At 38.6% G+C, this 230,686-nt stretch carries 206 protein-coding genes, 4 tRNA genes and 7 pseudogenes (2 of these 217 cut by a window edge); 138 read left to right on the forward strand and 79 right to left on the reverse strand.

Annotated elements, in window-relative coordinates:
* From CZ225_RS06885 to CZ225_RS06900, 4 genes are all read right to left on the reverse strand, one after another.
* Positions 1-163 carry the 5' portion of a TolC family protein gene (locus CZ225_RS06885; RefSeq protein ID WP_077153503.1) on the reverse strand. 1,109 nt of this gene lie to the left of the window's left edge, so the window shows 163 of its 1,272 coding nt (coding positions 1-163); its start codon is at positions 161-163; its stop codon lies beyond the left edge, outside the window.
* Positions 164-203: 40 nt separating this feature from the next.
* Positions 204-3,236 (reverse strand): efflux RND transporter permease subunit, encoded by a 3,033-nt coding sequence (locus CZ225_RS06890; protein ID WP_077153504.1) that lies wholly within the window; start codon positions 3,234-3,236, stop codon positions 204-206.
* 100 nt (positions 3,237-3,336) lie between these two features.
* A complete protein-coding gene (locus CZ225_RS06895; RefSeq protein ID WP_077153505.1) occupies positions 3,337-4,389 on the reverse strand; it encodes an efflux RND transporter periplasmic adaptor subunit in 1,053 nt (350 codons plus the stop codon).
* Between the two features lie 182 nt (positions 4,390-4,571).
* Positions 4,572-4,826, reverse strand: a complete 255-nt coding sequence (locus CZ225_RS06900) for a type B 50S ribosomal protein L31 (RefSeq protein WP_005678397.1) — start codon at positions 4,824-4,826, stop codon at positions 4,572-4,574.
* A 583-nt stretch (positions 4,827-5,409) separates the two neighbouring features.
* Here CZ225_RS06900 and CZ225_RS06905 point away from each other — a divergent pair.
* The gene (locus CZ225_RS06905) at positions 5,410-6,414 is read left to right on the forward strand and encodes a class II fructose-bisphosphate aldolase (protein ID WP_077153506.1); all 1,005 of its coding nucleotides are present in this window, start codon (positions 5,410-5,412) and stop codon (positions 6,412-6,414) included.
* 137 nt (positions 6,415-6,551) lie between these two features.
* Here CZ225_RS06905 and CZ225_RS24260 read toward each other — a convergent pair.
* From CZ225_RS24260 to CZ225_RS06940, 7 genes and pseudogenes are all read right to left on the reverse strand, one after another.
* Positions 6,552-7,024, reverse strand: a pseudogene (locus tag CZ225_RS24260) (hypothetical protein); the annotation flags it as partial.
* A 196-nt stretch (positions 7,025-7,220) separates the two neighbouring features.
* On the reverse strand, positions 7,221-8,381 hold the full coding sequence (locus CZ225_RS06915; protein ID WP_077153508.1) for a sodium ion-translocating decarboxylase subunit beta: 1,161 nt from the start codon (positions 8,379-8,381) through the stop codon (positions 7,221-7,223).
* A 1-nt stretch (position 8,382) separates the two neighbouring features.
* The gene (locus tag CZ225_RS06920) at positions 8,383-8,820 is read right to left on the reverse strand and encodes an acetyl-CoA carboxylase biotin carboxyl carrier protein (RefSeq protein ID WP_025074846.1); all 438 of its coding nucleotides are present in this window, start codon (positions 8,818-8,820) and stop codon (positions 8,383-8,385) included.
* A gap of 24 nt (positions 8,821-8,844) precedes the next feature.
* Positions 8,845-9,765 carry an OadG family transporter subunit gene (locus tag CZ225_RS06925; protein WP_077153509.1) on the reverse strand — a complete coding sequence of 307 codons (921 nt, stop codon included), beginning with the start codon at positions 9,763-9,765 and terminating at the stop codon, positions 8,845-8,847.
* Between the two features lie 21 nt (positions 9,766-9,786).
* A complete protein-coding gene (locus CZ225_RS06930) occupies positions 9,787-11,340 on the reverse strand; it encodes an acyl-CoA carboxylase subunit beta (protein ID WP_077153510.1) in 1,554 nt (517 codons plus the stop codon).
* 29 nt (positions 11,341-11,369) lie between these two features.
* Positions 11,370-11,774 (reverse strand): methylmalonyl-CoA epimerase, encoded by a 405-nt coding sequence (gene mce / locus CZ225_RS06935; RefSeq protein ID WP_077153511.1) that lies wholly within the window; start codon positions 11,772-11,774, stop codon positions 11,370-11,372.
* A 175-nt stretch (positions 11,775-11,949) separates the two neighbouring features.
* Positions 11,950-12,948, reverse strand: coding sequence for a GNAT family N-acetyltransferase (locus CZ225_RS06940; protein ID WP_077153512.1), 999 nt, complete (start codon positions 12,946-12,948; stop codon positions 11,950-11,952).
* 132 nt (positions 12,949-13,080) lie between these two features.
* On the opposite strand from CZ225_RS06940, the gene CZ225_RS06945 reads away from it, so the two are divergent.
* The gene (locus CZ225_RS06945; protein WP_077153513.1) at positions 13,081-13,623 is read left to right on the forward strand and encodes a beta-class carbonic anhydrase; all 543 of its coding nucleotides are present in this window, start codon (positions 13,081-13,083) and stop codon (positions 13,621-13,623) included.
* Here CZ225_RS06945 and CZ225_RS06950 read toward each other — a convergent pair.
* Positions 13,616-13,828 (reverse strand): hypothetical protein, encoded by a 213-nt coding sequence (locus tag CZ225_RS06950; protein ID WP_077153514.1) that lies wholly within the window; start codon positions 13,826-13,828, stop codon positions 13,616-13,618. The genes CZ225_RS06945 and CZ225_RS06950 overlap by 8 nt on opposite strands.
* A 184-nt stretch (positions 13,829-14,012) precedes the next feature.
* Between CZ225_RS06950 and CZ225_RS06955 the strand changes: the two genes are divergently transcribed.
* The 5 genes from CZ225_RS06955 to CZ225_RS06975 all read left to right on the forward strand — a co-directional run bounded on the left by CZ225_RS06955 (position 14,013) and on the right by CZ225_RS06975 (position 16,854).
* Positions 14,013-14,549 (forward strand): nitroreductase family protein, encoded by a 537-nt coding sequence (locus CZ225_RS06955; RefSeq protein WP_077153515.1) that lies wholly within the window; start codon positions 14,013-14,015, stop codon positions 14,547-14,549.
* A gap of 2 nt (positions 14,550-14,551) precedes the next feature.
* Positions 14,552-14,887 (forward strand): hypothetical protein, encoded by a 336-nt coding sequence (locus CZ225_RS06960; protein WP_077153516.1) that lies wholly within the window; start codon positions 14,552-14,554, stop codon positions 14,885-14,887.
* 15 nt (positions 14,888-14,902) lie between these two features.
* Positions 14,903-15,691, forward strand: a complete 789-nt coding sequence (locus CZ225_RS06965; protein ID WP_077153517.1) for a Rossmann-like and DUF2520 domain-containing protein — start codon at positions 14,903-14,905, stop codon at positions 15,689-15,691.
* The gene (locus tag CZ225_RS06970) at positions 15,678-16,199 is read left to right on the forward strand and encodes a KdsC family phosphatase (RefSeq protein ID WP_077153518.1); all 522 of its coding nucleotides are present in this window, start codon (positions 15,678-15,680) and stop codon (positions 16,197-16,199) included. The genes CZ225_RS06965 and CZ225_RS06970 overlap by 14 nt, the downstream gene beginning before the upstream one ends.
* Before the next feature lie 73 nt (positions 16,200-16,272).
* Positions 16,273-16,854 carry a Maf-like protein gene (locus CZ225_RS06975; RefSeq protein WP_077153519.1) on the forward strand — a complete coding sequence of 194 codons (582 nt, stop codon included), beginning with the start codon at positions 16,273-16,275 and terminating at the stop codon, positions 16,852-16,854.
* 192 nt (positions 16,855-17,046) lie between these two features.
* On the opposite strand, the gene CZ225_RS06980 is transcribed toward CZ225_RS06975, so the two are convergent.
* From CZ225_RS06980 to pheS, 7 genes are all read right to left on the reverse strand, one after another.
* On the reverse strand, positions 17,047-19,254 hold the full coding sequence (locus CZ225_RS06980; RefSeq protein ID WP_083714602.1) for a tetratricopeptide repeat protein: 2,208 nt from the start codon (positions 19,252-19,254) through the stop codon (positions 17,047-17,049).
* Between the two features lie 85 nt (positions 19,255-19,339).
* Positions 19,340-20,383, reverse strand: coding sequence for a porin (locus CZ225_RS06985; RefSeq protein WP_077153521.1), 1,044 nt, complete (start codon positions 20,381-20,383; stop codon positions 19,340-19,342).
* Positions 20,384-20,393: 10 nt separating this feature from the next.
* Complete coding sequence (locus tag CZ225_RS06990) at positions 20,394-21,362, reverse strand: ABC transporter substrate-binding protein (RefSeq protein WP_077153522.1); 969 nt, start codon at positions 21,360-21,362, stop codon at positions 20,394-20,396.
* Between the two features lie 95 nt (positions 21,363-21,457).
* Positions 21,458-22,717 (reverse strand): phosphoglycerate kinase, encoded by a 1,260-nt coding sequence (locus tag CZ225_RS06995; RefSeq protein ID WP_077153523.1) that lies wholly within the window; start codon positions 22,715-22,717, stop codon positions 21,458-21,460.
* Positions 22,718-22,810: 93 nt separating this feature from the next.
* The gene (gene nth / locus CZ225_RS07000; RefSeq protein ID WP_077153524.1) at positions 22,811-23,488 is read right to left on the reverse strand and encodes an endonuclease III; all 678 of its coding nucleotides are present in this window, start codon (positions 23,486-23,488) and stop codon (positions 22,811-22,813) included.
* A complete protein-coding gene (locus CZ225_RS07005) occupies positions 23,485-24,684 on the reverse strand; it encodes an MFS transporter (protein WP_077153525.1) in 1,200 nt (399 codons plus the stop codon). The genes nth and CZ225_RS07005 overlap by 4 nt, the downstream gene beginning before the upstream one ends.
* 142 nt (positions 24,685-24,826) lie before the next feature.
* Positions 24,827-25,846: a phenylalanine--tRNA ligase subunit alpha gene (pheS, locus tag CZ225_RS07010; RefSeq protein WP_073349804.1), complete on the reverse strand. Its 1,020-nt coding sequence runs from the start codon at positions 25,844-25,846 to the stop codon at positions 24,827-24,829.
* Positions 25,847-25,966: 120 nt separating this feature from the next.
* Here pheS and CZ225_RS07015 point away from each other — a divergent pair, with 120 nt between their 5' ends.
* Both CZ225_RS07015 and CZ225_RS07020 read left to right on the forward strand, forming a co-directional pair.
* Positions 25,967-27,010, forward strand: coding sequence for an energy transducer TonB (locus CZ225_RS07015; RefSeq protein WP_077153526.1), 1,044 nt, complete (start codon positions 25,967-25,969; stop codon positions 27,008-27,010).
* 64 nt (positions 27,011-27,074) lie between these two features.
* Positions 27,075-27,284, forward strand: a complete 210-nt coding sequence (locus CZ225_RS07020; RefSeq protein ID WP_025074860.1) for a hypothetical protein — start codon at positions 27,075-27,077, stop codon at positions 27,282-27,284.
* Between the two features lie 292 nt (positions 27,285-27,576).
* Here the strand turns inward: CZ225_RS07020 and CZ225_RS24965 are convergent.
* Positions 27,577-27,681, reverse strand: a pseudogene (locus CZ225_RS24965) (DUF3871 family protein); the annotation flags it as partial.
* A gap of 502 nt (positions 27,682-28,183) precedes the next feature.
* Here CZ225_RS24965 and CZ225_RS07025 point away from each other — a divergent pair.
* A complete protein-coding gene (locus CZ225_RS07025; RefSeq protein WP_077153527.1) occupies positions 28,184-28,774 on the forward strand; it encodes a putative polyvalent protein kinase domain-containing protein in 591 nt (196 codons plus the stop codon).
* Positions 28,775-29,000: 226 nt separating this feature from the next.
* On the opposite strand, the gene CZ225_RS07030 is transcribed toward CZ225_RS07025, so the two are convergent.
* Positions 29,001-29,074: transfer RNA gene (locus CZ225_RS07030), tRNA-Ala, on the reverse strand.
* 111 nt (positions 29,075-29,185) lie between these two features.
* On the opposite strand from CZ225_RS07030, the gene CZ225_RS07035 reads away from it, so the two are divergent.
* The 7 genes from CZ225_RS07035 (at position 29,186) to CZ225_RS07065 (ending at position 40,021) form a co-directional block, all read left to right on the forward strand.
* A complete protein-coding gene (locus CZ225_RS07035) occupies positions 29,186-29,488 on the forward strand; it encodes a DUF4286 family protein (RefSeq protein ID WP_077153528.1) in 303 nt (100 codons plus the stop codon).
* The gene (ruvC, locus tag CZ225_RS07040) at positions 29,485-30,051 is read left to right on the forward strand and encodes a crossover junction endodeoxyribonuclease RuvC (protein WP_077153529.1); all 567 of its coding nucleotides are present in this window, start codon (positions 29,485-29,487) and stop codon (positions 30,049-30,051) included. The genes CZ225_RS07035 and ruvC overlap by 4 nt, the downstream gene beginning before the upstream one ends.
* A gap of 36 nt (positions 30,052-30,087) precedes the next feature.
* Complete coding sequence (gene pulA, locus CZ225_RS07045) at positions 30,088-32,094, forward strand: type I pullulanase (protein WP_077153530.1); 2,007 nt, start codon at positions 30,088-30,090, stop codon at positions 32,092-32,094.
* 93 nt (positions 32,095-32,187) lie between these two features.
* The gene (locus CZ225_RS07050) at positions 32,188-33,642 is read left to right on the forward strand and encodes an ATP-binding cassette domain-containing protein (protein ID WP_077153531.1); all 1,455 of its coding nucleotides are present in this window, start codon (positions 32,188-32,190) and stop codon (positions 33,640-33,642) included.
* A 161-nt stretch (positions 33,643-33,803) separates the two neighbouring features.
* Complete coding sequence (locus tag CZ225_RS07055; RefSeq protein ID WP_077153532.1) at positions 33,804-35,948, forward strand: GH92 family glycosyl hydrolase; 2,145 nt, start codon at positions 33,804-33,806, stop codon at positions 35,946-35,948.
* A gap of 69 nt (positions 35,949-36,017) precedes the next feature.
* Positions 36,018-38,222 carry a S41 family peptidase gene (locus tag CZ225_RS07060; RefSeq protein WP_077153533.1) on the forward strand — a complete coding sequence of 735 codons (2,205 nt, stop codon included), beginning with the start codon at positions 36,018-36,020 and terminating at the stop codon, positions 38,220-38,222.
* A 5-nt stretch (positions 38,223-38,227) separates the two neighbouring features.
* Positions 38,228-40,021 carry an erythromycin esterase family protein gene (locus CZ225_RS07065; RefSeq protein WP_077153534.1) on the forward strand — a complete coding sequence of 598 codons (1,794 nt, stop codon included), beginning with the start codon at positions 38,228-38,230 and terminating at the stop codon, positions 40,019-40,021.
* A gap of 146 nt (positions 40,022-40,167) precedes the next feature.
* Here the strand turns inward: CZ225_RS07065 and CZ225_RS07070 are convergent, their stop codons facing one another.
* Positions 40,168-41,460, reverse strand: a complete 1,293-nt coding sequence (locus tag CZ225_RS07070; RefSeq protein WP_083714603.1) for a VapE domain-containing protein — start codon at positions 41,458-41,460, stop codon at positions 40,168-40,170.
* 341 nt (positions 41,461-41,801) lie between these two features.
* Here CZ225_RS07070 and CZ225_RS07075 point away from each other — a divergent pair, with 341 nt between their 5' ends.
* The 9 genes from CZ225_RS07075 (at position 41,802) to CZ225_RS07115 (ending at position 49,042) form a co-directional block, all read left to right on the forward strand.
* The gene (locus CZ225_RS07075; protein ID WP_077153535.1) at positions 41,802-42,422 is read left to right on the forward strand and encodes an HU family DNA-binding protein; all 621 of its coding nucleotides are present in this window, start codon (positions 41,802-41,804) and stop codon (positions 42,420-42,422) included.
* Between the two features lie 110 nt (positions 42,423-42,532).
* On the forward strand, positions 42,533-43,141 hold the full coding sequence (locus tag CZ225_RS07080; RefSeq protein WP_077153536.1) for a tetratricopeptide repeat protein: 609 nt from the start codon (positions 42,533-42,535) through the stop codon (positions 43,139-43,141).
* 839 nt (positions 43,142-43,980) lie between these two features.
* Positions 43,981-44,529, forward strand: a complete 549-nt coding sequence (locus CZ225_RS07085; protein ID WP_077153537.1) for a JAB-like toxin 1 domain-containing protein — start codon at positions 43,981-43,983, stop codon at positions 44,527-44,529.
* A 253-nt stretch (positions 44,530-44,782) separates the two neighbouring features.
* Complete coding sequence (locus CZ225_RS07090) at positions 44,783-45,511, forward strand: DUF5030 domain-containing protein (RefSeq protein WP_159441759.1); 729 nt, start codon at positions 44,783-44,785, stop codon at positions 45,509-45,511.
* A 233-nt stretch (positions 45,512-45,744) separates the two neighbouring features.
* Entirely contained in the window at positions 45,745-46,482 is a 738-nt protein-coding gene (locus CZ225_RS07095; protein ID WP_077153539.1) for a hypothetical protein, read from the forward strand.
* 59 nt (positions 46,483-46,541) lie between these two features.
* Positions 46,542-47,093, forward strand: coding sequence for a hypothetical protein (locus tag CZ225_RS07100; protein WP_077153540.1), 552 nt, complete (start codon positions 46,542-46,544; stop codon positions 47,091-47,093).
* Positions 47,050-48,318, forward strand: a complete 1,269-nt coding sequence (locus tag CZ225_RS07105; protein WP_077153541.1) for an erythromycin esterase family protein — start codon at positions 47,050-47,052, stop codon at positions 48,316-48,318. The genes CZ225_RS07100 and CZ225_RS07105 overlap by 44 nt, the downstream gene beginning before the upstream one ends.
* Positions 48,319-48,322: 4 nt before the next feature.
* The gene (locus CZ225_RS24265) at positions 48,323-48,499 is read left to right on the forward strand and encodes a glycosyltransferase family 32 protein (RefSeq protein WP_234983013.1); all 177 of its coding nucleotides are present in this window, start codon (positions 48,323-48,325) and stop codon (positions 48,497-48,499) included.
* 9 nt (positions 48,500-48,508) lie between these two features.
* A complete protein-coding gene (locus CZ225_RS07115) occupies positions 48,509-49,042 on the forward strand; it encodes a glycosyltransferase (RefSeq protein ID WP_262483222.1) in 534 nt (177 codons plus the stop codon).
* Between the two features lie 49 nt (positions 49,043-49,091).
* Here the strand turns inward: CZ225_RS07115 and CZ225_RS07120 are convergent, their stop codons facing one another.
* Positions 49,092-50,303 (reverse strand): transposase, encoded by a 1,212-nt coding sequence (locus CZ225_RS07120; protein ID WP_077152843.1) that lies wholly within the window; start codon positions 50,301-50,303, stop codon positions 49,092-49,094.
* 122 nt (positions 50,304-50,425) lie between these two features.
* Here CZ225_RS07120 and CZ225_RS07125 point away from each other — a divergent pair, with 122 nt between their 5' ends.
* The 25 genes and pseudogenes from CZ225_RS07125 to CZ225_RS07240 all read left to right on the forward strand — a co-directional run bounded on the left by CZ225_RS07125 (position 50,426) and on the right by CZ225_RS07240 (position 71,598).
* Entirely contained in the window at positions 50,426-51,313 is an 888-nt protein-coding gene (locus tag CZ225_RS07125; protein WP_077153544.1) for a glycoside hydrolase family protein, read from the forward strand.
* Positions 51,300-51,548 (forward strand): NAD(P)-binding protein, encoded by a 249-nt coding sequence (locus CZ225_RS24275; protein WP_077153545.1) that lies wholly within the window; start codon positions 51,300-51,302, stop codon positions 51,546-51,548. Before CZ225_RS07125 ends, CZ225_RS24275 begins: the two co-directional genes overlap by 14 nt.
* Positions 51,538-51,655, forward strand: a pseudogene (locus CZ225_RS24280) (transposase); the annotation flags it as partial. The gene CZ225_RS24275 and the pseudogene CZ225_RS24280, both read left to right, overlap by 11 nt.
* Positions 51,656-52,116: 461 nt before the next feature.
* Entirely contained in the window at positions 52,117-52,872 is a 756-nt protein-coding gene (locus CZ225_RS07135) for a hypothetical protein (RefSeq protein WP_129585763.1), read from the forward strand.
* Between the two features lie 92 nt (positions 52,873-52,964).
* Positions 52,965-53,954: a hypothetical protein gene (locus CZ225_RS07140; RefSeq protein ID WP_129585764.1), complete on the forward strand. Its 990-nt coding sequence runs from the start codon at positions 52,965-52,967 to the stop codon at positions 53,952-53,954.
* A 510-nt stretch (positions 53,955-54,464) separates the two neighbouring features.
* Positions 54,465-55,232 carry a glycosyltransferase family 2 protein gene (locus CZ225_RS07145; RefSeq protein WP_234983014.1) on the forward strand — a complete coding sequence of 256 codons (768 nt, stop codon included), beginning with the start codon at positions 54,465-54,467 and terminating at the stop codon, positions 55,230-55,232.
* A gap of 226 nt (positions 55,233-55,458) precedes the next feature.
* The gene (locus CZ225_RS07150) at positions 55,459-55,833 is read left to right on the forward strand and encodes a hypothetical protein (RefSeq protein WP_077153549.1); all 375 of its coding nucleotides are present in this window, start codon (positions 55,459-55,461) and stop codon (positions 55,831-55,833) included.
* A 6-nt stretch (positions 55,834-55,839) separates the two neighbouring features.
* Positions 55,840-56,457 (forward strand): hypothetical protein, encoded by a 618-nt coding sequence (locus tag CZ225_RS07155; RefSeq protein ID WP_077153550.1) that lies wholly within the window; start codon positions 55,840-55,842, stop codon positions 56,455-56,457.
* Between the two features lie 207 nt (positions 56,458-56,664).
* The gene (locus tag CZ225_RS07160) at positions 56,665-57,177 is read left to right on the forward strand and encodes a hypothetical protein (RefSeq protein WP_077153551.1); all 513 of its coding nucleotides are present in this window, start codon (positions 56,665-56,667) and stop codon (positions 57,175-57,177) included.
* Positions 57,178-57,506: 329 nt separating this feature from the next.
* Positions 57,507-58,211 (forward strand): hypothetical protein, encoded by a 705-nt coding sequence (locus CZ225_RS07165; protein WP_077153552.1) that lies wholly within the window; start codon positions 57,507-57,509, stop codon positions 58,209-58,211.
* A gap of 22 nt (positions 58,212-58,233) precedes the next feature.
* A complete protein-coding gene (locus tag CZ225_RS07170; protein ID WP_077153553.1) occupies positions 58,234-58,881 on the forward strand; it encodes a hypothetical protein in 648 nt (215 codons plus the stop codon).
* Positions 58,882-59,385: 504 nt separating this feature from the next.
* Positions 59,386-60,372, forward strand: a complete 987-nt coding sequence (locus CZ225_RS07175) for a hypothetical protein (RefSeq protein WP_129585765.1) — start codon at positions 59,386-59,388, stop codon at positions 60,370-60,372.
* Positions 60,373-60,478: 106 nt separating this feature from the next.
* The gene (locus tag CZ225_RS07180) at positions 60,479-61,192 is read left to right on the forward strand and encodes a glycosyltransferase family 32 protein (protein WP_077153555.1); all 714 of its coding nucleotides are present in this window, start codon (positions 60,479-60,481) and stop codon (positions 61,190-61,192) included.
* A gap of 14 nt (positions 61,193-61,206) precedes the next feature.
* Positions 61,207-62,124, forward strand: a complete 918-nt coding sequence (locus CZ225_RS07185) for a glycoside hydrolase family protein (protein WP_077153556.1) — start codon at positions 61,207-61,209, stop codon at positions 62,122-62,124.
* 1 nt (position 62,125) lies between these two features.
* The gene (glf, locus tag CZ225_RS07190; protein ID WP_077153557.1) at positions 62,126-63,247 is read left to right on the forward strand and encodes a UDP-galactopyranose mutase; all 1,122 of its coding nucleotides are present in this window, start codon (positions 62,126-62,128) and stop codon (positions 63,245-63,247) included.
* 288 nt (positions 63,248-63,535) lie between these two features.
* On the forward strand, positions 63,536-63,961 hold the full coding sequence (locus CZ225_RS07195) for a hypothetical protein (protein WP_077153558.1): 426 nt from the start codon (positions 63,536-63,538) through the stop codon (positions 63,959-63,961).
* Between the two features lie 32 nt (positions 63,962-63,993).
* Entirely contained in the window at positions 63,994-65,202 is a 1,209-nt protein-coding gene (locus CZ225_RS07200) for a hypothetical protein (RefSeq protein ID WP_077153559.1), read from the forward strand.
* 2 nt (positions 65,203-65,204) lie between these two features.
* A complete protein-coding gene (locus CZ225_RS07205) occupies positions 65,205-65,699 on the forward strand; it encodes a hypothetical protein (RefSeq protein WP_077153560.1) in 495 nt (164 codons plus the stop codon).
* A 170-nt stretch (positions 65,700-65,869) separates the two neighbouring features.
* Complete coding sequence (locus CZ225_RS07210) at positions 65,870-66,367, forward strand: hypothetical protein (RefSeq protein WP_077155733.1); 498 nt, start codon at positions 65,870-65,872, stop codon at positions 66,365-66,367.
* Positions 66,368-66,537: 170 nt separating this feature from the next.
* Positions 66,538-67,035 (forward strand): hypothetical protein, encoded by a 498-nt coding sequence (locus CZ225_RS07215; RefSeq protein ID WP_077155734.1) that lies wholly within the window; start codon positions 66,538-66,540, stop codon positions 67,033-67,035.
* 168 nt (positions 67,036-67,203) lie between these two features.
* Positions 67,204-67,701, forward strand: coding sequence for a hypothetical protein (locus CZ225_RS07220; RefSeq protein WP_077155735.1), 498 nt, complete (start codon positions 67,204-67,206; stop codon positions 67,699-67,701).
* Positions 67,702-67,832: 131 nt separating this feature from the next.
* Positions 67,833-68,666 (forward strand): hypothetical protein, encoded by an 834-nt coding sequence (locus CZ225_RS07225; protein ID WP_077153561.1) that lies wholly within the window; start codon positions 67,833-67,835, stop codon positions 68,664-68,666.
* Positions 68,667-68,684: 18 nt separating this feature from the next.
* On the forward strand, positions 68,685-69,530 hold the full coding sequence (locus tag CZ225_RS07230; RefSeq protein WP_077153562.1) for an energy transducer TonB: 846 nt from the start codon (positions 68,685-68,687) through the stop codon (positions 69,528-69,530).
* A 230-nt stretch (positions 69,531-69,760) separates the two neighbouring features.
* The gene (gene gpmA / locus CZ225_RS07235) at positions 69,761-70,507 is read left to right on the forward strand and encodes a 2,3-diphosphoglycerate-dependent phosphoglycerate mutase (protein ID WP_077153563.1); all 747 of its coding nucleotides are present in this window, start codon (positions 69,761-69,763) and stop codon (positions 70,505-70,507) included.
* A 38-nt stretch (positions 70,508-70,545) separates the two neighbouring features.
* On the forward strand, positions 70,546-71,598 hold the full coding sequence (locus tag CZ225_RS07240) for a class I fructose-bisphosphate aldolase (RefSeq protein WP_077153564.1): 1,053 nt from the start codon (positions 70,546-70,548) through the stop codon (positions 71,596-71,598).
* Positions 71,599-71,609: 11 nt separating this feature from the next.
* Here the strand turns inward: CZ225_RS07240 and CZ225_RS07245 are convergent, their stop codons facing one another.
* A complete protein-coding gene (locus CZ225_RS07245; protein WP_077155736.1) occupies positions 71,610-73,130 on the reverse strand; it encodes an arylsulfatase in 1,521 nt (506 codons plus the stop codon).
* 104 nt (positions 73,131-73,234) lie between these two features.
* Between CZ225_RS07245 and CZ225_RS07250 the strand changes: the two genes are divergently transcribed.
* The 16 genes from CZ225_RS07250 (at position 73,235) to CZ225_RS07325 (ending at position 99,379) form a co-directional block, all read left to right on the forward strand.
* Entirely contained in the window at positions 73,235-74,665 is a 1,431-nt protein-coding gene (locus tag CZ225_RS07250; protein ID WP_077153565.1) for a RapZ C-terminal domain-containing protein, read from the forward strand.
* On the forward strand, positions 74,662-75,411 hold the full coding sequence (locus CZ225_RS07255) for a nucleotidyltransferase family protein (RefSeq protein ID WP_077153566.1): 750 nt from the start codon (positions 74,662-74,664) through the stop codon (positions 75,409-75,411). The genes CZ225_RS07250 and CZ225_RS07255 overlap by 4 nt, the downstream gene beginning before the upstream one ends.
* A gap of 157 nt (positions 75,412-75,568) precedes the next feature.
* Positions 75,569-76,117 (forward strand): RNA polymerase sigma-70 factor, encoded by a 549-nt coding sequence (locus CZ225_RS07260; RefSeq protein WP_077153567.1) that lies wholly within the window; start codon positions 75,569-75,571, stop codon positions 76,115-76,117.
* Between the two features lie 82 nt (positions 76,118-76,199).
* Positions 76,200-77,282, forward strand: a complete 1,083-nt coding sequence (locus tag CZ225_RS07265) for a FecR family protein (RefSeq protein ID WP_077153568.1) — start codon at positions 76,200-76,202, stop codon at positions 77,280-77,282.
* A gap of 58 nt (positions 77,283-77,340) precedes the next feature.
* On the forward strand, positions 77,341-80,673 hold the full coding sequence (locus CZ225_RS07270) for a SusC/RagA family TonB-linked outer membrane protein (protein WP_077153569.1): 3,333 nt from the start codon (positions 77,341-77,343) through the stop codon (positions 80,671-80,673).
* A 38-nt stretch (positions 80,674-80,711) separates the two neighbouring features.
* Positions 80,712-82,163, forward strand: coding sequence for a RagB/SusD family nutrient uptake outer membrane protein (locus tag CZ225_RS07275; protein WP_077153570.1), 1,452 nt, complete (start codon positions 80,712-80,714; stop codon positions 82,161-82,163).
* A 38-nt stretch (positions 82,164-82,201) separates the two neighbouring features.
* Positions 82,202-82,957: a DUF4843 domain-containing protein gene (locus CZ225_RS07280; RefSeq protein ID WP_077153571.1), complete on the forward strand. Its 756-nt coding sequence runs from the start codon at positions 82,202-82,204 to the stop codon at positions 82,955-82,957.
* A gap of 20 nt (positions 82,958-82,977) precedes the next feature.
* Positions 82,978-84,561, forward strand: a complete 1,584-nt coding sequence (locus CZ225_RS07285) for a PKD-like family lipoprotein (RefSeq protein ID WP_234983015.1) — start codon at positions 82,978-82,980, stop codon at positions 84,559-84,561.
* Between the two features lie 24 nt (positions 84,562-84,585).
* Positions 84,586-85,941 carry a TlpA family protein disulfide reductase gene (locus tag CZ225_RS07290; RefSeq protein ID WP_077155737.1) on the forward strand — a complete coding sequence of 452 codons (1,356 nt, stop codon included), beginning with the start codon at positions 84,586-84,588 and terminating at the stop codon, positions 85,939-85,941.
* Positions 85,942-85,992: 51 nt separating this feature from the next.
* A complete protein-coding gene (locus CZ225_RS07295; RefSeq protein WP_129585766.1) occupies positions 85,993-87,390 on the forward strand; it encodes a hypothetical protein in 1,398 nt (465 codons plus the stop codon).
* A 206-nt stretch (positions 87,391-87,596) separates the two neighbouring features.
* Positions 87,597-89,177 carry a sulfatase family protein gene (locus CZ225_RS07300; RefSeq protein WP_077153574.1) on the forward strand — a complete coding sequence of 527 codons (1,581 nt, stop codon included), beginning with the start codon at positions 87,597-87,599 and terminating at the stop codon, positions 89,175-89,177.
* Positions 89,178-89,195: 18 nt separating this feature from the next.
* On the forward strand, positions 89,196-91,523 hold the full coding sequence (locus CZ225_RS07305; protein WP_077153575.1) for a glycoside hydrolase family 20 protein: 2,328 nt from the start codon (positions 89,196-89,198) through the stop codon (positions 91,521-91,523).
* A gap of 64 nt (positions 91,524-91,587) precedes the next feature.
* Positions 91,588-94,674 carry a glycoside hydrolase family 2 TIM barrel-domain containing protein gene (locus CZ225_RS07310; RefSeq protein ID WP_077153576.1) on the forward strand — a complete coding sequence of 1,029 codons (3,087 nt, stop codon included), beginning with the start codon at positions 91,588-91,590 and terminating at the stop codon, positions 94,672-94,674.
* Between the two features lie 25 nt (positions 94,675-94,699).
* Positions 94,700-96,520 (forward strand): alpha-L-fucosidase, encoded by a 1,821-nt coding sequence (locus CZ225_RS07315; RefSeq protein WP_077153577.1) that lies wholly within the window; start codon positions 94,700-94,702, stop codon positions 96,518-96,520.
* A gap of 1 nt (position 96,521) precedes the next feature.
* The gene (locus CZ225_RS07320; protein ID WP_077153578.1) at positions 96,522-98,069 is read left to right on the forward strand and encodes a sulfatase family protein; all 1,548 of its coding nucleotides are present in this window, start codon (positions 96,522-96,524) and stop codon (positions 98,067-98,069) included.
* A gap of 134 nt (positions 98,070-98,203) precedes the next feature.
* Positions 98,204-99,379, forward strand: coding sequence for a mechanosensitive ion channel family protein (locus tag CZ225_RS07325; RefSeq protein ID WP_077155738.1), 1,176 nt, complete (start codon positions 98,204-98,206; stop codon positions 99,377-99,379).
* A gap of 29 nt (positions 99,380-99,408) precedes the next feature.
* Here CZ225_RS07325 and CZ225_RS07330 read toward each other — a convergent pair whose 3' ends face one another.
* A complete protein-coding gene (locus CZ225_RS07330; protein ID WP_077153579.1) occupies positions 99,409-100,572 on the reverse strand; it encodes an endonuclease/exonuclease/phosphatase family protein in 1,164 nt (387 codons plus the stop codon).
* Positions 100,553-102,013, reverse strand: coding sequence for an aminoacyl-histidine dipeptidase (locus CZ225_RS07335; RefSeq protein ID WP_077153580.1), 1,461 nt, complete (start codon positions 102,011-102,013; stop codon positions 100,553-100,555). Before CZ225_RS07335 ends, CZ225_RS07330 begins: the two co-directional genes overlap by 20 nt.
* Positions 102,014-102,147: 134 nt before the next feature.
* On the opposite strand from CZ225_RS07335, the gene CZ225_RS07340 reads away from it, so the two are divergent.
* Both CZ225_RS07340 and CZ225_RS07345 read left to right on the forward strand, forming a co-directional pair.
* Positions 102,148-102,381 (forward strand): hypothetical protein, encoded by a 234-nt coding sequence (locus CZ225_RS07340; protein WP_077153581.1) that lies wholly within the window; start codon positions 102,148-102,150, stop codon positions 102,379-102,381.
* A gap of 26 nt (positions 102,382-102,407) precedes the next feature.
* Complete coding sequence (locus CZ225_RS07345; RefSeq protein ID WP_077155739.1) at positions 102,408-103,016, forward strand: OmpH/Skp family outer membrane protein; 609 nt, start codon at positions 102,408-102,410, stop codon at positions 103,014-103,016.
* Between the two features lie 98 nt (positions 103,017-103,114).
* Here the strand turns inward: CZ225_RS07345 and CZ225_RS07350 are convergent, their stop codons facing one another.
* Together CZ225_RS07350 and CZ225_RS07355 are read right to left on the reverse strand one after the other, a co-directional pair.
* Positions 103,115-103,456, reverse strand: coding sequence for a hypothetical protein (locus CZ225_RS07350; protein WP_077153582.1), 342 nt, complete (start codon positions 103,454-103,456; stop codon positions 103,115-103,117).
* Complete coding sequence (locus tag CZ225_RS07355; protein WP_025075505.1) at positions 103,453-103,755, reverse strand: FtsB family cell division protein; 303 nt, start codon at positions 103,753-103,755, stop codon at positions 103,453-103,455. Before CZ225_RS07355 ends, CZ225_RS07350 begins: the two co-directional genes overlap by 4 nt.
* A 209-nt stretch (positions 103,756-103,964) precedes the next feature.
* Here CZ225_RS07355 and CZ225_RS07360 point away from each other — a divergent pair.
* Positions 103,965-105,845, forward strand: a pseudogene (locus tag CZ225_RS07360) (DNA polymerase III subunit gamma/tau); the annotation flags it as partial.
* Positions 105,846-106,015: 170 nt separating this feature from the next.
* Here the strand turns inward: CZ225_RS07360 and CZ225_RS07365 are convergent.
* The 8 genes from CZ225_RS07365 to rho form a co-directional block, all read right to left on the reverse strand.
* A complete protein-coding gene (locus CZ225_RS07365; RefSeq protein WP_077153584.1) occupies positions 106,016-106,255 on the reverse strand; it encodes a PspC domain-containing protein in 240 nt (79 codons plus the stop codon).
* A 438-nt stretch (positions 106,256-106,693) separates the two neighbouring features.
* Positions 106,694-106,769: transfer RNA gene (locus CZ225_RS07370), tRNA-His, on the reverse strand.
* Between the two features lie 61 nt (positions 106,770-106,830).
* Complete coding sequence (locus tag CZ225_RS07375; RefSeq protein WP_077153585.1) at positions 106,831-107,997, reverse strand: CapA family protein; 1,167 nt, start codon at positions 107,995-107,997, stop codon at positions 106,831-106,833.
* Positions 107,994-108,875 (reverse strand): bifunctional methylenetetrahydrofolate dehydrogenase/methenyltetrahydrofolate cyclohydrolase FolD, encoded by an 882-nt coding sequence (gene folD / locus CZ225_RS07380; protein ID WP_077153586.1) that lies wholly within the window; start codon positions 108,873-108,875, stop codon positions 107,994-107,996. The genes CZ225_RS07375 and folD overlap by 4 nt, the downstream gene beginning before the upstream one ends.
* A 231-nt stretch (positions 108,876-109,106) precedes the next feature.
* The gene (locus CZ225_RS07385; RefSeq protein WP_077153587.1) at positions 109,107-109,937 is read right to left on the reverse strand and encodes a DUF4886 domain-containing protein; all 831 of its coding nucleotides are present in this window, start codon (positions 109,935-109,937) and stop codon (positions 109,107-109,109) included.
* Positions 109,938-109,982: 45 nt separating this feature from the next.
* Positions 109,983-111,305, reverse strand: a complete 1,323-nt coding sequence (ffh, locus tag CZ225_RS07390; RefSeq protein WP_077153588.1) for a signal recognition particle protein — start codon at positions 111,303-111,305, stop codon at positions 109,983-109,985.
* A gap of 60 nt (positions 111,306-111,365) precedes the next feature.
* Complete coding sequence (locus CZ225_RS07395) at positions 111,366-112,688, reverse strand: MATE family efflux transporter (RefSeq protein WP_077153589.1); 1,323 nt, start codon at positions 112,686-112,688, stop codon at positions 111,366-111,368.
* 184 nt (positions 112,689-112,872) lie between these two features.
* Positions 112,873-115,107, reverse strand: coding sequence for a transcription termination factor Rho (rho, locus tag CZ225_RS07400; RefSeq protein ID WP_077153590.1), 2,235 nt, complete (start codon positions 115,105-115,107; stop codon positions 112,873-112,875).
* A gap of 237 nt (positions 115,108-115,344) precedes the next feature.
* On the opposite strand from rho, the gene CZ225_RS07405 reads away from it, so the two are divergent.
* The gene (locus CZ225_RS07405) at positions 115,345-116,181 is read left to right on the forward strand and encodes a 4Fe-4S binding protein (RefSeq protein ID WP_077153591.1); all 837 of its coding nucleotides are present in this window, start codon (positions 115,345-115,347) and stop codon (positions 116,179-116,181) included.
* Here the strand turns inward: CZ225_RS07405 and tilS are convergent.
* A complete protein-coding gene (gene tilS, locus CZ225_RS07410; protein ID WP_077153592.1) occupies positions 116,166-117,446 on the reverse strand; it encodes a tRNA lysidine(34) synthetase TilS in 1,281 nt (426 codons plus the stop codon). The genes CZ225_RS07405 and tilS overlap by 16 nt on opposite strands.
* A 194-nt stretch (positions 117,447-117,640) precedes the next feature.
* Between tilS and CZ225_RS07415 the strand changes: the two genes are divergently transcribed.
* The 23 genes from CZ225_RS07415 (at position 117,641) to CZ225_RS07525 (ending at position 144,972) form a co-directional block, all read left to right on the forward strand.
* The gene (locus tag CZ225_RS07415; protein ID WP_317045362.1) at positions 117,641-118,588 is read left to right on the forward strand and encodes a tyrosine-type recombinase/integrase; all 948 of its coding nucleotides are present in this window, start codon (positions 117,641-117,643) and stop codon (positions 118,586-118,588) included.
* Positions 118,589-118,887: 299 nt separating this feature from the next.
* Positions 118,888-119,472, forward strand: a complete 585-nt coding sequence (locus tag CZ225_RS07420) for a UpxY family transcription antiterminator (protein ID WP_077153594.1) — start codon at positions 118,888-118,890, stop codon at positions 119,470-119,472.
* Position 119,473: 1 nt separating this feature from the next.
* Positions 119,474-119,842, forward strand: coding sequence for a UpxZ family transcription anti-terminator antagonist (locus tag CZ225_RS07425; protein WP_077153595.1), 369 nt, complete (start codon positions 119,474-119,476; stop codon positions 119,840-119,842).
* An 18-nt stretch (positions 119,843-119,860) separates the two neighbouring features.
* On the forward strand, positions 119,861-122,275 hold the full coding sequence (locus tag CZ225_RS07430) for an SLBB domain-containing protein (protein ID WP_077153596.1): 2,415 nt from the start codon (positions 119,861-119,863) through the stop codon (positions 122,273-122,275).
* A gap of 12 nt (positions 122,276-122,287) precedes the next feature.
* A complete protein-coding gene (locus tag CZ225_RS07435; RefSeq protein WP_129585767.1) occupies positions 122,288-123,424 on the forward strand; it encodes a chain-length determining protein in 1,137 nt (378 codons plus the stop codon).
* Between the two features lie 45 nt (positions 123,425-123,469).
* Positions 123,470-125,413 carry a polysaccharide biosynthesis protein gene (locus CZ225_RS07440; RefSeq protein WP_077153598.1) on the forward strand — a complete coding sequence of 648 codons (1,944 nt, stop codon included), beginning with the start codon at positions 123,470-123,472 and terminating at the stop codon, positions 125,411-125,413.
* A 23-nt stretch (positions 125,414-125,436) separates the two neighbouring features.
* Complete coding sequence (locus tag CZ225_RS07445; protein WP_077153599.1) at positions 125,437-126,759, forward strand: nucleotide sugar dehydrogenase; 1,323 nt, start codon at positions 125,437-125,439, stop codon at positions 126,757-126,759.
* Positions 126,760-126,761: 2 nt separating this feature from the next.
* Positions 126,762-127,823 (forward strand): NAD-dependent epimerase/dehydratase family protein, encoded by a 1,062-nt coding sequence (locus CZ225_RS07450; RefSeq protein ID WP_077153600.1) that lies wholly within the window; start codon positions 126,762-126,764, stop codon positions 127,821-127,823.
* Positions 127,824-127,865: 42 nt separating this feature from the next.
* Positions 127,866-128,954: a pyridoxal-phosphate-dependent aminotransferase family protein gene (locus CZ225_RS07455; protein ID WP_077153601.1), complete on the forward strand. Its 1,089-nt coding sequence runs from the start codon at positions 127,866-127,868 to the stop codon at positions 128,952-128,954.
* Entirely contained in the window at positions 128,954-130,279 is a 1,326-nt protein-coding gene (locus CZ225_RS07460) for a Gfo/Idh/MocA family oxidoreductase (RefSeq protein ID WP_077153602.1), read from the forward strand. Before CZ225_RS07455 ends, CZ225_RS07460 begins: the two co-directional genes overlap by 1 nt.
* A gap of 25 nt (positions 130,280-130,304) precedes the next feature.
* A complete protein-coding gene (wecB, locus tag CZ225_RS07465; protein ID WP_077153603.1) occupies positions 130,305-131,456 on the forward strand; it encodes a non-hydrolyzing UDP-N-acetylglucosamine 2-epimerase in 1,152 nt (383 codons plus the stop codon).
* A gap of 78 nt (positions 131,457-131,534) precedes the next feature.
* On the forward strand, positions 131,535-132,803 hold the full coding sequence (locus tag CZ225_RS07470) for a hypothetical protein (protein WP_077153604.1): 1,269 nt from the start codon (positions 131,535-131,537) through the stop codon (positions 132,801-132,803).
* A gap of 5 nt (positions 132,804-132,808) precedes the next feature.
* Positions 132,809-134,077 (forward strand): oligosaccharide flippase family protein, encoded by a 1,269-nt coding sequence (locus tag CZ225_RS07475; RefSeq protein ID WP_077153605.1) that lies wholly within the window; start codon positions 132,809-132,811, stop codon positions 134,075-134,077.
* Positions 134,078-134,132: 55 nt separating this feature from the next.
* Positions 134,133-135,242 (forward strand): glycosyltransferase family protein, encoded by a 1,110-nt coding sequence (locus CZ225_RS07480; RefSeq protein ID WP_077153606.1) that lies wholly within the window; start codon positions 134,133-134,135, stop codon positions 135,240-135,242.
* Entirely contained in the window at positions 135,239-136,195 is a 957-nt protein-coding gene (locus CZ225_RS07485) for a nitroreductase family protein (protein ID WP_077153607.1), read from the forward strand. Before CZ225_RS07480 ends, CZ225_RS07485 begins: the two co-directional genes overlap by 4 nt.
* 2 nt (positions 136,196-136,197) lie before the next feature.
* Positions 136,198-137,304: a polysaccharide pyruvyl transferase family protein gene (locus CZ225_RS07490; protein WP_077153608.1), complete on the forward strand. Its 1,107-nt coding sequence runs from the start codon at positions 136,198-136,200 to the stop codon at positions 137,302-137,304.
* Positions 137,305-137,313: 9 nt separating this feature from the next.
* Positions 137,314-138,210, forward strand: a complete 897-nt coding sequence (locus CZ225_RS07495) for a glucosamine inositolphosphorylceramide transferase family protein (protein ID WP_077153609.1) — start codon at positions 137,314-137,316, stop codon at positions 138,208-138,210.
* A 9-nt stretch (positions 138,211-138,219) separates the two neighbouring features.
* On the forward strand, positions 138,220-139,362 hold the full coding sequence (locus CZ225_RS07500) for a CDP-glycerol glycerophosphotransferase family protein (protein WP_077153610.1): 1,143 nt from the start codon (positions 138,220-138,222) through the stop codon (positions 139,360-139,362).
* A gap of 5 nt (positions 139,363-139,367) precedes the next feature.
* Complete coding sequence (locus CZ225_RS07505; protein WP_077153611.1) at positions 139,368-140,543, forward strand: glycosyltransferase; 1,176 nt, start codon at positions 139,368-139,370, stop codon at positions 140,541-140,543.
* A 646-nt stretch (positions 140,544-141,189) separates the two neighbouring features.
* Positions 141,190-142,311 carry a glycosyltransferase family 4 protein gene (locus CZ225_RS07510; protein WP_077153612.1) on the forward strand — a complete coding sequence of 374 codons (1,122 nt, stop codon included), beginning with the start codon at positions 141,190-141,192 and terminating at the stop codon, positions 142,309-142,311.
* A 343-nt stretch (positions 142,312-142,654) separates the two neighbouring features.
* Positions 142,655-143,593: an NAD-dependent epimerase/dehydratase family protein gene (locus tag CZ225_RS07515; RefSeq protein WP_077153613.1), complete on the forward strand. Its 939-nt coding sequence runs from the start codon at positions 142,655-142,657 to the stop codon at positions 143,591-143,593.
* Positions 143,594-143,602: 9 nt separating this feature from the next.
* Positions 143,603-144,574 (forward strand): MraY family glycosyltransferase, encoded by a 972-nt coding sequence (locus CZ225_RS07520; protein WP_077153614.1) that lies wholly within the window; start codon positions 143,603-143,605, stop codon positions 144,572-144,574.
* 2 nt (positions 144,575-144,576) lie between these two features.
* Positions 144,577-144,972, forward strand: a complete 396-nt coding sequence (locus tag CZ225_RS07525) for a WbuC family cupin fold metalloprotein (RefSeq protein ID WP_077153615.1) — start codon at positions 144,577-144,579, stop codon at positions 144,970-144,972.
* Positions 144,973-145,027: 55 nt separating this feature from the next.
* On the opposite strand, the gene CZ225_RS07530 is transcribed toward CZ225_RS07525, so the two are convergent.
* The 3 genes from CZ225_RS07530 to CZ225_RS07535 are packed head-to-tail and all read right to left on the reverse strand — an operon-like array spanning position 145,028 to position 146,077.
* Positions 145,028-145,441: an N-acetylmuramoyl-L-alanine amidase gene (locus CZ225_RS07530; protein WP_077153616.1), complete on the reverse strand. Its 414-nt coding sequence runs from the start codon at positions 145,439-145,441 to the stop codon at positions 145,028-145,030.
* A 4-nt stretch (positions 145,442-145,445) separates the two neighbouring features.
* On the reverse strand, positions 145,446-145,553 hold the full coding sequence (locus CZ225_RS23650; protein ID WP_159106344.1) for a smalltalk protein: 108 nt from the start codon (positions 145,551-145,553) through the stop codon (positions 145,446-145,448).
* 41 nt (positions 145,554-145,594) lie between these two features.
* Complete coding sequence (locus tag CZ225_RS07535) at positions 145,595-146,077, reverse strand: HU family DNA-binding protein (RefSeq protein WP_077153617.1); 483 nt, start codon at positions 146,075-146,077, stop codon at positions 145,595-145,597.
* A 220-nt stretch (positions 146,078-146,297) separates the two neighbouring features.
* Between CZ225_RS07535 and CZ225_RS07540 the strand changes: the two genes are divergently transcribed.
* On the forward strand, positions 146,298-146,516 hold the full coding sequence (locus CZ225_RS07540; protein ID WP_077153618.1) for a DUF4248 domain-containing protein: 219 nt from the start codon (positions 146,298-146,300) through the stop codon (positions 146,514-146,516).
* A gap of 127 nt (positions 146,517-146,643) precedes the next feature.
* On the opposite strand, the gene CZ225_RS07545 is transcribed toward CZ225_RS07540, so the two are convergent.
* Positions 146,644-148,485 carry a DUF3987 domain-containing protein gene (locus CZ225_RS07545; protein WP_077153619.1) on the reverse strand — a complete coding sequence of 614 codons (1,842 nt, stop codon included), beginning with the start codon at positions 148,483-148,485 and terminating at the stop codon, positions 146,644-146,646.
* A gap of 54 nt (positions 148,486-148,539) precedes the next feature.
* Positions 148,540-149,178, reverse strand: coding sequence for a BT4734/BF3469 family protein (locus tag CZ225_RS07550; RefSeq protein WP_234983016.1), 639 nt, complete (start codon positions 149,176-149,178; stop codon positions 148,540-148,542).
* Positions 149,179-149,340: 162 nt separating this feature from the next.
* Between CZ225_RS07550 and CZ225_RS23860 the strand changes: the two genes are divergently transcribed.
* From CZ225_RS23860 to CZ225_RS07570, 5 genes are all read left to right on the forward strand, one after another.
* Positions 149,341-149,490, forward strand: a complete 150-nt coding sequence (locus CZ225_RS23860; protein ID WP_187367657.1) for a hypothetical protein — start codon at positions 149,341-149,343, stop codon at positions 149,488-149,490.
* Positions 149,487-149,642, forward strand: coding sequence for a hypothetical protein (locus CZ225_RS07555; RefSeq protein WP_234983017.1), 156 nt, complete (start codon positions 149,487-149,489; stop codon positions 149,640-149,642). Before CZ225_RS23860 ends, CZ225_RS07555 begins: the two co-directional genes overlap by 4 nt.
* Positions 149,643-149,736: 94 nt before the next feature.
* Entirely contained in the window at positions 149,737-152,223 is a 2,487-nt protein-coding gene (gene feoB / locus CZ225_RS07560; protein ID WP_077153621.1) for a ferrous iron transport protein B, read from the forward strand.
* A complete protein-coding gene (locus tag CZ225_RS07565) occupies positions 152,220-152,435 on the forward strand; it encodes a hypothetical protein (protein WP_077153622.1) in 216 nt (71 codons plus the stop codon). Before feoB ends, CZ225_RS07565 begins: the two co-directional genes overlap by 4 nt.
* 50 nt (positions 152,436-152,485) lie before the next feature.
* A tRNA-Cys gene (locus CZ225_RS07570) sits at positions 152,486-152,557 on the forward strand.
* A 217-nt stretch (positions 152,558-152,774) separates the two neighbouring features.
* Here CZ225_RS07570 and CZ225_RS07575 read toward each other — a convergent pair.
* The 4 genes from CZ225_RS07575 to CZ225_RS07585 form a co-directional block, all read right to left on the reverse strand.
* A complete protein-coding gene (locus CZ225_RS07575; RefSeq protein WP_077153623.1) occupies positions 152,775-153,608 on the reverse strand; it encodes an HNH endonuclease family protein in 834 nt (277 codons plus the stop codon).
* Positions 153,605-155,038, reverse strand: a complete 1,434-nt coding sequence (locus CZ225_RS07580) for an AAA family ATPase (protein ID WP_077153624.1) — start codon at positions 155,036-155,038, stop codon at positions 153,605-153,607. The genes CZ225_RS07575 and CZ225_RS07580 overlap by 4 nt, the downstream gene beginning before the upstream one ends.
* A gap of 688 nt (positions 155,039-155,726) precedes the next feature.
* Positions 155,727-155,861, reverse strand: a complete 135-nt coding sequence (locus CZ225_RS24575) for a hypothetical protein (RefSeq protein WP_262483204.1) — start codon at positions 155,859-155,861, stop codon at positions 155,727-155,729.
* Entirely contained in the window at positions 155,851-156,120 is a 270-nt protein-coding gene (locus CZ225_RS07585) for a hypothetical protein (protein WP_187367599.1), read from the reverse strand. Before CZ225_RS07585 ends, CZ225_RS24575 begins: the two co-directional genes overlap by 11 nt.
* A 172-nt stretch (positions 156,121-156,292) precedes the next feature.
* Here CZ225_RS07585 and CZ225_RS07590 point away from each other — a divergent pair, with 172 nt between their 5' ends.
* The 4 genes from CZ225_RS07590 (at position 156,293) to CZ225_RS07605 (ending at position 158,935) form a co-directional block, all read left to right on the forward strand.
* Positions 156,293-156,592: a helix-turn-helix domain-containing protein gene (locus CZ225_RS07590; RefSeq protein WP_077153625.1), complete on the forward strand. Its 300-nt coding sequence runs from the start codon at positions 156,293-156,295 to the stop codon at positions 156,590-156,592.
* A 19-nt stretch (positions 156,593-156,611) separates the two neighbouring features.
* The gene (gene fic, locus CZ225_RS07595) at positions 156,612-157,163 is read left to right on the forward strand and encodes a protein adenylyltransferase Fic (protein WP_077155741.1); all 552 of its coding nucleotides are present in this window, start codon (positions 156,612-156,614) and stop codon (positions 157,161-157,163) included.
* Between the two features lie 697 nt (positions 157,164-157,860).
* Positions 157,861-158,421, forward strand: a complete 561-nt coding sequence (locus CZ225_RS07600) for a hypothetical protein (RefSeq protein WP_129585768.1) — start codon at positions 157,861-157,863, stop codon at positions 158,419-158,421.
* Between the two features lie 139 nt (positions 158,422-158,560).
* Positions 158,561-158,935 carry a hypothetical protein gene (locus CZ225_RS07605; RefSeq protein ID WP_129585769.1) on the forward strand — a complete coding sequence of 125 codons (375 nt, stop codon included), beginning with the start codon at positions 158,561-158,563 and terminating at the stop codon, positions 158,933-158,935.
* 264 nt (positions 158,936-159,199) lie between these two features.
* Here the strand turns inward: CZ225_RS07605 and CZ225_RS07610 are convergent, their stop codons facing one another.
* The 4 genes and pseudogenes from CZ225_RS07610 to CZ225_RS24295 all read right to left on the reverse strand — a co-directional run.
* Positions 159,200-159,472, reverse strand: a complete 273-nt coding sequence (locus CZ225_RS07610; RefSeq protein WP_077153628.1) for a hypothetical protein — start codon at positions 159,470-159,472, stop codon at positions 159,200-159,202.
* Positions 159,473-159,894: 422 nt separating this feature from the next.
* Entirely contained in the window at positions 159,895-160,293 is a 399-nt protein-coding gene (locus tag CZ225_RS24580; protein WP_262483205.1) for an ISAs1 family transposase, read from the reverse strand.
* 22 nt (positions 160,294-160,315) lie between these two features.
* Positions 160,316-160,702, reverse strand: coding sequence for an ISAs1 family transposase (locus tag CZ225_RS24585; RefSeq protein WP_262483206.1), 387 nt, complete (start codon positions 160,700-160,702; stop codon positions 160,316-160,318).
* Between the two features lie 53 nt (positions 160,703-160,755).
* Positions 160,756-161,097 (reverse strand): annotated as a pseudogene (locus tag CZ225_RS24295) (ISAs1 family transposase); the annotation flags it as partial.
* Between the two features lie 280 nt (positions 161,098-161,377).
* Between CZ225_RS24295 and CZ225_RS07625 the strand changes: the two are divergent.
* The 6 genes and pseudogenes from CZ225_RS07625 to CZ225_RS07650 all read left to right on the forward strand — a co-directional run bounded on the left by CZ225_RS07625 (position 161,378) and on the right by CZ225_RS07650 (position 164,113).
* Complete coding sequence (locus CZ225_RS07625; protein ID WP_077153629.1) at positions 161,378-162,040, forward strand: helix-turn-helix domain-containing protein; 663 nt, start codon at positions 161,378-161,380, stop codon at positions 162,038-162,040.
* 4 nt (positions 162,041-162,044) lie between these two features.
* Positions 162,045-162,515 (forward strand): DUF3990 domain-containing protein, encoded by a 471-nt coding sequence (locus CZ225_RS07630; RefSeq protein WP_077153630.1) that lies wholly within the window; start codon positions 162,045-162,047, stop codon positions 162,513-162,515.
* Positions 162,496-162,954: a hypothetical protein gene (locus CZ225_RS07635; RefSeq protein WP_077153631.1), complete on the forward strand. Its 459-nt coding sequence runs from the start codon at positions 162,496-162,498 to the stop codon at positions 162,952-162,954. Before CZ225_RS07630 ends, CZ225_RS07635 begins: the two co-directional genes overlap by 20 nt.
* A 2-nt stretch (positions 162,955-162,956) precedes the next feature.
* Positions 162,957-163,229, forward strand: a pseudogene (locus CZ225_RS07640) (Fic family protein); the annotation flags it as partial.
* A 210-nt stretch (positions 163,230-163,439) separates the two neighbouring features.
* Positions 163,440-163,805: a type II toxin-antitoxin system RelE/ParE family toxin gene (locus tag CZ225_RS07645; protein WP_077155742.1), complete on the forward strand. Its 366-nt coding sequence runs from the start codon at positions 163,440-163,442 to the stop codon at positions 163,803-163,805.
* Entirely contained in the window at positions 163,802-164,113 is a 312-nt protein-coding gene (locus CZ225_RS07650) for a helix-turn-helix domain-containing protein (protein ID WP_077153632.1), read from the forward strand. The genes CZ225_RS07645 and CZ225_RS07650 overlap by 4 nt, the downstream gene beginning before the upstream one ends.
* A 159-nt stretch (positions 164,114-164,272) precedes the next feature.
* On the opposite strand, the gene CZ225_RS07655 is transcribed toward CZ225_RS07650, so the two are convergent.
* The 3 genes from CZ225_RS07655 to CZ225_RS07665 all read right to left on the reverse strand — a co-directional run bounded on the left by CZ225_RS07655 (position 164,273) and on the right by CZ225_RS07665 (position 165,294).
* Positions 164,273-164,470: a hypothetical protein gene (locus CZ225_RS07655; protein WP_077153633.1), complete on the reverse strand. Its 198-nt coding sequence runs from the start codon at positions 164,468-164,470 to the stop codon at positions 164,273-164,275.
* A gap of 153 nt (positions 164,471-164,623) precedes the next feature.
* The gene (locus CZ225_RS07660; protein WP_077153634.1) at positions 164,624-164,989 is read right to left on the reverse strand and encodes a helix-turn-helix domain-containing protein; all 366 of its coding nucleotides are present in this window, start codon (positions 164,987-164,989) and stop codon (positions 164,624-164,626) included.
* 11 nt (positions 164,990-165,000) lie between these two features.
* Positions 165,001-165,294, reverse strand: coding sequence for a type II toxin-antitoxin system HigB family toxin (locus CZ225_RS07665; RefSeq protein WP_077153635.1), 294 nt, complete (start codon positions 165,292-165,294; stop codon positions 165,001-165,003).
* A gap of 254 nt (positions 165,295-165,548) precedes the next feature.
* Here CZ225_RS07665 and CZ225_RS23655 point away from each other — a divergent pair, with 254 nt between their 5' ends.
* A complete protein-coding gene (locus tag CZ225_RS23655) occupies positions 165,549-165,689 on the forward strand; it encodes a hypothetical protein (protein WP_159441761.1) in 141 nt (46 codons plus the stop codon).
* An 8-nt stretch (positions 165,690-165,697) separates the two neighbouring features.
* On the opposite strand, the gene CZ225_RS07670 is transcribed toward CZ225_RS23655, so the two are convergent.
* From CZ225_RS07670 to CZ225_RS07690, 5 genes are all read right to left on the reverse strand, one after another.
* Positions 165,698-166,120 (reverse strand): DUF5053 domain-containing protein, encoded by a 423-nt coding sequence (locus CZ225_RS07670; protein WP_077153636.1) that lies wholly within the window; start codon positions 166,118-166,120, stop codon positions 165,698-165,700.
* Positions 166,121-166,535: 415 nt separating this feature from the next.
* Positions 166,536-166,886: a hypothetical protein gene (locus tag CZ225_RS07675; RefSeq protein ID WP_234983018.1), complete on the reverse strand. Its 351-nt coding sequence runs from the start codon at positions 166,884-166,886 to the stop codon at positions 166,536-166,538.
* Between the two features lie 229 nt (positions 166,887-167,115).
* Positions 167,116-167,418: a hypothetical protein gene (locus tag CZ225_RS07680; protein ID WP_077153637.1), complete on the reverse strand. Its 303-nt coding sequence runs from the start codon at positions 167,416-167,418 to the stop codon at positions 167,116-167,118.
* A 222-nt stretch (positions 167,419-167,640) separates the two neighbouring features.
* On the reverse strand, positions 167,641-169,968 hold the full coding sequence (locus CZ225_RS07685; RefSeq protein ID WP_077153638.1) for a WG repeat-containing protein: 2,328 nt from the start codon (positions 169,966-169,968) through the stop codon (positions 167,641-167,643).
* Positions 169,958-170,785: a hypothetical protein gene (locus tag CZ225_RS07690; RefSeq protein WP_077153639.1), complete on the reverse strand. Its 828-nt coding sequence runs from the start codon at positions 170,783-170,785 to the stop codon at positions 169,958-169,960. The genes CZ225_RS07685 and CZ225_RS07690 overlap by 11 nt, the downstream gene beginning before the upstream one ends.
* 149 nt (positions 170,786-170,934) lie before the next feature.
* Here CZ225_RS07690 and CZ225_RS07695 point away from each other — a divergent pair, with 149 nt between their 5' ends.
* On the forward strand, positions 170,935-171,819 hold the full coding sequence (locus tag CZ225_RS07695) for a DMT family transporter (protein ID WP_077153640.1): 885 nt from the start codon (positions 170,935-170,937) through the stop codon (positions 171,817-171,819).
* 49 nt (positions 171,820-171,868) lie between these two features.
* Here CZ225_RS07695 and CZ225_RS07700 read toward each other — a convergent pair.
* Positions 171,869-171,942, reverse strand: a tRNA-Thr gene (locus CZ225_RS07700).
* A 100-nt stretch (positions 171,943-172,042) separates the two neighbouring features.
* On the opposite strand from CZ225_RS07700, the gene CZ225_RS07705 reads away from it, so the two are divergent.
* Positions 172,043-172,648, forward strand: a complete 606-nt coding sequence (locus tag CZ225_RS07705) for a TlpA family protein disulfide reductase (protein ID WP_077153641.1) — start codon at positions 172,043-172,045, stop codon at positions 172,646-172,648.
* 111 nt (positions 172,649-172,759) lie between these two features.
* Here CZ225_RS07705 and CZ225_RS07710 read toward each other — a convergent pair whose 3' ends face one another.
* The gene (locus CZ225_RS07710; protein ID WP_077153642.1) at positions 172,760-173,491 is read right to left on the reverse strand and encodes a class I SAM-dependent methyltransferase; all 732 of its coding nucleotides are present in this window, start codon (positions 173,489-173,491) and stop codon (positions 172,760-172,762) included.
* 93 nt (positions 173,492-173,584) lie between these two features.
* Between CZ225_RS07710 and CZ225_RS07715 the strand changes: the two genes are divergently transcribed.
* Both CZ225_RS07715 and CZ225_RS07720 read left to right on the forward strand, forming a co-directional pair.
* Positions 173,585-173,770, forward strand: coding sequence for a hypothetical protein (locus CZ225_RS07715; RefSeq protein ID WP_077153643.1), 186 nt, complete (start codon positions 173,585-173,587; stop codon positions 173,768-173,770).
* Positions 173,771-173,776: 6 nt separating this feature from the next.
* Positions 173,777-174,256: a DUF3592 domain-containing protein gene (locus CZ225_RS07720; RefSeq protein WP_077153644.1), complete on the forward strand. Its 480-nt coding sequence runs from the start codon at positions 173,777-173,779 to the stop codon at positions 174,254-174,256.
* Between the two features lie 83 nt (positions 174,257-174,339).
* Here CZ225_RS07720 and CZ225_RS07725 read toward each other — a convergent pair whose 3' ends face one another.
* The 7 genes from CZ225_RS07725 to CZ225_RS07755 form a co-directional block, all read right to left on the reverse strand.
* Positions 174,340-176,001 (reverse strand): IS1182 family transposase, encoded by a 1,662-nt coding sequence (locus CZ225_RS07725; protein ID WP_077152662.1) that lies wholly within the window; start codon positions 175,999-176,001, stop codon positions 174,340-174,342.
* A 128-nt stretch (positions 176,002-176,129) separates the two neighbouring features.
* Positions 176,130-176,507 (reverse strand): VOC family protein, encoded by a 378-nt coding sequence (locus CZ225_RS07730; protein ID WP_077153645.1) that lies wholly within the window; start codon positions 176,505-176,507, stop codon positions 176,130-176,132.
* 15 nt (positions 176,508-176,522) lie between these two features.
* Positions 176,523-177,599, reverse strand: a complete 1,077-nt coding sequence (locus CZ225_RS07735) for a DUF4468 domain-containing protein (RefSeq protein WP_077153646.1) — start codon at positions 177,597-177,599, stop codon at positions 176,523-176,525.
* A 13-nt stretch (positions 177,600-177,612) separates the two neighbouring features.
* The gene (locus CZ225_RS07740) at positions 177,613-178,344 is read right to left on the reverse strand and encodes an MBL fold metallo-hydrolase (protein ID WP_077153647.1); all 732 of its coding nucleotides are present in this window, start codon (positions 178,342-178,344) and stop codon (positions 177,613-177,615) included.
* Positions 178,345-178,411: 67 nt separating this feature from the next.
* A complete protein-coding gene (gene pdxH, locus CZ225_RS07745) occupies positions 178,412-179,056 on the reverse strand; it encodes a pyridoxamine 5'-phosphate oxidase (protein WP_077153648.1) in 645 nt (214 codons plus the stop codon).
* A 30-nt stretch (positions 179,057-179,086) separates the two neighbouring features.
* Positions 179,087-179,791: a pirin family protein gene (locus CZ225_RS07750; RefSeq protein ID WP_077153649.1), complete on the reverse strand. Its 705-nt coding sequence runs from the start codon at positions 179,789-179,791 to the stop codon at positions 179,087-179,089.
* Between the two features lie 59 nt (positions 179,792-179,850).
* On the reverse strand, positions 179,851-180,852 hold the full coding sequence (locus CZ225_RS07755) for a 2-hydroxyacid dehydrogenase (RefSeq protein WP_077153650.1): 1,002 nt from the start codon (positions 180,850-180,852) through the stop codon (positions 179,851-179,853).
* A gap of 207 nt (positions 180,853-181,059) precedes the next feature.
* On the opposite strand from CZ225_RS07755, the gene CZ225_RS07760 reads away from it, so the two are divergent.
* Positions 181,060-182,409 carry an OmpP1/FadL family transporter gene (locus tag CZ225_RS07760; RefSeq protein ID WP_077153651.1) on the forward strand — a complete coding sequence of 450 codons (1,350 nt, stop codon included), beginning with the start codon at positions 181,060-181,062 and terminating at the stop codon, positions 182,407-182,409.
* A 100-nt stretch (positions 182,410-182,509) separates the two neighbouring features.
* Here CZ225_RS07760 and CZ225_RS07765 read toward each other — a convergent pair whose 3' ends face one another.
* Positions 182,510-184,171 carry an IS1182 family transposase gene (locus CZ225_RS07765; RefSeq protein ID WP_077152662.1) on the reverse strand — a complete coding sequence of 554 codons (1,662 nt, stop codon included), beginning with the start codon at positions 184,169-184,171 and terminating at the stop codon, positions 182,510-182,512.
* 138 nt (positions 184,172-184,309) lie between these two features.
* Positions 184,310-185,599, reverse strand: a complete 1,290-nt coding sequence (locus CZ225_RS07770) for a DcaP family trimeric outer membrane transporter (RefSeq protein ID WP_077153652.1) — start codon at positions 185,597-185,599, stop codon at positions 184,310-184,312.
* Between the two features lie 163 nt (positions 185,600-185,762).
* On the opposite strand from CZ225_RS07770, the gene CZ225_RS07775 reads away from it, so the two are divergent.
* From CZ225_RS07775 to CZ225_RS07845, 14 genes are all read left to right on the forward strand, one after another.
* A complete protein-coding gene (locus CZ225_RS07775; RefSeq protein WP_077155743.1) occupies positions 185,763-186,266 on the forward strand; it encodes an RNA polymerase sigma factor in 504 nt (167 codons plus the stop codon).
* A 325-nt stretch (positions 186,267-186,591) separates the two neighbouring features.
* Positions 186,592-188,961 carry a sensor histidine kinase gene (locus CZ225_RS07780; RefSeq protein WP_234983019.1) on the forward strand — a complete coding sequence of 790 codons (2,370 nt, stop codon included), beginning with the start codon at positions 186,592-186,594 and terminating at the stop codon, positions 188,959-188,961.
* Between the two features lie 20 nt (positions 188,962-188,981).
* Positions 188,982-192,155, forward strand: coding sequence for a TonB-dependent receptor (locus CZ225_RS07785; protein ID WP_077155745.1), 3,174 nt, complete (start codon positions 188,982-188,984; stop codon positions 192,153-192,155).
* A 358-nt stretch (positions 192,156-192,513) separates the two neighbouring features.
* Positions 192,514-196,542 carry an AlbA family DNA-binding domain-containing protein gene (locus CZ225_RS07795; RefSeq protein WP_077153654.1) on the forward strand — a complete coding sequence of 1,343 codons (4,029 nt, stop codon included), beginning with the start codon at positions 192,514-192,516 and terminating at the stop codon, positions 196,540-196,542.
* Between the two features lie 128 nt (positions 196,543-196,670).
* On the forward strand, positions 196,671-197,351 hold the full coding sequence (locus CZ225_RS07800) for a queuosine precursor transporter (RefSeq protein ID WP_077153655.1): 681 nt from the start codon (positions 196,671-196,673) through the stop codon (positions 197,349-197,351).
* Positions 197,352-197,426: 75 nt separating this feature from the next.
* Complete coding sequence (gene queC, locus CZ225_RS07805; RefSeq protein WP_077153656.1) at positions 197,427-198,086, forward strand: 7-cyano-7-deazaguanine synthase QueC; 660 nt, start codon at positions 197,427-197,429, stop codon at positions 198,084-198,086.
* A 532-nt stretch (positions 198,087-198,618) separates the two neighbouring features.
* Positions 198,619-199,074, forward strand: a complete 456-nt coding sequence (gene queF, locus CZ225_RS07810) for a preQ(1) synthase (protein ID WP_077153657.1) — start codon at positions 198,619-198,621, stop codon at positions 199,072-199,074.
* 66 nt (positions 199,075-199,140) lie between these two features.
* Complete coding sequence (locus tag CZ225_RS07815; protein ID WP_077153658.1) at positions 199,141-199,647, forward strand: RNA polymerase sigma-70 factor; 507 nt, start codon at positions 199,141-199,143, stop codon at positions 199,645-199,647.
* A gap of 38 nt (positions 199,648-199,685) precedes the next feature.
* Positions 199,686-200,861 (forward strand): FecR family protein, encoded by a 1,176-nt coding sequence (locus CZ225_RS07820; RefSeq protein ID WP_077153659.1) that lies wholly within the window; start codon positions 199,686-199,688, stop codon positions 200,859-200,861.
* A 133-nt stretch (positions 200,862-200,994) separates the two neighbouring features.
* Complete coding sequence (locus tag CZ225_RS07825; RefSeq protein WP_077153660.1) at positions 200,995-204,282, forward strand: SusC/RagA family TonB-linked outer membrane protein; 3,288 nt, start codon at positions 200,995-200,997, stop codon at positions 204,280-204,282.
* Between the two features lie 13 nt (positions 204,283-204,295).
* Positions 204,296-205,699: a RagB/SusD family nutrient uptake outer membrane protein gene (locus tag CZ225_RS07830; RefSeq protein ID WP_159441762.1), complete on the forward strand. Its 1,404-nt coding sequence runs from the start codon at positions 204,296-204,298 to the stop codon at positions 205,697-205,699.
* A gap of 6 nt (positions 205,700-205,705) precedes the next feature.
* Positions 205,706-206,404, forward strand: a complete 699-nt coding sequence (locus CZ225_RS07835; protein WP_083714607.1) for a DUF4843 domain-containing protein — start codon at positions 205,706-205,708, stop codon at positions 206,402-206,404.
* 11 nt (positions 206,405-206,415) lie between these two features.
* A complete protein-coding gene (locus CZ225_RS07840; protein WP_083714608.1) occupies positions 206,416-207,936 on the forward strand; it encodes a PKD-like family lipoprotein in 1,521 nt (506 codons plus the stop codon).
* 2 nt (positions 207,937-207,938) lie between these two features.
* Complete coding sequence (locus CZ225_RS07845; RefSeq protein ID WP_077153664.1) at positions 207,939-209,144, forward strand: thioredoxin family protein; 1,206 nt, start codon at positions 207,939-207,941, stop codon at positions 209,142-209,144.
* 193 nt (positions 209,145-209,337) lie between these two features.
* Here the strand turns inward: CZ225_RS07845 and CZ225_RS07850 are convergent, their stop codons facing one another.
* From CZ225_RS07850 to rlmH, 5 genes and pseudogenes are all read right to left on the reverse strand, one after another.
* Positions 209,338-213,330, reverse strand: a complete 3,993-nt coding sequence (locus CZ225_RS07850) for an SUMF1/EgtB/PvdO family nonheme iron enzyme (protein WP_077153665.1) — start codon at positions 213,328-213,330, stop codon at positions 209,338-209,340.
* 28 nt (positions 213,331-213,358) lie between these two features.
* Positions 213,359-213,934 (reverse strand): annotated as a pseudogene (locus CZ225_RS07855) (hypothetical protein); the annotation flags it as partial.
* A 43-nt stretch (positions 213,935-213,977) separates the two neighbouring features.
* Positions 213,978-215,756, reverse strand: a complete 1,779-nt coding sequence (locus CZ225_RS07860; RefSeq protein WP_077153667.1) for a YncE family protein — start codon at positions 215,754-215,756, stop codon at positions 213,978-213,980.
* A 14-nt stretch (positions 215,757-215,770) separates the two neighbouring features.
* Positions 215,771-216,571, reverse strand: coding sequence for an IclR family transcriptional regulator (locus CZ225_RS07865; protein WP_077153668.1), 801 nt, complete (start codon positions 216,569-216,571; stop codon positions 215,771-215,773).
* A 231-nt stretch (positions 216,572-216,802) separates the two neighbouring features.
* Positions 216,803-217,276, reverse strand: a complete 474-nt coding sequence (rlmH, locus tag CZ225_RS07870) for a 23S rRNA (pseudouridine(1915)-N(3))-methyltransferase RlmH (RefSeq protein WP_077153669.1) — start codon at positions 217,274-217,276, stop codon at positions 216,803-216,805.
* Between the two features lie 126 nt (positions 217,277-217,402).
* Between rlmH and CZ225_RS07875 the strand changes: the two genes are divergently transcribed.
* From CZ225_RS07875 to CZ225_RS07910, 8 genes are all read left to right on the forward strand, one after another.
* Positions 217,403-217,795, forward strand: coding sequence for a DUF4783 domain-containing protein (locus CZ225_RS07875; RefSeq protein ID WP_077153670.1), 393 nt, complete (start codon positions 217,403-217,405; stop codon positions 217,793-217,795).
* Positions 217,788-218,636 (forward strand): carboxylating nicotinate-nucleotide diphosphorylase, encoded by an 849-nt coding sequence (nadC, locus tag CZ225_RS07880; protein WP_077153671.1) that lies wholly within the window; start codon positions 217,788-217,790, stop codon positions 218,634-218,636. Before CZ225_RS07875 ends, nadC begins: the two co-directional genes overlap by 8 nt.
* Positions 218,637-218,836: 200 nt before the next feature.
* Positions 218,837-219,391 carry an RNA polymerase sigma factor gene (locus CZ225_RS07885; RefSeq protein WP_077155746.1) on the forward strand — a complete coding sequence of 185 codons (555 nt, stop codon included), beginning with the start codon at positions 218,837-218,839 and terminating at the stop codon, positions 219,389-219,391.
* Entirely contained in the window at positions 219,372-220,421 is a 1,050-nt protein-coding gene (locus tag CZ225_RS07890; protein WP_077153672.1) for a porin family protein, read from the forward strand. The genes CZ225_RS07885 and CZ225_RS07890 overlap by 20 nt, the downstream gene beginning before the upstream one ends.
* A gap of 11 nt (positions 220,422-220,432) precedes the next feature.
* On the forward strand, positions 220,433-220,957 hold the full coding sequence (locus CZ225_RS07895; protein WP_077153673.1) for a DUF4943 family protein: 525 nt from the start codon (positions 220,433-220,435) through the stop codon (positions 220,955-220,957).
* A 40-nt stretch (positions 220,958-220,997) separates the two neighbouring features.
* Positions 220,998-221,549, forward strand: coding sequence for a DUF4858 domain-containing protein (locus CZ225_RS07900; RefSeq protein WP_077153674.1), 552 nt, complete (start codon positions 220,998-221,000; stop codon positions 221,547-221,549).
* Between the two features lie 5 nt (positions 221,550-221,554).
* Positions 221,555-222,154 carry a DUF4858 domain-containing protein gene (locus CZ225_RS07905; protein WP_077153675.1) on the forward strand — a complete coding sequence of 200 codons (600 nt, stop codon included), beginning with the start codon at positions 221,555-221,557 and terminating at the stop codon, positions 222,152-222,154.
* A gap of 92 nt (positions 222,155-222,246) precedes the next feature.
* Positions 222,247-223,185: an NAD(P)H-dependent flavin oxidoreductase gene (locus CZ225_RS07910; protein ID WP_077153676.1), complete on the forward strand. Its 939-nt coding sequence runs from the start codon at positions 222,247-222,249 to the stop codon at positions 223,183-223,185.
* Between the two features lie 553 nt (positions 223,186-223,738).
* Here the strand turns inward: CZ225_RS07910 and CZ225_RS07915 are convergent.
* The 5 genes from CZ225_RS07915 to CZ225_RS07935 all read right to left on the reverse strand — a co-directional run.
* On the reverse strand, positions 223,739-225,085 hold the full coding sequence (locus tag CZ225_RS07915) for an anti-sigma factor (RefSeq protein WP_077153677.1): 1,347 nt from the start codon (positions 225,083-225,085) through the stop codon (positions 223,739-223,741).
* A gap of 13 nt (positions 225,086-225,098) precedes the next feature.
* Positions 225,099-225,641: an RNA polymerase sigma factor gene (locus CZ225_RS07920; RefSeq protein WP_077153678.1), complete on the reverse strand. Its 543-nt coding sequence runs from the start codon at positions 225,639-225,641 to the stop codon at positions 225,099-225,101.
* Between the two features lie 257 nt (positions 225,642-225,898).
* Positions 225,899-227,242, reverse strand: coding sequence for a RagB/SusD family nutrient uptake outer membrane protein (locus CZ225_RS07925; protein ID WP_077153679.1), 1,344 nt, complete (start codon positions 227,240-227,242; stop codon positions 225,899-225,901).
* Positions 227,243-227,254: 12 nt separating this feature from the next.
* Positions 227,255-230,593 (reverse strand): SusC/RagA family TonB-linked outer membrane protein, encoded by a 3,339-nt coding sequence (locus CZ225_RS07930; RefSeq protein WP_077153680.1) that lies wholly within the window; start codon positions 230,591-230,593, stop codon positions 227,255-227,257.
* A gap of 31 nt (positions 230,594-230,624) precedes the next feature.
* Positions 230,625-230,686: the 3' portion of a zinc-dependent metalloprotease gene (locus CZ225_RS07935; RefSeq protein ID WP_077153681.1), read on the reverse strand. It continues 2,575 nt past the right edge of the window; 62 of the gene's 2,637 nt are visible here — the last part of the coding sequence; its start codon lies beyond the right edge, outside the window — the gene reads right to left on this strand; its stop codon occupies positions 230,625-230,627.

Consider the following 230,686-nt stretch of genomic DNA (forward strand, 5'->3'; position numbering starts at 1 on the left):
TTCTGGTCTCGCTACTTGCCATTGTTTTTAGTTTTTGCTGTTTCAGTAGTTGGCTGTAAGCTTCTACTTTATCCCGATAGGCTTCGCGGCTTAGATATGGCTGTTGTGCTGCTATGTCGAAACCGAGGGTTAGTAGTAATAGCGTTATGAGTTGAATTTTCATATTCTTAATTTGCAATTTTACGTTTTACAATTTATGATTCTCATCCTTTGATCCGTTGAATGGCACAGTAAGCTACTGGAAGAACAAAAAGTGTTAATGCAGAAGCTACCAACAATCCTCCCATAATTGTAGCTGCCATACCACCAAACATGGCGTCAAACAAAAGAGGTAACATACCTAGAATGGTTGTTCCTGAAGCCATTGCTACTGGGATGATACGGCTGGTTGTTGCACTAATGACGGCATCCAGTGGCTTCTTTCCTGTTGCTGCTTCCAAATCAATCTGCTCAACTAATACAATGGCATTTTTGATATTCATACCAATCAACCCCAGAAGACCAAGTATGGAGAAAAAATCAAATGATTTGCCAAGTACAAGCAATCCAAGTACGATACCGATAAAAATCAACGGTAACATTAATAGAATAACTATCGGCTTGCGGTATGTTCTGAACAGGAATAACAGTGTCACGAACATCAGGAAGAATGTTAATGGCAGGTTTTTAGCCAATGCCTCATTTGATTCCACTTGACTTTCCTGTTCTCCAAAGTACTTCATTGTATATCCCTCCGGAATTATGATCTCATTTTGTACCTGCGACCATACCTGATTAAAAGCCGTAATCGCATTTATACCACGACGTGGATCGCATTGAGCCATCATTACCATCTGTCGATTATAATCCTTCACGTTTGAGAAGCGAAATTGAAAATCAAAATCAGATACTACTTGTTCAAGACTCGTCGTTTCATTTCCAGCTCCGAACACAGGTAGCGTACGCAAATCGTTGATTTGGAAAGAATCTACTGTATTATCTTTCAGTAAAATGGGAAGTACCTGATCACCTTGACGATATTCTCCCAAAGTCATACCGGTTGTACCTATTTGGATACTTTGTGCCATTCCTTGTCGGGATACACCAAGCGGTTGTGCCCGTTCAGGACTATATACAGGCTTCCAAACCGGAATCTTGTTTCCCCACGAATTACGAATATTAATTAAATCCGGATTCTGATGCATTATTTCTAATGCTTGGTTGGTAAGAGCTATCAATGTATCGGCATTCGGACCGATAAAACCAATCTCAATTGCAGCATCTACAGCAGGAGATAACTTGAAAAGACTTGTACGTGTGATAGCATTCGGATAATTGGCTTTCATATATTCATCAAAATCCTTTTCGTACTCCTTTGTGTATTTGCTATCAGTCAATTCTATGAGTATATTAGCAAAGTTCGGTTTAGGACCTACTGATGTAGAAGCTAGATAATACCGAAGTGGTGTACTGCCAAATGTAATGGAGACAGTTTTCACTTCCGGTTGCTTCTTCAAGTGTTCTTCCACTTTTTTCATCTCTTTCACTACATCATTAATGTTGTAGCCGTCCGGATAAAATACATCAGCCCGGAAATAGGGTTTATCCAAGGAAGGGAAGAAATTTTGTGGCATCATTCCCATAATAGTTAATGATACAATGAAGAGAACTACCATAGTACTGAGCGTCAGTGCCTTTCTACGTATCAGTACTCTCAGAATAGATCCAAACTTATGATAGAAAGGTTTGTCATACGGATCTTTTCCGTCCCCATCTTTTTTCGCCTTTAAGATAAAGTTACCAAAGACGGTTGTTTGAGTCAAGGCAAGTACCCAACTCAATCCCAGCGAAATAGCTAGTACCACAAATAAAGGCTTTACAATTTCTGCTACGGCAGAAGGAGCCAGATAAAGTGGTAAGAACGAACAAATAGCAATGAATGTTGCTCCGAGTAATCCCCATTGAGGCCCTGTAGCTCCATCAATAAGTGCTTTCCGACGGTTTACACCACGAGCGATAGCAATTTGTGCGTTATCTGTCACCACAATAGCATTATCCACTAACATCCCCATGGCAATGATGAATCCTGCTAATGAAGTACGATTTAATCCTACTCCAAAAAATGACATGATGAGCAAAGTACCTCCGATGGAGAAAATCAGTGAAGAGCCGATAAGTATTCCTGCACGTAGCCCCATAACAAACATAATAATGACAATAACGATCAAAATTGATTCTATCAGATTGATAATGAAACCATTATTTGCTTCATTGGCGATTTCATTTTCTAGATAGAGACTTTGTAATTCTAATCCTAATGGCATTAGAGGTAACAGCTCGTTCAGTTTTACTTTCACATTTTCTCCTGTTTGCACTACATCTCGTTGTGGGTCAGTAGATACACCGATCCCAATTGCCCGTTTCCCATTTACATGCATGATAGTGGATGGCGGATTGAGATAACCTTTTTCAATAACAGCGATATCTCCTAATTTTACTTGTCCTGCTTTGGTCGTAATGACCTGATTACGGATATCGTCTACAGTGGCATACATACCGTTGGCAGTTACTCGTAGCTGTTGTTCGCCTGCCCGTATTTCACCAGTGTTAATAATCTGGTTCTGTGATTGGAGCAGGCTGGCAAGTTGTTTGGGGTCAATGCCCATACCTACGAGTTTATTGGTCGAAATAAAGATATTTATTACTTCTGTTTGTACTCCGAATAAAGCAACTTTCATCACTCCGTCAGCTGTGACAACTTGAGTTTTAATTCGTTCTGCCCAATTACGCATTTCTTCGTAAGAAAATCCGTCATCTGACGTTAATCCGTAGTAAATACCGAACACATCTCCGAAGTCATCCGAAATTGTCGGAGTTGAGGCACCCGCAGGAAGTTGTGGTTGTATATTAAGTACCTTACGGCGCAGTTCGTCCCATTTTTGTGGAATGGAGCTTGCTGCAAGTGAAGGTTGTAATTCAAATGTAATTTTAGAAAGACCGTACATAGATTCTGATTTAATCTTGTACACTCCACTCATACTTTGTATCTCTCGAGAAATAGGTTCGGTGATCAGTCGTTCTACTTCTGCCGGTTCGGCTCCCGGATAGCGCGTCATGATGACCGCTGATTTAATAACGAAGGGCGCATCTTCTTTCTTTCCAAGTTTTCCGAAGGAGAAAATACCTCCGATAAGCAATACGGCAAGAAAGAAATAAATGATCTTCGTATTATCTAATGAATATTTGGCTAAGTTCATTTTCTTAATGGATAATTGATAATGGACAATAATTAATGGAAAATTGATAGTTGAGAATAGACAATGAACAGAAGTGCTTTACAGTAACGTTCATTCATTTCTAGTTTTCCAATATTTTAACTTTCTCTCCTTCTACCAGTTGATATACACCGGCAATCACAATTTTCTCACCAGGTTTCAAACCTTGTGAAATTAGAGCCTGTGCTTCTCCGGTAGGAGCATTGACCGTTACTTCTCGTTTGTAGACTTTATCGTCTTCAACTACCCATACATACATCTTTTTGCCTTCGCTTTCACCAAATACAGCACTGAGTGGAACGATGCACCAATTGTTTTCTACCAGTGGCCCTACATCGGCAGTGAAACGAATGCTACATGTGAAGCCTGGTTTCACTGCATATAAATCACGATCGAATGAAGGATCATCGATTGTAATGCTGACAGGTATTCCTGTTCCTTCGGTGGAGATATCAAGATATTCTTCTAACTTTGCTTGGAATATATGTCCTTTGAATGTGTCAAACTCTACTAGGAAACGTGGTTCTTTGGCACGAAGCAGATACAGATAGACATCAGGTATAGTGAACTTAATGCGTAAGTTTTGGGTATTGACTAGTTGCACAATACCTTCACCGGAATTGACACGTTGGTAATTCTCCACCAAACGCTTCTCAATGGAACCGTCGAAAGGAGCCGTCAGTTTAGTATCTTGCATATTATTGACCGACAATTCGTATTCCGATTTTGCCTTTTGATAGTTGGACAAGCTGATTTCATACTCTTGTACGGAGATAGCTTGGCGGGAAAGGAGCCGTTTGTTACGCTCTACTTGTGCTGCAGCTGTTTCGTAGGCTGATTTTGTAGCAGCATATTGCAAAGCAATATCCCTGGGATCGATAGCCGCAATTAGTTGTCCCTTCTTTACTTTCTCGCCTTCGATAACAGGTAGTTTTATAATTTGTCCACTGACACGAAATGCCAGTTTTACATACTCCACTGCCTCTACGATGCCTGAGAAGTTTTTCTTAATGACTGACCTTGACTCAACCACTGTCGTTTTTACGGGACGGGGTGTCGTTTCTTTCACTTCTTTCTTTTGACCACAACTAGCCAGTATAATAGTAGCTAGTGCGATAACATACCTTCTTTTCATAAATTGTTCATTGTTTGGAGTTTCTCTGTCTTTGTTGGAGAAATAACAACTGGAAAGATAGGTATGTTCAGCCGAAATATATGTTATTAAATCTTAGTGGTATACTTAATATGTAGTGAATAAAAAATAGGGTGTGTTCGTTTAAAAACACACCCTATTTTTTATCTTAAAGAAAGATTGAATTATTTCTTTTTACGGTCACCGTAACGGCTCATGAACTTATCAACGCGACCTGCTGTATCTACCAATGTAGATTTACCAGTATAGAACGGGTGAGAAGTGTTTGAGATTTCAATCTTCAGCAACGGATAAGTTTCACCTTCGAATTCGATGGTTTCTTTAGTTGCTACAGTTGATTTAGACAAAAACATATCACCGTTTGACATATCTTTGAATACTACCGGACGGTATGATTCTGGATGAAGACCTTTTTTCATTTCAGTATCTGCTTTAAAAAATTATTATATTCGGTTACTATTTTGGTAAGAAATAGTGTAATGGTCATTTTCAGAGTGCAAAGATAAAGTATTTCTGTGAAATAGAAAAAGGTTTTGCGAAAAAAACTTTGATTTAAGAAGGATTGCTGTTAAATTGCTCTTTTTCTATTACTATGTTTATTCTGTTTGTTTGCCTATAATTAATTTCTTGCTCGCCTATTACTAATTAGTTCCATAGATGTTTCTCTTTCGTTCCACAGTAGTTGAACGAAACGGAAACCCAGGTGGAACGAATTAGTGTTAGCATGTGAAAATACGATGTTTAGGGTACTTAGAATTTGAATTTTACAATAATTTTCTTTAAGTGTATCAATAACGAATTTGCTGCGATGGGAAATTTACTTTGAATGTATATTTGCAAGGTAGACATTACAATATTATGCCGGAAATACACTTTGCAAGGATTTAGTGGAGTGAATTAAACCTTTTTCGACTATATTTTCTTTTCCAGCGTTCGTTATTAACAGGATAATGCTTACTTTTGCGTAGAATTTTTATTCACTAACAATAAATTTTAAACAAAATGGTAAATTACAAAGACTTAGGCTTGGTAAACACAAGAGAAATGTTTGCTAAAGCTATCAAAGGCGGATATGCAATTCCGGCTTTCAACTTCAACAATATGGAACAGATGCAGGCTATCATTAAGGCTGCTGTTGAAACTAAGTCTCCGGTGATTCTTCAGGTATCTAAAGGTGCTCGTCAATATGCTAATGCTACTTTGTTGCGTTACATGGCTCAGGGTGCTGTAGAATACGCAAAAGAATTAGGTTGTGCTCATCCTGAAATCGTCCTTCACCTTGACCACGGAGATACTTTCGAAACTTGTAAGTCTTGTATCGACTCAGGTTTTTCTTCAGTAATGATCGACGGTTCTCATCTTCCTTACGAAGAAAATGTAGCTTTGACTAAGAAGGTTGTAGAATACGCACATCAGTTTGATGTAACTGTAGAAGGTGAACTTGGTGTATTGGCTGGTGTAGAAGACGAAGTTTCTGCAGAACATCACACATATACTGACCCGGAAGAAGTAATTGATTTCGCTACTCGTACAGGTTGCGACTCATTGGCTATCTCTATCGGTACTTCTCATGGTGCTTACAAATTTACTCCGGAACAATGTCATATCGATCCTGCTACAGGTGTTATGGTTCCTCCTCCATTGGCATTTGAAGTTTTGGATGCTGTTATGGAAAAACTTCCGGGATTCCCTATCGTTCTGCATGGTTCTTCTTCTGTACCTCAGGAAGAAGTTGCAACAATTAATAAATTCGGTGGTAACCTGAAAGCTGCTATCGGTATTCCTGAAGAATGGTTGCGTAAAGCTGCTACTTCTGCAGTTTGTAAAATCAATATCGATTCAGACTCACGTCTGGCTATGACTGCTGCTATCCGTCAGACATTTGCTGAAAAACCAGCTGAATTCGACCCACGTAAGTATCTTGGTCCGGCTCGTGACAATATGGAAAAACTGTACAAACACAAAATTATCAATGTGTTAGGTTCAGACAATAAATTGGCTAAGTAATTATTAGCGAATCTTATCATAAAGAAAGGCTGCAATCTGTTGAAGGTTGTAGCCTTTTCTTGTTTCTTTCCGGTAGATGCAGGCTGTCCGTTCCGGAAAAAATCTTCTATCTTTTGTTTGCTTTGATTATCTTTCTTATTCTTGGCCTGTAAGTGTAAGATACTGGCGGAACTATCTGTTTCGATCATTAAACTGCTTTCTTTTAATGCCTCTTGATATTTCTCTAAAGATAAAAGTAAAGTAATGTGTTGAATACGTGCATATTTGTTTTTAGGAGCTAAAGCAACTGTTCGTTCATAGTATTTTAGTGCCTGATTGTTTTGCGCTAGTTTCCGGCAACAATCTGCAGCTTCGATAAATCGCGTGTGTTGATCGTATCTCTGGATATCACCTCTTGGTAGGCAGTGAGGGCTTCTTTATTTAATCTTAGCCCTTGTAAAGCTTTTCCCTTTTGTAAGAGTAGTGGGACAGTCTGTTCTTTTTGCTCAATGAGATAAAGTGCGGTCTCATAATCATAGTTAGCCATTGCTTCCTGAATTCGGCCTATGCGCTGAGCCTTTAATAGGGTTGTAGTAGAACAGAGGAATAAAAGAAGAAGAACTTGTTTCATAAGTGATGATCTTAGTTTGTTGTTTATGAAAATGCAAGTTACTAAAATAATTGTCCTTACGAAATCTTCGTAGGAAGCCTTATATAAATTAACGTGATAGAATATTATAAGGAAAAGATGCGAATATGTTGAGGTGTAATAAAAAAGCCTCTTCCGATTTCCGAGAGAGGCTTTTTTATAATGATGGATGATTTGTTTACATCAAGAATCCAAGCAAGATACCGGCAGCAACTGCTGATCCGATTACTCCTGCTACGTTCGGACCCATAGCGTGCATTAACAAATAGTTGGTAGAATCATATTCTAAACCTACTACTTGAGAAATACGTGCAGAGTCGGGAACAGCAGATACACCTGCGTTACCTATCAATGGGTTAATCTTGTTACCTTTCTTCAGGAATAAATTGAAGAATTTAACAAAAAGTACTCCCGAAGCAGTAGCAATGACAAATGACAATGCACCTAGAGCGAAAATCTTGATAGAATCCCAAGTCAGGAACTCTGATGCTTGTGTAGAAGCACCTACAGTCAGACCTAACAGAATTGTAATTGTATCAATCAACGGACCGCTTGCTGTATTGGCAAGACGACGAGTTACACCACTTTCTTTCAATAAGTTACCAAAGAACAGCATACCTAGCAAAGGCAAACCGGAAGGTACTAGGAAGCAAGTTAGCAGCAAACCGATGATCGGGAAAATCACCTTTTCAGTATGAGAAACAGCACGTGGAGGTTTCATACGGATCAAACGTTCGTGTTTCGTGGTGAGCAGACGCATAATAGGCGGCTGTATCACCGGTACTAACGCCATATAAGAGTACGCAGATACTGCAATCGCTCCCATTAAGTTAGGTGCTAGTTTAGACGAAAGGAAGATTGCCGTTGGACCGTCGGCTCCGCCAATGATACCAATAGCACCAGCCTGCATCGGATCGAATCCCATTTCTAGTGCAATCATGTAAGCTCCAAAAATACCAAACTGTGCAGCAGCACCGATTAACATTAATTTCGGGTTCGATATCAGTGCCGAGAAATCAGTCATGGCACCAATACCCAAGAAAATGAGTGGCGGATACCAACCGGATGTTACTCCCTGATATAATATATTCAACACAGAACCTTCTTCATAAATACCGACTTTCAAACCGGCTTCCATGTTGAAAGGTATATTACCGATTAATATACCGAATCCGATAGGAATCAGCAACATCGGTTCAAACTCCTTAGCAACCGCCAGATAGATGAAAAACAAACCTATCACAATCATAGCGATATGTCCTATGGTAGCGTTCGCAAATCCCGTATAAGTCCAGAAGTCAGCTAAGTTGTTTCCTAAAAAGTTAATAAAATCTCCCATATCATTCAATAATTACGAGGTCATTACCTTCAAGAACTGAATCTCCCTTATTTACGTTGATAGCAGTAATTTTACCGTCTTTATCAGCGTTGATATTGTTTTCCATTTTCATGGCTTCCAGGATAATAATAGTCTGTCCTTTCTTTACTGTATCACCTACATTCACTTTGATATCGAGGATCACACCAGGAAGTGGAGACTTCACACCTGATTTACCGCTGGAAGCTACAGCAGGTTTAACTACTTGCGTAGTAGGAGTAGCAGGAGCAGTCGATACTGGACGTACAACTGGCTTCACTACAGTTTGCTTCACTGGTTGTTGCTCCATTTCTACTTTATAAGGAGTACCGTTCACTTCTACATGAGCGATATTATCTTCAATATCTCCAATCGTTACTTTATATAAGTTACCATTGATTTTATATTTATATTCTTTCATCGTTTTATCTTTTTATTGAGTGACTTACTTTTTGTTGGGAGTTTCACGCAGTGTATAAATCTTTGAACTCCATGGTGAATAGCTACGTTTCACACGAGTGATGGTCAGCACTGTTTCTTCTACGTCGTGTACATCACTCTGCATCTCATGCAGAGCCATAGCAATAGCAGCATAAACATCGCCCGGAGCTTGTGTCAATTCTTTCGCTTCATGCTTATCGATGCCTTTAGCCCTCATTGCATTACGTTTGCTCAGATTAACAGAGATTTTACCAACAATTTTGAAAGCGATATAAAGAAGAATTAAACCTGTAAATACAACGCTCATAGCAGAAATAGACATACCGATACCGACAGCATCATGCTCTTCGAATTTTTCCATTTTAGCATTACTGTTGATCGTTTTGTTGTTAGTGCTTGGAGTCACATATTTGTCAGGAGATCCACCTTTTACTTCCCATTTATCAGCAGCATCGCTGACACGTGCATACGATTCGTTAACAGACAGCGTTCCTGCAGGAACTACAATTTGGTCAATCAACTTACGACCTGAATCGAATAAACCAATCCAGTTGTCGGTCTGTGTATTTAACTTGAAGTTGGTGTGGAATGTTCCACGGTTAGGTTCGCCGTCTGCCCAGAATAAAGCATGTTGACGCGGTTTTACCAAGGTTAGTACGTCTCCTTTAGGGATAAAGTATGTTACAGTATCCCCAGGCTGACTGCTTACTTTGAGCAGCCAGCCGGCCAGATCGGCACTACCGTATGATCTGTTGAATATTTCAATCCATGCACTGTGTAATCCGTAGTCGTCCTGAAAGTTACTTTGGTTGTCAATCAGTACTTCATTCAATAACAGTTTATTGTTTGATTTTTGTTCTTGGCAAGAGCACAAACCAATCAACATCAACAAGGAAAGGAATATTCCGATTTTGGTTTTATTCATAATCGTTTTTCTTTTTAATGTTTACAATGGAATGTTACCATGCTTCTTAGAAGGATTGGCTAATTTCTTAGTCTGCAACTGTTGCAAGGCACGGATGATACGGAAACGAGTATTACGCGGTTCGATAACATCATCGATATAGCCATATTTAGCTGCATTATAAGGATTAGCAAATAATTTAGTGTATTCCGCTTCTTTTTCAGCAAGGAATTGAGCCGGGTTTTCTTGATCTTTAGCTTCTCTCGCATAAAGTACTTCTACAGCACCGGCACCACCCATAACTGCGATCTCGGCTGTCGGCCATGCATAATTCATATCGCCACGAAGTTGTTTACAGCTCATTACGATGTGAGAACCACCATATGATTTACGTAGAGTGACTGTTACTTTGGGAACAGTAGCTTCTCCGTAAGCATATAACAATTTTGCCCCGTGCAGGATAACACCATTATATTCCTGTCCTGTTCCCGGAAGGAATCCCGGAACGTCTACTAATGATACGATTGGAATGTTGAATGCATCACAGAAACGAACGAAGCGCGCACCTTTACGGGATGCGTTGCTGTCCAGTACACCTGCCAGATATTTGGGCTGATTAGCAACAATACCAACAGATTGTCCGTTGAAACGTGCAAAACCAATGATGATATTTTTTGCGAAGTCTTTCTGAACTTCAAGGAACTCACCATTATCGACAATTGCACCGATTATTTCATACATATCGTATGGCTTATTCGGATTGTCGGGTATGATTTCGTTCAGTGAATCTTCCAGACGGTCAATTGGATCTGTACAATCTATATAAGGAGGCTCTTCCAAATTGTTTTGAGGGATATAACCTAGTAATTTGCGGATTAGAGCCAAACCTTCTTCTTCGGTAGAAGCTGTGAAATGAGTAACACCGGATTTAGTAGAGTGTACGCTTGCACCACCTAAATTTTCCTGAGATACGTCTTCACCTGTTACAGTCTTTACAACTTTCGGTCCGGTAAGGAACATATAAGAAGTTCCTTCCATCATCAATGTGAAGTCAGTCAGTGCCGGAGAATAAACTGCACCACCTGCACAAGGACCAAAGATACCTGAGATTTGAGGAATCACACCGGAAGCAAGGATATTGCGTTGGAAAATTTCTGCGTAACCTGCTAATGCATTGATACCTTCCTGAATACGTGCACCACCCGAATCGTTAATGCCGATACAAGGAGCACCCATTTTCATTGCCTGATCCATAATCTTACAGATCTTAAGAGACATGGTTTCTGACAATGAACCGGCAGAAACGGTAAAGTCTTGTGCGAAGATATATACCAAGCGACCTTCGATTGTACCGCAACCGGTTACTACACCGTCGCCAGGATAATGTTTTTTCTCCATGCCGAAGTTGGTACATCTATGTTCAACGAACATGTCCATTTCTTCGAAGCTACCTTCATCAAGCAACATAGCTATGCGTTCGCGTGCTGTGTATTTACCTTTTTCATGTTGTTTGGCAATTGCTTTTTCACCGCCTCCAATGCGCGCTACGGCACGGCGTTCGATAAGCTCTTTAATTTTGTCAAGTTGATTACTCATGAGTTCTTGTAGTTTTTAGAGTTTATAGATTAATGTTCGCAGAGTTCTGTCAATACTCCCAAAGTAGATTTCGGGTGAAGGAAAGCGATATTCAATCCTTCTGCACCTTTGCGGGGAGCTTTGTCGATCAAACGGATCTCTTTGCTTTCTGCTTCTGCCAAAGCATCAGCCACACCGTCTTCTACTGCGAATGCAACATGGTGCACACCCACTCCTTTATTTTCAATGAATTTAGCAATAGTACTTTCAGGGCAGGTTGGCTCCAATAACTCAATTTTTGTTTCACCTACTTTTAAGAAAGCTGTTCTTACTTTTTGGTCTTCTACTGTTTCGATGTTGTAACATTTCAAACCTAATACATTTTCGTAGTAAGGAAGGGCTTCTTCAATGCTTTTTACGGCAATGCCCAGATGCTCAATGTGTGAAATCTTCATAACGAATTTATTTTAAATTGGTTTTAAATCTGTTTTTGCAAAGCATAAAACAAGCACAAAGAAAGACATTTCTTACCTAATAAAGAAATTTTTCAGCATTTAATTATTGGACGATAAAAGATAAAAAGTGGTAAGAATGGAGGATAAAGGAACTTTTGCAATCCTGAGATTGCATTTATACATAGAATTTGACCAGTAAATTATTGAGCCAATCCCAATTAACGCGAAACCAACGACGTGTGCTACTTTGTTTACCCCCGAAACGGAGTACAAAATCACGATAACCATGCTTGCGGAATGGTAGTCCCACATCCATAAATTCCATGTGGCTGATACCACGTTCGTGTGCATCTTCTAATGCTTTCCATACGGCTAATATACCTGGGTATTGTAACGCATAAGTTTTTCGCATCCCTCCCGAAAACCAGAGATAAGCATTATCTTCAGAGTAAATACAAACAGCTCCTCCAATGATTTTCTCTTTATATTTGACAATGAATATTTTTCCTTGCTTTCCTTTGATTAGCAGGTTGTGCATGTGACTGAAAAAGTCTTTATTAGGAAAATAGCGGCGTATACGGGATGAATATATTTTATGCAGCATGTGCGAAAATTCCTTTATTTCTTCTACGGTGTGTGCCTCTTTCACTATTGCTCCGTTATGAAGTCCTTTTTTTACTTGGCGAATGCGGGACGGGCTAAATCTATCTTCTACTTTTTTCATGCTGTGAAGAGAATTGCGGACACGTAACCAATTGACCGGAAAATATCCGTTACTTCGAAAAAAACGATAGCCGAACATCGAATTCTCCAGATTTCTAAATTCGATGAGAAGACAAGTGCGGGAAGCCTCCTGAGTCAAATGTTCAAGAATCTCTCCAAAGATTTCTTCTTCCTTTTCTTTGTTGAGATGCGAAGGCTCAAATAACAGTTCTCCTAATCCATATACAACACATTGTTTGGTGAGTGAGGAGGGAAGCCACTTTCGGGTTTTACGAATGGCGGCCAATAAGCGTGCCACTGGTTTATCGTCTTCTGTTGCTACAATTAGGAGAGGTATATACCCTGGAGTCGCTTCATAAATTTGAAACAACTCTTTTGAATGAAATGTGTTTTTTCCCGGTAAATCGGGAATATCCTTTCCATGATAATATGTAGTTAATTTAAGTGGCATAAGTACAAATTTACACTTTTTATTTGTCTTTCAACAAAAAGAGGAATATTTTTGTTGAAAATGTCATAACTGAAAAAGAGATTTTTCTTTTATCTTTGTATGTCTACTTACCCTTAAATACTGATTAAAATTATGATTGAAGAAATGTTAGCCTACAATAAACAGTTTGTAGAGAATGAGGGATATAAAGAGTATATAACCAATAAATATCCTGATAAGAAGATAGCGATTCTTTCTTGTATGGATACCCGGCTGACTGCGTTACTTCCGGCTGCATTGGGTATAAAGAATGGAGATGTGAAAATGATTAAGAATGCCGGGGGTGTTATCTCTCATCCCTTTGGTAGTGTCATTCGTAGTTTGTTGGTAGCAATCTATGAACTGGGGGTCGAAGAAATTATGGTAATTGCTCATTCCGATTGTGGTGCTTGTCATATGCATAGTGAGGAAATGATTGAGAAGATGAAAGCTCGTGGAATCAATGCCGATTACATTGGTATGATGCGTTTTTGTGGGGTAGATTTTCATTCTTGGCTCGATGGCTTTGAAGATACAGAAAAGTCAGTGCGTGGGACGGTAGATTTTATAGTCCGTCATCCTTTGATTCCTTCAGATGTAAGAGTGCACGGATTTATCATTGACTCTACTACCGGGGAATTGTCGAGAATCATTTAATTCCTATTAGATCTTTAAAGGTATTTTGATAAAATAAATAAGGCAGCTTCACATTAGCTGCCTTTATCTTTTTACGGTTGTATACTTTCTTTGACTGGTGCACTCTCTTATGACAGATAGGGTGACCGTACATCTCTATTTCAGCCTCTCGGCTGGCTTTACGATTTGCTTTAATGTAATCGTCTTGTGTAATTCGTTTTTTCATGATTGATTTCTCTTTTCTTGATGCAAAGATACAATTTATTCTTCATTTAATAGAGGTATCCTCTGCCTTTTCATAGAGTAGGTAGTACTTTAACAATGGAAAATGAAAAACAAACTTTTATTTCTTATTACGATCGGTTTACACTATCTTTGCATACATTAATCATATGAAACCGCAAAATAATATGGAAAATTTCAGTGAATTGATAAAGAACCGCCGCAGTATGCGTAAGTTTACTGATGAAGAACTCACTCAGGATCAGGTAGTAGCTTTGATGAAGGCAGCATTGATGGCACCCACATCCAAGCGTAGTAATAGTTGGCAGTTTGTTGTAGTAGATGATAAAGAGATATTGAAAGAATTGTCACATTGTAAAGAACAAGCTTCTGCTTTTATAGCTGATGCGGCTTTGGCGATTGTCGTGACAGCGGATCCATTGGCGAGCGATGTTTGGATTGAGGATGCTGCTATTGCTTCCATAATGATTCAACTACAGGCTGAAGATTTGGGATTGGGTAGTTGCTGGGTACAGGTTCGTGAGCGTTTCACTGCAACTGGAATGCCATCTGACGAATTTGTTCATGGAGTATTGGACATTCCTTTGCAACTTCAGGTTCTTTCTGTGATAGCCATCGGTTATAAAGGGATGGAGCGGAAACCTTTCAATGAAGAGCATTTACAATGGGAAAAAATTCATATCAATAAGTTTGGGGGAAAATAAAGATGGCTACTGCAAAAGCAAATAATCACAAGGATACTTATATGGCTACTGCCGTTTCTCTGATAGTCATTGGATTGCTTTTTTTGATCGATAAGTTAATTCATTTCGCTTCTATCGGGTTACCTTGGGTGATGAATAAAGACAATCTACTGTTGTATGCTTCTATTTGTTTTTTGATTTTTAAACGGGATAAGTCAGTAGGATGTGTATTGTTGGCACTTTGGCTGGTTATGAATATCGGATTAGTGATGTCATTGCTTGGTTCATTATCCGGTTATTTGTTACCGCTTGCATTACTATTGGTAGGAGGTATTTTATTGTTAGTTGCAAGACGATAATATGGAGAAATAAAGATGAAAAGAAGTGTTGAAGATACTCCGATAGTATTTATCGGTGCCGGAAATTTGGCTACTAATCTGGCAAAAGCACTTTATCGAAAAGGATTTCGTATTGTGCAGGTTTATAGTCGTACGGAAGAGTCAGCATGTGCCTTGGCACGAGAGATAGAAGCTGAATTTACTACAGATTTGCAGGAAATATCGAAAGAGGCGCGCTTATATATAGTCTCGTTGAAGGATGCTGCTTTCGTGGAGTTACTGCCTCAGATTTCGGAAGGAAAGGGGAAAGCTTTATTGGTGCATACTGCCGGAAGTGTTCCTATGAGTATTTGGGAAGGTTATGCAGAGCGGTATGGAGTTTTTTATCCTATGCAGACGTTCAGTAAGCAGCGAGAAGTAAATTTTGAAGAGGTACCTTTCTTTGTAGAAGCAAATAGTAAGGAAGATGTAGAGCTACTGAAAGCCATTGCCGCAACTCTCTCAGAAAAGGTATATGAAGTAACTTCTGAACAGCGGAAGAGTTTACATTTGGCTGCTGTCTTTACATGTAATTTCACAAATCATATGTTTGCTTTGGCTGCTGAATTACTTGATAAGTATCATTTGCCTTTTGAAGTCATGTTGCCTTTAATTGATGAAACGGCGCGTAAAGTTCACGAATTGACTCCGTATGATGCACAAACAGGACCTGCGGTACGTTATGACGAAAATGTGATCAATCATCATCTTACAATGCTGGAAGATACTCCGGAGTTGCAAGAAATCTATAAATTAATTAGTAAAAGTATTCATGAGCACCATTAATTATGATTTATCCCGTATCAAAGCATTGGCTTTTGATGTAGACGGTGTGTTGAGTTCAACTACTGTTCCGTTGCATCCTTCGGGAGAGCCGATGCGTACAGTGAATATAAAAGATGGCTATGCTTTACAACTGGCTGTGAAGAAGGGAATTCATATTGCTATAATAACTGGTGGGCGGACAGAAGCAGTACGTATTCGTTTTGAAGCATTGGGAGTGAAAGATTTATATATGGGTTCGTCTGTGAAGATTCATGATTATCGTGCTTTCCGTGATAAATACGGTTTATCCGATGATGAGATTTTGTACATGGGGGATGATGTTCCCGACATAGAAGTGATGCGTGAATGCGGATTACCATGTTGTCCGAAAGATGCTGTGCCGGAGGTGAAAGCTGTTGCAAAATATATATCTTATGCTGACGGTGGTCGTGGTTGCGGACGTGATGTGATAGAGCAAGTGCTGAAAGCACATGGCAAATGGATGGCGCAAGACGCTTTCGGTTGGTAAGAATGGAATATAAAACCAGTTTATAGTTAATAGAAATTTTATCTATAGTTATATTATTAATATTGAGATTGCTATGCTTGATAACTTGAAGAAATATGATATTATATTGGCCTCTAATTCTCCCCGCCGAAAAGAATTGATGTCGGGCTTGGGTGTTGAGTATGTGGTGAGAACGTTACCTGATGTAGACGAATCATATCCTGACACATTAGTTGGAGGGGAAATTCCTGAATACATCTCGAGAGAAAAGGCTGATGCTTACCGATCTTTGATGAAGCCCAAAGAATTATTGATTACAGCAGATACGATTGTCTGGTTGAATGGAAAAGTCCTTGGAAAACCGAATGGGCGAGAGGAAGCTATCAAAATGTTATGTGCTCTTTCGGGAAAGTTCCACCAGGTTTTTACAGGAGTCTGTTTGACTACAATAGATTGGCAGAAAAGTTTTACGGTTGTTTCTGATGTACAGTTTGATGATTTATCAGACGAAGAAATTGAATATTATGTAGAACGTTATCAGCCGATGGATAAGGCGGGAGCATACGGGGTACAGGAATGGATTGGATATATAGGGGTTAAGTCTATCTCTGGGAGCTTTTTTAATATTATGGGGTTGCCCATACAGAAATTATATGTAGAGTTGAAAAAACTGTAATATAGTTATAATGGATTGAGGTTTTCGGATTATACGGACTTTAGAGTTTTATTGAAGTGTTTATTTTGATTCTTATTGGTTTTGAAGATTGGGAGAGCTAAAGAGATAATATATGCTGATAAATAATAGCCCAGAACTAAATAAAGATCTGAGCTATTATTGGTTATTACGGCATTTCGTTGTTTGCGGTAATTATAATAAATCCAACATTAAAGGTATATCTTCTTCTCGAATACCCTGTTTGAGAAGAGGTCCTTCGTCTTTGTGAAACATTTCCAAAAATTGTTCCCTGCTGTTACTTATAGTGATTGCTTTTCCGTAAAAGATGGCAGCTTTTTGAATGTCTCCCATTACCCAGGCAACGTGTCCGGCATTCATGAAGTCAATAGCCAATGGCTTATGGTCTATAATTTTTTCGTAGTATTTTATAGCTTGTTCATATTTCAATCCAATAAATGAACACCAGCCGATACCACGCCATGCCCTGATGCTATTATTTTCCATGAAATCCAATTTAAAGAAATAGTTTAATGCCTCTTCATTTAATCCAAGTTCGGTGAGGCAGCTACCAATATAGAACGTTACATTAGTATCATTCGGAGCTACTTCTTCTACCTTTTTATAATAAGTCAGTGCTGTTTGATAATTTCGGTTCAGGCGATAGCAGGTCGCCAGATGACGATTGGTCCAAATATTATCTGGTTTTAATGTATCCGCTTTCAGATAAGCATCGATCGCAGCTGCATATTTTCTTTGCTTTTGAAAGGCAAATCCAAGCTTCTGATAGCATTCCGCAGCATTCTCGTTTAAAGCTTCAATAGCTTCCAGTTCTTCATAAATCTCAATTGCTTCATTCCAACGTTCTTTTTTTATGTAGAAATCGGCAATTGGAAATAATATTTCGTCCCAATAGAGTACATTTTTGAGTGCGGGAATATGGTGCAGATCGAGTTTTTCTTTAAATATATCCCTGAACTCATGACGTCGTACACTGAGTTTAAAAAAACGATATAAATCATGCAAATATTGGTTGCTCACAGTTCCCGGTCTTTCGAAGAACTTTTTCAGTGTATCTGCATTCGACTTGTCTGTCAATTCTGCTACCTGCTGCTCATTAAGTTGGCTTAACATCATGTCTTGCTGTGACTTGGGCAACTGTTGGATAGTAAAGAAGAGCGAGTATTTATCGCTATTGCTAAAAAATCCCGATTGAAGCAGTATATCTAACAAGCTATTTTTTTCGTTTGTTTTTGATTCCAACATATTATGTACGTCGGATTGTTGCTTAGTGAAAGGATAAAACCAATTATGTACTTCCCGGAAAAACGGATAACTTTTTAGACCGGCAAAAGTACTCATATATACATCGGCACCTTCCAACTGCAATTCGTTCATTTCACGCAGCTTGTCACCTAAACCGGATTTCTCAATGGCTTCTTCCCAATCCGGATTCTTATCATTGTTTTCTTCTTCATTTTCTTCAATGCCAAAACGTGTATCTCGCATAGACGAAGCATTTTTCAACATTTCGGGAATAATCTCTTCTCTCATTTTTTTATCTATCTTCTCTGTTTCCTGGCAAAGTAACATTTGCTGGTAGATACGAGCGACATCTTTTTGGAAAATAGGATCTTCTGCGATGAGATCTACTCTTTTGAGTAAATCAGTATAGAGGTTAAGACGATTCCTGTGAATATGGAAGATAATAACAAGACTCACCAATGCTCGTTGTCTCACATTGATATTCGGATGTATGTATGCATCCAGGAGCCACATGATTTTACGTAAATCGAAACATTCCATCAGACTAAGCATGATTGCGCTGATAAATAAACACAAATCATCTACCGATAGTTGTTCCGAAGCAAGCATGGCTTTTGCATCCTCTTCTTCCTGTGAATTCCATGAACTGTTTGTCCAGCCTTTCAGGAAAAGAGATTTGAGGGTATCTTCATGGCGTTTCATAACTTCAAGTGTTTTTGCCTCGGATAGAAGTCCGCTTACTGCCAGATCGTCATTGAATGATTCCAATATATGTAACAGCTTTTTAAGATCATAAGCTGCCAGCCCATCCGTACGGGGAGTCCGGCGTACCTCATGATAATATCTTGAAGAAGCATTATCCAACATCAGCAAGCGTGACTGATCGGCAATACTCCACGTATCCGCTAGAAGTTTACGATATACATTCCAACGTTCAGGGTCATTGACGCCTTGGCGCATATAGTCTAGCATATATTTGTAAGAAGTCTGAAGCTGTTCCAGCTGTGTCCGTAAATTCCAATCGGGACATTGCCAGAGTAAAGACTCTAACTGCATCAATGCTTCTTTGAGTCTTTGATCTTCAAGAAGGGTACGTATATATGCGTATTGTTCATTAATTGTTTTTTCGTTCATCATTGTTCAACTATTTATTTCAGTATATGAATAAATACTGTTTATTCTATAACAAAAAGAATGCCAAAAAGGATATGAAAGTAAGTTTCTAAAATCTGACTTGTACTTGTGTTTGTATCAGATTGGAGTTTTTAAGTCCATTTCCTTTTTTGTCGCAGAAAGTATATTGTGCTTGCAGACGGCATCTGGGATAAAACCAATATTGTAGCCCTGCAATATAATTATTTTGTTTAAAATCAGCCGCTTTGTTCGGGTTGAAATAATCGAAAGAAGCAATAAAATCAAAGTTACGCACTAATTGCAGACTTCCTGTTGCATAGAATCCTTCACTTTTTACATTGCGGTCTTTTCCTGCCAGATATTCAGAACGGAGACTGATTTTCGAAGATGTGAATACACCTCCTATACTCCAACGTTTCTTTGCATAATTTTCTCCGGATTTGATCCCTGTAAATTCTGAGTCGGCTATGGCATGTCCCGTTCCCCGAATAAACGAACCTCCGACTGATAACCATTTTAGCGGATAAATCATAAGATTGCCAACAATATCTTTCTGACTATTTTTATCTTTAGTATTCATTCCCTGCCCATTTATTACAGCTGCTTTATACTGTAAAAAGCCATTAAAAAGTTTTCCATGAAGCATCAAGCCCATATCCCGTCCGGAGGTCATGCCATAGCATTTATCACTACCACTTACTCCTGCCAGATAACATACAGATTGTGAATAGCAATAAATTAATTCAACGGATGTAGGAGATAATTCATTCTCAATGGTATAAGGAATTTTAAATTCTCCAATACGTGCAGTAAGCCCATTAAATAACTTATAATCTGTATATATCTCCAGTAACATGCCGCTATTATAGAAATCGTACATAAAGTCACAAGTCCATCGATCGGTAATTTTACCGTGAGCCATAAAGATGATACGCTTAATGTCGAATGTATTATCTGGTTTGACAGCATCATCATATGTGTAGCCGAGCTGGGCATAACCTGCAAGACTGATTCGTTCTTTCAAAGTATTGACGACCTGATTGAGCGTTTTGTTTTCCTGAGCGATAAGGGTACTATGCATACTTAGTATACTTAGTACGATGATTAGGAACTGTAGAATTGTCTTTTGCATGAGTCGTTATTTATTGCATAGTGATTAGTTCGGAGGGAATATATGTTGTGTCTATTAGATTATTTTCTACATATGATTTAGGTATGCGATGGTTCGTTTTTAACCAATTTACGGCTTTCTCTATTGCTTCCGGTGAGGGTCGTGTCGCTTTTTTGTAAGCGGGAAGTGCAATTAATCCAGTCAGATTTTCTGGGACACCTATTTCTACTAACACTTGTGCCCATTCTTTTTGCGGATGGGTTTTAATATAGTCTATACCGAGGTTGTAACCTGTAATAAGTAATTCGATTTCTCTTCTTTTTTCATTCAGGGCTTTTAGGGAAAAAGCGGTAACAGTAAAGTCAATATCTAATTCCCGGGTGCTAACTAAAGAACGGTGTCCATTATCCATCGCAAGAGAGGCGGCAGGATCGGGTAGAAAGGAAGCGTCTAGCTGACTAAAGTCTAACATTTGCAAACGTAGAGGAATTTGTCCTATTTCCGGCTTGTTTATTTCTGAAGATTTTATTCCAGCTTTATCTAATAATAAATCGGTTGCATATTCAATAATTGTATTTCGCGATACACCAATATTTTTCTCTTTGAGTTGTTTTAATTGGTTGATATTACTTTCTTTAGAGACGATAAAGCAAAAATAACTGTCGTTTTTCTGAATCAGTTTTAGATTGGTATGATAGTTGGCTTGCAATATTACAGCACTTGGATAATCAGTAATAATACCGTCTACCTGATGAATCTGAAATGCAGCGTCTCGACCGTTGGCAGAATAAAAAGGAAAGATCGTTAATTTTAATCCTAACGAGTCGTAGATACCTTGTTTTTGAGCGATGTAATAAGGTAATCCTTCTAAAGTTGGCATCACTCCTAATGTGAGCGGTTGTAGCTCGGATGAAGGCAGAAAGAAACTTTCTCCTTTTTTTCTCTGGCAAGAATAAAGGAAAGAAAGTAAGATACAGAACATGAGTATCAGCTTTTTCATACCTTAATATTTATAATGAAGGGCAATTCTTTTCACAAAGAACTGCCCTTTACAATCTATATTTTAGATTTTAACACTATTTCCACTAATTGGACTTATTCTTTGATAGCAGCAATACCCGGAAGAACTTTTCCTTCGATTGCTTCGAGCAATGCCCCGCCACCAGTAGAAACGTAAGATACACCGTCGGCCAAACCGAACTTGTTTACACAAGCTACTGAGTCGCCACCACCTACAAGTGAGAATGCACCGTTCTTAGTTGCTTCTACGATCGCTTCACCTACTGTGCGTGAACCATGCGTAAAATTGTCGAATTCGAATACACCTGTAGGACCGTTCCAAAGAATAGTCTTAGATTGTTTGATAACGTTAGCGAAGATTTCTTCAGTCTTAGGACCAATATCAAGACCTTCCCATCCGTCAGGAATTTCATTAACAGGACAGAACTGAGTATTCGCGTCGTTAGAGAAAGCGTCAGCAATCTTGGCATCTACAGCCAATACTAGGTTTACACCTTTTTCTTTAGCCTTCTTTACCAGTTCCAAAGCGAGGTCAAGTTTGTCATCTTCACAAATAGAGATACCAATCTTACCACCCATTGCTTTAGTAAATGTATAAGTCATACCACCTGCAATGATCAGATTGTCTACCTTGTTCAACAAGTTTTCGATAATTTCGATCTTTGAAGAAACCTTAGAACCACCCATGATAGCTGTGAACGGACGTTTGATGTCATTCAATACCTTATCAACAGCTTTCACTTCTTTTTCCATCAGGTAACCGAACATCTTATTATCTGCATCGAAGTATTTAGCGATCAACGCTGTAGAGGCATGAGCACGATGAGCAGTACCGAATGCGTCATTTACATAACAATCAGCATAGGAAGCCAGTTTCTTCGTAAATTCTTTCTGACTTTCTTTTACAACTTTTTTAGCAGCAGCTTTTTCTTCGTCTGTTGCATCTTCTGCCAAACCTCTTGGCTTGCCTTCTTCCTCAGCATAGAAACGGAGGTTTTCGAGAAGCAGAACTTCGCCCGGTTGTAATGCAGCAGCCTTCACAGCAGCTTCTTCGCCCATGCAGTCATTAGCAAACTGAACTTCAACGCCCAGTAATTCTGACAGATGTTTGATGATATGTTTTAAAGAGAATTTATCGGCAACGCCTTTCGGACGTCCCAAGTGAGAACCGATGATAATACTACCGCCGTCTGCCAGGATCTTCTTTAAAGTAGGAAGAGCTGCACGCATACGAGTGTCATCTGTAATGTTGAAGTTTTCGTCCAGAGGTACATTGAAGTCCACGCGAACAAATGCCTTTTTACCGGCAAAATTGAATTTGTCAATTGTCTGCATAATACTCTATTTTATTTTAAAAGTGTTTAAGTCCATCATTTTTTTGATTGACCGCAAAGTTACTATTTATTTCCGTTCCTTACTATTAAATCGTTATTTATTCTTGGCTTTTGATGCCTCTTTTGCAACTTTATAGGTGTTACAGAAATATTTGCACATCATTTGTAAACCGCAGGTGTCACATTTAGGAGTTCGTGCCTGACAAACATAACGACCGTGAAGGATAAGCCAATGATGAGCTTTTGCTACTAAATTTTCCGGAATATTTTTCATTAATTCTTTTTCAACACTGAACGGAGTTGTACAACTATCGGGTACCAGTCCAATCCGATGGCTGACACGGAATACATGTGTATCTACTGCCATTGCCGCTTTGTTGAATACAACCGATTGAATAACATTTGCCGTCTTTCTTCCTACTCCGGGTAATTTTATCAGATCTTCCAGATTATCAGGTACTTCACTGTTGAAGTCCTTTACTAGCATTTTCGCCATGCCAACTAGATGTTTGGCTTTATTGTTTGGATAAGAAACGCTTCGGATATATTCGAAAACCACTTCCGGTGTAGTTTCGGCAAGTATCTCCGGAGTTGGGAAATCTTTGTATAGTGGTGGGGTAATCATATTCACCCGTTTATCTGTGCATTGTGCAGAGAGGATGACTGCAATCAGTAACTCATAAGGATTTTTGTAATGTAGTTCCGTTTCGGCTACCGGCATATTTTCCTGAAACCAGGCAATAACCTTTTCATAACGTTCTGTTTTTCTCATCTTAGTTTATTTTTATGGTAGTGAGGTGTTACTTTCAAATGGAAGTAAATAGCAGATACTACAGTTAGGCAAGCTCCGAAAAGATATGCCTTGTCGAAAGTGCTGATTTCGGCAATATAACCTCCAGTCAGCATTCCGATACCAATTCCTACATCCCAAGATGTAAGGTATGTGGAAGTTGCTGTTCCACGCTGGTTGTTAGGGGCCAGATTTACAAATAATGTATTGAAAGCCGGAAACATGATTCCGAATCCGATACCAAGTAATAAGGCGATTCCGAAAAAGATAATCATGCAGACATTATCATTCCAATGAATCAGATATACACAGGAAGCAAGTAGAAAAAAACTGAATACAACGAGGTAAAGTCCTGCTGCAATTACTTGTGTAATCTTTCCCCGATCAACTATTTTTCCTGAAAATATTCGTGAAATTGCCATACCAATTGCCATAAAGGTGAAGAAAAAACCAGTTTGAGTATTGAGGCCAATTTGGCGGGCATACATGGCAACATAATTGGTTGTCATCCCATAAGGAATGGAAAGTAATAATAAGCTAAATCCGGCAGGTAATCCTTTTAATAAAATAAAACGGTCTAGGGAAATCGGTTCCCGTTTTACAGGAGGCTTATAAGGTGTCTTTACCAGATTCGCTGCCAAAAATCCTAAAATACAGGAACCAAGTGAATAACAGAAAATTGTGCCGAAAGTTACTCCTGCATCATGAAGAAATAGCCCGAACATCGGCCCGATCGACATAGCTATATTATTGGTAAGTCCATAATATCCTAATCCTTCTCCTCTGCGTGAAGATGGCATAATATCGATGACAACGGTATTTCCACCTACTGTTACCATTCCGAAAGAAACACCATGAATGATTCGGACTATAATAAATAAGGTAAGGCTACCGGCAATCAGATATCCTGCAAACATCAGCATAAAGATGAAGTATGCAAATAGATAAAGAGGTTTACGTGCAAATGTGTCAAGTAGGTAACCGGAAAATGGGCGGATACAAAGTGCTGCTACCGTATAACAAGAGAGCACCATGCCAATAGTAGAATTACCCGCTTGAAAAAACTCAGACAAATAGAACGGCAAAACTGGAATCAGCAACCAGAATCCAAAGTAGAGTAAGAAATTGGCTACCAAGATGAAACAGTAACTGGATGTAATGAGCCTATCTTTTGCCATAAATGAATAATATATTCAGCAACTCTTTAGGATGCGTATCGTTTCAGAGATAAATTTACCCAGGACAAAGTCCTGGGTTATTATCATTAGTTAGGTTTTCCCCGAATAAATTCTGTTAGCGGATTATAAACCGCTTTGAATTTTAATATGCCGCTTCAAATTCTTTTAAGAAGCGTGTATCATTTTCAGAGAACATTCGGAGGTCTTTTACCTGATACTTCAGGTTAGTGATACGTTCAATACCCATACCGAGAGCATAACCACTGTATATTTTGCTATCGATTCCGTTAGCATCCAATACGTTAGGATCTACCATACCGCAACCAAGGATTTCCACCCAACCGGTATGTTTGCAGAACGGGCAACCTTTACCACCGCAAATGTTACAACTGATATCCATTTCTGCACTGGGCTCAGTGAACGGGAAATAAGACGGACGCAAACGAATCTTTGTATCTGCCCCGAACATTTCTTTGGCGAAGAGCAACAATACTTGTTTCAGATCCGTAAATGATACTTCTTTATCTACATACAAGGCTTCTACCTGGTGGAAGAAACAGTGTGCACGATAGCTGATTGCTTCGTTACGATATACACGTCCCGGACAGATGATACGGATAGGGGGCTGAGAAGCTTCCATCACGCGAGTCTGTACAGACGAAGTGTGGGTGCGTAGTAGAATATCCGGATGAGATTCAATAAAGAAAGTATCCTGCATATCACGTGCCGGGTGGTCTTCTGCAAAATTCAGTGCAGAGAACACATGCCAGTCATCTTCGATTTCAGGACCTTCAGCAATACTGAATCCTAAACGGGCGAAAATATCGATAATTTCATTTTTTACAATAGAAAGCGGGTGACGGGTACCGAGTTCCACGGGGTATGCTGAACGTGTCAAATCTACTCCGTCGCAACCGTTATCCTGATTCTCGAACTGTTCTTTTAGCGCGTTGATTTTGTCCTGCGCAATAGTTTTTAGTTCATTCAATTTCATGCCGACTACTTTTTTCTGTTCGGCAGCTACGTTTCGGAAATCAGCCATTAAATTATTAATGGCACCCTTCTTACTGAGATATTTAATGCGGAGAGCCTCAAGTTCTTCGGCATTGGAGGCATGCATTGCTTCCACCTCTTTCAGAAGTTGTTCAATCTTGGCTATCATATTTTTGATGTATTGTTATACTGTTTCTTGGTAAAAACCGTGCAAAGATACAATTTTATCATGAACCTTCGAAATATTTTGTATCTTTGTTGCCGACTTACACCGAAAAACCGGCAATATATGAAAAAGATTGTTATATCTCTTCTTCTTTTATTTTTTTCTTTTCATCTTCCGGCCCAGACTGATTACTTGGAACCGGTAAAACCTTTAGATACCTATCCGGGCGAACTAGGAGAATATTATCGGAATGTATTTTCTTTATTAAACACAGACTTTCAGCAACAACCTTATGCCCGATTTACAGTAATTCCCTCTTTTTCGCCTGAATATGCTATGTCGGTTGAAAAGAAAAATGGACGTTATTGCCTGATCTCAAATACATTGTCACGTACTTACTGGCAAGCGGAGAAAGGAACAGTAAAAGCGGAAAAGAAATCAGTTTTTATCAGTCAGTCTTTGTATTTGTCTTTAGGAACCATTTTTCGATTGGTGACTAGTCAGATTCAAGATTTGGATGGCTCTACTGCAGGGCTGGATGGTGTTGTTTATTATTTTACTTCGGTTGATAATAAAGGTAACATTTTAAGCGGTCGGAAGTGGTCGCCGGAAAAAGGATCTTTGATGGAACGTCTTGTGTTGGTCTGTCAATCAGCCTATTTATTATCTATAGGTGAGAGTATTTCTGAAGATGCATTAGCGAATGAAGCAGATGTTTTGTTGAAAGAATTACAGAAACGTACGAAAGAACAACCGAATGCTCATAATCGTCCGATATATGTTGGTATTTATGAAATAGGTCCTCAACTTGTGTCCAATTCCGGTAAGTTGGTAGTAGTAACTCCTAAGCTTTCTTCCTGTACTCCGGAAGAATATGTAGAAGCTGAAATGATTTATCCGGAAAGTTTATTGGCAAAGAATATAGAGGGTTATGTACTTTGTGAATTTACAATTGATAAAACGGGAACTGTTCTTCGCCCTCATATCTTAAAGTCCACCCATTCCGGATTTGCGGAAGAGGTATTGCGCATTGTTAAAGGAATGCCGAATTGGATACCTGCAATGGCTGAAGATAAAGCGGTGGAAACAAATTATACTCTTTATGTCCCGTTCCGTACTCAGGCTTATCGGGAGCATTTGCAGAAAAAATCTCCCAAAAATGATTAAAAAAGGGAACTTTTCTCCTTGTTTTATTGTAGTAATACGGTAAACCATTAAAAGTAAAAACATTATGGATGATATGATTAATAGACACGACTCGATTGCCGAAGAAAATATCGAGCCGAACGGACGTCCCGCATCCAATCAGTTTGGAGAATGGAGTGAAGAAGTTTCCAGCCGTGCGGATAATGTGTATAAAGACAAAAAACATCTTACGAAGAAAGAACGTGAAAAACGTTTGAAGGAAATGGACGAAGTAGTAAAGGAAGATTTGGAATAAATCTTCAAATTGGGGTATGATATTTATTGTTCTTCATAGGTTATTCTTTTATTAAATGAGTAATGAAGTTATCTATTTGAGAATAATAAATATCATATTTTTTATGTAAAGACAAACTTACTGTTACTTTTGTATTTGTTTTAGTATTAAAATAAGTATGGTTTAATACTTGAAAAGGTGATACGTACTATATCGCTATTTTTTCTATTTTTCATTTATTACTTTTTAATTTTGGTAGTGGATAAAAACGGATTCCTGTTTTTAGTCGTGGTAACGATTGCCTGCATACATGGTATAGAGGTCGTTTCTCTTTGGTAGGTTGCTCTTCCACTATTAACGTTGCGCCCTCTGCATATTCTCCAAAGTTTCTAGTACTTCTTTGTACCAATGTTGGCATAATCTGTAGATTATTAAGTTAATATTAAAAAATATTTCTGTTTGAATGCGAAGCACACCACAAGTAGTATTAATAGAGCACTAAAAAATCAGGTATTAATACTATGGGTAAGATTATTATTGTGGCGATAGTTAGAATTACTTTTATTGACTGCATTTGGCAGATTGGTGATTTGTACAAAAAAAAATCATTGAGAGAGGGAAAGCAATTCATGTGCAGTTCACCGCATGACATACCTCGGATATGTACCTGCATACTTTCGACATTTCAAAGATTTTAATTTAGCGAAGTATTAAATTTAAATGAAAATGTTTCTTTAAGCCAAAGGGAGGGGGGAATGATTTTAGATACTACCCATTTAAAATTGAGGTATATAATATAATCTCATTAAAAGGTAGTACACTGACACACTTTCATATTGTCAGATTCAAATAGATTAGCTACATTTGCATAAACTCATAATTACATGAATTATGGAATACATTAATGAATTTCACAAGCAATGGATAGAACGCACTCGTCAGTCAATAGTCTCTTGGAGCAAGCAGCCTGCATCGTTAGAAGAAGCAAAAAAGCAGCAGGAACGCTTAAACCAACAGAAAGCTATAAGAGAGGGCAAATTGAAGAGCTAATTTCGTTTGCAGATTTAAATTGCTTATGGATTGACTTCAACAACTTTCCTGTTATCTATTTAGATAAAGGGGGAGAAAATGAAGTGTTTTATGACGGTGCGGCTACTGTATATAAATTAAACAACTTTGAGTATGCAGGTGATAATCTGGAGAATTTCTTTATTCGTATTACTGCACATAACAAGTTTTTTGGCAATGTACCTTATCAAATGGTAGGCTTTGCTTACAATAGTCTGCATGAGTTCTGTGCAGTTCTCATACAACCACACATAAAGGCAGAACGAGAGGCAACAGAGAATGAAATAGCTGATTACATGCAAGCTCTTGGTTTTGAAATGGATTACCTTGATGAGTTCCATAATGATCAATACGAAGTGTTTGATGCAGTTCCCAACAATGTACTGTATGGTATTGACAGGGAGCTGTATTTTATTGACACTCAAATCAGACTAAAGAAGTAATTTATATATATGTAAGCCCCAACCCAATTTAACGGTCTGAAGTTCAATTTTACTCAATTGATATTTTAATCCCTTTTTTAATTCTCGTCCTTTTTTAAGTAGTTGTATTCTTATTAAGAAACCATTGTTGAATCATTGTTTGATGTTTCAAAGTGTGCCATAACAGGGGATTATTAGGCATATAGGCATAAAATAAGGCGCACAGTTAAACTGTGCACCTTATAAGTGGAGCGTATGAGACTCGAACTCATCACCTCAACACTGCCAGTGTTGCGCTCTAGCCAGATGAGCTAACGCCCCTCTATATCTAATGGTAACGTTTGTAAACGGACCATTTTTGTTTGCGCAAATATAATGCAATATTCTGAAATAATTGCTATGTTTGCGGAAATAATACTTTAATGAAGAAATATGCTCATTTATAATACAACTTTTCAGGTGGACGATGAAGTACACGATAATTTTCTGATTTGGATGAAGGAAAGCTACATTCCTGAAATAGAGAACCATGGAACATTGAAATCCCCTCGTCTCTGCCGGATATTAAGTCATCGGGATGACGGAAGTGCTTATTCCTTACAATGGGAGGTCGAAAGTAGCGGCTTGTTGCATCGTTGGCATTTGGAACAGGGAGTGCGCTTAAACGAAGAACTGACGAAAATATTCAAAGACAAGGTAATTGGATTTCCGACATTGATGGAGGTGATAGAGTGATTCAACCGGTAATAGAAAAGATAATCCTGGGAATTGATCCCGGTACGACAATCATGGGCTACGGAGTTTTGCGAGTGAAAGGAACCAAACCCGAAATGATTGCGATGGGGATTATTGACTTGCGTAAATTTGGCAATCATTATTTGAAGCTTCGTCATATTCACGAACGGGTATTGAGCATTATCGAGAGCTATTTGCCTGATGAATTGGCCATAGAGGCACCGTTCTTTGGCAAGAATGTACAATCGATGTTGAAACTGGGACGTGCACAGGGGGTTGCAATGGCAGTAGCATTAAGCCGTGATATACCTATCACCGAGTATGCTCCTTTGAAAATTAAAATGGCTATAACCGGAAATGGACAAGCATCAAAAGAGCAGGTAGCGGATATGTTACAGCGGATGCTGCACTTTTCAAAAGATGATATGCCTACTTTTATGGACGCAACGGATGGATTGGCAGCAGCGTATTGCCACTTCCTGCAAATGGGACGTCCGGCGTTGGAAAAAGGATATAGTGGCTGGAAAGATTTCATATCAAAGAATCCGGATCGGGTGAAATAAAGTATATAGGTCGAAGGGTCGTAATCATGTGGAAAGATGAAAGTAAGTACAAATTATTTGGCAATATTTGGAGTAACTACAGTGGCAACCGTGATGAGTTGTTCTTCCGTGAAAAAAGAATATACTTCTTTTGAATTGTATCCGGTTCGTACCGGTAGCTTGGTTGAAATGGAATATACACCGGAGGCAACTAATTTTATGCTTTGGTCACCGACGGCAGACGAAGTGCGTCTAATGCTTTATGAAGCCGGTGAAGGTGGACATGCTTACGAAACCGTTAGGATGCAGCCGGGTGAAGATGGTACTTGGACAGCGACAGTAAACGAAGACTTACTTGGTAAGTTCTATACTTTTAATGCTAAGATCAATGATAAATGGCAGGGAGATACTCCGGGAATAAACGCACGTGCTGTCGGTGTCAATGGTAAACGTGCTGCTATTATTAATTGGGATTCGACGAATCCGGAAGGTTGGGAGAATGATCAGCGTCCTCCTTTAAGGTCACCGGCAGATATCATCATTTATGAAATGCACCATCGTGACTTTTCGGTAGATTCCACTTCCGGGGTGCAGAATAAAGGGAAATACCTTGCTTTGACAGAACATGGAACAACAAATCCTGATAAATTGCTGACGGGTATCGATCATTTGGTTGAGTTGGGGGTGACTCATGTTCATTTGCTTCCTTCATTTGATTATGCCTCTGTAGATGAGACAAAGCTTGACGAAAACCGTTATAACTGGGGCTATGATCCGCAAAATTACAATGTGCCCGACGGTTCTTATTCAACTGATCCGTATAAACCTGATACCCGTATTCGGGAATTTAAACAGATGATGCAGGCCTTGCATAAAGCGGGTATTCGTGTGATTATGGATGTGGTGTATAATCACACTTTTAATACGGGAGACAGTAATTTTGAACGTACTGTTCCCGGATATTTCTATCGGCAGAAAGCAGATGGAACATGGGCTGACGGATCTGGTTGTGGAAACGAGACGGCAAGTGAACGTCCGATGACGCGTAAGTTCATGATAGAGTCGGTACTTTATTGGGCAAAGGAATATCATATTGATGGTTTCCGGTTCGACCTGATGGGAGTTCATGATATCGAAACAATGAATGCGATCCGGGAAGCTGTGGATACGGTGGATCCTACCATTTGCTTGTATGGTGAAGGATGGGCTGCGCAATCTCCACAATATCCGGCAGATTCATTGGCAATGAAAGCCAATATGTCCCAAATGCCGGGAATTGCAGCTTTTTCGGATGAACTGCGCGATGGAATATGCGGACCTGTAAGTGCGAAACATAAAGGTGCATTTCTTGCGGGTATATCGGGTGGAGAAATGAGCCTGAAATTTGGTATCGTAGGAGCAATCAAACATCCGCAGATACATTATGATTCGGTAAACTATAGTCGTAAGTCATGGGCGGAACAACCTACACAAATGATCAGTTATGTCTCTTGCCATGACGGATTGTGCCTGATAGACCGTCTGAAAGCAAGTATGCCCGGAATTACTCACGAACAATTGTCCCGTCTTGATAAATTGGCCCAAACAGTCGTCTTTACCTCTCAGGGTATTCCTTTTATTTATGCAGGAGAAGAAATCATGCGTGATAAACAAGGAGTGGATAATAGCTATAAAAGTCCCGATGCTGTGAATGCCATTGACTGGAGGCGTAAAACAACAAACGGAGATGTTTTTATGTATTATAAGCACCTGATTGATCTTCGTAAGTCTCATCCGGCTTTTCGTATGGGAGAGGCGGAGATGGTCCGGAAACATCTTGAGTTCCTTCCGGTAGAAGGAAGCAACTTGGTCGCTTTTTGTCTGAAAGACCATGCGAATGGAGACAGTTGGGGGGATATTATCGTTGCATTTAACTCTCGTACCATTCCTGCACGATTAGCGGTGCCTGTAGGAAAATACACAGTGGTATGTAAAGACGGTATGATAGATGTTCGTGGATTAGCTATCCAAACCGGATCGGAAGTTATCATTCCTGCTCAGTCTGCGTTGATTATGTATAAATAAAGCCCGTAATTAATCAATTTGTTCATAAAATATCTCATTTTGTTGTAAAAGAGTTACCTTTGTACTCAATTATTAAAACAGGATAAAGGTATTATGAAGCAAAATACATTCAGTATGGTGGGTGGCGTAGCACGTAATCCGTTGGTGCGTTTAGCCCAACCTGCTACAGTCGAAATTGCCGCCGACGAACATATAGCTATTGTGGGTCCTAATGGTGGGGGCAAAAGTCTTTTTGTTGATACATTGACAGGTAAATATCCATTGCGTGAGGGAACCTTGAAATACGATTTCTCCCCTTCGGAAACTCAGACTGTTTATGACAATGTAAAGTACATAGCTTTTCGTGATACCTATGGGGCCGCTGATGCCAATTATTACTATCAACAACGGTGGAATGCTCATGATCAGGACGAAGCTCCTGCAGTAAGTGAGATACTGGGAGAAATCAAGGATGAACAGTTGAAACAAGAACTTTTTGAGCTTTTCCGTATCGAACCAATGCTTGAAAAGAAGATAATCCTTCTTTCAAGCGGTGAGCTAAGAAAATTTCAATTAACAAAAACTCTTCTGACAGCTCCCCGTGTACTGATTATGGACAATCCATTTATTGGTTTGGATGCACCTACCCGCGAACTTCTTTTTTCTTTGCTCGACCGTTTGACAAAGATGTCTTCCGTTCAGATTATTCTGGTGCTTTCTATGTTGGACGATATCCCTTCTTTCATCACTCACGTCATTCCTGTTGATAAAAAGATAGTATTTCCCAAAATGGAAAGAGAAGCTTATCTTGAGGCTTTTCGTTCCAGAGATCTGCCTGTATCTTTTGACGAATTGCAACAAAGTGTCCTTGAATTACCTTATGACGGGAATAACTATGACTCTGACGAAGTGGTGAAGCTTAACAAAGTCAGTATCCGTTATGGCGACCGTACGATTTTGAAAGACCTTGATTGGACTGTTTGCCGTGGCGAAAAATGGGCTTTGAGCGGTGAGAATGGTGCGGGGAAGTCTACTTTGCTTAGTTTGGTCTGTGCTGATAATCCTCAATCATATGCTTGTGACATCAGTTTGTTTGGCAGGAAAAGAGGTACCGGAGAAAGCATTTGGGAGATAAAGAAACATATCGGCTATGTGAGTCCTGAAATGCATCGCGCCTATCTTAAAAATCTACCTGCTATTGAGATTGTTGCCAGTGGCTTGCATGACAGTATCGGGTTATATAAACGTCCTCAGCCTAGCCAGATGGCTATCTGTGAGTGGTGGATGAATATATTCGGTATTGCAGAATTGAAAGACAGGCCTTTCCTGCAACTTTCCAGTGGCGAACAGCGATTAGCCTTACTGGCACGTGCTTTTGTGAAGGACCCGGAATTATTAATATTAGATGAACCCCTTCATGGATTAGACACATATAATAGGCGTCGTGTGAAGAAGATTATCGAAGCTTTTTGCCGTCGTCGAGATAAAACGATGATTATGGTGACTCATTATGAATCCGAATTACCTAATACGATCACAAACCGTATTTTCTTAAAAAGAAATAGATAAGAATTCCTATTTCTTTTTCTACTTGAAGATAGTGTAATCCTATTTTTTCTTTTTTCTTGATGAAAACTATAAAGTCTAAATAAAAAGTTATATATTTGAGTTTTCATTATTAGATGTAGATTGAAACAACACACACATTACTCATTTATTATTTTTTTGTCATGAAGAAGCACATCTTTTTTTTAGTACTCTTAGTTTTGATCACAGGTTGTAGGCCAACCGGACAATTAACAAAGTATGTAAATCCCTTTTTAGGAACCGCTACTCTTTGGGAACCGGAAGATTTGGGGTATGTCCGTAAAATGAAACAGCGTACTTGGGGTGCTGAAGTATTTCCCGGAGCGTCGTTGCCTAATGCAATGGTGCAGTTAAGTCCTATCACCCAATTCCGTAGTGGAGCCGGATACCAATACGAAGATACAGTAATCTACGGATTCTCTCATACCAACAAAGGACATTGGAACCTGTTACATGTCCCTTTGCTGCCTGTAACCGGTGAAATCTCTCCGAGTGATTACTGTTCCGAATACAGTCACCGGAATGAATCGGCACATCCGGGCTATTACCAAGTGTTTCTTGAAAGATATAATGTCAATGCCGAACTTACTTCTACGTTGCGCTGTGCTTACCATAAATATACCTTCCGGAAAGAAGATGATAAAAAGCTGGTAGCCGATATGATGCGGTCGAATAATCGGATTAGCGATTGGAGCATTCAAAAGGTGGATGAGAATACTTTTACGGGTTCTCAGAATGGCGAAGGAAGGATATACTTCTATGCAATCTCAAATTACAAGATAAAAGATATAGAGCAGGTAAAAGATGATAAACATGAAGTGTCCCTGGTTGATTTCTTGGACAGTAAAGGCTCAAATCCATTGGAACTCAAAATCGGTTTTTCTTTTGTAAGCATAGAAAATGCGAAGTTGAACCTGGAAAAGGAGATGATGGACAAATCGTTTGCTCAGGTTCGTGAGGAGGCTGATCATATCTGGGAAAAACAATTATCCAAAATAATCGTAAAAGGCGGTAGTGAACGTGAAAAAGGAATTTTCTACTCTTGCCTGTACCGCTCATTCTTGTGGCCGGTGCTACGAAGCGATGTGAACGGGGAATATACGGATGCTAAAGGCGAAGTGGTCAATGGCGGATTCAATAATTATACAGATCCATCTTTCTGGGATGACTATCGTAACAAACTGGTACTGCTGGAAATGTTATCACCGGATGTGGCAGTAGATATTATTCGCTCTATCACTGACCGGGGAGAAAAAAGAAATGGTTATATGCCAACTTTCTTCCATGGCGACCATGCCTCGGCTTTTGTTGCTGGAAGCTACTTGCGTGGACTTCGCGGATTTGATCCTCAGGCTGCTTATCGGCTTCTGTTGAAGAATGCCACTATTCCCGGTCGCGGAGGCAGACCTTATTTGGATGAATATATCCGCCAGGGCTGGATTGCAGAAAAAGACACCACGAATGTTCCTACTTGGGATGAGTATAAAGCTGCCGTAACGAAAACTGTAGAATATGCTTATGATGATTATGCTACTGCATTATTGGCTAAAGAACTGGGGGATGACGCTAATTATAAACTCCTGATGAAGCGTTCCGAAAACTATAAAAATCTGTTTGATCCCAGTACCGGTTTCTGGAGAGGGCGTATTGCCAATGGAGAATGGATTAAAGATTTTGATCCCTATTATCCTTATTATGCTTATATGTACCGGGAGGCTAATGCCTGGCAATCTTTGTTCTTTGCTCCTCATGATCCGGAAGGAATGATTGCTCTCTATCCTAGCAAGCAGGCTGTGGAGATGAAACTTGATTCTCTGTTCTCCGAACCTTGGAGAGGATATGAAGCACACAACATGACAGGATTTATTGGAAATTATTGCCATGGTAATCAACCTGACCACAGTGTGCCATATACTTATTACTTCATTGGCAAGCAAGAAAAAGCGCAATGCGTGCTTGACAGTATTATGGATCGTTTCTATGACATGGGAGCTGATAAACTGGCTTATTCAGGTATGGATGATGCCGGAGAAATGTCATCCTGGTATGTATTCAATGCTATCGGACTTTACACTTACTCGCCTGCTGATCCGGAATATATTATGACCGTTCCCTTATTCGATGAAATAGTATTTACTTTAGGCGACGGCACTCAGTTTAAAATTCGTAAAGACGGAAAAGGGAAGAAGATTACCAATATTACCTATGACGGCAAAAATATAGATGGATGGTTCATCTCACATGATCTGCTCAAAGAAGGAAAAGAGCTGGTCATCCGAACGGAATAAGAATGTTTCGTAGCGACTTGATTCCCATAATCTGATTTTTGGTGTACAGAGATATTTAATACATCTATTATGAAAAACAAACTACTTTATTTATTATCGTTTTTAGTCATCACTTTTGCTGCACATGGACAAACACAACAGGGCAAAAAAGGATTCCTATCTTTTGATGGCGTACAGGTTCATGCACTTTCCGATCCTGGCTTGCAGAGGTTCAAAATGGCATGGGCCAGTGATGATTCGGAAACACAAGTTGATTCGCAAACCTTATATGGCAATCAGCCTTCCTTGTTCATCCGGTCGTCACAGGGAAAAGGTGCCAAGGTGCAGTTTCATTTTTCAAATCGGGATATCGTGGGGAAGACAGTTGTTTTTAGCGGTAAATATAAATGCGCCCAAGCACGTAATGCCAAGGTCCGTTTTGCAATCGGACTCGATACTTTCTTAAATACCTTCGAAAATGAGAGTACTGAAGTAGAGTGCAATGGAGACCAGGATTGGCAAAGTTTTTCGGTGGAAATGCCACTAACACGTACATCGTTCTTTTTTTTCCGCTTGATGACATCAGGCGATATGAAACTCTGGCTTAGCGACTGTCAGGTGTTGATAGACGGACAATCGCTTGACATATTGGTGGACCCTTCTGCCGAAGTGGACAAGGATACGGAATTTATGCGTGACTCTCGCGTGGCTCTTACCGAACCTATACAGCAAGTAATGGAGAATCTGGTTGTATTAGGTAAGGTGTGGGGATTTCTTAAATATTATCATCCTCAGGTAGTGATTGGAAAGTATAATTGGGACTTTGAGCTATTCAGGGTATTGCCTGAGATTGCACGTGCCCAGAATAAAGAGGAGCGCAATCGTGCGTTGAGTAAATGGATAGACAAGTATGGAGAGATTACAGAAACCGAAGATTATACAGTGAAAGATTCTACCCAATATCATAGGTTTGCTTATTTACAGTGGTTGGAAGACCCCATGCTTTTTGATACAGACCTGTCGGAGAAACTGGTAAAGATAAAGAATGCCAAACGAAATGGCGTACTTAATTACTATCTTCCTCCTTTGGCTGGGAAAGAGGAAGTGGAGTTCCGCAGAGAGAAAGTTTATCCGGGGATAAGTTGGAAAGATCAGGGATTTCGTCTTCTCACACTTTACCGGTTATGGAATGCTGTCGAATATGGTTTCCCATACGTCAATCTTACAGATCACCCTTGGTCTACGCTTTTGGAAAAATATCTTCCGGAATTTTATAATCCGGTTTCCGGAAGTGAATTGTATCTCTCTATACAAAAATTGTTGGCAGAGATCAATGATTCGCATGGAACGTATGAACTTCCGGTCAAAGGTTCCAGAATGCGTGGGCTTCCTTTGGGGATAACATTAACTGCGGATGGTAACTATGCAGTAGAATCTACCCATTTGAAGGAAATAGATAGGGGAGCCGTTATTAAAGCTGTAAACGACAAGTCTGTTCAAGAGCTTATCGAAGAATTCCGTTCAATCATAGCTTCTTCGAATGAAAACACCTTAAAAAGAGACGTGGCTCGTAGAATGTTTTTAACGAAAGAAGAGGAAGAAACTGTTACTGTAAAAGAGGGGAAAAGGACTTCTAAAAGGAAAGTGCATACTCAAGTTTATACCATGCCCGAAGTAGTGGGACGGAAAATGCCTGAGGAGTATGATTTAGAATCGAAAGATATTCTTTATATCAATGTTGCGCAAATAAGTGCGGACAGATTGAATGAACTAATGTCCGGCCGTATAAATTCAAAAGGACTTATACTGGATATGCGGCAATATCCGCAACTATATACCAAGGATATCCTTGAGAAATATCTGTATCCTAAGCCTGTTCCCTATATGTGGTTCTCTATGAATTCAAAAAAATATCCGGGCAATTACTTTCTGGATATAAAGGGAAATGTCGGTCCGAAAGAGAATCCGGATTATTTTAAAGGAAAGATTGCTATTTTAGTCAATGAAGGGACGCAGAGTTTCGGAGAATTATCTTCCATTGCTTATCGGGCAGCTCCACGCAGTGCAGTTATCGGGACTCAGACAGCCGGAGCAAATGGACATATCGGTTACTTTTTTCTTCCTTACGGAATAAAAATCAATTATACCATGGCCGGTGCTTTCTATCCCAATTGGGGAATGAATCAACGGGTAGGAGTGAAAATTGATATTCCTGTGGTGCAGACGGTGGAAGATGTGAAATATGGAGAAGATGCGTGGATTAAAAAGGCGATAGAGTATATAGAAGGAGAATAGTAGTTATGAATAAGAGCTTGTTTATTATATTTTCCTCTATGGTGGAACTTTTGTTTTCTTGCGCTCCTCAATCGATTTCTAAGAATTATACAGATGTATATAATTTACATTTTTCAGTGGAGCCAGATTCTACAATTGTTTATCCTTGGATGGAAAATGCGGGCTATTTAGGTTATAATTGCATTCCTTATAATTTTCGTTTATATTCAAGAAAGAATATAAAGGAACTTGGACCTTTGGTGACTGAATTTGAACAGCGAATCATTCTCCCTGTACATAAAGAAAATGAAGGTAGATTACTTTTTGAGAGTAGGGGTGAAAATCTCAGAGAAGTTTCAATATTATTGGATGGACTAGATAGTGAGGAAAAGTGTATTTTTTCTGATACATTAAAATTTGTACCGGATAGTGTCTTAAGTATAGTCTCAAAGGTAATACCTCTGCATGGCATTGATATGTTAAATATTCGAATTCATGCAGAAGGAAATGAGAAAGAAGAAGCATATATCGTATTATCCCAATTGGACATAAAGATAGGAAACAAAGATATCAACGAGTACCCATTAAGAGAATTGCCCAGTCTATCTTTAAATAAAAATATTAAGATTATCCCCTTTCAACCTGATACAAAAGAGATCTGTGAAAGAATAGATGAATTTAAAGACAAAAGAATTTTAGCTTTAGGTGAATCAATACATGGAAATAGTTCTATTCGTCATCTTGTATATAAACTGATGATAGAGAATGTGAAGAATCAAAGTTGTAAGTTGCTTATCTGGGAAATGCCAATGGAAATGTCATTTGTATACAACAGATACGTGACAGATCAAAGTTTTACTCTTGACTCAGTTGAGACTTCGATTATTGACAGCCAGAGAATGGAATTTATGAATGAATTGAAGCAATATAATTCGATTAAAAAAGGAAAAGATAAAGTTCAATTATTAGGTATGGATTATAGCTCAACTTGGAATCCAAAGCAGAATACGGCAATTTATATTTTTGATTTTTTGACTCATCTGAATCGCAAACAGAAGATACTTGCGGTTGATTATTTGTCCGTTTTGTTGATGGAAAAAGATTGGAATAAAGCGATTGAATATATTAATGAGCATAAGGATGAAATTCAAAGACTGCTGACGGCTGATGAATTAGAATGTATATTGCATATTCTAACTCTTTCTCGTGACATGGGAATGGATAGATCCAAACGGTTCATCGGTCGTGATTCGGTTATGTTTGTCAATACGAAGTTTTTGTTAGATCATTTTTCTGCTTCTTCAAACAGAAAAGCCGTTGTCTATAGCCATGCTGTACATATTAATCCGATTTCAACTTATCCTGTAGTGCATTGCACTCCTTTAGGCAAATATTTGAAGGAACAATATTCGGATGATTATTGGCCTGTACTTTTGTTAATTGGTCAAGGGAGTGCCACTTTGTCTGATGGAATGCTTACTAATGTAGAAAGAAAATTACAGAATCCTCCTGCCGGAAGTATAGAATCTCTTTTGAATCAGGTAGAAAGTAATGTTTCTTATATTCCGATGATATCTCATTTTAATCATATGTCGTTATCAAGGATGAAAGGCAACAGACATACTTCCCAAGAGTTTTATCCATATAATTTGTATCAACGTTATAAAGGCATTTTCTTTATTAAGAATCCGTTTGTAGAGAATCGTGATAAAGATAGTATAATTTTATCTAATGCTATAAAGCATTTTCTACAGAGAGAGCGACAAAGACCCAAAATATTAGAAGACTTAAAGAGACGGGTAATAGTAGATAAATTATGAATTCCATAGATTTTGTATACTTTCAATTAAATGAGAGCAATAAAAACCTATGGAATTCATACTAATATCAATATGAAATCAGTTTTGGTTCATGTCATATTTTCCTGTAACTTCTTCTCTCATAGAGAAATAAAATGAAGCAACCATTATGACTGAAGATTCATCACATAATATCGATTTCCATGCATTGAATGTTTGGCAAAGAATCCCATTGCGGGAAGGCGTAAAGATAGGGATCTGACAGACGTATCTTTTAGAGCGGAAGAATTGAATCGATGTAATATATTGTAAATTTCCGATGCGGTAAGCCAGATCCCCTTTTCTGTTTCCAAAGGTCGTCGGAAACAGTTATAAAACACATCTTCTAATGGTGACTGACGGTAATAGGCTTTATTGTGTTGTTGTAGCAGTTGCTCTTCTTCATGGTTTAGAAAATCAGGCTTACCCGCTTTCAGTTCTGCTTTTAGTTGGGCGTATATCTGTTTGTGTTCCAGCGGTTCTTCCGAGATAGCGTGCAACACCTCCACACAAAGGAAACGGCGGCTTCCTGTAGGATCGGTTAGTATCTGGTAGCAGTTAGTTGTAGCTATAAATGAAGCTAGTCTGTTCTCATTTACCCATCCCAATCGTTTGCCACGGAAAATAGGAATATTGACCATTTGGAGCAAATTTTTTAGGTTTGCTTGTTGGCTCTCTCTGATTTTATCGAATTCATCCAGATTAATCAATCCATTTTTAACAAGTTTCCTTTCGGGGAAAGTGCTGGTAGCCAGATTTAAATTATCAAGATAGTAATGTCGGAGTGAGTCCGGTAGTAAAGATCTACAAAAAGTACTTTTGTTCAACCCCTGTTTACTGCTGATTAAAATAGGAGTCAGTGTATTGGCGTGAGTCCGCTCTACGCCGGTCCATTGTGAGGCCATGGCACGTAACCAATAGCGTCCGCATTTTTGCCATAACTCATTGTCCGATACCCTTAGTAATAAAGGAGTCACTCGGTCTATTCCATCCCATAGCGGAAGCTCTTTCATGTAAAGATGAAAAGGATTATAAGCTTCAACTTTACTGGATAATACTAAAGTTGGAATGTCGTTTCTCCAACAAGGGATACCTTCCAGCCGGGCATCTACAATCATTCCGTTCATTTCCCTTTCACTAATGGGTCGAAAGCAATCTGTTGTGTTTTTCAATTGGAATTCGGTGGCTCCTGTCAGAGTGTTATAGCGGAATGTAAAGTGTTCTAACAGATATTTCCGCAATTGAACGGTCATAGCCTGACTTCTATTCCTTTTTGAAGTCCCGTCGGAACTTTCTTGCTTCTCTGTATTTACCTTTTTCTCCGGCTTTTCAGATACATTTGTTTCATTGTCAGCCTGTTGTTTTGTGCGTACAAGTAATTGTTTCAGCGTCTCTAACATTTTTTGAATCATTGTTTTCATTTTTGTTCTATTTTATAGTGAATACTTCGAGAATGTGAGACGCAAATATATAATTCGAAAAAGCGGATTTGCAACTATATAGATAAATGATTTTCATAAAAGTGAGTTATCTGAAATTATTCGATAAAGTATTGTTTTTAACTAAATAAATTAGTAATTTTGGTGTGTCATATTAATTGTAGCACAAATTGTGCGATGGCTGTTTCGCATTTTGTGCAACAACTGTTGTATGATATATGAGTTAGCTGTTGCACATAATGTGAGTCAGTCAATAGATTGGCATAAAATAAATAAAACTACCGCGTAAATTAGCTAACAGTTGCGCACAATGCAATTAGTATATGAGTGCACTTTATGATTTCTTTCTGACTCCGCAACCTAAAGATTCCAATAAAAAAAGATATCATGCCCGTTTGGTGGTACGTGATACGATGACCCTCGAAGATATTGCAGGAATTATAGAATCAAGAAGCAGCTTGAGAAAAGGTGATGTCATCGGGTCTTTTATAGAGTTTGCCAATGTTTTCAAAGATGAACTGTCCAATGGGAACAGTATCCATATTGAAGGTGTCGGTTCATTTCGTATTAAGGCGGAATCTCCGGAGGTTCGTTCGCCAAAAGAAATGCGTGCGGAGCATATTCGCTGTGCAGGAGTTGTTTTTACTCCGGAGAAAGAGCTCCTTCGGAAGTTGAAAGCAACTACCTTTGAGAAAGTCCGTGAAACACGTCGTTCACAAGAATTGAGTGATATTGAGATTGATGGAAAATTGGCGGAATTCTTTAAAGATCATGATTATATCACTACGCGTCAGCTCTGTGCGTTGTGTGGACTACGAAAGGCTACTGCTCTGCGTCGGCTACAGAAGCGGGTAGAAGAAGGAAGAATGACACATCCCGGATATCTTCGTTCTCCTTTTTATTTCCCTGTTCCAGGATGGTTTGGAGTGTCACGAAATAGATGACGCAATGCAACTGTTTGGATAATAGTGAAATATGAGAAAATATGACGATGAAGGGAAGTGATTTTTATTTGCTAATTTTATATTTCAATCATTTAAAACTATAAAAAGATATGAAAACAATTATCTGCTTACTTTTATGTTTATTCACTAGCTGTGCAAATGTTCAGAAACCTTCATTAGCTGTGCAAAAGAATAATCAGGCAATAGAAATAGCCACGCGCAATTTTACTAATACGGATTCTTTAAATAAGGTAATCAACCTTTTGGATGAGGCGATCGCTAATGATCCTTCATATAAATTAGCATATGCAAATAAAACTATTTACTTAATGCGTTTAGGTGAGAAGGAAGAAGCATTAGCAACGATTATGCGAATGGAGAAATTATGTGTGCAAGACCCTTATTATCTTATGGGGAAAGGAATGCTCTTAGAAGTGAATGATAACAAACAATTGGCATCGGAAAACTATAAACAGACTGTATCTTTATTCGAAAAACGCTTAAATGAAAAGCCTGTTGAACCTGATTTAATGAATTATTTATTAGTACTTTATCTGAGAGATGATAAAATGTATTCTTTGGACGAGGTCGAGCAGAAATATCCTAATGTTTTTAAACCTGAAACAAGGCAATATATAACAGGGATGATGGGCAATTGGGGTAAACAGAGCAGAGAGAAATTGATTAATGAGATGATCGGTGGGTGGTCAATGAGATAATATAGATTCTTAGAATGTTGATTGGTGACGGAATTGGAAGATTAGAAGAATAAATCTTCCAATTCCGTTTGTTTTGCAAAATCATAGAGAGTTGTTTTTCGTAACATGCAGAAGCTATTCCAAGCATTCATGATGGCGTTGTAATATCTTTGCATTGCATTATATTGTTCTTGTAAGTCGGGTTAATTTGTAGACATTGTGTTTTAATTGTATAAAATATAAAAATATTTTAGGTGTTTGTAACCATCAAGAATAGTGAAAACCTCACTCTAAGGCATTGTTGTAGGTATATTGTGATTAGCTTTGTCATTAGATATCAGTTTTTCTTTGATTGTGATGTTAAATAATTTAAAATTTACCAGTAAATATTTTTTATGTTAAAGGCTGATAGCATAGTGCAAAAGATTGTAAATTTTGAAATTGATTAATTTATAGGGGAATATATAACTAAATAATATATAACTGAGCTTCTAAAGAAAGGGTTTTATCCGATTTTAATCAGGATTATAATAAATAAATTATTTTAAATTTTACTTATTGAATCGTTTGTTCTATATTTGCGTATTATGGAAATAGTTATAGAATATGTTATATAGGAGTAATATATTGAGAGTGTGTTTGATTTTTATTAGTTTTCTTAGTTTATTTCCGATCTATTTATTTGTTCTTACTAAGAAGAATAGATAGTAGGTAATTCTGACGAATTAAAATAGAAAAGTATCTTGGAAAACTATATAGAGAAATATTTGCAATAATTAAAACAAATTTTAAAAGTCCATTTTTTGATGATAAAAACTTTTATTAATATCAATATTTATGTAAATTAATAATTTTAAATTATGAAAAGAATTACAAGACTTAATTTAGATCAGTTGGAAAATGAAATGAAACTGATACCTGTTGATGAAACGTCTGCTATTGTTGGTGGTAGATGGATTTTATTAGGTCCAGATGGCAAAGGTTATTTTGATAATCCAGATGCTTATTTTGGACAAACGGTTATATCAATTGAAAGCTCTTTTGGACGACAAGATATGACGCTTACATCAGATGATATAGATATTGTTCCTTTGGGTAAAGATGAAAATAATCCATATGATGGAGGTTTTGCTATAGTAGGAAATGGAGCTGACAAAAGCCTTTTCGAATTTTTAGTATATTATACAGATGTTGAGTGGGGTGCTACAGTAAATAGCTCTACAAATGATTGGATTCTTCATACAAGTAATAAAAGTGATGAAGTGGTTCAATTGAATTATATTCCTGGGTATGATACTATATATCATAGTCATAATTATAGTTCTAATCCGAGTGGAGCAGATATGGAATGGGCATATCGATATACTTATCATGCTATTTATTATAATGGAGAATATGTGCCATACTAACGATATATTAAGGAGTATTGAAAGAATGAAAAAAAAAAATTTATTTTTTTTACTTTTGATTAAGGGCATTGGATTTGTTTATAGTCAGTCGTTAAATCAACAACGAACACTTACCCCTTCTGAAATGATTGACCTATTTAAGACGAAATCAGAAGTTATAAATTTCACCCCTGACCTTGAAGGGTTCAATGTAGTATTTGAATCAGAGACAAGATATCCCCATGTTTTGTCTTCGTCTTACCCATTACTTCCTATGGCAGAATTTGATAGATGTTATGGAGAATGGGTTAATGATGGAGATTCATTGTATCTGAGGAGAATTAGAGGTTACAATGCTTTGGAATATGAAAAAGCTTTAATTCAGAAATATGGTAAAGGAGTAACAGGAATGAAAGGAATACCTGCTACATGGTTCACTGGAGAAATAATAGATTATCAATCTCCTGTAGTTTTTTTAGGAGATACACTTACTGCCTGGAGAACGCGAATAGAGGTAAATAAAGGAAAAATATTATCCCGTAAGAGGATTAGCTATCAGAAAGGACCTGGAACTCTTATACGTTTGGGAAACGAACAAGTGCTTGCAGAGCAAACTGGTCCCATAAAACGTGCTATTTATAGTATGGATGGTATCTGGTCGGATATTTATTATTATAGTGCTGTTGGATTCACCAGATTTATGAATGTGGAATATACAGTTAATGTTCCTGCACATATTTCTCAGAAAGAGGAATTCTCAATTCTGCTTGCTAATGATACAGAGGGTAAGCCGCTTCTATATCTATTGTCTCCGTCAAATCCTAATAAAAATATCTGTCTTCTTTTCGATCTACTGAAAGAGGCTTCCGAAAATCTGCCTTTGTGGAGTATAGATCCATTAGAGACTATTCATGGAACTCTTATCCCAGGTGCTTTTTTTCGAGTTTCATATGTAAATCAGAGGTGGGAGTTTACAAATTATCTGAATATACCTTATGATTAATATGGCATCTAGTTATCATTGCAAATTCATGATGTAGAAAAAATGTTTGAAAAGAGATATTTCACAGAATGGATGATCGGGAAAAATCAGTAGATGATTGTTTCTAGTGGTGGAGATCACGTTGTTCGTGCGCAAGATTATGATGAAAGAGGCAACGAAATATTGGATGTCAAATATTGGGATAATAGACAAATCATGATTGATTATATTACCCGGTTTTAAACAAAGAAGAGATGAGACATTATGTGGGTGCTAATTTTATCCCCTACGATGAAAATGAATGGCTTCTTCCCAATCCGCATGTAGCAGATATAGAAATGGTTATGGATAACAGTTCTGCCATTACTAATAACGAAGAAACCGAGGAAATAACAAATGATCTATGGGCACCGGATATGGACATGGGGCTTTTCTCTACAGGGGGATATGGATATAACAACAGCTATGGTGAATATGGCTGGGATATGGACGGAGGAGAACTGGATGAAGTAGTCATTTATGGGAACTACTATGGGAATGATCATTATACAGAAGAAGAATATTGGGATATGGTTTATAATGGTACATGGGAGGGAGGATATGTAGATGGATGGGAATATACATTTCCTGATATTTATATATTCCCAGGTGATGGAGACTATTATACATTTCCGGACTATATAAGAAGCGAATCAATGGATAATCTTGAGTACTTAATGGAGAGTGCTTTAGATAAAATAATTGATACAATTAAATATACAGGAGCACTTTCTGATTATTGGGATTATATGGAGAATGCAATGGATCGTATGCATAGAGATATACAAGCAACATTATTACAAATGGGATATGATAGTTCTGCTTTATTTTATATTGATAATGAAGTGATTAAAAGTGGAAATTCATATCGAATAAAGTTCAATGTATATGATGCTAAGAAAGGAAATTGGATATTATCAAGGGAGATTACTGTATTCGGAAATATCTATTAAATAAATTTTCAATAGTATAAATATCATATTCATTAATCAATTTGTTTATTAATAAAATCATGAAGGTAGCCATTTCTATTCTGCTTCTTTTAAGTAGCTTGTATACTTGTTTTGCTCAGCAACAAAATATAACAAAACAAGTTTCTGACATTTTTAGTTTTACTCCGGAAGGAGAATGGAAAAAGGGAAAACATGCTGCTTTTTTTATGATGATTGACAGTACACAAACCTATAAGAATAAACACCCAGTTCAATGTAAACAATGTTGTATAGGGGGAGTGTACTTTATGCTGCAAGGAACAATATACAACCGGTTACCTCTTCCTGTGATTAATGAAGACAGCATAGAAGTATCATTAACCTGTAAAAGTCAGGAATTGAAACGCGGTTTTCTAGCAATAAACGGTATCGATGAAAAAGAAGAGGTACTCTATTCGGATACTTTATTTTTCAACAATTGTAAAGAATGGAAAACATTCCGGAAAAACGTATCATTATGCGGAGTAGTTCTACTGGGACTTACTATCGGAATCAGAGGAAATGACACCATTTTTACAGCAAAGAAGAATGAACGTCGTAAAAAAAAGTATACAGAATCTGTGGCTGGATAGAATAGAAATGAAAGTAAACGGCAAAAATATAACAGACTACACTACATATCCCTTCTTCGCAGAACCTCCTTTACATAAAGAAGATATTATGATGTGGAGCGATTCATTGCCGCATTCACTAAGAGATAAGGATATAGTGGCTTTTGGAGAAACAGTTCATGGAAGTGAAAACATTAATTGCACAATAATCCGGTTGTTTATGAACGAAATAAAATATGGAGGGCGCAAACTGATTCTACTCGAATTGCCCTTATCCAAAATGTTATACGTTAATCGGTTTGTACAAGGAGACAGTGCTTTTCAGATTGATAAAATCAGTTCTATAATTGAGTTTTCTTTATTTTCTGACGCTTGGATAGACTTCTTCCGTTGGCTCAAAGAATATAATTCAACGACAAAAGAAAAAGTATGGATATTGGGAACAGATTTCGATGTTAGTGCATATTTGGAAACAGAATTGGACTTATGTGAATATCTTCTTACAATTAACCGCTCCTTACAAAATTCACAACTTAGGAAATTTGCTCAATTGATATTAAAATCAAAAGAAATCCATCAGGAATCTATAGCATTCTTTCAATCACAAAACTATTTTGAGAAAGAGCTCGGAAAGCAGGAGGCACAGCTCATACAGACATGTTTACAGTTGATTGAAAAAGTGAAATACGAACAGCTTTCACGCGATAGTCTTATGTTTGAACAAATACAAGTCATGATGGAATTGTTCTCATCCCATCGTCCTGTAAAATCAATGATCTATAGTCATTTAATGCATGTAAAATACACCTCTAACAATGCCGATCAGTCTATTATTTCCAGTCCATTTGGTGCTTTGTGCAAACAACATTACAGTGACCGTTTTTTTACTGTCGGTATTTTTACAGATAGGGGAAAAACCTTGAACTATCATTATTTAAAAAAAATGGAGTATTGCCTTTTGAATCAGTCAAAGCCTGGTTCTTTAGAGTATTGGTTGAATCAAGTTCCTTTAGATAGTTTCTATGTTCCCCACTCACTCCTGCCCACAAAATTATTATTCAGTCGTTCTGTAGGAATAGCTCCTAATGAAATGACAGAGTGGATAAATCCTTCATATCAAATGGACGGAATATTATTTATCAAAGAAAGCATTCCTCTGCAAAAAAAATCATTAAATGTAAGCAAAGATAACAACACTTTTATATCTCGATATAAGAAATGTTGGGATGAGTTAAAAAATGAATAATATAATGATGAAATATCTAATACCTAAAATTCTTCATCAAATCTGGTCAGATAAAGAGAAGCCTTTACCAGCAGAGTTTGCAAAAATGGCAGAAACATGGAAATATGATTATCCTGAGTGGAAATACATCTATTGGAATGAGCAACGGATGAATGATTTCATTTTGGAATATTTTCCTTAATATTGGAATATTTACAATGGTTTCCCGCTAAACATACAAAGATGGGATGCTATCAGGTATTTAATTCTCTATCAAATGGGAGGAATGTATGTTGATTTTGATTTTGAATCGCTACATCCTATGGATGAGTTACTTTGCGATAAGATATGCTGTATTTCTAGAGAACCGGTCTCCCACAGTAAAATTTTCAAAAATAGTTTTATCATCAATAATTCATTGATGGCAGCGATTCCCAAACATGTATACATGGAAAAAATTATTCATCACGTTTTTTCGAAAGAGAACCTACGATACGCTCACTCGATTGCCCATCTCAAAGATAGTGTGTTTAACATAACAGGACAGTGGGTGTTAGGAAGAATATACAATAGTTTACCGGAGGAAGAACGAAAAACAGTTTATTTGATACCACCTACGTATATTAATCCTTTCGATCTTTCCCTTGCCACTATTGCCAAGAAGGGCTGTTGGGACAGATGTCTCGAACAAAGTATAAGAGAGGCCTATGCCATACATTATTATTTTGGGACTTGGGCAAAATAAAAAATATATGGATATAAATACAATAGTTCGTTAAACATTTAATTAACATTTACGCAGCAATTGCTGCAAATTTCACTCCCTCTTCCCATAGTCTTCGATTTATTTCCTCGTTAGGATTAATCCCTAACACGGAAATAAATCGTTGCATAAGAAAAAGATTGTGGCACAGCACCTTTACAGATGCCATTGATAGAACAGTTCCCTTCTCCAAGGCTTTCACTTTTGCCAGATTTACACTGGTCAATGAAGCGTTAAAGTGGAAATGCAGTTTGTCCAAGTCGCGACTTTGGCAGTCGGTCAGCCCTGTGAATTGCTTGCTATCCCGGTAGCAAAATTCAATTTGAAAACGAGTCCTGTAATAATCCAGTATATCCATCGCTTTCATCTGCGTGTCCGTAGAGAAATATAACTTACGCACCTTCTTGTCATCACTTTCCCAAATACACAATCGAATATTTCTCCCTAAGGAACGGGAGTGGACGATTGCTGAAAGTATTCGTCCCTCTCCCTTTTCCAACTGAATAATTTCAAAACGTTCCTCTTCCAAGTGTTTCATATCAATTTTACCATCATACAATTTAGGTCGGCCCTTTTTACCCGTAGGTTGTTCCATCGTCAGATACCGGAAATAAGCGTCATCCCGAAAACGACTGATGACATGGAATCCTATATCCAGGGCACCATCCACAAAAGTGGATTTAGAGAAATAAGCATCGGCAACTACATACTTGGTCAGCTGCTGAAGAGTTCCCTTACGGGTACGAAGTACATGCAAATACCAATCTATCAATGTCCATTTAGCTTGTTCCAAGGTTTTCACAGGCGGCGTTTGAACGGCCTCCAAATGGAAGCAGGTATGAAGATCCATATCAATAATACCTATACCGGAGATTTCAAGACCATGCTTAGCCATTTTTGCACAACCGGACCAAAAACGGCCCAGATAGGGAGTGCATTTCCCTGACTTGCTGATATAACTCGGATCGAAAGCGATAGCAACACGGCTACTTATCTGAGATTCAGCCAAAGTCGCATTGAAGCAGAGCCAGTCAAACTTGCGACCAAACTGCTGACGATAGCGTTGTTCGCAAAAGCGACCATAACGACCCAGTTGAAGGAAATTAATCCTACCGGGGATAATCAGATATAAAAGTAGTACTTCAAGCATAAATTTCTCACGCCATTTGTTTATCTTTGCAGCTGACTGACTCAGCAAATTATTTATTATCTCAAGATATTGGTCAAGTTCGTTCAGATTCATTTTTTTCAGGATGTAGGAACCCTTAATATAATGAATTGGTAGGACTTGACCTACTTTTTAGTTGTTAATTCAAAACTTAACGAACTATTGTAAATAAACAGCTACAGTTAATAGCGAATAGAATGGATATTTATCTGAAAAAAACAGAGAATATCGGACTGATGGAAGGGAAAATGGGAGTAGCATTGTTCTACTATGAGTATGCGAGATATACTGGTAACACAGTATATAATGAACAGGCTGATAATTTACTGGATGAAGTATTTGACCAAATTGGGAAAATCCAGATAAATGATATTGAACAAGGGCTTTCTGGAATAGGCTGGGGAATTAATTATCTTAGTGTTCAAGGCTTCGTAGAAATAGCTAATGATGCTTTAATCGATATAGAATCCAAGATTTTTTCTGGGAGTTCGGTGGGTTTTGGTTCTGATTTCTCCATGCTTTCACCAGCGGTTTACCTGTTATCTAAACCACAAAATAAAAGGATACTGACTATTTACAACAATCAAGTGAAGGATTTGTTAAATACATGTCGGTATTATTGCCTGAATATTTATGATTATAAACGGAAACCTTTGGATTTGCTAAATTCTATGTTGTATTTTCTCCTTAATTTAAAAGAGGAGAAAATTTATATGGTAGAAACCGAAAAATTAATTTGGAAAATCTTAATTGAGCTGTTGGATTGTGTGAAATTTGAGGATGAAGAACATGGAGATATTGTGATTCTTTTAAATTTATTGAATAAAATAGGTTCATCTCCTTTAAAGGAAAAAGTGGTAGAGATGGTGGGATTTTCGTTTAATAAAAATCGGAAATGGTCGATAGAAAGTTATAAAAAAGTGCTATGGCAACAAATCCTTTTTTCACAGGGAGGTTGTCATGTGGTTGTCGATATAGACATTAATGGATTATTATATCAAATTACAGATATGCCTGAAAAACGACAGGAAATAAGTATTCCTTTAGGATTGTATTTAATGAATAAAGGAAATGAAACACTATGATTACCTAATTGTCGATGCAGGAGTGTTCGGGGTAATAGTTGCCTATCGATTGGTAGTCAAAGGAATATCCTGTATTATTATTGACAAACGTAATTATGTTAGCGGCAATGTGTATACGGAAAAGATAAATGATATTATTGTACACAAATACGGTGCACATATATTTCATACTAATATTAAAAAGGCATGGGAATATATGAACTCGTTTGCTCATGCCATACTTTACATGGAGTAATAACTGGGTTAACCTGACCGTTTTCTTCTAATTTCCATTTAAAGATTAGAAAAATAATTTATACCACAAACCTAATTGAGAACCTGAACGGGAAGGTCAGAAAGTACATCTATCGTTCATCTACCAATATGATTTTATTCCCGAACAAAGTTTATTTAATTATCTCATTAACAGATGAATTGTCTTGCAGCTATAACTGTTGGCTGTGTAACTATTACTGCAACAAGAAAGCTATTCCTATCCATAACAATATGACGTTTGATGCCTTTTATTTTTTTATTGTCGTCAACTCCATTCAGAGACTGGGTATTACCTCATTTAATGCTTTGGCTATCTATTTTACCAACACTGGGCTCCAGTTTTGATTACAAATCATATTTTCGCTTTCTTATTTGCAGGTTCAACATTTTTGTTATATATTGCCACTCGGTTTCCATTGAATCTGTTTGATACATCCTTATTATTTGTTTGGTCGCTTCAGATAAAGCATTTATTGTGCAGGGACAGAAACTTTTTTAATTTTTTATTTAAACCATTTTAAAACAGGATTTAAACAAATTGAATAGATATGAAACGATCATATAATTTTAAACATAGCAGGATCATATGGAAGATTGTGCTGTTACTGATTATGTATTGCAACTGTGTTGTAGCAGAGGTCTCTGCTCAATATAGCATAGAGAATTCATTTTCAGATTATTCTAAGTATATATCTGAGGTTATGGATATTAGTTGGAAACGGTCAAAGACTTTTGTTTGGGAAAGGTCAACGGTTATTTTATCTCAAGGAAAAAGGGGACGAGGTATGGGGGCTGTTTATAGTGGGATGATGCAGTCAAAAGATGGAAATTGTCTTATATTGTATCCCAACATGAATTTTATGTTGGTTGACAATAAAGAGGTCCCGTGGAAATGGACGGGTGATCCTGTTTTACCTCGAAATCAAATGTTGGATGATCTGCATTGTGCTTTAAAACCAGGGATGGATTCAGATACTATATCGATAGTTTGGGAAAAGTATGTCACTACGTATATAGGAAAAGATACTCCTTTTAATGCAGATACTGTATTTGTATCTCAGATTCCGTTAGAAAATCTTTATCAAGGAAAGTATATGTATTGTACAGGAATTTATGCTTGTAAACGGGGAAGACCGTCTATGATATTTAAATGCTTTTTTACGGAAGAAGGAAAAATGAATGAAGAAAAGTACCTTTCTAAATTTTATAAAACAGTAAAGTATCGTCGAAATGATAATTGGTCTTATGATAATGAAAAAGCTCAGATGTTACAATATGAACTATATTTAAAGTCTGTGAGATAGTTATGAACAATATAATTTTATTTTTATTGTCAATATAGAAGGTTGTGTCGTGGGATATAATTTAAATGTATTTGTTATATATGAATGGAAATATGAAAAGACTGTTTTTATTTTTTTTGCTGGGATTCTCAGTGCTTAGCATAGCCTATAGTCAGAGTAAGGATAACTTGTATAAAACTATTCCTGTTGTCAGGTATATTCCCGACGCTTTTTTACCTGCTATTGATGGATCTTTTATACATAGTATTGAATCTTTAAATATATATATCCAAAATGAAGATACTCTATATGTTCAATATCGATTTGGAAAATTGAGGGATTATGATAGTGAATTCTTTACAGTGAATCATATTAATACCAAACCATTTTTTACTCCTGATAGTGTATTTCTCGTTTCTTTCCAAAATGAGGCGATCAATGTTCCATATCTACCTATATATCGAGTTTATGGTATAAAAAAGGATGGTAAATATCTTTTTGGACTCACCGATGGGGGAGCACAATTGTATCCGTTTAAAAAAATGTTGGAGGTTCGTTATGGATCTGTAGAGAAATTTATGGAGATCTATAAGGGTTATATTAACGATCAGCTTTTAAGTCTGAACGAGAAAGATTGCGGCATTTCAATTTATTCTGATGATAAAGACGAAATGGTCTCTTTTCTAAAGAATGATTATTTGATACATGAGCGGTATAATCCTACTGATACGATGAATGTCGTAAACAGGTTTATTTCCTTGGTTTCTTCTTATACTTTGTTGAAAGAAGACCAGGAAAAGTTAATCAGAAGAGAGCTTATGAGGGAAATTCGTCGTGAGCCTGATGCCCATCCAAAAGAATTAAAAGTATCAGCATTTTCCTTTGGTGATATTGTTGTATATGAAGTCGATGTATATTATGTACTTTATCATGCTTTACCTCGACAGCAATTTGAAGAAGTGCGTCGGGGAATTATTAACCAAAATAAGCAAAGATTGCAATACATATCAGAATTGAAATTGTATAAAGGGCTGGGTATTCCTTTTGTAACTTATGATACTTTGATCCAGGAAACTGCAGATGCTCTTTTGGACAAGCAATAATGTTTGACTTATACTTTTTAAATGATCTGAATTCATGTAGGAATAGGATTTGAAAAGAAGATATTTCGTAGTAGATGGAATTCTTCAAACTATTGCTATTAACAAGTAAATGCAATTTTCCAGAAGTATTAGCTACTAATCTGACGGGGGCTAACCGCGCAGTGATGGAAATTTGTCCGTCTACAGTTTCGGGATATTTTATAATAAACCCTAATGTAACATTGCACTCGCAAGTAATAGCGTAAGTATGATAGCGTAAGTTGCACTCCTGGTCGACATCCTGTCTATAATTGCTTGTACTTCTTCGTTACGTTGTACCTTTTCCTCTACTGTATTGTCTTCCATCGTTTTTTATAATAGTTTTCTATACAAAGAAAATACTTTTAATGTAAAAATCAATAATATCAATAAATGTAACATTATATTTTTTATTTTCTTGCTTTTTTCTTGTTTATTATATTTTTCTTGTTTATCTTTGTTTTCAAGATTGTTAACCTTAATAGATCTAATATGAATACGCATTTCTCTATAATAATGCCTACTTATAATCAAGCTTCTTTTATAAGAAGGGCAATATCCAGTATATATAAACAAACGCATAAGAATTGGGAACTGATCATTGTAAATGATGGATGTACCGATGAAACAGAATTGTATATTAGTGATTTTCTGAATGATGACCGTATTGTCTATATTAAGAATGAAAGCAATCAGGGGCTGGGGTATGCCCTTAATCAGGGGCTTGAGGCAGCTAAACATGACTTGATTGCTTACTTGCCATCTGACGACTATTATTATGAGGATCATCTGGAATCAGTTTATAAAAAAATTCAGGAGAATAATAATACATTTCTTGTATATACAGGAATGAAATTTGATTCTACAGATACATTATATTATACGGATTCTACAGAAAGTAAAGGATTGAGGAAAAACTATTGTTTGCAATTGGTCCAGACTGCTCACAGGAACACGGATAAACGTTGGGTGGAGAGAAAAGAATGGGTAAGTGAGGATTTATTTGCTATATTTTGGTATAAGCTGACATCTCTTGGAAGTTTCGATATGACGAATGAAATTACTTGTTATTGGACTTCCCATCCTGCTCAGCGTCATCGCTTAATCGGCGAAAAATATGGTGGAGTTCTGAATAAATACAGAAGCCACTATCAAGCGAAGTCTCCGGTTAAAATGCGAGTGTCCAAATATAAATTTGTTGATGAAGAAAAATTATATGCTGATTTTAGAATGGAGTGCCCTCTTTGCGAGTCTCCTTAATAATCGTGAGAAAGAGAATCTTCATCGGTTTCGAATGGCTCCAAAGCATTTTCATGACCATGTCTCTGCAGATAATTGGACTAAGGAGTTGTCACAATATGATGCCGGATAGTTCATTGTCTACAAAGTCATAACAATGGTGAATTGTTGAAAGCGTCTTGGGATGATTTGAATATTCCAGCTCGAATCAGTACATATGCCGCGGCGGGATTACCTGTAATTTTGTGTGACTTTTAATACTCAATTTATAAATGAAGATGGTTGGAATCGCATTTTGAAGGATGATAATATTGACTATGATTGGACTAAAGTGAAAACAAAGGAAGAAGCTTTAGTAGTTATATTAGCTCACGAAGCTCAACATGCTAATCATATTGCAAGATATTATGACGTTACTAAACAAGCTAATGGTGATGCTGCGATAGCAGCTCGTATATTTAGAGAACAAGGATATAGTCAAGAATTTGTTAATATATTTATTGATGAGAATACTCACAAGTATAAAGAACATTTTGCTGACGGTTTGCATGATTATATGAAAAAATATAATCATGGTGTGATCGATACGGCACTAGATGAATATAGAAATGACTTTAAATAAGAGAATATGAAAAATATAGGTTATGTCTTTTTCTTTTTAATATCTTGTAAAATAGGGAATAAGAACAAAGTTGTGGAACTTCCTGTTGTTGAAGAATTAACAAAACTGGAGAAGCTCTTTTTATTACCTCAGGATTCGGCCATGGATTATTATGATTTGTCAAATGATAGTATTGTGGCTTTTCCTGATTTATCAGGTTATATAATAAAGTCACTTAATTTGTCTGGTAATTTGTTGGATACCCTTGTGGTAGATTTTTTACCTCAAAAAATAGAGAACTTGAATCTTTCACATAATCACTATAAAGCTCGTGTGTATATAGGAGAGAATGCAATACCTTTTTTGAAAGAATTGGATTTCTCTTATAATTCCTTGAGTAGTATCGGTATAAGCGAGCCTTTATATCGGATTATACTATCGCATAATAATCTTAGTACTATTACCTTAAATCATAAAAATATACAATATCTGGATGTTTCATATAATTCTAATTTGGCAGAACGTGTCGATTTTGACCCATCTAAGATAGATACTATAGTACGAGATGGAGTTGCTGATGGTAAACGTTTGATTAGTAAAATGCGTGTAGGAATAATTGATGATGATTGGGGAGATACACGATAAAGTTCGCATTTCAATGTATTGCTTATTTTATAGAATTATTTTTAAGAGATAAAATATAATAAAAATATGAAGGGATGAATTATTGATCTTATCAAGATACTTTAGCTTTTTGTTAATAAATGGTTAAGATGTAAGAATAAATATATTCATGCTTTTAAAAAATATTTTAGTTTCCATAAATAAAGTTTGTAAAAAGATAGATATAAAGTGAATAAAGTAGGAACTAGTAAGTTGTTAGATGATATTTTAAATCTTTGTGTTCAGAGCATTGGCGGACGGAATTATCAGGATATTGATTGTTTCTTCTTATGTGTTGGACAATTACTAGGGGAAAGTCCTGTGGCAATAGGAAATGAATATGGAGACTATTTGAAAGCAAGAGGATATTCTCTAGATAAGATTAATGAGATTCTAAGGCAAGGAATGTCAAGTACTCATTTTGAAGATTTTATGGAAAATGGTTTAAACGCCCAAGTGACTAAAATGGATAGTCACTCTTTCCAAGCTACTATAAATCAGAGTGGAACTGCACCTAAAGGAATGGGGCTTGTGTATATCGGTAAAACTGTAGATGGTAAAGATCAATATCATGCAATTGTAGTAAGGGGATCAAAACAAGAGGATGGTCGGACGGTTTTGGAATATACCGATCCTCAAAGTTCTGATCCAACTAAGATATACACATCTGATGATGTGGAAAAATTTTATGAAATAAAATAAATAGTATAGTTGTAGTTGATAATATGCTATTATTATTTTCATGGATACACTTAATATCCGCAGGGGAAAATATCAATCTTAGTTAATATTAGAACTTTACATGTTTGTTTTGTTGAAATAAGTAGATAAAAGGAGGAGCATGTAAAGCATCTATTTTAATGATATGAATATGGATTGAGAATGTTAGGGTAATACTTGATATGGACTATATTTGTAAGTTGGTTATTAATAATAGTATTTTAACAATTTGAAGTTACGGGATGCTCAACTCTTGATCCATATTAATATGTAATTCCTTTTTGAATAAAAATAATAATTGTAATTTGCGTATGAAAAAAGTTCTTTTTACATTGTTTTTGTCTTTTTCTTCTTTTCTGATGGCACAGGAAAGTGCTTTTCAGGATTATTTAGATCATTTTAAAGAAGAAACGGAAGACTCTGTTTTTTGTGGCACTATTGTAAGTGATTCATTGAATGATATTTTTAGAGAGAATATACCCTCTGAATATGTTGAACAATTTATTGATAAGTTTAAATCTGGCAATGACCAAGAATGCCGTTATTTTTATGGTATAAAAATAAATTTACATGCATATGTAGTTGTTTTTGTTATTAGAGATTCTGAGGATTTTGTAACCCAGTGGGGGAGAGGTATTCAAGAATGTCTGGCAATAGTATACTCTAGTGAAGGAGAAAAGAAAAGTAGCATGTTGTTATGTAAGAGAAGTGATGGACAATCATTTCGTCTTAGTTGTGTGAAAACAGGTGATTTTATACCTAATAGAGCTCTTTTAGGAATATCTGTAAATGAAATAACTCTTCAGAAATGTTTAAGCGAGAAAGAAAGCCTTTTCCAAGCAGTGAAGTATGTGAGGAATTATAGTATAAATAGGAATGGTGTAATTTTATATGTAGGGCAATATAAATATAGCGATGTGAACGTTATAAAGAGAAAAGGTTTTACGAATGTCGTAGAGGAACATGAAGTTTGGAGAGAGATTTGGGATAAATATATAAAAGCAACTCCTTTATAATCATATTAAAAATAAGAGATAAATGAAAAAAAAAATGCTTATTGCTATTTTGGCTATGATAATGACCAGTAGCGTCTATGCACAATATTTTCCGGTAGATACAGCCAGATTGAATCTCACTTATAAGTCATTAATGGAAAATCCAGAGGATCCGGTTGCTCAAAAAAACTATTTTGACGCGTTTCCTGATACATGGGACAAGTTTATCATGACTTATCAATATTTCCCAAATAAAGAATATGATCTGAGTATGTTTTTTCGTGCATCAGACCATGTGGTTGCTTTATATGATTTGAATACTATTCCTGATTCAATTTATTGTCGTAAGCTTATACATTTAGCAATCGGAGGAAAAATAAATCCGGATGTTGCTCATGATTGGTGGGGACTAAAGCCGTTATTGCGTTGGGTTATGAAAACTAAAATGGATACGATGTTTACAACACTTTCTAAATTGAGGAAGGGACATCAGTTTGAATTTTGGGCTTTTTATTGGTCCAATATGTATTATCGTAAGGAGATATATGATGAATTTGGTCGATTAAAATTAAAGGGTGAAAAACTATATCCGAAAGAGACAGAAATAATGTCTGATGCTTTTAAGTATTTTCATAATGGTGTAAATTATGTAGGAATGGGATTTGAAAAAGAAGATATTTCTCAGGAGTAATAGATTTATATGTTTTTCTATTACTTGAAAAGATCCGTAATTATAATCAAATATCTAAAACATTCTGCTACGATCAAATAATTTTAATCGTAGCAGTATATTATGGAAGATTATACTGTTACTAATTATGTATTGCACCTGTGTTGTAGAAGAGGTTCCTGCTCAATATAGCATAGAAAAATCATTTTAAATTATTCTAAGTATATATCTAAGGTTATGGATATTAGTTGGAAACGATCAAAGACTTTATGCTTGTAAACGGAGAAGACTGTCTATGATATTTAAATGCTTTTTTACGGAAGAAAGAAAAAGAATGAAGGAATATTTCTTTCTAGATTTTATGAAACAGTAAAGTATCGTCGAAATGATAATTGGTCTTATGATAATGAAAAAGCTCAGATGTTACATTATGAACTATATTTAAAGTCTGTGAGATAGTAATGAACAATATAGTCTGACAATGGAACGTAATTTAGAATGTATTTATTATATATGAATGGAAATATGAAAAGACTGTTCTTATTTTTTTTGCTGGGATTCTCAGTGCTTAGCATAGCCTATAGTCAGAGTAAGGATAATTTGTATAAAACTATTCCTGTTGTCAGGTATATTCCCGACGCTTTTTTACCTGCTATTGATGGATCTTTTATACATAGTATTGAATCTTTAAATATATATATCCAAGATAAAGATACTCTATATGTTCAATATCGATTTGGAAAATTGAGGGATTATGATAGTGAATTCTTTACAGTGAATCATATTAATACCAAACCTTTTTTTTCTCCTGATAGTGTATTTATCGTTTCTTTCAGGAATGAGGCTGTTAGCTGGCCATATCTGCCTATATATCGAGTTTATGGTATAAAAAAGGATGGTAAATATCTTTTTGGACTCACTGATGGGGAAGCGCAATTGTATCCATTTAAAAAGATGTTGGAGGTTCTTTATGGGTCCGTAGAGAAATTTAAGGAGGTTTATACAGGTTATATTAATACTAGGTTGCGGATAATGGAAGAGGAAGATAGCGGTATTTCAATATATTCTGATGATAAAAACGAAATGGCTTCTTTTCTAAAGAACGATTATTTGATACATGAGCGGCATAATCCTACTGATACGATGAATGTCGTAAACAGGTTTATTTCCTTGGTCTCTTCTTATACTTTATTGAAAGAAGGTCAGGAAAGGTTAATCAGGAGGGAGCTTATGAGAAAAATTCGTCGCGAACCTAATGCCCATCCTAAAGAATTAAAGGTGTCCCCTTTTGTCTTGTCTGATATTATTCTTTATGAAGTCGATGTATATGATGTACTTTATCATGCTCTGCCCCGACAGCAGTTGGAGGAGGTACGTCAGGGACTTACTTGTCACAATGAGCAGAGATCGAAATACATATCAGAATTGAAATTATATAAAGGGCTGGGTATTCCTTTTGTAACTTATGATACTTTGATCAAGGAAACTGCGGATGCTCTTTTGGGAGGGTAAATAATATCTGGATTAATTTTTTAACGGTATGAATTTATGTAGGAATCGGATTTGAATAAGAAGATATTCCGTAGTGGATGGAATTCATCAAACTATTATATAGAATATGAAAAATCAAATACCTAAAATTATTCATCAGCTTTGGTCGGACAAAGAGAGATCCTTACCGGAACATTTTCTTAAAATGGCGGATACTTGGAAGTATGATTATCCTGATTGGCAATATATTTATTGGAACGACCATAGAATGAGCTCATTTATATTGGAACATTTTCCGGAATATTGGGATATTTATAATCGTTTTCCTTATAATATACAGCGTTGGGATGCTATCAGGTATTTGATACTCTATGAAATGGGTGGTATGTATGTAGATTTCGATTTCGAATCTTTAAAGCCTATGGATGGATTGCTGTCTGATAAACAGTGCTGCTTTCCACAAGAACCAATATCTCATTGTGGAATTTTTAGGCGGGGATTTATCATTAATAACTCGTTGATGGCATGTGTTCCTAAACATGTTTATGTGAAGAAAATTATTGATAAGGTTTTTTCAGAGGAGAATTTGAGACTCTCGTTTACTGCTCGTAATAAGGATGTTGTGTTTGACACAACAGGGCAGTGGGTATTGGTAAATGCTTATGAAAGCTTGTCTGAAGAGGAGAGGAAGGATGTTTATCTTATTTCCCCTTTATATATCAATCCTTTTGATCTTCCTCTTGCGAATATAGCCAAAAAAGGGTGTTGGGATAAACGTCTTGAAGATAGTATAAAAGATGCCTATGCTATACATTATTATTTTGGTAGCTGGAATGATTAACGTGCTTTATAAGTATGAATAAACAATTATTTAAAATTGCTGATATAGTAACTGCCCATTTACAAGATATGAAAAGTATCGGATTGATTGAGGGAAAAATGGGATTGGTTTTGTTTTATTATGAATTTTCTAGATATTTGTCTCTTGAAATAGACAATCATTTGGCGAATAATTTATTGGATGAGGTTTTGAGTAAAGCTGGAAAGGTAGGTAATAATGGTATTGAGCTAGGGCTTGCCGGGATTGGCTGGGGAATAAATTATCTTATTCGTAATGAGTTCGTGGAAGTCACCGAGGATGCTCTTATTGATTTGGAGTACAACCTTTTTTCCGGGGAATCTGTGGATTTTGGCATTAACTTCTCTATGTTATCTCCTGCTGTTTATCTTTTGTCAAAATATGGAGGTAAGGAGATGCTGGGAAATTATGATGTTTATGTATTAGCTCTTTTGAATACTTGTAGATATTATTGTTTAAGTATTTATGACAATAAAAAGAAGCCTTTGGATCTGATAAATTCCATGTTATACTTTCTTCTTGGGTTGAAAAAACAAAATGTTCATGTATGGGAAGCTGATAAACTTATCTGGAAAATTCTAACTTATTTGTTGGATTATAAAGATATTGAAAAAGATATATATGGTGATACTGTTATTCTTTTTAATCTGTTGCATCAGATGCCTGATACTACTCCTTTGAAAAAAGATGTTATAGCTAGATTGAGTAATTTAAAAGATAAAGATTGGAGTATCGAAGCTTATAGAAAAATATTATGGCAACAAATTCTTTTTTCTCAATGGAGTGATAACGCTATCATTCCGGAAATTGACAAACTTTTATATCTTATAGAAAATGAGAATCCAAATTCAAAAGGAATTTGTGTTCCATTAGGTATATACTTGATGAATATGAATAAATCCAAGAAAGTCTAGTATGAAGAAGTATGATTATTTAATAGTTGGTAGCGGATTATATGGTTCGATTGTAGCACATGAATTGACTGCAAAAGGGAAATCATGCATTGTAATAGATAAACGTAGTCATATTGGGGGTAATATCTATACTGAGAAAATGAAAGATATTACAGTCCATAAGTATGGAGCTCATATCTTCCATACTAATAATAGAGTGGTATGGGATTACTTGAATTCGTTTGCAGAATTTAATAGATATACCAATTCTCCGTTAGCAAATTATAAAGGTGAACTGTATAATTTGCCTTTTAATATGAATACATTTTATCGGATGTGGGGAGTGAAGACTCCTACCGAGGCTTTAGAGAAAATAGAATCCCAGAAGAGAGAATCGGGTATTGGTGTTCCATCTAATTTAGAAGAACAAGCTATATCTCTTGTGGGAAAGGATATTTATGAAAAGTTGATAAAAGGATATACGGAAAAACAATGGGGAAAAAAGGCTGTTGATCTTCCGGCTTTTATTATTCGGCGTTTACCGGTACGTTTTACTTTTGATAACAACTATTTTGATGATAGATATCAGGGAATTCCAATAGGAGGATATACTCCTATCATAGACAAGATGTTGTCGGGAAGTGAGGTTGTATTGGATACTGATTATTTTTCTGATAAAGAATATCTGGATAGTTTAGCTGATACGGTGGTTTATACAGGAGAGATTGATCGGTATTTCGATTATTGTTATGGTGCTTTGGAATATCGCAGTTTGCGATTTGAAACGACTGTGTTAGAGAATCAATCTAACTTTCAAGGTAACGCGGTAGTTAATTATACCGATTCGGAAACTCCTTATACCCGCATTATTGAACATAAACATTTTGAATTCGGTCGTCAGCCGGATACTGTGATTACTAAAGAGTATCCTCTGACATTCCAATTAGGTGACGAGCCTTATTATCCTGTTAATAATGATAAGAATAATGCTCTTTATGAGAAATATAGCGAGTTATTGCGACAACAGGTAAACGTGTATTTTGGCGGGAGACTTGCTGAGTATAAATATTATAATATGGATCAGGTTATTGAACGTGCATTGTGTTTGGTAACTTTATTGGAACTTAAAAATAGTATTTTATAGGGAGTATATTATTTTAGTGTGTTTTATGAAACGAGAATAGGAGCGACTAATATACTTTTTAAAGTTCCTTCTGGGGCTAATCGATGTAAATAAAATGCTATTAGACTTTCAGGTAGCATTTTTAGTTATTAAATAAATTTTATTTGAAAACTCTGATATATCTGATTGGAAACATAAAATTGGATATCGTGATAATCTGATTTATAAAGATTTTGCTTTAAAAATAAAAACTTATTCTTCTAAAATAGCAAAGATACTTTTTAATGCTGGTCCTTTGTTTGGGAACGAATGCTAAGAGAAACGGAAAATGTATTTGTTGCAGATACTGTCGATTTGGGAAGAAAATTCGTAGAACGTCTTGATCGGAACTATAGAATTCAGTCTATAGATAATCATGAGTATCAGGATATTGACATTGTATTACTGAAACACTTTATAAAAAGGCTTCCTTGGGCATTGAAAGAAGAAGGTTTATTACTTATTAATAAGATCGAGTATGTAAAATGTTTTGTAGGTGGAGATCAACTAGATATATGGTATGATAATTTGTGGTGGAGTATTTTATATGATGTGCCTGTTGTCGAAGAACTCTCTTTATCTGATATAGAACCTTATATGGATAAAAAGATACAAGATTCTTTTTATGATGAGATGACTGTCAATAATAAGTTATCAGCTGTTGGCTTATGGATTATGAATAAGAATTTACTATAGATATTGAATTAACAATTAAATAAACTCAAGTTATGAAAAAAATTACGCGTAAAGACTTTGAGGGATTGCGTCAGCAATACCCTGTATTAACTCAAGATGAGATGCGTCGTTATGTAGGTGGCTATTCCGATAATTCTTGTAATGGAGATTGGTTTGCTTCCGAACTTTATTTATCTGATTTTGGTGTAAGTGTATTTTCTTCAGGTGGATACGGTGGCTATGGTGGATATGATGATGGAGGTGGGGATATAGATGGAGGAGAGCTTGGTGAAGTAGTGATTTATGGTCATTATACTCCTAAATATTATGAAGAGCAGCCTAAAGATAATGAAGAACAACCCGGTAAATTTAATCCTGACTGGGATTACTATGATCCTTGGGGAGACGATTCGGATTCAGATGATAATAATGATGATAATGGTTATCCTGGTTTTTATTATTATGGATATGATGATAATTATGGATATGAGTATTGGGGTGGAAACTCTGGTGGTGGAGGTGGAGGATCTGGAGATGGTTCATCAGATTCAGATACTTTAAGTGAGATATTAAGTTATTTGAAGGGATTGCTATCATCATCAATTGCTATATCGGCTGAAGTGGCACACAATATATATGAATATATTGTTCCATTAATGTTAGAACATCCTGATGCAGTAGGAACTGTAAAAAGTTATTTGACTGAATTAAAAGGGCTTATAGGACCGACTGTTGAATCTGATCCTAATAAAATGGGGTGGGATGATTTATTCTCTATATGGTTATTTGAATTGAATGCTTCTAATATGGAGAAAGATTCAAAAAGCAATTTGATGATCTTTACTTTTACGGATAATGCTCAGACAACAAAAGATCTTCAACAGCAAGAAGGAGTTCTAAAGGTTCGTAATATGGCTATTGAAAAAATAAAGAATGGTTCGTTGGATTATACTCATGATTCATGGACATATGGCGTTCCGGAATTTTTTGATGGAATAATAAATATGAATGAGGTAACATCATTTCTAGGGTCATATAATACGGGCATTACTATAGAGGATAATCATAATGGTACGTACACTCTTAATTATACAGTTTCTAATAATAGTGGTTGGGAGTCAGCAACACGGTTACGTGTTGCGCATACAGCAGGTGGTCCACATGAGGGTATTATTCCTAATTGTGACCGAGATGCTACCTTAGGATTAGGGGGCACTATATCTGAAAAGTGGACATGGTCTGAAACAATAAGTATAAAATAAATATGAAACAGGTATTAATTTGTGTTTTTCTACTAATTTTGATGTGCAGTTGTCTGAAACATCACCCAAAGAAAATATATCCTGCACTTTATGGTGTTGAACATAATTGGGTTAGAGATAGTTTGGGTATTGTATTGCTTGATTCCAGTTGGATAGCAGGAGATACCTGGGAAGTTGGGACTGTTTGGGGACCTAAAGAAAAGCAACCCTATCCTTGTCATACTACTAAACAAATGGGCTATTTTAATGATACTCTTTATTGTGAATTGGATTCATATAGTAACGGAGAACAATATGAAACAGTAGATGGACTCTCAACTGTTTGTTTAACAGTTATGTATTTTTATTGTTCTTCTCATTCTGGACCATTAGCTGGTTTGACTCATAGTGATACCATTGGTTGGTATTATGTTTATGATGGTGAACCGAGTTTTAAGAGATGTATAAATAAAGCTGAAGCTGATTCCATATTAGAATCATGGGGTATTAAAAATTAAGTGGAAATCTTGTATTGGAATAGTTGTTCCTTAAACATCTTTCAAAATATAGGCTATGTTGAAGTATGATTATTCTGATAAGGAAATATGTTTTTGGGATGTTGCATTAGGTTTAGAAGGATCTATATCCAAAAGGTGATTTGGTCCGAAACAATTAGTCTAAAATGAATATGAAACATGTACTAATTTATGTTTTTCTATTAATATTGATGTGTGGCTGTCTGAAACGTCATCCAAAGAAAATATATCCTGCACTTTATGGTGTTGAGCATAATCGGGTTAGAGACAGTTTGGGTATTGTATTGTTAGATTCTAGTTGGGTAGCAGGGTATACTTGGAAAGTTGGAACTTTTTGGGAACCAAGAGAAGAACAACCATATCCTTGTCATACGGGTAAACAAATGGGCTATTTTAATGATACTCTTTATTGTGAATTGGATTCATATAGTAACGGAGAACAATATGAAACGGTAGATGGACTCTCAACTGTTTATTTAAAAATCATGTATTTTTATCGTTCGTCTCACTCTGGTCCATTAGGTGGTCTGACTTTTAGTTATGATACTATTGGATGGTTTTATCTATATGAAGGTGCTCCGGGTATTTCTGATTGTATTAGTAAAATTGAGGCCGATTCTATATTAGAATCATGGGGTATTAAAAATTAAGTGGAAATCTTATATTGGAATAGTTGTTCCTTAATTATCTTTCAAAATATAGGCTATGTTGAAGTATGATTATTCTGATAAGGGAATATGTTTTTGGGATGTTGCATTAGGTTTAGAAGGATCTATATACAAAAGGTGATTTGGTCCGAAACAATTAGTCTAAAATGAATATGAAACATGTACTAATTTATGTTTTTCTATTAATATTGATGTGTGGCTGTCTGAAACGTCATCCAAAGAAAGTATATCCTGCACTTTATGGTGTTGAGCATAATCGGGTTAGAGATAGTTTGGGCATTGTATTGTTAGATTCTAGTTGGGTAGCAGGGTATACTTGGGAAGTTGGAACTTTTTGGGAACCAAGAGAAGAACAACCATATCCTTGTCATACAGGTAAACAAATGGGCTATTTTAATGATACTCTTTATTGTGAACTAGATTATTATTACAATGGAGAACATTATAAGACCCCAGATGGGACTAATGCTGTTTATTTAACAGTAATGTATTTTTATCGTTCGTCTCACTCTGGACCATTAGCTGGTTTGACTTATAGTGATACCATTGGTTGGTACTATGTTTATGATGGTGAACCGGGTTCTAAGAGATGTATAAATAAAGCTGAAGCTGATTCCATATTAGAATCATGGAGTATAAAAATTAAGTAGAAATCTTGTATTGGAATAGTTGTTCCTTAAACATCTTTCAAAATATAGGCTATGTTGAAGTATGATTATTCTGATAAGGAAATATGTTTTTCGGATGTTGCATTAGATTTAGAAGGATATCTATATCTGAAAGGTGATTTGGTCCGAAACAATTAGTCTAAAATGAATATGAAACATGTACTAATTTATGTTTTTCTATTAATATTGATGTGTGGCTGTCTGAAACGTCATCCAAAGAAAATATATCCTGCACTTTATGGAATTGAGCATAATCGGGTTAGAGATAGTTTGGGCATTGCATTACTTGATTCTAGCTGGATAGTGGGGGATACTTGGGAAGTTGGGACTGCTTGGGAACCTAAAGAAAAACAACCATATCCTTGCCATACTACTAAACAAATGGGCTATTTTAATGATACTCTTTATTGTGAATTAGATTCATATAGTAATGGAGAAATGTATGAGACACAAGATGGTCCTGGGACTGTTTATTTAAGAGTTATGTATTTTTATCGTTCGTCTCGTTCTGGACCATTGGGTGGCTTGACTTATGGTGATGATGTTATAGGCTGGTATTGTGTGTATGAAAGTGGTCTGGGTATTCATAGCCATATTAGTAAAGCTGAAGCTGATTCCATAATCAAGTCATGGGGAATTAAATATTAATAAGAATATGATGCCGGTATTTTTTTAATGATGAAATGATTGTTAATATTAAGTTATCAGCTGTTGGCTTATGGATTATGAATCAGTAATTTTCTATAGATATGGATTTAACAATTAAATAAACTCAAGTTATGAAAAAAATTACGCGTAAAGACTTTCAGAGATTGCGTCAGCATTACCTTGTATTAACTCAAGATGAGATGCGTCGTTATGTAGATGGCTATTCCGATAGTTCTTGTAATGGAGATTGGTTTGCTTCCGAACTTTATTTATCTGATTTTGGCGTAAGTGTATTTTCTTCGGGTGGATACGGTGGATATGATGATAGTTATGAATTTGAGTATTGGGGAGGAAATACAGGTGGTGGAGGTGGAGGAACCGGAGACCATAATCCATCGACGGGTGATGATAAATATGGAGAGATTTGGCAAAAAATTAAATCTATTTGTTTTGAGATTGCAAATGCATTGGGGGTAGATTTGAGTGGCGTACAAATAGAATTGGGATCTGGCAGAGCTGCCTATGCGTGGAGACAAGGTGATAAAATAATTATAGGCTATGGCTTTTTTGAAGGATTATCATGTGAATATGATAGAACTTCTACGTTGATTCATGAAAAAATGCATCTTCAGTTTGATGATTTGAGTGAAATAATAGAGATTCCAACTTCAGGTGTTCTTGGTACTAAAGATTCTGTTCCTGATTATGTAAAAGAATATATTGACTTGTCAATTGAAAGGGGGGGAGGGGTAACTTCAATGGGATATGACTTCGAATTTAACAGTTATATAGATTATGTTAGCTTAAAATCTCCAGTTTACTATGAGAATGAACTGAGAGCATATGAGCATGAAATTGAAATTTGTCCAGATTCAATGGTCAGTTCTGAATATGCTTTAGAAAGAAAATATAAAGTATGGAAATATAAACAATTACTTCAGGAAGCTTTGAAAATACAGAATTGAACTATTAACTCTTAAATTATGAGGATATTATTAAGTTTATTATTTATTTTATTACTGTCGGTAGACATAAGTAAATTTCAATTGTTGGATGAAGGTTTGTGTTTCCTGTGCGAGCAACAAGGTCAAGATGTAGATATGCAAAAGTCATATCAGATAGAGTTGGACTCTGTTTTGAGGTCCGCTAACTGGAAAGTAATCTCTTTCTTGAAAGATGATGAGATATGTACTGAGATTACTAACCTGATGGATTATCCTGTAACATTGCGATTAGTCTCAAATACTAATCCCGAAGCGGGAAGTACCATTCATATCCATATTTTTGATGGTGTTCGATGGAATTCTTTGGAAACAGGTAATTTGTTTCTGCTCGGGAGTCCTATAAAAACAATATTTTCACCTAGAGAAACAAAGGAGTTTTGTAGCGCAATAATTAATAATACAAAAGGTTTAAATGGGATTGCATTTATAGAATACAGACTTTATCATTTGACTTCTTCCGGTACTGAATTACAAAGGAAAGAGGTTGTATTACCTGTTACTACTTTAAAGAAGGAAGATGGAAGTAATGTGGAAGGTATTTATTGGAAAGTAGATAAAGCCCCAGAATTTCCGGGTGGAGATGAAGCTTTGAATGCTTTTTTTAAAAGTAATGTAAAGAATCCAAATGGTCGTAAAATATGTGGTATAGTTAAAGTTGTAGTGGAAAAAGATGGTACTATACGTTATCCTTGTGTGATAAATAGGTCAATAGGGGGCTTTGATAGAGTCATCCTACCGATTATATTGCAAATGCCCAAGTGGACTCCTGCATATGTAAAAGGGGAACCCGTTAGGGCTTTTTATAATATCCAAGTAGATTTTTAATAAACGCATTAATTGAGTGGTGTTGCAAATGTAAATATTTGTGATATACAATGAGGTCAAATAAAGGTGAACTATAAAATCAATGCCTGTAGGGAGGTTTGAGCTTAAGTTTATCATAGTTTTTAGGTATTGATGTTCTCCATTTCTTTTATGAACTTTGTGGAAGTATAAAGTGTTCTTAATAGAATGAGACAATTAAAGTGTTCTATTAGAAAAAGAAAGGAGAACAAATGAAAAAAATTGTATTGCTTCGTCATGGAGAAAGTGTATGGAATAAGGAAAACCGTTTTACGGGGTGGACTGATGTAGATCTAACCGAAAAAGGAATTGAAGAAGCCAATAAAGCGGGAATTACTCTCAGAGAATATGGTTTCAATTTTGATAAAGCCTATACCTCTTATTTGAAACGTGCCGTTAAAACGCTGAACTGTGTGTTGGACAAGATGGATCTGGATTGGATTCCGGTAGAAAAGAGTTGGCGATTGAATGAAAAGCATTATGGGGACCTTCAAGGATTAAATAAAGCAGAAACAGCGGAAAAGTATGGTGAAGAACAAGTCTTGATTTGGCGCCGTAGTTATGATATTGCTCCCAATCCGTTATCGGAGAGTGATCTAAGGAATCCACGCTTTGATTATCGTTATCACAAAGTGCCGGATGCAGAGTTACCTCGTACGGAATCTCTGAAAGATACGATAGATCGTATTATGCCTTATTGGGAATCGGATATATTTCCTAATTTAAAAACGGCAAATACTTTATTAGTGGTTGCACATGGTAATAGTTTGCGAGGGATTATCAAACATCTGAAGCATATATCTGATGAGGATATTGTAAAACTGAATTTGCCTACAGCTATTCCGTATGTTTTTGAGTTTGATGAGAACCTGAAAGTCGCAAATGACTACTTTCTGGGAAATCCGGAAGAAATAAAAAAACTGATGGAAGCTGTAGCCAATCAGGGAAAGAAAAAATAGCATATAAGATGTTATGCCTAAACTAAATTATTTTTATTATGAGTAAAATTATAGATTTACTGGGTAACAAGGCCAGTTATTATTTGGATCATACTTGCAAGACTATTGATAAGTCGTTAATTCATGTTCCTTCTCCGGATACAGTTGATAAAATCTGGATTGATTCTGATAGGAATACGAGAGTATTAAATAGTCTTCAAACTATTTTAGGACATGGACGGTTGGCGAACACCGGTTATGTATCTATTTTGCCTGTCGATCAGGATATAGAACATACTGCAGGGGCTTCTTTTGCTCCCAATCCGATTTATTTTGATCCTGAAAATATAGTAAAATTAGCTATTGAAGGAGGTTGTAATGCTGTGGCTTCTACCTTCGGTATTTTAGGAGCTGTGGCTCGAAAATATGCGCATAAAATACCTTTTGTGGTAAAACTGAATCATAATGAGTTATTGTCTTATCCAAATACTTATGATCAGGTTCTTTTCGGAACAGTAAAAGAAGCTTGGAATATGGGTGCTGTAGCAGTGGGTGCTACAATTTATTTTGGCTCCGAACAGAGTCGTCGTCAATTGGTGGAAATCGCTGAGGCTTTTGAACATGCTCATGAGTTGGGGATGGTAACTATTCTGTGGTGTTATTTGCGTAATAGTGACTTTAAAAAAGACGGAGTTGATTATCATTCTGCAGCTGACCTTACGGGACAGGCAGATCGTCTGGGGGTTACTATCAAAGCTGATATTGTGAAACAGAAACTTCCAACTAATAACGGTGGATTTAAAGTTCTTAATTTCGGTAAGGTAGATGAACGGATGTATACGGAATTGACTTCCGATCATCCAATTGACCTTTGTCGTTATCAGGTAGCGAATGGATATATGGGACGTGTCGGACTGATTAACTCTGGTGGAGAATCCCATGGAGCTTCCGATTTACGAGATGCTGTTATAACTGCTGTAGTAAATAAACGTGCAGGGGGTATGGGATTGATCAGTGGACGTAAAGCTTTCCAGAAGCAGATGAATAAGGGAGTGGAATTGTTGAATGCTATTCAGGATGTATATCTTGATCCGGCAATTACTATTGCTTGATATGAATAGATTTACGGTAAGGTAACTTGAAAATGTGGATTAGGAATATGCTGCGTATGGATAATAAAGATCATCCGGTTTAAAATATCCGGATGTTCTGCAGCTATGTTATTGTCTTCGTGGATATCTGTTGCGAGATTATATAAAAAGGGTTCCCCTTTTTTAACTACTAACTTCCAATTTCCCATTCGTACTCCGATTTGGTCTGTTTCGTTGAATTCCCAATATAAAAAGCCATGTTCTTTTTGTCCTTTCTTACCCAATAAAGTAGGAGCGAAGGATATTCCGTCAAAGTAGTTGATTGCTTTCTTGGGATTGGCATATCTCGTTTCATAGTCTTTCACACCAATTAATTCGCAGAAAGTAGGCATTATATCGTAGAAAGCACAGATATGGTCATTTACGGTACCTGCAGAAATGTGTCCCGGCCAACGGGCAATAAATGGTATACGGATTCCTCCTTCATAGCATTGTCGTTTTAATCCGCGTAATTTGCCATCTCTGCCAAAGAAAGTCGGATCTGCACCTCCTTCTTCATGGGGACCATTGTCACTGGAGAAAATAACTAATGTGTTTTCGTCCAAACCTTTTTCTTTCAATTTTTCCAGTACTTCTCCGACGTAATAGTCCAATCGGGTAATCATTCCGGCGAATTGTGCGTGTACGTGGGTAATTGCATTGTATCTGGAACCTTCTTGCCCGCCAAAGCTTTTATCCGGATTAAATTTTGCTTTATATCCGTTTAGGATGGAATCTTCCGGCTGAACTAGCTCTGCGTGGGGTAAAGTATAGGTAAATACTCCAAAGAATGGTTGTTCACCATCTTGTTGATCCAACCATTCCATCGCTTTTTGATGGATTATATCAGCGGAGTATTGTGGTCTTTTATGATAATCGGGACCATACATCGGATATTTGATATTTTCATCCATGACAACACGTACTGTGCCTGTATCTCCCAATGCTTTGCTATATCTGTTTAGAAAATTAGGATAATATAAATGTGCTTGAAATTGGCAGATGTAACCGAAATATTCATCAATACCCCGTTTGTCGGGTGTAGAACAAGATCCTTCATAGCCTCCTGCCCATTTACCGAACATACCGGTAGTATATCCGTTATCTTTCATTATCTCGGGTAAAATGACATGATTAGGATCATAAGGATGTTGGCCTACAACGGAATATTCTTTGTTGTTGCCATACATTACAGTGGGTACATTTTTCCAATATTCTTTATTTCCTCTGACTTCGCAATGTCCTGTATGTTGTCCTGTCATGAATGACGCTCTGGAAGGAGCACTGACCGGGCTACCTGCATAAGCTTGTGTAAATCGCATTCCTTCACTGGCCATTGCATCCAGATGAGGGGTATTGATGAAAGGTTGGCCATAGCATCCTAAATCTCCATATCCCATATCGTCACAAAGGATGAAAATAATATTGGGTTTAGTATTGTTCTTTTGTGCACTGACGGATGATGTAGAAAGTAATAGTGCACCACTAACCAGAGAAAGTAATTGATAATTCATAATATTCATTATTTGGAGGTATCCGGAACAAAGATACTATTTTCAACTGAATATTTGTTAAAACTACAATCTTAATTTCTATCTTTGCTCGAAAATGTACGATTATGATAACTGAAGAATTACAGAAAATATATCAGACATATACGGGAGCTCCTGCAGAAACGATTAGCGAGTTACCGTCTTCCGGCTCTAATCGCCGTTACTTTCGTCTTTCAGGTGTACAAACATTAATTGGCGTTTACGGTACTTCTGTTGAAGAGAACGAGGCTTTTCTTTATATGGCAGATCATTTCCGGAAAGCTGGGATTCCTGTTCCTGAAGTGTATTGTACTTCAGATGATAAAAATTATTATCTGCAGGAGGATTTGAATGATACTCTTCTGTTCAATGCTATAGAGAAGGGGCGTGCCACAAGTGTTTTTTCTGAAGAGGAAAAGATATTGTTACGTAAAACGATACGTTTGCTTCCTGCTATTCAGTTTGCCGGAGCCAATGGATTTGATTTTTCCCGTTGTTATCCTCAGCCCGAATTCAATCAACGTTCTATACTTTGGGACTTGAATTACTTCAAATATTGTTTCCTTAAGGCTACTGGAATGGAGTTTCAGGAAGATAAACTGGAGGATGATTTTCAGAAAATGAGTGATGTTTTGTTGCGTAGTTCTTCTGCTACCTTTATGTATCGTGATTTCCAAAGCCGTAACGTAATGATCAAAGACGGAGAGCCTTGGTTTATAGACTTTCAGGGAGGACGGAAAGGTCCTTTTTATTATGATGTCGCTTCTTTCCTTTGGCAAGCGAAAGCTAAATATCCTGATAGTTTGCGGAGAGAACTTTTGGAGGAATATATGGATGCGTTGCGTAAGTATAAACCGATTGACGAACCTTATTTCTATAGCCAGTTACGGCATTTTGTTCTTTTTCGTACTTTGCAGGTATTGGGAGCTTATGGTTTTAGAGGGTACTTTGAGAAGAAGCCTCATTTTATTCAGAGTGTACCTTATGCTATTGAGAACTTACGGGAATTACTGAAAGAAGACTATCCTGAATATCCATATCTTTGCAAAGTATTGAGAGAATTAACCGAACTGAAACAATTTACTGACGATCTGAAAAAACGGCAACTCACTGTTAAAGTGATGAGTTTTGCTTATAAGAAAGGAATTCCTGATGATCCGACGGGCAATGGCGGCGGATATGTTTTTGATTGTCGTGCAGTGAATAATCCGGGTAAATATGAACGTTATAAACCTTTTACCGGATTGGATGAACCGGTTATTAGTTTCTTAGAGGAGGATGGTGAGATCCTTCATTTTTTGGATTCTGCCTATGCATTAGTAGATGCTTCTGTAAAGCGTTATATGGAGCGTGGATTCAGTAACCTTTCTGTGTGTTTCGGTTGTACGGGAGGACAACACCGCTCTGTTTATTCTGCTCAACATATGGCTGAACATCTGAATCGTAAATTCGGAGTCAAAGTTGAATTGGTGCATCGTGAACAGAATATAGAAAAGACATTTGAAGCAACAGTATGAAAGCTATGATATTTGCGGCCGGCTTGGGCAGTCGGCTGAAGCCTCTGACTGATACAATGCCTAAAGCTCTTGTTCCGGTGGCCGGATGTCCTATGTTAGAACATGTTATCTTAAAATTGAAAGCATCGGGATTCACTAAGATTGTGATTAATATTCATCATTTTGGGGATCAGATCCTTGACTTTTTGAAAGTTAATCATAATTTTGGGCTTAATATTCTCATTTCCGACGAGAGAGATTATTTACTGGATACAGGGGGCGGTATCAAGAAAGCCCGTTCTTTTTTTGAGGATTCTGACGAACCATTTTTAATTCATAATGTCGATATTCTTTCGGATATCAATCTGAAAGAGTTATATGACTATCATATTCAAAAAGGTGGCGTGGCAACTTTATTGGCTAGCCGGCGTAAAACTTCCCGTTACTTGCTTTTTGATCAAAGACAAAAACTTTGTGGGTGGATAAATAAAGGTACAGGACAAATAAAACCTGAGGGGTTTCATTATGTCGAGGCTTTTTATCTGGAATATGCATTTAGTGGTATCCATGTTCTTTCTCCTGCTATTTTTCAATTGATGGATGTTCCATGTTGGGAAGGAAAGTTCTCTATTATGGATTTTTATCTTGCTACTTGTCAAGAGGTGGAATATAACGGTTATCTTACTGAAAATTTGCAATTGATTGACATTGGTAAACCTGAAACATTGGCATGTGCTGAAGAGTTTATTCGTAAATCAGGTATATAAAATGTATTTTTATAATAATAAACCGTCAAAAGGAAAGTGATATTTTCATTTGAGAGTAATTTTTTCAGTATAGGAATCTAAAAACTTACAGAATTTATAGCGTATACCATTCTTTTTAGTAACTTTGCTTTTGATATTTTTTCGAAAACAAACTGTTATGTCAAAAGAACTATTCGAACTATCTGATAACAATCGAGTGGTGAGAGTGCTAAAGAGGGGAGATCAGCAAACTTTTGAAGCTGTATATAAGGCATATAGCAATTCGTTACGGATATATGCAACGAATATCCTGCAAGATGCTGAGGCGGCTTATGAAGTTGTGCAGGATACTTTTATGGCAGTTTGGATGAATCGTAAAACATTAGATGAAACAAAATCTTTTCGCAACTATTTATTACGTGCCGTTCATAATAATTCGCTAAAATTAATCAAAACGGAAGAAGCGCGTAAAGCTCGGGAAGAGAGGGCAATGGAAGAGCAGAAACAAGATTGGGAGGAGACTTCTAAATCTGCACGTGGAGTGGAAGTGTTGATTCCTGCCATTGAACGTTTACCGGAGCAAAGTCGCAGGGTACTACAAATGAGTTATTGGGAAGAAAAAAAGAATTCTATTATTGCCGAAGAGTTGTCTATTTCTATCCGGACTGTGGAGACTATATTATATAAGGTAAAGAAGAAATTAAGAGGAGAAATCAAGAAAAATTAAGCTCCGTTCAAAAAAAAATCCAAATTGAATACGTAAATTTGAGAGTGTTGGTATTATATATAATGAATAAAGTTCATTATGTATGGATACAAAACATGATATTCCCGAACGGGAAATAGGTGAGCAGGAAGATGAGTTGCTCGAAAAACTTTGGGATCAATTACCCGATTCCCAGGGAGGGGTGAGTTCTTCTGATCAGGGTTTCAAAGATTTACAATGCCGGATTCAAAATAAACTTCGTATCAGGCGGCGGTTTCGTATTGCAGCAATTAGCGGAATTGCTGCAGCGTTGATAACAGGCGTACTAATGCTTCAACTACCTGTTCAGCCAAAACAAGAGTCTACTGCTATTTCGCAGTTACAAGATATGGGAGTCACCATATCTAATAATCAGGTTATATTGAAAATGGATAATGATGTAGTTATGTCTCTTGACAGTGCTGCATGTATTGAACAGAATACTTCTGATGATATTGCTTTAAGGACATCTAGTGGGGATAAGCTTGCTTTAGCTGGAGAACGTATATTGAGACTGGAAGTTCCTGCCGGACGTCGTTTCCAAATGACTTTATCAGATGGTACACAAGTATGGTTGAACTCTTCTTCTACACTCGAATATCCAGCTTCTTTTGAGGGTAAATCCGAGCGTAGGGTGAAACTGACAGGAGAAGCTTTTTTTGAGGTTAAGCGTAATGAGAAGTGCCCTTTTTATGTAGAAACAGGGCAACAGGAATCCATACGTGTATTAGGTACCAGTTTTAATGTCAATGCATATCCGGAAAGTGAAAAACACGTTACTACTCTCGTTACAGGAAAAATCAGTTATCAATTTGGAAAAGTAAAAGAAGATATCATTCTGAATCCTGATCAACAAGTTAGCTTGGATTGTGCTATGGGAAAGACGAAAGTAGTAAAAGTAGATGCTTCAGTATTTACCGTTTGGAAAGATGGTTGGATTTATTTTGAGGATGAACATCTTTCGGAACTGGCTAAACGTCTTGGAAGAATGTATGGAATTGAAATTCAGGTGGCCGAGCGTCTGAAAGACTATTCTTTCTCAGGGAAAATCAGTTATGATCGGGGAGTTGATTATATCACTCGCCTGATGACTGAAACGGCTGGAATTATCTGTGAAGTAGAAAATGGAATCATTCGATTGAAATAAGGTGGAATCAAAATACAAAATGATACAATAATTCGAACTACAATTATATAGAATATATATGAAAAGAGAAGTGAAGTTTATTTGTGCTAGTTGGAGAAAAGTGTTTTTGCTTTTCATGCTTCTTGTGTTTTGTGATGTCATTTATGCTCAAAAGATAAATGTACAGCTAAAGAATGTAACGGTAGCAGAAGCATTGAAAAAGATGAGTGCGGTCACCGACTATGAGTTTTTTTATAACTCGAAACAATTGACAGAATGTACAAAAAGAGTGAATGCTAATTATCAGAATATTGACTTGGCAGAAGCATTAAAGGATATTCTTTCCGATACAAATTTTACTTTTAAGATCGAAAATCGTACCATTGTTATCATTCCTCGACCGGTTGTTGAGAAACAGGTGCAACCTGAGGAAGAAAAGGTAATAGAATTAAAAGGAAAGGTAATCGATGGTGCCGATCATTCTCCGATGATTGGCGTTTCAGTGTCTATCGAAGGTACATCTGTAGGAACAGCAACAGACCTTGATGGGCAATTTACATTAAAGCTTCCTGCTGAAGAATGTAACATTATTTTTTCTTTTATTGGCTATGAAAAGATAGTGAAACATTTTAATGGAAAGAATGCATCTTCTTTCGCTAATGTTGTGATGCAACAGGCTTTAATGGAAATTAAGGACGTTGTGGTAACAGGTGTTTATCAACGTAAGAAAGAGAGCTTTACCGGTTCGTCTACGACTTTCAAAGGAGATGAATTGAAATCGGTGGGGTCACAAAATGTTCTACAGAGCTTAAAGACACTGGATCCTTCTTTTAAGATTATGGATAACAATAAGTTTGGTTCTAATCCGAATCAGATGCCGGATATTGAGATCCGAGGTAAAACTAGTGTGATGGGACTGAAAGAGGAATATGGGACAGACCCTAACCAACCGTTGTTTATCCTCGATGGTTTTGAAACTACTTTGGAGACAGTGATGAATCTGAATATGAATCGTGTGGCATCTGTGACTATTCTGAAAGATGCTGCTTCCACAGCTATCTATGGATCGAAAGCATCTAATGGAGTTGTGGTTATTGAAACAAAAACTCCGGAAAAAGGACGACTGCAGCTTTCTTATAAAGGAGATTACGGAGTGACTGTTGCCGACCTGACTGATTATAATCTGATGAATGCTCGTGAGAAATTACAATTCGAAACAATGGCAGGAGTTTATCAAGATCTTACGGGTAGCCCTTTCAATCAGATGCGTCTGGATAGCTTAAAGAATTCACGCCTGAGGGAAATAGAAAAGGGAGTGGATACTTATTGGCTAAGTGAACCAATACGTACAGGATTTACTCATAAGCATAATATTTATGCTGAGGGTGGTGAAGAAAAGATACGTTATGGCATCGGGCTGAGTTTTGGACAAGTGAATGGAGTGATGAAAGGTTCTGATCGACAAACTGTTGGAGGAAATCTGGACTTGATTTACCGCACTGGAAAATTCCAGTTCAGTAATAAATTGACTGTAGACTATGTAGAAACAAATAATCCAACAGTATCATTTGCAGAATATGCTCAGGCAAATCCTTATTATCGGAAGTATAATTCAGTGGGAAAAGTTGATAAGTATCTGTACTATCCGGTAGAGGGAGCGGAGGATTCTCCTGTTGCAAATCCTCTGTGGAATGCTCATCTGAATAATTATGATAAGGGTGAAGAATTTGGATTTACCAATAACTTTATTATTGAGTGGTTTGCTACTCACGATCTTCGTCTGCGTGCAAAGTTTGGTCTAACTAAGTCGGATAATACACAGGATACACGTCTTTCTCCGTTACATTCACAATTTGATGATGTAGGAGAAACTGAGAAAGGACTTTATACTCATTCATTAGTAAAAGGTATGATTTATGAAGGAGATCTAGCCGCTACTTTTGGACGACTGTTTGCTGATAAACATATGGTTAATGCAGTAGCAGGATTCAATTTTAGTAGTAATAAAAATAATACTTTTGGTTATTCTGCTAACGGTTTTACGGACGATCAGTTTGCTGCTCCGTCTTTTGCCAATGGTTATCCAGACGGGGGAAAACCGAGATATAGTGAGAATCTGAAAAGGGCAGCCAGTTTTTATTTAAATGGTGGATACTCTTATGATAATCGTTATCTGCTTGATTTTAATTATCGTAGTGATGGTGCTTCTATGTTTGGAACTGACAATCGTTTCAGAAACACATGGTCTGTTGGTTTGGGATGGAATGTACATAATGAGAAATTTTTCAGAGACACAGAGTTATTCCAGTTGCTTAAATTAAGAGGATCTGTTGGTAATCCGGGTAACCAAAATTTTGCAGCTTATCAAGCATATTCAACTTATATGTTTAATGGTTGGATGACGAATATATTCGGAACCGGAGTTATTCTGAATGCATTGGGAAATAAAGACTTGGCATGGCAGGAAACTATCAATTATAATATTGGTATAGATGTAACTACATGGAATAATCGTTTGAATATTACTTTTGATTATTACTGGAAAAATACCGATCCGTTACTTGCTATTATCACTACTCCAGGATCAATGGGAGTAACAAGTATTGCGATGAATGCAGGTACACAGAAGACTCAAGGTTGGGAAGCGACTGTAAAAGTATCTCCGATTTATATGCTGGAGCAACGTATTAATTGGAATATCAGTGTGAATGCTACACATTCCAGATCGAAATATGCTAATATTGGTAACTCATTTAGTGAGTTGAATGAAAGTGGTAAATCCTCTTTAGTAGGTACTACCCGTTATTACGATGGCGGTAGTCCTACTGCAATTTGGGCAGTACGCTCCGCGGGTATCGATCCGTCTACGGGTAAAGAGCTATTTATCAAAAAAGATGGTACCCACTCTTTTACTTATGATGTAAATGATGAGGTTGTTGTTGGTGATACTCAACCTAAGGTGGAAGGTGTATTCGGAACTACCTTTTATTTTAAAGGATTTACGTTCGGTTGCTATTTCCGTTATCGGTTAGGTGGGCAATTGTTTAACTCTTCTCTTTTCCAGAAAGTGGAAAATATCGGTACGGAAGATATATACAATAACCAAGATAAACGGGCATTATACAATCGTTGGTCTACTTCCAATCGTGAGGCACAGTTTAAAGGAATTTCTTTAGTGCAGAAAACGGAGAAATCATCTCGTTTTGTGATGGATGAAAATACATTAAGTTGTGAGTCTATAAACGTAGGCTATGAATTTACTCAAGGCTTTATTAAAAGAATGGGTTTATCGGCATTGACTCTGCAAGCGAATATGAATGATCTTTTCCGTTGGTCTACAGTCAAAGACGAACGTGGAATTGACTATCCGTTTGCACGTACCATTTCTTTTTCTCTCGGAGCTACATTCTAATAAGGTAAAGAAAAAACTAACAAAAAACAAAATGAGTTATGAAGAGTAAAAAATATATAGGTGTATTGATAAGCTGTTGCTTGCTGCTGTGCAGCTGTGACGACTGGTTAGGCGTGAAACCTTATGACAAGATAGGGGAAGATGAATTGTTATCGTCTGAAGATGGGTTTCAGAAGTTGTTGAATGGTGTATATATTGAGTTGAATAATGATAAACTCTATGGAAGTGCTCTGTCAGTAGAGATGTTGGAGGTCATGGGAGGAGCGTATGCAATTGGTACTGATAATTATGTATGGGGTAATTATAAGGATCTTTCCAAATACCAATATGGAACGGAGTATTGGCGTGCACGTTTGAGTGAAACTTGGAATCAGGCGTACGCTTTGATTTTGAATTGTAATAAGATTCTGGAGAATATTGAAAGTCGTAAATCACTATTTACAGGTGATAATTATAATATTATTCGTGGAGAAGCTATTGCATTAAGAGCGATGTTACATTTTGATATGTTACGTCTATTCGGTCCTGTATATTCACGGAACAGTGATAAATTGAGTATTCCTTATTATACTGCACAGAAAAATATTCCGGAAGATCTGCTTCCGGCTACTGAAGTTGCAAAGAAGATAATTACAGATCTGAAAGAGGCTCGTATTTTGTTATCGAATGATCCGGTAATAACAGAAGGAACCATGATGAGTGGAGCTACCGATGGCGTTTCTAATTTTCTGCGTTATCGTGCATTACGACTAAATTATTATGCAGTTACAGGTTTGTTGGCTCGTGTATGTCTTTATACTGGTGATAGAGAAGGAGCTTTTACTTATTCTACTGATGTAATTAAAGCAGCGAATAAAGGAGTTTTTCCGTTTGTAGATAAAAGTCTTGTAACGGGGTCACCGGATGATCCGGACCGAATCTTTTCTTCCGAAGTGATTTTTGCATTATCACATTCCAGTCGTAATAAGCTCTTCAAAAATTATTATGATCCGAGTCGTTTACCTAATTATGTATTCAGAATGGATAATAATCTGATGAGCAATCTAATATTTGGAGGTGGAGCTGCAACTGGAGGTAATCAGGATGATTATCGAAGTCGTGTAAACTGGGTAGCTACCGGAGCCAATAAATACTTCTATAAATATTCGGATATGGTAACTACTGGGAAGATTGAAAATACAATGATTCCGTTGCTGCGTTTAGGAGAAATGTATCTTATTGCTGCTGAAAGCCAGTCTTCCAATTTATCTGAAGGAACATCTTATGTGAATACTCTTCGGAAAAATAGAGGTGTAACTAATATATCGACATTGAATCGTGATATCCTTCAGTATGAATATATTCGTGAACTGTATGGTGAAGGACAACTTTTCTTTATGTATAAACGATTGTTTACATCTGTTCTGTTCACGTCTAATACAAGCAAGAACCCAGAACCGAGTGATGAGATATTTGTAGTGCCTTTACCCGATTCGGAGATCGAGAACTGATACGATAATAATATGAAAATACTAAATGAGATAGTAATATGAAAATAAAAAAGATACATATAGGATTTTTGCTATTCTTTATAGGGTTGGTTGCTTGTGAAGAACAAACACCTGATGCATTTGATGAAATTAGCGGAATCTATTTCAATAATAGATCTAGAGCTAGTGCATTGCAGGATAGTACTGATGTGACATTTGTGTATGAAAATTCAAATGAAATGGAAATTCCAGTAAAAATTCAGTTATTAGGTCGTCCGGTTGAACAAGCTCGTCCGATTAATATTCGTGTAAGTTCGGAAGATGCTACGGAAGGAATAGATTATGTGCTACCCCTAAAAGCTGAATTGCCAGCTAATGCTACCAGTTTTGATTATGTAGTGATATTGAAACGTACTTCCTCTTTGAAAGGGCAAAAGAAAACGATTCGATTGGAAATTAGTGCCAATGAGTACTTCACACTTCCTGTATCAGAAGAATTACAAGCTAGTGGAGATACTGTATCTATGTTGCATTACCGTATTATGTTTTCAGACATGTTCACTAATCCACCTGCTGCCTGGGATGAAGATTTTGTAGGTAAGTTCACTCAGCAGAAGTTTGAATTGGTGTGTCGGGTATTGAACATTGCCCCTGCCGATTTTAACGATCGAACTATTATCACTTTGGCAAAGCTTATTTACATTAGAGCTGAAATGAATAGCTATATAGCAGAAGAAGTGGCAAAAAAAGAAGTAGGACTGGCTTATGATGAAGAGGTAATTGATCCTAAAACGGGACAACCTTTAGTTTTTTAATTTTCTAATAAGAATAAATTATGAAGATGAAAAATTTATATAGTCATTTATGTGGAGGCTTGTTGTTAGGTCTTCTAATAATAGCTTGTGCCGAAGACATGGGAAATTATGATTATCATGATCTGATAGAACCTGAGATTTCGGGAGTAAAAGAGAATCCTTCTGTTTTGGTGTATGATCAATTGCAATTGACTCCTGATTTGGGAGAAAATGCTAAGTCTGATGATCAGTATGATTTTGAATGGAAAGTGATTAATCAGGATGAAAGTAGCGAAGTGACAGTTATAGGAAATACTCGTAACCTGGACTATACGGTAAATTTGAATCCGGGTAAATATACACTATATTTTACTGTTACAGAAAAGTCTACCGGACTATATTGGCAAAAGAACTATACTTTGACAGTTAGTGACACTACTACCGAAGGCTGGATGGTGCTATGCTCCGACAATGGAAGAGCACGCCTTGATATGGTATCTATGGTAGAAGTGGTGAAAGGAACAATTTACCGTGATATTCTGAAAAATAATGGAACACCTCAATGGAATGGTCCCCGAAAGATACAATGGCTTTCTCAAATGACAGATGCCAATTCACCTTATTATTTGCTGACTGATGAGGGAGCAACACGTTTGGGAAAGAATAACTTTGAGTGGAAAGAAGAGTATAATTTTACTTATGAGGTAGCGGTTCCTCAGAAGTTACTTCCTTATTCAATTACTTCTGCAGGATTTGGTAAAGTAATAGTCAGTGGGACGGAAGCCTACTATTGTGAAATAATGGGAATTGACGGTTTGTATGGAAGTGCTGTCAATAAAAAGTTTAAAGTGGCTCCATATGTTGGAACTAATGTTTCTGCATCTATGATATATGCTGCAATATATTTATTGTACGATATTGATAATAAACGTTTCATGGCTTACTGTCCATTGATGGCTTTTGATGATCTTGGCGGATATAATCCTTTGGTGGATATGGATGAAATGGGAGAAATCGCTACTACAATAAAGGGAAATGCAGGAGTAGTAGGATCGGCTTTTGATAAATATCCGGTTGGATATGATTGCGTTTATATGGAGAATACGAAGTATGATCCGGGTAATGGTAAAATGGGAATGACATATACTATTCTGGCGGATGGAAATAGACGCTATTTATATGGTATTCAGGTAGGTGATTTATTATTATATGCTGACTGTACCTATGTGTTGGGAAAATCTTATTATGGAGATTTATCGGGTTGTACGAATATTACCAAAGAAGGCAATTTATATGCCTTTAGTTCTTTGAAGAATTATATGTATTATGCAGTAGGTGGTACAGTTTATCGCGTCGATCTGTCTGCTTCACCTTTGCGGGCTGAAGAACAATTTACGTTGAGAGGAGAAACAATTACCTGTCTTAAATTCAATCTATATCAAAAGAGTGAAAATGCTTCACGTTCGTTCGACCTTATAGTAGGAAGTATGAAAAATGGAGGAGAGGGAACGTTGCGAGTATATAATGGTATGACTACTGAAGGTGATTTTCGTTCGGTAGAACCAACTGTATATACCGGATTTGCGAAAATTGTAGATGCTACATATAGAGAAAGAGTCAATTAATTTTTTTATAATATAATGTTGAATATGAAAAATTGCTTATTAGTATTGTTGGTAGGGCTCATGTGTGCTTGTACCTCATCTAACAAATCCAATGACATCGTAGTTACTTTCGATGTTAAGAATCCGACAGCTACAGAAGTAGTTCTAGTTTATCGCATGACTGTAAATGAAGTACCTTTGGACGCGCAGGGACACGGTGAATTTACTATACCCAATGAAGATGTTTTATATGCTAGAGCTTTCTATGGACAGAATGAGAGAAAAGTTTATCTGGAGAAAGGTGACCGTCCCCATATTACTTTTGATGGTGGCGATTATGTGAATACTTTCAAATTTGAAGGAGAAAAAGCACCGATAGTGGATTACCTGAATAGTATAACTTTGACTACTCTGCCAGACGAAGACTTTGCTTTGCCTATGGATGAATATCTTAAGAAGTTGAGTCAGAAAGAGCAGGAAGCATTGAAGTTGCTTAAAGCCCGCAAATTGGAAAATATCGGTAAATTTGAAAAAATGGAAGAAGGTCGTATTAAGTATTCTTATGGGACTCGCGTGATAATGTATCCGGTTGGATATGTAGCTATAGCACAAGATACTACTTATCGCCCGGATGCGACATACTATGATGCTGTTAGAAAGTATTGGATAGAGGATGATGACTGGTTGGCTCTCGAAGAATATCGTGATTATATAGTAGAATTGGCTCATGTATTGGATGAACCTAATCGAATGGTTACAGAATATTATCCGAAAGCGGTAGCTCAGATGCGTTATATCGCTGATAATATCAAGAGTGAAAAAATTAAGCAAACGTTATTGCATTATATAGCAGGAGCTTACGTAGAACGTTTCGGTATCAAGAATATTACTGACATGGAAAATGTCTATCATACATATGTTAAAGATACGGTACTGCTTGCTGATTATAAAGTAAAATATGACAAATGGGATATCACTTCTGTGGGTAGACCTTCTCCAGATTTTGAAGGAGTAGATATTAATGGCAAATCGTATTCATTGAAAGATTTCAAAGGTAAATATTTGTATATTGACTTATGGGCTACATGGTGTGGTCCTTGTCAAAAGGAACTACCTTTCCTGAAAGAATTGGAATCAAAATTTGAAGGAAAAAATATCACTTTCCTTAGCCTTTCAATTGATCATAAAAAAGAGAAATGGGATGAGAAAGTGAATAGCGGAGACTTAACTGGGACTCAATTGTTAATTGGTCGTGGTAGTTCATTCCAGAATGCATACGGTATTGAAGGTATTCCTCACTTTATTTTGTTGGATAAAGAAGGTATTATAATTAATAACGATATGACACGTCCTTCTTCTGAAGATACCGAAAAGATTCTGAATGCATTAGAAGGTATTTAATTTTAAAGACAAATATCTATAAATACTATTATTAATTTAATTTTCTAAATTATGAAGAAAATCTGGTTATTAATGCTGATGGTGTGCACGATGGGTGTATTCACAGCTTGTTCTGACGATGACAATGGAGATAAGACTCCGGTAAATCCAATTACAAATTGTTCGGTTCCTTCTACAGCAGAGATTGGTACTGAAGTAACAGTAAGAGGTGAAGGTTTTGATGCTACAGTAGCTAAACTGATTCTGAAAGATTCGGAAAATAAGGAAACTGTAATACAGAATCCTTCGTTTACTTCTTCAGGAGCTATATTTAGTATTCCTATGTCCCTAAATGAAGGTAAATATACAGTAATATTGAATCAGAATGGTACTTGGGAACTAGGTAAGATTACTTTGACACCTGCTTCTCTACCTGTTACAGACTTGAATATTGCGGAAGTAGGAGGAATTGGTAAGTCACTTACAATTGGCGGTAATGGTTTTAATCAAACTGCTGAAGTATATTTGGAAAATGAAAGTGGAACGCGTACTCAATTGACTGTTACTGACCGTTCTTCAGGTTTGACCTGTACGGTACCTACTACTGCTGCAAAAGGTGATTATAAACTTATCTTAAAACAAAATGGCGGAGAATGGACTTTGACTGATAAGATCACTTTGACAGTGGTGAAAAGACTGAAATCAGTAAAACAAAGAAGTGAATCTACTATGTCAGGTGAAGGTATGATTATGACAGGTGTTACTGAAATAGGATGGGAAATTAGAAATAGTAATCAGCAAATTTCTGCCTTTGCACAAACTATGTATATGTCTCAGAAAGTGGTTGATGAAGAATCAGGAGAAGTTTTGCAGGAGGACGAAGGAGATATGGAATCTGTTTATAATGTTTCAATTGTTGGAAATAAATATAGCTTTGTTAATGCACCGGAAAATGAAGGAGCATTTGATCCTTTTAATTTGACACTTACAGACGGGATAGTAACTAGTAGTTCTATTGAGCGTTCCAATGGACATTCCGGAGATTATACTTGGAAATATGATAATGGATACTTCCAAGGATTGTTTAATGTTACTAGTGGTAATGCATATTTAACTTATGTGTATAATGGCAATAACATCACAGGTTATAATGATATGGAATTTTTTATATATGGGGATAAAGAACTAAAGAATAATCCTTTTGGAACAGATGTAGTAGTTTGCTATTTAGGATTGATAGATGCTATTGAACCATTCCAGTTAGTAGCTCATATGCTTGATTTGTGCGACAAAAAGTCTGTGAATTTGCCTTCAGCTGTTAATTCCTCTAATCCTAATACAGGAGAAGATGTTGTATTATCTTTCACATATGAATATGATGCTGATGGATATGTGACCTCTATGGATTACGGAACAGAGGAAACAGGAGGTTTAATGAAGATTTTATTCGAATATGAAAGTGAAGAATAGTATGTAAGTATTCTCTTTTTCAAAGTTAAAGGCTAAAAGCCCTGATCATTCAGGCTTTTGGCCTTTTTCTTTGTTTTTTCATTTATCTCTTATTTTCCGATGAAATCGCCAAAAATGTAGAATAGTGGAAATTCATTAGCTATTTGTAGACATCGGATTTACTCTAACCCTGTATCTTTGCTACCGTTATCTAACACTGTGATATTATGCAAAAAACAACATTTAATTTATGCTACTCTTTAGCAGGTGTCGCCGCTATTGCTTCTCTTGTTTCATGTAATAATCAACAAACTGAGAAACAGAAACCCTTGAACATTGTTTATATAATGACGGATGATCATACAGCTCAAATGATGAGTTGCTATGACACTCGCTATATGGAAACTCCGAATCTTGACCGTATTGCAGCAGATGGAGTACGTTTTACACAAAGCTTTGTCGCAAATTCTTTGAGCGGTCCTAGTCGTGCTTGTATGATTACGGGTAAACATAGTTGTGCCAATAAATTTTATGATAATACCACCTGTGTGTTCGACAGTTCGCAGCAAACTTTTCCGAAGTTACTGCAAAAAGTCGGTTATCAGACTGCATTAGTAGGCAAATGGCACTTGGAAAGTCTGCCATCCGGATTCGATTACTGGGAAATCGTTCCCGGTCAAGGTGATTATTACAATCCAAACTTCATCACACAGGATAACGATACTATTAAGAAGCATGGTTACATTACAAATCTTATAACAGACGATGCTATTGACTGGATGGAGAATCAGCGTAATCCTGACCAACCATTTTGTTTGTTGATTCATCACAAAGCCATTCATCGGAACTGGTTGGCAGATACTTGTAATCTAGCTCTCTATGAAGACAAGACATTCCCTTTACCGGATAACTTCTTCGACGACTACGAGGGGCGTCCGGCAGCTGCCGCACAAGAGATGAGCATTGTGAAAGACATGGATATGATCTATGACCTCAAAATGTTGCGACCTGACAAGAATAGCCGTTTAAAATCTCTTTACGAGAAATATCTTGGAAGAATGGATCAAGCACAACGAGCAGCTTGGGATAAGTTTTATGGTCCGATTATAGATGATTTCTATCAGAAGAATCTACAAGGAAAAGAACTTGCTAACTGGAAATTCCAACGTTATATGCGAGATTATATGAAGACGGTAAAGTCGCTTGACGATAACGTAGGGCGTGTGCTTGATTATCTAAAAGAAAAAGGATTGCTTGATAACACATTGGTGGTTTACACTTCTGATCAAGGTTTTTATATGGGTGAGCATGGTTGGTTTGACAAACGCTTTATGTACGAAGAGTCCATGCGTACTCCGTTAATCATGCGATTGCCGAAAGGTTTTGAGCGTAGAGGAGATGTAACCGAGATGGTACAGAATATTGATTATGCGCCTACATTCCTGGAACTTGCCGGTGTGGAAATTCCAGATGATATACAAGGTGTTTCATTGGTTCCTTTATTGAAAGGAGAACATCCGGAGAATTGGCGTAAAGCTCTTTACTATCATTTCTACGAGTACCCCGCCGAACACATGGTGAAACGTCACTATGGTGTACGTACTGAACGTTATAAATTAATTCACTTCTACAATGATATTGACTGTTGGGAACTTTATGATTTACAAGCAGATCCGACAGAAATGCATAATCTCTATGGACAAGCTGAATATGAACCTGTAGTAAAAGAACTGAAAAATGAATTGCTGAAACTTCAGGAACAATATAACGATCCTGTTCGTTTTTCGCCGGATCGTGACAAAGAATGAATCTTTTGAATTGACCAGATGATAAAATATTTATTTATATTATTAACAGTCGTCCTGTCGCCCCTACTGACAGGATGTGCTGAAGCTAACTTAACACACTCAGTAGCTTTAGTTCCGCACCCGGCACAATTAGTGCCGGGTAGTGGGAACTACCTTTTCTCAAAAAAAACTGTATTTGCTGTAGAAAATAAGGAACAAGCAGAAGTAGTAGAACTATTGAATGGACTGTTCACTTGTGCGGCCGGATTTACGCCGGAAATAAAAGTAGGAAGTCAGGAAGGTGATATTCGCTTAATAACAGACACTACACTGAAAGATGAGGCTTATATATTGAAAGTTTCTCCTAAGGAAGTACTAATAAAAGCTTCCAATAGCAAAGGCTTCTTCTATGCTTTGCAGACAATCCGACAGTTATTACCCTCTGCTATTGAAAGCGATCGAGTATCCCATGAAAATATACATTGGGAAATCCCTGCACTAACCATTACAGATGAACCTCGTTTCGGTTATCGCGGTATGATGCTTGACGTAGCACGTTATTTTATGCCCAAGGAAAATGTGTTGCGTATCATCGACTGTATGGGAATGCTGAAATTGAATAAATTGCATTTTCACTTGGGAGATGATAACGGTTGGCGCTTGGAAATCAAAAAGTATCCCCGTTTGACAGAAGTAGGAGCTTGGCGGGTGGATCGCAAAGATATACCTTTCCCTGCTCGCAGAAACCCGGAACCTGGAGAACCTACTCCGGTAGGAGGATTCTACACACAGGAAGATATAAAAGAAATTGTTGCTTATGCTGCTCAGCGGCAAATTGAAGTGATACCGGAAATTGAGATGCCGGCACATAGTAATGCTGTTCTTGCTTCGTATTCTCAACTAGCTTGTCCTGTAGTGGATAAATTTATAGGTGTACTTCCTGGTTTAGGAGGAGATCATGCCGATATTATCTATTGTGCCGGAAATGATAGTGTTTTCACTTTTCTTCAGGGTGTGATTGATGAAATGATTACTCTCTTCCCTTCGCAGTACATTCACTTGGGAGGAGATGAGGCATGGAAAACAAACTGGAAGAAATGTCCACTTTGCCAGTCGCGGATAAAGAAGGAACATTTGGCCAACGAGGAAGCTCTTCAAGGTTATTTTATGAATCGAATGGCTGATTATGCACGTAGCAAAGGCAAAGAAGTAATGGGTTGGGATGAGCTGACAAATAGCAAACTTCCCGAAGGGGCTATTATTTATGGCTGGCAAGGTTATGGACAGGCGGCATTGAAAGCTGCAGAAGAGGGACATCGTTTTATCATGACTCCGGCACGTGTAATGTATTTGATTCGTTATCAGGGACCGCAATGGTTTGAACCGCTGACTTACTTTGGCAATAATACTTTGAAAGATGTGTATGATTATGAACCGGTTCAGGAAAATTGGAAACCAGAATATGCATCTTTGTTAATGGGAGTACAGGCTTCCATGTGGACCGAGTTTTGTAATAAACCTGAAGATGTGGAGTATCAGATATTTCCACGATTGGCAGCATTGGCAGAAGTGGCTTGGGTACAGCCTGAAGATAAGGATTGGTCTTCTTTCTTGGGGGCATTGGACTGTTTTACTGCTCATTTAGATAAGAAAGGAATCACTGTTGCCCGATCAATGTACAACATCCAACATACAGTAACGGCAAAGATAGATTCATCATTAGTCAAATTGGAGTGTATCCGACCGGATGTGGAAATTCGCTTTACTACGGGAGGTGGTAAGGAACCTGCAGCAGATTCGGAACTTTATAAAGAACCGATTGTAGTAAAAGGAACAGAGGTGGTTCAATGTGCTACGTTCTCAAAAGGGAAGCAGATGGGAGAGGTGTTGACATTAATTGTATCTCATAATAAAGCAACCGGGAAGCCATTGCTCGGTAATAAACCGAATGAAGCGGTGTTAACAAATGGAGTGCGTGGCAGCTTGAAATATACGGATTTTGAGTGGTGTGGCTGGAAGAATAACGATCATATTTCCTTTACCGTTGATTTACAGAAAAGTGAGAAACTGGAAAAGGTTATTATCGGTTGCATTACAAATTATGGCATGGCTGTACATAAGCCAAAGTCAATCAGTGTTGCAGTTTCGGATGACAATGTTACATACAGGGATATAGCAAGCTTAAACTTTACTCTTGAAGAAATATTTCGTGAAGGAACATTCACAGAGAACCTTGCAATGGATATGAAGGGGGTGATGGCCCGTTATGTTAAAGTGACTGCTGAAGGTGCGGGAGCATGTCCGGAAAATCATGTTCGTCCAGGCGAAGAATCAAAAGTATATTTTGATGAGGTGATTATTCTATAATAAGTATATTTGAATAGTAGTGTAATCCGCATGATTACTAACTACTTTTTAAAAGAATCTAAAGATGAATTTAAAGAAACGATTTTTTCTAATCTTATTGGCAGGAATAACAATCATTCCGGCTACTACAGCACAGAAACTGTTACTTCCGGAATGGCAAAGTCAATATGCAGTAGGACTAAATAAAGTCGCTCCTCATACTTATGTGTGGCCATATACTAATGCTTCTGCTATCAATAAACCTGGAGAGTATGAACAGTCTCCATATTATATGAGTCTGAATGGAAAGTGGAAATTTCATTGGGTGAAGAATCCGGATAATCGCCCAAAAGAGTTTTATCAGCCATCATATTATACCGGAGGATGGGCGGATATTAATGTTCCCGGTAATTGGGAACGTCAGGGATATGGTACTGCTATCTACGTGAATGAGACCTATGAATTTGACGATAAGATGTTTCATTTTAAAAAGAATCCACCTTTAGTCCCATTTGAAGAAAATGAAGTTGGTTCTTATCGTCGTATCTTCAATGTCCCTGCCGATTGGAAGGGACGACGGGTAGTACTTTGTTGTGAAGGGGCAACTTCTTTCTATTATGTATGGGTGAATGGAAAACTACTCGGCTATAATCAAGGATCTAAAACTGCTGCCGAATGGGATATTACCGATGTATTGAACGAAGGTGAGAATGTAATAGCTATGGAAGTATATCGCTGGAGTTCAGGATCTTATTTGGAATGTCAGGACATGTGGCGGCTTAGTGGTATAGAACGGGATGTGTATCTTTATACTACTCCAAAACAGTATATTGCTGATTATAAAGTGAATGCTTCTTTGGATAAAGATAAATATAAAGATGGTGTCTTCGGGCTTGAAGTAACAGTGGAAGGTCCTTCAACTGCCTCCGGTTCTATATCTTATACATTGAAAGATATTTCAGGAAAAACTGTTTTACAGGACGGCATTAATATAAAATCTCGTGGTTTAAGCAACTTTATCGTCTTTGATGAAAAGAAAATACCGGAAGTGAAAGCTTGGAGTGCTGAATATCCTAATCTTTATACTCTAGTTCTCGAGTTGAAAGATGCACAAGGAAAAGTGACCGAATTGACAGGATGTGAAGTGGGGTTCCGTACTTCGGAAATCAAAGAGGGTCGTTTTTGTATCAATGGTGTTCCGGTATTGGTGAAGGGAACCAACCGGCATGAACATTCACAAATGGGACGTACGGTAAGCAAGGAACTGATGGAAGAGGATATTAAGCTGATGAAGCAGCATAATATTAATCTTGTTCGTAATTCGCATTATCCTACGCATCCATATTGGTATCAGCTTTGTAATCGTTATGGATTATATATGATTGATGAAGCGAACATTGAATCGCATGGCATGGGGTATGGTCCTGCCTCTTTAGCGAAAGACAGCACTTGGCTGACAGCTCATATGGACCGTACACAACGAATGTATGAACGTTCAAAAAATCACCCTGCAATTGTGATCTGGTCATTGGGAAATGAAGCAGGAAATGGAATCAACTTTGAACGTACTTATGATTGGCTGAAATCTGTAGATCAATCACGCCCCGTTCAATATGAGCGTGCCGAATTGAATTATAATACGGATATATATTGTCGTATGTATCGTAGTGTGGACGAAATCAAAGACTATGTATCCAGAAAAGATATTACCCGTCCCTTTATACTTTGTGAATATCTGCATGCGATGGGTAATAGCTGCGGAGGATTGAAAGAATATTGGGATGTTTTTGAAAATGAACCAATGGCGCAAGGTGGGAATGTGTGGGATTGGGTAGATCAGTCTTTTCGTGAAATAGACAAAGATGGTAAATGGTATTGGACATATGGCGGTGATTACGGACCGGTAGGAATACCTAGTTTTGGTAATTTTTGTTGTAATGGATTGGTAAATGCAGATCGTGAACCACATCCGCATTTACTTGAAGTAAAAAAGGTCTATCAGAATATTAAAGCCACTTTGCTAACTCCGAAAAATATGAAGCTTCGTATCAAGAATTGGTATGACTTCTCTAATTTGAATGAATATGTTTTGCATTGGGATGTAACTACTGATCAGGGAGAGAAACTGATGGAAGGAACAAAAGTGTTGGATTGTGAACCTCATGCTACGATAGACATAGCATTGGGTAACGTGAAACTTCCGGATAGGGTTCGTGAGGCTTATCTGAATGTGAGTTGGACAAGGAAAGAGGCTTCTCCGATGATTAATAAGACTTGGGAAGTGGCATATGATCAGTTTATACTTCCAGGTAATAAGAACTTTGTCACTTATTGTCCACAGAAGACAGGAGAAACAGCATTTGTAGTAGATGAGAAAACAGGCTCTTTATCCTCTTTGACCTTAGACGGGAAGGAATTGTTAGCTACTCCTGTTACGTTGAGTCTTTTCCGTCCCGCTACGGATAATGATAATCGAGATAAGAATGGTGCTAAACTATGGCGGAATGCTGGATTGGATAAGTTGACGCAGAAGCTTGTTTCGTTGAAGGAGCATACTGAATCGACTACGGCACAAGTAGAAATTCTCAATGCAAAAGGACAAAAAGTCGGGCAGGCGGAATTCGTCTATATTCTTGATAAGAATGGAGCAGTAAAAGTTCGTACTACTTTCCAACCGGACACGACAATTGTGAAATCAATGGCACGTTTAGGACTTACATTCCAGATGAACGATGCGTTTAATGATATTTCTTATCTGGGACGTGGTGATAATGAAACGTATATTGATCGTAATCAATCGGGTAGAATCAGTATCAATCGAACAACTCCCGAACGTATGTTTCACTACTATGTGACTCCGCAATCTACGGGTAACCGTACAGATGTACGCTGGGCAAAATTAACGGATCAATCTGGTGAAGGACTATTTTTTGAATCAAACGTGCCTTTTCAATTGAGTATAATTCCGTTCTCAGATATATTATTAGAGAAAGCGCGTCATATTAATGAATTGGAACGGGATGGAATGGTTACAGTACATTTGGATGCCAAGCAAGCTGGAGTAGGTACTGCAACCTGTGGACCGGGCGTTTTACCACAGTATCTGGTACCGTTAAAGAAACAGAGTTTTGAATTTACTCTTTGCCCGGTGAAACAAGCATTCAATAAATGATGGGTTAAATTAATATATTGAAATAATGAATAAGCTACTGATTTCCCTTTTCTTGTCCTCTGTCATTGCGTTAGGTGGACAGGCACAGAAGAAAGAAAACTACTATGTGAAGCATGTAGAATTCCCCCAGCATGCTACTCTTGAGCAGAAAGTAGATTTAGCTGCCAGACTGACCCCTACTCCCCAACAGTATGCCTGGCAACAAATGGAACTAACTGCTTTTCTTCACTTCGGTATCAATACTTTTACCGGACGTGAATGGGGGGACGGAAAGGAAAATCCAGAGCTTTTTAATCCTTCAGAATTGGACGCCGGACAGTGGGTGCGTAATCTTAAAGAGGCTGGATTCAAAATGGTGATTTTGACAGCGAAACATCATGATGGATTCTGTCTGTGGCCCACAGCTACAACGAAACATTCTGTCGCTTCTTCTTCCTGGAAAAATGGTCAGGGAGATGTTGTGAAAGAACTTAGGAAAGCGTGCAATAAGTATAATATGAAGTTTGGAGTTTATCTTTCTCCATGGGACAGAAATGCGGAATGTTATGGAGACTCTCCTCGGTACAATGAATTTTTTATCCAACAGCTGACCGAATTGCTGACTAATTATGGGGAGGTACATGAAGTTTGGTTTGATGGTGCAAACGGAGAGGGACCGAATGGGAAGAAGCAAGTTTATGATTGGGAGGCTTTTTATAATACGATTCAACGATTGCAGCCGAAAGCTGTGATGGCGATCATGGGGGATGATGTTCGTTGGGTAGGTAATGAGAAAGGGTTGGGACGTGAAACAGAATGGAGTGCAACTGTATTAGCACCTGGTATTTACAAACGTTCGGATGAAAGTAATAATCGCTTAGGGATATCTAGCTTGTCGACAGATTTGGGAAGTCGTGACATGTTGGAAAAGGCGACAGAATTATTTTGGTATCCTTCAGAAGTGGATGTTTCTATTCGTCCGGGGTGGTTTTATCATGCTGAAGAAGATAATAAAGTAAAATCGCTCAAACATTTGACTGATATTTATTTTCAATCAGTTGGCTATAATTCAGTGCTTTTATTGAATATACCTCCTGATCGTAGGGGATTGATTCATGAAGCGGATGTTAAACGTTTAATGGAGTTTGCTACCTATCGGAAGCAGGTATTTTCAGATAATAAGATAAAGAAAGGTCGTAAATATTGGAATGCAGCTCCGGGAAGTGAAAAAGTATATGCTTTGAGACCGAAATCGCAGATTAATGTAGTGATGATTCAAGAAGATATAACAAAAGGTCAGAGGGTAGAAGATTTTACAGTAGAGGCACTGACGGATAATGGCTGGATAGAAGTTGGAAAGGGTACGACGATAGGGTATAAGCGTTTGTTACGTTTCCCAACAGTTCAGGCCAGTCAATTACGAATCAAAATAGGTAAATGTCGTCTGAATTCAAATATTAGTCAAGTTGCTGCATACTATGCAGAACCTCTTTTGGAAGGGGGGCAGAGAGAAGACTGGAATACATTGCCTCGTTCGGAATGGAAAATGTTGTCAGCTTCTCCATTAACAATTGATCTTGGTAAGGAGGTTGTTCTGTCAGCATTTACCTATGCACCACAGAATGCAGAAGCGAAGCCGACTATGGCTTATCGTTATAAGTTTTATGTAAGTGCGGATGGTAAGAAATGGCAGGAAGTGTCTACTAATGGTGAGTTCAGTAATATTATGCATAATCCGTTGCCTCAAACTATTTCTTTCGGAAAGAAAGTTTCGGCACGTTTTATCAGGCTGGAAGCTACTACGCCAACTTCAACTACGGCTAAAGTAGAGATGAATGAAATAGAAGTGACGGTTAATAAAGAATGATATGAAGAAAGAATTTTATGGAATATTGCCTTTGGCTTTGACCTCTTGTTTGGTTTCTCAGGCAACAGCACAGGAAAAACAAAAGAATCATCCTAATGTCGTTTTTATCTATGCAGATGATATTGGTTATGGAGATTTGAGTTGTAACGGAACAAAAACAATTCATACTCCGAATGTAGAGCGTCTTGCTGCTATGGGAATACGTTTTACGAATGCACATAGTGCAGCTGCTACCAGTACTCCTTCCCGCTATGCAATGCTGACAGGTGAATATGCATGGCGAAAGGCAGGAACGGGGATTGCGGATGGTGATGCAGCTTCTATTATCCGTCCGGAACGTTATACTATGGCAGATATGTTTAAAGACGCAGGCTATCGCACGGGAGTGGTTGGCAAATGGCATTTGGGGCTGGGAGACAAAGGAGGAGAACAGGATTGGAACAAACCTTTGAAACCTGGAACTAATGATATAGGTTTTGAATATTCATTTATAATGGCAGCTACAGGTGATAGAGTACCTTGTGTGTTTGTGGAAAATGATCAGGTGATTAATCTAGATCCGAATGATCCTTTACAAGTGAGTTATAAAAAGAATTTTCCCGGTGAACCTACAGGTAAAGATAATCCTGAATTGTTGAAAATGCACCCTTCTCATGGACACAATCAAAGTATTGTGAATGGAATTTCTCGTATTGGATATATGAAGGGAGGAAAGTCGGCTTTGTGGCAGGATGATCAAATTGCCGAGACATTGACCGGTAAAGCTGTTTCTTTTATTGAAGAACACAAAGATACACCTTTCTTCTTGTATTTTGCTACTCAAGATGCACACGTTCCTCGTGTGCCGGGTGCACAGTTTGCAGGGAAAAGTGGAATGGGACCTCGTGGAGATTGTTTGCTCGAATTTGACTGGTCGGTGGGTGAAATTTTGAATGCGTTAGAACGTTTAGGATTGGATAAGAATACTTTGGTGATACTTTCCAGTGATAATGGTCCGGTAGTAGATGACGGATATAAAGACCGAGCTGTAGAACTATTGGGAGGTCATAAACCTGGAGGTATTTATCGAGGAGGAAAGTATAGTGCTTATGAGGCAGGTACAAGGATTCCTTGTATTTGGAGCTGGAAGAACGTGATTAAACCTGGAAGTGTTTCAAATGCGTTGCTTTGCCAGATAGATTGGTTTGCAACTTTGGCAGAAATATTGAATGTCCGTTTACCGGAAGGGGCAGCTCCGGATAGTGAACCGATGTTGAAAGCTTGGACGGGTAAACAAAAGAAAGGGAGAGAATGGTTAGTGCTCCAGAATGCCCAGAATAATTTATCGGTTACTGATGGCGTGTGGAAATATCTTCGTCCCGGAAAAGGTCCGGAATATAACAAACAAGTGAATATTGAATTGGGAAATAGCCAGGAACCACAGCTCTATGATTTGAGAAAAGATCCGATGGAGATGAATAATCTGGCAGGAAAAAAGCCTGAATTAGTTAAGAAGATGGCAGAACAGTTGGACAAGATAGTTGATGGTCGTTATGGTCTGCCTTTATAGAGATAGATATTGAAAAGAAATGCTTAGAGAGTAGCATTTGGACTGGTGGTTTCGATTAGAGAATCGGCTACTGGTCCTTTTTTCTAAACTAAATCGTTACTTGTCTGTTATTCTTTATAAAAAAGATGGAACTTATGCTAGTAGTTGATTTAGGAAAATGGATGAATAAAATCCTGATAGATTGGGGAATGGATCCCAAAATAGCGAATCGGTTTGATGAAACGGTAATCGCTATATTAATGATTGCTATTGCAGTGGGACTGGATTATCTCTGTCAGGCGATTCTTGTAGGAGGAATGCGGCAATATACCCGTCGGAAACCACATTTGTGGAATACCTTACTGATGAAACGTAGAGTGTTTCATAATTTGATTCATACTATTCCCGCTATCCTGATTTATGCTATGTTGCCGATGGCTTTTATTCGTGGGAAAGAATTGTTACTTATTGCTCAAAAAGCTTGTACCATATATATTATTTTTTCCCTATTGTTAGCTATTAATGGTATCTTATTGATGATAATGGACATTTATGATGAGAAAAAGTCAATGAAGAACCGACCGATGAAAGGGTTTATTCAAGTGTTACAAGTAATTCTTTTCTTTGTTGGTGGAATTGTTATCATTGCTATTATTGTGAATAAATCGCCGGCTACCTTGTTTGCAGGTTTGGGAGCTTCTGCTGCTATTTTGATGTTGGTATTCAAAGATTCTATTCTGGGATTTGTTGCAGGTATTCAACTTTCTGCAAATGATATGATTCGTCCGGGAGATTGGGTAACTCTTCCTTCGGGTGATGCAAATGGTATTGTGCAGGAAATTACACTAAATACGGTAAAGATTCAAAATTTTGATAATACGATTTCTACAATTCCGCCTTATACATTGGTGAGTGGCTCTTTTCAAAATTGGAGAGGGATGGTGGAATCCGGTGGACGTCGGGTAATGAAGAATATTACGTTGGATTTGACAACACTCCAATTTTGCACTCCGGAAATGTTAGACCGTTATCGGAAAGAAATCCCTTTAATGGCCGATTATCAGCCTGATCAAGGAGTTATTCCTACTAATTCTCAGGTGTATCGCGTATATATAGAAAGATATTTATGTAGCCTTCCGATCGTAAATCAGGATTTGGATTTGATAATCAGTCAGAAGGAAGCTACAATGTACGGAGTACCTATACAGGTATATTTCTTTTCCAGAAATAAAATTTGGAAAGAATATGAACGTATTCAGTCAGATATATTCGATCACTTGTTGGCGATGGTACCGAAATTCGATCTGAAGGTTTATCAGTATTCGGATTAGTGTAATGTACTGAAAATGTATACAATATATTAATGCAAGATTAATTCAAAATCAGTATAAATAGGTAGATGATCACTGATTCCTCCTTGATATTTCATGCCTTTATAGGTGCGAAAGGGTTCATTGTCACCATATTTTTCGTCTTTGGTGAGAAGAAATGGAAGGTGGGAGATGTCTGCTTTTTTGTCACTAGTGTAGAAATCACTGGATTCATTAAGTAATGTACCCGATACGATCAGGTGATCGAGTAATCCCCATTCTCCATGATATTTGTAGGAACCAAAATTGTGAGATTTTGCTTTACGGGCAAGCAGGTGATAGAGTTTTAATGGAGAAATTGATGGTATGGAAGAGTTTCCGGAAGTGACAGAAATCAGTTTTGTAATGGGCACCTCTTGTGCATCTAATACTTTCTGGATAGATTTATTAGTAGGATAGTCATTGAAATCTCCCATTATAATTAGCTGGGGATGGAGACGTGTATGTAAAATACTATCGGCAGCTGTATGTAGAATCTGAGCGGTATAGAGACGATAAGGTTCAGATTCTTTGGTCCCACCTGAACGTGATGGAAAATGGCAGACTATTACATCTAAAGTGTCTCCCGTTAATAGTAAACCGCTGACATGTAACAAATCTCTCGTGGGACGATGTTGTTTGAAAGGGGGAATCGTTATAGAGCGGGAAGTTAAGAGTTTGAATACATCTCTTTGATAGAGTAAAGCGACATCTATACCTCGTTGATCGGGTGAATGGGTTATAATATAGCGATACCCCAATTCTTTTAAAGGAGAACGTCGGGTGAGATCACGTAACACGGAATCATTTTCAACTTCACAGAGTCCTACTAAAGCGGGAGGAGTCCATTCTCCAACTGCTGTGATTACTCGAGCAATGTCATTTAGTTTCTTTTTATATTTCGTATAATTCCAATGGCGGATCGCATCGGGAAGAAATTCATAGTCATTCTTTAAAGTATCGTGATGAGTGTCGAAAAGATTCTCTAAGTTCCATTCCATGACACGAAATGGTATGCGAGTCTTTATGGACACTTCTTGTGTCTGCCCCAGACAAAGAGAAACGATAAAGAAAGACATAGCAAAAAAGATTATGGCAATAACCAATCCTTTTTTGCTATCGCCATAATCTCCTTTATGTGAATTTATCTGTCTGTTACTTCTTGGCAGGAACATGTACCAGAATATCCAACAAGTGCTTCCAGAACTTTTCTACAGTAGGGATTAACATCCTTTCATCCGGAGAGTGTACCCCAATAAGAGTCGGTCCGAAAGAAATCATATCTAGGTTAGGATATTTATCCAGGAACAGACCGCACTCCAATCCTGCATGGATTGCTTTTACTTTGGCTTCTACTCCGAACAAACGTTTATAAGATTCAGTTGCTACTTCCAGAATAGCTGAATGCGGATTGGGTTTCCAACCAGGATATCCTTCACCGAAAGTAACAATAGCACCAGCTAATTGGAAAACAGCACGAACAGTGTTCGCCATATCATTCCGTGCAGACAGGATAGAACTACGTTGGCTTGTTTCGATACGAATAATGTGGTTAGGTTTCATCTTGACAGATGCAAGATTTGTAGAAGTTTCTACCAATCCGGGAATATCTTGGCTCATAGCATATACTCCATGTGGAGCTGCATATATTGCTTTTAACAAGCGTGATGTGGTATCTTGATCTATCGCAGTGGAACGAGGAGACTCTGATTCGAGGAGCAATTCCAGATCCGGTTCGATAACGGCAAGTTCATTTTCTATTTCACTGATGAAGATGTTCAGTTCTGTGCGAACATCATGCTTAGCAGCTTCGGGTACAGCACAGACAGCATATGCTTCGCGAGGGATGGCATTACGTAAATTACCTCCATTAATCTCGCAAAGATACAAATCTTGTCTGGCGGCCATACGACTAAGGAAACGGTTTAATATTTTGTTTGCATTTCCCCTGCCCAGATGAATATCAGCACCGGAATGTCCACCTTTCAAACCTTTTACTTCTACTTTAAAGAAGAAATATTCGTTAGGAACTTCTACCTCTTTGTATTCGAACTCTGCAACAGAGTCAATACCTCCGGCACATCCGATAAAGATTTCTCCTTCATCTTCTGAGTCGAGATTCAACAGAATATCACCACTCATAAAACTTTCTTTAAGGGCAAATGCTCCGGTCAGTCCGGTTTCTTCGTCTACAGTAAAGAGACATTCTAACGGACCATGTTCGATACTGTCATCAGCAAGAATGGCAAGTTCGGTGGCTACACCGATACCATTGTCGGCTCCAAGAGTTGTTCCTTTAGCTTTCAGCCATTCTCCATCTATTTCAGTTTCAATGGGATCGGTAAGGAAATCATGTTGAACATTGTTATTCTTTTCGCACACCATATCGATATGTGACTGTAATATGACGGTCTGGAGATTTTCTTTTCCTGGAGTAGCGGGTTTCTTGATCAGAACGTTACCTGCTTCATCTACTTTGGTTTCCAGGTTATGTTTAGCTCCGAATGCCTTCAGGTAGGCAATCATTTTTTCTTCCTTCTTCGAAGGGCGCGGCACTTGACAGATTTCTTCGAAATACTTAAATACGCCAGCCGGCTTTAAATCTTTTTTTTCCATGCTATTTTAATTTATAAATAGGAATAGAGAGACTATTCTCAGTCTCTTTTATTGCTAAATATGGTTAATTTGATTGACTTATCTGAACTCATATCTCATTAAAGCCTATCTTTGCACTCACAAAATTAATAGAAATGGTTGAGACTATACTGATAACTTTGTTAATAGTTGCTATTTCCCTTGTATTATTAGGGGTGAAAGTATTCTTTACGAAGAGCGGGAAGTTCCCGAATGGTCATGTGAGTGGAAATAAAGCGTTACGTAAAAAGGGGATAGGTTGTGCACAATCACAAGACCGGGAAGCGCAGAAGAAGCCACGTTTTTCTATTGAAGAATTGGAAAAAGCCTTAAACGATAGTATGAACTAATTAATTAAAAACAATATTTTATGGTTATGAATAGAATGAACTACCTCATGAACGGTTTGGTTGCTCTTGCGTTCATTGTTTTATTTTCACAATGCGCTGGCAAAGCTGATAATCAAACTGCTACTACTACTCCAACTCAAACTAATGCCGAACTTGCAGGAATTAAAATTGCTTATGTTGAAATAGATACATTATTGACTAAATACAACTTTTGTATTGATTTGAATGAAGCAATGATGAAAAAGAATGAGAATATTCGATTAACATTGACAGAAAGAGCTAATGCTTTAAAAAAGGAACAACAGGAATGGCAGAAGAAGTATGAAAATAATGCTTTCCTTTCACCAGAAAGAGCTCAACAAGAATATAATCGTCTTACTAAAATGGAACAGGATTTACAGGAGCTTAGTACTAAACTTCAAAATGGTTTGATGGAAGAAAATAATAAAAACAGTTTGATGTTTCGTGATTCTATCAATGCTTTCTTGAAAGAATATAATAAGGCCCATGGTTATAACCTGATTTTTAGCAATACAGGATTTGATAATTTGCTATATGCTGATAGCGTTTTTAATATTACTAAAGAAATTGTAGATGGGTTGAATGCTAGATATTCATCGCCTTCTAAGAAATAAAGATATTCATAAGTAACTCCTTTCCCTTTTATAGGAGAGGAGTTCATATTTTTTGTTTTGTATGCCTGTTTAAAACTGTGAAGTTGTAAACAGGTTTTTTATTCTCTTTCTTTCTCTTCTTCTTGAGGAATTCGAAAAGCGGTGTAGAGTTCTAAAACTGCTGCTATGGTAAGACAAGCAATCCATTCATTTCCATGGGTGGTAAACATAAAAGCCCCGGTTAAGACTAATGCGAATGCACCGAATATTTGTTGGATACGCAAACGTTTAAGGGTTTTGCTTTTTCCTTTAACTGGAGTATTTACTTGTGCCAATGCAATAAATCCGGCTCCGATAGTATATATGTAAGGAGCATAAATCCAACCGGTAATGTAAATCGCAGCTCCGGTGAGAGCCATTACAGCTCCTGCAATAAAAAGGGCGGGTACTAGTTGCTTCATTGGTTATCTTCAAAAACGTAAATATCTTCGTTCGGCTTCTTCATCAGATATTTCTCACGAGCTATTTGCTCGATTGCATCTGGATTAGAGTTTAGTTCGTTGAGACGTTTGGTGTTCTCTTCGTAATCTCCCCGATATTTCTCTATCTCTTCTTTTAATTGGCTGATTTCCCGTTCATATCCAAAGCGGCGGACCAGACTGTTTTCGTCCAGAAAGCCAATGATAACAGCAAATGCACTAATAGTAATAATATACTTGTGCTTGCATATAAAATTCCAGATAGTGATGAGTTTGCCCATAAATTCTCTTTTTTGTATCTGCAAAGATAAGACTAATAACTTAAAAACTTATCGCTTCGGGTTTAAAACTTCTCTATCTAACCTTTATTACTTATCACTTTTTTGTGTACATTTGCACTAAAAGCGATAAAAGGTCTTATTTGCATTGATCAGGTATGCCTTAATTTACTTTATTCGCACTATTTTTCAGAAACTCAAAAACAGAGAGAACCCCGGATATGGAAAACTATATTGTATCTGCTCGTAAATATCGTCCATCCACTTTTGAATCAGTGGTAGGGCAGCGGGCATTGACTACTACACTGAAGAATGCAATTGCTACACAGAAACTGGCTCATGCTTATTTGTTTTGCGGACCACGCGGAGTGGGCAAGACGACATGTGCACGAATTTTCGCCAAGACCATAAACTGTATGACACCTACTGCAGATGGTGAGGCGTGTAACGAATGTGAATCTTGTGTTGCTTTCAATGAGCAGCGGTCATATAATATACACGAGCTTGATGCTGCTTCCAATAATTCGGTGGATGATATTCGCCAGTTAGTGGAGCAAGTGCGTATTCCGCCACAGATTGGTAAGTATAAGGTTTATATCATTGATGAGGTTCATATGCTTTCAGCGTCTGCTTTTAATGCATTTCTGAAAACGTTGGAAGAACCACCCCGTCATGCAATCTTTATTCTTGCTACAACAGAGAAACATAAGATTCTTCCTACGATTCTTTCGCGTTGCCAGATTTATGATTTCAACCGGATCAGCGTTGAAGATACGGTGGAACATCTGTCGTATGTTGCTTCAAAGGAAGGAATTACGGCAGAGCCGGAAGCTTTAAACGTGATTGCTTTGAAAGCGGATGGAGGTATGCGTGATGCGTTGTCTATCTTCGATCAGGTAGTGAGTTTTACAGGCGGAAATATCACCTATAAAAGTGTGATTGAGAATCTCAATGTCCTGGATTATGAATATTACTTCCGTTTGACTGATTGTTTTTTGGAAAACAAGGTGAGTGATGCATTGTTGCTTTTCAATGATGTGTTGAATAAGGGATTTGATGGAAGTCATTTTATTACAGGTCTTTCCTCGCATTTTCGTGATTTGTTGGTAAGCAAAGATCCTGCTACAATCTCGTTGTTAGAAGTAGGGGCCAGTATACGCCAACGTTATCAGGAACAGGCCCAGAAATGCCCGTTGCCTTTCTTATATCGTGCTATGAAGCTGTGCAATGATTGCGATTTAAATTATCGTGCCAGCAAGAACAAACGTTTGTTGGTTGAATTGACTTTGATACAGGTTGCACAACTTACTGCCGAAGGGGATGACGTGAGTGGTGGGCGTAGCCCTAAAAAGACTCTAAACCCCGTATTTACTCAGCCTGCTGTTGCTCAGCAACCGCAGGTTAATACCGCATCACCTGTCCGTCAGTCAGTAGTTCATTCAACTTCATCAACGGTTGGAACGAAAGCTTCTAACAATATTGCTACAACCCAACAACCACAGAGGACTGTAACAACAGTTGCAAATTCCGCAACTCCTGCTGCGGGTACATCGAATGTCGCTTCTCAGGGGGCAGGGATCTCACCTATAGTTAGAGAGGAGAAGAAGATTCCAGTAATGAAGATGTCGAGTTTGGGGGTATCTATCAAACATCCTCAACGGGAGCAGATGACTCAAAATGTAACTACTACCAGTGTTACTAATGTTCAAGTGCAACCGGAAGAGGATTTTATATTCAACGATCGGGATTTGAATTATTATTGGCAGGAATATGCCGGACAGTTACCTAAAGAACAAGTAGCTATTGCTAAGCGTATGCAAGGACTTCGTCCTATGCTAATAGGCAATTCGACTTCTTTTGAAGTAGTAGTTGATAATGAGATTGCTGCTAGGGATTTTACAGCTATGATTCCTGAAATTCAAGATTATCTTCGTAGAGGTCTGAAGAATAGTAAAGTGTTGATGACTGTACGGGTAAGTGCACCCACTGAGACGGTTCGAGCTGTAGGGCGCGTTGAAAAGTTCCAGATGATGGCGCAAAAGAATCAAGCATTAATGCAATTAAAAGATGAGTTTGGACTGGAGCTTTATTAGTATATTAAGGCTTGATATGTTAAAGAAGAATATTTGAATAATGAGTTGGGAAAGAGCGAACTTCTAATAGTAGATACGGATGATATAAAACTTCATGTTTTAAGTTTTATATCATCCGTATCTAAAAGATAATAAATATCTGCTTTTACATTCTTACTCTATCTGGTGGATTATTTTTCATTATGTATTCGTTCATTCATACGATCCTTGTATCCGTCACTAGGTCTTTTCCCCGGCATAATAATCCATAGGATAATATATATAATTACTCCGGCAAAAGCAGTAAAGAAAGTTACTAATACATAGACTATTCTTAGCAAGGTGGTATCCCAGCCAAAATATTCAGCAATTCCTGCGCATACACCTGCAATCATTCGATTGGAAGAGCGGGTTAATTTTTTATTTTCCATAATTTTTATTTTTCTAGTTTATAGTCTTATATGTTTTTTCGTTATATCTGTTTTTGATAAACCAATAAATGAAGAAATTTTAATGATTTAATTGTACCTTTTTTTATTGAGTCCTTAATCTCATCCTTCTTGATTTCTTTTAATAGTTGATACACTTGTTCGATTAACTTTAAAATCTATTGATACTTTAATAGATTTTAAAGTGGTTAATGCAAATATAATAAAACTATCTGAGAAACGATAGATATACTTCAACTAAATATAGTATCTAATAAATAGATACAGTGTAAAAGTACAGCAACCAAGAGTATGGTGAGGGTTTAATTTAGGAAACTATTAGGAAACAAGAGTCCTGATTAAGACTAAATTGTGGGGTAAAAGTGTTATCCGTTTAAAAAGGAAAACCCTTATAAGTACTTGACTTATAAGGGTCTCTTTGGGTGGAAGATGGGACTCGAACCCACGACATTCAGAACCACAATCTGACGCTCTAACCAACTGAACTACATCCACCATGTTTGCGTTTCTCTAACGCGGTGCAAAGATAGATATAATCTTTAAATCTCCAAAAAAAACTACTCTTTTTTTTCGTAGAAAAAGTATTCTTTTATTCCCCGATTATGCTTGGTGAATAGGTTTCGTGCATCATTTGTGAAGATTTTCAATGAATTACGAGTATTTATAGGAATTGAGTCTATAGGCATATTGACGGGATATAATTGATGATTTTTTTTCCCAGATTGTGTGGGACGGGCTGTCCATACCAAACTGTATTCGCAATTATTGAGACGTGTGGTACTATCTTTCACCAATTCCATCTTGACCATTAATCCTCCGTCTGTACGGCGGGCTGACATGTTGGAAATATAATTACCTAATGAGTAAACAACGAGATTTCTTTCATTGGTAAGGCTGTCCTCACGTACTTCTATTGGCTGTACGACGTGTGGATGCGAACCAATGATATGATTCACACCTTTTTGAAGCATCCAATCAGCAAGGAATTTTTGTTGTTTGTTGGGGAGCGATTGATATTCTTCTCCCCAATGCATACAAGCGATAATTACATCCGGATGTAATGTTTTGCAAGTATCAATATCCTTGGTGATGATAGTTGTATCGATATAATTTACGATATTGGGTGGAGTAACAGAAATTCCATTAGTTCCATAAGTATAGTTGAGTAGTGCTATACGAATACCGTTCTTCTCCAATATAAGTGGATATTTTTTTGCCCGTTCTTCATTATTGATATAAGTACCTGCATGAGGAATATTCAGAGAATCAATGAGGCGTATAGTACGTTCCAGACCCTTTTGACTACGGTCGAGGCTGTGGTTATTGGCAGTAACGAGAACATTGAAACCTGCTTCATGAATAGCTGAGAGATATTCGTCCGGAGCACTGAAGGCAGGATAACCTTTATAAGGTTTACCTCCTAAAGTAACTTCCAAATTGGCTACGGCAAAATCTGCTCTACCTATCTCTTCTTTGACATATTCGAAATACGAGGAATAATCGTACCCTTTGAAGCCTTTAGCTGCATATGCTGCATTTATTTGCCCTTGATGTTGCATGAGGTCTCCTACGAAAAGTAGTCGGACTGTGTCGGTAGGTGATATCCTATCAGAAATAGAAAGACTGTCCAGAGAAATGTCATCCCCAGATTCTCTCTTTGTCTGCGACTGTGAAGTACAGGACAAAGAGAGTAAAATTATCATCAGAAACCCAATCTGTTTCATTGGTAAATAGCTTTCTTTCCAGCTAAAAGTGTATTCTTCATGAGTGATACGATTGTCATCGGACCCACTCCACCCGGAACGGGAGTGATGTAAGAACATTTAGGTGCCACTTCATCGAATTTCACATCGCCGGTTAATTTGAAACCGGACTTTTTGGTAGCATCCGGAACACGAGTTGTACCTACGTCGATTACAACTGCGCCCTCTTTTACCATTTCTTCTTTTACAAAATTGGGTTGTCCTAAGGCAGCAATAATAATATCAGCTTCCTGGCATTCTTTTATCAGATCTTTACTGCGACTATGACATACGGTGACAGTAGCATCGCCCGGATATGCTTTTTGCATCATTAGTGCCGCCATTGGTTTACCAACGATGTTACTGCGTCCAAGTACGACACATTTCTTCCCGGAAGTCTCTATCTGATAACGTTTCAACAGTTCAAGGATACCATTAGGAGTAGCGGATACATAGCAGGGAAGACCGATAGACATACGTCCTACGTTGATAGGATGGAACCCGTCTACGTCTTTACGGTAATCAATTGTTTCGATCACTTTCTGTTCAGAAATATGTTTCGGCAACGGAAGTTGTACAATAAATCCGTCTATGTCGTCATCTTCGTTCAGTTCACGAACTTTTGCCAACAGTTCTTCTTCGGTTACATCACTTTCGTAACGGATGAGTGAAGATTTAAATCCACATACTTCGCAAGCTTTTACTTTGGCTGCCACATATGTCTCGCTGCCACCGTCGTGTCCTACAAGAATGGCCGCCAGATGCGGACGCTTACCGCCATGGGCTACGATCTCTGCCACTTCGGCCGCAATCTCTTGTTTTACTTGTTCGGAAATAGCTTTTCCGTCTATTAATGTCATATTCTTTATTTATTATGGTTTTAAAACTTTTTCTGCTTTTGCTGTGATTCTCTCCATGCCTTTTTGTTGTACACCTAAAACATAGTCTAAAATAACTATTCATTTCATCTTATAAAGTACTATCGTTTTTGGGATGATGGACAAAAATAGGATATTTTGTCGAACCCGGCAATCTTTCGGACATAAAAAAAGAGGAAGCCGAAGTTTCCTCTTTGTATTATCATTTCTTTATCACTTTATTTTCGTTACTTTGTCAGGATGACGAACTGAATAGTGAGCAGCTTTCTGAGCGATAAGAGCTTCTTCCTCACTGACATCTTTCGGTCTGAATTTTTTCCCAACAGCTTTTTGTCTTGTTATTTTCTCAAGCCAGGTACAAGCTGCTATATAACGCCCTAATCCGTAGGTGAGATGATACCCGTCACGATTGAAGTTATCACCTATAAAGCTTGTACGTGCATTCTGTATAGCTGTTCCGGCAGGAATGATCATGCAAAATTCCTTATGCTGTTTCTTTGATAGATTAGTAGCTTCTACTATCTTCTTAAACATCTGTAACTGATCCTTGCCATATTTGTGGAATCCTCCATGATCAGAATTTTGTGGGTAAGCCCAAGTCCTGTGTAGAGCATATTTCACTTTGGGATTGCGTACATGCTGTTTTACATATTCCAATAGACGAGTCAACCAAGGTTCGTAGGTAGGATAATCACCGCTATCCTGGCTTACTTGTTGGAATGTTATATAATCCCATTCCTCATCTTGAATACATTCCAGTAAAGTTTTTCTTTGATTACTGTTCTTCCCGCCTACTACTTTATGATATTCGAATACAGGTTTGTTCTTTTCAACTGCTTTCCAATGTGATTCAAAACCTTGTCCGCCTCGATAAGCGTTTCCAATAACCAGGCTGTCACCGCCTTCAGCTGCCAATTCGTATAAATATTGTTCTATTGCATCAGCCGAAAAGCTGTTGCCAATAGCTAGTATTTTTATAACTTTTGCCTGAGCAGAAAAGGAGATTGACAGACCTATCAATAAAAGTAAAATTAGTTTCTTCACTATTATCTTTCCTGTTTTTTACTTCAATTCTATCAGATAAAAAGTTTATCGTTTCATCTTAGGCATCATTTTACCCATTTTGCTGCTGGTTACCATCTTCATCATCTTACGAGTCTGGTCAAACTGTTTCAGCAGACGGTTGACTTCCTGAATAGTCGTTCCGCTACCTTTAGCAATACGAGTGCGACGTGAACCATTCAGAATTTCAGGATTGGAACGTTCTGCCGGAGTCATTGAATAGATGATCGCTTCAATACTCTTAAAGGCATTATCATCAATATCAATATCTTTAATAGCTTTACCCACTCCCGGAATCATAGAGGCAAGATCTTTCAAATTACCCATCTTCTTGATTTGAGCGATTTGGCTGAGGAAGTCGTTGAAGTCAAACTGATTCTTAGCAATCTTTTTCTGCAAGCGTTTTGCTTCTTCTTCATCATATTGTTCCTGAGCACGTTCTACCAAAGATACGATATCACCCATACCGAGGATACGGTCTGCCATACGTGCCGGGTGGAACTGGTCGATTGCATCCAGCTTTTCGCCCGTACCTACAAACTTGATCGGCTTATTGACTACCGAACGGATGGAAAGAGCCGCACCACCACGAGTATCACCATCGAGTTTAGTCAATACCACACCATTGAAGTCCAAGCGTTCATTAAATTCTTTAGCAGTATTTACTGCATCCTGTCCTGTCATGGAGTCTACCACGAACAAGATTTCGTTCGGATTGATAGCTTCCTTAATAGCAGCAATCTCGTTCATCATCTGTTCGTCTACTGCCAGACGTCCGGCAGTATCGACGATGACTAGGTCATATCCTTTGGCTTTAGCTTCCTGAATAGCGTGTTGAGCAATTTCTACCGGGTTCTTGCTATCGAGTTCGCAGTACATAGGAACTTCGATCTGTTCAGCAAGTACACGCAACTGTTCGATAGCTGCCGGACGGTAAACGTCACACGCAACCAGTAACGGTTTACGATTCTTTTTGGTCTTCAGCATACGTGCCAACTTACCGGAGAAGGTCGTTTTACCAGAACCCTGCAGACCGGACATCAAGATAACCGCCGGGCGGGCATTAATGTCAATTTCAGCAGTTTCTCCACCCATCAACTGAGTAAGTTCATCATGTACGATTTTTACCATCAACTGACTTGGCTTCACAGCAGTAAGCACATTCTGACCGATAGCTTTCTCCTTCACTGTATCCGTGAAACCTTTCGCAACTTTATAGTTTACGTCGGCATCGAGCAATGCTTTGCGTACATCTTTCAGCGTTTCTGCTACGTTGATCTCGGTGATTTTGCCTTCACCTTTCAGAATCTTAAATGACCGTTCTAGTCTCTCACTTAAATTATCGAACATATTTATTTTTTATTACTTATTACTAAATTAAGGCTGCAAATTTACAAAAATCTCTTGTATTTATATCTTTTTATTCTGCCATTTTGCTTTTTTGAGGTAAATATAACTCGTCACTAATAATAAGGTATAGTACACAATCTCGATTGTAAAACAGATTTCGATAGGAGCCTTCAGCCACATTCCGATAAAAATAATGTATGAACCATAAATGGCAATTGTGATGGTTTCGAGCAATAGGGCGGCTTGTGTGTTTCCCGTACCTGAGATTCCATTGAATATGATGTTTGCTACCGAAGCAATAAGCATAGCACAGCAAATCACGTAGACGGAAGGTACGGATTCTGCGATCAATGCTGCTTCACTGGTATAAATAGAAAGCAGGAACTGTGGAAATAGGACCGATAAAACAACTAATCCCAGCATGATAAAGAATGAGAAGCGGGCTATTCTTTTTATAAGTGGCATTACATACTGAATGCCTCCTGCACCGATAGCGTTGCTGACCAGGCTATTGGTAGTTGTAGCCAGTGCATTGACCGGAATCAATAGTACAATATAAATACTTCGCACGATATTAGCGATTGCCAATTCTCGTTGCCCCAATCGTTCCACAGCAACAAAGAAGATAAACCAGGTAGCCATGGAAAGAAAATATTGAAGCATTGTATAACAAGAGATACTGAGAATTCGCATCAGCAATGAAAAGTCGAAAGTGCGTAAGCGATTCAGTCCGTATTTTTTCAGATCGACAGTGATATAAGTATAAATAAGGAAGAAAAGAATAGATGAGGCTTCTGCCAATACCGAAGCGATGGCAGCTCCTTTGATACCCATTTCCGGGAAACCAAGTTTCCCGAAAATGAGGATATAGTCAAGTACGACATTGGTAAATGCCATAACGATCGCATTGATGGTTAGTACTTTAGTACGTGTGATACCTATATAAAGAGCCCGGAACATGACATTGACGAACGAGAAAAAGAATCCGTAAATACGCCAGTCCAGAAATTCCATCGTTCCTTCGTAAATGGATTCGGAAGAAACTAACAAACGCATGATATTTCCACCGAAGGCTTGGGTAAAGCCGAACAACAGTAATGCTGTGATTAACAGGAATATGATTCCCTGAATCATCACCGGACCGACATCAGAGTAACGTTCCTCACCATTACGTCGGGCAATGACAATCTGTGACCCGATACTGAAACCGAATGCAATTGTAAATACACATATATAAAAAAGTCCCCCCATAGCAGAAGCTCCCAAGGCAACTTCTCCTACATGCCCAAGGAATGCTGTATCGGTGACATTAATGACATTTTGCGCCAGTAAACTGAGTAAAATGGGGTAACTGACACTCCAAATCTGTTTGTTGGTATACATAATTAAGTGTTTAAGTTTGCATTTTGCAAAGATAGTGCTTTATTCTGATATCTTGATCAGTGTTGATGATAAACGGTATTATGCTTGATGCAACGATAAGGTAACATTATACACAATAAGGGCAATGGATTTTTGTCCATTGCCCTATACTGTTCTTGCTATACTGTTGATGAAAATTCGTGGATTAGCTGTTCATGCTCATCAGGAATTCTTCGTTGTCTCTTGTTTTTTCCAAACGGTCTTTTACGAAATCCATTGCTTCGATTGGATTCATGTCGGCAAGGTATTTACGTAAGATCCACATGCGGTCAAGCGTTGTCTTATCAAGCAACAAGTCATCACGGCGTGTACTTGATGCAGTGATATTAACAGCAGGGAAAATACGTTTGTTGGACAGGTTGCGGTCGAGTTGCAGTTCCATGTTACCTGTGCCTTTAAATTCTTCGAAGATAACTTCATCCATTTTAGAACCGGTATCGATCAGGGCAGTAGCAATGATCGTCAGTGAACCTCCGTTTTCGATATTACGTGCTGCACCGAAGAAGCGTTTAGGCTTATGGAGCGCATTGGCATCCACACCACCGGAAAGTACCTTGCCGGATGCCGGAGATACAGTATTGTAGGCACGTGCCAGACGGGTAATAGAATCGAGGAAGATTACTACATCGTGTCCGCATTCTACCAAACGTTTTGCTTTTTCCAATACGATACCTGCAATTTTTACATGACGTTCAGCCGGTTCGTCGAAAGTAGAAGCGATAACTTCGGCATTCACGCTACGAGCCATATCTGTAACTTCTTCCGGACGTTCATCAATAAGTAACATTATCATATATACTTCCGGATGATTAGCTGCAATGGCATTAGCGATGTCTTTCATCAAGATAGTCTTACCTGTTTTGGGTTGTGCCACGATCAAAGCACGTTGTCCTTTACCGATCGGAGCAAAAAGGTCTACTACGCGGGCAGACATCGAATCAGAGTAACCTCCTTTGCAAAGTCTGAATTTCTCATCCGGGAAAAGAGGAGTCAAGTGTTCGAAAGGTACGCGGTCACGTACAAAAGCAGCGTCACGTCCATTGATCTTCGAAACCTTAACCAGTGGGAAATATTTTTCTCCTTCTTTAGGCGGGCGGATCACTCCTTCTACTACGTCACCTGTTTTCAAACCGAAGAGTTTGATTTGTGACTGTGATACATAAATATCATCCGGAGAAGAAAGGTAATTATAATCGGAAGAACGGAGGAATCCGTATCCGTCCTGCATAATTTCCAGTACGCCTACTCCATTCAGGATATCGTCAAATTCGTAAGGTTTTTCGCGTTCGATGACTCTACGTTCCTGTTGTACCGGAAAGTTTTCACCAGCATTGTTTTGTGGTACAGGACGTTGCATCTGCGGACGTTGGTTATTGTTACGTTGGTAGTTGCTGTTGTTTGGATTATTATTGTTGGCATTATTGCTGTTATTAGCATTGTTATTGCCATTGTTATCGCGTGGGCGGATCACCCGTTGGCGATGAATATTCTGTTGAGGCTGTTGTACCTGTTGTTGAGGTTGTTGTACCTGTTGTTGCTGAGGTTGTGGAGCTTGTTCAGGCTCTGTTTGAGTAGATTCGGCTTTCGTAGCTTCAAATTTGCCGAATAGTTCGGAAGGAAGTTCTATCTTTTCAGAAGGCAAATCTTCAATAGGAATAAAGTCTTCGTCGTCGGAATCAGATAAAATCTTACTTACTTCATCAATTACGGGTTCAGTCTTCTTTGTTTTTAATATCGGCTTTTGCTCTGAAATAGATTGGCTTGCCTTCACTTTTTTCTCTGTTTCAACCGGAGCGGGTTTCACAGTAGTTATAATTGTTGGTTCTGTGACAGTTTTTTGTTCCGGAGCTATTTCAACTGCTTCAACAGGTTTAACTTCTTCTGTTTCTTTTTTCACAGCTGGTTTGGCTTCTTTGCGTGGCCGTCCCACTTTGCGTTTAGGAGTTGCATTCTGTTCTGCCTTAGTTTCGGCAACAGGAGCTTCTTTCTCTTTAGTAACAACTTCTTTATTTGCAGCTTCCTTGTTTATAACTTCTTTGACTACAGTTTCTTCTTTTACAATTTCTTCTTTTGATTGTGGTTTAGCAACGGGGGCAGTTTCTTTATTCTTGGTACCTTCTCCCTCTTTCGTTGCGGACATTACTTTATTCTCTTTTTTTACTGGAGTCACACGCGAACGCTTTTTCTTATCTTCTTTGCGTTCTTCTTTGAGTTTATCTGCGGCAACTTTCTTAGTAGCTCCTACAATCGCTTGTTCATCGAGTATTTTATAAACAAGTTCTTCTTTTTTAAATGAGTCTGCTTTTTTTATGCCAAGTTCTTGGGCAATAACTTGAAGCTCCGACAGATTCTTGTCGTTTAATTGGATAATGTTATACATATAGTATAGTAAGTTATTAATATTTCTTTTTAAGCTGAAATATGGACGGCATTACTGTTGCTTAATAGCATACAGATATGCATGCATATGTTTTATTCTTTATTATGAATTAGGGATATAAATGTTGAATCGTAGAAAGTTTCAACGGGGCAAAGATAATAAATATTTTTGGTTTCATATATAATCAACCTTTTTTTTCCATGTAAAAGCCTATCTTTGCTGTATAAAAAAAATAGTATGACAGTAAATGAAGCTCATTTAATTTATTTTTCGCCTACCCATACATCTAAACAAGTGGCAGAGGCGATTGTTCAGGGAACAGGCATAAAAAATGTGATTCCGGTGGATTTAACTTTGCAAATGGCTGAGGAAACTGTGGTTCCTGCGTCTGCATTGGCTATTATTGTGGTTCCTGTTTATGGAGGACATGTAGCTCCATTGGCTATGGAACGTTTGGAGAGTATTCGTGGACTAGATACACCTGCTGTGTTGGTTGTGGTCTATGGAAACCGCGCTTATGAAAAAGCCTTGATGGAATTGGATGCATTTGCCATTCATCATGGATTTAAAGTGATAGCGGGAGCCACCTTTGTTGGAGAGCATTCTTACAGTACGGTTCAGTCTCCGATAGCCCAGGGACGTCCGGATGAGTCAGATTTGGATTTCGCTAATGAATTTGGAAATAAGGTTATGGAAAAGATACAGGCTGCTGTTACTTCTGATAAACTTTATCAGGTAGATGTACGTGCCATCCGTCGTCCCAGCCAGCCTTTCTTTCCTTTATTTCGTTTTCTGCGGAAGGTTATTAAATTGCGTAAGAGTGGTACTCCACTCCCCCGTACACCTTGGGTGGAAGATGAAAGTTTGTGTACTCATTGCGGGCTGTGTGTAACGCATTGTCCGGTAGGAGCTATTATTAAAGGGGATGAATTGCATACGGATGCGGATAAATGTATCAAGTGTTGTGCATGTGTGAAATCCTGTACTAAAAAAGCAAGAGTATTTGATACTCCGTTTTCTGTTATATTATCCGATTGTTTTAAAAAGCAGAAATTACCTCAGACCATTCTGTAAATTACTACTCTCCGCGTGTTTTCATCAATGCGGAAGCGGTTATCTGTCCGTTCACCTATCAGCCAGGCGATTTGTTCGTTACAGCAAAGCACCCATTGGCGTTCTTTCTGGCTGATAGAGAATTTACGGTCGGTCAGATAATCGCTTACTTTTTTCTTTCCTTTCATTCCAAATGGAATAAAAGTGTCTCCTGCTTGGTATCTGCGAATGGTAATGGTTCCGCTTAGTTTATCCGCATCAAAGCAAGCTACTTCTTTTTCGTGGGGAATTTGGAAATCGGTTGTGTATTCACTTTCTTCTCTGATTAGCTGAAAAGAAGGTGTATCTTTTCTTTCCGGACGTATCTTTTCCAATAACAGGAAATCACGATCTTTGATCACTTTCCACTCTTTACTGCTGAATTGTTTTCCCGATTGCCCGTCGAGTGAGTGGTAGATATCTTTGATTTGTGCCGGATTAAATCCCAGTGGGTGTAATATTTCAAATAAAACGGTTTCGGGAGAGGGTTCTTGCAGTATGGCACTGATTAGAATGCCTTCCGAAGTTATCACCCTGGCTTTTGCTTCCGATATACTTTTATTATATATAGTAGCTACATCATTTAAGTGATTGCCTGTTGTGATTAGGCTATTTTTGATAGCCGGGTTAATTTCCTGCATCAGTGGAAGTAAGTGAAGCCGGATTTTATTACGAGTATATTCGTCTTCCAGGTTGGTGCTGTCCGTAACGTATTCTTGTCCGATACTTTGCAAATAGCAGACAATTTCTTTCCGGCTGACGCAAAGAAGTGGGCGGACTATGTATCCGTTTATAGGACGTATACCTAATAAACCGGTGATCCCTGTACCACGAATGAGATTTAGTAACATTGTTTCTATACTGTCGTCTTGGTGGTGGGCAACAGCGATCCTATTGGCATGACATTCAATTCTTTTCTTCTCAAACCATTCGTACCGAAGTTCTCTGGCAGCCATTTCTATTGAAATGTGTTTCTCTTCCGCATATCGGGTTGTATCGAAATCAGTGATATGCAATGGAATATTATATTGTTGGCAAAGCTGGCGTACGAACATTTCGTCGCGGTCAGATTCCTTACCTCGTAGATGGAAATTACAATGTGCGGCTTCACACTCATAGCCGAGTGAATGAAGAATACGCAATAGAGCCACTGAATCGGCTCCACCGCTCAATGCTACAAGTATTTTACTGTTTTGAGAAAATAGTTGTTCTTTTTCGATGTATCGTATGACTCGCTGTTCAATCATATCTGCAAAGGTATGATTTTTATCGAAAAAGCAAAAAAATAAATAATTGGTGGTAAATAAAGAGTAAAGATTCTGTTCGGTGTCAATGAATACAACAATAATGTGAGAATTGTAATTTAGCTAATTTTGTCTGCTCATGGATGAAGTAATTATTGCTTGTATTCCATGTTGTAATGAATAAAACAAGAAAAAAAATTATGAGAAAAGATGGATTTAGCCGGTGTGCAGAGCGTTACATCGGCCGTTTAAGAGGAGAGGGCCGTCACGCTACGGCCCATGTGTATGAGAGTACATTAAGGTCCTTCACCCGTTTTTGTGGTGTGTCTGGCGTATCTTTCAACCAGATTACTCGAGATCGCCTGCGTCATTATGAGCGTTATCTTTACGAGTGTGGTCTTAAACCTAACACAGTTTCCACGTATATGCGTATGCTTCGTAGTATTTACAACCGAGGAGTGGAATCCGGTAATGCTAACTATGTCCCTTTATTGTTTCATGAGGTTTATACGGGGGTGGCTGTTCGTCAAAAGAAAGCTTTGCCTGTCGGGGAACTCCATCGATTGTTATATGAAGATCCCGGTACGGAACGTTTACGGCGTACTCAGTCCGTTGCGGGTTTAATGTTTCAGTTCTGTGGAATGTCCTTTGCCGATTTTGCTCACTTGGAGAAAACGGCTTTGGAACAGAATATTCTCCATTATAACCGCATTAAAACTAAAACTCCCATGTGCGTAGAGATACTTGATACTGCCCGGGACACCATAAAGAGTCTTCGTAATCGTCTTCCTCCTCAACCAGGCTGCCCTGATTATCTTTTTGATATTCTATGTGGTGACAAGCCGCGGAAAGATGTACGCTCTTATCGGGAATATCAATCTGCACTTCGCAACTTTAATAATAGTCTGAAATCTCTGGCACGAACGTTGAAGTTAAGTTCTCATGTCACATCTTATACACTCCGCCATTCTTGGGCTACTACAGCTAAATATCGTGGAGTCCCTGTCGAAATGATAAGTGAGTCTTTGGGACATACCTCTATCAAAACTACTCAAACTTATCTTAAAGGTTTTGAATTAAGAGATCGTACAGAAGTTAATAGAAAGAATTTGTTTTACGTGAAAAATTATTTTGTGACTAAGTAAATTGATGTAAGTTGTTGATTAATAGTGAAAATATGTGTCTGTTACTTCTTAGGTAACGGATGTGAATTCGGCGCAAAGATAGACAAAATTATATATAGACAGCAAATAAAAATATCTTTTTCTTCTCAATATACGGCAAATAAATATCTGAACATGAAATAGTCCAGTCTTCATGTTCAGCAGTTATATGCCTTGTTTTCAAAAGAATACCCTCGATCACTAAAGATTAATACTCTTTTATAGCTACCCCATATTCATCCGTTACCTAAGAAGTAACAGATGAATATGGGGTAAAAAATATGATTTCATTAGAAAAAAAATCAGTAATTGCTGGGCCTATTTATGGGACAGGGGAAGGCGTAGCACACCCTAAACGTTGGTACGTTGCAATGGTTCGTATGCACCACGAAAAGAAAGTAGCCGAGCGTTTGGGCAAAATGGGGATTGACAGTTTTATACCTGTTCAGCAGGAAATCCATCAATGGAGTGACCGTCGTAAAAAAGTAGAAGCGGTTCTTCTTCCCATGATGGTCTTTGTCCATGTCACACCCAAAGAACGCATGGAAGTTCTGACCCTTTCTACGGTCAGCCGCTATATGGTGATGCGCGGTGAAAGCACTCCTACGGTCATCCCAGACGACCAGATGGCCCGTTTCCGTTTCATGCTCGACTATTCAGAGGAAGCCGTTCACATGAACAGCACTCCTTTGGCCCGCGGTGAAGAAGTCCGTGTGATCAAAGGTCCTTTGGCGGGTCTTGTCGGTGAGCTGGTGACTATGGATGGCAAAAGTAAGATCGCCGTTCGCCTGGATATGCTCGGCTGTGCCTGTGTCGATATGCCTATCGGTTATGTGGAATCGTTGCTAAGTCGGGTAAGCGTCTAAGATGGATACGATCGTATTGCAGGAGAAAATCGACAACTTATTAAACTCGGTTCGTAAATTACTTCCCGGTGGGAGTAACCTGGGGGATATCTATGCCGATGACCTTTCTCTTTTAAATAAAAGCATTCACGACCGGATTAATGAGCTATATTCTCAGCATGGGAGGACTCCTGAGCAGGAAGCCGCTTTGTGTTTGGCTCTTTTGATGGGATATAGTGTCTCACAGTATGCTAATCCCGAAGACGAATCAAAAAAACACACCGTCTTACTTCGTACCCGTAACATTCTTTCCCTTCTTCCCCCATCATCTTTAAAAGAAGACCTTCTTTTAACATATAATGAATTACAACACTCATTCTCAATTAATTGATATTTATTTGATTAGTAAATGAAAATACAAAAACTATTTCGCTTATTTCTATTAGTTCTGATGTTGGGCAGTACCCCTTCTCTAATGGCTCAGGGCATGAGCGACCAGCAAGTCCTTGAATATGTCAAAGAAGGTATCAAACAAGGCAAGGAACAGAAACAGATGGCCGCAGAATTAGCCCGTAAGGGTGTAACCAAGGAACAAGCCATTCGTGTGAAAGAATTATACGAGAAACAGAACAATGTAAACACCTCCAATGCTACCGGTACGGATATCAATGAATCCCGTCTTCGCGAAGAGATGAAGGAGAACACTTCCGACATGTTGGAAGACCATCCTACGGCTCAAGATTTATCCCGCGAAGATCAGGTCTTCGGACGCAATATCTTTAATACCCGGAACTTGACATTTGAACCGAGCGTCAATCTCGCGACTCCTTCTAATTATCGTTTAGGTCCCGGTGATGAAGTCATTATCGATATCTGGGGTGCCAGCCAGAATACCATCCGCCAGGCTATCTCTCCCGACGGAACGATTAATATCCAGAAGATCGGTCCTGTTTATTTGAGTGGTTTAACAGTTTCTGAAGCCAATGACTATCTCAAGAAATCCTTGAATAAGATCTATAACGGTCTGAATAACGCAACCGATCCCAGTTCTGACATTCGCCTGACCCTGGGTAATATCCGCACCATCCAGATAAATGTGATGGGAGAAGTCGTTCAACCTGGTACCTACGCCCTTTCCGCTTTCTCAACCGTCTTCCATGCCCTTTATCGTGCAGGCGGAGTCAGTGACATCGGTAGTCTGCGTAATGTCCAACTGGTCCGTAATGGCAAAAAACTTACCACCATCGACGTTTACGAATTCATCATGAAAGGTAACGCCCAGGATGACATCCGTCTTCAGGAAGGTGATGTTGTCATCGTCCCTGCCTATGACGTTCTGGTAAAGATAAGCGGTAAAGTAAAACGTCCGATGCGTTTTGAAATGAAGAAAGACGAACCTCTTTCCACCTTGATCAAATATGCCGGTGGTTTTGATGCGGATGCCTACACCCGTTCCCTGCGTGTTGTCCGCCAGAATGGTGAGGAATACGAAGTGAATACAGTGAAAGACATCGACTATAGCGTCTATAAAATGCGTAACGGTGATGTCGTGACAGCCGAAGCCATCCTGAACCGCTTCACCAACAAGCTGGAAGTCCGCGGTGCGGTTTATCGTCCGGGTATCTACCAACTGAGCGGTACACTGAATACCGTTCGTGAACTGGTGAATGAAGCCCAGGGTCTTACCGGTGACGCTTTCCTGAACCGTTCAGTCTTATACCGTCAGCATGATGATCTGACCACCGAAGTATTACCCGTCGATATCAAGTCCATCATGGACGGTACTTCTCCTAATCTTGCCTTGCAAAAGAACGATATCCTTTATATCCCCAGCATTCATGACTTGTCCGACCGCGGAAATATCACCGTTCATGGTGAAGTGGCAAAACCTGATTCCTATCCTTATGCTGATAACATGACTTTGGAGGACCTGATTATCCAAGCGGGTGGCTTGCGCGAGGCCGCTTCTACTGTTCGCGTTGATGTGACCAGACGCATCAAGAATCCCCGTAGTACGGCGGATAATGACACTATCGGTCAGATGTTCTCTTTCGCATTGAAAGACGGTTTTGTGATCGACGGTCAGCCCGGTTTTGTTCTTCAGCCCTATGATGAAGTCTATGTCCGTCGCAGTCCGGGTTACCAGGCACAACAGAATGTAGGAATTGAAGGTGAGATCTTGTTTGGTGGTACTTATGCCTTGACCAGTCGTGAGGAACGTCTTTCAGATCTGGTGAACAAGGCTGGCGGTGCTACAAATTATGCTTATCTGCGTGGTGCAAAGTTGACTCGTGTAGCCAATGCCGATGAAAAGAAACGTATGGCAGATGTCATTCGTCTGATGCGTCGTCAATTAGGGGAGGAAATGATGGATTCTCTTGGAATAGATATTGAAGATACCTTTACCGTAGGTATTGACTTGGAGAGAGCCCTTCGTAATCCTAAAAGCAGTTCCAATATTGTTTTACGTGAAGGTGATATCATTTCCATTCCGAAGAATACGAATACAGTCACTATCAACGGTGCTGTCATGGTTCCTAATACCGTTTCATATTTGGAAGGTAAAGATATTGATTATTATTTGAATCAAGCTGGCGGCTATTCTGATAATGCAAAGAAGAGTAAGAAGTTCATTGTATACATGAATGGAGAGGTGACCCGGGTAAAGGGTAATGCTAAGAAACAGATTGAGCCCGGCTGTGAGATCATAGTTCCGAGTAAATCGAAGAAGCGTACGAATGTAGGGGAAATACTGGGTTATGCCACTTCGTTCAGTTCTTTGGGTATGATGATTGCTTCCATTGCTAACCTGATAAAGAAATAACAGATATCTATCATGACAGAACAGAAACTAGCAAAAGACTTTCCGTCCGTATCCAACGAACCAAAGACCGATGAGATGGAAATTGACCTGATGGAGATTCTAAGAAAAATCATCGCTATCCGTAAAACTTTATACAAAGCTGTTGGTATAGGTTTAATTATTGGCATCATTGTAGCCTTGAGCGTTCCGAAGAAATATACGGTTGGGGTAACCTTATCTCCGGAAATGGGTAATTCCAAAAGTAACGGTGGTCTTGCTTCGATGGCTGCTTCCTTCCTAGGAGCAGGGATGAGTATGAGTGGAGATGGTTCTGATGCCTTAAACGCTTCTCTCTCACCTGATATTGTCTCTTCTACTCCTTTTCTGTTGGAGCTTTTGTCCATGAATGTACCTGTTGATAGTGAGGAAAGTGAAAAGATTGATTTGGGATCTTATTTGGATAGCCAATCTTCTCCCTGGTGGAGTTATATTATGGAGTTTCCGGGTGTGGCAATTAGTGGAGTACGATCATTATTTTCTAGTGAAGATGAATCCTCTAGTCAAAGAAATAAAAAATATGGGACTATTGAACTAACTGAAGAGGAGGATAAGAAAATCACTTCTTTGAAGAAGAACATAACGGCTGTCATGGATAAGAAGACTGCTATAACCAATGTTTCCGTCACTTTGCAGGATCCTAAAGTTGCTGCCGTCGTAGCTGATTCCGTAGTTCATAAATTACAGGAATACATCATAGGCTACCGTACTTTTAAGGCGAAGGAGGATTGTGATTATTTAGAAAAACTATTTAAGGAACGTCAGGAGGAATATTACGCAGCCCAGAAGAAGTATGCCGATTATGTTGATACCCATGACAATTTGATCCTTCAGAGTGTTCGTGCTGAGCAGGAGCGTTTGCAGAACGATATGAATTTGGCCTATCAGGTTTACAGCCAGGTTGCCAACCAATTACAAGTAGCCCGGGCGAAAGTTCAGGAAGAGAAACCCGTATTTGCAGTGGTAGAACCTGCGGTCGTCCCTCAACAGCCTTCTGGTACAAGCAGAAAGATGTATGTAATCATTTTTGTTTTTCTATCTGTAGCTACGGTCATTGTTTGGAAACTCTTTGGGGAAGAGTTCTGGGACAAACTGAAGCGTGAATTTGTATAACACGTCGTATAAAAGTTTTAAAAAAGGGGAATATAGAATACGATCATGAAGAAATCATTGGAAAGATTTTTGCAATACACCAGCCGTAATTTTTTTAATTGCTGGCTTATCCTCGGGGTGGATACGCTGATTTCCGGCTTGTGTACCCTGTTTGCCTTTATTGGCATTTATTACATTGTGGGCATCAGCTGGAATGTTTCCCAGTTGTTACAGGTCATTGCCGTATCCTTATTGTCAAGCATAATTGGCGGCTTGCTTTTCAACACCTATCGCAACACGATCCGTTATTCGGAGATCAAGGACCTTTGGCGTATCACCTGCAGCGTCCTGTTCAAGACCTGCTGTCTTGCCGTGTATGTGTTTTTTATATTACATGGAGACCGTTTATTCGGCAGTCAGAACCTTGTATTCGTCATCTCCGACGGCATGTTCACCCTGATCTCTTTGATCGGTTTTAGAGTCATAGTCATCGTAACCTACGAGTCTCTGATCGGTATGGTCCGTAAGACCGACATGCGTGTGTTGATCTACGGTACGGATGACAAGAGCGTTGCCTTGAAGACCCGTCTTCGCAACAGCTCTCATTACAAGATCTCCGGTTTTTGTATTTACAGTCCCGATCATAGCCGCAGGATTCTTGCCGATTCCCGGGTTTATTCATTCTCAGACAAGTCCGATTTTGAGACGTTAATTCAGAAACACCGTATACAAGGCGTTCTTTTTGCCCGCTACGATTCCATCAAAGAAGAAGAGAACCGCCTTCTTGAATATTGTAAGAGCATTGGCGTGAAGACTCTGATCGCTCCCTCGATCAGCGAGGCGGATGTCAATGGTCTTTTCCACCAGTTTGTCCGCCCCATCCGTATTGAGGACCTTTTGGGACGTGAAGAGATCAAGATCAACATGGGTGAGATCGCAGCGGAATATTGTAATAAGACCATTCTTGTTACTGGAGCTGCCGGTAGTATCGGCAGTGAGCTTTGCCGTCAACTTGCCCAGATCGGTGTGCGTAAACTAATATTATTTGATTCCGCCGAGAGTCCCCTTCATAACGTCCGTTTGGAGTTCGAGAAGAAATATCCCGGGATAGACTTCGTACCGGTTATTGGTGATGTTCGTGTTATCCAACGTCTCCGTATGGTCTTTGAACTTTATCATCCCCAGATCGTATTCCATGCTGCCGCTTATAAACATGTCCCTTTGATGGAGGAAAACCCTTGCGAAGCAGTCTATGTCAATGTGATAGGTTCCCGCCAGGTAGCCGATATGGCGGTTGAATATGAAGCGGAGAAGATGATCATGATCTCTACTGATAAAGCTGTCAATCCCACGAATGTGATGGGAGCCTCTAAGCGTCTGGCTGAGATCTATGTTCAGAGTCTGGGAACTGCCATCAAAGAAGGTAAGGTCAAAGGTAAGACAAAATTCATCACCACCCGTTTCGGTAATGTATTGGGCAGTAACGGTTCTGTTATCCCCCGTTTTAAAGAGCAGATTGAGAATGGTGGTCCTGTGACGGTAACCCATCCTGATATCATCCGTTACTTTATGACCATTCCTGAGGCTTGCCGTCTGGTAATGGAGGCGGGTATGATGGGAGAGGGGAATGAGATCTTTGTTTTTGAGATGGGTGAGCCCGTCAGGATTGTGGATCTGGCTACCCGTATGATTGAGCTGGCAGGCTACCGTCCGGATGAGGACATCAAGATAGAGTTTACCGGTCTTCGTCCCGGGGAGAAACTTTATGAGGAGCTTTTGAGTACTGAGGAGAATACTCTTCCTACCTCTAACAAGAAGATCAAGATCGCTAAGGTCCGTCGTTATGAGTATGATGACGTGTTGGATTCTTACGCTGAATTTGAAGATCTTGCTCGTAATGTCGAGATCATGGACACAGTTGCTCTGATGAAGAAGATTGTCCCCGAGTTTATCTCCAAGAATTCAAGATTTGAGGTCTTGGATAATGAGGGCTTTTCGTCTGAAAAATAAATCCACCCAAAAAGGAAAATATTATGAAAATAGCAGTAGCAGGCACCGGTTATGTGGGGTTGTCAATAGCCACACTTTTGGCTCAACACAATGAGGTTGTTGCCGTAGATGTCATTCCTGAGAAGGTGGATCTTATCAACCAAAAAAAGTCACCTATTCAGGATGAATATATCGAGAAGTACCTTGCGGAGAAAGATTTGGATCTGCGTGCTACTCTTGATGGTAAGGCCGCTTATCGTAACGCTGATTTTATCGTCATTGCGGCACCTACCAACTACGACCCGCAGAAGAATTTCTTTGATACACATCACATTGAAGACGTGATTGACCTTGTACTCAGTGTAAATCCTGATGCGGTGATGGTGATTAAGTCTACGATTCCGGTAGGATATACGCGTTCACTTTATGTGAAATATGCACCTCAATTTCTTAACCAACCGGAACTCCAAGGCAAGAAGTTTAACCTTCTTTTCTCCCCGGAATTTTTGCGTGAGAGTCAAGCACTGTATGACAACCTCTATCCAAGTCGCATCATTGTAGGCTATCCTAAGATTATTGATGGATCGGAGTTTACGGAAGAGAATGCCGCAATCAATGCCATTGGTAACCCTGAGGCTGAAGAATACGCACGCACATTCGCAGTACTTCTTCAGAAAGGAGCGGTCAAACAGAATATTGCCACCCTCTTCATGGGGTTGAAAGAAGCTGAAGCAGTAAAGCTTTTTGCAAATACTTATCTCGCTCTTCGTGTATCATACTTCAATGAGTTAGATACATATGCTGAGATGAAGGGACTTGATTCACAGGCTATTATTGAGGGAGTAGGTCTTGACCCACGAATTGGCAGTCACTACAATAATCCTTCATTCGGTTATGGCGGTTATTGCTTGCCCAAGGATACAAAGCAGCTTCTGGCAAACTATGCCGATGTGCCACAGAACATGATGACCGCCATTGTTGAGAGTAACCGAACCCGTAAGGATTTTATTGCCGATCGTGTGTTGCAGATTGCTGGGGCTTACAGTTATGCCGAAGGTGCCTACGATGTAACAAAAGAGAGGGACGTTGTTGTTGGCGTTTATCGTTTGACAATGAAATCAAATAGTGACAATTTCCGCCAATCGTCAATTCAAGGTGTCATGAAGCGCATTAAAGCCAAAGGCGCATCAGTCATTATTTATGAGCCCACCCTCGAGGATGGCAGTACTTTCTTTGGATCGAGGGTGGTTAATGACTTGAAAGATTTTAAATCACGGAGTCAGGCTATCGTAGCAAATCGCTATGATTCGTGTCTTGATGATGTACGAGAGAAGGTGTATACACGTGATATCTTTAAAAGAGACTAAATATGAATATATTAGTAACAGGAGCTGCTGGTTTTATCGGTAGTAACCTTTGTTTACGTATATTAGCTGAGCAGTCCGAAAATATAATTATAGGTATTGATAATATGAATGACTACTATGATGTTAACATCAAACAGTGGCGTCTTGACCAGCTGACAAAATATGGAAGTCGATTTGTTTTTGTCAAAGGGAACATTGCTGACAAGTCGCTTATTGATAAGGTGTTTGATGAATATAAGCCAGAAATTGTAGTCAATTTTGCGGCTCAGGCTGGTGTGCGTTATAGTATCAGTAATCCTGATGTTTATATTGAGAGTAATCTCATAGGCTTTTATAATATCCTCGAAGCTTGCCGTCACAGTTATGACAATGCTGCAAAGGGGGTGAGGCATTTGGTTTACGCTTCTTCGAGTTCTGTTTATGGTAGCAATAAGAAGGTGCCTTACAGTACCGACGATAAGGTGGATAACCCTGTCAGCCTTTACGCTATGACAAAGAAGAGTAACGAGTTGATGGCACATGCCTACTCAAAGCTTTACAATATCCCAAGCACAGGCTTGCGCTTTTTCACCGTTTACGGTCCTGCTGGTCGTCCAGACATGGCATATTTCGGTTTCACGAACAAACTGTTGAAGGGCGAGACGATCAAAATCTTCAATTATGGTAACTGCAAGCGTGATTTTACTTACATTGATGATATCGTGGAAGGGGTTCTCCGTGTGATAGCAAAATCTCCAGAACGCAAGAACGGTGAGGACGGTTTACCAATCCCGCCATACAAGATTTACAATATCGGTAACAACCGCCCCGAGAATCTTCTCGGCTTTGTGCAGATACTACAGGAAGAATTAATTCGTGCCAAAGTTCTACCTGCTGACTATGATTTCGACGCACACAAAGAATTTGTACCTATGCAACCTGGTGATGTACCTGTAACATTCGCTGACACCACTCCATTAGAGCAAGATTTTGGCTTTAAGCCAAATACTTCACTTAGGAAAGGTTTAAGAAAGTTCGCAGAGTGGTATCAGGATTTCTATGGGTTAATGAAACTAGAAAACTAGAAAATCTAGTAAGGAATAAAAACTTTTTTAATCTATTTAAGGATGATAGAAACTACTCTTTTGAACTTCACCGTTGGTCCAGTTCAGGCTTGTGATGAGGTGCGTGCTATTGGCACGCTGCAAGTACCTTATTTTCGCACATTGGAGTTTTCTGAACTAATGTTAGAGAATGAAAGACTGATGTGCAAGTTCGCCAAAGCACCAGAGAGAAGTCGTGTTGTTTTTATGACCACATCTGGTACTGGTTCGATGGAGGCAACTGTTGCCAACTGCTTCACGAAAGAGGACAAGCTTATAGTTATCAACGGTGGAAGCTTTGGTCATCGTTTTGAGGAACTGGTCGAGATATACGAAATTCCTCACACAACCATCAATTTGGAATATGGTAAAGTTCTAACTGTCGAACATCTTGTTCCATTTGATAATCAAGGCTATACAGGTCTCCTCGTTAATCTTCACGAAACCTCGACAGGGGTTCTCTATGACATTGATATGATTGCAGACTTCTGTCGTCGCAACAACATCTTTCTCGTGGTTGATGCTATCAGCTCGTTCTTTTGTGATGAATTTAATATGGCAAAACTTGGAGTGGCCGTCATGATTACCAGTTCGCAGAAAGCATTAGCGTGTCCTCCAGGCATTTCGCTTATTGTTCTAACAGCAGAAGCTGTAAAGCGTGTTTACAGCCACAAGCCTATGTGTATGTATCTTGATCTCAAACTTGCTCTTAAAAATGGCGAACGTGGTCAAACTCCGTTCACTCCAGCAGTCCAGACTCTCATCCAGATAAATACCCGCTTGAAGCAAATTGAAGCAGCAGGTGGGGTTGATATAGAAGTGCAGCGTTGTGCCGACCTCGCCAAAGACTTTCGTGATCGTATAAAAGACATGCCCTTCGAAATAGTCAGTGAGTCGCCAGCCAACGGTGTCACTTCGCTCCATCCACTCAATGCTAACGCTTACGAAATCTTTAAGATTTTGAAGGATGAATACAAGATTTGGATTTGTCCGAACGGTGGTGATATGGCAGCGAAAATCTTCCGCGTAGGTCACATTGGCTACCTGACCAAGGATAACAACACTACACTCATTAATGCATTCAAAGATCTTCAAAATCGCGGATTGCTCTAATGATAAAAGTTATAACATATGGGACATACGACTTGTTGCATTTTGGTCATATTCGACTATTGGAGCGTGCCAAAGCACTGGGTAACTACCTCATAGTGGGAGTTACTGCTGACGACTTCGATAAGATGCGCGGAAAAATCAACGTACAACAGTCGTTCATGGAACGAGTGGAAGCTGTGAAAGCTACTGGACTCGCTGATGAAATCATAATCGAGGAGTACGAAGGTCAGAAAATTGATGATATCAAGAAGTACGATATTGACATATTTACTGTCGGTTCCGACTGGGTAGGTTGCTTCGATTACCTAAACGAGTACTGTAAGGTAGTTTATCTTGATCGAACGCAGGGAGTTTCTAGCACTGAACTACGCGCTAAAGAATGTGCTATCCGTCTTGGCATTGTGGGAGACTCTACAATCATTCGCAAGTTTATCAAGGAATGTAGCTATGTTAATGGTATCAAGGTGACGGGTATCGTCACTCATACACCAAGTTTTTTTGATGGGATAGCTGTCGGAGTGCCACTCTTTGATTCGTTTGAAAGTCTTGTAGAAGAAGTTGATGCTTTGTATATTATTTCAAGACCATCTGAACACTATGAACAGATACGCTATGCTTTGGAGCGTAATATCCATGTCATTTATGAGTCGCCTGTGGCCTTGTCCCTAGAACATGCCAAAAAACTTTTTTCGTTTGCTGAACAGCACAACGTGGTACTTCATGCAGGTATAAAGACGGCCTATGCTACCGCCTACGAGCGTATGATCCTCCTTGCTAAAACAGGTAAGATAGGTGATATTGTTTCGGTTGATGCAGTTTGCACTAGTTTGAGTGATATGAGTAACATGGGTGAACACGCTTGGAACAGTCTTTCGGCATGGGGACCGACTGCTCTACTGCCAGTCTTCGACTTGCTTGGGATAGACTACCTATCTAAGCAGTTTATCTCTCGATTTTCTGATAGGAAAGACGATTTCGACGAGTTCACCAAAGTATCTTTCATCTATTCCAATGCTATCGCCAGTATTAAGGTCGGTAATGGAGTAAAAAGTGAAGGTGAATTGGTCATCTCAGGCACAAAAGGCTACATCTACGTACCTTCACCTTGGTGGAAGACTGAATACTTCGAGATTCGTTACGAAGACTTTACCAATAACAAACGCTATTTCTACCAACTTGACGGTGAAGGTATCCGCTACGAAATCGTTGCGTTTGTCAAGTCCATCCAAAACAAGCGTATTAACAAAATATCGATAGAAAAGTCCCTTGCTATCTCTCGCATCATGGAAGACTTCCAGAATGGTGTGGATTTGTACAAAATATAATAAGAATAAATAATACAGTCAACTAATGAAGAAAGTTATGCTCGTTTTCGGCACACGTCCCGAAGCAATAAAAATGGCTCCGCTTGTTAAGGAGTTTCAGAAAGATAGAAAGAGTTTTGAAACTATCATTTGTGTGACTGGTCAGCATAGAGAAATGCTTGATCAAGTCCTTAATATATTCAATATCAAGCCTGACTACGATCTCAACATCATGAAGCAAGGTCAAGACTTGTATGACATTACTGCACGAGTATTGACAGGTATGCGCGATGTATTGAAAGAAGCTCAGCCAGATATTGTTTTGGTTCATGGAGATACAACCACCTCAACTGCAGCTGCACTCGCAGCGTTCTACCAGCAGATACCTGTTGGTCATGTGGAAGCTGGTTTACGTACTCATAACATTTATTCTCCTTGGCCAGAGGAGATGAATCGTCAGATAACTAGTCGTGTCGCGACATATAATTTTACACCAACTTCACTTTCGCGAGAAAACTTGCTGAAAGAGAATGTAGATGAATCAAAGATCATCATTACAGGTAATACTGTTATCGATGCACTCTATTGGGTTGTTGACAAAATAAAGAATGATGCAGCTCTTAGTACTGAGCTTGCAGAAACTCTTAATAAGGCAGGATACAATACTACACGACTTGTAAAAGGTAAGAAACTCGTTCTCATCACTGGACACAGAAGAGAAAATTTCGGTGATGGATTCATTAATATGTGTAATGCAATTAAAAAATTGACACAGAAGTATTCATATGTTGACTTTGTTTATCCTATGCATTTGAATCCAAATGTACGTAAGCCAATTCATGAAGTGTTTGGTGAGGATTTAAATAATCTTGATAATCTGTTCTTCATTGAACCTCTCGAATATCTTTCATTCGTTTATTTGATGGAGAAAGCAAACATTGTTCTCACAGATTCAGGTGGTATTCAAGAAGAAGCACCAGGTCTAGGCAAGCCAGTACTTGTAATGCGAGACACAACAGAACGTCCAGAAGCACTTGCGAGCGGAACAGTTCATCTTGTAGGTACCGACTACAGTAAGATTGTAAACGAAGTTTCAATTCTTCTTGATGATGATACTGTTTATGAGAAGATGAGCAAAGCCATCAATCCTTATGGTGATGGTTTGGCTTGCACCAGAATTGTAAATACATTGAAATAAGCATACTACAGAAATCAAATCGGACTCTTGAATAGAAATATTCAGTCATTTTAATAACTCTTTATGAAAGGTGGCTAAATGTTCGGATTAGATTTATTAATGATGAGAATCGCACTAGATATACTGCTAGTAATTATTTCTACAATTATCACCATAAGAACATATCGTAGTATCGTTTCATTCAATAATGTTTCACTTGCTGCATATGTTATATTTATATGTTATATATTCAATTGCTTACCAATAGCTTTTGATTTAATGCTTGGTATTCCCGAGTATCATTACTATTTGAGTGATTTTGGTGTTGCTGCTGCAAGCGATAATGTTTCAATGTTATATGACATTTATATGCTTGCTGCAATGATTTCTTTCTATAAGTATTATAAAAAAAATTCAGTATCCTCTTCAGAATCAGAATATACATATTCCCAAAAATACAAGATATTTAGATATGTCTTAATTTTATCTCCTTTGCTTATTTTCTTATTATTCGGAGGTAGTTTTGATAACTATGTTTATACTAGTTTACAGGGAAGAGATATCGATTCTGAAGTTTCATTATATATAAATCAATTCATGTTTATTAGTCTATATGTGTTTTGCATATGGATATTCAGTAAGAAAAACAATAAATTTACAGGATTGTGGTTAACTCTATATATGTTGATTCTTGCCATAATTAGTGGAAAAAGATTTATTGTTGCAGTGGTACTTTTATCGTATTTTTATTCTTTCATAAATTCCAATTGGAGAAATAAGAGAAAGACGAATATTACACCTGTACTACTTGTAATATTATCTCTCTTCATGGGGTTCATGATTTACTATATAACTCAAGTTAAAATCATGGGTGATTTTACAGGTTATATCTATACTCAATTAAGAGTTGACTTAGGAAGAGAAGATGTAACAAAATTTGTTCTTATGAGAGAACTTGAAGGAAAACCTATTTTGGACTTCAGAGGGCAAAGTTTTGTTTCAATGTTATTAATGATTGTGCCTCGCTTTCTTTGGGTTGCAAAACCTTGGCCTCATTACAGATATTTGACAGCTGCAATCTACTCAGAAACACCAGAAACAATTTCTTCTGGTATGACTCCATCTGTATTTGAGATGATGGTGGCGAATTTCAGCTTTTGGGGAATAGTCTTAGCAATTGGGTTAATACTCGGCATAGTAAAGCTGGGAGATAGGCTCCGAAGCACAAATAAACGTCTTATAGTTCTTTTGATTCTTATACAATTGTTTACTCAGAGCATGGATGTTCTTTTATTTTTGTTCTATTACTTTATTTTTATATGCCTTTTTGGGAAAAAAATAAATAAGAAACCGCAGGTGTTTACCTAATAATAATGATACAACTGAAAGAGACTTTAAAGTTTGTAGAGGCTAAACTTCATGGAAAAGATAATCGAGATTTAGCTAGCAATGCACTTGCTCTAACAATATTAAATGCAGTAAATTTCATATTGCCGTTATTTACAATACCTTTACTACTTAACAATTTAGGAGCTGCAAATTATGGCATAGTTAATATATATATATCATTGTATGCTATTTTTCAAAAAGTGGTTAATTATGGTTTTGAGTATATTGGAACAAGAGATATATCCATAACGAATGAGCATAATGCTCGGAATGAGATTTTCTCTATTGTTTTATCTTGTAAACTCATAAATGCTGTAGTCGTAATATTACTTTCTCTACTATATTTTATAATAGCGGGTAGCTCAAATTTAGTTATTGCAGCCATCATATCTGCTGAACTTATAGGAACAGCCTTAAATATGAATTGGCTGTTTCAAGGTTTGAAGCAGATGAAAGTAATAACAATTATTACATCTATTACAAAGCTTATATATAGTGTTTTAATAATAACTTTGATTAGGAAGGCAGATGATGTCATAATATATGCTGCTCTTTATTCATTCATATCAATTGGTATAGGAATTGCCGGCTTATTTATATCAACAGGTAAGATCTATAATTTTTGCTACATTAAATTTAAAATCAATAAATTGAAAGAGGCGTATGTAGAAGGATGGCACATGTTTTTTGCAAGTTTGTGTAGCGGTTTGGCAACCAATTTGTGTACGGTAATATTAGGTAAGTTAAAAGGAGAGGAAGCTGTAGCATACTTTTCTGCTGGTTTTAAAATTGTACAAGCTATCAGTTTAGTATTCTCTGCAATTACACAAGCTTTATATCCTTTCTCTTGTGTCAAGTTCAAAGACTCATTTGAAAATGGTAAAGCATATGTATTCAAGTTTATGAAACCTGTTTTGAGTATTATTGGAGCATCATGCTTGCTAATTACTATACTTTCTAAACCAATTTTTGAATTTATATATACTCCAATATATTGGAATTATTATCCTATAGCAATATTCGGTTCTATCTGGTTATTTTTCGGCTTTCTAAATAACTTTTTGGGAATCCAGATTCTCGTTGCAAGTAATAGAAGTTCAATTTACAGATCATTGTTTACTATTGCGACAATAATAACTATTGTATGCTATTATATGCTTATACCTTTGGGAGGTCCATATGGTTCTATTATAGCATTATTATTGGGAGAAGTGGTACTTTCAATTATTCTATATATGAAAATCAGAAAGTAAATAATTATTAAACCATCTACGAATTAAGGAGATAAACTTATAAACATACTATAATATGAACAAAGTTATTTATATAGTAAAGTCAAAACTACATTTTTACCCTCCTTGTGTTACTCAGATAAGGTTACTCAAAGAACTAGGTATCGATGTTGAGGTTCTTTTTGGTTCATGTTCCGAAACAGTAACCAAAATTCTAGACAAAGAAGGTATTCCATACAAAGAACTTTGTGACAAAAGAGGAGTTTTCAAGGGGAATTGGGATAAATTAAACAACTATTATTGTTTTAGAAGGAGTTTGAGTCAAGAATTAAAAAAGAAGAATCTTGATAGCTCAATCTTGTGGTTTGGCAATGCTGAAACATTGTTGAGTATGAAAGGTTCTTCTTTCTTGAAAAAAAATAAATATGCAATAACATTTCTAGAACTGCTTGATGACAATCCGTTTAGAATGAAATTGCTAAAGCCATTGGCTCTGAATGCAAAATTTAACTTGTCTTGCGAGGAAACAAGAGCTTATATAATGAAATTTTGGTGGGATTTGAAGACCCTGCCTTATGTGATGCCCAATAAGCCTTATGATACTCCTCAGAAGATATTTGATTTGACTGATCAGAACGCAATTGCATTACTTAATAGAATTGGTAACAAAAAGATAATCCTTTATCAGGGAATCATTAAAGAATATGGTATATTAAGTAATTTCGCTCATGCAGTTGAAAAACTTGATAATGATTATGTTTTGCTTTTGATGGGTCCAGATCCTGAAAATATATATTCAAAGATAAAAGAGATAACAACTAAAGCAATTTATTCTTCTTATATAACTGCTCCTCATCATCTTCAAGTAACAAGTCGTGCTTTTGCTGGCATAGTATTTTACAATGGTGATTCGACACTTAACCGAGCCTTTTGCGCACCGAATAAAATTTATGAATACGGAGCTTTTGGAATACCAATGATTGCAAATACAATACCGGGTTTAACACAAACTGTAGGTGCGTGTGGTGCTGCTGTTTGTTCTAAATTAACAGTTGATGAAGTTGTAAGAGCAGTTAAGGTCATAGATGAAAATTACGAAATAATGGCGAAAGCTTCTAGACATTTTTTTGAAGCAACAGACATTAAAAGTATAATGCAGGAAATAATAAATAACCAATTATCATGAATAGAATGGAAATAATTAAATCTTGGCTACATGTACGGCTGGCTTTTTTTAAGAATGTCTTACCTTTAACAATTAAATATTTCTCAGCTTATTTTAGATCTGTTTCTTATCAGCAGGTTGTAATTAGAGATGTTTTACTTTTATCTCATTCATTAGAAAAAGGTTTGATATATAATTACTCTAGACCTGATTGGGGGGTTGGTAAAGCTAACAGTCTTATTGATAGAATAGAGTATCTATTAAAAAATAGATATAACTCTAATTCGTATGAGATAAAAGAAGGTTTGAGTATTTTGGAGGTATATTCGGAAAAGACTCAGAAGAAGGCGATGATGAATAAATTGTTGAGCCTGAAGAAATTATATGAAATTTCATACAGTACTATTCCAGCAGGTAAATATGAAGTTACTTCTGCTAAAATTTTCGATTATAATGATGTAGAGTCTTTTATACGTTCTCGTCGTTCGATTCGTTTTTTTAAGGAAAATCGTGTTGATGAAAATATAATTTTAAAAGCAGTTGAAATGGCAAATTGTACACCATCTGCTTGCAATAGGCAACCTTGTAAAGTTTACTACACTAATGAATCTAGTACGATTGAAGAAATGGGAAAATACTTCAAAACGGCTTACCGTTTTGAAACAGGAGTACCTCAGTTGTTGGTTATAACAAGTTCTCTTAGTCTATTTTCAAGTGATGAATATCTACAGCCATTAATAAATGGAGGAATGTATGTTTCATACCTTTTGCTTGCATTCCATTCGTTAGGAATAGGAACAACTCCACTCGAAATGGTAGCTTTTAAATCACCAGAAAAAGAAATAAGAAAGAAACTGGGTATTAAAGGAGATGAAATTATAGTTACTGCCATTGCTATAGGTTATCCTTTGGAAGTTAATAATATTACTTGTGGCACTCGTCGTACCACCGATGGCGTAGCAATTAAATATTGATTATGAAGATTGGCATATTAACATATCATTTTTCGATTAATTTCGGGGCTGTGCTTCAATGCTATGCTTTACAAGAAGCCTTGAAGGGGTTAGGGCATTCTGTTTATGTCATAGATTATATAACAAAGGAGCAACAGGACAATACAGCATTATATCGCAAAAATACAAATTTGCAGAATGTGATAAAGAATGTGGCCCTTCTCCCATTTCACTTTAAGAGAAAAAGGAGAAATATATTGTTTGAATCTTTTAAAGATCATTGGCTTGATTGTACTCGGCATGTGGGTAACAAACAAGAATTAATTGATTTAATAAAAGAACTAGGATTAGATGCAATCTTTGTAGGTAGTGATCAAGTTTGGAATTCAACAATAAAGGACTTTGATAGAATTTTTTTTCTTGAAGGTATACCATTTGTAAAAAAGGTAGGTTATTCTGTTAGCTTGGGATCTGCCAAGAGTTCTGATTTGGTTCCATATAAAACACTAATTTTAGAATTTGATTATTTTACGACCAGAGAAAGAAGTGCAGCTATTATTATTAATGAAGTATGTAATAAGAAACCCGAAATAAGTGTAGATCCAACTTATTTGATCGATATCAGCAGATGGCAATCATTTTCTAAAGTGCAGGTAGAAAAGCAAGATACAGTTGTGTGCTATTTTTTAAATAAAAAAAAGTATAAAGAAAATCTACAGAAAGTTATTCGATATGCAAAGACTCACAACCTGAAGCTTGCGCTGTTAGACTTGAGAGTTAGCTTAAGTTCGATTAAAGCACATGGTATAATCAACATCGGTCCCCAAGAGTTTTTAAATTATATATATTCTTCAAGTGTAGTAATAACAGATTCTTTTCATGGTACGGTCTTTTCAATATTGTTAAATAAACCTTTTTATTCTATTAACAATAATTTCAACGGAAACGACACAAGAAGGTTCGAATTGTTATCTGAATTGGGATTGGCAAAACAGTATGTTACTAATTCCATGCTGAATGAAAACAATAGCTTACCAGAAATAGACTACACAGATGTAAACAGGAAACTTGAATCTATAAAAGATTATTCTTTGACCCAAATTCAGAAAATTTGTGATAGGATTAGCTAAATTAATTATATGAATATATCAATGTTATTTAAGAAACTCTTCATCTCTGGTGACTGGGAAATAGCTTTTCGTGCAAATTCTGGCGATCATTTATATCAAGTGACTTTTATGAGGATTCCAAATACAAAACAGTATTGGTTTGCTGATCCTCTTTTGTTTCAAACACGGGACAATACATATTTGTTTTGTGAGGCATTTGATCGAAAAGCACAGAAAGGCGAGTTGGGTTATTTTGAAGTAAAAGGAAATAGGGTGTCGGATTTTAAACTGATATTGAATCCGAATTATCATATGTCTTTCCCAAATGTTTTTCAATTAAATGGTAGCTATTTTATGCTACCTGAATCAGGTGAAAACTTGTGTTTGGAGTTATACGAAGCAAAGTCTTTCCCTGATAAATGGGTTAAGATTAAGAACTTGATAGAAGGTGTAAATTATGTTGATCCAACTCTCCTTTTCTTAGATGGGGAAATCTTTGTGTTTGTGTATATTGACAAGCAAGGACATTATGAAACACGAATTTACAAACTAAATCATGAAATGCTAGAACTTGAATACCACTCTTCATTTTTCTACAAAGAAAATATTGGTCGTTCGGCTGGTCAGTTTTTTATTGGGGAAGATGGCAATTTGAAACGCCCTGTTCAGTTGGGGGAAGGTGAGTATGGAAAAAAAACAGCTTTCTATGATGTGAATTACACAAATGGTGTTTTTACAGAAACATTGAATGTCACTATTGAGAACGAGAAAGTTGTAGTCAACGGTAGAAAGGGGGTTGATAAAATACATACTTATTCAAAGGTCGGAAACTACGAATCAATAGATTTTGTAAAGTATAAGTTTGACCTTTTCAAAAGAATAAAGATCTTAAATAGAAAAAGAAAACTGGTTAAACGTCATAAATAGTTTTTATCAATGGACTTAACAACAAAAATAAAGAAAAGTGCGTTCTTGTATCATGTTTATTATTATGCGATGTCGGGACTGGTGAATTTGTATAAACTATTCTTGAACGCAGATCCGAAACTCATCCTTTTTGTATGCTACGGTGGAAGACGCTATTCAGACAGTACAAGGGTGATATACGAAGCGATGCTCAAAGATGAGAGGTTTAAGGACTATACTATTTATTGGGCTTTTACTCATCCTGAAAACTACCCGAACATTCCAAATCGTATAAATATAAATAGCGTGAAGTATTTTAATCTTGCACTACGTGCAAGATGTTGGGTGACAAATGTGATGATTGAGAGAGCTTTGAACTTTAAAGGCATAAAAACATATTACTTCCAAACTACACACGGTATTTTGCCAAAGCTTGATGGAAAGGACGCAATTGGTAATAATTTTAAAACATTGGCGAAAAAGAACATCATTGACTGTTGCTTGGCCCAGTCAGAATATGAGAGCTTTGTGTATGCAGGGTTGGCTGCTATACCTATTAGAAATATGGCAGTTATTGGTATGCCTAAGAACGATATCTTTGCACATTATACAGACGAACAAAGAAATGAGTTGAGAAAGATGTTTAAAATACCTGAAGGTAAAAAGGCTATTCTTTATGCTCCTACTTTCAGAGAAGAAGCAAACTTTAAAGAAGTATTTGATTTTGATGTGAAGGTGTGGGAGTCTGTGTTAGGCGACGATTATGTGCTTCTCTATAGGGCTCATCCTGTTGTTGTATCAATGAATAAGGTTGAAAGCGATTTCTTTATAGATACAACCCATTATGAAGTTGTAGAGGATATAATGATAGCTTCCGACATACTCGTCTCTGATTATTCAGGTATCTTGTTTGATTATAGTATTATGCAGAAACCCATTTTCTTGTGGCCATATGATTTTGAGAAATATAACAAAGTACGTGGATTGTATATGGATTTGAGAAAGGAACTGCCTTATAAGATTGATCAGAGGGAATTAGCTCAAATGATAAAAGACAGTGACTTGGATGCTATTGTTAAGAACTTTGTTGTACCGTTTAAAAATAAGTATGTTAGCGAGTGTGGTGATGCGACGAGGAAATCCTTGGAATTGATTTATCAAAACATACAATAGGTGGAATGAATATTATCTATATACAAGACCAAGAAATATATCTTTGTAAAGGTAAATATTATCATGCAAAGTCGGAGCATTTCTTCACTCGTTTTCTTGTTGGAATGGCAGAAGAAGATACTCTAACGGTATATTCAGGTATCAACAAAACAGAGGATGAAAGTGTTGTTGCAAGATATAAAGATATTACTAATCTTCGTATCAAATATGTGCAAGTACCAGAGTTTAGAAAATTGGGAAATGTATTTTATATTTTCAAGATGGTGAAGGATGTTGTGAAGGATGCTGATTTTTGTTATTTACGTAGTGGTATAGCTGCTTCGTTTGCTGCTATTTATTGCAATAAACTTCGCATTCCTTATATGGCTGTTGTAAATGAAGATATATATAAGAATACAAAGAATCATTCAAAGCTAATTGTCAGACTTTCAGCCATTCCTCTCGGATTAATGACAAAATATATGGTTAAGAATGCTAACTATGCAATTTATGTTACTCAGGAATATTTACAACAACAATACCCTTGTAAGGGTAAGATATTAGGCTGTTCAGATATTGAGTTTTTGGAATTAAATGATGAAAATTTGGTTAAACGTTTAAGAAAAATAGACGCAATTTCAAAACTGATTGTTCTTGGTTCGGTAGGTTCTGTCGCCACTCGTGTCAAAGGTCAAGACACTGTGATAAAGGCACTGGCCGAATTGAAAAATGAAGGTCATATCGGTTACAAATACCAACTAGTAGGTACTGGAGATCAAAACATACTTAGAAATTTGGCAAAGAGCCTGAATGTGGAAGATATGATTGAGTTTATGGGGGAGTATAGTCATGATAATGTGCTTCGATGGTTTGAGGATATAGACATTTATCTGCATCCGAGTCGTTCTGAAGGTTTGCCTAGAACAATTATAGAGGCTATGACAAAAGCAGCTCCTTGTATATGCTCTTCAGTAGGAGGAATTCCAGAGTTAGTGAGCGATGAGTTTCTCTTTTCATACAATGGTAATGAGGTATCAGATGTAAAGAAACTTATACTTACGATGACCTGTAATAAAATGGAGATTGAAGCAAAACGGAACTATGCAAAATCAAAGAATTATGATCCTCAGTTTTTAGAGATACGTAGAAATGCATTCTTTGAAAAAGTCCTTGAAAGAGTGAAAAATAGTAAATCAAAATAATAGTAAAATTTTATATAGAAATGAAATATATGTAGAAAACTGCTATTCTGTCGTTTCTTTTTTTACAGTTGTGTGGTTTCATTTACCGAATAATGATATTGAGTTGATCACATGCCATTTGACATCAAACATAATTGGAAGGGAAGATGAAAGTAGGTCTTTTATAGACTATGGTTTGCGGATATTTGAGAACACTGACTAATGGTTATAAATTAGAGAGCGGTTGAAGTAAATTTGATAAGGGATTGTATTTTGTTATGTAAAGCCATTAATATTTGTGGGTGATTTTATGGTATAGGTGGAAGTTATACGGTAAAAACATATAATGGCGGTAATCTTGTGGATACCTAGGGAGAAGCGGATTGGGATATGGTTTTACATATAATATGCATAGTTTCCTATTAAGACTTGAGTCCATTTTGTATTCTGAGGACAAGTTTAATCTATTAGGTATTAAGGTTTTGACTGTTTGATAATATTCAGATTATCATTTAGTGGCAGATTTTAAGTTACGAAAACATCTAGGTGATAAGATTGAGGAGGAAAAGTGGGAGAAGTTAAAAGGATAAAATCACTTTCATAGGTTAACATACAGGTTGGGAACTTCGATACAGCATGATAAAGGAATTTATTTTAATAATATGATATGAAGAAACTTTTTATAGTCGTTAATGTAGATTGGTTCTTCCTGAGTCACAGAAAGGATATAGCAATAGCGGCTCAGGCTGCGGGATATGACGTGAGTATTGTGACCAATGATACGGGTAAGTTGAAGGATATTGATGCTTTAGGGTTAAAGACTATTAATCTACCTATGAAACGCAGCAACAAAAAACTAGGTGAGGAATTGAAGGTGTTTAAGTTTCTGTATGACCTCTATAATAGTGAAAAGCCTGATGTGGTGCATCATGTCGGATTAAAAACCATACTTTGGGGGGCATTAGCTGCTAAATTAGTAAGGGTGAAGGGGGTGGTAAACGCTGTGAGTGGACTGGGTATTTTTTTCTCTGAGGACAATAAGAGTTTGGTAGCTAAAGTGCTACTAAAGGTGCTAAAATGGAGTCATAACAGGAAAAATTTGCTGGTGATTTTTCAGAATGATGAGGACAAAGACATGTTCTTGAAACATTCCATTATCAGAAAGGAACAAGCTAAATACATAAAAGGTAGCGGTGTGAATTTGGAGCAGTTCTGTTTTACATCTGAACCAACGGAAAGTAAGATAAAAGTACTGATGACAGCGAGGATGATAGTGGAGAAGGGAGTGTTTGTGCTAACGGAGGCTGCGGAAAAGTTACGCCAGAAGTACGAAGATAAGGTAGAGTTTCTATTGTGCGGTGGGTTGGATGACAATCCTACATCATTAAAAAAGGAAGATATGGACAGGATATGCGATGGTGAGTACATACAATGGTTGGGTTACAGAACCGATGTGTTGGAATTACTGAAACAAAGTCATATTGTGGCTTTCCCTTCTTACTACAAGGAAGGATTGCCGAAGAGTTTGATAGAGGCTACTGCCATTGGTCGAGCTATTATTACTACAGACAACATTGGTTGCCGAGAAGCAGTGGAGGATGGAGTGAATGGATTCCTGATTCCAATAAAGGATAGTAATGCATTAGCAGAAAAACTGGATGTGTTGGTGAGTGATGGCGAACTACGCAGGCGGATGGGTGAGAATGGCAGAAAGATAGCTGAGAGGGATTTTTCTATCAACGAAGTAATAAAACGTCACTTGAATATTTACAATGAATTAACAAAATGAATATACTGATAACTGGTATTTGTGGAAACAAATCTGGTGAACACAAAAACTCTTTGTATTTCGATTGTCAGAAGGTTGTAAGAGTCTCAGTTGTGTATCATACAATCATCTCGACTTACAAAATACAATGTATGTTTACTTGTATTGGGATATTTTATGCGATTTTTGGGTGAGATTTTTTTAAGTCGTAGGGATTATAAGCCTTTATTAACATTGATCATTGTAAATAATGACCAATACTAAAAATAAGTTCACAATTAACTTAATGTATTGGAGAATCGCCTAGAGGCATTTTTTCTAAGGAATACGTCAAAAATTGACTGCTAACAATAAAATATGCTTTATGAACATCCTTATTACAGGAATTCATGGTTTTGTGGGTTCTAATCTTGTTGTGTCTTTATCAAAGGAACACCAATTATATGGTCTTGATATAGTTGCTCCTCAAAAGGAGGGGGTAATTGCAACATATTCTTGGGAAGACCTGTCTAAAGGGAAAATTCCTGAAGTTGATGCAATTATCCACTTAGCCGGTAAAGCCCATGATCTAAAGAATAAATCTCAATCGGATACTTATTTCAAGATAAATACAGGTTTAACTCAGGTAATCTTTGATTATTTCTTGGCATCAACAACAAAGAAGTTTATCTTTTTCAGCAGTGTTAAAGCTGCTGCGGATTTTGTTTCCGGTGATATCCTTACTGAGGATATTAAGCCTTGTCCGATCGGTCCTTATGGAGAGAGTAAGATTAAGGCTGAGGAATATATTCTTTCCAAGACCATACCAGCAGATAAATCCATATATATTCTTCGCCCTTGCATGATTCATGGTCCAGGCAACAAAGGAAATCTTAACCTTCTGTATAGTATAGTGAGTAAGGGGATTCCATGGCCTTTAGGTGCATTTGAGAATAGAAGATCATTTACATCCGTAGGAAATCTATGTTTTGTTATTAATGGCTTATTAACCAAAGAGATTGAATCAGGAATTTATCATATGGGCGATGATGATGCTTTATCAACAAATGAACTTATAGCAGTTGTGTGTAAAGCTATGGGTAGGAAAGCTCATATCTGGAAAATTAATAAGGGATTTATGACTTTTTGTGCCAAAGTTGGCGGCATTTTACATTTACCACTGAATCCCGATAGACTTAATAAGCTAACAGAAAATTATGTTGTTTCCAATGCAAAGATTAAGAAAGCATTAGGTATTGATAAGATGCCAATTAAAGCAGAAGATGGTTTAATTACAACCATTCGTAGTTTTCAAGTAAAATAAAACTGGATTATGGTGAAATTACTTATTATCTCAGTTCTACTTTTTGCTCTAGAACTTTTCTACTTCAAGATTGCAGACCATTTCAATATTATTGATAAACCCAATCAAAGAAGTTCACATACTAGTATAACTCTTAGAGGGGGAGGAATTATCTTCTTGTTTGGAGTTTGGTTATATGCCGTCTTCTTTGGATTTCAATACCCTTGGTTTCTTCTGGGATTGTCAATGATTGCAGTCATTAGCTTTATTGATGATGTACATTCAGTTTCTAATAAATATAGAATTATTGTACACTTTACATCGATGTTATTCATGTTCTATCAGTGGGGAATCTTTACCGAATCACGTTGGTGGATTGCACTTATAGCTTTGATTGTTTGTACTGGTATTATCAATGCCTATAATTTCATGGATGGAATTAATGGTATTACGGGTGGATATTCACTCGCAGTCTTAATACCGCTTGCAGTTATCAATTATCATACGGCATTCATTGATATGAACCTTATATGGGCCTCAATTGTAAGTGTTATAATTTTTTGCTTCTTTAATTTCCGTAAAAAGGCAAAATGCTTTGCCGGTGATGTAGGTGCGGTAAGTATTGCATTCTTGATATTATTCATTCTTGGAGATTTGATAATAACCACGGGAAATCTTTGGTATATTTTACTTCTTAGTGTTTACGGAGTTGATTCTGTTTTGACAATTTGCCATAGAATTATACTCCATGAGAACATCTTTGACGCACATAGAAAGCATGCGTACCAGCTTATGGCAAATGAATTGAAAATGCCGCATATCTTTGTTGCAAGCTTCTATATGGTACTTCAACTTGCAATATCATTTGGGCTTATGTTTGCACCAATAAATAAGTGGGTATATTTTGTGGTCGTAATTTTAGTATTGGCATTAGCATACGTGCTATTTAAGAAAAAATATTATCACCTGCACGAAGAATATCTGAAAAGTAAGGAGGCATAATTATGAAAATCAACAAACAGTTATTTGATACTCTTTTATCTCAAGCCGCAGATTCTGTACGTTTACGTCAAAATTACGACTTAAGAACTTCATCTGAAGATCAGTCACAACGTATGCTTAATGCCGTTTTACCTGGTACACAAGTTCCTATTCACAGGCATCAAAAAACAACAGAGTGTGTTTTTATCCTCAAAGGAAAAATTGAAGAGATTCTTTACAATGATAAAGGTGTTGAGTACGAGCGTTATTATCTTGATGCCAATTCGGATTGTCGGGGATGTGTTGTTCCTAAAGGTGTTTGGCATACCATTGTCGTTCGTGAGCCGTCGGTAATCTTCGAAGCAAAGGATGGTGTATTCAAACCATTGACATCGGATGATGTGTGGAATTATGAGTAAATAGAAAGGGATTTATAAGGCATCCTACCTTATAAATCCCTTCATCAATCCTACCTTATACCTCCTCAAATTCCTTCACACAATTAAAGCATGGACACTCCTTCATCGGATTCAGATCATGATGTCCTACTATCAACGCCTTCGGAAATCTTCTCCGTAACTCCCGGAGTAAAGCCAGCAGCGAACCTCGTTGCTCCAGCGTGCGTGTATCTTTAGGTACTCCGTTCATGTCCAATCCTCCTTCATAGCAAATTCCGATAGAATGCGCGTTGTGATTCAGACAATGTGCTCCGACTTTTTCCAGAGGACGGCCCCGGTGGATCTCTCCATCGCGTGTGATATAAAAATGATAACCGATATCACAGAAACCCCGATGGCGGATGTGATCTTGTCGGCAAGCCTCCACCGGGAGGGATTTTCCCTCCGGTGTGGCACTGCAATGAATGATGAACAGCGTGATGGTCCGCATAAGCCTACATGCAACTCTGTACACCTATCAACCCTCCGATAGCGGTGGCGATAGTGATGATAACTTTAACAATAAAGCTCCATTTGGAGCGGGGTGAAGATGAACTACTCATGTGATTCCGTTTTTAAGTTGATAAAATTTTAGTTAGAAGAATTAGAGAGTGGGATCAGGAGATTCACCCTCATCCGGTTTAGGGGCCGGGGTATTGCCAGAGCCTTCACCTCCCGGGGTAGTCGGTTTCTGATACTCGGTTTGCTGTTTCAACTGACTGTCAAGTTTCAGGTTGGTAGTCGATAAGTTGCCGGTAGCTCTAGCTTTGAGACGCATACCTGTGATGTTTTTCTCCAGTGAGAAATCATCCAGCGTTTCGGCCGCTTTACTGCGGATACCTACACCAAAGATTGCCAGATCGTCAATTTTTACGTTCTTGCCGTCGAGCAACAATTCTTTGATACAGCCAACCATATCTGTGAGCACACCTTTGATAACACCACCGGAATACGGAGTGTTGTGTTTAGACATGTGTTCGGCTAGCTTTGCTAAGTCGAACGTTTCGTCGGCAACCGAACGGGCGAACCACTTACCTGCGTTCACTCCTTTCTTTTGTTGGTTTTGATAAATCTTGTAACGAATCATAAAACAATAAAATTTAATGGTTAAACATCGTGTCGCGGAGATTTCTCCCTTTGGACGATACAAAGATAACTCACTGGAATTCGCGAATGTCGGTTATGCTCAGTAGTGAGCTGTTAGAGTCACTTATAGTCAATTATTGTCCCTTATTACCGGTATATAATGTTGTAAATATGGAAATGTTTAGTTAATTTTGTGACTATAAATCAGAAACTTATAAGCCATGATAGAATTCAAAATACGTGCTTATGGCCGCATGGAACTCGCTCAACTCTATTCTCCCGAACTGACTAGCATTGCCGCTTACCGGAAAATGAATAAATGGATTGCCCGATGTCCCGGACTTCAACAACGGCTGTATGACTTGGGATATCAGCCACAACGCCGATCTTATACGCCGTTGGAAGTAAGGGTAATTGTAGATGCGTTGGGTGAACCGTAAAAACCCACTGCTTTATGTAGGCTAAAGCATAGCTATAGAGATCGTAAAGCTATGCTTTAACTCCTACAAAGCAGTGGGGTGTTCTATGGGCAAATGGGTGCAATAGGTACACTTTTCCCGGGGCTCTCTAGCACGCACACACGTGTACGCGCGCGTAAGAGCCTTTACCATCTATGCTGGTTATTAATCCGCGCTTCACCAGACGTCTGAGCCAGGTGAGGGCGGTATTAGTTTTGATTTCCATCTTTTCTGCTTGTTCCAACATCTGTGCACGGGTAAACTCATTGCCCAAGGTGTCGAAAAGAGCGTCACGGTCGGCATTAATCCGATGGCTGACTTCAGTAGGAGGCAGAAAAGACAATATATGTGTGGCATGACGATAGAGGGGCGTTACAAGCCCCAGTACGGCATTAAAGTCCTCGGAAGTGATGGTTACATCCCAACGGGTAATGATGTTGTCTTTGATATTGTCGGCAGCGATTTCCTTGTCTGGAGTAAAGCCTTGTTTACCGGTGGAGTGCGGGTGATAGGGGTCGGGACTCTCGAGGGCACGCAGTGTGGCTACCTCTGCCATGATGCGACATATATTGATGGCCAGACGTGCTACGGAACTGCTCATTTCACTGCCGTTGGCGATGTTGGAACGGTCGAACAAGTTGGAGAAGTGTTGGTTGAATTCTTGTTTTTGTTCATCAGTGAGCCGGAGTGTGTGAATACCATGTGCTTTCAGTAGCTCTAGTTTATTTTTCCATTCCAGCCCCATAGTGGTGAAGGTAGCTTCCAGATCTGTCTCGTTCTTGTCGAATTGATTGATCCATATCCGTATGCCGTACATGTAGTAGAACAGTTCGCGCGAAAGGAGGCCGTTTTCTGATGAAGGAATGAGTGATTTTACTTGTGCAGGTGTGCCGGAGAGCAAGACGGAAAGGAAGCTCTTTTTTACTTCCCGGTATTCCCGGTCGGTGCGGCGGTTATACGACAGCCGGTCGTGGTCGAATGCTTTGCGGAGTGTGTCGCTCCAGTGGCCATACTCTGAGCCGATGGCGGTAGAGATGGTGTCTGCTTCGGCCTCACAGATAAATCCTGTTCCGTTGGCATCCATGATGTTTTGCAGGATTCCTGTACCGGTGTTGTTGCCTGAGATAAGAAACATTTTGTTTTGAGGCATCTGAGGAGCGTTTACTTTGCCGCGTTCCTTGCCCATCACGTCGTAGGCTGCTTTTTCTTTCTGGTAGTTTTTCATTTCTTCCTCTGTTTGCCGGCGGAGCTGGTCGTGAATAGGTTCTACGAGCAGGCGGACAAACGAAAGAATTCCCTTTCCGGAAGCCGGAGGAGCCACAATGAAGGTTTGTAGACAAGGTGATTGGTATTTTCCGGCATAAGGACACCTTACGTATCGTTCCATGCTGGCACCTAAAGCGGTTAATGATCCGAGTAGCAGAATGTCATGTTGGGCGGTGGTGGTGCCGTAGCTCATGATACGCATCAGGAATGGCGGCCAGTCTGCTGTGGGGAAAGTGGGCAATGGCTGGTGGGGTTCGCTGCCGGGCAGCATTTCTTCCGGTTCATCTGCGCCTTCTGTTTTCTCGTTGTTCACTTTATTATATACGTGCGCGTGTGTGAGATTTTGGTGGGGTGAATTTGCTGTACCTGCTGTACCCGTCTGGCTGTTCATCAGTTTTTCTTTGGGGAATTCTATTCCTGCCATTTCGGCCAGATGAAAGACTGTGCCTAAGTGTATGTCTCCATGCTGCTTGATGAGTGCGTTGGAGAATATCCGTTCGGCGTGTTCATGTTGATACTTGGCCGATAATCTGCTCAGGCGGTGAAAAAACTCACGTCCGGCTTCACCGCAATCTGTTGCGATGGCAAATGCCAATTGTACATACTCGGCATAAGTGGGGGCAATATCGGCTCCTGCCGTTTCTACCACTTCGGTGAGGTGGTGTAAAGATTCAATGTTGTTCATTTTTTTTAGATGATAAATAATGATTCAAAATTTGTAATTCCATATTGATAAAACTTATAATGTTCGAAATAACGCATCCGGGTCATGGCTAAGGAAACAGGCTCTCACGATGTCTTTACCTGAGATGTCTACTCCCTTAGCCGGTGTATGGGCAGAAGGCTCGTTTCTCGATCCATAGGTTAGCTCGACATATTGCATTGCCCAAATCATGTTTTCTGTCACACGTTTCACTTCATCATCCCGGCTTGTCGCACCGTAGGGCACCAATGCTTTTACACCCCGGCCGCTGGGGCTGATAAATGTGAGGACCGGACGGAGAAACGGATCATTGAACAATGCATAGCGCAATTCTGCCGCTTCCTGATAAGAATCCAGGTGGTCTATATCTACTATCGATAAGCCGGAAGGGGATACAAAACATTGGCTGTTGCGACGAGTGAATATTCCGCAAGGTGTCACATAGGGTAGCAGCGAAGCTTTGGCTGTCCTTATATCTGCCGCACTGCGTACTTGCTCGGTCAGTATTCTGAGATTTTCGTTGTGTGTAACCATCTGGTATAGTTGGTTTGCTGAAACATCGCAAAAGGGGATGAGTGTGGCGGGAGCGATAGTCTGTCCCTGTTCATTTTTTATGGGAGCAATAGGGGGCATGAAATAAGACATCTTATATTCATTTGTTGAAACATTTTCCATGACATTCGTTTTTATATTGATTGAATTATATATTATTTTGTATTTCAGAACACGTTGCGAAATTATGGTAAATAAAATAAGCGAGGTTCAGATATGTATGAACCATTGTGAAAATATTTAGTGTATAATAACTTTATTTTAAGATTTAAATGAGAAGAAGAAATGAAAAAAGAATTTCACCACTATGCCTTGGGGCTTTTTATTGAAGAATTGCTTAAGTTTGAACACGTGAAAATCACAGAAATGTGTCACGAATTAAAAATGAGTAAGGGAACTTACGAGCAATTAAAAAAAGGGATGATAAAAAATTGAGTTTTTACGAACGCATTCTGAATTATTACTACGAACAGCTTACAGAAGAAGAGTTTATGGAAAAAACACGTGAATGGACCTTGCGCTTTATCCGGTATAAAAAGGAGTGTGAACGTTTGCATGAGGAGGAATCAAGATTAAAAGGTGAATGAACGGGAAGCTTACTAATATCGTTATTTAAAAACATTCTAAATAATTTGCGTGCAAGAAAGTTATGAATTATCTTTGCCGAAAATTTAGAGAGTTATGCGTTTATCTGAGTTAAAAACAGGTGAGAAGGGTGTTATTGTTAAGGTGTTAGGACACGGAGGTTTTCGTAAACGTATAGTGGAGATGGGTTTTATAAAAGGTAAAACCGTTGAAGTATTGCTGAATGCTCCGCTAAAGGACCCTATTAAATATAAAGTTTTGGGATATGAGATTTCTCTTCGTCGGCAGGAGGCTGAGATGATAGAGGTGGTAAGCGAAGAGGAGGCTAAGAAAACAGCTATCGAGTCTGCTTATCATGAAGGCTTGGCTGAAGATGTTTCAGTGAAGGAGGAAGATCTCAAACGGGCTGCTTTGGGAAAACGTCGTACCATTAATGTCGCATTAGTGGGAAATCCGAACTGTGGCAAGACTTCTCTTTTTAACCTGGCTTCGGGTGCGCATGAGCATGTGGGGAATTATAGCGGTGTGACTGTGGATGCCAAGGAAGGTTATTTCGACTTTGAAGGTTATCATTTCCGCATTGTCGATCTTCCCGGAACGTATTCTCTTTCTGCCTATACTCCTGAAGAAATTTATGTACGCCGGCATATTATTGATGAGACTCCGGATGTGATCATCAATGTGGTCGATTCTTCTAACCTGGAACGGAATCTTTATCTTACTACGCAGCTCATTGATATGAATGTCCGTATGGTCGTGGCTCTCAATATCTACGACGAACTGGAAGCCAGTGGAAATAATCTGGATTATCATCTGCTGAGTAAACTATTCGGGGTGCCTATGGTTCCTACTGTCTGTAAGAAAAATAGGGGAGTGGAAACATTGTTCCATGTAGTTATCAATCTTTACGAAGGGATTGATTTCTTTGATAAGCGTGGAAAGATGAATCCGGAAGTGCTGAAGGACCTCACAGAGTGGCATGATTCGTTGGAAGACCGGAAGGAGCATGAAGAAGACCATATGGAGGATTATGTTCATAAACATCCTTCTTCCGGACGTGTATTCCGGCATATTCACATCAATCATGGCCCCGATCTGGAGAAAGCTATTGAGGCTGTGAAAGAGGAAGTGTCTGAAAATGAATTTATCCGTCACAAATATTCAACTCGTTTTCTTTCTATAAAATTATTGGAGAATGATCCGGATATTGAAGGTTTTATTCATACATTGCCTAATGGAGAAGACATCATCCGCGTCCGGGATAAAATGGCCAAACGCATTCAGGATACTATGAATGAAGATTGTGAATCTGCCATTACGGATGCTAAATATGGTTTTATCAGTGGAGCGTTGAAAGAAACGTTTACTGATAATCATTTGGAACAGGAGCAGACGACTAAAGTACTGGACTCGATTGTGACTCACCGTATCTGGGGGTATCCCATCTTTTTCCTTTTTATGTACCTGATGTTTGAAGGAACGTTTGTGTTGGGGGAATATCCGATGATGGGAATCGAATGGCTGGTGGAGCAGTTTGGAAATCTGATTCGTAACAATATGGCTGAAGGTCCTTTGAAGGATATGCTGATTGATGGAATCGTTGGTGGGGTAGGAGGAGTGATTGTCTTTCTGCCGAATATCCTGATTCTTTATTTCTGCATATCTCTGATGGAGGATTCCGGCTATATGGCTCGTGCTGCTTTCATTATGGATAAGATTATGCACAAAATGGGATTGCATGGAAAGTCGTTTATTCCTTTGATTATGGGATTTGGCTGTAATGTTCCTGCTATTATGGCTTCCCGTACCATTGAAAATCGGAAGAGCCGTCTTATCACGATGTTGATCAATCCTTTGATGTCTTGTAGTGCCCGATTACCTATCTATTTGTTGTTGGCAGGTGCATTCTTCCCTCGTTCTGCTAGTCTGGTATTGCTGAGTATTTATGTGACGGGTATTTTATTAGCCGTTTTATTGGCACGAATCTTCAGTAAGTTCCTGGTGAAAGGAGATGACACTCCGTTTGTAATGGAACTTCCTCCTTATCGTATGCCGACGGCGAAATCTATTATTCGTCATACTTGGGAAAAGGGTGAACAATATCTGAAAAAGATGGGAGGTATTATTATGATTGCTTCTATCCTGATTTGGTTCCTTGGGTATTATCCGAATCACGATGGTTATGAAACTGTGGCAGAACAACAGGAGAATTCTTATATCGGGCGGATTGGGCAGGCGGTAGAACCCGTTCTAAAGCCTTTGGGATTTGATTGGAAGTTGGGTATCGGATTGATATCAGGTGTGGGAGCCAAGGAATTAGTAGTAAGTACATTAGGTGTTTTGTATGCTAACGATGCGGATGCGGATGCAGTCAGTCTGGCGGATCGTATACCGATAACGCCGTTGATTGCCTACTGTTATATGCTGTTTGTTCTGATTTATTTCCCTTGTATAGCGACTTTTGCGGCAATTAAACAGGAATCCGGTAGTTGGAAATGGGCATTCTTCGCTGCGGGTTACACTACCATATTGGCTTGGATTGTTTCATTTGCTGTGTATCAGATTGGAGGATTGTTTGTATGAGTAATTGGCAAGAATGGATAGTCGGGGTATTAATTCTATTTTGTATTATCCGCGTGTTATATGGAATTTTTCTTTTTTTTCGGCGGACCAAAGAAAAAGCTAATCCTTGTTCTACTTGTGTAACTGGTTGTGAATTAAAGGATATGATGGAGAAGAAGCAGAAGGAATGCGGGAATAAGAAAAAAAGTACAAAGAAAAATTGTTGCGGATAGTTGGTAGTTTCAAAATTTGTACTACCTTTGCAACCGCAAACAGGAAAAATGGTTCCTTGGATGAGTGGCTTAGTCAGCGGTCTGCAAAACCGTGTACGGCGGTTCGAATCCGCCAGGAACCTCAATAAACCCCTTTCAGATGATTTCTGAGAGGGTTTTTCTTTGCTCTTAAGTGAAAATGGTACTACATTTGTACTACAAAATTAGGGATCAGTCCGAATTTGTTCGTTTAGCTCGAAAAATACATGTTTGGGAATGGTCAATATGAATGCCATTTCTTTAAATAATACTCACTTTCCTTATCGGTAACTCTATTATTTTACGACTTACCGATTATCCCTAACCATACAATAAATAGTATCCATAGAACCATTGGTATTTAAGCATTAGATTCCAATAAAAATCATTATCCGTATATTTTTTTATTTCCTCAGGCAATTCAGATGGACGGTCTACTTCAAATAAACGGATAAAAAGATACCTACGCAAGATCTCGGACTTGGCATTCCACAGCTTTCTCCAGCATTGGTGCTTACCAATCAGATACCATATTTTTCTAATCTCTTTAAGCCGCTCATAGTTTAGATTCAATAGTTTAATAGTGTTAATAATTTCTTGGTTTCCTTTTTTAGAATACATTTCTCCATTCTTAATATATCCTACCTGTTCAAGGCAATCTGGAAGTAACATCAATGGAACAATCTTCTCATTACCTCGTGGACCATTGCACATGCAACAAGCTTTATTATTCTCTTCGGAGATTCCGTTACACGAAACGACTAGATTGCCATAAGCTACTACATGAGGATAACGTACCAGTTCATTCTGAGGTTTCAAGGGTACTTTTGCAAAAGTCTCTTTCAGTTCAACATGATCACATAACACCTTATACTTTTTATAATACTTAAAATCATCTTTATTACAAGCCCTTGGGATAATATGCTCTAAACTTATGGGAGAATTTGAGACATCTCGCATGCAATAGCAACAAATATTATATTGCTCTTCTCTCAACAAAGATTCAAATTCGGTTCGGTACTCCGGTTTACGAAAGTTTTCATATTCAAGTCCCTCGTAATGAGAATCACCTGCATAAGCCTCCGTAAGAAACCGGTAAACAATTGTTTCTCCTTTTTCTTTGAATACCGGTAACTCTTTATTTATATACCTCATAAAGTTTCCAGTTCTTTTAACTTATCCGATATTTCTTGTAAAATAGCATTGTTGTCTTCTCCTACTGTTGCAATTATCTTAGTATAGACATTTTTTGCTTTATTCTCCTGTTTCTGAAATTTTAGAACCACATAATCATCAATCAATTCTTTTATTTGAAGGTTTCTAGTTGGAGTATTCATAAAATCAGCCATAGAGGTTCCGTAATCAACGCCAAACATATTAGGTAATACATCTGGAACTTTTTGTCCCATTACCATCCGATAAATAATGTTGTCAGATTCTCCGGCCGTATTCTTTTCCTGCGTATTCAAATTTGAAATTACAAGAGGTGAATGAGTAGAGACGATAAACTGAATATGTGGAAATGTGTTTCTAAACCGTTGTAGAACCTCTTGTTCCAAAGAAGGATGCAAATGCAAATCAAGTTCATCTATTAATACTATTCCTGAAGAATCCGTATGCCCATTTAAAAGATATGAACGATATGCAATATCAAAAACTATGTAGTAAAGTCTCTTGTAACCGGCTGGCAATTGCTCGAATAGCATTGATTTATAATCCATGTTGATGACCAGTTTCCATTCAGTACCCCGTTGTTCAGCCTGAAGAGATTTCACTTCAAAAGTAGAATCGGTATATTCAGTTGTATCTTTAGAAAATTCTTTCAAACAGCTAAATATAGAATTCCATTCCTTAAAAGAGACTTCAGTCTCTTTACGTAGATAGGCAAGCTCTTTTTTCTTTTTCTCTATTTCTTCAATATTTGTTAGTTCTTTTAAATCATTAGATAACAGTTCTTCACGCTGTTTGCTATTGAGCCATTTTATATAACAGTTTTGATATCTGATTTGCCAAATGGATGAGCATGAAGTTTCATCATCCCATTGATAATATCCAAAATTACGAAGATGAATATTTCCACTTTTCAATATTTCCTTAGCAAATTTGCTTATCTTGGAAGTTATATGAGGAAATGAATCGGAATAAAATGCCAATAAAGGAAGATTTCCCGTCATTCTATATTTATCCATAAAATTATTGTATGCCTCTTGATATAACGAAGTACGCAGTCCGGCATTAGAAGTGGAAGGCTTCATAAGTTCCCATGATAACTCCTCACCCTCAAAATTAGCTTTTGCTTTAATACTTACATAATCAGCGGATATGCGATCTGCCTCGTTCCACCAAACTTCACTGGGGGATATATTAGCAATTTTGAGATCCGGATTGCCAGCAACAAGTGCTTTTCCTGTTTTGGGGTCTTTGTTTGTTGCAAAGATAAAACTGAGTGCATCAGCTATGGATTTGATTAGAGAGGTTTTACCCGTACCGTTACGACCTATTAGCACTGTTACACCAGGAGCAAAATCCAATGAAAAGTGCTGAAAGCAGCGGAAATATTCTATTTCTATCTTATTTAACTTCATAAGTTTATGATTATCGCTTCTATTGAATAACAAAAGTAACAATTAAACTCCTATTTTCCATAAAATACCTTCAATACTTCACATTGATTAAAGAATCAAACTTTCAGTATTCAGATAATGGTTGGCTTATTGTCTACAGTTATCCTTTTAATAAGGAACTGACCATAGGTTTAGGTCTTCATGAACACACATTCATCGCCGGGTATCTTCATACATTTGAAGACAAAGATAAGATCAGGATGTGAAATGACATAATTGATTTTGCCTTTCGCGGTGATTTCCATCAGTTATTTTTCCCGTTAGAGAACTATTTCAAAGGTTTTCTGAAACTAGATGAGAGTTTATGCCTTTATTTATACGATTATGTCCCCGTCTCACAAGGAATCAAAGCAACCACCGAACTGAAAAAGATAACTAATCTACTCTTTCGCATGAAAGAAGGACATGCCGTTTCTCTTTCTGTGAAGCTTTTCTCTATGGCTATGATCCCCCATTTTGTTCCCACCTTTTAAAAGTTGGTCACCTCATAATATTTAACGATTTAAACAGAACATTTGTTTTACAGTAGCGGAACTAAAAATATTCTAATTAATTGAAAATAAATAGATTATCTTGTCGGTTTAAAATCCACTAGGAACCTCCAAGAAGGGGAAATACTGGGTACAGAAGTGTACTCAGCATTTGTTATTTATTGATACACAGGCATTAATCCACCTTTAAACATCTCACGTACACGTTCTGTCAGCTCCTTTTTGGTCAGGAACTTATCATTTATCAGGTCTTTTTGTTCAGCGCGAACAATCAAACGACCATCATGCTTCACGTTTGATCCGGTCCATTTCAAGTTGTGCATGAAAGAGAACCGATTTTATTGCTGCCTGCTCTCTTTCTTCACGTTTCTTTGCTTCACGTGCTTTAGTCTCCGCTTCGATTACCTTACATTCTTCGGTTACTCTAATCTCAAACTTTGCCATACTCCAAGATTTACGAAGTGCGTCAGCAAATGTCGGGTACTTTGCATGAGCGTTTTTATAAAGGTTGTGCGCTCTCTTCATTATTTTGCTTAAATCGTATCGTTTCATATTTTGTGATTATTAATGTTACTTTGATGATGCGGATGTAACTCTTATTGTCACATTTGCAAAATAGAAATTGTATAAAATTTGATATTTAACGTTACTTAACCGAATAAGCGTGATAATATACGTTTCATGTGAGTATATTTGCAACTGTAACATTTAATATCACATAATTATGAAACTATCAGTAAAAGAGGTATGTAAGGAAAAAGGGCTTACAATTCAAGACCTTGCCGATAAAATGGAAATGAAAAGAGAAAGTTTAAGTCGGGCTATCAATGGAAATCCAACGCTTGAAACACTGGAAAAGATTGCCAATGCTTTAGAGGTTGATATTACAGAACTGTTTGCACCTTCTTCTTCCGGTGGTATTATTGGAGTGATCCGCATAAGAGATACCAATTACAATATCAATAGTGTTTCGGATTTGCAGAATCTGGTAAATGGGATTGAGAGAGGGGATATTTATTTATAAGAATCAAAGTCGATTGAATATGAATACAAATGAAATAGATAAGTTGAGCCTTATAAAAGCTCATGCCTTGTTTGAAACTGGTGATATAGATCGTATTGAGGTGGGAACAATAAAGGGACTATGTGACATACACCGCTATCTGTTTGAGGGATTGTATGACTTTGCCGGAAAGATACGTACTTTGAATATAGCAAAGGGAAACTTTCGTTTTGCTAACTGCATGTATCTTGATGTGATGATCCCAATAATAGAGAAAATGCCGGAAACGACATTCAATGAGATCATAGCTAAATACGTTGAAATGAACATAGCGCATCCTTTTATGGAAGGAAACGGGCGGACTATGCGTATTTGGCTTGATATGATTCTAAAGAAACGTCTTGGCATGGTGGTTGATTGGCAGAATGTGGATAAGGTTCTCTATTTACAAGCAATGGAAAGAAGCCCTATCAATGACTTGGAGCTATGTACTTTGCTACAACAAGGCTTAACCGATAGAGTGGATGATAGAGAAGTAATATTCAAAGGCATTACACAATCTTACTATTATGAAGGTTATGAACCAGAGTAATCAAAACGTCGCTAAAGTAATATCAATCGTGTGCTGGTTCTAGCTCGGCTAGTGGATGGAATTGAGAGAAGAGAAATAGTTCTGTAGAAACTTAATAATTTAAACTATGAATGAGTAAATTTACTGCAAACATTCTGTACATGATTTTTCTGATGAAAAAGTAGGAGAATGCTTAGATACAATTAAAAATAAAATAGTGCTAAATGATTATACTAGGATACTTGTTTTTATTAAATATGGGGAATTGCACGTTCTAAATAGTCTTAAGTCTATTATATCAGAGATATGACAAGAAAACTTTGCTAAAACAAACGCACTCAACTATTTTACCGAAATTTATGCATTTGTGAACGATATGGATGAAAAGTTATTAGATTTATATCCAGACATAAAAGATTTTGTAAAAAAAGAGACAGATGAAACAAATCAGAGAAAACCATAAAGAATGGGCTCGCCATAAAAAAGAATTGCGCCGAAGAAAAAAAACAAACGTAAAGCGTCTTTTGTACCAAGAATAATTGTAGATACCAATATTTGGTACGACCTAGGGGATAATGAGACTTTATTTTTAAAGTTAAAAGAAAAGTTGGCTCCCACATATGTCACTTTGTGGGAGCTTTGTCATACTGGTGTGTTGAAGAATAATCCTTTGAAAGTACGAAATGCGTGCAGGAGAATACTCGAAGCGCAAAAGAATATGATTTATGAACAACCTTTACGATACTTGATAAAGTCATGTAATAAAAGGAAGTTCAAGCCTAATACTATTCGAGAGATTTACAGTTTATTAGAAGCTTCCTCACGTATTGCAAGAGGAGCAACAATTGCAGACGACAAAAAAGATGATTTTCATAAATATATCTTAGAAAACAAACAAGGATTAAAAGATCTCAGAAAGTCAATGGGTGAGCTTGCTATGAGATGTAAGTCTAAAATTAAGAATAAAGGAAAGCATAGGAAAGCATATTCTTTAACCATTATTATTGACTATCTTAATTTTCTTGCAAAGCAGGTAATAAATGGTCAGTATAATTTAAGGAAACTGCCTCTTCGGGACTATGAACTACTAATTTGTGTTATGGATTTATTCTATAAGAAGTTAGAAACAGGTTCAATAGTTTGGAAAGAAAATGATCTAAATGACTTGTTTATATTAGTTTACGTAAGAAGAGGAGATAAATATTGGACTAAAGATCAGAAATGGATTGATTTAATAAAAGAGGCGGGATTCGACGAATACCTATTCAACCATGCGTAAAATAAAGAAATAGCCCCTACCTCATAATCCACGAAATAGGGGCTTTTTCATGCCCCAAAGTTAAAAAAACTTCATTTAATTTGCTTTTTGCTATACTCTTTTGTACGTTTGTGTATTGTATAATATGAGACACACAGTAATGGAAAAGATTTTATTTTTATTGGTTATGTTGCCAATGTTTATTTTCACTGGATGTTCATCAGATGATGAAGAACCACCACGTCCTAGTACTTATACTTTATTCTGGGAATTTAGGAGCGTTGAACCTGTAGCCGACGTTATTGTTTTTGAATATAATTCTAGTGGTGATAAAATAGCTAATAAAAGGCTGACAGAATGTGAAACTGGAGCTATTGAGACTTTTCAAGCTAATGATAAAGTAGTAAAAGTAAAGATCTGTATACTTATGAACTCAAAAAATAATTGGGTGCAGAATGTATATTATTTAGACGAAGGGAAAAATATAAATATATATCTTGATGAAGACGTTCTAATTGGTAGTAACGAACCTTGATGTATGATATTGTTATCATGTTCATTTACAATTGTTAAGGAGATTTATTCTAAAAGCTCACCAATATGACAACATAATAAAATAAAGGGACGTTAGTTTATAAAGCGTCCCTTTTTAGTATCCTGTTTGCGTCTAAGCGACTTTTCCCGTTTGAACGATATATTTATCATCTAATTCTTTTGTAATGGTTAGACAAACGCCTATCCGATAATACTTTTCCTCGCTTGGATGGCATTTGTTTGAATGGTTCTTTTTAAAATTAGCCTACGAAGGTTTTATAAACCCATTATCTAAATAATATTTCGCTTGCTCATATTTTGGGAATGTCAAAGCCCAATAACCAAAAGCATTGTCACCAGAATAGCTAATACAGTTAAACCGTTTGTTTATCCTACGTTTGAACACTTCATAAACGATTGCTCCTCTTGGGAATATACGCTTGTATAAATAAACTTTAGTTTGGGGATTATATCCGATTTGGACAATTCGCTCTTTGTTCTTAATAAACTCTTTCTCTAATTCTTTAATTACTTCCATAACTTTTAAATGTTACTCTCGCTCATTTTAAGGTGAACGAAAATGATCATTCTGCATCCCCTCCCAATCAATAGACATTTGCCGTTTATCCGGCTCTAACCAATACAATTTACAGTTATTGTCTAGACGAACGTCTTTAGTATTCCAGCCTTCATCATTTCGAAGTGTAGAAATAACACGCCTTGCATCGTTGGAATTTGTTTCAGCGTTAATTTCCTTTGCTGTTACCTTTCGACCTGATCACGGCTTTTTCATTTAAGCTTTGATTTAGGAGTACAATTCCCCTGCCCATGCCAGTGCGGCATGAGCGGAAATACCGTATTTGGTAATTAATTCGTTACGAATATGTCAAATCTAAATTATTCTCATTTTTGAGCCAGAAAAATGCAACACGTTTGTGAAGCTTACCGCCAGTTCCCTTATTATCTGCGCCGTCCCCTTTTGCTTATCTGATATTTTTTCCTTCTGTTCTTCCAAACAGCAATCAGTGCCAACACCATCCTTTGAATTGTGTCCAAGTTCCTGGCCGCCCGTTCATCCTTACGCTTAATACTGTCCTGCCGGAGGTTGCAGTCAAGCTCCCAGTGCATGCTTTCAATAGCCCAATACTGTTTGGTTATCTGACTAAGCAGCTCTGCGCTGCTATCCAGGCTTGAAATGTACAGCCTCTGTTCAGATGTACTTCTGCTATCAGACTTTTTTTCCGTAGATGTGAGTATTTCTATAACTGTCAAATGACCATTCCATTTTTCCTTGTCGACAATAAGTTCTTCCCCACGGTATATGCGGCATATCCTTGACTCAATCCTGCCGTGTTCCAAGTATGGGCCTTCCTTGTAGACATCAGTCGGGGGTGGCGGTCTTTATAGAGTCTTCAAGTCCATAGCGCAAAGATCTTTGATTCGCCTTGAGTTCGATCACGAAGTCTGCTCCTTTCTCTCTAATCTTGTCTATTATTACCTTTTGGAATGACATGGCATCTGCGGTGATTACACATCCTGACACGTCTGGTTTGTCCAATAACCGGGGCACGGATTTGATTTCATTACTTTTCTCCTTGCAAACATCAGTAGCCAAAGTAAAGCCCGAACCAAGTGAATATGCAGATACGATATCAGGGTTACGTCCGTTTTCGTACAAGGTACCTCGCATGGTCTTGCCATCAATACAAATGATGTCAGTTGACGAAGAGGATATTTCCTTGCGGAAAACGTCTGCAAAAGCAGACATTCGCTCAGCCTTTTTTCATTGTCTATGCATTGAAACACACGGCAAAGCGTAGCTTCCGAGGGTAACCCATACGGAAATAACCCTTTCGCCTGCAGGCGTTTCAAGTGGCGTTTGCCAAATTGAAGTATTTCAGCTCTGGTAATACACTTGCTGAGCCTTCCCAATATGACAAGCATGAGTATGCCTTCAAGTTTGTGTTTGAAGTTTCCCCGGCTTGTTCTGCGGTATTCAGGGACTGAGGATACAAATTTTCTCAAATGAGTCAGGATGCTGCCACGAAGACAGTCAAGGTGTTTCTTCTTTAGTAATATTATGTGTAAAAAGTTGTATATCAGGGAGATAAACCGTATTTTTGCTATCGAAAAAACAAAGGCGGAAAACAATATCAACATCATATCTTATTGAATTCCGCCTATAAAAAAATAAAAATGAACGATAAGAAGAAACACCTAAGGCGGTGCTTCAGCATCGCTGTGCGCGAATATAGGGATTTTTACTGCAATAACAAGCGAGGAACAATATTTCTTAAATGAAAAAGCCGTGGGTTTTTAGTTAGAAAATCTGTTTATTACTTGAATACTAAATTTTATTTCTTACCTTTGATGCTGAAAATATAGAAATAATATATTTGCAACTAAACTATTTGTTTGGTATTTGACTTTTAAATACAATTACATGGTTCATCTTGGAAGAATAAAGGAGTTGTGCGAAAAGAAAAACGTAACAATGAAACAGGCTGCTGTTGAATTGGGCATGACAGAGCAGAGCTTGCATAAAATCATCAAGGCAAACTCGACTAAAATAGATACATTATTAAGTATAGCTCAATACTTTAATGTAGAACCTGCTTATTTCTTTGACAACTATTCTGCTGGTGCATCAGATGGTGTTCGTATCAGTAAAGAAGAACTGGAGGGGCTTATCAAGAAAGTGATAGCTTACTCTATTCATGGTTTCGGAATGGTGAAACTCGAATGGGACACCAAAGAACAAAAGTTTAATTCATACTTTGATATACTAAAAAAACAGTATAGTCCCGATGCTTCGGATTTAAAATATATATCCTCGATGCTGGAAACGGATATTCATATCACCGATAAGACCACTCCTAAAGATGTGGCACGGGTATTAATGACCAAAGATGAATTTGATTTCACTTCTACCTATTATTATGGCATCCGAAAGATGGAAGTGCAGGAAGAGCTTCAAAAGCTCACTGCTTTTTTGGATAAGCATAATATTCCTATCTCTGATTCCATCAAGAAAGATATTGATGAACTTAAAGGCAGGATTAAGTATTATGAAGGTAAGAGTATTATAGGAAATAACAAGATTTAGGATTATGACAATATATCATGGAGGATACCAAGCTGTAGAAGTTCCTCGAATCATAAACGGGGAATTTGCCAAAGATTTTGGCAATGGCTTCTATTGTACTGAAATGAAAGAGCAGGCCGAACGATGGTCAAAACGCTATTTTACGCCTGTAGTTAGCGTGTACGACTATAAGGAAAATCCATCCTTGAAGGTTCTTCATTTTAAAGAAATGACAGAGGAATGGTTGGACTTCATTGTTGACTGTCGAAATAATGTAAAACATGACTATGATATAGTTATGGGAGCAATGGCAGACGACCAAATCTATAACTACATTTCAGATTATATAAATGGAGTATTGACGAGAGAGCAATTTTGGGTGCTTGCAAAGTTTAAATACCCTACCCATCAAATCAACTTTTGTACTCCGCAAGCATTACAATGTTTAACTTTTAAAGGAAGTGAGGAAGTAAAAAATGAACGGACGGGAAGATAGAAAGCAAAATGACCTTTTTTTCGTTTGTAGCCTGATAGATTATATCGCTCGCCAAACAAAGAATAAACGGAAAGTTATAGTAAATGCTCTCGGCAAAGAAGAACTGGAACATCTTTATGACTTGGCGGATATTTATCACAGTGAAAACATGGATAAGGTAACAGCTGAATTAATAAACAAATACCATATTTCGGAAGGGGCATTTGATAATGTAGCCGCTTGTCAATATAGGGTGCCTACCTATTGGGATATGGGGAAAGTTTATCACAGATTGATTATTGATGTTTGCAAGTCGGAGAACAAATCTGCTATTGATAGTTTAATAGAAGTATATAATTCATGGATTTCAGATAGCTTGGATGATTACAATAGCAGTATGTATTACGAGAATCCGAGTTATTTGTTTGCATCTTATAAAGCAGGCAAACCATTATTATAAGTATGGAACAGATATTTAATAAAGAGCAGCAGGAGAAAGCGCAATTCATTTTGAATCATCCTTTGGCAAAGCTATCGGATTTGCGTTCCAATGAAATAAAGGACTTAGCCGTTGTATGGTGTTACTATTCAGGAAAAATTGAGGGTAACACTTATACTTATGTGGAAACAGAAGCCTTGCTTAAAGATGGCATCACCTCTGAAAAGAAGTATGAGGATGCCAAGATGTTGAAGAATTTATATAATACTTTCATTTCCGAACTAGAATATATCAATTATTCTTCATAGGATAGACCGTGAGAATGCCGGAAGACTTTCAAAAGCTGGTTATTGAAGCGGAAATAGCTGCATTGCAGAAGTATTAGTCTATCATGGCTTAGATGTGCCCTATAAAAAGATAGTAAAAAGAACTCGGATTTGTGTTAAATACATCTAAGAGTCTATATTATAGTTGTTTAATTGTATCTGATTAGTTACATTTGTATGATGAAAGCAACAGATAAAAAGGATAACGATATACGTGAGCTGTATTTCTCGGATGAGTTTGCAGAGTTCTACGATATGTTGCAAGATAAAGTAAAAGCTAAGTTTGAACATACGATGGATATTATCAGAACAGAGTATGTACTTAGTACGAAGTTCGTGAAACACATGGAAAATACGGACTTGTATGAAATGAGGGTTTCTGTGAATACGAATGAATATAGAACGATTCTTTTTGCTGTTGATAATGAGAACATCATTCTTTCAAAGAAGATACTACTCTTGAATGGTTTTCTGAAGAAATCCACAAAAGACTATAGTAAACAAATAAAGATTGCAGAACGGATATTAAAAGACTTTGAGTTATGAGAAAGTTAGACGAAAATAAGTTAGCTAAGTTGCATACAGCAGGTGAGCTACTGGACAATAAATATGGAGAGGTGGGTACTGACTCTCGTACTGCTTTCCATGAGAAGTCAATAGCGTGGTATTATGGCGAGATATTGCGTGACCGCCGGAAAGAACTAAAGATAACCCAGCAAGAGTTAGCCGAAAAGGTTGGTACAGCAAGAAGTTATATTGCTCGTGTGGAAAAAGGAGAAACTGATATACAGATTTCGAGCTTCTTTCGTATTGCTCGTGCTTTGGGAATTGAGTTTACTCCTACATTTTTGTGACTATTAATAAACGATTTAAACAGAATATTTGTTTTACAATTGTTTTACAGTAGCGAAGCTAAAGAGATTCTAATCAATTGGAAATAAAGAGATTATTTTGGTGGTTTAAAATCCGCCATGAACCTCCAAGAAGGGGAAATGCTGGGTACAGAAGTGTACTCAGTATTTGTTATTTATTGACACACAGACAATTAAGCCACCTTTAAACATCTCACGTACACGTTCTGTCAGCTCCTTTTTGGTCAGGAACTTATCATTTATCAGGTCTTTTTGTTCAGCGCGAACAATCAAACGACCTTCAGTATAGGATACAATCTCAATAAAGATATGTCCTATGCGCTGGCCTTGCGAATTCATCAATTTACGTTTTGACAATCGGATATTTAATAAAACAAAATGAAGAATGCCATAGTAATGATATCCTTTTATGGAAATTGGGATTATTTATAAATTGACTTTGCAGATTTGCTCACCATTTCTCGTCTAAACCAGAAAAGCTCAACACCGATTCTATATCCCTAACACAATATTAGCATCGATATTCAATTTTCGACTTATCTCCCGGGCAACTTTCAAGGTTGGTTCACACTTTCCAGATAAGTATTCACTAACACGTGATGGACTTACGTTTAATATCTCCGATAACTTAGCCTGAGTTAATCCCATTTCATACATGCGAAGTTTAATAACATCTACTAAAGAAGGCGTTTCTATTGGAAAGTGTTCTTCCTCATACTCAGCAACCAAATCAGAGATCAAATCCAATTCAAGAAAATTCTTATCATCAGTCGGAGTATCATTGCTAACCACTTTCAGCAGTTCTTCTATTCTAGAACAAGCTGCCTTGTACTGCTTTTCTGTTTTAATTTTTGCCATATCCTTATATTTTAAGCATTTGAACAATCTTTATTATCATATTCTTTATGAGTGCCAATCCATCGAATGAATACCTTTTTAGCAGCAAACAATACGATTGCAACCAGTCTATAATCATTACCTTTTATATTAAAGACAAATCTATCATTACTCACGTAGTCTACACTGTTAAATGTCTGTTTTATATCAGCTAAACACGACCAGTCTGCTTTCTCTGTCTTCTTATACCAATCACGCAAAGGTACATCAGAGTCAACGTGTTTTAGAACATAGTTCCTTATAGCTGCAAATGATATTATTCTCATAATTTATTATTTACTGCAAATATAATAAATATATTCTATAAAACGAAATATTTTTCTGATATTCAGAATTTAATTTGAAATGAAACAATAGGCTAATTAATTAAAAGAGAGGGAATAAAAAAAGTTCCGCTCCCCGTTGTCTTCCACCTGATTCAGGCAGTGGGCGCATTAACGCTCCACACGGGACGGAACTATATCTTATAAATAAATGTGGATTATTTATTCAGAAAACAAGTTTTAAAAATGGTGTCATTATGCTATTGGCATACTTACGTTATCTTGTGGATATAGTGACACTATATGACTGGTATAGCGTCACTGTATTTATTACGCTTTTATTGTGTAATGTAGGATATGAAAAAGGCTTCCAACTCGTGGAAGCCTTCTTGTCTTAGTAATGATTTTAATGAATTGATAATGATGTTTCCGATATTTTCGAACTAATATCCTTAAGGGCATTAGCAAGAGTATCCAGTTCCTCGTTTGTAAAAGCGGCAGGTTTACCATTTATATTCGTCCCATTTATACGATGGTATAACCATGACTTATCTTTTCCGAAATAATATTTTGCAATATACGATAAGGAAATAACATTTTGTATTTCACTTAACCTTTCTTTTATATTTATGTCCGTACGTTTAACATGGCGTGCTTCACGCTTTTTAGCCATTAGTTCACGCATGATTTTCCCTGCTTCTTTTTTTTCTTCATTATTCAACGTTGAATTTAGTTCAGCAAAGTATTCATCAGCTGATTTCCTGCTTTCAGCTGTACCGGATGCAGAAATCTTATCTACTAAAATCTGAATTTTTTCTCGCAGTTCCATTATATATTTATAAATTAGTTGTTTACTGAAAAAGAGATGAAGATAATGATGGCTGATTTGAAGTAGCCCTCGAAAGGGCTATCCAAATCATTCATCTTGTTTAAGGAGATCAGCTAACTTTAAGATTAACTGATAGGCTTCTTTTACAAAATCCGCTTTAGAATACCATCCTCCTGAAAGGAGTTGTTCTTCGTATCGGAAGAGGGATCTTAATTCATTAAGTGTTTCCTCCCGGTCCTTTAGACCTTCATCATTGTCAATCATCTCTGTCTTACTAAGACGATACAAATATAATCATCTTTTGGTTATTATGCAAGTAAAATGATAAAAAAATCGAAAGGTGATTTTTATTTATTGTTTAAGAAGAATATGCCTCCGGCACGTGAACCAGGCAGAGTGAAATAGAAGTTCATCCCTAACCACAGTGTATCAGAGGCGTCTGTAATATGTGTTTTGTGTTTGTCCGGATTCTCTGGAGTATCAGGCGTACCCTCAGACGTTCTTCTCCCAGCACCTCTAAATTGTCGAATACGTCATATTCTCCGTAGAATACAGTATATTCCTTTGTTTTTCCTGGTAGTGGTTTGATTGGGGGCTGATACCTGCGTGCTATATCTAAGTCACGCTGATACTCTTTAATCATGCGCATAACATGATCGGTGAGTGGTTTACGTTTGTATTCTTGAAGTTTACGGTATAGATTTCGGATCAGATTGATATGCACCGGTGTCATTTCATCTATTTTGTCTAGGATCCATTTTCCCATGGATGCGGTCGGCATGTCAGTAGAATAGCTAACTAATAAATAAACTTCTACTATTTCGTATATGAATTTGCGAACAACATAATAGAGTTGGTAGCAAACTGATGGACCCCAAAAAAACAATTTCGTATTGAGCATCCGCTTGATACTCATTGAATAACTGATGATTTATTTGGCACTACAAATATGAGGATAATATTTGATAGTGCTAAATTATAAGTGATTTTTTCTATCACTTATCTTCATTTTCAAATTTTATTTTCGGTTCATTCAAATGATATTTTCCGTTTTTTAAAGTGAAAGAGAATACAGGCATTCCTTCTACTTCCTTTTCTACATTATTATTTATCCTAAATAAACTTGCTGTATATTCATCTCCTTCAGTGTAGAAATTGGGATGAGCATAAGTAACATCATTTTCGACTTCATCATATGCTTGCTTTTTAGCATAATGCTGGATGTCATTAGTAAATTTAATCTCATGCATAGGTATGTTTCCTACTGCTCTACTGATTTTAATTTTAAATTCTGGCATATTATACTTTTATTTGATATAAATTTATTTTTTATAATTTATCACTATTTATCAGTGAGGTTGGTTGGATAGTTACTTATAACTGATGTCTTGATAACTCTGAAATTACAGAATAAAATTAACTTAATTCACTGATATCAAATGTGCTATACTTATTATTTGTAATTCACAAACAACTTCTTACTAATTAATTACTTGACTGCTATGTGTGAATAATATAGGTTAGAAATTTACATACCCCTTTCCTCGGCATACGGAACATGGTTTATGGTAATGATTGCTGTGCGAACCACAAATTTCACAAAGACTACTCTCGTAAAGTTCTTCATTGTAGCTATAAAAAGCAGGACGTTCACGCGCTGAATTGTACCCCGTACCATGACATGAGCTACATTCACGTTGGCGAGAACTGGATGGCTGCGTGGAGTGACTCTGTGAAACGGGTGCAGCATATCCCGATACATCGCTCGAATATGCTGACTGCAATGTCGTGGCAGCTTGATTCAAACCGGATAAAATGGCCATGAACACTTCCATTCGTTGTTGCCTCTTTTCCTGCTTCCTGTTGTTCATTTCATTTTTCAACTGCTGTGCGTCATTATAGTAAACATCGTTAGTGGAAACCAAACTACAGTTTTTCACTGCTTTTGAATAATTACCTCCCTGATAGTAACATAATGCTAAAGTGTAACGGCATCCCTCTTGAAGAGGATTACTGACAAGAGATCGTTCCAAATATTCTATGGCCTCCGAATTACGTCCTGTCTCCATCAAGCAAACTCCTTTTCCATATAACGATGGTGCATACATAGAGTGCACCGCTATCACACAATCGAAGTGGTGAATGGCAGCGTTGTATTGTTTTTTCTCCATGTTTTTTTCGCCCATATTTTGGTGGTAGTCCACAAAATAAAGGCGTTGTTGCATCAATTCGTTCATTTCAGGCGATACAGCGTTCTTACCCAACTGTCCGTAGCAGGACAAAGTTTCATCGAGAGTGCGACCATAGATGTTGTAAATGTATCCATCAGATTCTTTACCGATACCTGAAACAAAAACCGGTGCCACTCCGCAACAGAAAGGTCCCTTGATTGTAATGCCCATCCGCTTTCCATTTAACAGGAGCTTACCCTGTAGATCATACACTTTATCTTCGAATTTATCGTTCACTACAATAACACCTTCGGATATAGACCTAATTATATCATATTTACAGGGTAGCACCAATTGTCCGTCGCTTCGGCAGACTCCCATTCCATTGGTGCTCGAAATGATGGCATACTCCCCTTGAAAATTTGGACAGGTGCTTATTTCGTTGACTCCACGCCGAGTAACAAGGTTGTGATACCCCCACGAAGGTCCTGTATGGTTCAATTGGTAAAACAGTAACGGCTTTCCTGCCACCTGTGTAACATAATACTCATAGACGTTCTTGGAGTAGTTTAAGATGACATTTCCCTTAGTGTCAATCAATTGTGGATGAGCTGAAGGGGAATCTTTGTTGACCATGGCAATTCCCCAAATAAAGGGGTCGGCTGTCTCATATTGCGGGCGGATGATCCACTCACCTTTTTCGGAAATATACCCCCACTTATCGCCACTCTTCACCGGCATTATACTGTCTACCCACAATAGGGGAGAGACATCGTCGAGTTCTGCTGAGATTTTCTCTCCAGAAGCATCGACCAATGTGTACTGACCGTTTTCCGGAACGACCGTAATGCCCTTCCGGTTATGTGCCAACAAGTCCATGCCGATAGGTCGACAGTTAAAATCAAAATATTCTCGTTTTTGCCCCATTATATCGGTCAACACAAAATAATTGCACAAGGAGTGACAATGAGGTCTTTTTCCGTTCAATTCCATTGATTTACCGGAGGACTTAACGTATAGGCGATTTATACCATAAATAAGGGGAGACGCATCGGTTAACAGTCCCTGAGAAATACCACTATCCCGAAACACCAACCGTCCGTCAGCGTCGAATATCAGGCTTTCTCCATCATGGGAAAATTCTATATAATCCCTACAATCTCCACCGTCGCCCATGAAGAAGTAATCGCCAAACTTCAATAGCACCTTGCCGGTCCTATCGACCAAGCCCCACTGACCTTTCTTATCTTCACAAGCAAAGCAGTTTCTCCAAGGAACGATGTTATTACACTTTTTGGATAGTATCTTTCCTTTAGCGTCTGTCAGGTAGCTGGAAAAAGAACCACCTTTTAAAATAATCCAGTTCCAATCGTCAGCATAAATGATTTTGCCTTGTGCTTTGCCGATTTCCTCACCACGCCTATTGATAATTTTGGTTTCTTTTTGATACTCACTGCCCAAGGTCGCAATACCATTGCAGAATGTTCCTGCATGGTTGTATGGGATGTTAGTCATGGCCCATTCCACTTTCTGAGCCAGCCCCCACTGTCCTCCTCCCCAACCGAGAAAAAAGCACAATAAAAAAACTTTGTGCGTGGTATACATCATTTTGTTGTAATGCGAAAGTCCACTTGCTACCAAGAAATGTCTCCGCCAAGGAAATTTTTCATTCTTCATTTTGGATTTGTATTTCTTCAAACTCCTGTTTGCTTATTTCTGTAATATCGATTAACTCACTATCATCCTGAAGTTCGTATAAACTATATGAATCGCCTTGGTTAGGTTCCATTGAAATGTATTCATGATCTTCAGTAACAATAATGCCTTTGATTACTTCACCATTGCGATAATGCATATAGTGATGATATTCAGCGGATCTGTCATAGAAATGGATATAATGTTCAATGGATTGCAGATGATATGTTTTGATTGTTTGTTGAAAAAAACGGTAGAGCTTGTCGAAGATATCTTGTGAAATAAAGATTTTGGCTTCAAAGCTGATTTGGTAGGAATGAAAAGTTTCTTCATGAATGAAAAATACACATTCTTGATCGTTCAGATATTGTTTTGCTACGGATTTTGCTGTTGTAGTTATCTTCTTCCAATCTTCTTCATAGTTTTCGGAAGGTAGAATAAAACTCATGGAGAATACCGTTAGCGGTTCATCTTCAATGTACATCAAAGCTAAAGTAAATGCTACATCTTTGCCTTGATACTCCGTATGTATATGTAGCTTGCTGTCTCTTGGCTCTTCTTCTTTAAATGTTTGTTCGGAATCTCGTTTTAAGATGTCTTCGAGAATACGAAACGATTTGCGCACTTTATTACGTTCCAGAATTTTTTTCCAATATAACCATGCAAGATATAGTCCTCCTAAAATGAAGCCTAAATCTCTTAATTCTGGTAATTCTTCACACTGTGCCCATAAGATGAACAATGCAATAAGTAGTATAATTAATATAGGTAAATTGTCGTGTCCTTTTTTCTTTCTCATTTTAGTGTTGTATTTATATTCTTTCTTTTGCTAAGATAGTTATTTATATTTGAATAGTTATGATAATCAGCAAAAAAGTACGATTTTTGTATTGAAATTCGATATTATGATCGAAAGTAAGAATATAGAAGATAAAAACAGGTCATGTTATGAATCGTATAAAAGGCATATTGTATGCAGCAGCATCTTCCTCTACTTTTGGGTTAGCTCCGTTTTTTTCTATTACGTTGTTGCTAGCAGGCTTTTCATCTTTTGAGGTACTTTCCTATCGCTGGGGAGTAGCTGCTATTACTTTGACGATCATAGGTTGGCTCTCTGGATGTAATTTCCGGTTGGACAGAAGGGATTTTATTGTCGTGTTCTGTTTGAGTATATTTCGGGCCGCCACTTCTTTTAGTTTGATTGTCGCTTATCAGAATATTGCGAGTGGAGTTGCTTCTACTATTCATTTTATGTATCCGTTGGCTGTTGCGTTAGCGATGATGTTCTTTTTCGGGGAGAAGAAATCTATGTGGGTGATTATTGCTGTTTTGATGTCACTGTTTGGAGCATCCATGCTTTCTTCAGGAGAGCTGAATGTTGGGAATGGAAATACAGCAATCGGATTAATTGGGGCCTGTGTTTCTGTCTTTTCTTATGCAGGTTATATTATCGGAGTTCGGAAGACGAGAGCTGTGCGGATTAATTCCACTGTTCTGACTTGTTATGTCATGGGGATAGGAACTATTTTCTATCTAATAGGATGTGGCTGTACATCCGGACTCCGAATGGTAACAGATGAATATACCTGGTTGATTATTTGGGGGCTCGCTTTACCGGCTACAGCTATTTCTAATATTACTTTGGTACAGGCTATTAAATATGCAGGTCCTACATTAACCTCTATTTTAGGAGCTATGGAACCATTGACAGCCGTAGTAATAGGTGTTTGGGCTTTTCATGAGCTTTTTACCATGAACAGTGCTGTTGGTATTTTGTTAATTCTATTGGCGGTAAGTATCGTGGTATTTCGGGAGCGTAGAATCGAAGGTTAGAATAGGGAGAATAAAAAATGCCGCATAAAGCGGCATTCGGTTTTGAGAGAGCCTCTTGTCGGATTCGAACCAACGACCCCGAGATTACAAATCACGTGCTCTGGCCAACTGAGCTAAAGAGGCATTTTTTCTTTTGCGGGTGCAAAGGTAAAAATATCTTTTTAATTTGCAAATACTAAGTTTACTTTTTTTATATTTGTAGTCTAACTAATAGTCATAAAAGATGAAAAGGAAAATGATGAGTGTATGTGGTATGGCGTTTTTAGCCATCGGTTTAATCGCCTGTTCCGGTCAGAAGAAAGGAACAGAAACGGTTGAAACAGTGACAGATAGTGTGAAAATAGCAAGTGATACAATTGCTGTAGAAGCAGATAATGCAGGATATATAGTAAAAGTAGGTGAAATGGCTCCTGATTTTACTATCATATTGACTGACGGTAAGCAAGTAACCTTGTCTTCTCTTCGTGGCAAAGTGGTTATGTTGCAATTTACGGCCAGTTGGTGCGGAGTATGTCGTAAAGAAATGCCATTTATTGAAAAAGATATTTGGTTGAAGCATAAGGATAATGCTGATTTTGCTTTGATTGGCATTGACCGCGACGAACCTCTGGATAAAGTTCTTGCTTTTGCCAAGTCTACCGGAGTTACGTATCCGTTGGGATTAGATCCCGGTGCTGATATTTTTGCGAAATATGCGTTGCGGGATGCAGGAATAACAAGAAATGTCTTGATTGACCGTGAAGGACGAATTGTGATGCTGACACGTTTGTATAACGAAGAAGAGTTCGCATCACTTGTAGAGAAAATCAATGAAATGCTGAAACAGTAATATTCACATTTTCCATTAAAACAAGAGGGGAAGAAATATTGAATGAGTCGAAACGCATCACTTGTATATTTCCCCTCTTAATTATTCTCTTTCAAAGTAAAGTTGTACTTTTCAAATAATACTCAACTTAGCCAAATAGTCATAGTGTTTTCCTTCCTTGACTAACTCTGCTTTAAATCCGCACTCAGAAGCATATAAACTGAGCGTCTGGAAATCTACGTATAGCCAGTCAAATGGTTCTCCTTTAATTTCCTTGTATTGCATCTGAAAATCGATCTCTCCGTAATAATCTCCGGCAAGGTCAATTAGCATACTTCCGTCTTCTTCTTCGAAAAGGTAACGCAGGTCGCTGGAATCCATCAAGATACATCCATTCGGACGCAGGATGCGTTTCATTCGTTGGAAGAAAGCCGGCATGTTACCAAGCTTTCCGATGATACCTGAGCCATTCATAAGCATTAAGATGGTATCGAATGATTCGGTGAATGTCTCATCGAAAAGATTGATGAGGCGGCAATCTTTAACACCGCGCTTTTTCATTACATCGACAGAAAGTGGTGAAATATCGATAGCACAGACTTCTTTTTCCATTTCCTGAAGTGCTAAAGCATGGCAACCGCTTCCTGCACCGACGTCCAGAATATGTCCCTTAGCCATTTGAAGGGCAGCACGCTCCAGCAAAGGCATAACTTGCATACTACGAAAAAGTTGCTTTACCGGTATTTCATCTTCATCGAATAGGGAAGAGAATACACGCAAACGATCGGCTTTGCGATGATTGAAATAATCGGCTATTGCAGCACCCATCGGGTCTTTTTCAGCAGGGAGGATGATTGTTTCCATTTTGGTGGTATAAGATTGTTTAATTGGCAAAGATAGATATTTTCGTAAAAAAAGGGTTATCTTTGCAGCTGAAAAAATAAATCACCAATAGACATGAGTATAGAAGATGCAATAATGGGGGGGATCGTTTTTAAAGGTAAGAAAGACGGTCCGAAACAAGAGGAAAAGGTGAAAACGAAAGCGAAAAAGGCAACATATATTCGTGGACAACATGGTTCTGGAGCTGCGAAGATGAAAGCGGAGATTCGTAGAAAAAGAGCTAACCGACATAAAAAATAAGAGGAAATGAATATAATTATTAGTTTATTAGTGTTTGTATTAGGATTGAAAGGCTATATTATGCTGCTTGAATTCAAACGTCTTTGGATTAGTTTAAGAGGAATTCTGGTAAAATTTGATGGTAGCGTGTATGGTAAAGTAGTGGAAGTTAATTTCTATACGAAAGAATTTTCAGGGAAGAAGATTAAGCTATGTGAACCTAAGATTGAATACAAATTAGAAGGAAAGGACGAAACATATTGTCGTAATATCAGTGCAACCGGAATATATTATCATAATGAGAAGCACGGTCTTGTATGTGGAGCGAAGAATTTCAAGGTAGGAGATAAGGCAATTGTTTATTATGATTCCAAAAATCCAGATAACTTGTTTGTCCAACCGAGGAGGCAGTTAACTCGTAAATTTTTTACTATGTTTTTTCCAGGGTGTCTATACCTTGCAATTGCTGTTGGATGGGTATATCTACTTATAAGTCAATTGATATAAAATAAATGATATAAAAAGGAGGTGTGTCAAAACTCAGGCACATCTCCTTTTTTTGATCTAAAACATTCATTTTCCTTTTTTGTCTATGCGGCTATTTTTTGCCTCATTAAACGATAAGTCGTTACATTCCCCGCATTTTGAGCCACACATGGTCTGAGAGCGATAAATATAGCGTGTACATTCTTTCCCTTTCTCGCTTTTAGCAGTTTTGCACACATTTTTTTGATATTAAATGCTATAGCAAAGAAGGCAAAGTCCATTGTAACCTTGTCTTGTCCCACATGCCGGAACCTTCTGTATGCCATGTTGTGTTTCATTTGTCCAAAAACTGCTTCCGGTTCTATACATCGCCTTCCCCTATGCCTGATGCCTTCTTCCGAGAGCAACCTTTCCCGTGCCTGCCGTTTGTATTGGTTTAACCGGTGGTTTACTTCTATAATACGGTTCCCCCGGGCTTTAAAGCAACTGCCACGCAAAGGGCACCCTTCACATCTTTGTGCTTTATACCGGGCACTTTCGGTGATGTATCCGCTCGCAGTCTTGTCACATCTGGTTCCTATACGGTTCATGTGCTGCCCCATAGGACAAACGTAATAATCCTCTTCCGCATTGTAATGGAGACTCTCCGTATGGAATGGATTGGGGGTATAACGGGGACGCCGTTCTTTATGGAAGTAGTTGTACTTGACAAAGGCTTCTATCCCATTATCTTGCATGAACCGGTAATTTTCTTCCGAGCCGTAACCGGAGTCTGCCACACCGACAGTTGGTAAGCGGTTATAGCGTTGCTCAAAGGAGTGGAAGAAAGGTATGAGGGTCAGTGTATCGGTTGGGTTTGGAAACAGTCGGAAGTCTATGAGGAATTGGTTCTCGGTACCTATTTGCAGATTATATCCGGGCTTTGTCTGCCCGTTTCTCATGGCGTCTTCTTTCATGCGCATGAAGGTGGCATCAGGATCGGTCTTGGAATAGGAGTTGCGTTCTCCAAGAGTATCAAGATGGTTGTCGTATTCCATCAACTTGTCACGGTACTCCTCAAGTTCCCGGACCTGTTTCTTCTTTTCCCGGATGACTTTCTTTTGTTCCTTGTCCTTTGTTACAGGTTGGTGTTCCAGTACCTCTTTAAGTTCATCCACTATATCTGAGAGCATGGCGGGAGTGAACTCTACGGGGGTGTCTTTGACGGAGTTCTCTTGGGCTATGGCTTCATCCACCTGCTCCAGGAGAATGCGGATCTTATCCATCAGCTTTGTACGGTTCTTTTCGACTGTCTTGCGCCAGACAAAAGTATATTTGTTGGCCCTGGACTCAATCTTGGTACCGTCGATATACTCTACGTCAAGGCTGATGAAACCTTTGTCGGCAAGGACAAGGACCAACTGCGTGAAGACGTTGTTGATTTCCTCCTTGACACGGTTACGGAAACGGTTGATGGTAATAAAATCCGGATGTTCATTACCGGAAAGCCAGATATAATGAATGTCACGTAGGAGAAGCTTCTCTATTTTGCGGCACGAATAGATATTGTTCATGTAGGCGTAAATAATCACCTTGAGCATCATTTTAGGATGATAAGGACAACGACCGGTTGCTTTATAAAGCTTCTTGAAATTGTCAAGATTGAGATTATCAACAACAGTATTAACTATGCGAACCGGATCGTTCGCTGCTATGTTTTCATCAATTCTTTGGGGAAAAAGAACTGTTTGGTTGGGAATGTAAGGACGAAAATGTAACTTTGCCATAACGAAAAACTTTATGCCTAAAGATACAAAAACTTTGGGTAATAACAAAGCCCGGGCTTGGGAAAGTCTGGGCTTTGTGCATAAAAAAAGGTTGGGCCAGCGTTTTGACACAACCTCTTTTTATATCATTATTTCTGAGGAAGAATTTCAATCCAATAATCGTCCGGGTCGTTGATGAAATAGAGTCCCATGGCGGTATTTTCAAAGCAAACACAATTCATTTCCTTGTGATATTGGCGTATCTTTTCGTAATCACCAGCTACGCGGAAGCATAAATGACTTTCGTTTTCTCCCAGTTCGTAAGGTTCCGGATGAGCTTTCAGCCATGTCAGTTCCAGTAGAAATCCGGTTTCATTATCCGTCAGATATACCAGGATGAACGAACCGTCGGAAGCTTCTTTCCGGTGATGTTCCTTTAAGCCAAGTGCTTTCTCATAGAAAGCAATACTTCTTTTCAGGTTCGTTACATTAATATTGAAATGATCGAATTTGCTTTTGATTTCCATTCTTTTTAATCCAGTTTATTTCTTCATCAAGACTTTAGTGATTTCTCCCACATAAGTGCGAGGTTGGCCGGATTTGGCTTCTTGCACACTCAGCTTCTTGCATTCAATAACAGCTGTCGGAGCTGTTTGGTTCGGAGAATAAAGCTTTAATGTGTAATTCCCTGCTTTATCCATTGCTTCATAAGGTTGATCGGCGGATAATGAACAGTAAGCAACTACCTTACCTGACTGTTTGCCTAAAGCACCACCGGCGTTGGCTGTCATGTTCGTCATATTAAATTCATCATTACCAATAGAAATCACTAATTTGCAATTCCCAATCAAAGCATATAATTCTGCTGGAATTTGTTTCAGATCCACTTCGATATAACCCGGCATATCGGCAGATTCTTTTCCGGCTGCAGTAATCTTACCACCTTGGCCTATAACCACAGGACCTGCTCCGGCAACAATGGAAGTAGCTTTATTTTCTTCCTCTTTTTTCTTCTGGGCTTTTGGACGGGTATCCGGTGCTCCGAAGGCTACGGCTACGTCAAAGAACAAGTCATCAGCAAAGTCTACAGTTTTTCTACGCCATTTTGCCATTGCGCGTACCAATTTCTTTTTGTCTTTCTTAAGAGCATACTTATCGGTGATCCATTCTTCAGCCTTATAATTTTCCGTATCGCGGTAGTTATAACGAATCTTTTCCAACTCAACGCGACAACTATTAGGCATACAAGTAACTGTAATCTGATAGTTCATCAAAGAACGGTCTAACATCAGAGCAGCGGATCTGAACACTAACCATTCTTCACCTATTCCGGCGATGGTTCCTTCTGCCTGGTTTTCATAAACCACACGACTGTCCTGATTATTATTTTCTTTCAGACGCTCTGTTATCCACTTTTTCATCGTGTCGTAGATTTGTGCTTGACTCATTCCGGGAATCTGGAATTCTTTTGAGAATACTACTTTACCATCTACTTCGGGTACAGCTCCAGCAAGATACCTGGAATCATCCCTTTTTTCTTTTTTTAAGGAACCCGCTCTCATTGCCATTGGCAAACCTACGAGAAACAGTGTAAGAAACAGAATTGTTAACTTCTTCATAATTATTATGTGTTTATTTGGTTATTTCAAAACTTTCGCCCCGGTGGGTGATGTTGATGAAACGGCACCCCGCTTCTTCGGCAAAGTTATAGAACGCGTTACCACCTTCATAATCTTCACTGAAGTGCATGGGCACAAATATAGTAGTTTTTATTTGTTCAATGAACTGTTTTGCACCTTTCATGTAATTTTTTCCCATCCTACGGTCCACAGGAAATAGTGCCAGATCGATATTCGGTGCTTTTTCTTTTAAATATTTAACTTCTGCAAGGAAGTCACCATTGGCTTTTCGTATCTCTTCTTCTGTTGATTCTTCACTCCAATGCCAATTGTTCAGGTCGCCGGCATGGAAAATGCTCCACCCTTGCAAATGAAGCAGGAATGAACTTCCTACATCCGTTGAGCCGAAAGCGTCGATTCGAATCGTATCGTCTTCGTATGTTTCCCCTTTTTGTAGATAGATAGCATCTTCGGCTTTCGCACGATGATGTTTTAGGATGTCTTTAGAGAAAATATAGTGGATATCAGGACGCTGTTCTTTCCAGCTTAGGATTTCACGATTGAAATGGTCGGGATGAAAATGAGTGGACAATACATACAATTTACCCAGTCTATTAAGCAGGTAGTCATGAACAATTCCCCGGTCTCGTTCAGTTTCCGAAGAATCTTTGTAGTAGTCTATAATCACAGTTACGCCTTCGGCTTCGATGGCGAAACCACTATGGTAAATATAATCCAGTATCATACACTGTTCATTTATAGGTTGCAATATTAAGTATTCTAATTGGAGTAGCCAAAAAAAATCGACGAAATCAGGGAGCAAGTCGACTGATTTTCCAACTGCCTTTTGACTCGAGAGTATATAGAAAACGATCGTGTAACCGGTTAGGTCTTCCTTGCCAGAATTCCATTCTCGTTGGAGTAACGGCATAACCTCCCCAATTCTCCGGTCTTTCTACTTCTTTACCTATCCATCGGGCTGCTTCTTGTACGAAGCTACGCATCAATTGCATCCGGTTCGCGATAGGTCGGCTTTGTGGAGATATCCGCGCTCCGATTCGGCTTTTGTAAGGTCGCTGGCGGAAATACTCATCCGATTCTTTCGGAGAAACTTTCGTTGCCTTTCCTTCTATATGTACTTGCCTTTCGAGTTCGTGCCAAACGAAAGAGAGGGAGATGAAAGGGTTGTGTGCTAACTGCTTTCCCTTTCGACTGTCATAATTCGTATAAAAAATAAATTTTCCATCACTCAGCCCTTTTAGCAATACAGTGCGAGTAGACGGTTTGCCATCTGCCGACACTGTACCTACAATAACGGCTGTCGGCTCATTTACTCTAGCGTCGATTGCTTCTTGCAACCAACGGTCGAAAAGCAAAAGCGGGTTGCCGGGAAGTTCGCTTTCCCTCAACCCGCCTTTGGTATATTCCTGCCGGATACCGGCTAGATTTATTTTCATAATTGAATAGTTACGATTGACATGTTTATTCTACATCGGTACTTCGATCAATAAGATATGTGAATCTTTTAAAGTCTCCAATTCGAAACTCATAGTGTCATAGATTCCTATTCCGTCACGACGTTTCAGAACTTCACCGTCTACAACGATTTCTCCTTCAATGAGGAAAATGTAGACTCCGGCATGACTTTGGTGCATATGATAACCAAGTTTCTTTCCGGCTTCTATTTTACCGATAGAAAACCAAGTATCTTGTAATAACGAAGCAGGAGTACTTCCGTCAGGCGATACGATAACAGCCAATTCATTGGGACGTTCCAGATCCCGGATATTGAAATCCTGATAAACGGGGCGGGTATTCCGTTCTCTTGGCATAATCCATATCTGTAGAAATTCTACTGGTTCTACGGGGCTGGCGTTCATTTCACTATGAAAGATTCCTGTTCCGGCACTCATTACCTGAATGTCTCCAACAGTGATAATCCGGCTGTTTTTCTTGCTGTCTCCATGTTGTAGATGTCCTTTTAGCGGGATGGAAACAATTTCCATATTTTTATGAGGATGGGTCTGAAATCCTTTTCCGGGTGCTACTTTGTCGTCATTCAATACACGAAGCGCACCGAAATTGATGCGGTCGGAATCGAAATATTCATCGAAGCTGAAGGTATGATAACTATCCAACCAATCATATTCCGAATGTCCTCTTGTTTCTGCTTTATGTATTACTTTCTTCATAAATCTCTCCTTTTTTAATGTTTATATGTTTTTTAAACAATAGGAGAATTAGAAAAGTTCTACTTCTTCACTTCATTTAGCAAAGGCTTATGATTGATGAAGTCTTTAATATTTTGTAATGTTGTCATGGCGATGTTCTCCATTGCCTCCTTAGTAAAGAAAGCTTGGTGGGAAGTGACAATCACGTTGTTGAATGAAAGTAGACGTGCCAGTACATCATCGTCGATAATACGGTCGGATTGGTCTTCATAGAAGTATTCGCTTTCTTCTTCATATACATCCAATCCGGCAGAGCCGATCTTCTTGTTTTTTAAACCTTCAATCAGGGCATTGGTATGAATTAATTGTCCACGACCAGTATTGATAATCATTACACCATCTTTCATTTTACTGATAGAATAGTCATTGATAAGGTATTTGGTCTGTTCGGTAAGGGGGCAATGAAGAGAGATAATATCAGAGCTATGGTACAATTCATCCAACGAAGTATATACGATCTGTTCTTCACGGGCAAAGTTATGGTCCGGATAAAGGTCATAGGCTAATATATTCATACCGAATCCTTTTAGAATATGAATCAGGATTTTGGCAATTTTACCCGTACCGATGATACCCGCTGTCTTTCCATGCATATCGAATCCCATTAATCCGTGAAGCGAAAAGTTCCCGTCTTTGGTACGCCAGGTGGCACGTGGTATCTTCCGGTTTAATGATAACATGAGGGCAACGGTATATTCGGCTACAGCGTAAGGTGAATAGGCCGGTACGCGCACCACGGTAATGTTGTTTATCGCTGCTGCATTCAGGTCTACATTATTGAAACCGGCACAGCGCAAGGCAATTAACTTTACTCCGTTAGCAGCCATTATGCGTATAACTTCAGCGTCGGCGACATCATTGACAAAAATACATACGGCATCTACTCCTTGTGTAAGGAGTACATTATTTTTATTCAGATGTCCTTTATAATACCGGAGTTCAAATCCGAATTCTTTATTTTTATTGTTGAAAGAAGCTTCATCGTAGGGTTTTGTTCCAAAGAAAGCAATTGTATAAGCCATAATGATCTGTTTTTATTATGAATAATAAACGTCCGGGTTAGCTGATTTGTTCATCTTTAAGTCTTCTATAAATATGAATCGTTTCATGAGAAACAGTTTATGTTTTCAATTAAATTAGCCTATAAAATGAAAATAAGTGCACATATATATTTCCTATGTGCAATATTGTTGTACCTTTGCGCCCAAAATAATTTAAAAAAGATTTAGATGAGAAAAATTTCTTTGGTTAGCATTGTGATGCTAATCGTTTCAATTCCAACTTTTGCCGGGGGTATCCTGACAAATACAAATCAACATGTATCTTTTCTTAGAATGTTAGCACGTGGTGCTTCCATTGATATTGATGGTGTTTATTCTAATCCTGCAGGTTTGGCTTTCTTACCAAGCGATGGTCTTTATCTATCTTTGAATGGACAGAGTGCTTATCAAACTCGTAATATAGAAACAACATTTCCACTGTTTCCGGAAGCCGGGAACAAACGCTATTATAAAGGTAAAGCTTCTGCCCCTTTTATCCCTAGCTTTCAGGGTGCATATAAAAAAGGTGACTGGACTGTTTCCGGTAGCTTCGCCGTTGTAGGTGGCGGTGGAAAGGCTTCTTTCGACAATGGTTTGGGAATGTTCGACTCTATGGTTATGGGAAAATTGGCTGCTAGTGACAAATTGCAAGCGTTACAGTCGGCTTTAGGCGTAGGTGCAGTTTCTGATCTGTATGACCTCAATAGTGCTATGGATGGAAGTCAATTTATTTATGGCGTACAATTAGGTTTATCATATAAGGTGAACGATTGGTTGGGTGTTTTTGCAGGTGGACGTATGAACTATTTTACCGGCGGTTATGAAGGTTTCCTGACTGCAAAGGCAAAAAGCAATATACCGACTATAGGCGGAGTTGAATTGGCAGGCATTGAATTGGATTGTGACCAGACTGGTTGGGGAATAACTCCTATCTTGGGAGCTGATGTGAAACTAGGTAAATGGAACATGGGTTTGAAGTATGAGTTTATGACGAATCTAAACCTGGAAAATAAAACAAGGAAAGCAGAAGTTCGTGAAAGTGGAGTACCCATGGGTGATGAAGGCAATCCGCTTGCTGAATATAAAGACGGGGTAAATACTCCGAATGATATCCCGGCTTTATTGACGGCTGCTGTTGGTTATGAGATTCTTCCTACACTTCGTGCCTCTGTAGAGTATCACCATTTTTTTGATAAAGCTGCCGGTATGGCAAATAACAAACAAGATGCGTTGAGACATGGTACACACGAATTTTTGGTTGGTGCAGAATGGGATATCACTAAGCAATTGACTATCAGTGGAGGTTTCCAACGTACAGATTATGGTTTGGCAGATGATTTCCAAAGTGATATCAGTTTCTCTTGTGATTCTTATTCACTCGGTTTCGGTGCTGCAGTCAAAATGACAAAGCACTTGACGTTGAATGTAGCTTACTTTTGGACAAATTATGATGATTATAAAAAAATCACTTCAACTGGAAATACGATCTATAGTCGTACCAATAAAGTGTTCGGTCTTGGGGTAGACTATAAATTCTAATCGATAATTAATTCTTTTATATCTATATACTGAAGGAGGTGTGTCAAAACTCAGGCACATCTCCTTTTTTTGATCTAAAACATTCATTTTCCTTTTTTGTCTATGCGGCTATTTTTTGCCTCATTAAACGATAAGTCGTTACATTCCCCGCATTTTGAGCCACACATGGTCTGAGAGCGATAAATATAGCGTGTACATTCTTTCCCTTTCTCGCTTTTAGCAGTTTTGCACACATTTTTTTGATATTAAATGCTATAGCAAAGAAGGCAAAGTCCATTGTAACCTTGTCTTGTCCCACATGCCGGAACCTTCTGTATGCCATGTTGTGTTTCATTTGTCCAAAAACTGCTTCCGGTTCTATACATCGCCTTCCCCTATGCCTGATGCCTTCTTCCGAGAGCAACCTTTCCCGTGCCTGCCGTTTGTATTGGTTTAACCGGTGGTTTACTTCTATAATACGGTTCCCCCGGGCTTTAAAGCAACTGCCACGCAAAGGGCACCCTTCACATCTTTGTGCTTTATACCGGGCACTTTCGGTGATGTATCCGCTCGCAGTCTTGTCACATCTGGTTCCTATACGGTTCATGTGCTGCCCCATAGGACAAACGTAATAATCCTCTTCCGCATTGTAATGGAGACTCTCCGTATGGAATGGATTGGGGGTATAACGGGGACGCCGTTCTTTATGGAAGTAGTTGTACTTGACAAAGGCTTCTATCCCATTATCTTGCATGAACCGGTAATTTTCTTCCGAGCCGTAACCGGAGTCTGCCACACCGACAGTTGGTAAGCGGTTATAGCGTTGCTCAAAGGAGTGGAAGAAAGGTATGAGGGTCAGTGTATCGGTTGGGTTTGGAAACAGTCGGAAGTCTATGAGGAATTGGTTCTCGGTACCTATTTGCAGATTATATCCGGGCTTTGTCTGCCCGTTTCTCATGGCGTCTTCTTTCATGCGCATGAAGGTGGCATCAGGATCGGTCTTGGAATAGGAGTTGCGTTCTCCAAGAGTATCAAGATGGTTGTCGTATTCCATCAACTTGTCACGGTACTCCTCAAGTTCCCGGACCTGTTTCTTCTTTTCCCGGATGACTTTCTTTTGTTCCTTGTCCTTTGTTACAGGTTGGTGTTCCAGTACCTCTTTAAGTTCATCCACTATATCTGAGAGCATGGCGGGAGTGAACTCTACGGGGGTGTCTTTGACGGAGTTCTCTTGGGCTATGGCTTCATCCACCTGCTCCAGGAGAATGCGGATCTTATCCATCAGCTTTGTACGGTTCTTTTCGACTGTCTTGCGCCAGACAAAAGTATATTTGTTGGCCCTGGACTCAATCTTGGTACCGTCGATATACTCTACGTCAAGGCTGATGAAACCTTTGTCGGCAAGGACAAGGACCAACTGCGTGAAGACGTTGTTGATTTCCTCCTTGACACGGTTACGGAAACGGTTGATGGTAATAAAATCCGGATGTTCATTACCGGAAAGCCAGATATAATGAATGTCACGTAGGAGAAGCTTCTCTATTTTGCGGCACGAATAGATATTGTTCATGTAGGCGTAAATAATCACCTTGAGCATCATTTTAGGATGATAAGGACAACGACCGGTTGCTTTATAAAGCTTCTTGAAATTGTCAAGATTGAGATTATCAACAACAGTATTAACTATGCGAACCGGATCGTTCGCTGCTATGTTTTCATCAATTCTTTGGGGAAAAAGAACTGTTTGGTTGGGAATGTAAGGACGAAAATGTAACTTTGCCATAACGAAAAACTTTATGCCTAAAGATACAAAAACTTTGGGTAATAACAAAGCCCGGGCTTGGGAAAGTCTGGGCTTTGTGCATAAAAAAAGGTTGGGCCAGCGTTTTGACACAACCTCCTTTTTTATAGACTATTATATTTAGAAAGAATACTGTACCAACGCATTCAACCGGTTAGCGTGACGGGTGGAAGTATTAAAGTCTGTGCGCCATCCTCTCAAGTATTCTACACCTACCTGCAAATTACTGCTGACATTCCAGAATGCATTGGCAACAAGGTATTGTCCTTTACGATAGGATTCCGGGTTGGAGCTTGGATAATTATGTTCGGAATAAAGTCTGGACAAACTATAGGTTCCGGATACAAACACATTCGGAGTAATGTTATACTGTAAACCTGCATACCAACCCAACATCGGGAGAACTTGCATTTTACCTTCATTTTCCGGATCCGGAACGATGTCTACATTCAAGTTACTAAGGTCGTTCAGATATGAGCCGATTCCTTTGCCATAATTAAACTGCCCGTATACTTGCCATTTTTTAGTGATATTGAATGTACTGGAGGCTTGCAAACCGAACCCGGTACTGGAAAAAGCTTTATCATGCACTGCGCTTGAATAAGTCATGCTGCGAACAATAGCTGCCAGTTTGATGTGACCATTATTGTTCCAGTTGTACTGTACGGAAGCGGCAAAATCCGGCATTCGCTGCGTACTGACGGAAACGTCATTGTTGGTAGTGCCATCTACAGAAGGCATTTCCACAGCAACACCCAGTTTCCAGTTTTTTAGTTTACTGTACATATAGCTTAATTGGGTTGTACGGTAGAAGGCAGAGCCGTTAGGACCGGCAAAGTCGATCGTAGGCGGGAGTGCGGAAAGATCCATGAATGTACCATAATTATATCCGATGGTGAATCCGAGGAATTGCGCATAAGCATTTTGCAATTCAAATGTTTTTCCGTCACCACGAAAGTTTCCGGCGGTATATATCACAAAATCACCGAGACGTTTGGTATGTCCTACTAACTTTAAGAAGAGGGTGGAAGTACTGATATCCATCTGGAATTGATTCTTCGCAAAATTACCATTACCTCTTTGGGGAATCAATGCCGGGTAGAAATCCACGTCGTTTACTATACCGCCGAAGTCATATTCAGCAGTAGCCCGTACATAACCACCGATACCCAGCGCAAATTTTCCTTTTTGGTCGGTCAATAGAAAACGAGGAGCGTTCGGGTCCTGAAAACGAAACTGTTGCCGGTCGTTCATGATCCGAATGATCTCATCTCCTGCCTTGTCTCGTGAGACAAACATGATGGAATTAGGTTCCTGGTCTTCTATAATTACTTTTTTTTGTGCTTGAGCACACAAAGGGAAAATGCCTACCCCGAGTAGCATCGCTACCATCTTAAAGCTTGTTTTCATTATCAGTTAAGTTTTAGGTGAATGCCCAAACAACAACTCAAAAAAGAAATGGTTGAGAGGGGCGAAGGAAAAATTGCCAAACTTATCGGAAGAATTGCTATTTATAATCATTCTAAGAAAGCAGATCTTTGTACTGTACTAATTAAATAAATTAAATACGATGATGGAAAAAGGAGATTTTACACAAGGGATATTAGCGATGGAACCGGATTTGCATCGCTTTGCATACAAATTGACAGCTGATCGTGATTCTGCTAATGATTTGGTACAAGACTGTGTGTTGCAGGCGTTAGACAATCATGAGAAATTTACTCATGCTAAGAATTTGAAAGGCTGGATGTACACTATTATGCGGAATATTTTCGTTAATAACTATCGTCGTGCTGCCCGCGAGATGAATATAATCGATGATTCTTACTCCATCCATCAACAAAGCCTGATAGAAGATGAGGACGCCGACCGTTTTGAATCGTCGTATGATATGAAGCAGCTGTACCGCATCATTCATTCTATCCCGGAAGATATGAAAGTACCTTTCCAGATGTTTGTTGCAGGGTTCAAGTATCGGGAAATTGCCGAAAAATTGGGGGTACCGATGGGAACTGTAAAGAGTCGTCTTTTCTTTATACGTAAACGATTGAAAGAAGAATTGAAAGATTTTTCGTGAGCTGGTTTTCTGACTAAACATTATTCCCGTTTTTATGTGGTTAGCGGTACAAAAGTAGTTAGTATTTTTACAGTAAATAGCTGTAGATTATAAAATACTAACGTATTCAATGTCTTACGACTATGACTGCCCTGTCCCTTTGTTTCACCTCATTTCTGTGAGTCGTTATATTTTTTTAGCAAAAAGAATAGAAAAACCTCTCGATATTATGTGTATGTTTGTAGACAGTATTTTATATATTACTTATCTTTTAATGAGGCGTCTTTATTAAGGAGAATTTTTCAGGTGTAATATCATCATACTGAAAGGATTATTAAAACAGAAAGTGGAAGACAAACAAATACAGGATATGTATCTCGGGCAAGACGACGTCAATAAAGAAAAAGGACCGGCGGTAAAAGAATGGATTTACCGGCTTTTTGCTATAGTGGGTATGCTGATCGTGGTGATTCCTGCTGTGGCCAATGTGCATTATAAAATCGGTGTCGTACATTCCTATGAAAAGGGGTACCATGATGCTGAAAGGTATCGTCGGACATTGGAAAAAGAACTTTCGGGCGTGGGAATCAAAGCCGAAATTAACGAGCTTTTCTTAAATTGTGATGAATTGAGATATGATGATGAGCTTATTCGTGCTTCTTTTTTTATCGATGAACTGACTGATTGGGGAGCCGATATTATTGTTATTTTCAATAATCAGGCTGCTTATTCCATGCTGAAGTGCGATAATCCCCGCCTACGCAATATCCCCGTAGTGTTCAGCGGGGTGTACCATCCCGATTGGGAACTCATCAAACAGCACCCCAACGTCACCGGTTTCAGTGATGTTCCGGACTTTGTCAGCACGATCAGGATGATTGAAAATATGATGGGGAAATCACGTATTGTGGTAATGAGTGGCAGTGGCTTAATTGATAAGCAAATGTGGGAGAATCTTGATGCCCAATGCGAGGAGGCCGGAATTGAGACTTACGAGGGCGATGTCTTTGAGCATATCCTGGCGCATCGGGTGACCCGGAATGCTTATCTGGAGGAAAAGGATGAGTTGTTCAACGAAGAGATTGATACAACCGTTGTCATGCGCTTGATGAGTGAGGCTATGCCTCTGCGTACCATCCAGCAGACTGCCCGGGGGTCCGAAACCTATTTGATGCTGACTTCCCGTACCTATAATTCCATGGATGCTCAGGAATTTTTTGTCAATCCTTCTTTCGCTGTCATCAATGAAGGATTTGGTTCGAATACAAAAATGCTGGGTGGCTATTTCTGTCCCTTGGAATCCCAGATGAAGTACCTGGCAAAAGAAATTGCCATGCGCTTGCGGGGAGAAATGCCCACGCAGCAAATCACGCCTCTGCCGAAAGAATATGTCCTCAACTGGCATGCCTTGCAGCGTTACGGTATTTCGGCCACTGGATTGCCTGAGGAGTATACTGTCATGTATATACCTTTTTTCGTCCGCTACCGTTCCCTGCTCATTTCGGGTTTACTATTGGCCGCACTCCTTATCGTTGCTGTCATTGCTTTCCTGATGTATGGCTTCCGCCATGAGCGCGGACGGAAACGGGAGGCTTTGCGTGCCCTCCGGTATGAGCACGAAACTCTAAAACTTGCCATTGAAGGAGGTATGACGTATGCTTGGCGGAGGGAGAAAGGCGGTCTCAGTTTCGACCCGCATTTCTATAAGTTAATCCATTATACAGACAAGTTTATAACACGAGAGCAAATCTTGCATTATATTCATCCGCAGGACCACGAGCGTTTTTGTACCCGTTTCCTGCAAAACAATCAGTATACCAACCAAAGGGAACAGTATCGCTGTAACTTCAGCGGTGAATATCAGTGGTGGGAATTCCGTTACAATTATGTGCTCAGCGAAGGGCATACGTCGGTGGTTACGGGGCTTTTACAGAATATTCAGGAAATCAAGGACAGGGAAACGGAATTAATCGAGGCACGTAACATTGCCGAGCAGGCCGAACTGAAACAGTCGTTCCTGAACAATATGAGCCACGAAATCCGTACTCCTCTCAATGCAATTGTCGGTTTTTCCAGCATTTTAGCCGACACCTTGCAAACGGATGATGAGGAAATCAAAGAATATGTCAATATCATTAATGTAAATACAGAATTGTTGCTGAATTTAGTTAACGATATCCTCGAATTATCCCGCATAGATTCGGGAGTAGTTTCGTTTATTCAGCAGGATAAAAATGTTCGTACGTTGCTGGAGTCTTATTACCGTACGTTCCATGTGCAGGTAAAGCCTGGGTTGGAATTCCTATGTGATTTTCCCGAAGAGGATTACACAGTCAGCGTCGATCCCATGCGTTTGCAACAGGTGGTTACCAATTTTCTGTCGAATGCCAATAAATTTACGGAATCCGGATATATCAGGCTGGGATACCGTTATATCGCTGAAGAAGATAAAGTTAGTATTTTTGTTGAAGATACGGGGAAAGGCATTCCAAAAAATGAATTAGAAATGATATTTTCCCGTTTTTATAAACGGGATGAATTCGCACAAGGCACGGGGTTGGGGCTAGCTATCTGCCAGGGAATAGTCCTTCGTCTGCATGGGCAAATCAGGGTAGAATCGGAAGTGGGCAAAGGAAGCCGGTTTTCGGTTCTGCTTCCGGCTGTTGTTGCTGACGGGGTGCAGAGCAGTTCTGTCTGGCAAAAACCTGCGTCATGAGTGGAAAAAATAGTTTAACCATGTTAAGTAGATTGAGATTCGTCTTCTTTCTTTCCTTCCTGTTTGTGTGGGGAAAGACGATGTCGCAAGTAACGACATCTGGAATTCGGGGTTGGGTTGCCGATGAACAGTTGCAGCCGGTTGTGGGGGCGACTGTCTTTGCTATTCATGTCCCCTCCGGTACACGTTATGGGGGAGTAACCGATGTGGACGGTCGCTACTACGTCCGGGGAATGCGTGCAGGCGGACCGTACAGGATTGTGATTTCATTTGTCGGTATGCAGACCAGTGAAACCGCTGGAATTAATCTGAAACTGGGCGAAGTTCTCCGGCATGATGTGAAAATGACCGAAGCTACCGAATTGCTTTCGGAAGTGATTGTCTCTGCCCGTGCCGGGATAGATGCCACGAAAACCGGTGCGGCGATGAATATCGATGCGGCGGCGATCAATCGGATACCGTCGATCTCCCATAGTATTGCCGATGTGCTCCGGATGAATCCGCAGGTACGCAGTGATAACGACGGTGCCATGTTTTTTCTGGGAACCAACAACCGCTACAACAGTTTCCGTATCGACGGAGTGATGAACAATGATGTTTACGGGCTGGCAGCTAACGGTTCCAATGGCGGTCCAGCCGGTACACAACCGGTATCTATGGAAACTATTGAACAGATACAGATTAATATCATCCCGTTTGATGTACGTCAATCCGGTTTTACAGGTGGTTCGGTGAATGCCGTCACCAAATCGGGTACTAACGACATTCACGGTTCGCTTTATGGATTCGGAAATAACGAAAAACTAATCGGACGACGCTATCGGCTGATGAACGGGCGTATCAGCGAGAAGTATCCCGAACAATATGAATATCAGGCGGGTGTAACGCTTGGAGGTCCTATTGTGCGGAACAAGCTGTTCTTTTTTGCCAATTATGAGAAGACGGACAAGACTTATCAGAATCCATACGCCATCGGTAAGTCGGCATCGCGGGTCGATGCTGTCGTGGCGCAGTCAATTTGGAAGAAATTGCAGGAAATGGCCATAACCCAGGGAGTGACGTATGGAGGCAATCTGGATGCCACGAATGTATATACCAAATCCGATAAAGCGGGTGTCCGGCTGGACTGGAATATCAATGACAAACAAAAGCTGTCATTCCGCTGGAGCTTAGTTTCAGCCTGGCAGATGAACAGTGCCAGTACGGCTCTTACCCTGAATGCTACCGATTATAGTTATGATTTTATTTCGAAAACGAATTCTTTTGTTGCCGAATTGCAAAGCCGTTTGTCGGACAGGATGGACAATGAGATGCGTGTTTCCTATGTAAGGGTGAGGGACAGGCGGGAACCCGGCGCATCTTTTCCTATGGTACAAGTCAGTAATGTGGGCGATGGCACCCTGAACCTAGGTAATGATCGTTCTTCCATGGCAAATACGCTGGACCAGGATATTGGGTCGTTTACGAATAACCTTACCTATACGACTGGAAACCATACTTTTGTTATGGGTACTCACAATGAGTTTTATCACTTTTCCAACCTCTTCATTCAGGATGCTTTTGGGAGTTATTTTTTTGATAACCCGGATGATTTCTATGCCGGACGAATTAAAGAATACCGCTTCGGGGAGGCGAATGTGGCGGTCACCGGCAATACGCGCTGGGCGGCTGCGTTCGGAGCTGGGATGCTGGGTTTTTATGTGCAGGACAATTTCAACGCGACGGATAGGCTCGATCTGACTTTCGGGCTGCGGGCGGATATTCCTCTTTTCTTCGATGTTCCCGCCGAGAATGCTCCTTTTAATGATTTTATGGTTTCCCGGGGCTGGGACTATAAAACCAATTCCAAACTCAACAGCCGTCCGCTTTTTTCTCCCCGCTTGGGTTTCCGTTGGAATATAGGACAGACGCAAAAATATGTATTGCGTGGAGGAACAGGTATTTTCACTGGGCGCATCCCATACGTTTGGTTGAGTAATAATTTCTCTAATACCGGTGTGCAGCTTTCGGTCTATAGGGTGGCTAACAGCACCGACCGTCCGGATGCTACCAAAGATCTGTCTTTTATCCTCGACCCCACCAAGCAAGGACAGAATGTCGGGCAGCTCACTGCCGGCGGTTCGCAGACAATCAATGTATTTGACAAAGATTTCAAACACCCTCAGAATTTCCGGGCAAACCTGGCATTGGATTTTTCTCTTGGCGGAATACGCTGGACGGCCGAAGCGATTTATTCCAAGACACTAAACGATATTACCTACCGCAACTTGGCTGTAGACCTGACCGGAAAGACACTGGGAGAAGTGTTTCCAGCCTTGAGCTTCGACAGCCGGCCCCTTTTGGCCAAAATAGAGGGGGCTGAGGATTATACCGGAATCTATGTGCTCAGGAACACCGGAAAGGGGTACACTTGTCACATATCTCTTTCGGGAGAGAAGAAATTTGCTTTCGGTCTGGATGTTCGGGCTTCCTATACTTTCATGAGGTCCCGTACCCAGAACAATGGTACATCTTCTGTCGCCCAGTCCAACTGGCAATACAACTATACATACCAAAACCCCAACCAGGCTGAACTGGCAAACTCTTCTTTCAATATTCCCCACAGTATCAAGGCTTCTGTTTTTTACACAAGAAAATGGAATAAAAATCAGACCACTACGGTCGGTCTGTTGTACAACGGTAGTAGTGGAATACCTTATAATGTGTGTTACAATGGTGATTTGAACGGTGATACGGGAAACAATGACCTGATTTATATTCCTACCGATGAGGAAGCCGACCGGATGACTTTCTCCCCCACTTCCGTCTATACCGCTGAGCAGCAAAGGACTAATTTCAAGGCTTGGTTGTCACGTGACGAGTATATGAAAGAGCATCGCGGCGAGTATTTCAAACGGAATGCAGGCAACGAAAAGTTTGAGCATCATTTCGATTTCCATTTATCCCACCGTTTGCAGTTTATGCTGGGAAAAAGCGAACGGGGGTTGGAATTTTCCCTGGATATCATCAATATCGGCAATATGCTGAACAAAAATTGGGGCCGCACTTCCGCTTCCTACGGTTATTATAACCCCATTAATTATAAAGGAGACGGCAGTTTCCAGTTCCTGCACGATGCAGACTACAACATGCGCTCCTATAATGATTATTACTCCCGCTGGAGAGGACAAGCCGGGGTGAGGCTGATTTTTTAGTGTTGAAACAAAGGGACGGGGCAGTCATGGTCGGAAGAAAATCCGGTAAGTTTAATGATTTGGGTGGTCAGACTGATCAAGAAGATACGTTTCGTTACCTTCTGCATGACAGACAGTAACAAAATGATAATTTTGTTGCTAAGAAAATTTGTAGTAAAAGAAAATATATTTAAATTGCTGCGTTTTATTAGCTTTGCAAGTTATATGGCTTGTTTGGTTACTTTTCAATGTGATTTGATTATTGTCTTGAAAAGATATTAATTGGCACGCAAGACTCTTATACATAAATGTGGTTGATAAAATAAGGTAAATAAGATTATTACCTGAAAACGTGATCATTACTCGAAAAAAAAGGATTATGCAATACGAGAAAGATGTGATTTACTCCCTGAAAGTAACAGGTACCATGATAATAAATGACAATCATTATTATCTGATAGAAAATGACGGTGTTAAATATAAGGTAAAGATGCTGAAATTCCAGCAAAAGTTACCGATTCCTGATGAGGTGAAGTGTGTTGTTTGTGGTTTCGATGCTGATGATACTCCTCTTTTTGTACAGGATAAGGGTGAGATATCGCATAAACTTTATACAGTTGGAAATACTTATACTTTTGTTGTACATAAAAAGACAAACTACCTCTCCGAACATCGTAATACTTTTTATGGATATGACATGAATGGTATACGAGCTTTTATTCAGGTAGGTATGGGGAAAGAATTGGCTATAGGGCGAAATGTCCCTTGCATAGTCAAACACATAGATTCGGATGGAAGTCTTTTTGTGGTTCCTGTCAGCCAGGGAATGGATTATGAAACTAACTATCTTACTTTTCAACAGCTATTGCATAATATCCATGTCGAAACACTGCCTGTTTGTCTCCAACTGGAAACTTTGCGTTCCGAGTCATCCGAAAACGCTAAAATACAACAGATGTTGAAGCAATATGACAACCATGAAGGAGAATGGTTATTGTCATTTTTAAATATTCTGGTTGCCAAGAGGGAAGAGAAAATTGAAAATAAAGATTGGGATGGAGTTTGTGAGTTGATAGGTTATCAACGTCTTATCACTGAATGGGTACTTGAAGATTCCCTATTTCTCACATTCTATTCTTCATCTGTTATTCAATCCTTGCGTGAAAAAGGAGAACGCGAAATGCATGTCTGTGAAGCGATACTAAAAGCCATAGATATTATCCGGACCGATACGGTGGATGATTTTCTGAAACATATTTTCGCTAAGATACGTACTTCGGGGTATTTGTCCGATCGAAACCGGAAAGTAGATTTGTTGGTTGCTTTATTCTGGCTGGATGACACACTGGCCGATAAGAACATGGCTGCTTTGACGGAGTTCTGCCAATACGTGGCTTGTACGTTTACTGCAGAGACTCTGGTATTGGGTGCGGTTTCTGAATTAATTAAGAAAATGATAGAGAAATGCAAGACGGTATATGATACTTCTTCCACGAAGATATTGCATTTGCTGGCTGTTTATTTGTTACTATGTTATAACCGTGATGTGAAGGCAACGCTTACTTATCGCATCATGCTTTATCGTTATGCCTCTTTGGCAAGCCCCGCCTCTGCCGGAATTTTGATAAACAGGGCGTATGAGATACTGACACAGGGCAACCAGTTCTACCATTTGGAGTTTGTATGGGATGATGTGATATCTTTTAAACCTGAGTTGTTTATTGCCAAGTTACGTGCGTTCATGATTGATATCTCCGGAGACGGGGATAAGATGATAGCCCGGCATGTAGCAAATGGGAATCAGATACTTCTGCGTGATGGAGTTTTTATGCTTTATGTCGGTTGCAATCCGGGGGCAATGCCGGTCCAGCAGAAAGTGACGGAGATGATTTCTGTATTCGACAGTAAAGTCCGCATATATGCGAATAAAGATATAAAACCTAAATCCAACGACTTGCAGAATGTCTTAGCACTTAAGAGTTTCTGGACAGAGTTGTATGGGCAATCGTCTCAACAGATCGCTTCTTCGACGAAAAAAGAGTTCATAAAGACGCTGCCTTCGGAAGGTATGCGTGTGAAAATTAGGTTGAAAGCTTTTAATCCGCGCTATCCGTTGATGATGTTTGCCGATGTGATAGAGCCGGGATATGAGGGAACCGGTGCGCTTCTTGCCAATGAAGTAGCTTACTTTCATATCAACAGTATGGAGGATTTGTTTTATGAGGGAGATACTTTTGAAGCCACTGTGGCAAGAATTGGGGAGAATAATCGAATCACATTCAGTATTATCCGGGAACTATTTGAGTTTGTAGCAAGGACGGTAAAATTCGGTCACCGGGTATATGCCAAGTTGGTTCGAATATCGAAAGGTACCTGTATCTGGATGTGCGAAGATGGATACTCTCTCTTTTCACCAGGCATAGCACCTTATCCGGACACCGATACAGTTGCCTTGTTAGAGGTAAGGGATATTAATGATGCGGGATATGTCAATGCAGTTTATATAGAGGAAGCTGATAGAAGTATAGAGACAACAGAGGCTTTGGCTAAATTGGTGAGTGAATATATTGATTTTTGTTCTCCGCAAGATGAAAAGATGGAAGGAGAGGACAATTTCGGGCAAGTATTCATGAATGAAGACGAGTTGTCGGCGGGAGAGCAATTATCACTGCCTTTATTACACGAGTTGTCTTGGCTTTTGACAGTAGCCGCGTTCTCGAAAAAGTCATTGGTGACGCGATATAATATGTTGGGGACGGCCCGTCTGTTGGCAGAAATAATTGATGATTCGGTTCTGAACGAATACTTGTCTCTACAGATGAATTATGAAGAGAATATTTACAGCTTTGCTACTTATACCGGTCAGGTGCGATGGTCGGGTACTTCGAGTATAGATGATGCGGCAGTGGCCCGTTATCCTTCGCTTCTCCCTAAAAAGGAACTGCTGCGAATTCTTGGTATGTTCTATAGCCACACTTTCGACCCGGTGCTTGCAGTAAATATCGCCACTACCAAGGATCCCAACAAGGAACATGTCATCCGGCTGGTACTGGCGCATGCACTTTTGTTCCAAACTTTGCCGGCTACTGCACTGACACCTTTGCGCAACGAACTTCTGCAACGTATTGGGGCTGGTGATTTTGTAAAGGCCGATGAACATGATAAACCATTGGAAGTGGAGGAACAGAAGGAAGAGATTCCTTGCCTAGGGAGAGAAAGCGATACAATCGAGTTTAAATCATCTGTGGTATATCCTGCAGGCCGTACTCTTCCTGATATGAAACAACAGTCAGAGGTGATATTACGTGCGATTGCCGGATTTTTGAATGCATCCGGTGGCACACTTTATATTGGAGTATCTGATACGGGATCAGTAATCGGGCTGAAGGAAGATTATATCTATATGGTATGCGACTCTGATGGTTACGAACGTTTTATTCGTCAACGTATCATCGCTACAATGGGAAAAGATATAAATGGCCTCATTAAAATAGAATTTCCCCAGTATGGTACTCGTGAAGTATGCCGTATTATAGTTCCTTGCTATGGCAAATTTGTTGAACTAAAGGGAGTAATATGGCAAAGGCAAGGCAATTCGACGGTAATGCTCGATGGCAATGCATTGACGAAGCAACAGAAAAGGAAAAATGAAAAACTACAAGTAGAACTTGATCAGATAGCTGAGAAGAACCTGGAGCAAGTCAGTGAAAGTTTGTTGCAGGCTAGTGAAGTACAGACGGCAGTTGCCGCTGCTTTTGCGGAGAGCCTGAAAAAGAAGAAAAAAGATAAAACAGTCAAGGTTAAGAAGAATGCGGTACAGACGTCTTCAATTCGCCTTCATTCACATTTAGAAGAAGAATCGGATGCAGAGGTATTGACTTATTTGTCTCTACTCGATAATGGCGGATATGTTTTAGAAAATGAGTTTTCCGATATGGATAACGCGATAATTACCTTAACCATATATGCCAATGAGATTGGCGGCTCATTACTCCTCTGTTACGAGAATGCCTTTGTCAATCGTATTCCGCTTAAAATTTTATTGCAGAAGAAACGAAATTATATCTACAAGAATGGTGTAAACAAGGATTCAAAGCTGGTATTTGTGACTGTAGAAAATGGTGAACCAAGTATATTGGTACGTACGGTTCGGAAGAACAATGAATACCTGAAAATGTATCCTATGGCTAAGATAAAAGAAAATATGGATTTAGCTTTGAAAGGGACTTCACTTTTCTCTTATGATTTTGGTAAAGTTGTTGCCTGGGAAGTTATTCCGGAAATGGAATCTGAGAAGTTGCAAAGACTCTATAATGATAATCTGGCCCATCAAGGCTGTTTGAGTACCGCAGAGGTTATTTCCGAGGAAAGAGAGTTGCTACGGGCAATGGGGTGGGATATTGGATAAGCTGAAAGGGTATCTCTATGAATTTAGATTTTTATTTCATATCTTTGCCGCTCGAAATGAATTAAAAGATGTATGATGCCGTGAATAGCGGTCGTGTATTCTAGAACACCACGTAAAAAACAGGAATTATGAAAGAAAAAGTATCTGTACCTTTTATGCTGCTTGGCATTCTTTTCAATGTATGTCTTATAGCAGCCAATCTTCTTGAAACGAAAGTGATTCAGGTAGGTGGTCTGACGGTTACTGCCGGGTTGTTGGTTTTTCCCGTTTCTTATATTATTAATGATTGCATCGCCGAAGTCTGGGGATTCAAGAAGGCACGTCTTATCATCTGGAGTGGCTTTGCCATGAATTTCTTTGTGGTGGCTCTCGGACTGATAGCTGTATCTCTGCCTGCTGCACCTTTCTGGGAAGGAGAAGAACACTTCAACTTTGTATTCGGTATGGCACCACGTATTGTTGTTGCCAGTTTGATTGCTTTCCTTGTCGGTTCATTCCTCAATGCGTATGTGATGAGCAAAATGAAAGTAGCCAGCCAGGGACGTAACTTCTCGGTGCGTGCTATTCTATCAACTATTGTAGGAGAAACTGCGGATTCTCTAATCTTCTTTCCGGTTGCTTTCGGAGGTGTGATTGCCTGGAAAGAATTGCTTCTGATGATGGGACTTCAGATTGTCCTGAAATCTATGTATGAAGTTATTATTCTCCCTGTAACGATTCGCGTGGTCAAACTGATCAAGAAAATAGATGGCAGCGACGTTTACGATACCCATATCTCTTACAACGTATTGAAAGTCAAAGATATTTAGCATAAATAGCCCTTGTGGTTATTTATGAGCATTAGTATATCATCGCCATAAAATAATAAAGCATTAGTACTCATCATGAACAGAGATCGTGTATTAGTTGTGTTCAGCGGAGGGCAGGACTCAACCACTTGCCTGTTTTGGGCAAAACGTAATTTCAAGAAAGTATATGCACTGAGCTTTTTATATGGTCAGAAACACGAAAAAGAAGTGGAGCTGGCACGCGAAATAGCCCGGAAAGCAGAAGTAGAATTCGATGTGATGGATGTCTCCTTTATCGGAAAGTTGGGACATAACTCTCTGACAGATACCACTATGGTAATGGATCAGGAAAAACCTGCGGATAGTGTTCCGAACACATTTGTGCCGGGACGTAACCTGTTCTTTCTGAGCATTGCAGCAGTCTATGCCCGCGAAAGGGGAATCAACCACCTGGTTACCGGAGTTTCCCAGACAGATTTCAGTGGTTATCCTGATTGCCGGGATGCGTTTGTCAAGTCTCTCAATGTTACTTTGAATCTCGCGATGGATGAACAATTCGTGATTCATACTCCGTTGATGTGGATTGATAAAGCGGAAACATGGGCTTTAGCGGATCAGTTGGGAGTGTTGGAGGTGATTCGTAAGGAGACATTGACGTGTTATAATGGTATTCCCGGAGACGGTTGTGGACATTGTCCGGCTTGTAAATTACGTCGGGAAGGATTGGAAAAGTATTTAAAGAGTAAGAATCAATAATCTCTCTACATAGAGAGTTAAAACGCATTTTTTATCGTCATTTGTCACTTTATTGTCCTCGAAACCAGGATGATGTGTGTGTCTGTGGATGCATTGTTCGGAATCTATAGATACAAATTAGCTTTAAAGACGTGGGACTAGCTGTTCTAATAGGATGAACACTTTGTTTCAATAGCCTGAAACGATTAGTTTCAATAGGGTGAAACTAATCGTTTCCCTATATGAAACACTTAGTTTCCCTATATGAAACACATAGTTTCAAGGCATGAAACTACTTGTTTGTACGCTTGAAACGGTTGGTTTGAGCGTATGTTAGGCAAGAAAGTAACGGTCGTTTTCGGATTTAGTGCGAGACTCATGGTTCGTGTACCGCATAAATTCCGGTGATAGGTGATAGATCGGGTGATAGGTTAAAATATCACCTATCACCTCTTCAAAGTACGATGAATAAACGGGTTGCAGAACTTTGGTGATAGGTGATAGAGGAAAATGAGTTTTTTCTTTGGGTAGGGATCAAAATTAAAGTGAAGAAATGACTGAATTGAAAGATCAACTTTCCCTGTTGGGAAGAACAACGGAGTATAAGCAAGATTATGCTCCTGAAGTGTTGGAAGCGTTTGATAACAAACACCCTGAAAACGATTACTGGGTACGTTTCAATTGCCCGGAGTTTACCAGTCTTTGTCCTATCACCGGACAGCCGGATTTTGCGGAAATCCGTATCTCTTATATCCCTGATATTAAAATGGTAGAGAGTAAAAGCCTGAAACTTTATTTATTTAGTTTCCGTAATCACGGAGCTTTTCATGAAGATTGTGTTAATATCATAATGAAAGATTTGATCCGCCTGATGGGACCTAAATATATCGAAGTAACCGGAATTTTTACTCCTCGTGGCGGAATCTCTATCTATCCGTACGCTAACTATGGTCGTCCGGGAACAAAATACGAACAGATGGCGGAACATCGATTGGCGAATAGAGAATGATACGGTTGTCTTTTAGTAAAAAAAGACTAACTTTGTGACCCGATATGTTAAAAAGATAAGTGATTCATGGAGGATAAAACGGAATTTGATCGTATGTTTAAAGAATGGTTTGCAAGGCTGTTTTTCTTTGCCAACCATTATTTGCAAGATACGGAAGCAAGCCGGGATATTGTGCATGATGCATTTGAATATGTTTGGCGGAACTATGAAAAAATGGACTCCGCTACCGTAAAAGCTTATCTTTATTCCATTGTTCGTTCGCGTTGCATTGATTATATTCGCCTGCAGAACGCCCAGGAAGATTATGCAGAATTTGTTCTTAAGATGACTCAAGACGATACGGATACGGAAGACCGTTTGTTGTGGGAAGAACGAATGATGCGTATCCGTAAGGCAATGGATAAGCTGACTCCTTTGACCAGACATGTGTTGGAGAGATGTTATAATGGCCGTAAGTCTTACAAAGAAGTAGCCGATGAACTGAATATTAGCGTAAGTGCTATCCATAAACATATTGTTAAAGCACTTCGGGTGATACGTGAAGAAATTAAAAATGAATCACCGGAAAGGTAACTGATTGTAGGTTGTGTCCGTAGTATAATAAATAATGTATGGATAGGTGTATGGAAATAAGTGAGTCGGAAAAGAAAGCATTAGACGTAATGGAGAACCCTAAAGGGGTGACCAGGGAAGACGTCGATACTTTGCAAGGAGAATCTTTGCAAGATTGTCAGCTTTTAGATGATATCTCTTTCTTGTTGGAACAGGAAACTGCGGTTACTTGTCCGGATATTGATCAGGAATTGCAGTATTTCCACCGCAAACGGCAAGACAAAATATGGAAACGTCGTGTGATAGGGTGGAGTATAGCAATCGGTGCGGTAGCGGCTTTGTTTATTAGTGGTATCTTCTTATTAGACAGAGAACCGGAGGCGTTGTCGGCTACTGTCGTTGAAGTAGCTGATTCGACTCATATAGTGCTGGAAGCAGATCCTTCTCCACAAGAAGTTATCTTGGATGTAGAAGATGCCGCGCAACAACACGAAACCTATTCGTTGAAGGAAATAGAAAAAACTCCGGTAGCTCAAACGGCAACTGTCCATACGAAAGAAATTAATTACCTTGATAAAAACGAGGAACAGGAAGAAGTAAATACTCAAATCCATACTCTGAGTATTCCCAGAGGGCAAATGTTCAAGATTGTTCTCTCCGACGGTACGGAAGTCTTCTTGAATGCGGGCAGCCGTCTTGCTTATCCTACTAAATTTGTCCGTAAGGAACGGATAGTGACTCTAGAAGGAGAAGCCTATTTTAAAGTAGCCAAAGACAAAGACCACCCTTTTATTGTGAAAACAGGAACGGTGGAAACTCGTGTATTGGGGACAGAGTTTAACATTAGCAGTTATTCCGCTTCGGATGTTCATGTCACATTGATTGAGGGAAGTGTACAGGTAGACGCTTCCGGTAGTTCCAAGGTCATTGTACCGGGGCAGGATTTATGCATACGTGAAGATGGAAGCATGACTGTAGAAGAGGTGGATTTGCATTCCTATATGTATTGGCGGGACGGGTATTTCTATTTCGATAATCTTCCGTTGGTCGATGTACTGAAAAGTATAGGGCGTTGGTACAATGTAGGAGTCGAGTTTCGCAACACAGAGGCAATGGGTTGCAAAGTACATTTCCTTTCCGAACGTTTTCAGGGATTGGAACATACGCTTACATTACTTAACAGAATGGAAAAAGCCGATATCCGGTTGGAAGGTAATATATTAGTTGTAGACTGATGCATGACAATTTGGTCGCTTCTGAAAAAAAAGTATCGCTTTCTGAAAAATATTCGTTTGAAAAGGTAACCGTTTGAAGTTTTACTCCGTATATAAACTGATAATATGAAATTCTATTTTAATAAAGTCAGTTATGAAAAAAGATCGGTTACTTGCCATTATCTTTTTTATTTCCTGGTTGGGCTCGCTTAGTGTAGGAGCACAGGAAGTGAAAGAAAAGCGGATTACGATGGAATTTAAAAACGAGCATCTGTCTTCTGCATTCAAGAGGCTCGAAAATGTATCTGGATATAAGATACTATTTGCTTATGAGGATGTCAATCAATACACAGTCGATGGAAAAGTGAAGAATCAAACCATCGGACAGGTCCTGAAATTTATGATTGGCGACAAACCATTAAAATTCCTTATCGACGGGCAATTTGTGAACATCACTCCCCAAAGAAAAGAGCCGGCAAAAACTGTGGAAAAAGTAAAGGGAACAGTTGTTTCCGTCGAAGACGGTTTGCCGGTTATCGGAGCGTCTGTCCATGTAGCAGGAACAACTATCGGAGCACAAACCAATATCGATGGAAACTTTGAACTTATCAAAGTGCCCGGTGATGCAATGGTACAAATTTCTTATGTAGGAATGGAGACTGTGTCACTGCCTGTCAGTGCTGTGATGAATGTTCGGATGAAAGCAGACGTACAGACATTGGACGATGTCGTTGTGACGGGATATTACACGCAACGCAAACAAACATTTACCGGAGCTGCAACTAACTATAGTGGAGCCGAACTGGCTGCTATCTCTGACCAGAACTTGCTTTCTACCATTGCCGCCATCGATCCTTCATTTAAGATTGTGGATAATCTTGCTATGGGTTCCGACCCGAATACAGTCCCCAATATTCAGGTACGTGGTGTAAATGCACTTCCTACCACTACCAGCCTGAGTGAAGAATATAAAGGTAACTCCAATCTTCCTACCTTTATTCTTGATGGTTTCGAAGTCAGTGTAGAAAAAGTATATGACCTCGACCCGAACCGGGTATCTAATATTTCAATATTGAAAGACGCTTCGGCTACGGCTATTTATGGTTCACGTGCTTCTAACGGGGTCGTTATTATTGATACCAAAGCACCGGCAGCGGGGAAATTACGTTTGAACTATTACGGAAGTCTGGATTTTGAAGCTGCCGATCTTTCCGATTATCATTTGCTGAGAGCTTCCGATAAATTGAAATATGAAGATTTGGCACAACTGTATGTAGGTACAGGGGCTGTTTACGTAGATGAGGAATATCGCAGAAATTATAACGAACGGTTGAAACTGGTACAGAAAGGCTATGATACGGACTGGTTGGCACAGCCGTTACGTTCTTTAGGTATCAGCCATCGTCATAGCGTACAGCTGGAAGGTGGTAATGAAAGCTTCCGTTACGGAGTAAATCTTACCTATAACGGAACGTCCGGTGTGATGAAAGGCTCCGACCGTACTCGTATCGGTACAGGAATCAAGTTGCAGTATAACTATCGTAACCTGCGTTTCCGCAATGAGATTACCTATGATAAGGTGACTTCCAATAATTCTCCTTACGGATCGTTCAGTGATTATGCCAACATGAATCCTTATTATTATCCGTACGACGAAAACGGGCAATTGAAGAAAATTCTGTTTACCATCTACAGTCCCAGCTCAGGCTCTACAACCGTAGTCAATCCGATGTATAACTCTACCCTGAACACGAAAGACCGGACTGCTTATGATGATTTCGTTGATAACTTTAGTGTGGAATGGGATATTTTGAATAACCTGAAGTTGAAAGGTAACTTTTCTCTGGAACGTGTTAATAAATCGACGGATATCTTTAAACCGGCAGACCATACTGATTTTGCTACAGTGGAAGAGAACAAAGGAAGCTATACCAAAGGAAATACAGTGTCCAGCTCTTATGACGGCAGTTTGGTGCTTTCTTATTTCGGGCAATTCAAGAAACATGCACTGAGTTTGAACGGAGGTTGGAATATCCAGCAGACTTCGGATGATTACAGTACCTATACAATCAACGGATTTCCCAATCAGCAACTCGATCATCCTGCTATGGGAGCGGGCTTTCTCGAAGGCAGTACTGTAAAAGGAGATGCTACCATGACTCGTCTGATGGGATTCTTCGGAAATGCAAACTACAGTTTTGACGACCGTTATTTTGTAGATGCTTCCATACGTATGGACGGTTCTTCTTTATTTGGCAGCAACCAACGGTGGGGTACTTTCTGGAGCACCGGTATCGGATGGAATCTTCATAATGAGGCGTTTATGAAAGAAGTTTCTTTTGTCGATCAGTTCCGTTTGCGTATGAGTACCGGATATACAGGTAGTCAGAGCTTTTACCCTTATCAGGCATTGATGATGTATCAATATAAGAGCGAGTTGGCTTATCAGGATTATATCGGTACGGTAATCAAAGCGTTTGGGAACTCGAACTTGAAGTGGCAACGTACCAATAAGACAAACTTTGGTATCGACTTCGGTTTCTTCAAAAATCGTCTGAGTGGATACTTCAATTACTTTATCGAGAACTCGAAAGATTTGTTGGTAGATGTCAATATGGCTTCTTACCTTGGTTTCGACTCTTACAAAGAGAATCTGGGAGAAACTCAGAACAAAGGTTTCGACTTTAATGTGAAACTGACTGCTTTCCAGAATAAAGACTGGCGCGTGAATTTGTTTGTAAACGGACAGCATTACAATAACACGTTGAAGAAGATCTCTTCGGGATTGAGTTCTTTCAATGATAAAGCAGATGCGGCCGGTTCAACCAAGCCTTATGTAAGATACATTGAAGGTGCTTCTGTCAATACCATTTGGGTAGTACCATCGGCAGGTATTGATCCTGCAACAGGAAATGAAGTATTTATCAGTAAAGACGGTAGTTACACCGGAACATGGAGCGAAAAAGATTATGTCCCTTATGCTTCGGCCGACCCGAAGTTGAGTGGAACGTTTGGTTTCAATATCTACTACAAAGGGTTTGAACTGAATACGAACTTCTATTACCGCTTCGGAGGATATGCTTATAACCAAACTTTGGTCGATAAGGTGGAAAATGTGAATCCATATAATAATGTAGATGAACGTGCGCTCTATAACCGTTGGCAGACTCCGGGAGTAGCTGCCATATTTAAACGTATCAGCGATCGTACGGCAACGAAACCGACTTCCCGCTTTGTGGAGAAAGATAATTATCTGTCTGCCAATTCGGTAAGCCTTGCCTATACGTTCCGGACAGATTGGATCCGTCACTTTGGAGCACAATATCTGAAAGTGGCTATGACTGCAAATGACTTTATGAGGATGTCTACTATACGTCGTGAGATCGGTACGGCTTATCCTTATGCGCATCATTACTCCTTTACTGCTCAATTAACTTTTTAAAATGAAGAAGAATATGAAGAAGATACTAATATTAGGTTATATACTACCACTTTTGACATTGTCTTCGTGTGAAAGTTGGTTTGATATTTCCCCTAAATCAGAACTGAAAGCCGATGATCTGTTTGAGACTTCGCAAGGATTCAGAGATGCGTTGATCGGTTGCTATGGAACAATGGCTACCAAAGATCTTTATGGTGGACAGCTGACCATGACCTATATGGATGTGCTCGGGCAATATTATTCCACAGCCGGCACTGCCCTCAATAATTTTGAGAATGCGTACACATACAATTATTCTGAAACAAAAGAGGAAACACGCAAAGATAATATTTGGAAGAACGAATATAATATTATTGCCAACCTGAATAGCCTCTTAGATCGTATTGACGATCAAAAGGGAATTTTTGCAACCGGAGAATACGAACTTTTCAAGGGAGAAGCATTGGGATTGAGAGCTTACATTCATTTAGACCTGTTGCGTCTGTTTGCTGCTTCACCTGCCATGGAGAATGGCAGAAACCGGAAAGCGATTGCTTATGTAGACCGTTATACAAACGAACTTTTTGAACGTCTGACTACAGAAGGCGTTTTGAATCGTATTGTAGGCGACTTGGAAGCTGCACGTACTTTGTTGGCTCCGATTGATCCTTACGGACCCCAACATGCTACATTTGATTTGGAGAATCTTACAGGAGTATGGAAAGGAAGAGAGTACCGGATGAATTATTACGCGGTAACTGCTTTATTGGCACGTACTTTATTGTATCGAAATGCGGAAGGCGATCAAACTAAAGCCTATAATTACGCAGTGGAAGTAATCAACTCTACTCTGTTTCCACTTGTTTCCGGTGCGGACCTGTCGAGCCAGGATAAGAATGGCTTTATTCAGGAAAATGTTTTTTCACTGGAATATCGTGGACTAAAAGATGAAATGGTAGATAAATACTTCTATGTAAGTAATGCTAATTCCGATTTCCTGTCTATAAACAAATCAACCCTGGGTAAGATTTTCCCTACAAGTTTGAGTATGGACTATCGTCAGCAATGGTGGGTAGAAAACTCCGGGTCTTATAACCTGATTGCGAAATATAGTTATTCGGAACGTATCCCTCTATTGAAAGTTTCAGAGATGTTTCTTATTGCAACGGAAACTGCTCCGACATTGGGAGATGCAAACGATTACTTTTATCAGCTTCAATACCATCGCGGACTTCCCGAAACGGAACTGACTGCAGAAAACTTACAAGAAACGTTACTTGCGGAATATGCCAAAGAGTTTCTTGGTGAAGGTCAGTTGTTTTATGCTTACAAGCGTATGGCGATACAGAAAAAGCCTATATTAAAGACTGCATTGTCCGATTATGAGAGTGTATATATACTTCCGCTTCCTACGGAAAATACGTATTTTATAGATTAGCGTGTTATGAAGAAATTTTTATTAATAAACATATGGGCTATGCTGATCGGCTTTAGCCTTTGGGGATGCCAGGAAAATGAGAGAATGCTGTACGAGGAAAAGCCGGCTGTCTACTTTAGCACTGTGACGGAAAAAGATAGCATTTCCTATTCCTTCGCATCCGGTTTGAAAGATGAAGATGTAGTCTCTATTCCGGTACGGATTATCGGAACTTCTATTGATAAAGATCGCTCAATCTTTGTGGAAGTAGATCCCGCATCGACTGCTAAAGAAGGAGTTCATTATAAAAATCTATCAAAATCAGTCGTTTTGAAAGCTGGTAATATAGAAACTGCTATCAATATAACTGTAATGAATGAAGATTTGAAGAATGGAGATGTGAAACTGATTCTGAACCTGAAGTCAAGTGAGGATTTTGATTTAGGATATACCGGTTCATTAAAAGCGAAACTGGTGATAACGGATCAGTTGGTTAAACCTTCTTATTGGGATATGCCATTGTCATTGTACTACGGAACCTACTCAAAAGCAAAACATCGTTTATGTATCCAGTTGCAGGGATTTGATTTTCCGGAAGCGATGGATTATTCAATAGTAACTAGTTATATGTCTTACGGGCGTATAGTTTATAATTATTTGGTTCAGACTCCTATCTGGGACGAAGATACACAGTCATGGATTACAGCCGATTGGTCACCACTTTAATAATTTAGAATATGATGAAGAAATTAATAGTATGTATAATGCTGTTCGCCTGTTGGGCGTGTGTGGACGACACAACGAATGAGAACTTTGATACACTTAATGATGTTGTCATTGAGGGGATCAAAGATGAATATACCGATGTGTATGTAGACAATTTATTTAGTATTCATCCTACACTAAAAACCACATTGAATACGGAAGCTGATCTGAGATTCTTCTGGATTACTTATGATAAATCTACTCGTTATGAAGCGGATACACTTTCCAAAGAAAAGAATTTGGATGTGGTGATTCGTTTGACTCCGGGTGAACATACGATGAAGTTCAAAGCTGTAAGCACAGTGACGAAAATCTATTATGAGAAAGAGTTTACTGTAAATGTGGTGAATGAATTTACTAATGGATTGATGATTCTTGCAGAAACGGATGAAAAAGCTATACTTGACTTCTGGATTCCCGGTAAAGATGAGATTGTAACAGATGTTTATGGTAAACTAAATGATGGTGATGTACTGGGTACTCATCCGAAACGGGTTTATTTCAACAAATATCGGACAGATGTGACGAGTGAGGTGCTTGTAATGTGTCAAGATGGAAAGGGAGGTAAAATACTTGATAATATCACCTTAACCAAACGTCGGGATTATAAGGATATGTTTTTTGGTGTGGTTCCGGATGAAGTAGTGCCACAGGCTTATTATAAGAGTTCAATGCGTGAATATTTGGTGGATAATGGGCTGGTTTACGACCGAGCTACTAACAGTTTAACTCCGGATGTAACGGTAAAACCTAATTTAGTGGTTCAAGGTGGTACTTATGAGATTGCAGACAATGCTAATTTTATAGATGATGAAGATATGGTTGGCCGTATGGTACTTTATGATAATCAAAATACTTGTTTCTATTCTATAATTAATATAGCAACTGCTTTTCTGACGAAAGTAACTAAAACAAGTGGTTTTACATATGTCAATGGTGGTTTCTTTAATCCGGATCAGGTAGGAATGAGATGTTTGTATGCAGGTATTACTTCGCGTAGTGCGTCCGGAGATAAAGAATATCTGGGAGTGTTTGAGACTCCGGAAGGAGAGAGGCATTTATTGAAGATGGGAATTGGCTTTTATACAGATGCTACACCTTCCTCTTATTTTAAAGATTTAGGTAATGAGGTGCTTACTTGTGAGAACATCGCTACAGCTAACTCATTCACTACTTCCGCTCTTTTCTCCGGTTATTTATTTTATGTAGCTGGCAGTAAAGTTTATGTCTATAACTCGGCAAGCTCCACTGGTGGGGTAATTTATGACTTGCAAGATGATGCGGAAGAAGGTGCCCAATATGTCATTGATCATATTGAAGCGGAACGTGGTGGAAATCGTTTGTGGGTAGCATTCCGTAACAATAGTTTGTCGGAAAAGAAAGCAGGTTTCTGTGGCTTGACTGTTAATACCGATGGTGGCCTTAGTTTGAAGCGTACTGTATTCCATCCTAATTTTGCTGATCGTATTGTAGATTTTGAAAGTAAATATTGATTATGAAGAATAGATTAATAGGACTGTTGTTATGTTTGTCGGCATTTGTCTTGGTAGCGAATGCCCAGCAAATATCGTTTGTGAAGAATTGCTCTTGGGAAGACCTGAAAGCACGTGCTCAAAAAGAGGATAAACCGATTTTTGTAGATGTATATACCTCTTGGTGTGCTCCGTGTAAGAAGATGGCAGCTACAGTCTTTAAAGATCCTGAAGTAGTGGCTTATATGGATAAGAATTATATTTCTATTCAGTTGGATGCGGAAAAAGAAAAGAATCATGGTTTCTTTACTAAGTTCCGTCCGGGAGCTTATCCCTCTTTTTATTGGTTGGATAAGAACGGTCAGTTGCTGAGTACTAAAACAGGAACTATGTCCTCAGAATTATTCTTGAAATCTTGCCAGGATGCCAAGACCGGTTCATTGGGCAAACAAATAGACGAATATAATCAAAAGTGGAAGTCGGGTAATAGGGAAGATGACTTTGTCGAAAAATATTTGTTTGAGGTATTACCGCAGGTGTTTCCAGATTCGGTGCGTCCGCTCTTCAACCAGTATTTAACCGGATTATCTCCTGAAAAACTGAAAAGTCCGAGAATCGGTAAACTTTTGTGCCGTTTCACTCGTACCATTGAGAATGATAAAGTATGGTCTACTTTGTTAGAGTATAATGATGTTTATTCGTCTGAACTTGATAAATCTCTTGATTTTGACAGGTATATGTATATGAATCTGATACGGATACCGATGTCGGTACGGACAGAAGAGGCGAAGTACCGTTCGTACATGGATTTAATTGAGAGTAAAAACTTTCCTAATAAAGAGTTGTATATGAGCTTGATTCAAATGGAGTCTCAGATATTTGACGGTAACTATAAAGAAGCTCTCGCTCAGGCGACCGCTATTGGAGCAGCAAATGAAAAGACACGTCCTTATCTGTATCGGGAAATGATCTATACTTTTATTATTGGCAAGTTTTTTGTTGAAACCTATACTCCTTCCAATGAAGAAAAGCAAGCTATCATAGCCTTGGCGGAAAAGGCATTTGAACTTACCCCTTCAAAGAGTACAGTTTCTTATTTGGCTGCCGCCTATGCGAGAAGTGGTGATTATAAAAAGGCTTATGAGACATTGGCTATATTGCCTTTCCAAGGAGAGCCGACTTTGAGTAATGCTGTCTATGGTTTGTTGAATTTGCCTCGAAGAAGATAGTTTGAAAGATTGATTGTAGATTTGAGTAAGGCAGTTTCATCCAGCCCCCCCTTCCCCCATGTACTGTTTTACCCAATCTGTGTAAGCCAACTCATTCGTAAAGAATGGTTGGCTTACTTTTTGGGTGGAATCAGTGGTTTGACTGAATAGGTTTTAGATGTTTTATCTTTCCATCATTGAATCTGGAATTTAATTATTCTTCAATAATCATGCGGAAACCAACGTTAAACACTCTCTGATATGGGTAATAACCTTTACGTGAGTAGGAGGTGGAGAACTTCGGACGTTCGATATACGAACCTCCACGTACGGTCTTATATTCGGAAGATGATTTCGTTGTTTCTTTATAAGGATAAGGTAAATAGTCGGAGCGTGTCCACTCTGCAACATTTCCATGCATACAATACAGACCGAATGGATTTGCTTCGTAAACCTTTCCGCCAACTTGAACCAGATTCCCGTCATCGACACTTTCTTCTTTTGGTAGGAAAGTGTAATACTGGTACCAGAAATCAGATTTAGACATAGGTTGCGGGTCTATACCCGAAACGGCTAACAACAATGTTGTCTTATCAGCCATATTGTCCTTTTTGCCAAAATCTGTATGTAAGTCACCATACCAGAAATCCTGGTCGCTACCGGCACGACAGGCCCATTCCCATTGTGCTTCGGTAGGAAGAGTGATTTTCAGACCGGTTTTCTCACTCAGTTTTTGGCAGTATTCCATTGCATCGTTATAGCTGATACGGATGACAGGTTGTTCCGGTTTATTGGCCGGATAACCTTGAACGACATGGTCTTTCCACTGTTGGTCCACAAAACGGCTGTCATGTTCCGGGAAAATAACCCGGTATTGTTCGTTCGTTGTTTCCAGTTCTGCCATCCAAAATGCTTTCTTTATTTTTACTTTACTGGTAGGACGGGCGTCCGGTTCACCGTTGTTATTTCCCATAACAAATTCACCTGCAGGAATACGGACGAAAGTAATTTCCACTCCCGGAGCTATCTCAACGACTTTACGTGTTTCTTTCTCATCAGCCAGCATGGCTTTCACCTTGTCTCTATCAAATGGCCATCCTTGGATTTTGATCTCTTTTTCTTTCCGATTCACTTCCTTTTCAGGCATTACAGGAGTGATCGTACCTTGTTTCTTTAAATATTCGGCATATTCGGTGATTTCTTTCTTCCAGTCTACGCCGGAACCGCCTGCATATTTATTATTCAGTTCTATACGACGTTCCACTTGGTCAAATCCTTTGTATGGAAAATACTTCAATACGTTTGCGTTGAAATATCCCTTGTCCGGCGCGTTATAGTCAATCCAGTTATAGAGTGTCTTCCATTCTTTGTCTGTCAGTTTTACGTTGTAATGCCCCTTCTTCAGGAGTCGAACTAATTCGCTTGTATTGGGATGATACTCATAAGGTTGCAAAACTACCATATCTCCTTCACCTCCTTGACGGTGCACGTATGGATGTAGATTTAAATAAGAAGTACCGTATCCCTTTGGGTCTTTTTTCCCGCCACGTAAATCAAACGCTTTCCCTTCTCCGGTGTGGCAGGCAATACATGCTCTGTCCAAGATGGGTTGTACTTCCAGATCGAAAGTAAAGGATCGTTGTCCACCTTCCGGTAAAGTAAGGGAAGACGGGGCTTTCTGTGAAGCGATGACTCGTTTGGGAATAGGAATCTGATTTTGATTTTCATGGCAACCTACGCAAGATACAATCTCACCCGGTTGTCCGGTTATCCAGCTACGCATCCACTGAATAGCTACTCCTTCTTTATCCAATGGCTGAATGGAAATAGGAGTATTGGCCGGAACTTTGAAAATAACTGAACCGTCTTCTTCTACCGGAACTGTACCTAACAAGCGTTTGATATCCCATCCGGATTGTATGCCTTGCCAGTTATGATCTGATTCTGTATTGACATACGCATATTCATAAGCATGCAGGCGGAGAGATTTTACCGTTCCCCGGGGAATGCCTCTTAATCCTTCTCCTTCATAAATATCTTGAATAAAGAAGGTAGCTTCTTTATCTTCCAGTTTTACCCGGTCAGGAATGGCAGGTGGAGTCATTGTTTTACGTACCAGAATCGGACTGATATAACCTTCTCCTTCTGCCTGCATCAGGCAAGTTACATTATCATAGATATCTACCAGGTAGATTCCCCATAATGAATTAGGAGTTAGTTTGGCTGCAACCAGAAAATATTTATCGCTTAAAGGAGTCGGTTTAATGAATTGTGGCCAGACATCATTTACCAGTTCGTCTTTTATAAGTTCTTGGATCGGACGATTCCGGTGAGGTATTTCCTGGATCATGCCGGATACTCCTTTGCGCCCTTTGGTGGGGTCGAATAATATCAGACGTCCGGAGCGGGCTATGCCATGATGACCGGATATGATTCCGATAAATGCAGAACCATATCCCGGCAAAGGTTGCATGTCAAAGGTACTGTTCGGGAACATGGAACCGCTACCGTAGAGTGCTTTGTTTTCTGTTCCATCCGGATTCATGTGCATCACAATACGGGAATAATAATGTGTAAGGTCTGTGTATTCCCAGCGTGTGTACATGATGCGTCCGTTGTTCATGATAGTCGGATTCCAATTAGCGTCTTGGTCGAATGTCAGGCGGCGCATACTTTTATCTTTCGGGTTATAAAGTACCATGTTTCCTACTGCGTCGGAACCATTCACGCATGGTACTCCTTGATATCCGATATTGGAGACAGCTACAATACGGCCGTCAGGCAGATAAGTTCCATCATAGAATTCCAGATCCGGTTCTTCATTTTCTAAGAGAGGTTTACAGTCGGTTCCGTCTAGTTTGGCTTCAAATATATTCCATCGTTTATCGCTTTGTAATTGCGAAAACATGACTCTGTCTCCTTCCCAATGAAGCTTTAGGTCGGAAATGGAAGAGCCGTTGGATGGTTTATAAATACAACGTGTCTTGATGTCTTCGCGTAAATCGGAAAGTTCAACAATCTCTGCATCGAAACCTCCCCGGCGGGCTGATTCTTGATTACTCCAGTTGTTGGCTTGTGTTCCTAAATCAGGAGCCATTGCCTGACGAGCCGTCATTCCCAATTTAAAACGGGCGGCAACTATTTTATTGGTATCTAATAACGTATTTCCCAACAAGATTTTATGTTTGTATTTCAATGCTTTACGAGCATCGGCTATCGCTTGCTCCTCTCCACTATAAATACCTTGAAAGCCTTTCTTTTCAAGTCGGAATAATTCTTTCAACAAGGGTTCGTACTTATTGATGTCATATCCTGTTTGCTTTTTCATGTCGTCGAAAGCAGCTTGAACCGCGCTCACATTGAGCCATGCCAGTTCCTCTTGAATCAGGTATATTTCTTGAGCTTTATCCAATAGTTCCAAGTATTTGTGTATCTGTACATTGATATCTTTCTCATTAGCTATTTGCTTAGCTACATCGGTGTAATAGACTTTATTCTTTAATTTTTCAATTACATTCTCTACCGCTTTTCGTTCAATCGATGCATCCGGACTGATGATCCATTTCTCCATGTTTTCTACAGCCATGGATAACATTGCCATTTCATGAGGATATTGGTTCACCAATTCTTTAATGACAAGATTGGGTGCAATATTCATTGCTGAAAAATAGGCACTTCCATTGACGGATGCATCATCAATCCCGACTTCTGCTTCGAATCGGACATATTGTCCCTGAAGCGGATAGATCAATATTCCATCTGCATGACATAGGACGCCATGTTCATATTTCTTGCCGGCAATAATAATGTCGTTATCGTATATATTCTTATTTAGCTTAGGATTTCCCCAACCGGTAACGCTGTATTCATAAGAAATACTATCCAGCCAGACAGACGTACCATTGGGCTTTACCAGACGTGCATTTGCCCAGACAGCATGGTCGTAACTTGACCCGTCCGGTCCGCCGGAGGTAACAAGCACCAGTTTATCCACTCCTTTCAAATCTACCGTAAAAGGTTCGGCTTTACTCCGGTGCTTCATCCAAGTAGAAGTGATAGGCATCCCACGCTTTTTAAGCATTGTTTGTATCTCTTTTTTCGTCCTTACGGAAGCCTCGATCCATGTTTCAGCCTTCTTCTGTGAGGGATTGGCGTAACCTACGAAAGAGATAAGCAAAAGAAGTGATAATAAATAAAATCTATTCATGTGGCAAATGATAAAGTATTATGTCTTGTTATAAAGAAGCTATCGGGTTGGTGAAACGCAAGCCATCATTATCATGGTAACACGCCCATTCGCTGACAACCGCACCTTCGGGGCCCGCCATCATAAAATGATAGGTTTCTAATGCTTTTAAGCGAAGTACGTCACCCACTTTTTGGATCACATAGTTTTTGCTTTTGATAGGACCATGACTAGCTGCAATGGTTGGAGCTTTGGGTGTTTCATCTCCTATTTCTGAGAAGTTATAAACCCATCCTTTTTCTACCATCCATGATTCATGTTTGGCTGGAAAATTAGTTGCTACGTGTGCATGTTCAGGAATCATCTGGCCGGGCAATAGATAAATGGCATGGGCGAAGTATTTATATTCTGGATCGTTTACCCAGAAAATACCACCCATCCCTACGTGTTCAAAATCTCCCAAACCAAAGTCTGTTACCCATATGTCTTTAGCCATTAGTTCTGTAAATGGTACTCCATAATAAGCAAACATGTCTTTCATGGCTTCTATGGCAACATCCTGCTGAAATTCGCCGTTTTTATAGTAGTCGGCGTTTGTGTACTTTTTTAGATACTTCATATTCTTTAGTGTTTAAAAATTTAGTGGTTGTTTTACTGATTAATATCGTTTATAGTGAGTTCACATATTCGGTCAATGCTTCTATGTCTTTTTCGGATATCTTCTTGGAAATGCCATGCTTATGTACTTCGAAGACTTCTTTCATTGTTGCTGCACGCCCGTCAAAAAGATAAGGAGCCGTACGCCATACTTCACGTAGGGTAGGAGTATCCCAACCTTTTTCGAACTCAATGTCGTCACCGATTCGATGCATTTTCATGTCTGTATAATAACTGCCGCTATGGCATTCCCCACATTGTAACCGATCAAATACTTCCTTTCCTGTTTGGGCTTTCTCCGATAGCTTTCCATTAATCAGGTAAGGACTGGAAACAGGGCGAAGTGACTTTAAATAGGCATCCACACAGACTGCATCTTCCTCTGATATGTCATAAAACTGGATAAAGTTAAAACCGGCTCTTACAGCACGTTCTGCATGTTCGCGAATGCCGGAAATCATGTTAGGGGGAGTTACGTGACTGAATAATAAACTTTTGCAGTTCTTTGGATTACCTATCCCATCATTCATCAAGTCCCAATTCATACCGTCGGTGCGCGCATCTCCCGGATGACAACCATTGCAACTCTGCCAATTTTGGAAACAATGTGACGCATCATTGAAATAACGTTCACCTTTATTTTCTAAACTTTCTTCACGTCCGGGATTCATTTCTACGGTCATCAACTGATGGGTATGGATGTCCATCATATTTAAAATATCAGCAAAATAGGTGGGAAGAATCAATCTGGTATCTGTCAGAACCATACTACGGGGGCCGTTTCCCTGTAAAGGTATACGTTTCCGTATGCCATAAAGGAATGTCAAGTCGTAATCTAATGCAGACTTATCGGGATAATTCAAAAACTTATTCAGCATTGCTTTATGGTTGATAACGCTTACCTCATGCGTGCCGGAGTGGGAGATAAAGATTGATTGGTCATTGCAAGCGATACTCCAGATACCTGCTGCTCCACGTTCCGGTTCGTCCACAACCACAGCTCCCAGAAATTCTTGCTTAGCAACGTCTATAATACTAAAAGCACTGGTATTCATCCATCCTTGTTGCAGCTGGGAAGTTGGTACTGTGAACCGTCCGAGATTATGGGAGACATAGATATATTTTCCATCCGGAGTAATGCAAATTCCACGCAAAGCGTTGCTACCGTTCGCTAACTGGATATCTTTTACTTTAGTAAATCGGTCTGCTTTTATCACAGTAATACATGCTGCTACATAATTGACGTCAGCTCGTTGTGCAGGTAGGAAGTTTGTGACATACAGATATTTACCATCTTTACTTAATACAGCTGACTTAGGTTCCCGTAATACATTTACGGTCGCTACTACTTCTTTTTTCTCTATATCGACTTTAGATACTGTATTTTGAAATTGATTACATACATAAATATACTTTTTATCCGAACTCAACAAAGGATAACAAGCTCCCGAACCGGTTATAATTGACTTCTCAACTTTACCTGATTCTGAAGATAGTATCTGTAAACGTCCTATGGTTTCAAAAGTTGTTACGTATATTTTGTTACCGTCCGATAAGATTCCTGTTGGCGTATCATCCAACTGAAAAGAATGTATGAGCGTTTTTCCATCCGGAGAAAAGATATCTACCTTTTTAGTTCCTTTTTCTGCAATCAACAATTCACCTTTTTCATTTACGGCAATGCTTGTTGGAAACAGGGGGGAAGTTCCGGCCGAAAGAAAAGCGATATTGGAAAAAATAAGGCAAATCAGCCATATGTATCTTAATGTACCTTTATACTTATTTCTCATAATAATATCTTGTGTTAACGTTTACTGTATCCTAACTCTTCCGAAATCTCCAATGCAATTTTCTTGATACAAGCCGCTGAAGAACGAATCACTTCTTTTGATAAACGGTCTTTTGGGCCGGAAATCCAGATTGCCCCACAAGGATAGCCTATATAATTAAATATGGGAGAACCGATGCAAATCACTCCGGTGAGCTCTTCTTCATTGTCTATGGCATATCCATGTTTGCGTACTATTTCTAATTCTTTTAAATACTCCTCAGGTGAGGTGATGGTCCGGTCATTATAACGTGTAAATTCCATATAGGATAAATATCGGTCTCGAACATTATTGGGAAGATAAGCCATGATTGCTTTTCCCGGAGCGGAGCAATGCAATTCAAAAGGTTTTCCCGGTGAGAGGACGAAACGAAAAGTGTGGTTTCCTTGTGCCTGTTCAATGAAGATTCCATTCTTTTCTCCCAATACTCCAAAGCAAGATGTTTCTTGTACTTCATCTCTTAAATCACGTAAACGTGGTAGAACAGTTTCCAATAAATTGTGCTCATTCAACGACCGAAACCCCAGTGTCAGTAATTTCCTGGACAACTTATAGCGTTTTGTGTCATCATGATAAATCAGATAATCCAACCGGACCAATGTACTCAAAATACGATAAGCTGTGGTTTGAGAAATATCAAGAACGGATTTAATCTCTTGAAGGGTTTCTCCCCGAGGACAAAGGGACAGATATTCAAGTATGGCAATCCCTTTTTCTAAGTTTGGAACCTTATAATTTTCTTTTGGTTTTTTCATATTTGGAATTGTATTTTTCATATTTGAAATATTGTTTCAGATTTGAATCAAATATAAGGGCGAGTAGATAAAAACAAGAGAGAGAGATGCAAAAAGATATTAAATATGTCGTAGAGCATAAAATGAAGCTATATCAGAATGCCGGTTATTAGTTGTGATATAACTTCATTTATCTTTCAGTTATTCCATTTATCTTATTTGATCATTTATTATATATGATTTTAAGTTTGGGTTTATGAAAGAGAATGTTTTTTATTCGTGATGATAAGGTCCCCCATTCAGGATGGTCATTGCCCGATAAATCTGCTCTACAAAGATCAGTCGGATCATCTGATGCGAAAAGGTCATCTTCGACATTGAAATCTTTTCATGCGCTGCTTGATATACCTTTTCAGAGAAACCATAAGGTCCTCCGATGATAAATACCAGTCGTTTGTTTACTGTATTCATCTTTCGTTTCATGTAATCGGCAAACTCAATGGAACGCATCTCTTTGCCATGTTCGTCAAGTAGTACAATGACGTCTCCCGGTTGCAAAGCTTTAAGAATCAGTTCACCTTCTTTCTCTTTTTGTTGGTCCATGGAAAGATTCTTTGTGTTTTTTAGTTCAGGAATCACCTCCATGTCGAACGAAAGGAAATATTTCGTCCGTTGAATATAGTCATCTATAGCAGTAATAAAATGTTTTTCTACGGTTCGTCCCACGACGAGCAGAGTTGTTTTCATGCGTCTGTTATTAGGATTACAGCACAAAAATAGGCATTTTTTATGTTATTCTGCAATTAATGCTTACCTTTGCCTATCATTAGGTGAAAGTTTAATGCTTAAACTTCAACCAAAAAGCTTGGATTTATGAAGAAACGAGTGCTTTTAGGAATGACCGCTTTGCTTCTTTCAATCTCATTGCTTATGGCACAGGAGGTACCGGAAGGCGTGATAACGGCATTTAAGAGAGGTAGTTCGAAAGAGCTCAGTAAGTATATGGGAGACAAGGTAAACCTGGTGTTCCAAGGTCGCTCGACAAACCTTGACAAGCAGAAAGCTACAGCTATGATGCAGGATTTCTTTACTGAAAATAAAGTCAATGGCTTCACTGTAAATCATCAGGGAAAACGGGATGAATCGAGTTTTATAGTTGGTACGTTAGCTACGTCTAAGGGGAAATTTCGTGTGAACTGCTTCCTGAAGAAAATGAAAGATCAATATTTAATTCATCAAATAAGGATTGAAAAAATCAATGAATAAGGAAAAAGAACTGATCGACAAACTGATCGATCTTGCTTTTGCAGAAGATATTGGCGATGGTGATCATACCACGCTTTCGTGTATTCCCGATACTGCTATGGGGAAATCTAAACTTTTGATTAAAGAGGCGGGTGTATTGGCCGGAATTGAAGTTGCCAAAGAAATTTTCAACCGCTTTGACCCTACAATGAAGGTTGAAGTATTTATCAATGACGGAACTGAAGTAAAGCCGGGTGATGTAGCAATGGTAGTGGAAGGTAAAGTGCAGTCACTGCTTCAAACGGAACGCCTGATGTTGAATGTTATGCAGCGTATGAGCGGAATTGCCACGATGACTCGTAAGTATGCCGAGCAGTTGGAGGGTACTCATACAAGAGTGCTGGATACTCGTAAAACAACTCCGGGAATGCGTATTCTTGAAAAGATGGCAGTGAAGATTGGTGGTGGGGTGAATCACCGTATCGGTTTATTTGATATGATTTTGCTAAAGGATAATCATGTGGATTTTGCAGGTGGCATTGATAAAGCGATTACTCGTGCGAAAGACTATTGTAAGGCAAAGGGTAAAGACCTGAAAATAGAAATTGAAGTTCGTAACTTTGATGAACTGCAACAAGTACTCGACTTGGGTGGTGTGGATCGTATCATGTTTGATAACTTCACTCCTGAAATGACGAAAAAAGCAGTAGAAATGGTAGCAGGTAAATATGAAACCGAATCTTCCGGGGGTATTACTTTCGATACACTTCGTGATTATGCCGAATGTGGTGTAGACTTTATATCCGTAGGTGCTTTGACTCATTCTGTGAAAGGACTTGATATGAGTTTTAAGGCATGCTAAACGTTTTTAGAGTGATTATCAGCATGTAGCTGAAATATAAAAGGATAGTTGAAACCTTTCTCTATCTCTTTCTCCTTGGGAGAGGGGCGGAGAAAGGTTTCTTTTTTTATTCTTTAACACTTCTCATTGCAGCATTTTTCTAATACCTGCGTCTAAAGGACAAACGACGCAGACATACGTTCGATTAAAAGACATTGACTTTGGAAAACGAGATAGAACTGGTAAAGGGGTGTCGGGCAGGAAAGGATTCAGCCCGTAAGGAACTTTACACCCTCTATTCCAAACAGATGTTAGCGATATGTTATCGTTATACGGGCGATATGGATGCGGCGCATGATGTACTGCATGATGGTTTCATCAAGATTTTTACCAACTTCTCTTTTCGGGGAGAATCTTCACTCGGTACGTGGATTACCCGGGTGATGGTGACACAATCACTCGATTATCTTAGACGTGAGAAAAGAGTCAGTCAGTTGGTAATACATGAAGATCAGCTTCCCGATATTCCGGATATTTCGGTCTCGGGAGGAGGAGAGGGGCTCTCCGAAGAACAATTGATGGCTTTTGTTGCCGAATTGCCGGATGGTTGCCGAACCGTATTCAACCTTTATGTGTTTGAAGAGAAATCTCATAAGGAAATAGCTAAGATGCTTCACATAAAAGAGCATTCGTCTACTTCTCAGTTACATCGGGCCAAATATTTGTTAGCAAAAAGAATTAAAGAATATAGGAAGTATGAAGAAAGAAAAAGATGAAATAACCGACCTGTTCCGTACACGTCTTGCCGATACCGGGATGACTGTTCGAGAGGGATTTTGGGAAGAGCTTTCGCAGGATATTCCTATGGCTTGCCAACATCGTCGTCGGTTGTTGCTTTTCCGTGTGGCAGCTGCGGCATCCGTATTGTTGGTGTTGGCTGCGTCATCGGCTACGTTCTGGTATCTTTCCCCAAAAGATGAGATTAAAGAAGCGTTTACCCAATTGGCTGTGACACAAGGAGGAACTTTGGATGGAGATGGAATACGTGTCAATCAGTTGCCTCAGCCTGTGCAACCGGTATTGGCAAAGCCTGCACCGAACACGTATGGGATGTTCTCTCAATATGCAGATGGAGAAGATTCTGTTTCTATTACTGTATCAATGTCAATAACTTTTTCTTCGACAACTTCGGCGGGAAGTGATAATCGGATGCGAAGACGCAAGGATTATTGGCAAGCAACCAATGAACAGCCGGAGTTGGTAGCAGTGGCAGAACAAAAAAATGAAGTTGACAATCATCCGGTCCATGCGAAAGTAGATAAAAAACATAATTGGGCAATGAAAGCTCAGATAGGAACAGCCCTACCGGCAGAAAACGGAGCCTATAAAATGCCTGTATCGGCAGGAGTAACAATGGAACGGAAATTGAATAAATTCTTGGGAATAGAAACCGGATTACTCTATTCGAACCTTCGTTCTAATGAACAAACTTTGAATTATCTGGGTATTCCGGTAAAACTTAATATCACATTGGCTGATACGAAGAAGGTTGATGTGTATGCATCTGTGGGTGGAATTGCTGATAAATGCATCGCCGGAGCACCTAGTAATAGCTTTAAAGAAGAACCTATCCAACTGGCTGTGACTGCTGGTATAGGTATTAACTATAAGATTAATGATCAATTTGCACTTTTTGCCGAACCAGGTGTTTCACATCATTTCAAGACTGACTCGAAACTGGCTACGGTACGTACGAAAAGACCAACTAATTTTAATTTGCTTTGCGGGCTTCGCATGACGTATTAACTCTTATGAGAATGAAAAAAACACTTATTATGCTGTGGATGGCTGTATGCCTGATGGTATCCTTGGTGGGATGCAGCAGCGAAGAAATGGATTACAATAATCCTGATGTTACCCTTTTTGTCAAGCAACTGAAGGCTGGTACGTATAAGATGGAAAATGAAAAAGGAGTGATAGAAGTACCTCACTTCACCGAAGAAGATATTCCTGAACTGTTGAAATATGCGGAAGATTTAACCATTATTCCTTCTTTTCCGTCCGTCTATAATATGAATAATGGAAAGATCCGTTTGGGTGAGTGTATGCTTTGGGTGATAGAATATATTAGACAAGGAACACCACCGTCATTAGGATGTAAAATGGTATTAGCGAATGCTGAGAATTATGAGGCAATTTATTTCTTGACGGATGAAGAAGTGCTCGATGCCGCTGCTTGTTACAGGCGTTGGTGGGAAGGACGGAAATATCCGAGAACAGCTTGGACAATTGATCCATGCTATGATGAACCGCTTTGTGGAACGGGATACCGTTGGTGGTAACAACAAAAAGAAAGTTTTCTAAATAGAAAAATGAGCAAAAATGTCAGCGCGTTTGTTTATATCGGTAGTTATATTGCTGCTGACAGGGAAGAGCTATGCTCAATGGACTGCAGAAGATTCTTTGCGATTAAAGAAATCGTTGGAGAATGGTGAAGAATTGTATCTGAACAAAGAGGTTGTCAAGAGAATTAAGTTTGATAACAGTGCGGAGGATCCCCGTATGTCCAATGAGAAATCGTGGATGCGTTTTGATAAATCACTTCCAAGAGTTATTACTCCTTCTACGGTGGTGGAATCAGATTCATCGTATGACAGCCGACGGTTGTCCAATAGGACGCTTCCTTTTATGATGTTGGAAACCTATAAATCAGCTTATGTTCCCTTACCTTTGGATACATTGGTAGTATCGATGGGCATCCATTTACCTCCGCCCGATGGTATATCGTTAGGTAATGGAGTCAGGGTGGATGGAGGGTTGTTTTTCGGTTTAGATTTGCTGCAAGTTTTCACTAAAGATTTCTGGCAGTTCCGAAAGAAGCGGATGCGTGCTCATACTATAGACGTACTGAAGGAGTATAGTAAACATAAGTGAGAAGAATGGAGAGATTGATAAAACGTTTTGTTACAGTTATGGCACTGTCTTTAACAACTTTATTGATGTATGCACAAGAATGGACTTCGAAAGATTCTTTGCATGTGAAAAAGTTGTTGGATGGTGAGCAGGAGCTGATTTTAAATCCTGATGCAGTAAAGTCGATAGATTTCGGCAATGCGGCAGGGACTCCTCGGATATCTAAGGAGAAAAGCTGGATGCATTTCGATGAGTCTCTTCCCCAGGTTTTACCTAAACCGAAAGTTGTTCTTACATTGTCACCTTATACCGCTACTACTCCTTATGATTGGGATCCGGTTTATCAGAAAAAAATAAGAGTTACTAAGAATACCTGGCGTGGAGATCTTTTTTATGAACTTCGTCAATTGCTATATACCAAGAGTTCTAATATCTCTCTTGGTAAAGGTGGTGTATACATCAGTGGAGGAGCCATTGGAGGACTTGATTTAATGGCTATGTTTACACGAGATTTTTGGAGTAAGAAGAGACTGGAGACTCGTGACAGGACTCTGGAAGTCCTGCGCACATATGGAGATTCGACTAATGTGATGATTAATGTTCCTATTGAACAGATTGCTCGCTGAAAATGTTATTATTATAGGATATAGTAATCTATTAATTCACTACTTTTCCCGTTGGGACATTGGCAATTAGCACATAAAAAAGATATATAATTATGAACAGAATTACTTCTCTCTTTGGAATTCAATATCCTATTATTCAGGCAGGAATGGTTTGGTGTAGCGGTTGGCGGCTTGCTTCCGCTGTAAGTAATGCTGGAGGTTTGGGACTGATCGGTGCAGGATCCATGCATCCGGAAACTCTTCGTGAACATATTCAGAAGTGTCGTGCAGCAACAATTTGCCCTTTCGGTGTGAATATTCCTTTGATGTATCCTCAGATAGAGGATATCATGAACATTGTTGTGGAAGAAGGAGTAAAGATTGTTTTTACTTCCGCCGGAAATCCTAAGACATGGACCGGATGGTTGAAAGAACGAGGGGTTACTGTTGTTCATGTTGTTTCATCTTCTCGTTTTGCTGTGAAATGTGAGGAAGCGGGAGTCGATGCTGTAGTTGCAGAAGGATTCGAAGCCGGTGGGCATAACGGGAGAGAAGAAACAACAACATTTTGTTTGATTCCTGCTGTACGTAATGCAACGACATTGCCTTTAATTGCTGCCGGAGGTATTGGTACAGGTGAAGGTATGCTTGCTGCTATGGTGTTGGGAGCTGAAGGAGTGCAAATAGGAACTCGTTTCGCATTAGTGGATGAGAGTTCGGCAAGTCAGGTTTTCAAAGAATATTGTTTGAGCCTTGGAGAAGGGGATACTAAATTACTATTGAAGAAATTGGCTCCTACGCGTTTGGTAAAGAATCATTTTCGCGATGCGGTAGAGAAAGCAGAGAATGAAGGTGCTTCTGCCGAGGAACTGCGTGTTTTGTTGGGAAAAGGTCGTGCTAAAAAAGGTATCTTTGAAGGAGACTTGGAAGAAGGTGAATTGGAAATAGGACAGGTTTCTGCATTAATTTCACGTCAGCAGAATGTTGAAGAGGTAATGCGAGAATTGGTGGAGGCTTTTCAAAGAGCAGTGGGAAAAGAGTATAATTTATAAGATTAAGGTTATTGAGGATTCATATTAGTCCTATAAATAATGTCTGTTTGGAAGGAAGATTACTTGTTTTTCTCTGAAATAAAACTTATTTTTATTGTGATAGAATTATAACCGCAAGCTTCGGTTATATAACTGAAACTTTTGATTATATAATCAAAGGCTCCGGTTGTATGACCGAAGCTTTCGGTTATAGTTTGATTTAAATAAAAAACATCTTTTCATTTAAAGGAAAACAAGATTTCTCCTTATGCTAAGATGTTTTCTCTTATTTGCTAATTATAAAGCTACTAATAGCAAAAGTTGAGAGAGCTATAAGATAGTCTTTTATTATAAAGTTTTCTGGACTAAAGGCTTATTGGGCCTCCGGAAGATGTCATACCTACCCGATTCTCGTTGTTTTTGATTTCTTTGGTAACTCCTATGATCATAATGTAATATATTGAGGATTATAATGTTCGAATGTGCGAATAATCCCCTTACGTTGTTATTCGCAAGGGGATGTTTTAGAACAGGGATTGTGTCGGCTGTTTATCTTGTGTCCGATTTTTAGAAGCTAAATGCCTCCGTCAAGTATCCATATTCTCTGATCATTGTCTTGACGCAGAGCAACATAGTGCGTTTGGGACGTTCCGTCCGGTTGAGTCAATTGATAAAATACGTATACCCCTACATAGTCGTCCCTTTTTTTAGGCATACTGAACTCTGAAACCTTGCAACCATTAAATCTCTTCACAAGTTCTGTCAGGTCATAGGCTCGGAGAGCTTCTTTGGCTTGTTCGGAGTTCCCGCTAGTGATTGCTGTTAAAATTCTGCGTGCTGCATCTGTTGCTGTTTCATTTTGCAGAGTTTGTAGACGTACCCCTTCTTTCAATAGCGGTTCCTCGGCTTGTACCCATTGCGATTTGTCGATATTGGGAAGATGTAATAGATCTTCTTTACGTAATAATGTATTATACTTTATATCGGAACTGCTGAGAATCAGAACTTTTTTATCATCTTGTTCTATCCATACCTTTATTTCTCGGAGTAGACCATCGTTCTTGGTAAACACATTTTCCATTATACATTTGTGCTTTTTCAGTTTAGAATTATTGAGGAGTGAATAGAGGTTATTGTCGTACATTTCTGTATATGTCGTTATAACTATTTTGGAGTCATCTTCTGAAATTTTAATATTCCCTTTATTGTTATCAGCTATAGCCGTTTTTTGTTGTTCCAGAAGTTTCTCGGGCTGGAGTAATGAAGCGAAGTCCTCCATAAAACCTGTATTAACTGAACCACGTACTTTTGAGCCAATCTTATCCCACATATATTGTTCCCGACCATCGAACAGGATCGTTCTTCCTCCTTCTTTTTCTAATCTCCAGAAGGTAGAATCATTTTGGTGTAGCACTTTTAGACTAATCTTGATAAATTCTGCTTCGGGATCAAAGTAAGCCATATTCTCGTTTGGGAGAGTGCGTGCATTCATGTTGATGATAAAACTGCCTGCATTATGTACGTTTCTGATGGCCTGTTCGAAAATCAGTGACGGTGATGTAACAGCTTTTGCATCTGTTGAGAATAGATTACTTAATCCTGTCATTACACCTGCTACAAAGATAATTATAGCTGCTGCTATTTGCGTAAATCTTATACGTAACTGTTGGATTTTGTGTTGTTTTTTACTGTGTTTCTCTTCAATAGTAGATGATTCAATCTTTCTCTTAGGTGATGTTGATCGTATAGTCATTGGTGCATAGCGTGGGCACAACATATTTACGGTCGCCATATACTCCTCGTAATATGATTTACATTCGGAACATTCTTCCATATGGCGCATACATTCGTCTACTAATTTCGGGTCTGTATTTTTGTCACACAGTTCCACTATATTCTTCTTGAATTCTTCACATTTCATAATGTTATAAATTTTATTGTTCTTTTACTTTTCGGGACTGTTTTTCCTTCAGTCCCTTTCTTATTTTCTCAATTCCGTATTGAAAACGTGACTTAACCGATGATACAGGCATATCCAGTATTTCTGCTATTTCAGTAAAACTTTTGTCACTATGGATACGTAGTCGTATCACTTCTGCCTGTTCTTCGGGAATAGTTGCGAGTAGAGTTGATATGAGGCAAAACTCTTGTTCAAAGTCTTCGGGAATGTTTTCGCTGTAATTTGTAACTTGTTCCAACGATACAAATTGTAAACATTGCCTTCGAAGGCGATCGGTACATAAGTTTGCCAAACTTCGATACAAGTAGTTACGCATATTTGCCGGTGTCTGACCTTTATGCTCCTGTTCTCTGGTATGCAACTGTACGAAAATGTCTTGTACGGCGTCTTCAGCATCGGCAAGATTACCTATTCTGTAACAGGCATACCGTAGTAAGTGTGTCCTTTCTGCTTCTATAAGCTCTGCCAGTTCACGACTTTGTTCATCTTCGTTGTTGATGATCGATTCTTGTTTCATGTCTGATTTTTAGTTATTCTTTTTTTAAGCTTTATGACCGCGATCTATTATAATGACGCAAAAGGAGAGAAAAAGACGTAAAAGGTAAGATGTTTTTTTGATTTTAATTTCTGAGAGTATAGAATTTCCCTTCTTCGGTAATTTTATTTTTTGAAACAAATGATGTACTGGTTGTAACTAAAAGAAAAAAACTCCTCTTGCGTGTTGTTTAGCAAGAGGAGTTTTCTAAATATATTAATGAAGTGATTAAGGCTTTGTTAATTTAATAATCCAGGATTAGCATCAATTGCATCCTGAGGAATACGTAATGTATAGCGAGCGTCATTTTCACCTAAAACGTAAGTTTGGTCTTTTATTGTTTTCTCAATTTTAGGTCGGGTTGTGCGACGTAAATCGAACCAACGGTGACCCTCAAAAGCTAACTCTCGAGCACGTTCCTCTAAGATTTCTTTAATTAATGCTTCTTGACTCATTGCATCCACTGCATCTTTTTTCAGTTCATAACCTTCTGGGGTATAACGATTCTCCATTAATTTTAATAAACGCTTACGAGCTTCAGGCAATTTATTCAGACGAGCAGCTGCTTCGGCGGCATTCAGATAGATTTCACCGGTGCGGAAGGTACAATTGAATTGTCCTTTGGTAGTTTTCAATGGTGGATAATTACCGTCTTCATTTGCATCGCCATAATACTTTGTAATACGTAGATCTTTTCCTGCGTCGTATTTCTGCATAAAGGTGGATCTCAGTAAAGTGGATACCGAACTGTTATTGTTAAATATCCTTTCATAGGCAGTAATCATTTCTACAGATGAATAGTCGTTGGGGATCTTTGCATTTTCGTCATTCAAATTTTCTAAGGTAGCTTTTTGTGTCAGTACACGCTCAGAAGCATTGTAAGAATTTTCCCAATCACCCATGTACAGGCGCACACGTGACTCCATGGCATCGATTGACAACGTAGAGAAGCGATACGCATATTTCGTTTCCCATTCCTTTTGATTCATAAGACCGCGAGCTGTTTGTATGTCCGACAAGACTGCTGCATAAACCTCCTTTACTGTCTTCCGGGATGGAATTTCTTCCAGATCGAGCGTCCACTTGATAGGAATGGATTTACTTTCCGGTGCACCTGCTTTGGTATAGGGATCACCGTAAAGATTGACCAACAAAAAGTGTACGTACCCTCTCATTAAATAGGCTTCTCCTACTAGTTGGTTGATTTCTTCTTGGCTTCCTTCGGTTATTTTGTCTTTCTTATCTATGATGGCGTTGGCATAATAAATGGCATTATAATAATTGCTCCAGCCAAATGTCGTTGTGCTGGCACTTGGATTGATATCATTCCATTTTTCTATGTCTCCATAGGAGTTCTGTGAAGTCGTATTATTATTAACAATAGCCAAGTCAGTACGAAACTCGGTCAGTCCTCTGTCTGTGAATTCGAAATTGTAGGCTGTTGTAAACAAAGCCCTATATTCTGCCAATGTATTTGGAATTACTTGTCCTACTGGTTGTATGTCCAGATAACTATCACAGGAGGAGAGTATTATACTTCCTGTTAAAATGGAAGCGATTGATATATTTTTGATTAAATTCATATGTTGTCTTCTTTAAAAATTGAGACTTAGGTTGAATGTCACAGATTTAGGAACCGGAGTGGCGTATAGGTTACTCATTGATTCCGGGTCCATATAATTCTTGTAGTTGGAACTAATAATAAATAAATTCCGGGCTTCTATAGCAACGGTTGCTCCACCGATATTTAATTTATGCAACCATTCGGAAGGAATATGGTAAGCGAGACGTAAGTTCTGCAAACGCATATAGCTCAATTTCTTTACCCATATATCTAGTGACCTGTAAAGAACTTTTTGATCACTGAACAGGCGGTAATCGGCAGTATTATAGTTAGGGGTAACTAATGCAGGAAGATTACTGTTTTGATTTTCCGGTGTCCATCGATTTAGAATGTCTTTGCTTAAGTTGTGTGCCGGGTCCAAGTCTGCAATATCATAGGAAGGAGATGTACGTACATGAGCTCCTACATTATACGAGAAATTCACGTTTAGTTCCCAGTTCCGGTAATTGAATGTATTCATGAATCCTCCAGTGTAAGGTGCATCAGTTGTACCTGCATAACTATAAAACTCTCTTTGCTCTTCTTGACTGACTCCGACGTCATAGAATGTATCTCCTATAGGAGTCATCTGAAAGAGTTCTTCTGCTGTGACGGCTTTCCCATTCTTATCTTCAAAAAGAATTTGTCCTGTTTCAGGTTTAATTCCTTTGGTTTTCAATACAAAAATAGCACCTGAAGAATATCCTTCCAAACTTGGATAAGTGTCCCCCTTGTTATTCATCACCTTTAATACTTTGTTCTTGTTATAAGCAAAGTTGAAGGAGGTATACCATGAGAAGTCTCGAGTGGTAATGTTGCGTGTTTGCAGATTCACTTCTATACCTTTATTTTCCATACTTGCCCAGTTAATTGTCATTTGGTTAAAACCATTTTCTAGTGGCAGCATTTTATTACCTATTAAGTCAGTCCCTTTTCTGTAATAGTAGTCCACACTCATGTTGATTGCTTGATTCAGAACAGAGAAATCCAATCCTAGGTTGTAGGAAGACGTCTTTTCCCATCGTAGTTTACTGTTGGGGGCACTATTAATTGTGATGTTGTCTTCACTTGTTCCGGGCAGGATACTAATATTGCCATACGTTCCCAAAAGGAATGGTGATGTGTTTTTATCAATGTTCCCTTGCAAACCGTAAGAAAACCGTAGTGCTAAATTATCAATCCACTTGAACTTCTGTATGAATGGTTCGTTGGACAAACGCCATAAACCGCTTACTGAGTAGATAGGTAGGAAACGATATTTTTTATCTACTCCGAATAGATCTGAACCATCCATACGGATACTTCCCCCTAGCGTATAACGGTTCATTAAGGAATAAGACCCATTGGCGTAGAAAGACGCAAAGGCATTTTCTTTATAACTTTTAGTCTTCAATGGCCAATCCTTTGAGCTAGCCTGTGTTTCATCTTTAAAAATCAGGTTTTTGAATGTTAATGTTTTAGGGTCGTATCCATAGCCGGTAGAAGCCTGGCTATCGTACCAGTTTTTACGAATCTCAGAACCACCCATCACCTGTATTTCGTGAATATCATTGAATGTTTGCTTATACTCTCCCTGAATTTTCCAGGTAATTTGAGAGTTCACCGAATTGGTACTTTTAAGCCTACCTCCTTCAGGAATGAGATAGGTACGTTTACCATCCTTATAGTAGGTGTTGTTTTCTCGTAGATTTCGCATATTAAAAGTGTTCATTCCTACGTATTCTTCCCGGGAGAGCTGGTCCCATTGTACACCAATTTGTGAAGTTACTTTCCATTGATCATTGAAGCGCAGATCGACATTGAAGATTGAGTTAATGGCAGTCGTTATTGACTCGTTACTAGTATTTTCTCGTTCCTCAAAGATATTGAATCCTTGTTTCAGATCTGTTTCATTGTTGGAAACTACGTCATAATCGTATAAGTAATTTCCATTCTCATCATAAGGATCGAAATAAGGGTTAGCGATACGTGAATAATATATAGGGTTGATAAGACCATAAGTATCACTAACAAATGACTGGTTTTTACGTCTGTTGGCAAAAATAGATACCCCCAATTTAAGTAGTTTATTGACTTGGTAAGAGGTCTTACTAGTCAGGTTGAATCGGCTCATGCTTACTCCAGGTACATTTCCGTCTTCTTTGGTATATCCCAGCGAGTTGTAATAGGTCACTTTCTCACTACCACCTGAAATGCTTACGTTATACTCCTGTGTAAAGGCATCTCTAAACAAAATATCATTCCAGTCTGTATTGACTGTTTTTAATCGGTTAATGGCATTCTGAGCTTCAGGTGTTAGTGCGTTCCAGCCTTTCTCTTGGTAAATATCCATTAAGTTGTGTTCTTTAAGAATGGATGCTACCCCTCCTTTTTGTGTATAGGTAGGGAAAGGCATATCCCACATGTAATAGGGACCTTCCTTCATTAATTGGAGTTCTAAATCAACCTTCTCTTGGGCATTCATGAGATTTAGGCGAGAAGTATCTAAATTTGGAGTATATGTCAGCTTCGTGTTGAAATTAACTACGGGTTTACCTGATCTTCCCCGTTTCGTAGTTATTACGATAACACCGTTTGCTGCACGTGCACCATAGATGGCGGTGGCCGCAGCATCTTTCAGGATGGTAATATTTTCAATATCATTAGGGCTAAGTCCGGCAATAGAGGATTGTCCTATATTCAAGATATCATTGTCATTGTTTCCATCGATTTTAGGGATGTCCGTTCCTTCCAAAGGAATCCCATCCAATACCCACAAAGGATCTTGAGTTCCATTCAAAGAAGCAGTACCACGAATACGAATACGTGCCGGAGATCCCGGAGCACCGGAAGTGTTGGTAACTGCCACACCGGCAATTTGTCCGGCTAATGCCTGATCGATACTTTTTGCAGAGCCTAACATGGCATCTGTTACGTCTACTTTAGAAATAGCAGCAGTTAATTTGCGGCGTTCCAATTCCTGATAACCTGTAACTACCACATCTCCTAGGGTGTGTGATGACATTTGGAGTACAATGCGGTAATCGTTTTTTCCGGTTTGTAGTTTGATTACCTGCTCTTCGAATCCGATATAGCTACAATGAATATTTGTTATATTTTCGGGAACGGAAATAGAAAACTTTCCATCTAAATCAGTAATAGTACCTAAAGAGGTTTCAGAGGCACCGGCTTTTTGTAATTCGTCGGAGGGTACAAATATTGAAGCACCGATCAATGGTTGATCATCTTCACCAGATAGTACGACACCTGTGATAGTGCGATTGTTGGCGCCAGCCATTGCCAGCGCGTTTGCGAGAAAGCATATAAGTATGCACAAATGTTTTTTTTCCATTAATTGTAGATATGCTTAAGTTAATATTTTCTTATTTGATTCCCAGTGCAGTATTGATACGCAATATCATATCTTCGTAATGATATCGTGTTG

This window comes from Bacteroides bouchesdurhonensis (genome assembly GCF_900155865.1).
Lineage (GTDB): Bacteria > Bacteroidota > Bacteroidia > Bacteroidales > Bacteroidaceae > Bacteroides > Bacteroides bouchesdurhonensis.

Coding starts and splice junctions, on each gene's coding strand:
- CZ225_RS07530 (WP_077153616.1), bottom strand. CDS start 145,441: ATGCGGACCATCACGCTGTTCATCATTCATTGCAGTGCCACACCGGAG.
- CZ225_RS07300 (WP_077153574.1), top strand. CDS start 87,597: ATGCAAAAAACAACATTTAATTTATGCTACTCTTTAGCAGGTGTCGCC.
- CZ225_RS07260 (WP_077153567.1), top strand. CDS start 75,569: ATGTCAAAAGAACTATTCGAACTATCTGATAACAATCGAGTGGTGAGA.
- CZ225_RS07850 (WP_077153665.1), bottom strand. CDS start 213,330: ATGAATAGATTTTATTTATTATCACTTCTTTTGCTTATCTCTTTCGTA.
- CZ225_RS07120 (WP_077152843.1), bottom strand. CDS start 50,303: ATGAATCTGAACGAACTTGACCAATATCTTGAGATAATAAATAATTTG.
- CZ225_RS24585 (WP_262483206.1), bottom strand. CDS start 160,702: ATGTCTGCTTTTGCAGACGTTTTCCGCAAGGAAATATCCTCTTCGTCA.
- CZ225_RS07845 (WP_077153664.1), top strand. CDS start 207,939: ATGAAGAATAGATTAATAGGACTGTTGTTATGTTTGTCGGCATTTGTC.
- CZ225_RS07865 (WP_077153668.1), bottom strand. CDS start 216,571: ATGAAAAATACAATTCCAAATATGAAAAAACCAAAAGAAAATTATAAG.
- CZ225_RS06905 (WP_077153506.1), top strand. CDS start 5,410: ATGGTAAATTACAAAGACTTAGGCTTGGTAAACACAAGAGAAATGTTT.
- CZ225_RS07405 (WP_077153591.1), top strand. CDS start 115,345: ATGACAGTAAATGAAGCTCATTTAATTTATTTTTCGCCTACCCATACA.
- gpmA (WP_077153563.1), top strand. CDS start 69,761: ATGAAAAAAATTGTATTGCTTCGTCATGGAGAAAGTGTATGGAATAAG.
- CZ225_RS07350 (WP_077153582.1), bottom strand. CDS start 103,456: ATGAAGCAACTAGTACCCGCCCTTTTTATTGCAGGAGCTGTAATGGCT.
- CZ225_RS07200 (WP_077153559.1), top strand. CDS start 63,994: ATGAAAAAAATTACGCGTAAAGACTTTGAGGGATTGCGTCAGCAATAC.
- CZ225_RS06930 (WP_077153510.1), bottom strand. CDS start 11,340: ATGAGTAATCAACTTGACAAAATTAAAGAGCTTATCGAACGCCGTGCC.
- CZ225_RS07220 (WP_077155735.1), top strand. CDS start 67,204: ATGAAACATGTACTAATTTATGTTTTTCTATTAATATTGATGTGTGGC.
- CZ225_RS07605 (WP_129585769.1), top strand. CDS start 158,561: ATGGAAAAGATTTTATTTTTATTGGTTATGTTGCCAATGTTTATTTTC.
- CZ225_RS24265 (WP_234983013.1), top strand. CDS start 48,323: ATGATGAAATATCTAATACCTAAAATTCTTCATCAAATCTGGTCAGAT.
- CZ225_RS07265 (WP_077153568.1), top strand. CDS start 76,200: ATGGATACAAAACATGATATTCCCGAACGGGAAATAGGTGAGCAGGAA.
- CZ225_RS07330 (WP_077153579.1), bottom strand. CDS start 100,572: ATGTTCCTGCCAAGAAGTAACAGACAGATAAATTCACATAAAGGAGAT.
- folD (WP_077153586.1), bottom strand. CDS start 108,875: ATGACATTAATAGACGGAAAAGCTATTTCCGAACAAGTAAAACAAGAG.
- CZ225_RS07625 (WP_077153629.1), top strand. CDS start 161,378: ATGGTTCATCTTGGAAGAATAAAGGAGTTGTGCGAAAAGAAAAACGTA.
- CZ225_RS07285 (WP_234983015.1), top strand. CDS start 82,978: ATGAAGATGAAAAATTTATATAGTCATTTATGTGGAGGCTTGTTGTTA.
- CZ225_RS07660 (WP_077153634.1), bottom strand. CDS start 164,989: ATGGCAAAAATTAAAACAGAAAAGCAGTACAAGGCAGCTTGTTCTAGA.
- CZ225_RS06925 (WP_077153509.1), bottom strand. CDS start 9,765: ATGAATAAAACCAAAATCGGAATATTCCTTTCCTTGTTGATGTTGATT.
- CZ225_RS06985 (WP_077153521.1), bottom strand. CDS start 20,383: ATGCAAAAGACAATTCTACAGTTCCTAATCATCGTACTAAGTATACTA.
- CZ225_RS07250 (WP_077153565.1), top strand. CDS start 73,235: ATGATAACTGAAGAATTACAGAAAATATATCAGACATATACGGGAGCT.
- queF (WP_077153657.1), top strand. CDS start 198,619: ATGACTGAATTGAAAGATCAACTTTCCCTGTTGGGAAGAACAACGGAG.
- CZ225_RS07685 (WP_077153638.1), bottom strand. CDS start 169,968: ATGAAGAATGAAAAATTTCCTTGGCGGAGACATTTCTTGGTAGCAAGT.
- CZ225_RS07335 (WP_077153580.1), bottom strand. CDS start 102,013: ATGGAAAAAAAAGATTTAAAGCCGGCTGGCGTATTTAAGTATTTCGAA.
- CZ225_RS07675 (WP_234983018.1), bottom strand. CDS start 166,886: ATGGGAAAATGGATCCTAGACAAAATAGATGAAATGACACCGGTGCAT.
- CZ225_RS07225 (WP_077153561.1), top strand. CDS start 67,833: ATGAAAAAAATTACGCGTAAAGACTTTCAGAGATTGCGTCAGCATTAC.
- CZ225_RS07835 (WP_083714607.1), top strand. CDS start 205,706: ATGAAGAAATTTTTATTAATAAACATATGGGCTATGCTGATCGGCTTT.
- CZ225_RS07065 (WP_077153534.1), top strand. CDS start 38,228: ATGAATAAGAGCTTGTTTATTATATTTTCCTCTATGGTGGAACTTTTG.
- CZ225_RS06945 (WP_077153513.1), top strand. CDS start 13,081: ATGATTGAAGAAATGTTAGCCTACAATAAACAGTTTGTAGAGAATGAG.
- CZ225_RS07105 (WP_077153541.1), top strand. CDS start 47,050: ATGAACGTCGTAAAAAAAAGTATACAGAATCTGTGGCTGGATAGAATA.
- CZ225_RS06975 (WP_077153519.1), top strand. CDS start 16,273: ATGCTTGATAACTTGAAGAAATATGATATTATATTGGCCTCTAATTCT.
- fic (WP_077155741.1), top strand. CDS start 156,612: ATGAATACAAATGAAATAGATAAGTTGAGCCTTATAAAAGCTCATGCC.
- CZ225_RS07820 (WP_077153659.1), top strand. CDS start 199,686: ATGGATAGGTGTATGGAAATAAGTGAGTCGGAAAAGAAAGCATTAGAC.
- CZ225_RS07795 (WP_077153654.1), top strand. CDS start 192,514: ATGCAATACGAGAAAGATGTGATTTACTCCCTGAAAGTAACAGGTACC.
- CZ225_RS07430 (WP_077153596.1), top strand. CDS start 119,861: ATGAAAATACAAAAACTATTTCGCTTATTTCTATTAGTTCTGATGTTG.
- feoB (WP_077153621.1), top strand. CDS start 149,737: ATGCGTTTATCTGAGTTAAAAACAGGTGAGAAGGGTGTTATTGTTAAG.
- CZ225_RS07645 (WP_077155742.1), top strand. CDS start 163,440: ATGAAAGCAACAGATAAAAAGGATAACGATATACGTGAGCTGTATTTC.
- CZ225_RS06915 (WP_077153508.1), bottom strand. CDS start 8,381: ATGGGAGATTTTATTAACTTTTTAGGAAACAACTTAGCTGACTTCTGG.
- CZ225_RS07475 (WP_077153605.1), top strand. CDS start 132,809: ATGATACAACTGAAAGAGACTTTAAAGTTTGTAGAGGCTAAACTTCAT.
- CZ225_RS07655 (WP_077153633.1), bottom strand. CDS start 164,470: ATGAATTCGCAAGGCCAGCGCATAGGACATATCTTTATTGAGATTGTA.
- CZ225_RS07905 (WP_077153675.1), top strand. CDS start 221,555: ATGGAGAGATTGATAAAACGTTTTGTTACAGTTATGGCACTGTCTTTA.
- nth (WP_077153524.1), bottom strand. CDS start 23,488: ATGAGAAAAACAGAACGTTATGAAAAGGTTATTGCCTGGTTTCAGGAA.
- CZ225_RS07750 (WP_077153649.1), bottom strand. CDS start 179,791: ATGAAGAAAGTAATACATAAAGCAGAAACAAGAGGACATTCGGAATAT.
- pulA (WP_077153530.1), top strand. CDS start 30,088: ATGAAAGTAAGTACAAATTATTTGGCAATATTTGGAGTAACTACAGTG.
- CZ225_RS06995 (WP_077153523.1), bottom strand. CDS start 22,717: ATGCAGACAATTGACAAATTCAATTTTGCCGGTAAAAAGGCATTTGTT.
- CZ225_RS07090 (WP_159441759.1), top strand. CDS start 44,783: ATGGCAGAATTTGATAGATGTTATGGAGAATGGGTTAATGATGGAGAT.
- glf (WP_077153557.1), top strand. CDS start 62,126: ATGAAGAAGTATGATTATTTAATAGTTGGTAGCGGATTATATGGTTCG.
- CZ225_RS07240 (WP_077153564.1), top strand. CDS start 70,546: ATGAGTAAAATTATAGATTTACTGGGTAACAAGGCCAGTTATTATTTG.
- CZ225_RS07365 (WP_077153584.1), bottom strand. CDS start 106,255: ATGGAAAATAAAAAATTAACCCGCTCTTCCAATCGAATGATTGCAGGT.
- CZ225_RS07600 (WP_129585768.1), top strand. CDS start 157,861: ATGATTTATGAACAACCTTTACGATACTTGATAAAGTCATGTAATAAA.
- CZ225_RS07895 (WP_077153673.1), top strand. CDS start 220,433: ATGAAAAAAACACTTATTATGCTGTGGATGGCTGTATGCCTGATGGTA.
- CZ225_RS07585 (WP_187367599.1), bottom strand. CDS start 156,120: ATGAAACGATACGATTTAAGCAAAATAATGAAGAGAGCGCACAACCTT.
- CZ225_RS07050 (WP_077153531.1), top strand. CDS start 32,188: ATGAAGCAAAATACATTCAGTATGGTGGGTGGCGTAGCACGTAATCCG.
- CZ225_RS06940 (WP_077153512.1), bottom strand. CDS start 12,948: ATGCCACTTAAATTAACTACATATTATCATGGAAAGGATATTCCCGAT.
- CZ225_RS07690 (WP_077153639.1), bottom strand. CDS start 170,785: ATGAGAAAGAAAAAAGGACACGACAATTTACCTATATTAATTATACTA.
- CZ225_RS07590 (WP_077153625.1), top strand. CDS start 156,293: ATGAAACTATCAGTAAAAGAGGTATGTAAGGAAAAAGGGCTTACAATT.
- CZ225_RS07710 (WP_077153642.1), bottom strand. CDS start 173,491: ATGGAAACAATCATCCTCCCTGCTGAAAAAGACCCGATGGGTGCTGCA.
- CZ225_RS07445 (WP_077153599.1), top strand. CDS start 125,437: ATGAAAATAGCAGTAGCAGGCACCGGTTATGTGGGGTTGTCAATAGCC.
- tilS (WP_077153592.1), bottom strand. CDS start 117,446: ATGATTGAACAGCGAGTCATACGATACATCGAAAAAGAACAACTATTT.
- CZ225_RS07900 (WP_077153674.1), top strand. CDS start 220,998: ATGTCAGCGCGTTTGTTTATATCGGTAGTTATATTGCTGCTGACAGGG.
- CZ225_RS07505 (WP_077153611.1), top strand. CDS start 139,368: ATGAATATTATCTATATACAAGACCAAGAAATATATCTTTGTAAAGGT.
- CZ225_RS06895 (WP_077153505.1), bottom strand. CDS start 4,389: ATGAAAAGAAGGTATGTTATCGCACTAGCTACTATTATACTGGCTAGT.
- CZ225_RS07525 (WP_077153615.1), top strand. CDS start 144,577: ATGAAAATCAACAAACAGTTATTTGATACTCTTTTATCTCAAGCCGCA.
- CZ225_RS07005 (WP_077153525.1), bottom strand. CDS start 24,684: ATGGCAAAAGATAGGCTCATTACATCCAGTTACTGTTTCATCTTGGTA.
- CZ225_RS07145 (WP_234983014.1), top strand. CDS start 54,465: ATGAATACGCATTTCTCTATAATAATGCCTACTTATAATCAAGCTTCT.
- CZ225_RS07565 (WP_077153622.1), top strand. CDS start 152,220: ATGAGTAATTGGCAAGAATGGATAGTCGGGGTATTAATTCTATTTTGT.
- CZ225_RS06950 (WP_077153514.1), bottom strand. CDS start 13,828: ATGAAAAAACGAATTACACAAGACGATTACATTAAAGCAAATCGTAAA.
- rho (WP_077153590.1), bottom strand. CDS start 115,107: ATGTATAACATTATCCAATTAAACGACAAGAATCTGTCGGAGCTTCAA.
- CZ225_RS06960 (WP_077153516.1), top strand. CDS start 14,552: ATGGCTACTGCAAAAGCAAATAATCACAAGGATACTTATATGGCTACT.
- CZ225_RS07165 (WP_077153552.1), top strand. CDS start 57,507: ATGAAAAAAGTTCTTTTTACATTGTTTTTGTCTTTTTCTTCTTTTCTG.
- CZ225_RS07550 (WP_234983016.1), bottom strand. CDS start 149,178: ATGGAAAATGTTTCAACAAATGAATATAAGATGTCTTATTTCATGCCC.
- CZ225_RS07545 (WP_077153619.1), bottom strand. CDS start 148,485: ATGAACAACATTGAATCTTTACACCACCTCACCGAAGTGGTAGAAACG.
- ffh (WP_077153588.1), bottom strand. CDS start 111,305: ATGTTCGATAATTTAAGTGAGAGACTAGAACGGTCATTTAAGATTCTG.
- CZ225_RS07170 (WP_077153553.1), top strand. CDS start 58,234: ATGAAAAAAAAAATGCTTATTGCTATTTTGGCTATGATAATGACCAGT.
- CZ225_RS07435 (WP_129585767.1), top strand. CDS start 122,288: ATGACAGAACAGAAACTAGCAAAAGACTTTCCGTCCGTATCCAACGAA.
- CZ225_RS07295 (WP_129585766.1), top strand. CDS start 85,993: ATGAAGAAAATCTGGTTATTAATGCTGATGGTGTGCACGATGGGTGTA.
- CZ225_RS07275 (WP_077153570.1), top strand. CDS start 80,712: ATGAAGAGTAAAAAATATATAGGTGTATTGATAAGCTGTTGCTTGCTG.
- CZ225_RS07185 (WP_077153556.1), top strand. CDS start 61,207: ATGAATAAACAATTATTTAAAATTGCTGATATAGTAACTGCCCATTTA.
- CZ225_RS07515 (WP_077153613.1), top strand. CDS start 142,655: ATGAACATCCTTATTACAGGAATTCATGGTTTTGTGGGTTCTAATCTT.
- CZ225_RS23650 (WP_159106344.1), bottom strand. CDS start 145,553: ATGAGTAGTTCATCTTCACCCCGCTCCAAATGGAGCTTTATTGTTAAA.
- CZ225_RS07485 (WP_077153607.1), top strand. CDS start 135,239: ATGAATAGAATGGAAATAATTAAATCTTGGCTACATGTACGGCTGGCT.
- CZ225_RS06965 (WP_077153517.1), top strand. CDS start 14,903: ATGAAAAGAAGTGTTGAAGATACTCCGATAGTATTTATCGGTGCCGGA.
- CZ225_RS07735 (WP_077153646.1), bottom strand. CDS start 177,599: ATGAAGAAGTTAACAATTCTGTTTCTTACACTGTTTCTCGTAGGTTTG.
- CZ225_RS07460 (WP_077153602.1), top strand. CDS start 128,954: ATGATAAAAGTTATAACATATGGGACATACGACTTGTTGCATTTTGGT.
- CZ225_RS07910 (WP_077153676.1), top strand. CDS start 222,247: ATGAACAGAATTACTTCTCTCTTTGGAATTCAATATCCTATTATTCAG.
- CZ225_RS07875 (WP_077153670.1), top strand. CDS start 217,403: ATGAAGAAACGAGTGCTTTTAGGAATGACCGCTTTGCTTCTTTCAATC.
- CZ225_RS07140 (WP_129585764.1), top strand. CDS start 52,965: ATGAAAAGACTGTTTTTATTTTTTTTGCTGGGATTCTCAGTGCTTAGC.
- wecB (WP_077153603.1), top strand. CDS start 130,305: ATGAAGAAAGTTATGCTCGTTTTCGGCACACGTCCCGAAGCAATAAAA.
- CZ225_RS07305 (WP_077153575.1), top strand. CDS start 89,196: ATGATAAAATATTTATTTATATTATTAACAGTCGTCCTGTCGCCCCTA.
- CZ225_RS07245 (WP_077155736.1), bottom strand. CDS start 73,130: ATGAATTATCAATTACTTTCTCTGGTTAGTGGTGCACTATTACTTTCT.
- CZ225_RS07575 (WP_077153623.1), bottom strand. CDS start 153,608: ATGAGGTATATAAATAAAGAGTTACCGGTATTCAAAGAAAAAGGAGAA.
- CZ225_RS07825 (WP_077153660.1), top strand. CDS start 200,995: ATGAAAAAAGATCGGTTACTTGCCATTATCTTTTTTATTTCCTGGTTG.
- CZ225_RS07925 (WP_077153679.1), bottom strand. CDS start 227,242: ATGAATTTAATCAAAAATATATCAATCGCTTCCATTTTAACAGGAAGT.
- CZ225_RS07650 (WP_077153632.1), top strand. CDS start 163,802: ATGAGAAAGTTAGACGAAAATAAGTTAGCTAAGTTGCATACAGCAGGT.
- CZ225_RS07800 (WP_077153655.1), top strand. CDS start 196,671: ATGAAAGAAAAAGTATCTGTACCTTTTATGCTGCTTGGCATTCTTTTC.
- CZ225_RS07195 (WP_077153558.1), top strand. CDS start 63,536: ATGCTAAGAGAAACGGAAAATGTATTTGTTGCAGATACTGTCGATTTG.
- CZ225_RS07290 (WP_077155737.1), top strand. CDS start 84,586: ATGAAAAATTGCTTATTAGTATTGTTGGTAGGGCTCATGTGTGCTTGT.
- CZ225_RS07455 (WP_077153601.1), top strand. CDS start 127,866: ATGATAGAAACTACTCTTTTGAACTTCACCGTTGGTCCAGTTCAGGCT.
- CZ225_RS07075 (WP_077153535.1), top strand. CDS start 41,802: ATGAGTGCACTTTATGATTTCTTTCTGACTCCGCAACCTAAAGATTCC.
- pheS (WP_073349804.1), bottom strand. CDS start 25,846: ATGATAGCCAAGATTGAACAACTTCTGAAAGAGGTGGAAGCAATGCAT.
- CZ225_RS07420 (WP_077153594.1), top strand. CDS start 118,888: ATGATTTCATTAGAAAAAAAATCAGTAATTGCTGGGCCTATTTATGGG.
- CZ225_RS07500 (WP_077153610.1), top strand. CDS start 138,220: ATGGACTTAACAACAAAAATAAAGAAAAGTGCGTTCTTGTATCATGTT.
- CZ225_RS07815 (WP_077153658.1), top strand. CDS start 199,141: ATGGAGGATAAAACGGAATTTGATCGTATGTTTAAAGAATGGTTTGCA.
- rlmH (WP_077153669.1), bottom strand. CDS start 217,276: ATGAAAACAACTCTGCTCGTCGTGGGACGAACCGTAGAAAAACATTTT.
- CZ225_RS06990 (WP_077153522.1), bottom strand. CDS start 21,362: ATGAAAAAGCTGATACTCATGTTCTGTATCTTACTTTCTTTCCTTTAT.
- CZ225_RS07095 (WP_077153539.1), top strand. CDS start 45,745: ATGAGACATTATGTGGGTGCTAATTTTATCCCCTACGATGAAAATGAA.
- CZ225_RS06955 (WP_077153515.1), top strand. CDS start 14,013: ATGGAAAATTTCAGTGAATTGATAAAGAACCGCCGCAGTATGCGTAAG.
- CZ225_RS07255 (WP_077153566.1), top strand. CDS start 74,662: ATGAAAGCTATGATATTTGCGGCCGGCTTGGGCAGTCGGCTGAAGCCT.
- CZ225_RS07180 (WP_077153555.1), top strand. CDS start 60,479: ATGAAAAATCAAATACCTAAAATTATTCATCAGCTTTGGTCGGACAAA.
- CZ225_RS07175 (WP_129585765.1), top strand. CDS start 59,386: ATGAAAAGACTGTTCTTATTTTTTTTGCTGGGATTCTCAGTGCTTAGC.
- CZ225_RS07310 (WP_077153576.1), top strand. CDS start 91,588: ATGAATTTAAAGAAACGATTTTTTCTAATCTTATTGGCAGGAATAACA.
- CZ225_RS07070 (WP_083714603.1), bottom strand. CDS start 41,460: ATGAAAACAATGATTCAAAAAATGTTAGAGACGCTGAAACAATTACTT.
- CZ225_RS23860 (WP_187367657.1), top strand. CDS start 149,341: ATGAAAAAAGAATTTCACCACTATGCCTTGGGGCTTTTTATTGAAGAA.
- CZ225_RS07100 (WP_077153540.1), top strand. CDS start 46,542: ATGAAGGTAGCCATTTCTATTCTGCTTCTTTTAAGTAGCTTGTATACT.
- CZ225_RS07755 (WP_077153650.1), bottom strand. CDS start 180,852: ATGGCTTATACAATTGCTTTCTTTGGAACAAAACCCTACGATGAAGCT.
- CZ225_RS07440 (WP_077153598.1), top strand. CDS start 123,470: ATGAAGAAATCATTGGAAAGATTTTTGCAATACACCAGCCGTAATTTT.
- CZ225_RS07155 (WP_077153550.1), top strand. CDS start 55,840: ATGAAAAATATAGGTTATGTCTTTTTCTTTTTAATATCTTGTAAAATA.
- CZ225_RS07730 (WP_077153645.1), bottom strand. CDS start 176,507: ATGGAAATCAAAAGCAAATTCGATCATTTCAATATTAATGTAACGAAC.
- CZ225_RS07840 (WP_083714608.1), top strand. CDS start 206,416: ATGATGAAGAAATTAATAGTATGTATAATGCTGTTCGCCTGTTGGGCG.
- CZ225_RS07610 (WP_077153628.1), bottom strand. CDS start 159,472: ATGGAAGTAATTAAAGAATTAGAGAAAGAGTTTATTAAGAACAAAGAG.
- CZ225_RS07210 (WP_077155733.1), top strand. CDS start 65,870: ATGAAACATGTACTAATTTATGTTTTTCTATTAATATTGATGTGTGGC.
- CZ225_RS07705 (WP_077153641.1), top strand. CDS start 172,043: ATGAAAAGGAAAATGATGAGTGTATGTGGTATGGCGTTTTTAGCCATC.
- CZ225_RS06980 (WP_083714602.1), bottom strand. CDS start 19,254: ATGATGAACGAAAAAACAATTAATGAACAATACGCATATATACGTACC.
- CZ225_RS07715 (WP_077153643.1), top strand. CDS start 173,585: ATGAGTATAGAAGATGCAATAATGGGGGGGATCGTTTTTAAAGGTAAG.
- CZ225_RS07450 (WP_077153600.1), top strand. CDS start 126,762: ATGAATATATTAGTAACAGGAGCTGCTGGTTTTATCGGTAGTAACCTT.
- CZ225_RS07665 (WP_077153635.1), bottom strand. CDS start 165,294: ATGAGAATAATATCATTTGCAGCTATAAGGAACTATGTTCTAAAACAC.
- CZ225_RS06970 (WP_077153518.1), top strand. CDS start 15,678: ATGAGCACCATTAATTATGATTTATCCCGTATCAAAGCATTGGCTTTT.
- CZ225_RS07785 (WP_077155745.1), top strand. CDS start 188,982: ATGTTAAGTAGATTGAGATTCGTCTTCTTTCTTTCCTTCCTGTTTGTG.
- CZ225_RS06900 (WP_005678397.1), bottom strand. CDS start 4,826: ATGAAAAAAGGTCTTCATCCAGAATCATACCGTCCGGTAGTATTCAAA.
- CZ225_RS07375 (WP_077153585.1), bottom strand. CDS start 107,997: ATGAAACAGATTGGGTTTCTGATGATAATTTTACTCTCTTTGTCCTGT.
- CZ225_RS07720 (WP_077153644.1), top strand. CDS start 173,777: ATGAATATAATTATTAGTTTATTAGTGTTTGTATTAGGATTGAAAGGC.
- CZ225_RS07830 (WP_159441762.1), top strand. CDS start 204,296: ATGAAGAAGATACTAATATTAGGTTATATACTACCACTTTTGACATTG.
- CZ225_RS06890 (WP_077153504.1), bottom strand. CDS start 3,236: ATGAACTTAGCCAAATATTCATTAGATAATACGAAGATCATTTATTTC.
- CZ225_RS07580 (WP_077153624.1), bottom strand. CDS start 155,038: ATGAAGTTAAATAAGATAGAAATAGAATATTTCCGCTGCTTTCAGCAC.
- CZ225_RS07060 (WP_077153533.1), top strand. CDS start 36,018: ATGAAAAACAAACTACTTTATTTATTATCGTTTTTAGTCATCACTTTT.
- CZ225_RS07510 (WP_077153612.1), top strand. CDS start 141,190: ATGAAGAAACTTTTTATAGTCGTTAATGTAGATTGGTTCTTCCTGAGT.
- CZ225_RS23655 (WP_159441761.1), top strand. CDS start 165,549: ATGCTATTGGCATACTTACGTTATCTTGTGGATATAGTGACACTATAT.
- CZ225_RS07915 (WP_077153677.1), bottom strand. CDS start 225,085: ATGAAATGTGAAGAATTCAAGAAGAATATAGTGGAACTGTGTGACAAA.
- CZ225_RS24275 (WP_077153545.1), top strand. CDS start 51,300: ATGAAACACTATGATTACCTAATTGTCGATGCAGGAGTGTTCGGGGTA.
- queC (WP_077153656.1), top strand. CDS start 197,427: ATGAACAGAGATCGTGTATTAGTTGTGTTCAGCGGAGGGCAGGACTCA.
- CZ225_RS07490 (WP_077153608.1), top strand. CDS start 136,198: ATGAAGATTGGCATATTAACATATCATTTTTCGATTAATTTCGGGGCT.
- CZ225_RS07535 (WP_077153617.1), bottom strand. CDS start 146,077: ATGATTCGTTACAAGATTTATCAAAACCAACAAAAGAAAGGAGTGAAC.
- CZ225_RS07025 (WP_077153527.1), top strand. CDS start 28,184: ATGGATAGAACGCACTCGTCAGTCAATAGTCTCTTGGAGCAAGCAGCC.
- CZ225_RS07315 (WP_077153577.1), top strand. CDS start 94,700: ATGAATAAGCTACTGATTTCCCTTTTCTTGTCCTCTGTCATTGCGTTA.
- CZ225_RS07215 (WP_077155734.1), top strand. CDS start 66,538: ATGAAACATGTACTAATTTATGTTTTTCTATTAATATTGATGTGTGGC.
- CZ225_RS07480 (WP_077153606.1), top strand. CDS start 134,133: ATGAACAAAGTTATTTATATAGTAAAGTCAAAACTACATTTTTACCCT.
- CZ225_RS07230 (WP_077153562.1), top strand. CDS start 68,685: ATGAGGATATTATTAAGTTTATTATTTATTTTATTACTGTCGGTAGAC.
- CZ225_RS07325 (WP_077155738.1), top strand. CDS start 98,204: ATGCTAGTAGTTGATTTAGGAAAATGGATGAATAAAATCCTGATAGAT.
- CZ225_RS07340 (WP_077153581.1), top strand. CDS start 102,148: ATGGTTGAGACTATACTGATAACTTTGTTAATAGTTGCTATTTCCCTT.
- CZ225_RS07125 (WP_077153544.1), top strand. CDS start 50,426: ATGGATATTTATCTGAAAAAAACAGAGAATATCGGACTGATGGAAGGG.
- nadC (WP_077153671.1), top strand. CDS start 217,788: ATGAATAAGGAAAAAGAACTGATCGACAAACTGATCGATCTTGCTTTT.
- CZ225_RS07320 (WP_077153578.1), top strand. CDS start 96,522: ATGAAGAAAGAATTTTATGGAATATTGCCTTTGGCTTTGACCTCTTGT.
- CZ225_RS07775 (WP_077155743.1), top strand. CDS start 185,763: ATGGAAAAAGGAGATTTTACACAAGGGATATTAGCGATGGAACCGGAT.
- CZ225_RS07085 (WP_077153537.1), top strand. CDS start 43,981: ATGAAAAGAATTACAAGACTTAATTTAGATCAGTTGGAAAATGAAATG.
- CZ225_RS07020 (WP_025074860.1), top strand. CDS start 27,075: ATGGATGATATGATTAATAGACACGACTCGATTGCCGAAGAAAATATC.
- pdxH (WP_077153648.1), bottom strand. CDS start 179,056: ATGAAAATAAATCTAGCCGGTATCCGGCAGGAATATACCAAAGGCGGG.
- CZ225_RS07270 (WP_077153569.1), top strand. CDS start 77,341: ATGAAAAGAGAAGTGAAGTTTATTTGTGCTAGTTGGAGAAAAGTGTTT.
- CZ225_RS07055 (WP_077153532.1), top strand. CDS start 33,804: ATGAAGAAGCACATCTTTTTTTTAGTACTCTTAGTTTTGATCACAGGT.
- CZ225_RS07345 (WP_077155739.1), top strand. CDS start 102,408: ATGAATAGAATGAACTACCTCATGAACGGTTTGGTTGCTCTTGCGTTC.
- CZ225_RS07760 (WP_077153651.1), top strand. CDS start 181,060: ATGAGAAAAATTTCTTTGGTTAGCATTGTGATGCTAATCGTTTCAATT.
- CZ225_RS07135 (WP_129585763.1), top strand. CDS start 52,117: ATGAAACGATCATATAATTTTAAACATAGCAGGATCATATGGAAGATT.
- CZ225_RS07355 (WP_025075505.1), bottom strand. CDS start 103,755: ATGGGCAAACTCATCACTATCTGGAATTTTATATGCAAGCACAAGTAT.
- CZ225_RS07495 (WP_077153609.1), top strand. CDS start 137,314: ATGAATATATCAATGTTATTTAAGAAACTCTTCATCTCTGGTGACTGG.
- mce (WP_077153511.1), bottom strand. CDS start 11,774: ATGAAGATTTCACACATTGAGCATCTGGGCATTGCCGTAAAAAGCATT.
- CZ225_RS07425 (WP_077153595.1), top strand. CDS start 119,474: ATGGATACGATCGTATTGCAGGAGAAAATCGACAACTTATTAAACTCG.
- CZ225_RS07080 (WP_077153536.1), top strand. CDS start 42,533: ATGAAAACAATTATCTGCTTACTTTTATGTTTATTCACTAGCTGTGCA.
- CZ225_RS07520 (WP_077153614.1), top strand. CDS start 143,603: ATGGTGAAATTACTTATTATCTCAGTTCTACTTTTTGCTCTAGAACTT.
- CZ225_RS06920 (WP_025074846.1), bottom strand. CDS start 8,820: ATGAAAGAATATAAATATAAAATCAATGGTAACTTATATAAAGTAACG.
- CZ225_RS07635 (WP_077153631.1), top strand. CDS start 162,496: ATGAACGGACGGGAAGATAGAAAGCAAAATGACCTTTTTTTCGTTTGT.
- CZ225_RS07280 (WP_077153571.1), top strand. CDS start 82,202: ATGAAAATAAAAAAGATACATATAGGATTTTTGCTATTCTTTATAGGG.
- CZ225_RS07035 (WP_077153528.1), top strand. CDS start 29,186: ATGCTCATTTATAATACAACTTTTCAGGTGGACGATGAAGTACACGAT.
- CZ225_RS07920 (WP_077153678.1), bottom strand. CDS start 225,641: ATGAAACAAGAATCGATCATCAACAACGAAGATGAACAAAGTCGTGAA.
- CZ225_RS07890 (WP_077153672.1), top strand. CDS start 219,372: ATGAAGAAAGAAAAAGATGAAATAACCGACCTGTTCCGTACACGTCTT.
- CZ225_RS07470 (WP_077153604.1), top strand. CDS start 131,535: ATGTTCGGATTAGATTTATTAATGATGAGAATCGCACTAGATATACTG.
- CZ225_RS07630 (WP_077153630.1), top strand. CDS start 162,045: ATGACAATATATCATGGAGGATACCAAGCTGTAGAAGTTCCTCGAATC.
- CZ225_RS07930 (WP_077153680.1), bottom strand. CDS start 230,593: ATGGAAAAAAAACATTTGTGCATACTTATATGCTTTCTCGCAAACGCG.
- CZ225_RS07205 (WP_077153560.1), top strand. CDS start 65,205: ATGAAACAGGTATTAATTTGTGTTTTTCTACTAATTTTGATGTGCAGT.
- CZ225_RS07680 (WP_077153637.1), bottom strand. CDS start 167,418: ATGCCAGAATTTAAAATTAAAATCAGTAGAGCAGTAGGAAACATACCT.
- CZ225_RS07695 (WP_077153640.1), top strand. CDS start 170,935: ATGAATCGTATAAAAGGCATATTGTATGCAGCAGCATCTTCCTCTACT.
- CZ225_RS07670 (WP_077153636.1), bottom strand. CDS start 166,120: ATGGAACTGCGAGAAAAAATTCAGATTTTAGTAGATAAGATTTCTGCA.
- CZ225_RS07770 (WP_077153652.1), bottom strand. CDS start 185,599: ATGAAAACAAGCTTTAAGATGGTAGCGATGCTACTCGGGGTAGGCATT.
- CZ225_RS07860 (WP_077153667.1), bottom strand. CDS start 215,756: ATGAGAAATAAGTATAAAGGTACATTAAGATACATATGGCTGATTTGC.
- CZ225_RS07015 (WP_077153526.1), top strand. CDS start 25,967: ATGAAAAAGATTGTTATATCTCTTCTTCTTTTATTTTTTTCTTTTCAT.
- CZ225_RS07725 (WP_077152662.1), bottom strand. CDS start 176,001: ATGGCAAAGTTACATTTTCGTCCTTACATTCCCAACCAAACAGTTCTT.
- CZ225_RS07540 (WP_077153618.1), top strand. CDS start 146,298: ATGATAGAATTCAAAATACGTGCTTATGGCCGCATGGAACTCGCTCAA.
- CZ225_RS07765 (WP_077152662.1), bottom strand. CDS start 184,171: ATGGCAAAGTTACATTTTCGTCCTTACATTCCCAACCAAACAGTTCTT.
- CZ225_RS07395 (WP_077153589.1), bottom strand. CDS start 112,688: ATGTATACCAACAAACAGATTTGGAGTGTCAGTTACCCCATTTTACTC.
- CZ225_RS07740 (WP_077153647.1), bottom strand. CDS start 178,344: ATGATACTGGATTATATTTACCATAGTGGTTTCGCCATCGAAGCCGAA.